The following is a 226,500-nucleotide window of genomic DNA, read 5'->3' as shown; positions in this document are numbered from 1 at the left end:
TGTGCTGGATCGCCGGCGTGCTCGTCGGCCCACTGCTCGCACGCGGCGGCCGAGGGCTTGCCGCGCTGGGTGTCAAGGAAGGCTTCGTAGGCGGTTGTTGGGGGTGATGGGGCGGGGACAGCGGGCTCGTTCACGGGTGAACCCTATCGAGAGGCGGGTGTATCCCGGTGCGGGCTTTGCTGCTGTCCCAGATCCGATTCCCGTGCGGGAGAGGCCAGAGAGAAGCGGCCAGCAGGTGTTCGTCCCGTAAGAAGACGCGGCGTGGTGACTGGGGGAGCGAAGGTGTAGCCGGCGCTCGACGTGGTGACGACCGCGTCCTTGTCCTTGCTGAAGGCAGCCAGGACATTGCTCTGGATCTCCCGCGGCCGGGCCTACCGCAGGCCGTGACGGTCAAGACGGTTGAGGAGGCCGGGGCGGCGCTGGTAGTCCTCGCGCAGGCGTGCCAGGCGCTGGCGGAAGTCCGTGCTTCGCCTGGTGTGGGTGAAGGCGTCGCGCAGTTCCGCGAGGAGGGCGACGGCCTGGTCGTAGGCACTGGTCTTCTTGGTGGCGATGTGTGCCTCAACCTGCTGCCAGGCGGATTCGGCCTCGCCGGCGAGGGCGGTCAGGCGCTGGGCACGGGCCGTGGCTCGTTTGCGTTCGGCGCGCTGTCGGCGTTGGGTGCGCAGGGCATGGGCGGCGTCCAGGAGGTACGCGGCGGACCGGCGTCCGGGGGCGGTGGCGGGGGTGGTGGTGCCGCGCAGGCGGTGCAGGAGGTCGGTGCGCAGCCGGGGTTCGGGTCCTAGGGCGAGCCGGAGCAGTAGGGTGTCCTTCTCCTTTTCCTCCAGGGCGGCGATCAGCGGGGCGAGTTCCTTCTTCGTGGGTTTGGCCGGTTCCTTGGGCGGGGCAGGGCTCGCCTGGGCCGCGACCGTGAGCAGGTCGGCGTCCACGCGCAGGAAGTCGGCGAGCGCGCGCTGTGGGGCGGTCAGGTCGCCGAGTCCGGCCGGGATGGGCGGTTCCAGTGTTGTCCGGTACTCCTCTTCACCATCGTCTTCGAGTTCCCAGGCAGCGAGCGCGGAGGGCCATGCGAGGTAGAGGGGGCGCAGGTCGCCGGTGGCGAGTTCGTCGCGTACGCCGATGAGGGCGGCCAGGGAGTCGTCGGCGTCCTCGACCCAGTCGCCGTCCTCGTCCTCGCTGGTGAGGTCGAGCAGGAGGTGGGTGCGGGTGGTCCAGGCGTCGAGGTGGTGGCCGAGGCAGTAGGGCTGCACCGTGGGCAGGTCCACGATCTGCTCGGGCAGGCGGAGCATGAGGCGGTGGGTGCCCCAGTTGGTGACGTACAGGTGGGCGTCGAAGTAGCGCTCGACCATGTGGCGCGGATCGCCGCGCAGGTCGCCCCAGTGGTAGGTGTTGGTGAAGCTGGTCGCGGTGATCCGGGCCCGGGTGGAGATGGCCCGCAGATGCTCCTGCTCGTCGTGGCTGAGCGGCCGGTCGAGGGATTGGAACTCGTAATACTGGTACTCGCTCACATGGCGGACGCTATCGCCGCGGTGGCCGCGGAGTCGACCGGACGTCATACTCGTACGCCGTCGGGCCAGCAGAGGCGAGCGGTTCTGGGGAGGCGTGGGCTGCGGCGGTCGGTCGGAACTGTCCGGCGGCCGACTGGAGTTGACCGTTCGAGGACGCAAGGCGCCGGCCGAGCACGCCCATGAGACAGATCCGGCGCCTGCGGCGGCGCTGGCTGAGCCACGGGGCACTGACGGGTTCAGCCGCATCGAGGCGGCCAAGGGGCAGAGCGCGACGAATGCCCTAAGCATGACCGGTCCGCGCCGCAAGGCAGTGAGTGCGGCGCTCGCAGAGTGCTGTCCACTTCGTTTCCCCGGCATGGCGATTCAGGGCCAAGGAGCGTTCCGTTGCTTCAAGGCCACGGTAGCCACCTCACCGGCATTGGTGCGCCGCTGCCGACTGTTCGCCGGAGAGCGGCAGTACGGCCGGGCCCCGGGGCTGCTGGCTCGCCGATCAGGGCTACCGCCAGGGCCGCCGGGCGACCACTGACCTGGGTGCCTCACGCTTCCCAGTGCCGGTATGCCTCGATCCATTCGACTCCCTTGGGCGCCGGATCCGGCAGCGGAAGGTCGAGAATGCCGATCGCCTGCCGGTGCCTGCCGTGCGTACAGACCGCCACGATCTGGCTTCCGGGTGTCAAGTCCACCTTCTTCACGGTGACCTCGACCCCGAGAACGACCGTCTTGAAGGGGACGGCCAGATGCTCTTCGAGCATCGTGTAGAGGCCCGTGAGCTGCTCCTCGTCATCGTAAGCGTCTACGGTGGCCTGCTCGATCAGCTCATCGAGTTCCGCGTCACTCAGCTGCCTGTCCACAGGGGACACCGTACCGGCGGAGCGCAGCTCCTTCCCTCGGTTTCGGCCGGCGTGAATACGACGCGCTGGCCCGGGACACGCTCGCGGTGCCCGGTGCCGGGCCCGATACCTCATTGAGTTGTGTTCATCTTGAATGCGCAGGTCGTGGGTCTGGCGTGGGCGGGTGATGGGGTTCTCGTGCTGGTCGTCGGGGCCTGTCTGTCATGGAGATCGTCTGTCAGTGGGCGATCTCGCGCTGGTTGAGGACCATCAGGGCGCGCGCGAGCCGGGTGGCCCACCTTGCGTCGAGGCGGAGCTTGGTCAGTACGCGCCAGTTCTTCGGGTGTGCGAACGCGTGCTCGCGCACGGCTGGTTCCGCGGCGATCAGCCGGTTGACCAGCTTCTTCCCTGGCGTGAGTTTCTTGTCCTTCGGCTTCTTGTAGCCGGTGATGGCCGTCGGGTCGGCTGGGTCGTCGTCCAGGCCGACGAAGCCGAGGTCGGCGATCGCCGCAAGACCGGCCTCGCGCAGCAGCCCGGTGAGACGGTCATAGCGGCATGCGGTGATCTCCGAGCTGTGTGCGGGACGGGCCATGGAGATCCACAGCAGCCGCCCGTGGAGGTCGCTCAGTCCGATGACCAGCAGCCCGTGTCGTTTGTGCTTGGCCGACCAGCGGCGCCTCATGGCGACGCCCGCGCGGCGCTGGGTCGGCGACAGGGATCCGTCGATCAGTACCACGCTGCCACCCGATCGGGCGATCTTCGCCAGGACCCGCTCCAGCCTGGGCGCCCTGACGGCGAGCAGGCCGATCATCTCTTTGAGTCAACGGTCAATGGTGGTGCGGGAGATGCCGTTGCCGCCGGCGAGGTCGGCAAGCCGCCGGTCATGCCGCAGCGCGGCCAGCACGATCACCGCGATCCTCCCGGACGGGAGCTTCCGCCACCGTGACCCGATCTTCTTCAGATGGCCGCGCAGCAGCCCGGTCAGGAAGCGCGAGGTCGCCGTGGCCAGCGGCAGTCGGCACGGGTAGACAACCTCGGTGAGGTCCCCGGCCGGGGGGATTGTTGTAGGCATACTTCGTCAACCCGCGCCGGGGACCGTCGCGTTGCGGTCCCGGGGTGGGTGATTACGGCCGGGGGTAAAGGTGCCGTTCGGCAGCTTGTGCAGCCAGCCACGCTCGGCCAGCTTCGACAGCTTCCCGCGCAGCGGCTCCAGCCGGCCCGGCGCCAGGATGTTGATTCCGACTCGGCGCCTACCTCTTGACCCTCACGGGGCCGCCCGCGGCCTTGACGATCTGCAGCATCCGCCGGTAGTCACCGGGCAGCGCGGACGCGTCCGCAACGTCGCGGCGGTGCGGCACCTTCAGCACCGACCGGCCGGCGACCTGCACCGCCTGCGGCACCGACGCCTCCGGCGTGGCTTGCGCGTCCGCTTCCTGCTCATGCAGGCGGCGAAGGACCCGATCCGCGACCGCGAGTTCCTCGCGCTCGGCGTTCACCTCGGCCAGCTTCCTGGCCAGCGACTGCGCGAGCCGGTCCAACTCGGCGCGGCGAGCGGCGAACTTCTCCAGCGGCGACACGGCTTCCCCTCCCGAACGGCACAACCCCCGGCCCGGGATCGCAGAAACCCCGCTGCACACGGCACAGCCGAAGTCGGAAACCGCCCTCCGCAACACGTCAGACGATCAATGTGCCAGACTCCCAAAGCCCATCAAGGCGAGCACCCCACCGACCACCCACGCCAGCGCCCCTAACCAGCGAAAATCAGGATGTACAGCTCTCAACGGGGACAGGGAGAGGACGGCGTAGGCCGTCTGTCGCCAGGCGGCCATGTCGTAGTGGTGGCGAAGGGCAGAAGGACGGGCACGACGGAGGTGGCTAGGGCGGTCATGGCTCCTTGCTGGGAGTCCGTGGATCGGCTGATCTTGGCGGGAGAAATCCTTCCGCCCGACTGACGCCGAGTCAGCCGGGCTGTCACGGAAACTGGAGGTGGGGTTGGCACCACCTCTCGTCCCTCCGATCGGCTGGGTTGCGCTGAGCGAGATGAGCGGGCAGGACCCGCCGGCCGAGCACTGCGAGGAGCACCGGCCGCGGCCGCTCGCGATCACCTACCGCCTGCTCGGCTCACCCGGCGAGGCCGAGGATGCCGTCCAGGGTCTTCCCGCGCATCCGGTCCGCCGACCGCACGGCCCCGGGAAAGGGCATGCGCATGGTTACTGTGCGGAGTTGGGGCGCGTGTCCGCTCCGGTCGGTGCGGGGCCGGTGATCCAGCCGTGCAGCGTCGTGTCCAGGAGGGCGTCGACGTAGGCGGGGTCGGTGGGCTTGCGGACGAGCAGCAGCGAGTAGTAGAGCGCCCCGTACATCAGGTCGATGAGGAGGTGCGGGTCCCGGCTGGGGTCGAGTTGTCCCTGAGCCTGGGCTGCGCGCAGACGATCGGCGGCGGCTTGCTCCAGGGGACTGATGAAGCGGTCGAAAATGGCCTGGGCAAGCTCGGGGTGGTGCTGGGCTTCGCCGATCAGCGCGGTGTAGTGGGGCCAGAGCTCCGGGCCGCCGATGCTGGCGATGGCGGCATTCATCTGACTGCGGAGGTCGGCCACGACGTCGCCGGTGTCGGGGAAGGGTGCCGCATCGACGGTCTGTTCCAGGAAGGCGTCCAGCAGCAGGGCTCCTTTGGAGGGCCACCAACGGTAGATAGTCGCCTTGCTCGCGCCCGCCCGGGTGGCGATGGCGTCCATGGTGACCTTCGGGTACCCGACCTCCTTGCACAGCTGCAGGGCTGCCGCCGTGATCGCCCGGGCGGATCGTTCGTTGCGTCGGGACGGGGCGGGTGGGCGGAGCGGAGTCACCCGCTGATGCTAGCGCGTCGAAACGAAACGAATCGTTTTTGACAGCGGGCGTGCGAGGCTGCATGATCCACATCACGCCGAAACGAAACGAGTCGTTTTGGATGGTGGGGGCCTCCGCGGGGGAACTGCGGGTGTCGGCGTTCCTCTCCGATGAGCCGGGTGCTCAGCGCGGCGAGGACCGGTTTCCTGGACGCGTTCGGCCTCCCGACCGGTGTCGGAGCGGCCGAAGTCGCGGGCCCGGACGTTCTGGTTTCGGGCAACCAGTTGTTGATCGAGGGGGAGAGCCACTGTGAACTACGTCGTCACGGTTCCTGCTGTGGATCGTCTATGCGGTCCTGCCGTCCGAACGGTGGCAGTGGGCCGCGTTGGCCGGCCTGGTCGTGGCAGTCGGTGTCATCGTGAGACAGCGATCTGCCGGGTACGGCCCGGACGCGCTGATCATCGAATCCGGGTCGGCCGCGTTCTTCGCCGTACTCGCCGCGGTGGCCTTCGCCGACCCCGACTCGGCCCTGCACCCGTACTCGGCGGCGTTGTCCTCAGGAGTCCTTGCCCTGATCGCGGGAGTCTCGCTGGTGGTCGGCAAGCCGTTCGCCCTCGGCATCGCCGAGCAGTCCACCCCGCGGGAGGTCTGGGGCTGGCCGCTGTTCGTGCGGACCAACACCGTCATCACCACCGTCTGGACCCTCGCGTTCGCGGTGACCGCATCCGTTCTGGCGCTCCTCGCACACGCGGACCAAGGCCACTCGACCACCGCTACCGCGGTCCAGATCGCCGGCTTCGTCGGCCCGATGATGTTCACCAAGCGCTGCGTCGCCACCATCCAGACCCGGCCTGCCCAGCCGCACGGCGAGCGCTGACATCCGGCCGCCGACGGCGGGCGCGTTCCGCGCATGCCGCCCTGATCCCGGAAAAACGCCGATGGCCGGTACCCGTCGAACTGCGAGCAGACAACCGCTGAACGGGACACCGGCTCACCGGCGTTCAGAAGGCAACACCCCATCAGCCACACCCGGTCCTCCCGGACCGCCTCACATTCCTAGGGACGCCCCATGGCCGCACGCATCCCCGACCCCGCGACCCTGCACCCGCTACCCGGACACCACCGGGTGGTCCTCCTCCGCGCGCTGGTCAACGACCCGCGGATCGAGGTCGGCGAGTACACGTACTACGACGACCCGGACGGTGCGACCGAGTTCGAGCGCCGCAACGTGCTGTACGGCTACGGCCCGGAGCGGCTGGTGATCGGCAAGTACTGCGCGATCGCCGCGGGCACCCGGTTCCTGATGGCCGGCGCGGCGCACCCGACGATGGGCGTGTCCACCTTCCCGTTCACCATGTTCGGCGGCGCCTGGGCGGAGCGGACCCTCGACCTGGTCACCGACATGCCCAGCCGCGGCGACACCGTGATCGGCAACGACGTCTGGATCGGCTACCAGGCGCTGATCATGCCCGGCGTGCGGATCGGGGACGGAGCCGTCGTCGCGGCCGGCTCAGTGGTCACGGCCGACGTCGAGCCGTACACGGTGGTCGGCGGCAACCCCGCCCGGCCGATCCGCCGCCGCTACGAGGACGCCGAGGTGGAGAGTCTGATGCGGGCCTCGTGGTGGGACTGGCCGGTGGACCAGGTCACGGAGCATGTCCGGACCATCATGGCGGGCACGCCCGCCGATATCGAGCAGATCGCCCGGAGGATCTCGCATGTCTGACGTGCCTGTCACCCTCACTCGGACAGCCGTCGGCGACGACGGCTGCGGCCCGTACGCCATCACCGTCGGTCCCGACGACGCGCTCTGGTGCACCCTGGTCCACGCGGGGCAGGTCGCGCGCCTCACCCTCGGCGGCCGGCTTGACCGCTTCCCGCTCGACTACGCTTCCTGTGGCCCGTCGGTCATCACCCCCGGGCCGGACGGGGCACTGTGGTTCACCCGCTTCCAAGACGGCCGGATCGGGCGGATCACCGTGGACGGCCGGGCCACCTCCTTCCCGGTCCCGCGGACGGGTGGCGGTCCGTTCGGGATCGTGGCCGGCCCCGACGGTGCGCTCTGGTTCACTCAGCTTCACGGCGACCGGATCGGGCGGATCACCGTGGACGGCCAGGTGACGGAGTTCCCGCTGCCGGTGAGCGGCGCGTTCCCGTCCGCCATCACGGTCGGCCCGGACAACGCGCTCTGGTTCACCCTCAACCAGGCGGACGCCGTGGGCCGCATGAGCCTGGACGGAGACGTCGCGATCCACCCGCTGCCGACGCAGCAGGCCGCGCCGGTCGGCATCACCTGCGGCACGGACGGTGCGCTCTGGTTCGTCGAAATCGGCGCCGGGCAGATCGGGCGCATGGGTCCCGACGGGCATACCGACGAGTTCCCGCTGCCGGATCGCGGAAGCCGGCCGCACGCGATTGCCGCGGATCCGGTGCGGGGCGGCTGCTGGTTCACCGAGTGGGGGGCCGGGCGCGTCGGGTTCATCACGCCGACCGGAAAGATCTCGGAGTACGACCTGCAGGATCCCGGCTCCGAGCCCCATGGCCTCGTGGTGGGACCTGACGGCGCTGTTCACGTCGCTCTGGAGACAGGGGCGATCCTCCGCCTGGAGCCGCATCCGGAGTGAGGACGAAGACGGCGGAAAGACCAATGAGAGCGGTGGCGGTTTGCGCGGCAGCCACCTGCGAGTGGTGATCGCGAACGGAGTGACAGCGGTGACCGTGACCGGGCGGCGCACATCATCCGGTTGAGGGTATGTCGGGCGATCGAGGCTCCGCTGGAGGCGGCGGAGCGCGCGGACTGCGCCGCCGTGCGGACGGAGGAGGGCCTCGGTCCACTGTGGCCGCCCCTGACCACCGCCAAGGAGTCGAAGCAGAAGCGGCGCGGCAAGCGCCACGATCCGTGGTGGGGGGTGCGCCGCCTCCATGAGAAGCTCCGCCCGGCATGGAAGCGGCCAAGCGCGACCCCTCCGGGCGGCTGGTGCCCTCGCTCGGCCCCGGTGATTGCCAGGTCGGGGCCGGACAAGGGCCGGGCCTGCTACAGCGCCGGGCTGATGGCCATCCCGCTGCAGGACGGCACGATGCTCTGGGGCACGACCTCGGCTACACCGACTGCCTCTTCGCCACCCCGGACCTGAGCAAGCGCATGGTCTATTCGGTCGGCGTCACCGGCGGCACCCCCGCTCCGGCGTTCCTCCGGTCAGCTCGGGTGCGGTAAGCGCCAGATTTCCATGCGCTCCCCCGGACTCCCCCACCGCCATCCTCGCCCATCGGCAGCCGCACCTGCCCACTCCTGGTTTTTGCCACCGTCGGGATCTCTCTTCGGCTTTAGAGAATTCCTGAGTTGTAGCAAGTCAGACGCGTGAGGCACGCTCCGTGCGGCTCACAGGACAAGAAACGAGGGGACGAATGTTCGGCCACAATCGCGCCACACGGGAACTGCGCCAAATCCAGCAAGCCCGGATGGAATTCCTGGGGACGCACCCGGAACTGCCGCTGCCGCCTGCCCTCACGACGACGTCGGCGCTGACGCCTGATACGGCCGGTTGCCCAGCCTCGGTGGCGGACGACTTCCTGCCTCCGGAACTACGGGTGCCGTCCCGGGACGAAATCGCGAGGATGATGATCCGTTACCACAGGCCGCTCGTCGTCGATGGCGAGGTCCTGGCGTGCCCACAGTGTGGCGCGTACCGGGACTGGGTGCTGGTGAGCATCCGCGGCCAGGTGTGGCTGCGCTGCCGCGCCGGCCACGAAACGCTCGAGCCGCGGCTGAACGCCGCCTGGTGCAACCGCAATTCGGGCCCAATGGACCAGTGGCACCCCACCCTCGAAGACGGCCTGAAGCACCTCGGCCACTGACCCCCACCCCCGTCTTCGCCGGACCCGCGCGGTCCGGCCAGCCAGCCCCATCAAACCGCCTCAAGGGTCACCCATGCGCCTTCGCACCACCGCTCCCGTCCTCGCTCTCACCGCACTGACCGCACTCACGCTGCCTGGCTGCTCCAGCAGCCACTCCTCCCCCGCCCCGGTCGCCGCCTCCACAGCCTCGGCACGACCGACGGCCACAACAAGTCCCAAGCCCGCCGCCCCCGTGACGTCCGCGGCCCTGGGCAGGCGCCTGCTGGACGAGCACGACCTGGGCCAGGGCTACACCCGCAAGCCGGACGCCGACTCCCAGCGCGATGACGTCACCGTCGTCGGGTGCCCCGCACTGGACAAGCTGGGCAGCGCAGCGGCCAGCGGCTCCCTGGACTTCCCCAACCAGGCGAAAGCATCCTTCACCTACACCGACGGCAGCGACTCCGAACTGACCGAGGAGCTGTACAGCGACAGGGAGGCGAAGCTGTCCCAGGTCACCGGGCGACTCTTCAACGCCATGACGTCCTGCCCCTCCTACCAAATCGTGGTGGGCAGCACGCCGATCCAGATGTCCACCCGGAGGCTGGCCGCTCCCCAACTCGGCGATGAGCAGTGGAGCCAGCTGCTGACCTTTACTATCAACGGGCGCAGCACCGTGATGAAGCAGACGGCCATCCGCACGGGAACGATCGTCGTAGACATCTCGGGATCGCCGGGCCTGGTGGATACCCAGGTGGCCAAGGCGCTCAAGAAGGCGCAAACCGGCCGCTGACGGTAAGCATGGCGCGCCCCTGAAGTCCGTCCGTACGGATGTCGGCAGGGGCATCTGCGCGTGGGCAGTGCCACCGCCGCACGCCGTATGCCGAGACCGCAGCAGGGCGGTGAGTGTCATGAAGCTTTCGTGATACTCCCGCCTGCTGGTGGGCGTGGGGTTCGCGGTGGCGGCCTTCGTCAACCCGATCTTCAACCGACTGCCGAACGGCAGCGGTCTCGCCGCGCGCAGCGACGGAGCGGGTCCTCGGCAGGGTGATGCCGTTCTGGTACATCGGCTCGGTCGTGCTCAGCGCGGCCTGGGCGGTTCTGGCGTGGGGCGATGCCCGGGCGGCCCCGGTCGTCACGGCCGCCGCCTTGCTTGTCCGAGCATGCTGATGCCGATCGCCCTCCTGGTCCCGGTCAACTCCCGCGTGGCCCGATGGACCCCACGACAGCCTCCCGGCGGACTGGAAGCAGCAGATCGTCCGCTGGGATCGGTTCCACTATGTGCGCGTCCGAGTCAACCTTGCAGCATTCGTCCTGCTGGTCGTCGGTATCGCGTGCCGCTCCGGTGCCTCCAGCCATGAAGTTCACGTGTACGGCTGGAGTACTGGGCGTGGCGAAGCGCCACTCGACCGCCGTGGCGACGGCGCTTCACCCACCGGCTCCCCGTGGGCCGGGTCACGGCTGGTTGAACGCCTCGGCAACGGCGAGGCTGTCCTCGTACATGTGGTGCCGTGTGATGAGCCCGTTCTCGACGACGAGGCGCAGCGCGAACGTCATGACGAAGCGTTTGCCGGTCGGCTTGACCAGTTGCGAGCTGGTGCCGATCAGTATGGCGTCGTTCCCGTCGATCATCAGGTGGTCGAGCGATACCCGGCCCTCGGCCGGTGGGCACACTTCGCCGAACGTGCGGTGGTGGTCTGCGACGTGGGCGCGGGTGGAGCGGGGGCGGATCCAGGGGATGGCCGGGTGGTGCTCGACCGGCCAGTCCACCCGCCAGTCGACCTCGGGCGCGTACAGCTGCGCGATGCGCTCGGGATCTCCGTCGCCGCTGCGGCGCAGGAACTCGTTCACCACGGCGCGGGTGCCGGGCGGATTCCCCGTGGCCACGCCGGCGGCCGGCGGGTCGCCGAACTGGTGGTCGCTCAGGATGCGTCCTTCGTCGTCCAGCCGGACGACGACGAACCCGGTCCAGGCGATCTCGCCGCCGGCGGCCGGGAGCATGTAGGTGGTGAAGCGGATCGCGTCGTGGTGCCCCACGGCGTCCCCGGCGTACCGGAAGACGAACCCGACCCCTTGGACCAGCTGCTCGTGCGCCTCGGTGACACGCGCCCACAGTGCCGGGTGTCCGCGGTACTCGGCTGCGTCGGTGAACTCCACGCCGTCCGCCGCCCACAGCGTGGTGACCGCGGCGCGGCGCCGCTCGGGGTCGGTCTCGTTCCACACGGCCACGTAGCGGCCGACGAATTCCTCGATGTCGATGTTCATGGCGGGGACGCTAGCCAGACTCCACTGACAGCTTCTGTCAGTGGAGTCTGCGAAAGTGTTCGACATGCGTGCGAGCCGCCTGGTGTCGATCCTGTTGCTGTTGCAGAGCCGGGAACGGATGACGGCCCGCGACCTGGCCGCGCACCTCGGCGTCTCCGAGCGCACGGTGTACCGCGACGTCGAGGCGCTGAGCGCGGCCGGTGTGCCGATCTACGGGGAGGCGGGCCACGAGGGCGGATACCGACTGGTCGACGGTTACCGCACCCGGCTGACCGGGCTGACCGCGGCCGAGGCCGAGTCGCTGTTCCTCGCCGGCCTACCCGGCGTCGCCGCCGACCTCGGGCTCGGCCGGGCCGCGGCTGAGGCGCGGCTGAAGCTGACGGCGGCGCTCCCGGCTGAGCTGAGCGAGCGCGCGGTCCGGTGGCAGGACCGGTTCCACCTCGATGCCCTGGCCTGGTACCAGGAGACCGACCCCATTCCCCACCTGACGGCCGTCGCCGCGGCGGTCTGGCGGCAGCACCGGGTCCGGCTGCGCTATCTGCGCTGGGAGAGCCCGCACGAGGTGACGCGGACCGTCGAGCCGCACGGTCTGGTGCTCAAGGGTGGCCAGTGGTACCTGGTCGCCCGCCGGGCCGACGGTTTTCGCGTCTACCGCGTCTCCCGGATCCTGGACCTCCGGCTCCTCGACGAGAGCTTCGACCGCGCGGCCGGCTTCGACCTGGCCGCCCACTGGAGGGCCCATCTCGACGCGTTCGACGCCCGCCGCCACGAGGGTCACGCCGTGCTGCGGCTGTCACCCACGGCCATGGAGCAGCTGCCGTACCTGGCCGAGCCGGCCGTCGTCCACGCGGCCCACGCGAGCGCGCGAGCCGAGCCGGACGGCTGGATACGCGTCACCATCCCGGTCGAGAGCGAGGTCCAGGCGGTGCGGGACATCCTCCCCCTCGGCCCCGACGCCGAGGTGCTGTCCCCCGCCACCCTGCGGGCCCGCCTCGCGGACGCCGTGACGGCGATGGCCCGCCACTACGCCCCTCGCAGGATGCGTTGAGCGCAGTGACAAATCCGTAAACGATCGCTAGATGGGTGAAGCGCTGGCCTGGGGATGTAGTGATTGTTTCGGGATTCTTGGCTGTGGTGCGGTGTGTGTCTGGGCTGGGGTTTTCGTGGAGCTGTGGGAGCTTGAGGGGTCCTGGCGTGCGAGTTCAGTGATCGGCTCGGAATGTAGTGATCGGTGCGGGATTTCGTATTTCCTGCGTGTCCGTGCGAGTTGGGTTCGCGCTGGTGTGTTCGGCTGTGGAGCAGGCGAGCTGGGGTGTCCCCCTTTCCTGCCGGGCCCGGGCTGCTGGCCCGTCGGCCGATCGGTACCAGCGGATTGGTCAGCTGCCGCCGACGGGGCGTCAGGCCGGCGGACGAATCTGTCCTGGCCCGGCTCGTGCAGCGTGAGGAGCAGCAGCGCCGCGGATTCCTCCAGCGCTTCGGCTTCGGCGAGTTACCCCGTGCGTCTTGATGGAACCTTTCCGGTTCCCACTCCGCCGGGTCGTAGCTGGCGGGAGACCGGTGGTCATGTGGATGGGGCTGGATGACAGGGAGGCCAGGGCTGCGCTGGAGGGCGTGATGCCATGGTTTGTGCCGACGGGGAAGCTGGCCGTGGAAGCGTTGAGGAAACTGGACCGTCCGCTGGTGGCCTGGGCGCCGGAGTCGCGGGCGTGTCTGTTCGACGCGGCCGCTTGCTACGCCGACTGCGCCGATGAGCCGGGTGGGCTGTCCCCGTTGGGAGTGCGCATCCTGATTTTCGCTGGTTAGGGGCGCTGGCGTGGGTGGTCGGTGGGGTGCTCGCCTTGATGGGCTTTGGGAGTCTGGCACATTGATCGTCTGACGTGTTGCGGAGGGCGGTTTCCGACTTCGGCTGTGCCGTGTGCAGCGGGGTTTCTGCGATCCCGGGCCGGGGGTTGTGCCGTTCGGGAGGGGAAGCCGTGTCGCCGCTGGAGAAGTTCGCCGCTCGCCGCGCCGAGTTGGACCGGCTCGCGCAGTCGCTGGCCAGGAAGCTGGCCGAGGTGAACGCCGAGCGCGAGGAACTCGCGGTCGCGGATCGGGTCCTTCGCCGCCTGCATGAGCAGGAAGCGGACGCGCAAGCCACGCCGGAGGCGTCGGTGCCGCAGGCGGTGCAGGTCGCCGGCCGGTCGGTGCTGAAGGTGCCGCACCGCCGCGACGTTGCGGACGCGTCCGCGCTGCCCGGTGACTACCGGCGGATGCTGCAGATCGTCAAGGCCGCGGGCGGCCCCGTGAGGGTCAAGAGGTAGGCGCCGAGTCGGAATCAACATCCTGGCGCCGGGCCGGCTGGAGCCGCTGCGCGGGAAGCTGTCGAAGCTGGCCGAGCGTGGCTGGCTGCACAAGCTGCCGAACGGCACCTTTACCCCCGGCCGTAATCACCCACCCCGGGACCGCAACGCGACGGTCCCCGGCGCGGGTTGACGAAGTATGCCTACAACAATCCCCCCGGCCGGGGACCTCACCGAGGTTGTCTACCCGTGCCGACTGCCGCTGGCCACGGCGACCTCGCGCTTCCTGACCGGGCTGCTGCGCGGCCATCTGAAGAAGATCGGGTCACGGTGGCGGAAGCTCCCGTCCGGGAGGATCGCGGTGATCGTGCTGGCCGCGCTGCGGCATGACCGGCGGCTTGCCGACCTCGCCGGCGGCAACGGCATCTCCCGCACCACCATTGACCGTTGACTCAAAGAGATGATCGGCCTGCTCGCCGTCAGGGCGCCCAGGCTGGAGCGGGTCCTGGCGAAGATCGCCCGATCGGGTGGCAGCGTGGTACTGATCGACGGATCCCTGTCGCCGACCCAGCGCCGCGCGGGCGTCGCCATGAGGCGCCGCTGGTCGGCCAAGCACAAACGACACGGGCTGCTGGTCATCGGACTGAGCGACCTCCACGGGCGGCTGCTGTGGATCTCCATGGCCCGTCCCGCACACAGCTCGGAGATCACCGCATGCCGCTATGACCGTCTCACCGGGCTGCTGCGCGAGGCCGGTCTTGCGGCGATCGCCGACCTCGGCTTCGTCGGCCTGGACGACGACCCAGCCGACCCGACGGCCATCACCGGCTACAAGAAGCCGAAGGACAAGAAACTCACGCCAGGGAAGAAGCTGGTCAACCGGCTGATCGCCGCGGAACCAGCCGTGCGCGAGCACGCGTTCGCACACCCGAAGAACTGGCGCGTACTGACCAAGCTCCGCCTCGACGCAAGGTGGGCCACCCGGCTCGCGCGCGCCCTGATGGTCCTCAACCAGCGCGAGATCGCCCACTGACAGACGATCTCCATGACAGACAGGCCCCGACGACCAGCACGAGAACCCCATCACCCGCCCACGCCAGACCCACGACCTGCGCATTCAAGATGAACACAACTCAGTGGAGGTGGACGCAGGCCCGTCGCGCATTGCTCGTCGCGATGAGATCGCCCTACTACCTGGCCCACACGTCCACCGGCACCAACATCGAGCAGGGGGTCGCTGCCGTCGGCTCTCCAATCCGCGGTGAGACGCCGACGGGCCGAGAGCCGCGAGGGGCGAGCCGCGGACGGGGAAGAAAGATCCAGATTGGCGCTCTGGGCTGTGATCGCGCGTTGACGCCGTTCACTGCGGTCGCCTGATGGTGTGAGGTGTGGGCGGAATCCGCGGATCCATGGTGTGGGGTCTGCTGGGGTTGGTGGGGTGAGTGAACGGAAGCCGTATCCCAGCGACCTATCGGACGAGCAGTGGTCGTTGATCGAGCCGGTGATCACAGCGTGGAAGGGCCGGCATCGCTCGGTCAGCGGTCATCAGGGCGCCTACGACATGCGGGAGATCGTGAACGCGATCCTCTACCAGGGGCGGACCGGCTGCCAGTGGACCTACCTCCCGCACGACCTGCCGCAGAAGAGTGAGACGTACTACTACTTCGCCGCCTGGCGGGACGACGGAACCGACCAGGTCATTCATGAACTCCTGCGCTGCCAGGTCCGTGAACGCGCCCGGCGATGAGAGGACCCGACCCTGGTGGTGCTGGATACCCAGAGTGTCCAGGCGGCCGTCGGGGGCCCTGTCTCCACGACCGGCCACGATCCGGCCAAGCGGGTGCCGGGCCGCGAGCGCGGCTTGGCCGTGGACGTCCTCGACCTGGTCATCGCGGTCGTCGTCTCGCCGCGAACGTCCACGACAACACCGCGGGAATCGGCCTGCTGGACCAGGTCGCGGTGATGGCCTGCTCATCCGATGTGGCGTCGGTGATGAGCAGCCGGGTTCTCGCGTTGCCCAAGCCGGCGATTGCTGCGGCATCCGCACCGATGCGTGCTAAGAACCGTGCGACAAGTTCCCGGGCGTGTATCCAGGAGTCGGTGGCCATGAGGGACACCAGTGTGGTCGCTCCGGTCGCGGCGAGAGTGGCCAACTCACTGTCCACCGTGGTCTCCTGGAATCGGCTCCTCACCGTTGTCAGGCGTGCAAGTCGCCGGTGGATCGAACCGGCGCCGTAAGTCCTCGGCCGTCTCGTACCGGTTCTGTTGCGTGATGATGTCGGAGATTTGTTTGGCCAGCATCGTCCGCCGGTCGTCTCCCTCCGTGAAGCCCATGGCGCCGAAGAACCCCGCGAGATGATCCGCAGCCGTCCGTTCCTGTATGGCGGGAGCCGGGCTCTCTTTCAGGAGTTCCGGAGTGATTGGCTCGTCGGTCCGATGTGACACGAGGTTCTGGAGTCGCTCGGGGATGTCGGTGTCATTGGCCGCGGAGGTGAGTTGCGCGAGCAGAGCGAGGTCCGTCACCGTTTTTTCCACGTGCTCGTCGTTTTTGGCGAGCCACCAGACCACAGCGCTACCGGTGTCCTTCAGTACGTCCTCGCCCAGGTACTGGCGCTTGCTCTGCTCGTATTTGCGTTGGTGTTCCCAGACGGCCTTGTCCTTGCGCACGTCGGCGAGTCTGTCCAAGCGCTCCTGGTCCTGTTCCAGCAAGGTGAGGCTGACGTTTTCAGCCATGGCTTGGAGGTGTCCTGTGGGGTCTGGGTGCATACGGCTGAGGACACCGCTGAGTTCGTGCTGCACGAGTGAGGCTCGGCCTGGCTGCCGTTTCTCGGTGACGGCGCGGGCGCGGTTCAGGACTGCTTGGACGGCGAGTCCCGCCGGATTGAGGACGGGGTCGTTTCTGGCCGATTCGAGGAGGTACCAGCGTACGGTCGCCGAGAACACGAAGTTGTAGTCGTCCCAGTGGCTGGGCAGTGCCACTCGGCTGACGCGGTACTCCGTGCGTTCCACGGGGGGCGCCGTGAGCCGTTCCTTGAAGCTGGGCGGGATGGAGCCGCGGCGACCTGAAGCGATGCGGAAGGCCGCTGCGGGGACGACGAGGAGGAGCACTGCCAGTGTCGGCCATGTCCATGTGGGCCACCGTTGTGTCAGGCCGACGATGGTCAGTAGCAGGCCGCATAAGACGGTGAGGAAGACGATTGTCGTCTTTCGTGCGGTCGTCATGGTTGAGTCCCCTTGGCTGATGCCGGAGGTGCGGCGGCTAGGTTGAGGCCCTGGGCCACGCTGATTTTGTGGAGTAGCAGTTCGGTCGTTCCGACGGAGCGGGCGGGGCCTCCCGGAGCGGTGTGCTCGGCTTCGCGGGCGCTCGCGTACAGCGCGGCGAAGACCTCGCCCCGTCTCTCCCCGCACCGCTCGGCCGCGCTGACCAGGGTGTCGAGCAGAAGCTCACCGCGATGTCCGGTGCCGTCGGCCGCCCGGTGGAGCCAGCGTGCCGCGTGCGGCTGCCACATCGCCCGCGGCAGCTCGGCGAGTACCGCGTGCCAGCAAGTAGTCAGGGAGTGCTGTACTTCGTTCTCCTCCACCAGCGTGCGTGAGGTACCGGAGGAGTCGGTCAGCGGCTCCGGATCGCAGATGCGCAGAAAGATGCTGAGGTCGGGCGGGGCGAGGCCGTATCGCGCGAGGCGGTCGAGCAGCCTTCGGCGCAGCCGACGGCTGCCGGCCACCAGGTCGTTCAACGCTTGCAGGGCAGGTTGCGCAGGGTCGCGTTCGCGCCGGGCCAGGTAGTACAGCCTGAGCAGTGCCTGATCAGGGTGGCTGGCCGCGAGGACATCGGCGCAGATCCGGACGAGTACCTCGGCGAGCTCTCCCCTGAGACGACCGTGAACACACCATTGATAGATCCGTTTCCGGAACTCCCTGCCATGAGCCGGGTCTTCAAGACCACAGGTGAGCGCCTGGACAGCGGCTTCCAGCCGCGCTCTGCTCGGCGCCTCGGTGCTCCATCGCTCGGCGAGAGACGCCAGACCGTCCCCGCGCCCGGTCCGTAGGTACTCACCCGCCAGATGTGCCACCAGACTGTCGCGAACGGCCGGGGCGACGTGCGGGTCGTGCAGGTCCACGACGCTCGCGGCCCACGTGCCGAGGTGGGGCCGCAGATCGGGCATGTGGTCCCAGAAATGTGCGCGGACGGCCGATTCGTAGTCCAGTTCCGCGAAGCGCACGTGTCCGCTCGGCCCGGTATCGGCTGAGATCTCCGTGAGCCGCTCAGCGAGGTCCTTGTGCTGGAGCAGCGGGACCTCGTCCGACGGGGAGCGGAGAGCGTGCAGCAGGAGCTGGGTTGCGCGATGGATGACGTCGGCATGTGCCCCGTAGAGCATGGAGACGGTGATCAGCAAAGCTCGTTGAGGAGCCTCGGGTAATCTGGTGACGCGCGCGGCGACTTCCCTCCGTCGGTCGTTCCGTGCTCTCTTGGCTGTCGCGCACCACTGTGCGAACCCTTCGTCCGGCCGGGCGGTCTCGCGGGCGCGGCGCACCAGGTCGGCGAAGTCCGCGATCTCCCGCATCGGCCTTTCCACGGCCACGAACTCGTCGACGGTGACGTCGGACCGCATGTACTGCTCGTACGGCATGCCGCGCATGCGGAGGTGCCGCCTGAGAACCTGCCGGCCGGAAGGCCGTCGGATGGTGACCCGGTAGGACTGGAGATCGGGCTCGAGGGCGCCGTCGTGCGGCATGACGACGACAAGATGTGCGTGCTGCTCGTGCACGGCCTTGCGGAGCGCAGGGAGGTCCATCCGTGCCGTGGACCACTGACGTTCGTCGGCGGTGGACAGATCCAGCAGCAACTGGTCACCGATGCCGACCAGATCAGGGTCATGTAGGGCGAGTTCGTCCTCCTCTTCGGGGAGAAGTTCGTGGAAGACGCCGCTGTCCCGGCGGCGTTCATGCAGGAGTACGCGGGCCGCGGAAGTACGGCCGCTGCCTGGAACACCGTCCAGGATGACGGTGCCGGTGCCGGCGAGCACGGCACGGGCCTTGCCCATGCCGGACGGGTCGACGAACATGAGTCGCAGCCAATGGAGTTGGTCCTCGGCGACGCGTCGGAAGGCTGGCTTGTTCGAATCCTGCGGGTGCGCGCCGCTGTTGAAGTAGATGTTGCCGGGGCCGGTGTGGATGAAGCCCTGCGGGTTCTCGACTCGTGTACTGCCGTGCTGGTTCACCGGCTGTCGTCCTCGCGTCGATCCAGCTCACCGAACCGATGTTGGACGTTGCCGTGGTTGTCGCCTTCGAAGTACGTCATCCCGCTGCCGGAGAAGTGCCGGTCGCCCGACACATGACGGGAGTTCTGGTAGATGCTGCCGCTTCCCGTGTGGACAGGGCCGTGAGCGCCCTTCACGACGGTGCCGCCGACGTCTCCGGTGAAGTCGCGGCTCTGTACCGTCGCTCCGCTCACGTCTTCCATCGAGTTGGTCACGGTGTCCGACGCTGGCGACGTCTTGTCGGCTCGAGCCAGGTCGTCGAGCCCGGGGACCATCTCTGCCACCAGATCTCCGATGCGCCTGACACCGGTCTCGGTGTCATGGGTGTCGAACGGAATGGACTGCAGGTCGGCGAGCCGCTCCAGTTCGGGTGGCAGGTCGGCCTTGTTCAGCCGGTTGGTCTTCCGTCCCTCCAATATGGGGACGACCGGAAGTTCACAGGCGAACGCCTCCTCGATCTCCCTGCGCACCCAGTCCTCCGGGTCGTGCAGCCGTGCGGAGAAGTTCACCCAGCCCGGCCCTACGACGGCCAGCAGGAGGGAACTGCGCCGTAGCGCGGCCAACAGGGAGTCGGGGTAGGCATCGCCGGGGGCGATGGACCTCGATGCGCGGAAGACGTGCTGCGGGCCGAAGCGGCGTGACAGCTCCTGGTCGATCAGGGCGGCGGTCTTCTCCCCGTCGCCTGTGCGGTAGTTGATGAAAACTTCTTTCATGGTGATGTCCTCCTCAGGGAGTGGACGGGCGCGACAACGTGCCGAGTCGCGGCCAGAGTTGACGTACGGAAGGGTGATCCGAATGGCGGGCCAGGATCCGGGTGAGACGCCGCAGATCGGTCGTGACGGTCGCTGAGCGCACTGCCGCCACGCCGTCGAGCAGTGGTGCCGCCAGCGCGCACGCGTGGTCGATCTCGCCGGCTGACGCATAGGCGAGCGCACGGCGCACGCCGTACCGCACCTGTGTGCGCACCGCGTCCTGACCGACCAGGGCGAGTTGCCGGTCGAGTTCCTCACTCGCTTCCTGAGGCCGGCCGAGATCGACCAGGCACCAGCCGGTGACCATCCCGACCGGGTCGGGCAGGTGCATGGTGCCGATCACAGGCTCGTCGGAGCCGACGTCCTGGCGGGCGAGGAGCGTACGAGCGCGCTCCAGTGCACGCAGGCAGGAGCTGAGATCTCCCGCGAGTGCGTGTCCTTGTGCTTCACGTTGTGCGGCCAGCCCCCGGATGCGTGGGGGCAGGGTGCCACCCTGTGCGCGATGGGCCAGGGCGATGGTCTGCTCGGCGTCATCCCGATACATCGTGACCAAGGCCCTGCGGACCAGTGCGTAGCCGGCCAGTGCCTGGTCGCCGCCGGCTGTCGCCAGATCGACAGCTCGCTGTGTCCACCACAGTGCTGCACGTTCGTCGCCGGTCTCCTGCACCAGCCAGCCGACATACTCGGCGTACCGGGAAGCGAGGGTCAGCAGCTGCCGGCGGGTTCCTGTGTCGGTGTGAGCGGACAGTTCGCGCAGAGTGTGGGTCTGCGCGATGAGGACGGGCAGGAGCAGACCGGGTTCCACGGTCTGGCCGAGTCTCCGGTAGTGGGTGAAGAGTGAGCGGGAGGCTTCCAGCATGCCGGCAGCCGAGGCCGGGTCGGTTCCGTGCGATCGCCATGTCATCAGTGACGCGACGCCGGCGCTGACGACCCCTCGCCGGCCTAGGGACTGGAACCGGTTCGGGCCGTCCGGCGACAACTGCATGATCCAGTCCTCCTCGTCGATGTGGCCGGATAATGGTTCGTCAGGCGCGTCAGGGGCGCCCTTGGTTGCCAGGGCGACCAGCGCTCCGTCGGCACCGAGAGCGGCGTCGCACAGCCGAACGAGGTCACGGCTGGGTGCCTTGATCCCTCGCTCGACTTTGCTCAACTGCGCCTTGCTGTAATGCACGGTGCCGGACAAGGCCGTGAGGCTCAGTCCGGCCTCTACGCGCCGTTTCCTCAGCTCCTCGCCGAACTCGGTGGACGGCTTTGGCACGGAAACCTCCAAAGCCCCTCCGTCCAGGCTGGGTTGGCGCTGCACGACAGAGTGCGGCACGCACTCCTGGACGGACAAGGCGATCGATGCTGTTTCCCGTTTCCTTCTCCGCGGGCGGGGCGCGGCATTCGTGAGACCTGAACCTGTGTCGGTCACAGAGCCGGGCGTGCCATGCCCCACCAGGTTGGCGCCGGGGTGCAAGGCTCCTCGTCGGCAGGCCGGTCCCGCTGTATAGACCGGCTCGCTGAGAGCTGCTTCGGCGGCCGATCAATGGCCAGCGTTCGCTCCACCGTGTTTTCGAGATTCTCGATGCCGCCCGAGCACGGCGCCGCCGTTGTCGCTACCGTCCTGGAGGACGAGCGGCTGCGGGCCGCGTGGCTGCGGGAACTCGATGGCATGCGCCATGGGGTCACGGGCAACCGCGCGGACCTCGATGCCGGCCGCGTACTCGGTGGGCAGGCAGTGACCCTTGGTAGTGGGTGCGGCCGGTCGCACCGACCGGGCGACTTCACATCCTGTCGCCCCGACTCTGCTGCCAGCAGGGCGGAGGCCGGTCGCTCATCCGTGAGAGGGAGGACTTCCGTGCGTCCGGGGCTGCTGCAGTCGGGCCGCGAGCTCGCCCGGCAGGACGTCCCGGTTTGCCGGCGTGAGCTGGACGACCTCGATGTCGGTGCGCCGCTTGAGGGCGTCGGTGAACGGATCGCGGTGCGTGTGGACCGTGGCGACGACGTCGACCTCCGCTGCGAACAGCGCGTCGACCGCGTGCCGGAACGCCGTGCACGCCAGTTCCATCCGCCCCAGCTCGTCGATGAGCACCAGCCGCCCGGTGGCCTCCTCGGTTGCTGTTGGCCGAAGCGACGGCAGCGCCAGTCGTTCCATGACACCCAGGTCGACGCCATATTTCCCTACCCGTGGCGGACCGGGCAGGTCGACATGGGCGAGCACCCCCCCGTCGGCCTGCCAGGGTCTCCAGGGCGAAACCGACGCGGGCGCCGGATTGCCGGATCTCCTCGGTGGTGAAGCCGGTGGCCACCTGGGTGGGCAGCAGCGCGGCCAGCCGACGCAGGGCGGTCGTCTTGCCCGCGCCAGGGCGACCCTCGAGCAGGATCCTTGTCGGCACACTGCCATCTTCACCCCCGCTTCCGGAGGCGGCCCGGGTGGGCTCGGCCGAGCGGAGGTTTTGGGGTGCGGACCCGGTGCCGGTGCCGCCGTTGCGGGTATGGCGGCGCGCATGAGCGGAATTGAACTCAGCAGCACCGCGTTCGACGACAAAACGGTGATCCCCCGTCGGTACAGCGGGGAGGGTGAGAACATCTCACCGCCCTTGACCTGGTCGGGGGTGCCCGACCAGGCCACGGAGCTGGTGCTCCTGTGCGAGGACCCGGACGCGCCGGGGACGACCTTCCTGCACTGGCTGGTGACCGGCATCGATCCGGGGACCACCGGGGCGGCGGAGGGGCAGAAGCCCCACGGTGGCCTGCCGTGGCCGAACGGTTTCGGCCGCGTGGGCTGGGGAGGGCCGATGCCTCCACTGGGGCACGGGCCGCACCGCTATTTCTTCCGCCTGTACGCCCTGTCCGAGCCGCTGCCGCTGCACGACCACCCGGGCGCCGAGGACGTGCACCGTGCCCTGAAGGGCAGGGAGCTGGCCTCCGGCACCCTGGTCGGGACCTACCAGCGCTGAGCGCGTCACCGCTCGTCGTAGCCATGGGCGCCGTACAGCCGGACGAACCGGGCCGCGGTGACCGTCCTGCGGTGCACCGGGTTGTGAGCCCGCCGCTCGTACAGCTCGACGCGCTCCTGCCCACCCTGTCCGATCGGCTGGACGAGCCGGCCACCGGTGCGGAGCTGATCCACGAGCGGCTCGGGCACTCGCGGGAAGGCCGCGCAGACGATGATGGCGTCGTACGGGGCACGGGTCGGCATCCCGAGGGTCCCGTCGCCGAGTACGACCTCGGCATTGCCGATGCCCTGCCCAGCCAGCCGCCGGCGGGCCTCGTCGGCCAGGTCGGGCCAGCGCTCGACGCTGACGACGTACGCGGCCAAGCGGGTCAGCAGCGCGGTCTGCCAGCCGTATCCGGTCCCGACCTCCAGGACCTGTTCGGCTCCGGTGAGGCCGAGAGCGGAGACCATCATGGCGATCAGCGAGGGCTGGGTGGTCACCTGCCCGTGGGGGAGCGGAACGGGCGCGTCCCGGTACGCGGATGCCACCTCGTCCGCGGGGACGAATTCCGCCCGGGGGAGGCTCCGTACGGCCTCCAGGAGACGGGCGTCGGTCACGCCCACGGCGTGGGCCGCGCGGACCAGGTCCTCGGGGGTCCCGTCATGAGCCATCGGACTGCGGAGCCGTGGCGGTGGCGCCGGCGGCCCTGGTCGTGGTGCGTTCCAGAAGCCGCACAGCATGATCGTGCTCGCCCTCCGACGCCGCCTCGTCGCTCGCGTGCTTGGCGCCGCTCTCGCAGTACTCGCTGCGGTGTCGGTGAGCGGGGTCCGGTTCTGTCCAGGCGCAGCCCGGACAGTCGAAGCCCTTGGTGCGGTGGACATTGAGCAGCGTCAGCGCCGTACGGCGCACCGTCGTCTGCTCCAGGGAATACCGCAGCGGGTCGGCCACCACTGGCACGCCTACCGCCCAGGTCTTGGGCGGGGTGATCGAAACGTCCGTCTTCTCGGCGCCGTTCCAGCTCCTGTCCATGTGCCCCAACCGCCGCTCATACGCCGCGCCGCCGCTCCAGCCCAGTGTCGGCATGTTCCGCGCGCGGCGCGATCCGGGGCCGGGCGCAAGGGGTGACCCGTGATCCGGGAGGTGCAGCGCGCGGTGCCGGGAAGGGGTTCCCGGGTCGGTGTACCGCAGCAGGGCGCCCACGCCCTCGTACAGCCTCAGCGTGCTCTCCGGTACGACGACCAGCTCGGCACCGGTGCCCACGAGGGCCCGGACGAGGGCCTCGGCGGCGCGTTCCTCGCGCGGGGCCCGCACGCCGAAGGACATCAGCTCCGCCTCGGTCAGGGCGAGCTGAGTGGGCTGGGAGCCCGCCCAGAGCCGCAGCGAAGACCCAGGCGGTCGGTTCAGCAGCAGTGCCGCGACCTGGCCGCGCTGGAGGGCGGCGACGGTGGCGGCCAGCCCGTCCGTGATAGGTCCGTCCAGGGCACGCCGGCCGATGAAGATGTCCACGAGTTCCCGGTCGTGCGCGGCCATGCGGTCGCGGAAGACGCCGTCGAGCTGCGGCTCCAACAGGGCGCGTCCGGTGTCGGTGGGGGTCCGGCCGCCCACGCGTACGACCTTGTCCTGCAGGGTGTGCGGCAGGCGGCGGATCAGTACGTTGCACGCCCACTCGTCTCCGCCCACGACGACGGCGTCGGCATGGGCGCGCCGCGCCCTTTCGTCCAGCTGGTGACCGAGCCGGAGGGAGGTGTGGTGCCAGGTCGCCACCACAACCCTGCGGTGCAGCCGTTCACCCGGGGTGACGGTGGACGCGGGCCAGGTGCCGGTCTCTGCCTCCAGAGTTACCCAGCCGTGGGTCTCGGCGGTCGGAAGGCCGCCGTAGTGGACGACTACGGCCATGTAGGGGATCTCCGGAACGTGCTGGGTGACCAGGGGCATCGCGTCCGGCAGGGTGCTGTAGCGCGCGGAGTCGTGCTCTGGCGGCCTGGGCAGCTCCCCGTCCAGGACGAGCGTGCCGTGGGCGGCGAAGATGGCCTGACCGTGCACCCCCGGCACGTCTGTGTCGGCGCCGACCACCTCCTCCAGTACATTCAGCAGCGCCCGGTCCGAGCCCTGACGGGACAGACTCTCGCGCAGCCGCCGCCAGCGCAGCGCGATCGCCCGCTCGGGGTGCTCGACGTTTCGGGAGGTGTCCAGGTACACGGAGGCGAATGGGCCCGGCTCCGCGTAGAGGGGTTCAAGGAACGACAACCTCATCGCCACTCCTCGTCGGTGGTCTCCCCTCCTTTGATGATGCGCGCCCCGGGGGCGATGGAGCTCGACGAGCACAAAGCGGTGCGGAACGCGGGGCGATCAGGCGCTGGCCGGCAGCAGCCGGCCCATCGTGAGCATGGTGGCGGCGACCAGGCCGTCCAGTACCGCCAAGCCGCGGGCCGGGCAGCAGGCTGCTGAGCTCGACAGGCCCGGGACCGCAGCCTCCCATCGTTGCCATGGGCCACCCGTTGGAGCTCCGGCAGGCCTGTCGGTAGGGTCGAGGTTGTCTTAACGGAGCTTGCCTTAACGGAGCTTCGCGGACACCAACGTCGACAACCCGCACCGCCGGGTGCGGTTGAGCTTCCTGGGCTGACCAAGATCGTCCTGGGTGGCCGACCCCGAGCACAACACTCCCAGCAGCGAGGCGGCTCGGCTGAACCGCGCAGGCGAGTTGGCCCCCGCCGACCACCTGGCCGTGATGTACGGCAAGCCCGCCCGCGGCCGGCCATGGCACCCGACGAGCCTGAAGAACATCCTTCTCTCAGAGGCGGCGCTGGGCTACCTGATGCACAACGGCAAGCCCGTCATCGACCAGGACGGACATCCCGTACGCCTCTGCGAGGGCCTGCGGGGCTGGACGACACACGAGGCGCTGAAGAGGGTTCTCCCCCCCGGTCGATGCCGTGGAAGGGCCGCCGATCGATCCGCGGCTGCCTGCTGGCGGAGGTGGCGCCGTGCGGGCGGTGCCACCACAGGCTGTTCAGGCAGACCTCCGCCGACGCACCGCCGCGACATGCAGGCAACGCCACCGCCCCAACTCCCGCAAGGGCCTGCGCAAGAGGCCACTTGGACAGGGAAAACGCAACTTCGACAGAGCCCGCAGAGGCAGCTACCTTCACCTGGTCTTCGGTGGTCGCTCACGGTCGCACAGGGGTTCCTTGAGGCTGGGCCACCCGCGACGGGACGAGTCGGTACACGCCCCACGATCCCTCGCCCCCATGCGTAAGCCACCGAACCGGGTCCACACCAGGCACCCCCAACCAGGGAGAGACGCATGCCCCATCTTGCTCTGTACACATTCGGCGTCCTGAAGTCACCTCTCGCCGATCCCGGACCTCTCACGCACGAGTTCTACGACATTGGTGAGGCCGTCTACCGGAAGTTCAGTCAGCACCCCGGATACCTCGCGCATGCTGAAGCGGCAGTCGGTGACCGGGGCATGCTCTTCGGGGCGGACTGGGGTGCATGGGGAGAGTTCGCCGTACCGACCTGGTACGACAAGGGCCGTACGGTGGAAACCACCGCCCTGGCCACGACCCTCTCACTCTGGACCGACCTGCGCCCCGCCTTCGACGCCGTCTACACCGGTCTGCACCGTGAGGCACTGAACAGGCGTTACGACTGGTTCGAGAGGACAGAACACCCGAATTACGTGTTCTGGTGGGTCTCCGACGGCGTGATACCCACCTGGCAGGACGGGGTTTCCAGGCTGGAGCACCTCCACGACCACGGCTCCGCGGCACACGCCTTCACCTTCCACCACTCGTTCGCCCCGGACGGAACTCCGACCAGGACCAAAGGCATCGGACCGAAGAGCGACCAGGTTCGCTGACAAGGAAGCCTGAACGACTGGATTCGCGGTCGAATGCCTCGATTGCATGACGGCGAACAGCCGTTGCTGTACCTCGCCTGGGAGGTCTCATGAGACGGCCTCCCCGAGACGGTGGACGGGCCGTGAGGTGGTTGGGCGGGAGGGACCAGGACTTCTGTGCCGGTTCGGCGATCCAGGCTTCGAGGTCGGCGACGCGCCGCTCCTGGAAGCGCAGGTTCGAGCGAGCGGCCTTGAGTCGCTCGGCGAGGGTCTTGCGGCGATCGACCAAGCCGTTCGACCCACGGAGACGTTCGGTGGACGGGCCTCAGCTGCTGGTCTTGCGCGGAGACGTCGTAAGGGAGGTGTTCCCGGCGGACTGCTCGACCCGCAGTCGAGGGGCGAGCGCGCATCCGAGGGGGCGTAGTCCTTCGGGCTTGCGGGCGCCGTATCGACTGGGTGAGTCGATCGGTTCTCACTGCTTGCGGGTGAACCACGAGGCCACGCCCTCGTGCCGACCGAAACTGGACGATCACGCCCGTTATTGTCCGTTCTTGTGCCATTGAGCTGTGCGTTTGTGAACCTCAAGCCCGGCGTCGGAAAGACGACGACTGCTGTGTGGCTGGCCCACGCGCTTCATGAGTTGGGTATGTCACCGTTGTTGGTCGACGGTGACCCGGCCGGTTCTGCGCTGCGCTGGAGCGAGCTGGCCGGTGGCTTTCCGTTTCCGGTGATCGCCCTGCCGGTGGGGGACGTCCACCGTCGCGTGAACGACTTCCTCGGCAACCGGCAGGCCGTCGTGCTCGATGCGCCCCAGCTGGAGGACCATCCCCGCATCGCCCGCAGCATCATGAGGTACGCCGGCGAGTGGATCGTGCCCGTGACCCCCGCCCCCATCGAACTGGACCGGATGGCACCCATCCGTGGCGAGATGGCGGACGTGCAGTCCCTGCGTGCCGAGCCGGCCCGCTCGGCGGTTCTGCTCAATCGCACCAACCGTCCCGATGCCACGCGCACCGGGCCCGATGCGGACGCTCGCGAGGCACTCACCGAGCGGGGCTTCGAGGTGCTGGACACCCAGATCGCGCGGCTCGACCTCTACGCCCAGTCCTTCGGGAATCCGGTCCAGGCAAAGGGGTCGGCGTACATGGACTTCGCGGAGGAACTGATCAAGCGTCAGGAAGAGGCATGAGCCAGCGCAAGGAGAGCTACCGTGCCGCATTGCGGCGCGAGCCGGATGTCTCAGCATCCCCGTCCACCAAGGTCACCACGCTGCGGAGCAGGTACATCCGGGTGACCGTCGAGCTCGACCCCGACCTGCGGGGCGACCTGACGCGATGGGTGGGACGGCCGGTCTCCTCGGTGGTGGTCGCCGGCGCGACCGTCCTGCGTACCCTGTCCGCCACCGTCGGCTGGGTATCTCGGCGGCCCGGAGACCAGGCCGCATCCGGCCGGCGTGAGGTTTCGGATTCGGGCCGCTGACCAGGCGGTCTCGCACGGCAGGGCGGCCCTGCCTGAGGCAGCCGTCACGCAGCGAGGCGAAGACTCCTCGCCTCGGAGGTTCCCGACGGCTAGGAACCATGGGGTCTGGGGCGCCGTAGCGCGCCGATAACTGATGGTTCGTCAGGTCTGCTCGTTCGTGCTGCGGGACGTTGCGCGCAGGTGCAGTTTGCTGGGTCTCAATGTCGCGCCCAGGGCGGGGCGGATCTGTTGGCCGGGCAGATGTTCCAGACGCCAGCGGCTGGTGATGGTGGCCAGGGCGAGGGTCGCTTCGGTCATGGCGTAGGTATCGCCGATGCATTTGCGGGCGCCGGCGGCGAAAGGGATGACGGCTTGGCGGGGTGGTGGGAGGCGCGGGGAGTTCCAGCGGTCGGGGTCGAAGGTTTCGGGCGCGCGGTCATGGGCTCCGCGTAGCCGGGGAGTCGGGCAGGGTGGAAAGCAGGCTGGGCCAGTCGGCGTAGTCGCCGGTGCGCACTGTGTGGACAGGTGGCGGCGCCGTCGCCCGGCACTTCCCGTAGGCGACCGATGAGCGGACCGCCCTTGTCGAAGAGCCGGTCATCGATCAGAACCTGATGGGTCAGTTCCGGATCACAGATCACGACCAGCGCGAACGGGCCCAGCCGGATGCGGACCAGCTTCCCGTGAGCGGGCAGAGAGTTCAAAAACGCCAACGGGTCCCACAGAAGCGGCACGAGATGGCCGACGCAGGGCCGAGCTCTGGGTGCGGTGGGGATCGACTGTGTCGGGAGCGGTCTGCTCATGTGGTCCTCCAGACAGTCCTGCCGGCCAAGGAGCTCAGCTGTTCACGGGCCGCGGTGGGAAGTGGGGCGGCCTCCAGAGCGGCCAGGGCCTGCCCGTAGCGCTCACGGATGATGGCCTTGACCCGGTCGGGGGCGTGGGCGGCGGTGATGATGTGCCGGGCCACGTCGGCCTGTTCCTCGGTCAAGGCGGGACAGCCGAGGAGCGGACGCAGCTGGTCGCCCTGGGCGCGGGAGGCGTGCTGGAGCGTCAGGGCGATCAGCACGGTGTGCTTGCCCTCCCGTAGATCGTCCAGGCGGGACTTGCCGGTCACTTCGGGGTCGCCGAACACGCCCAGGAGGTCGTCGCGCAGCTGGAACGCCTCGCCCAGCGGCAGGGCGTAGGCGGACAGGCTGTCGAGCAGCAGTCGAGAGGAGCCGGCGAGGACGGCGCCGATGTGTAGCGGTCGCTCACAGGTGTACTTGGCGGTCTTGTACCGGATGATCGCCTGGGCTCGCTCGACATCGTCGGTGAACTGCCCGCCGGCCGCCACGTCCAGGTACTGGCCGTACAGGACCTCGCTGCGCATGGCATCGAGGACGGGCAGCAGGCGCGCGAGTTGGGCGGGGGCGAGGCCGGCTGTGTGGATGAGCTCGTCGCTCCAGGCCAAGGCGAAGTCGCCGACGAGAATCGCGGCACTGGTGCCGAACCGGTCGGCAGCTTGCCGGGAGCGGTGTTGGCCATGGCGGTCGGCGAAGATCCGGTGCACGGAGGGCTTGCCGCGGCGGGTGGTCGAGTTGTCCATGACGTCGTCGTGGACGAGGCAGAAGGCGTGGAACATCTCCAGCGCGGCTGCCACCTGTAACGCGGAGGCGGGTACGGGCGTGGTGCCGCCGGCGGCGTGCCAGCCCAGCACACACAGCACGGGGCGCAGCCGTTTGCCGCCGGCGGAGAGGAAGTCCCGTAGGGCGACGGGGATTTCGGTGGGCAGTTTGTGGGCTGCGGCGTCGTCCTGTTTGCGGTCCAGGAACTGCGTCAGGATGGCCTCGACGCGGTCACGGGCTCCAGGCAGGTCGATGCCGCCGGTGGCAGTGGGTGCGAGTGTCATACGTCATGGCCTCCCGTCGGCAGATCACTGGTGAGGTGAGGCGGAGGACCTCGTCGAGGAGGGCTTCGACCGAGTGGGCCGCAACCGCGGGAGTGGATGCTGTTCATCGCACCGCCTACCGTGGGAGCGACGCCCCCCTCTGCCAGGCGGACAGCGTGTGCACACGGTGCGCACAGCTGTCTCCTCGCGCATGCCGGTCCGGGGCGGTGCACAATGCCATATCCCATACAACTGGTCCCAAGGCAGGGAAACAACCCTGGTCGCAGGGCGCACGTCAGCACGTCAGGGCAGGTGGACGCATGGGCGTGGCCACGGCGTGCGCCAGGCAGGGAACACCACCTCCCGTCACCTGCTCGCGCGGGCGCGACCAGAGGGAGCGGACACCTCCAGCCATCCGCCGGGAATGCACGCATGCCCCAACTTGCAAGAGCTGAAGGCTTGTTGGATCACCGGTCAGGCCCGAGGCTAGACGAGGGAAGGGGGCGCGTATGGCCCCTCGATCGCTGGGCGGCAACACCCCCCCGCCACATGCCAGGGCGCGGACTCGATGCCATCGCCGACCCGGAGCACCGTGCGACGGCCGCCGGCGTCCTGGTCTCCGGCCTCGTCGACGAGATCATCGCGATGACCGACAGCTTCGACGGCGTCTTCGACCGCGACCGGGTCCGCGCCGAGGTCGAGGCGCTGGCAGCCGAGTTCGTGGCGGCGGGCCTCGCCTGCCCGACCGCGCACATCAGCCACCTCACGGTGATGCGCGGCCTCATGCTGCCCATCGCCGACAGTTCCCTCTCCTGCGCCCTCAGCCGCGTGTGGGTGCTCGCCACCTACGCCGACGACGTCGTCGCCTGCCGCGACCGCGCCGAGGCCGAGGCCATCCTGCGGGCCGGGATGCTGGCCGACCGGCCCGTGCGGTCACCGCTCGCCGGCGCCATGCGGCGGGCGCTCGACGAGGTGGGGAGGTTCTGCGACCCGACGTTCCTGGCGGTGTACAAGTCCCTCTACTACCGGTCGGTCGTGGGCGTCCTCATGGAGGCCGAGTTCACCCCAACGGTCTCCGATGAGATCGACACCGAGTACGTCCGCGTCCTGACCGGATTCTGCGACTTCTGGTTCATCACGCTCCAGTTCGCCGCTCCCTGTCTGCACACCGGAACCAACTGGGGCTTCTGGACCGCAGCGTTGAGCTCCATGGTCGCGTTCCTCGACGACTTCAACGACGTGCTGTCCTTCTCCAAGGAGGCGATCAACGGCACGGACTTCCGGGCCAGCCTTGTCTACCGCCGCTCCGTCCAGGAGAACATCTCCTACCTCGACTCCTACCGCCGCACCCTCGATGGCGGCGTCGCCGCCTATCGGCGCATCCTCCGTCTGGCCACCGACGAACAGCGCCCCCACCTGGACCGCTACATGACCGGCTTCATCTACTGGCACCTCCGTTCCGCCCGTTACGGCTGGCAAGCCATCCAACCGTCCCTGACGCCGCTCGACACGGCGCTCTGACCACAGCTGCCACCGCCGGCGACGCCCGTCATGAGCACCCGTGCCGTGGCTGTAGCACCCGTTGCCGTCGGCGGCGCCGGAGTCACGGACGGCCCCTCGGCGGTCTGCCGCTCGGCCAGCGACAGCGCTGCGCTCAGGGAACGCATCCTTGAGCAGGGCTCGTCGTATCCCTCGTACAGGGAGGGTGCACCGGATCTCCGGTCTGCCCGGGCCACGGACCGACCTGGCGGTCGCCCTAACGGAGCTTCGGGGACATCAACATTGACCCCCACCGCCGGGTGCGGTTGAGCTTTCTGGGTTGGCCGTGGTCACCCTGGGGGTGGGCGCGGAATCTTCTGACCGCTGCCGTATCTGTCGGCGGCCACGTCATCGGGCGGGTCGATGGATTCCGCGATCAAACGGGAAGGGGAGTAACCGGCGGTATATACAAGGGTGGTGAGAAGGGGTCGCCGATCAGGGGCAGATCTGTATTGGGGATTGCGGTAGTTGTCCTGAATGTGGCTGGGTGTATTGCTTCCGATTCCTTTCTGGGGTGGTGTGTGCTGTGCTACACTTTCAGTCCAACGCACCCTCAATGAGTCTCCACTTGACCTGGAGAGTGGAACGCCGAACGGAGAGAATTTCTCGTTCAGGAGGCCGCTATGAGTCGAAGAGATTCTCTGGAGTATGACGACTAACAACTTTGGGCAGAAGCTGAGGTCGCTTCGACTCCAGCGAGGTCTCTCTCAAAACGACCTGGCGGAACCGGGTTTGTCTGCCGGTTACATCAGCTTGCTGGAGAATGGTAAGAGGCCTCCGACGTCAGAGGTGATACTGAGGATCGCCGCACGGTTGGACGTCTCCCCGGAAATTCTGTCCAGCGCCCAAGAGGCGTCGGTGCAGCCGCGTGCCACCGGTAGCGTCGAACTTGATTACGCGATTCAAGCAACCCTGTTGCGGGGCGATTTGGCGTTTGCTGACGGAGATGTTTCCGGGGCTTGTGATCTTTTCACGGTGGCGCTCGATGATTCCGTTCACTCAGTAGCAGACCACATGGAAGCAGTCCATAGGTTGGCGCGCGCCTGTGAACATCTCGGCGAGCTCGACAGGGCGGCCGAGCTCTATCGGCAATGGCTCGATCTCCATCAGCAGCAGCGCACTTCGGGATGGGTGCACACATGGGTCGTCTGCGCAACGGCGCTGACGAGGTGCATGCTGGAGCTTGGCCGGTTGGACGAAGCGGTGGCATTCGGTGTCGAGTCCCTGGCGCAGGCGCGGACTCTTGGGGTTGATGGCATACCTCCTGCCGTTGAGCTGGCGAGCAGTGTGCAGTACGCCCATCATTGCCGTGGCGGTGGCGGCCGAACGGATATCGACTCTGGGGCCGTTGAAGAGGCTGCCGCGGGGTTCCTCTCCCGTGACGTTCAGGTGGCGGCATATTCCCAGGCTGCCCAGGCCGCGGAGGAGAACGGCGATCAGGAGAGTGCTTACGCCCTGCTCGTCGAGGCTTTCCACACGAAGGTCATGGACACCCGTGCAGTTGCCGGCGACCGCATCGCGGTAACCGCCTTGGCGAACATCGCGCGCCAGGGCGGGCGGCTTCCGGCGCAGCTGCAGTCGCATGTGCGCCCGGCCGTACAGCGCCTTCAGCAATTCGGCACGGCAGTCGACGCATCGCTCGGCACGGCGGGATTCGCCAACATCCTGCTGAACAGCGGGGAATCGGAGGAGGCTCACCGCACGGCCGCCGAGGCGCTGGCCACCATGCCCGCGGCATACCGGTTGAGCCGCGCGCAGACGGCATTGACCGCCGGTCGGGCGCTTCGTGAGCTGGGTCAGTACCAGCAGGCTCGGGGCTCCTACGAGAGCGCATCCGCGGAGTTGACCGATATGGGACTCGGCTGGCTGGGGGCGAACGCGCTGTTCGAGCTTGCGGAGATGCTCGAACAAGCGGGTGACGCCTCCGGCGCACTGTCGGTCTACCGGACCGCGTCGAAGACGCTGAGAGTCCCCCGCGGTACCTGAAGTCCAGGTCGGTACCTGAACTTCAGGGTGGCATTCGCAGGGGAGGGATCCGCTGCGCGTTGCTTTCCCGTTCCGCCGTACCTCGAACCGGGATAAAGTGGTGGCCACCTTGGCCAGGACACTCCCGGACGGAAACATCCCATGCTCGACTTGGCAATTATGGGCTTCCTTGCAGAAGCCCCGCTTCATGGCTATGAGCTGCGCACGCGCGTTGCTCAGCTCACCGGTCACGTGCGCCCAGTCAGCGATGGATCGCTCTATCCGGCGATCAATCGGCTGGAACGTCATGGGTGTGTGACGCGTCATGTGGAGCAGGGGCCGAAGGGGAGCGTACGGCGGCGGCACACGTTGTCCCTGACGAGCCAAGGAAAGGATCAGTTGCTGGGGCAATTGCGGAACCCGGGCGAGAAGTTCATCACGGATCGAAATCGGTTCAATGTGGTGCTTGCCTTCCTCGGCCTGGTGCCGGACGTAAGGGAGCAGGCCGCGGTTCTGCAACGTCGTCGAGAGTTCCTCGACCAGCCGGCCAGCTACTTCACCCGAGGCGGCAAACTGGTCCGTGCAGCGGATACGCCCGACCGGTACCGGAAAGGCATGCTCCAGATTTCCCGGGAATCCCGACGGGTCGAAATCGCGTGGCTGGACAGCACACTTGCCGAACTCTCCGCCGAAGCGAGCGATGTATGAGCCGCCGTGGCCGAGGACTCTCCGCAGCCTCCTTCCGTGGCGCATTGCGACCATCGAGCGTGATTTCCTCGATGTCGACGTCAGTGTGAGTGGTGCCAGTCCTGGAGTGCCCGTACCTCGGGTTCCGTTGTGCTGGCTGATTCGATGCCTCGGACGACTGCCTCGGCGCCCTGGATGGTGGTGACATAGGGGACGCCCCGTGAGACGGCCGCGGTGCGGAGTTCGCTGCCTTCGGCGCTCTCGGGGTGGTTGCCATGGGACGTGTCGATGACCAGCGTGATGTCATCCTGCTGAATGCGCCGGGCGTGCTGCTCTTCTCCGTCACCGTCCTTCACCACGGTGACATCCATCCCGTTGCGGCGCAGGAATGCTGCGGTGCCCTGTGCCGCCAGGATGTGAAAGCCCAGGCCGGCGAGGCGCTCGGCGAGGTGGATGCCAAGGCTCTCGTCCCGGTCGGCCAGCGCGAGCACTACGGAACCCTTCATCGGCAGCGCCCCGTGAACCGCGATCTGGCTCTTCGCGTAGGCCCGTCCGAGAGTGATGTCGATACCCATGACTTCGCCGGTCGACTTCATTTCCGGGCCGAGCAGGGGATCGACGCCGCGGCCTCCGGGGGTGCGGAACCGGTGGAACGGCAGGACGGCTTCCTTGACGGCGACCGGGGAATGCGCGGTCCGGGTCACGCCGTCTCCGGTGGCCGGGAGGACGCCCTCCTCGCGCAGGTCGGCCAGGGTCGCGCCGAGCATGATGCGCGAGGCGGCCTTGGCCAGGGGCACGGCCGTGGCCTTGGACACGAACGGCACGGTGCGGGAAGCACGCGGGTTGGCCTCCAGGACGTACACGACACCGTCCTTGAGGGCGTATTGGACGTTGAGCAGGCCGTGCACGCCGATGGCGCGTGCGAGGGCTTCGGTGGAGCGGCGGACCGCCTCCACCTCCTGCCTGCCGAGGGTGGGGGGAGGCAGGACGCAGGCGGAGTCGCCGGAGTGCACGCCGGCCCGTTCAATGTGCTCCATGATGCCGCCGAGGTAGACCTCGCGGCCGTCACACAGCGCATCGACGTCGATCTCGATGGCGTTGTCCAGGAAGCGGTCCACCAGCACCGGGTGTTCCGGGGCGATGTCCGTCGCCCGGTTGATGTAGCTCTCCAGGGAGCCTTCGTCGTGGACGACTTCCATCCCGCGCCCGCCCAGCACATAGGAGGGGCGCACGAGCACCGGATAACCGATGTCGTCGGCGATGCGCTTCGCCCCGGCGAAGCTGGTGGCGGTGCCGTACGGGGGAGCGGGCAGCCCGGCGGCGGCCAGGACCTCCCCGAACGCACCGCGGTCCTCCGCGAGGTCGATCGCGGCGGGCGGGGTGCCGAGGACCGGTACCCCGGCGTCGGCGAGCCGCCGCGCCAGGCCGAGCGGCGTCTGGCCACCGAGCTGGACGATGACGCCGGCCACGGTGCCCGAGGTCTGTTCGGCGTGCACCACCTCCAACACGTCCTCCAGCGTGAGCGGTTCGATGTACAGGCGGTCGGAGGTGTCGTAGTCGGTGGAGACGGTTTCGGGGTTGCAGTTGACCATCACCGTCTCGTAACCGACCTCGTGCAGCGCCATGGCGGCATGCACGCACGAATAGTCGAACTCGATGCCCTGGCCGATGCGGTTGGGCCCGGAGCCGAGGATGATCACCTTGGGCCGCTGCCGCTGTGCGGCGACTTCGCTCTCCGCGGCGGGGTCGGACTCGTAGGCCGAGTAGTGGTACGGAGTCCTGGCCGGGAATTCGGCCGCGCAGGTGTCGACGGTCTTGAACGTCGGTCGCACGCCCAGCCGGTGCCGCAACGACCGTACCCGGTCCTCATCGGCCAACTCGGGCCGCAGCAGCGCGATCTGGCGATCGGAGAGGCCGGCGCCCTTGGCGCGACGCAGCAACGCGGCATCCAGAACCGGTGCGTGGACGACCTCGGCGCGCAGTTCGATCAGGGAGACGATCTGGTCAAGGAACCACGGGTCGATGCCCGAAGCCTCGTGCACCTGCCGCACGGTGGCGCCCTGCCGCAGGGCCCGTTCCACGGTGTACAGCCGGCCGTCGTGCCCCGTGCGCAGCGCCTGGAGCGTGCTTGCGAGGGTGGTGCCCTCGGGGTCGGGCCCGGTCCAGACCCCCGCGCCCGGGGTCTCCATCGACCGCAGTGCCTTGCCGAGCGCTTCGAGGAAGCTGCGGCCCATCGCCATGGCCTCGCCCACGCTCTTCATCGTGGTGGTCAGGCCCGCATCCGCGGTGGGGAACTTCTCGAACGCGAACCGCGGCACCTTGACCACCACGTAGTCCAGGGTCGGTTCGAAGGAGGCGGGGGTCTCGCCCGTGATGTCGTTGCGTATCTCGTCCAGGCTGTAGCCGATCGCCAGCTTCGCGGCGATCTTGGCGATGGGGAACCCGGTGGCCTTCGACGCCAGCGCCGAGGACCTCGACACCCGCGGGTTCATCTCGATGACGACCATCCGCCCGGTTTCGGGGTGGATGGCGAACTGGATGTTGCAGCCGCCGGTGTCGACGCCGACTTCGCGCAGCACCGCGATGCCCATGTCGCGCATGCGCTGGTACTCGCGATCGGTCAGCGTCATCGCGGGTGCCACCGTCACCGAGTCGCCGGTGTGCACGCCCATGGGGTCGATGTTCTCGATCGGGCAGACCACCACCACGTTGTCCTGGTGGTCGCGCATCAGCTCCAGCTCGTACTCCTTCCAGCCGAGCACGCTCTCCTCGACCAGCACCTCGTGCACCGGGGACTCGCTGAGCCCCAGCGCCGCCATCCGCTCCAGTTCCCCGGCGGTGTGCGCCATGCCGGAGCCGAGGCCGCCCATGGTGAACGACGGCCGGATCACCACCGGCAGCGCGTGTTCGGCGGCAAAGGTCCGCACCTCGTCCATCGACCGGCACACCGCCGACTCCGGCACCTGACCGCCGACCGCGCGCACGATGTCCTTGAACCGCTGCCGGTCCTCCCCCCGGCGGATCGCCTCGATGTCCGCGCCGATCAGCTCCACCCCGTACTTGGCGAGCACCCCGCGCTCGTGCAGCGCCACCGCGGTGTTCAGCGCCGTCTGGCCGCCCAGGGTGGCGAGGAGCGCGTCGGGGCGTTCCGCCTCGATGACCTTCTCCACGAACTCCGGGGTGATCGGCTCGATATAGGTGGCGTCGGCGAATTCCGGATCGGTCATGATCGTCGCCGGATTCGAGTTCACCAGCGATACCCGGATGCCCTCGGCGCGCAGCACTCGGCACGCCTGTGTGCCGGAATAGTCGAATTCACATGCCTGCCCGATCACGATCGGACCCGATCCGATGACCAGGATGTGCTTGACGTCGGTCCGCTTAGGCATTCACGTCCCCCTCCATGAGCTGTACGAACAGATCGAACAGCGGCGCGGCGTCGTGCGGGCCGGCAGCGGCCTCCGGGTGGTACTGGACGGAGAACGCCGGACGCTCCAGCAGGCGCAGGCCCTCCACCACTCCGTCATTGGCGCAGTGATGCGAGACCTTCGCCCGGCCGAATGCGGTGGCGAATTCTTCGCCGGGCTCACCTTCCACGGCGAATCCGTGGTTCTGCGCGGTGATCGACACCCGACCGGTGGCAGCGTCGATGACGGGAATGTTGATGCCCCGATGCCCATAGCGCAGTTTGTAGGTCCGGCGCCCCAGTGCGCGCCCCAGAATCTGGTTGCCGAAGCAGATCCCGAACAGCGGCAGGCCACGGTCGAGGGCCTGCTCCGCCAACGCCACCTGCGCATCGGCGGTCGCCGGATCTCCCGGCCCGTTGGACAGGAACACCCCGTCCGCGCCGAGTGCGAGCACCTCCTCCAGCGTCGCCGCCGCCGGCAGCACCTGGACCTCGATCCCGCGGGCCGTCATCATACGCGAGGTGCTGGTTTTGATCCCCAGGTCCAGCGCGGCCACCGTGAAGCGCTTCCCGCCCCGCGCGGGTACCACGTAGGGCGCGCCGGTGGTCACCTCTCCTGAGAGATCCGCGCCGGCCATCGCCCGGCCGGCCCGGACCCGCGCGACCATCTCCGGCTGGGGGGCCATGGCGGCCCCGGAGAACACACCGCCGCGCATCGCGCCGAACTGCCGCACATGCCGCGTCAGCGAGCGGGTGTCGATGCCGGCGATGCCGACCACTCCCTCGCGGTCCAGTGCGTCTTCGAGAGGGCGGCGTGAGCGCCAGTTCGACGGCGCGCGCGCCGGTTCCCGCACCGCGTAGCCGGCCACCCAGATCCGCCGTGACTCGTTGTCCTCGTCGTTCCATCCCGTATTGCCGATGTGCGGCGCGGTGGCCACCACTATCTGACGGTGGTACGACGGGTCGGTCAGCGTCTCCTGGTATCCCGTCATTCCCGTGGTGAAGACGACTTCGCCCAGGCACGACCCCTCGCGTCCGAACGCCTCACCACCGAAGACCCGGCCGTCCTCCAGCACCAGTGCCGCTGCGGCTCTAGCCATTTCCATCCTCTTCACAGACGGGGTTCATGGAATCTCCACCAGCCACGCGAGACGAGTTACGAGATCTCGGTGCGAGCGGCCCACATGCGGGCCTGCGGCGACCGCGACGTGACGCCGACAGAACAGCGTCGGAGTGGCCTTCGTCGACCCGCTCCGGAGCACCGTTCCGTCGGCCGTCACGTCCGGTACTACTTCGACACCTCGACCGGCCGGCGGCTCGGGTGGCTGTCGGGCAGCGAGCGGCCCGGCTTGCTCAGGAGCGTGTCACCGAGGTACAGGTAGTCGATCTCCGTGTTGAGAAAGGTCCTGATCGCATCGGCCGGAGTCTCCACGATCGGCTCGCCGGCGTCGTTGTACGAGGTGTTCAGGACGAGGGGGACGCCGGTGATGTCGGCGAAGGCGGAAATCAGCGCGTGGTACGCGCTGTTGGTCTCCTGGTGCACCGTCTGCACACGGGCCGTTCCATCGACATGGCACACCGCGGGGATGACCTTCTCTTTGTCCTGCCGCACATGCGGGACGAGCAGCATGAACGGGCTCTCCCGATCGCTTTCGAACCAGTCGGAGACCCGTTCGGCCAGCACCGACGGCGCGAACGGCCGGAACAACTCCCGGTGTTTCACGACGTCGTTGAGGTAGTCCCGCATCTCCGGGTGCCGCGGGTCCGCCACGATGCTCCGGTGCCCCAGCGCCCGGGGGCCGATCTCCGAGCCCGTCTGGAACCAGCCGACCGTGTGGTGCGAGGCGATCAGGCGGGCCACCTCGGACACCTCGGCCCGCCGCGCCTCGACGGCCCCGCCGGCCTCGCGCACCGCCTCGTCGATGGCGTCCTGGCCGTATGCCCGGCCCATGGACGCGGACTTCACGTGGTGCCGCTTCTCGCCGCCCGCAAGCGCGTAGTAGCCGTAGTAGGCCGATCCGATGGCGACGCCGTCGTCGCCCGAAGGCCCGAAGAAGTACACCTCGTCGAATCCGCTCTCATTGGCGATCCGCTCATTGGCGACCGAATTGAGCGCAACGCCACCGGTGAAGCACAGCCGGCGCCGGCCCGTGATCTTCCGGGCGTGCCGGGCGAGGTAGAGCAGGGCCTCTTCGGTTTCCTCCTGCACCTTGCGGGCCACGTCCTTGGCGAACGGATGGTCCCAGCTGCCCCGCTCACCGCTGTCGAAACCTTCGCCGTCTTCCTTCAGCCAGCGGTGCCAGGCATCCTCCAGGTCCGCGGTGCGCGCGTTCACCTTGCCCGCGTCCAGGTGGAGGAGCTGCGGCCAGTCGGGACGGTGCTGCCCGTAGGGCGCAAGGCCCATGGTCTTCCCGGCCTCCGGGTATCCGCCGCACCCGAAGTCCCCGAAAGCGGGATGGCCGTACCGGGTGACGAAGCTCAGCTTCGAGGAGAAGAAGCTGTAGAAGAGGCCGATCCCGACCTCGCTGTAATCCTTGGGGAACGAGTCGCTGTACACCCGCTCCATGGAGCGCCCCTGCGCGTCGAATATCGTGTGCTTCTCGAATCCCGTGCCGTCCTCGGTGAGGCTGCCGACGCCGTCGACGACGAGGACCGCGGCATCGTCGAACGGCGACGCGAAGTACGCGGAATAGGCGTGCGCGAGGTGGTGGGAGGGCGCCGGCAGGATCCGCAGCTTGCTCTTGTCCCTGATGGGGAACTCGAGCAGCATGCGCTTCAGGGCGTTGTCATAGATCGACTTGTTTCCCACGACCAGGTCCAGGTCGTCGATGCTCAAGCCCACCGCTTCGAGGCAGTAGTTGATGGACTTCATGGGAAGCACCCGGGTGAGGTACTCGGACAGCTCGAGCCGGCCGCCGTAACCGTGCACCAGGAATCCCGGCGAGTGCTTCGACCGGTCGAGACGTTCCTCCTCGACGGCCACCACGATCTCGCCGTCTTTCACGATGCAGGCGGATCGATCGTGCCCGAGGTTGAGCCCCATTACGTACATTGAATTCTCCAACTGGGATCAAGGACGGCGGGTTTGTTCAGCGAACGGCGGTGAGCGCCGGCACATTCGAGCTCCGACGGTGCTCGCCGATCGCGGGACCGCGGTGCTCACCACCGAGCTGGGACGAGAGTTCTCGGTTCGGTACGGGGTAGATCCGCGGTACGGCGAGACCGTCGACGAACGCGTCATGGACGCTTTGGGTCACATCGGCAAGGCTGCTCTCGCCGATGAGCACCCTGAGCGCGTTGGGGGCGACGACGAGGTCGGTGCCGCGCGCGTCGACGGAACGCAGCGCCTGCAGCATCGTGAGTACCGAATCCGCTTCGCGGCCGAGCCCGATGCCGACGACCGACAGCCGCGCGAGGTTGGACGTCCAGTGCAGTTCATCGAGCGTGCCGCGCAGGGCCGCGCCGGTGAGGAGGGAACGCGCCTCTTCCGAGTCCGCCGCCGACAACGTGAAGGCGACATCGCTGACGCCCTCGGTGCCCAAGTTGCCGTACCGGCAGAGCTCCATCCCGATTCCGTGCTCGGCAAGCGCGGCCAGTGCCCGCCGCGCAGAATCCGCACTGATTCGCCGTAACACACAGCGCACCAGGCCGTGTTGACTGGCGACCCCGGCGATCGGACGACCGTTCGGCGCCGCGATCCACGAGTCGTCGGTGCCACGGACATCGCACGGCCGGTGGTTGCCCACCCAGGTACCAGGGTCGGCGACGGACTGGCACGAGCGCACCTTCAGGTCGACACCGTGAGTGCGCGCGTATTCCACAGAGCTCGGTGCGAGGACCTTCGCGCCGCTCGTGGCGAGTTCCGCCATCTCCTCGTACGAAAGAGCGGTGTGCCGGCGGGCTCCTGTGACGTGGCGGGGATCGGCTGTGTACACACCGGATACGTCCGTCACGATCTCGCAGTGATCGGCCGCGAGCGCGGCCGCCAGCGCCACGCCCGTGGTGTCCGATCCGCCCCGGCCGAGAGTCGTCCGCGCTCCGCCGACGCCGGCCTCGCCCTGGAATCCCGCGACCACCGGTACGACGCCGCCCTCCAGGGCGCTGCGCAGCGGCCCCGGTTCGATCTTCTCGATCGAGGCGTCGCCATGCCGTTGATCCGTACGGATGCCCGCCTCGGGGCCGCCGAACGAGCGGCTGGCGACGCCCTGTTGGTTCAGGGCGAGGGAGAGCAGCGCGGCCGACCTCGCCTCACCCGTGCACAGCAGGGCGTCGAGTTCGCGGAGATCCGGACGCTCCGACACGGCGGACGCCAGCGCGAGCAGCTCGTCGGTGGTGCCGCCCATGGCCGAGACGACCACGACGACGTCGTGCCCCGCCTCCCGGGTCGTCCGGACCTGCCGCGCCACTTCCGTGATCTTCTCGGGGGTGGCGACTGATGTGCCACCGTATTTCTGCACAATGCGTGCCACGTTGTGCACTCTCCTTCGCCACCGGAAACGAAGACTCCGAATGAACGGACGACGCGATGCGCTTACTGTTCGTGGAGAAACTCACGGATGGCGTAGCCGACGTGCCGCTGATCCGTGAGGGTGTGCCCGAGAATCCTGTCGCCGGGCCGGAGTTCGGTGATGTTGTGAACGCTTGCGCCCGGCCCGAGTGCACGGACGTGCCAGTCGTCCTGTGCCACCACGTCGACGAGCGTTCCGTTGGAGGTACGGGCCTCGATCTGCAGCATCGGGCGGGTCTCCATCTTGATGCGACCCACGATGACGCGCCGTACATCTCCGTCCGTGCTGACCGCGAGAACCTCGGAGCCGCATCGGAGCTCCGAAAGGTATTGCGTGCGGTTCCCGGGCGTGAGCGTGTAGGAATGAAGTGCCGCCGCGTTGACCCGGAACGGCCGTGTCGGCATGTAGGGGAGCGGATGTGTCTCACTGCTGATGAGCATCAGGCCGGTCGAGTACGAACCGACGAGGATGCCCTCGTTGGGCCTGAGCCGGGTGCAGGTGTCCACGCAGACCCGGTCGCCGAGCCCGAGATGCGTCAGCTTGACGATCTCGAATTCCTCCATGGCGAGCGAGGCGCTCTCCTCATGGCACACACGCACCAGCTCGGAGACGTCACCCACCCGGCGCGGCCGCAGCAGAATTCCATCGGAGCCGCGTTCCAGGACACCGAGCGTGACGACGGCGTCCTCGAGGTCCTCGACGAACGTGACGATCGATCCCTGGGCCCGGTCGGCAGCGGCCAGCAGGATCTCCAGCGGAATCTTGCTGGGGTCCTGCTGGAATTGGACGAACGTGAAGTCCGCCTCGTTGGCGATCTTGCAGGCAAGGTTGAGGGTGTCCTCGCCGACCACCTTGACCAGGACACCGGTCTTCAGGTGGGGACGCAGCCCCTCGAACTTCTCGACGATGCTGTGATCGGCGACCAAGAGGTCGACCACGTCGACGAGCTGGTCGATCAGGGTGGTCGGGGTCTCCGGCACCACGATGGCGACCTTGTGCAGCGTCGGGGGCACGTTCTTGGCGAGTTCCGGATCGTCGACGACGACACCTTCCACTCCCAGGTGCGCGCTCTCTTCGATGACCGCATTGGCCAGTTCGCCGGCGCAGCCACGGAGATCGATGTAGGCAGACTTCATGTTCTCCCTCAACTCGTGTCCGATTGCCTGTGGATCAGGAAAATGTTGTTGCGCGGTCCATCTGACGTTCCGCCGGCAGGAGGTCCGGCGGGGGAGCGGTGGCGTGCACCCGCTGCGCGATGAGGCGTGCCGTGTGTCCCGGGTCGGCGGCGCCGAAGACATTGCGCCCGACGGCGACGCCGGCGACGCCGGAGGCCATCGCGTCCGTGATGCCGTCGAGGAGTTTCTCCGTTTCGGCGACCACGCCGCCGCCGGCGGTCACGATGGGGATCGGGCTGGCATGGACGACATCGACCATCGTGCTGACCGAACCGGTGTAGGGCAGCTTGACGATATCGGCCCCGAGATCGGCCGCGATGTTCGCGGCGTGCGCCAGCAGAGCGGGGTCGGCGGGATTCGTCAGATGGGGGCCACGCGGGTAGACCATGGCCAGCAGCGGTACGCCCCAGTGCGCCGCCTGGTCGGAGACCTTGCCCAGGTCGATGAGTTGTGCGGCTTCGTTGTCGGAACCGATGTTGACGTGCACGCTGACTGCGTCCGCCCCCAGTGCCACGGCTTCTTCCACGGAGCCGACGAGAATCTTCGCGTTGGCGTCCGGGGCATAGCGGGTGCTGCCGTTCAAGTGCACGATCAGGCTCAAGTCCCGGAGCAGTTCCGGTCGGAGGAACCGGACCCGCCCTTTGTGGACGACGAGTCCGTCCACTCCGTTGTTGGCCATCGCCTCGACCAGTGAAGCGAAATTCTCGGTATCCGCTACCGGACCATCAGCCAGTGAATGGTCCAGTGGAATCAGGAAGATCGCCCCAGAGTCCGGATGACGAAGGCGCTGTAAGCGCCGGTGCTTTCCAGCCCGGCAATATGCTTCGGCCATCTCTACAACACCTCACCCTGGTAAGCGCCTTGTTAGGCGCCCTCGTGATGCATTTGCGGCGTCGCACCATCAAGAAGACCAGAGCCGGACCGCGCTGTCAACACGCTTACAAACGAGGCTTGTTGAGGCTTTACAGCCTGACTCTACATGTGTCTTGACAGGTTGTCATGCCTGGCGTAGGTTGCTCCGTGTTCCGCTCACGCACCCCGGCCCGGCAGAGGGTCGGTGCCACGCCGACTGGCACGATCGACATCGGTGGTCGCACTGGACACGGGTCGGCGGATGGGCGGGCCGTACAGCAGCGTCCTTCATATGCAGCCCTCCGTTCACACGTAGCCGGAAGGTATTCGCGCCATGAAATACGGCATCTCTTTCTTACCGGACTGCCGTTGCAGTCAGCGTTCCGCGACCGAGTATCTCGACGATGCGCTCGCGCTGTCCTGCCTCGCCGACGAGCTGGGGTTCGACTACGTGAAGATGGTCGAGCACTATCTGCACGAGTACGGCGGGTACAGCCCGCACCCGCTCACCTTTCTGGCCGCGGTGGCCGCCCGGACGCAGTCGATCCGCCTGATGACCGGAGGCATCCAGGCATCCTTCCATCACCCGGTGCAGATAGCGGCGCAAGCCGCCCAGGTCGACGTCCTCAGCCACGGGCGACTCGATGTCGGGTTCGCACGAGCCTTCCTTCCCTACGAATTCGACACCTTCGGCGTGCCGATGGAAGGAAGCCGGCAGCGGTACAGGGAAACGGTCGAGGCCGTCCTTCGGTTGTGGACCGAGAAGGGCGTCTCGGAATCCAGTGAGTTCTTCCAGTACTCCGGTGTCGACTCCCTTCCGTCAGTGGTGCAGACGCCGCATCCGCCCACCTGGGTCGCCGGCCTGATGTCGCCGGAGACGTTTTCCTGGGCGGGCGAACGCGGGCTGAACCTCCTCATGGCGTCTCCGCCGCGTGCTGAGGAACTGCCCAAGGCGCGGGAGAACGTGCGGCTCTACACGTCGTGCTTCCAGAAGGCTGCAAGGGAGACCGGGGCATCGCCGCGGGTCGCGATGAGCATCCCGCTGATGATCGGTGGGACGGACGCGGAAGCGGTGGACAGGGCGCTGCCTCGACTTCGGGCGCACTGGCAGGTGTTCGGCGAGGCCGCCGAGTCTCTGCTGCACACCCATTCCTCGGATTACGCGAAGTACCCGCAGATCGTGAACAGCATCAAGGAGATGACCGACGACGATCTGATCGAGACGGCGATCGTCGGCTCACCGGAGACGGTCACGGAGCGGATCGTCGAGTTCCGGCGCACGCTGTCCGTGGACACGTTCTTGTGGCACATCGACTACGGCGGCCAGGCGTTCGACGACATGGCCGGCAACCTCCGGCGCTTCCGCGAGCAGGTTCTGCCGCGTCTCCCCGAGTGACGCAGCGGGGCTCTGAGCCCGCAGGCGGGTGAAGTCGGCGCTCGGGGAGGGACTCGACAGACCTCCTCCAGCGGGTGGCGAACGGGAGTCGTCCGCCCCTTCGCCACCCCGGCGCGGCTGCCTGCACTTCCGCACCCCTGTGCTGTCATGTCGTCAGCTCTGGCTCGGCAACCGCTCACAGTACGTCGCTTCGAGGTATAGACTTCGAAACATCGCTTCGAGGTATACGACTCGGAAGCTTCTGATGCCACTCAGTAGTCGACGGCCCGGGGCTCGTCGCGCCCGGGCGATGCTCGACTCGAAACGAGGACGGGAGATTCGTGACAGCAACCACGGGTGTCGAACCGACGGCACGAGCTGGCCATCCGCGGCGGCGCGGAGCTCGTCGCATCGCTTCAGGCGCGGCATTTCTGGTCATGGGAATGGTATCGGTGATGAATCTTGCGATACCGACCATCTCCACCAGTGACCTGCATCCGTCGGCGACTCAATTATTATGGGTCGTCGACGGATACACCATTGTCTTCGCCTGCTTATTGGTCCCAGCGGGCGCGCTCGCGGACCGTTATGGGCGTAAAGGGTTTCTGCTCGTCGGCCTGACCGTATACGTCATCGGCTGCCTGGCTTCCGGGCTGGCCCCGACGATCGCATTGCTCCTTGCCGCGCGTTTCTTCACCGGGCTGGGAGCGGCGTTCGTGTTTTCGACGACGCTGTCGATCATCGTGAACATCCATACGGAGCAGGAACGTCCCAAGGCGGTCACGGGGTGGACGGTCGCCGTCCAGGCCGCCGGCATGGTGGCTGCCACGGCCGGCGGGGCCCTGGTGCAGTTCGGTGGCTGGCGCGTGATGTTCCTGGTGTTCGCCGTTCTGGCGGTATGCGCCACCCTCTGCGTCGCGGCCTATGTGCCCCGGACGCAGAATGTGGACACGAAGGTGGACCTCGCCGGATCGGCGCTCCTGATCGTCGGTCTGACCAGCCTTCTCTACATGATCATCGAGGGTTCCGAACTGGGCTGGACCTCCTCGACCGTCATTGCCTCCGGAATCATGGGGATCGCGATCCTCGCGTACTACGCGGTGCGTAGCTGGGGCAAGAGGCATGCACTCCTCGACACGGCGCTCTTCCGCATCCCGAAGCTCCGGGCCGGGACGGTCGGAGTAATGGTCGGCTTCCTGGCGATGTTTGCGCTCTTCTACGTCAATTCCCAGTACCTGCAGTTCGCCAAGGGGTACACACCGCTGGTGGCCGGCCTCGCCACGATTCCCATGCCCCTGTGGAATGCCGTGGTCTCGGCGAAAAGCCTGCGGATTGCCGACCGCATCGGCGCGCGTGCAACCATCGCGTCGGGCCTGGCAATTCTGGTCCTCGGCTTGGCTCTGCTGTCGACGTTGACCGCGGCGACGCCGTACGCGGTCCTCATCGTCTACCTGCTGCTGATGGCAACGGGCATCGGGCTCTCCGCGCCACTGCTGTCCAATGCCATCATCGGCTCCCTGCCCGCGAACCGTGTCGGGGCCGGATCGGGCCTCAACAGCCTCATGCGCGAGCTCGGTGCGGCGATCGGCATTGCCACCATGGGAACGATCATCCAGGCTCACTTCTTCTCCCACGTCGCGGGCGGCGAAGCGCAGTCGTCCGTCTTCTCCAGATTGCTGACCAGCGGCAACACGGACATGGTGGACAAGTTCGTCAGCTCGGTGGATCTGGGATACCGGACGATCGGCGTCGTTCTGCTGGTGGTGTCGGTGTTCGTCATCGCCTGGTTCCGGAACGAGAATCCAGCCGAATCCGTATAACGGCTGACGGCGAACGCCGCGTCGGTTCGTGATGCCGGGCGGATGCAGGCCGGAACCGATCTGGCCGTCCCTTCCTTTGTTCCGCCCGGCATCCAGCCCGTACGGTCACGGCGGGGTGAGGGGCCGTGCCCGTCGGTCCCGGGGTCCCCTCCTCAGCCGAGTTCGGTGAGTTCGGCGAGTTCGGCGAGTTCGCCGGGTTCGAGTCGCACGGCGGCCGCCGCGAGGTTCTCTTCGAGGTGTGCGACCTTGGCCGTGCCGGGGATGGGCAGCATGACCGGGGAGGCGGCCAGTAGCCACGCAATCGCCACCTGGGCCGGTGTGGCTCGGTGGTGGGTGGCCACGCGGGCGAGAGCGCCGCCGGGGCCGGCGAGCGTGCCCGCGGCGACGGGGGCCCACGGCATGAACCCGATCCCGTTGACCGTGCAGTAGTCGAGTACCGCCGCGGCGGAGCGGTCGGTGAGGTTGTAGCGGTTCTGCACGGTGGCGATCTCGGTGATGGTCCGGGCCTGTTCGATCTGCTCGACACCGACCTGGGAAAGCCCCACCGCGGCGATCTTGCCCTCGGCCTTGAGCTTGGCGAGCTCGCCGACCTGGTCCGCGAGCGGGATCGCGGGGTCGACCCGGTGCAGCTGGAACAGGTCGATCCGCTCCAGACGGAGCCGCCGCAGGCTCATCTCCGCTTGCTGGCGCAGGTATTCCGGGCGCCCGACCGGCGGCCAGGCCCTCGGGCCGATGTGGACCGGTCCGCCGCCGGTGTCGATGACGTCCGGGCCGTTCCGGGTCACCCCCGCTTTCGTCGCGATCAGCACATCCCCTGGGTACGGGTGGATCGCCTCGGCGATGATCTCCTCGCTGATGTGCGGGCCGTAGGAGTCCGCGGTGTCGATCAGCCGCACGCCCAGCTCGACCGCCCGCCGCACCACGCGCACGCATTCGGCTCGATCGGCGGGCGGTCCCCACACGCCGCGCCCGGTCAGCCGCATGGCGCCGAAGCCGAGCCTGGGCACCGGCTTGTCGGCGATCTCGAATGTTCCCACGGATTCGGCGATTGTTCCGTTCACGAATGCGTAATCCCTTTCGCTGTATGGGGTGCCGTTTACGAGTGCGGGGGCGGCCGCACCAGCCGGCACTTCGCGTGTCGCTGAGCGGCCACCGGTAAGCCCCTGCGTGAGAGCCCGGGTTCAGACCAGGCCCAGGTGGCGGAGATCCGTCAGGTACTTCTCGATCAGTGGCCGGGACAGGTGCGGAATGTCCTTCTCCGGCCCGATTCCGGCGGCGCGTACCGCTTCTTGGAACCGTGTGGCGGGGACGACCGACCCGGCCAACGGTGCCGCTGGTTCGCGATAGGCGTGCACGAGGGGGAGGAGAGAGTGGTGTCGTTGCTTCTCCGGCAGCGCCCGTAGGGCGGCTTCGAACCGCTCGTGCCACTCCTGGTAGTCCTCGATGCGGTGGATCGGTGTGCCGGAGTCGGCCAGCCAGTCGACGACGGTGTCCAGCGAGATGCCGTCGTCGTGCGGGTTGACCACGTTGAACGTGCGGTAGCCGGCCGTGCCGGCTCCCAGGGTGGCCACCGAGGCGGCGACGAAGCCACCCGGCAGGCCGTCGTAGTGCGCCCGTGGCCGCTGACCCGAGCCTGCGGTGCGGTAGAACGACTGCGGAGCGATTCCGGTGGCGATCAGGCTCAGCACGAGGCGGGTGAAGGTGTCCGGCACGTTGAGCTGTCCGGTGTAGTGGTCGTGCGCCAGGATCATGCCCGAACGGAACACGGTCACCGGCAGCCCGCACAGGTCGTGGGCTTCCCGCAGCAGCACCTCGCCGGCCCATTTGCTGAGGGCGTAGCCGCCTGCGTGGCGCTCGTCGATCGGGCGCACCGGGCTGGCCGCTCTGATGTCGATGTCCTCGTCCAGCGTGGCTGCTCCGTGCGACGCGACGGCCACCGTGGACAGGTAGCTGATCGGCTTCAGCCGGGTGGTGAGGGCCATGCGGATGAGTTCGGCGGTGCCGACGACGTTGGGGCCGAAGAGCTGCCTGTAGGGCAGGACGTGGTTGACCAGTGCGGCCGGGTGCACGATGAGGTCGACCGTGGCGGCCAGTCGTTGCCAGGTCTGATCGGTCAGGCCCAGGTTGGCCCTGTCGATGTCGCCGGCCAGCACCTTCAGTGTGCCGTTGGTGGTCAACTCGCCGAATCGCCGCCGGAGTTCGGCGTCCCCGGTGTCCAGTGCCTGTTCGAGGCGCCGTCGAGCGGCCGTGTTGTCGGCGCCGCGTACCAGGCAGATCAGTCTGCCGCCGATCGGAGCCAGTCGCTCCAGCCATTCCAGGCACAGGAACCGGCCGAGATAGCCGTTGGCTCCGGTGAGCAGCACCGTCCCGGGCGTATCGGTCGGTTGGGGGAGCGACTTGGCCGCGGTCAGTGTGTCCTGGTCGATGAAGGTGTCCAGGGTGAGGTCCTCGGCCCGCGCCGCGGTGGCGTGTTCGCCGTGCACGCGGGCGAAGGTGGGCCGTTCCGCGGACGGGCCGTGCGGCTGTTCGATGTGCTCGGCGATCCGGCGCAGGCTGTTGGCCGGGCCGATGAGCGTCCCGACCGGGACCTCGGTGTCGAAGGTCTCCCGCAGTAACTGGGACAAGGACAACGCCGACAGCGAGTCCCCACCCAGGTCGGTGAAACGGGTCTCCGGGTTCAGCTCGCCCTCGGGCATGCCGAGCAGCGCCTGCACGGCGCGGGTGACCGTCTCCACTACGGGGCGGCTCTTGTCATGCCGGAGCCCGCGCAACTCGTTGGCCTGCCCTTCGGCCAGTTCGGCGTAGCGCCGCTCGAGTCGCTCGCCATAGTGGTCCTTCAACCGTGGCCGTATGTGCTTGGTCGAGTCGGACAAGAGGCCATTCTCCTGACTGAATGGCTCGGTCTCGATGAGCAGGTCACGTGGAATTTCGTACGGGTTGAGCTTGGCCTCCTTGGCGATGCGCTGGAGCGACGCGCTGATCGATGATTTCAGTGCCGTTTCGTCGGACGCCTGCTGGATTGCCGCTCGAGTCGGCACCACCACGGCGAGAAGATAGGCGCGGGAACTGTTCCCGTACAGGTAGATCTGGTGCACCAGCGGGCTGGTGGCGAAGACCGACTCCAGCCTCGCCAGCGCGACGAACTCACCCTGGGAAAGCTTGAGCACGTTGTTTCGCCGGTCGATGTAGACCAGGTTATCCGGCTCGACCTCGGCCATGATGTCGCCGGTCCGGTAGAAACCTTCCTCGTCGAAGACCTCGGCGGTGAGCTCGGGGCGTTGGTAGTAGCCGGAGGTGATCAGCCGGGTTTTGACCAGCAATTCTCCTCTGGGGTGCGGGGAATCGGTGGTGAAATAGCCGAGCTCCGGCACATCGACGAGCTTGTAGTCCACCACGGGAGGCCGTTGCACGCGGTGGTCCAGCATGAGGAATCCGGTTTCGGTGGTGCCGTATCCATTGTGGAACGGAACCTCCAAGCAGGATTCAAGGAAAGCGACCAGATCTGGTGCGAGCGGCGCCGAACCACACAGGATTCGGACGATGCGGCCGCCGAACACTTCGTCCCGGAAGTGCGCGAGCACCTCGGCACGGTCCGCCTCTTGCAGCCCGGCACGCGGTGCCCGCTGGTCGAGCCGGCTCTGGTAGCTCTGGAAGAGCATCTCGCAGACCCGCGGCACCACGGTGAGGTCGGTCGGCCGTATGAGCGCGAGGTCCTCCAGGAAAGTGGACAGATCGCTGCTGGCCACGAAGTAGGCGGTACCGCCTCGGGCGAGGGTCGTGGCCAGGATCCTCCGCGCGACGAGATGACTCTGCGGGAGGAAGTTGGCCGTGATCGCAGGGAACTGGTAGCCGGGATCCCAGTTCGGACGCCACATCAGGGAGACGGTCGACTCCGCGTACATGACGCCCTTGGGACTTCCGGTACTGCCGGAGGTGTAGATCAGTGCGGACAACGTTTCTCCCGCACGGTCCTCCTGCGGCAGGTCCGGCGCGGGGGGCGATGTGCGCCCATAGTCGATGACGTGGGACAGCAGCTCCAGCGAGATCGGCGAACCGGCCTCAGCCAGTCGCCGGCGTGCGGCCGCCAGGTGTTCACGGTGCTCATCGAGCTCGGGGTGGTAGTCGAACACGATCAACCGGCGGACGGAAGTGTCCCCGGTCAGCGCTTCGGCCACCGTTTCCAGGCGTTCCGCGCTCGTGGCGAAGACACGTGGTGCTGCTTCCGCCACCAGGGGGCGAATATGGGCGACGGTGGAATTGCTGTGCAGTGGTACGGCGACCGCGCCGACTTGGCTGCAGGCCAGATCCACGGTGGTGTAGTCGGTGCCGGCAAAGCCGAGGACGGCTACGAAATCGCCGGCGCGCAGTGGGTGCTCGGGGTGGTGATACCAGTCGGCGGCGACGGCGCACAACCGCAACCACAACTCGTTGTAGGTGATGGTTCGGTAGTGGGGCAGCAGCCGCATCTCGGTGCGTCCGGCCACCGGGACGAACTCCTTGGCACGCTCTCCGAGTGCGGGGCGGTCGGCGTATCCGGCAAGTGTTCTCCTGATGATCTCGGACAACCGCAGTCCGGGTTCGGCGGTTGCCTCGAAGACTTCTGGCAGCGGCTTGAGGTCGACGAGTCCCGGTTCAGCCGACAACAGCTCGGCGATGCGCCGTTTCCGATGGGCTTCGAGTTGCGTGCGTGTGGCGTTGATCTGCGACGTATTCCCCATTGCTGGACCTTTCCGGGCGTGACCGCCGTTCATCCGTGCGTCGTGCCGCACTGAGCTGGTAGCTGCTTCGTCGTCAAGGTGGGGCATCGAAGTGAGCCGTCACACCGAGTCGTCGGGGTGGGGTGTCAAGGTGACTCCGACTGCGGCGAGTTACCCGCGGATGTGGCCGCTGCCGCATTGCCACGGGGGGTGTCCGCCGCTGCGTGCGCGGAGTGAACGGTCGGGGGTGGTGCAGGCGTCTGTGAGGGCCGCAGCACGCTCCAGTACGCCCCGGCCCCCACGGCCAGCACCGCCGTTGCCACCACGAACGGCGCGTGGAAGGTCCCGCTCACGTCCGCCAACCAGCCGGTGAGCGCCACCCCGCCGGCCGTGGCCGCGGTATTGGCGAAGTTCATCAGCCCCGTGGCCGCCCCCACCGCTCCGGTGGGGGCGAACAGGCCGGGCAGGCTCCAGGCGACCGGCGCCGCGATGGCGAGTCCGGCGAGAGAGAGGGACATCCAGCCCACGGCGAGGGCGGGGGAGCGCACCATCCCCGCGGCACCGACCGTCGCCCCGAGCGCCATCCCGAAGACCAGTACCGTCCTGCGGACCCGCGTGGGATTGCGGCCGAGCCGCACCAGCCTGTCGACCAACCAGCCACCGAGGAGAAGTTCCGCGACCGTCGCCACGCCCCAGGGGATCATCGAGTAGATGCCGGAGCTGAGCAGCTGGAGGTGAAACTCACGCTGGAAGAACTCCGGCATCCAGATGAGGACCACATTGACCGTGTAGCCGTAGCAGCCAAAGCCGAGCGCGATCTTCCAGCTCGTGTGGGAGCGCAGCACTGTGCGCAGCTGCCCGGACTGTCCCCGGTCCGTGTCGCGCGCGCCGCCATGGAGGATGAACTCCCTTTCGGAGGCCCGCAGCCTGGGGTGTGCGGACGGGTCCCGATATCCCCACCACCACACGGCGGCGAACAGCAGGCTGGCCGCCGCGGTGAACAGGAAGCCGGCTCGCCAGCCCCAGATGCTCATCACGAAGGCCAGAACGGGGAACGCCACCATATTGGCGAGCTTGTGGGCTCCGTCGAACAGCGCTGTTGCCATGCCGCGTTCACTGAGCGGAAACCACGCCGCGGTTGCCTTGGAAGCACCGACCATCGACGGCCCCTCAGCCACCCCCAGCAGCAGACGGGCCACGATGACGCCGCCAAGCCCGCCGGCCACCGCCGTGAGCAGGCTGGCGACGGCCCATAGGAGTGAAGCGATCCGGGTGAGGCGCGATACCCCGAACATGTCCACCAGTACACCGGCGGGCAGTTGTACCAGGCAGTACGACCACGTGAAGGCGGACAGTACGATGCCGAGCTGACTCAGGCTGAGACCGAATTCGTCGGCAAGGGGAGAGCTCGCCACCGACAAGGCCGTCCGGTCGAGAAAGTTGACGAGGATTCCTCCCGCCAGCAGCCCGCCGATCGCCCAGCGGGCGCGTCCTCGCTTATGCACAATTTCCCTCTCGTAGAGCAGCCGCGCCGGTGTATGGGCGTTACGTGTCTCTGGGGTGATGTCCCACTCGGCGCGCCGGCACCTGTGGTTGATGTGGAAGCCGACCCGTATGGTCCGTGCGTCTTCTGCGCATGCACTTCGCCGTCCAGAAACGACCGCTAAGGAGTTTGCAACCCCTGTCGGGGTGTCATCAGTGCCATCCCGTCAGTCGTCTTCTCACGCTGATCCCAGCGGAGTTCCAGTGACACGAATCCCCGCGCGATCAGGATCCGGTCCCGGATCCAGGAATCCGGACTGGCCAGCCGCAGGCCCGGCAGGCGTTCGAAGAGGCGGGGAATGGCGATCTGCAGCTGAAGCCTTGCGAGCGGAGCGCCCAGGCACGCGTGGATGCCCCGGCCGAAGGCCAAGTTGTGGCGGGACGTCCTGCGCTCGATATCGAACCCCTCGGGATCGGAAATGACGCGCTCGTCGCGGTTTGCCGCTCCCCAGTGGACCATGACCCGGTCTCCGCGGCGCAGCCGTGCCCCGCCGAGTTCCGTGTCCGTCATCACGGTGCGGAACAGTCCTTGGACCGGTGATTCGAAGCGCAGGATCTCATCGACCATCGTCTTGGTGCGCTGCTCGTCCAGCTGCGATTCCCGGACGTCGAGCTGGTGGTCCAGCAGTGTCACGATGCCGTTGCCGATCGCCCGGGTGACCGTCACATGACCGGCGATGATCAGGTTCATCACCAGCTGCATGACCTGCACGGTGTCCATCGCGGCTTCCTGGGCGGACTGCAGAAGCAGGGAGATCAGGTCATCCCCGTCCGTCGCTTCCTTGTCCTGGAACAGATCCATGATGTAGTGCTGCATCGCCACCACACTGTGCGCGTACTTCACGCGATCCGGCAGTGCATGCGCCGATTCGGACAGGCGAAGCCAGTCGTAACTCCATTGGTGCAGCTGGGGGACATCGTCCTGCGGTATTCCGAGGATCCGCGCCATGGTGATCAGTGGCAGTGGCCATGCGTACCGCTCGATGATGTCGGTATGCCCCGCATCGATAAAGCCGTCGACCAACTCGTCGATGGTCTTCCGGATGAAGGGATCCAGCTGCGCTACCTTGCCGGGCGTGAAGACGCGGCCCACCATGGCGCGCAGTTGGCGATGTTGCTCGCCGTCGCTCTCGGTCAGGTTCGGCGTCAGTGACCAACCCTGCCGCAATACCTCTCTGACCTCGTCGGGCTCATCTCCTGCGGAGAGGCGGACCGCGTTCTCCGAGGAGTAGGTCTCCGGATCGAGTGCCACCGTCAAGACGTCTGCATGGCGGGTCACCACCCAGACATTCCTGGTCTCGTCAAAGAATATGGGGCACTTGTCGCGCATCCGCTGGTACATCGGATACGGGTTGTCGAGTTGACTGCCCGACAGGGGGTCGTATCGGAATGGTGCCATCGTGCGGCCTCCGTGCGGAATAGGATGAATGCCGCCACCCTTCGGGTCAGGGTAAGCGCTGAAATGAAGAGCGGTAGTACAGCAGGGGAGCATCCGCTTCGGCCTGGTCGAGGTCGGTGACCTGCCCGACGGCTATGACGTGATCCCCGCCGTCGAACTCCCGCACCAGTGAGCAGTCGATCCACCCGAGGACGCCGTCGAGCAGGGGAGAGGCGTTGGGTGATTCGGTCCAGTTCACCCCGGAGAATTTGTCGCCACCGGAGCGGGCGAACTGCTGGCAGACGCCTTCCTGATGATCGGCCAGGATATTCACGCAGAAGCGGCCTTCCTGTCTGATGAGCGGCCATGTGAGCGAGCCGCGTCCGATGCACAGTGCGATGTAGGGAGGATCCAGCGACAACGAACTGAAGGACTGGCAGGCGAGGCCCACCGGCCTGCCCCGGTGTAGTGCGGTCACGACCGTCACCCCGCTGCAGAACAGCCCGCAAACGGAGCGCAGCTTGGTTTGATCAACGGACGCCGTGGAACTGTTCAGCTGCATTGCCGTCTCCAAACAACTGCTGGCGAAAATCGAGCACTTCTACTCTCCGGGGAGTTCGCCCACCGAGCACGGCTGATGGCCGTGCAGTGCCTTGCCCTCCGCCGGGGTGTGCTGGTGTCCGTATTCCGTGTGGTGTGAAGTGGCCAGGACGTCATGGTCGATGGCGAAGTCCCGTGCCACGCGCAGGAGCACCTGGTTCTCCTCCGGTCGTCCTACCGGGACGCGTACGCCGCGCTGCGAGTACAGTCGGACGTCGATACCGGCCTCCCGGCAGGCCACCGCAAAATCCAGGCTGGCCGGCCCGAGCGGGACCCAGAGGAAGTTCGTGCCGCTCTTCGGTGAGCGGTATCCATGGTTCGAGAGTTCGCGATGCATGGATTCGCGCTGCTCGATGATGTTCCTGATCCGTAGTTCCCGCTGCCATATGTTGTTGAGCGACGCGGTCGCCGCTGCCTGGGCGATCGTGTCGATGGTGAACGGCAGCATGTATTCATGGATCTTGTGCGCCAGCGGTGGCTTGGCTATCACATATCCCGCCGGCAGGCCGGCCAGCCCGTCCGCTGCCGAGAACGACCGCAGCACGATCAGATTCGGATGGTGCCGTTGCAGGCCGGTCACGTCGACGTCCACGTGTGCGTCGACGAAGTCCGCGTACGTCTGGTCGATGAGCACGATGGTCGTCGGGGGCAACTGATACAGCAGGCTTTCGATCTGCCGGCGTTCAAGAACTGCACCGGTGGGTTCGTTCGGATTGCAGAGGTACACCAGTCCGGTTCGGCTGGAGGCCAGGTCGCCGATGTTCTGCAGGTCCTGTGTGGACGCGTCGGAGAGCGGTACGGAGACCTGACTCATGCGTGCGATCCGTGCCGATGTGGAGATGCCTTCCAACGTGGGGGACAGGTAGATGATTTCCGATTCGGATTCCTCGGCGGCTGCGGCCAGAGCGACTCCGGTGGCCAATGCGAGCCGGCCGGGCCCGACGACGATGTCGTCCGGCGCGCTGCCGTGGTGCCGCGCTATCGCCTGAACCAATCGTGTGCAGGTCGGGTCCGGATGGCGGTTGATGTCCGGGAGGACCGAATCGATTTCACGGAGCACGCTGGAAGGGATGGGGTACAGGATCTCGTTCAGGGAGAGGCGCCCGCTCCGGGCGCCGCCCATTGCCGAGTGCAGCGGGGTTGGCCCAGGTAAGGCCGGAGTGCCGTCGTTCGCCAGCGTCGACTGCATGTCTGCTTCCCTATGTCTACTTCCCTGGAGTCTGTCTCAAGGGATTCGCACCCATCCGTGGGCCTGCCGGAGTGCCGGATTCCGGCGTGCAGTGCGTATGTGCTGATGTCATCCGGAAGCTGAATTCGCCCCCGTCCCGCACGAAAGAGTCATCAGCGGAAAGCTCAACATCGGCACGGTGGCGCGGGGATCGTCCAGGGCACGCCTCGCATGCATCGCAGTTCCCGCACGCTTCGAGGCGAACTGGAACGGCGGGGTGATTCACACTTCTGCGATGGCCTGCCGACGCACTCCATGGAAGGCGATGGCGCGGGAATGCGTCAAGGGTCTTTGTCGATCGCCTCCGGGCCGACCCTTTTCCATGGAATCAATTCCGGCCTGGCGCGGTGGCCGGTGAGCGGCTTTCCGGCCGTCCGGTGATCGGGCCGCCACCTGCGCGGACGCACCGGTCGGCGGTAGGCGCCCGGGCGCCGCCAGCGACGGTTTTCGGCAGCGAAACCGACCCGGTGGAAGGCCGAGGCTGGCGCGAAAGGTCCGTAGATACGTACCTCTAGACGTATGGGCAACCAGAACCCTCTTGACCTTGCGCTGGGCGGCGTCTGATGATGTCTGCCATGGATGGGTTAGCAGCTGTTGACGTTGCGTCACGGCATCGGGTGCACCACCGGCGCGGCCGGTACGAAGCGACGCGCCGCTCGCTCCCCTCGGACATGTCCGAACGATGTTCCGCCCCGCGACCCCGCGGGCCGAGAGCGGGGCACACCGCCTGCTGAAACCTTGTCCTCAGGTCTCCTCCTTCGTACACCGCGGCGCGCTCCCCTCGGGCTCGACCGAGCGCGGGACCCGGTGTGTGTCCACCTTGGGAAGGGCATGCGAATCCCGTCGAGACACCAGCTCGTGGCGTTGTTGCTGGTCGCAACCGCCGGACTCACGGCGTGTTCCCGCTCCGGGAGCGCCGCCGAGGACATGGGACCCTCTGGTCCTCCCCGTGCGGGCGGCACGCTGACGGTGGCCGCGGACAAGGAACCGGACTGCTACGACCCGCAGGTCAGCCCCGCCGACGTCACCGCCTCCCTCATGCGCAACGTCTACGACTCGCTGATCGCCCAGCGCCCCGACGGCTCCTTCGCCCCGTGGCTCGCGACCGGATGGAAGGTCTCCGGCGACGGCACCGTCTACACCTTCCGATTACGCAGGGGCGTGACGTTCACCGACGGCACCCCGTTCGACGCCACGGCGGTCAAGGTGAATCTCGACCGGGTCGCCGCTCCCGCCACGAAGTCGGAGTATGCCGCTGCCCTCATCGAGCCCTATCGGTCCACGACCGTCGTGGACCGGCACACGGTACGCATCCGGCTCAGCCGGCCCTTCGCTCCGTTTCTGAGTGCCCTCAGCACGACCTACCTCGGATTTCACTCGCCGCGCTCGCTGCACGCCGCCCCGGGAGCGCTGTGCGCGGGCGGACCCTCCGCGGTGGGAACAGGGCCGTTCCGCTTCGTTTCGCACACCAAGGGACTGCAGGCCGAGTTCGTCCGCAATCCCCGCTACGCCTGGGCGCCCCAAGGAGCCGGCCACCAAGGTCCCGCCTACCTGGACACGTTGGTGTACCGCTTCCTGCCCGTCGGCTTCGTGCGGATCGGAGCGCTGCTGAGCGGACAGGCGGAGGTGGCGGACGGAGTCCCGCCCCAGCACACCCGGACCGTACGCGCGGATCGACGGATGCGCCTGATCGGCCAGGTGCCGCCGGGCGTCGGATACACCTACTTCCTCAACACCCGCCGGGCCCCCTTCGCCGACCGGCGGATCCGGCTGGCGGCGGCCTGCGCGCTCGACCGGCACACCCTGCTGGAGTCCGTGTACTTCGGACAGCGACGGCCCGCGGACAGCGTGCTCAGCCCCGCCACTCCCGGACATCACCCCTCGCCCGGCGCGGAGCGGCCCGATCGCGCCCGCGCGGATCGGCTGCTGGACGCGGCCGGCTGGGACCACCGCGACCAGGAGGGCTACCGGACCTGGCACGGTCACCGGCTGAGCGTCGACCTCCCGTTCGTCGCCGACTTCACACCTCCCGAACAACGCACGCTGGACGAAGGCGTGCGCGCCGATCTCGGGAAGGTGGGAATCGAGGTGCGGCTCATCCGGCTGGCCGCCAACGACTTTCTGCCGCGCCGGAACGCGGGGCGGTACGACATGGTGGCCTTCCGCTGGCCGGCCGCCGACGCCGATGTGCTGCGTACCCTCTTCGGCTCGGGACAGACGTTCACACAGGGCGGCTACAACGCCTCCCGCACGTCGGACCCGGCGCTCGACGGATGGCTGCGGAGCGCATCCACCGTCGGGGACCGGGCGCGCCGGGACGTGCTGTACGCCCGCATCCAGCGCCGCATCGCCGCGCAAGGCTATGCCCTGCCGACCGCCGTGGACCGGCGGGTGGTGGGCGCGCACCGGCGGGTGCGCGGGCTGGCGTTCGACGCCCACGCATGGCCGCTGTACCAAGGCGTGTGGCTTGCGGGGGCGCGGTGAGGTCCGGCGTTCCCCGGTACGTCCTGCGCAGGGGCATCGCCGCACTGGCCGTGGTGTGGGGTTCCGTGACGGTCGCCTTCGTCGCGCTGCACCTCATCGGCGGGTCCCCGGTGGACGCCGTCGTCGGCCCTACGGTGAGCGCCACGCCGGGACTGCGTCAGCAGATCATTCGCGCGTACGGCTTCGACCGGCCGCTGGTGGTGCAGTACGGGGTGTGGCTCGGCAAGCTGCTCACCGGCGATCTGGGCTACTCGTACCAGTTGAACGAGCCCGTGCCGCGGGTGCTCGCCGACCAGTTGGGTCCGACATGCCAACTGGCCCTGGCCGCCGTGGGGGTGGCCGTGGTGGTGGCCCTGGCCACCGCACTGCTCGCGGCCGGACGGGGACGGGTCGTCACTGCGGTGGCGGCGGCGGGCGAGATGGCCGCGGTGTCCGTACCGCAGTTCTGGTTCGGCCTGCTGGCCCTCTCGGCGGTGTCGTTCCGCTGGCGGCTGCTGCCGATAGCGGGTGATCAGGGGGTGGCCTCGCTGGTCCTGCCGGCCGTGACACTCGCCGTACCGGTGGCCGGGACGCTTGCGCAGGTGGTGCGGGCGGGGCTGGAGGAGGCCCTCGCCCAGCCGTTCGCGCTGACCGTGCGGGCACGGGGTGTGCGGGAGTCCGCACTGCGGGTGCGGCACGCGCTGCGTCACGCGGCGCTGCCCGCGCTGAACTTGGCGGGGTGGCTCGCGGGCAGCCTGCTGAGCGGTGCGGTGCTGGTGGAAACGGTGTTCGCCAGGCCAGGGGTGGGGCGCGTCCTGATCACCGCGGTCACCGCCAAGGACACGCCCGTCGTGATGGCCGTCGTGATGCTGTCCGCCACCACCTTCACCGTGATCAACCTGCTGGTGGATCTGGTGGTGCCCCTTCTCGACCCCCGCCTGCGCGACGGACGGGCGACGAAGGAGGCGAGGGCATGACGTGCCGCCGGATGCCCTCCGCCCGCCAGGCGCTGACCGCGGCCCGCAAGGCCGTCAGGAGCGCGCGCCCGAGGCTGCCGCTCGGCGGCGGGCTGTCCACCGTTCCCGTTGCGCTGGTGCTCACGGTGACGCTGTTGGCCGCCGTCCGTCCGGAGCTGCTCACCCAGCACGCGCCGGATGCGACGTCCGCGCAGACCCTCCGGCCTCCGGGCGGCGGCCATCTCTTCGGCACCGACGAGCTCGGCCGTGATGTCTTCTCCCGCCTGGTGTACGGCACTCGGCTGTCGCTGCTGATCGGTGCGGGGGCCACGGCCATCGGCGCCATCGTGGGCACACTGGTCGGCCTCGCGGCGGGCCTCTTCGGGAACGCCGTGGACGGGGTGCTGATGCGCTGCACGGAAGTCCTGATGGCCTTTCCCGAGCTGCTGCTCGCGCTGCTGGTCATCACGGTGACCGGACCGGGGACGGCGAACATGGTCCTCTCCGTCGGCATCGCCGGGGCACCGGGGTACGCGCGCGTTGCACGGGCCCGGGTGCTCGCGGTGCGCGGCGCGGGATTCGTGGAGGCCGGCCTCGTGCTGGGCCTGCGGCGCCGTCACCTGGTGACCCGGCACATCCTGCCGAACACGCTCGGCCCGCTGCTCGTCCTCGCCACGGTCGGCTTCGGCGGCGCCATGGTCTCCGGCGCCGCGCTCAGCTACCTCGGGCTCGGTCCCCAGCCACCGTCGACCGACTGGGGGACGCTGCTGGCCGACGGCCAGGAATACCTCCAACTCGCCTGGTGGCCCACGGCCTTCCCCGGCTGTGCGGTGACCGTCCTGGCGATGTCGGTGACCGCCGTCGGCCGTCGGCTCGGCGGCGGCATCATCGGGGTGGGCCGATGACCAGCAGCGCACAGACACATGCCCCGTTGGTCGCGTGTGACGGACTCACCGTGGACTTCGCCGGCCCCGGCGGGCGTGTACCGGCCGTCGACGATGTGACGCTGGCCATCGCTCCCGGCGAGTGCCTGGCACTCGTCGGACGGTCCGGATCGGGGAAGAGCGTCACGGCCCGGGCGCTGGTCGGCCTCGCCGGCCCGGGTGCGCGGGTCACCGCCCGGCGCTGGACGGTCGGGGGGAACGACGTCTCGCGGTGGGGGCCGCGGGCCTGGCGCCGGATACGAGGGCGCGAGATCGGGCTGGTGCTCCAGGACGCGCTGGTGTCGCTCGACGGGATGCGCACCGTCGGAGCCGAGGTGGCCGAACCGCTGCGTGCCCACCGGATCGTGCCGCGTGCGAAGACCGCGGACCGGGTGGCGCGGCTGCTGTCCGAGGTCGGCATACCGGATCCTGTGCGGCGGGCCGCCCAGTACCCCCACCAGCTCTCCGGCGGTCTGCGCCAGCGCGCGCTGCTGGCCGCCGGGCTCGCCGCCGGTCCTGCCCTGCTCATCGCCGACGAGCCCACGACGGCGCTGGATGTCACCGTGCAGGCGCAGGTTCTCGGCCTGCTGGGACGGTTGCGCGACGCGGGCATGGGACTGCTGCTGATCAGTCATGATCTGGCGGCCGTGGCCACGGTGGCGGACCGGGTGGCGGTGCTGCACGACGGCAGCGTCGTGGAAGAGGGACCGGCCGCACGGGTGCTGTCCGATCCGCTCCACGACCGCACCAGGGAGCTGCTGGCCGCCGTCCCGTCGGTCGCTTCGCGCCGCTCCGCCGCGACGGCCCGGCCGGACACCGGATGCCCCACCGCCGTGCCGGGTACCGTCACGGCGCCGCGCACAGAGCAGACCGCCGCGCGTGAGACCCCGTTCGACGGAGCCGGTCCCACCGACGCGGTCCTGCTCGACGTCAGGTCCGTGACCAAGCGTTACCCGGGCCCGCACGGGGAGCGCCGAGCGGCGGTACGAGACGTGTCCTTCCGACTGTACGCCGGACGAACTCTCGGCATCGTCGGCGCGTCCGGGTCCGGCAAGAGCACCACGGCCCGCCTCGTCCTGGGCCTGGAGACACCGGACTTCGGTTCGGTGCACTTCGACGGCGAGCTCTGGAGCGGCCTGGCGGAGCGGCGGCGCCGTCCCCTGCGCCGGCAGATCCAGTTCGTCCAGCAGGACCCGCTGAGTTCCCTCGACCCGCGGTGGACCGTCGGACGGCTGCTGGAGGAGGCGCTGGGCGTGCGGGGCGTGCCCAGCGGTGCCGCCCGCCGTGACGAGGCGGTGCAACTACTGGAACAGGTCGGGCTGGAGGCGGCCCATCTGGCACGGCGGCCGGCGCAGCTTTCGGGCGGGCAGCGGCAGCGGGTCGCCTTCGCGCGTGCCCTGGCCCCCCGGCCCCGCCTGCTGGTCTGCGACGAACCCGTCTCCGCGCTGGACAGCACCGTCCAGGCCCAGATCCTCGGCCTGCTCGCGGGACTGCGCCGACGGTACGGACTCACCATGCTGTTCATCTCCCACGACCTACGGGTCGTCCGCCGGCTCTGCGACCACGTCATGGTCATGCGGGACGGCCAGGTCGTGGAGAGCGGCGGGACCGCAGGGGTCTTCGACCGGCCGCAACACCCCTACACCCAGGCCCTGCTCGACGCGCTCCCCGACTGGGAGCCGGGCACTCGGCCGCCCTGTGCGAGGCGGACCGGGCGCTCGCCGGGCACGACGAGCTCGCCGAACTGGTGAAGAACCCGACCGGGTGCCGCACGCCGTCGTAGGGCATTCGGTCCAGCTGACAACGACGGCGGGAGAGGTGGACCGAGATGGCAGCGGAGCAGACGACGACAAGGCTTCCGAAGCAGCGTTCCGGCGCGGCTGCGCCCGTCGACGGCGGGTATGCGGCCGACATCTTCACGATGAGTGACGCCGAGCGGGTGGCGCTGTGGAAGCAACGCCTCTTCGAGGCCGAGGCGGGCATGACGAAGTACCTGGTGGAGCAGCAGGCCGGCACGGCGCTGGGGGAGTGGTTCGAGATTCAGTCGGCCATCTTCGACGGCCTCCCGGCCCAGGACCCGCCCGTCCCCGCCGACTGGCAACGTGTCTTCTTCCGGGCACAGGCCCTCATCGAGCGCTTCCTGATCAGCCGCTTCGGATACGGCGAGCTGACGGCCTGGGCACGCGCCAACGCGGTGGTGCACGGCGCGGTGGAGCGCGCCGACGGCCGTGGCGCCGCCGATGCCATAGGCCGGGTGGCCCGACAGGCCGAACTGTACGGGTCCGAGATGCAACTGCTGGAGGCATCGCGGGAGCGGGCGGAACTGCTCATCACCCACTGCGGCATCTGGGACTACCGGGAGCGCGCCCGGGCCCGCGGCGTACCGCTCACCCTGAAGTCCCCGTGCGAGTTCTGCACCGCGGCCATCTCGGCCAATATCGCCGCGCGCGGCTATCGGCCCGGCTTCGAACTGATCGAGGACGGCGACGACCACGGTTGCCGCTGGCAGGCCAGCGCTCCCCAGAAGGCGGAGCGTTGAGCGCCCTGCCGCAGCAGAAGCTGCTGCCACACTGTCCGAACGGACCGCACGGGCGGCTGGCGTATGTCGACGAGGGGCCGCGCCGGGCGACGGCCACTCCGCTCGTCCTCATCCACGGATGGGGCGCGGACCTCCATGACTGGGACGCGACGGTGGAGCGCTTCCGGACCCGGAGCCGGGTGATCGCCCTGGATCTTCGCGGGCACGGGAGTTCCGGTCCCTCGCCCAGTGACTACCGGCCGGCGACGCTCGCCTCGGATGTCGTCCGGCTGCTGGACGAACGCGGGGTGGCCGCCCCGGCCGTCGTGGTCGGCCACTCACTCGGCGCCGTGGTCGCCTCCGTCGTCGCCGCGGAGGCCGGCGACCGGGTGGCGGGCCTGCTGGTTCTCGATCCCGCCTACGGACGTCCGGCGGGCCACCGCGACCGTGTGCGGCCATGGCTCGACCAGCTGAGGACCGATCCCACCGAGCTCGCCCCCGACCTCGTCGCCGGTTCGGTCGACCGCACACATCACCCGGAGCTGCGCGCGTACCTCCGCGACCGGGTGCGGCGGACCGACCCGGAGGTGATGCGGCGCACGCTGGCCGATCTGCACCTGCCCGCCGATTCCTTCTCCAGCGAGCCCGCCTCGTCCCGGTACCTGGTGCGCCGCACTGCGCCGGTGCTCGCCCTCAACCGCGACCGGACCCGCGCACGCTGGGAAGCCGGTCTGCTGGCCGGCCCGCCGTCGCGCAGTCTGGTCTGGGCGGACTGCGGTCACTTCCTCCACCTGGAGGCCCCGGAGCGCTTTCATGCCCTGCTCAAACAGTGGCTGGCCCTGCTGGCAGGCGCCGGCGAAGAGACCTTCACCTTCGGATCCGACGTGGTGCGGGCCGGAGGCGGGACATGACGGTCACGGGCGGGCGCAGCGCGTCCGACAACGATGCCGGAACGCCGTTCGTGCCGGGCGTGGCGGAGGCGGCGCGGCTGGTACGCGAGCGCCACCTCTCGCCCCTGGAACTGCTGGAGCGGTGCCTGCGCGGCATCGAACGCGAGGATCCCTGGTTGCGGGCCTTCGACCGCGTCGATGCGGAAGACGCCAGGCGGACGGCCCGGGAGGCCGAGCGCCAGGTGAGGAGCGGCGAACGGCTGGGGCCGCTGCACGGGGTACCGCTGGCCTGCAAAGTGCTGCTGGAGACGGGCGCCACGGGGCGGGCTCCGGCTCAGGCCGTCGCGGCCCTGCGGTCGGCGGGGGCGGTCATCGTCGGCACCACACGGGCTCCGGCACTGTTCACCTTCGACTGTGACACCCGCAACCCGCTCGATCCGGCGCGTACGCCGGGGTGGTCCAGCACCGGGTCCGCGGCGGCGGTCGCGGCCGGTCTGGTGCCCGCGGCGCTGGGGAGCGACACCGTCGGCTCGGTGCGCATTCCCGCGGCTCTGTGCGGCGTGGCCGGGCTGCGTCCCAGTGCCGGCCTGGTCGGGCGGCGCGGGCTGACCGTGATGTCCGAGACCTTTGACGAAGTCGGCCCTATCGCAAGGAATGTGACGGACATTCAGTTGCTTTTCTCCACCCTCTCCGCTGAGCGGCCGAGCGCGCCGCCGGACGACACCGGGCAGCCGGACGTACGGGGGCTGCGGATCGCCGTCCCGGGCGGCTGCTTCTCCGACGGCTGTGTGCCCCGCGCCGTAGAGGCCGTGGAGAAAGCGGCCGGGACACTGTGCTCCCTCGGCGCACAGCTGCGCCATGTCACCGTCGACGCCGAGTACTTCGACAGGGAGCTGACCGCGTCCCTCACGCTCTGGGAGACGGCGTGCCGCTTTCCCGGCGCCCTCCCCGCCGAGCCGGGGATCGCCGCGGCGGTACGGGACGGCCGGCGGATCGGTGCCGAGCGGGCCGCGCAGCTGTCCGGGCGTGTCCGCCGGCTGCGGGAGCGCTGGCGTGCGCTGTTCCGCGAGGCCGAGGTGGACGTCCTGCTCGTGCCCACCGTGCCGGCGCCGGCCGCGGAGCGGGAAGCCACCCACCGCACACGCCCGGACGGGGTACCCGAACCGCTCGCCGCGGCCTACCCGCGGCTGTGCCGACCCGCGTCCGTGACCGGTGCCCCCGCCCTCACGGTGCCCGCCGCCGAACCGGCCGGCCGGGGGCTCCCGCTGGGGGTGCAGTTCCTGGGCGCACCCGGCGGCGACCGGCACGTACTCCGGGCCGGGGCCGCCTATCAGGCGGCAGGTACACCGCCGAACGGAGAGCACCGATGACCGCGACGGACCCCACCCGGTACCCGACGCCGGAGAATCCCGCCGACCGGCCGGCCCGGTACACCGAGGAACTGCATGCGGACCTGGTCGTCGTGGGCGGCGGACTGGCCGGCTTGTGCATGGCGCTGGCCGCCGCACGCGAAGGCGCCGACACGGTCCTGGTACACGACCGGCCGGTCCTGGGCGGCAATTCCTCCAGCGAGGTACGTGTGGTGCCCGCGGGTACGGCGCACTTTTCGGCGTGGGCACGCGAGACCGGCATCGTCGAAGAACTGCTGCTGGAGGACCGGGCCACCAACCATGCGCAATTCTGGGAGGGCGGACTGACCAACTGCGGCTGGGATCTGACGCTGTGGAACGCGGTACGGCAGCAGCCACGGCTGCGCACGGTGCTCAACGCCAGCGTCCGCACCGTCCACGTCGAGGACACCGATGCGGACAGGGGAGGGAGCGCCGGCCGGGGGATCACCATCAGCCGGGTCGACGCCGTACAGCTGACCACCGAGAAGGAACTGAGGCTGCGCGCCCGGCAGTTCGCGGACTGCACGGGCAACGGAACCGTGGGCTACCTCGCGGGCGCCGACTGGGACTACGGGCGGGAGGCCCGGCACGAGTACGGGGAACCGCTGGCCCCGGCCGTCAGGGACTTCTCCACCTCCGGCAGCACCATCACCCTGCGGGCCCGCGACACCGGCCGTCCGGTCCGCTACACGCCTCCCACATGGGCCGAACCGTATGACGCACAGCATCCGATCGGCCCGTTCCGTGAACTGCGCAACATCCACCGCAAGGAGTTCGGCGGCTTCTGGTGGCTGGAGATCGGCTACCCGTTCCACCAGGTGACCGGTGCCGAGGAAGTCCGCGACGAGCTGCTGCGCCACGCACTGGGCGTATGGAACTACCTCAAGAACCACCATCCCCGGCGAAGAGCGATGGCCAACTACGCGCTGGAGTGGATCGGGTCGTTGCCCGGGCGCAGGGAGAGCCGACGGTTGCTGGGCGATGTGGTGCTCAGCGAGTGGGACTGCCACAAGGACGGGCTCTGGCCCGACCGCATCGCCTCCGTCGGCTGGTATCTGGACCTGCATGCCAAGGGAGGGCTGCTGAACAAGTCCGAGCCCGGAGAACCGTCCAAGGCCGACACCGACTACCGGCACTGGACGCGGGTACCGCCCTTCAGCGTGCCGCTGCGCGCCTGCTACAGCCGCAACGTGACGAACCTCTGGCTGGGCGGCCGGTGCCTGAGCGCCACGCATGTGGCACTGGGCGCGCTGCGGGTCCAGCAGATCCTCGGCATGCTCGGTCAGGCGACCGGCGTCGCCGCCGCATACGCGCTGGTCGGCGGCCTGACTCCGCAGCAGACCGCCGACCCCGACGACAAGCACATCGACCGCGTACAGCAGCGCCTGCTCCGAGCGGACGTCCGCATCCACGGGATGCGGGAGCGGTCCGTCACCGGGCTGGAGGTCGAGGCGACCGCCGACAGCCAGGCGCCGCTCGACTTCGGTGCGCCGGACCCCGCCCACGCCCGCCGCCTGCATGTTCCCCGGGCTCTGGTCTTCCCGGTGAGCACCGGGCGGCTGCGCACGGCGGCGGTCCGGCTGCGCAACGACGGCCGGACGACGGCGACGATCGGGTGGCACCTCGCGGAGGTCCCCACGCTGTGGACCCGTACGGACGGGGAACCGGTCGCCCACGGGACGGTGGCCGTGCCACCCGGCACGGCCGAGGTCACCCTGCCGCTGGAGGCCGTGGTACGCCCCGGTCGTCTCCACCGCCTCTCCCTGAGCCCGCTTGCCGGAGAGGCAGCACCGGACGCGGCGGCAGTCCACTGGATCACCGCCACCGACCAGCCGCCCGGCACCACGGCGCAGTACCTGCACAGCGCGGACGGCGGCCCCACCGCGGAGGCGCACTCCTACGGTGTCCCGGCCGCCGGTGAGATCGCCCTGCCCGCCTATCGGCACTGGTGCCAGGACAAGTGGACCGCCTTCACGCTGCGCACCGATCCCGTGCAGTACCCCTACGGCCCGGAGAACGTGGTCACCGGACGGCACTGGCCCGAGACGGGGCCGCAGCTGTGGATGTCCGATCCGCAGGCGTCGCTGCCGCAGAGCCTGGAGCTCAGCTACCCCCGGCCGCTCACCTTCGACGAGGTGCGGCTCCGGTTCGACACCGACCTCAACGCCCGGATCAGCAGCGCTCCCGGCCTGTGGCGGCCCCCGCAGTGCGTCTCCGCCTACCGTGTGCTGAGCCGCCCCGGACCGCACCAACCATGGCGGGAACTGCACCGCGCCGAGGACAACTACCACCGCCTCAACGTCATCCGCCTGCCCGGTGCGGTCCGCGCCCGGCAGGTCCGTGTCGAGGTCCTGGCCGTCGGGCCGCCCGAACCGAGGCGTTTCACCGAGGAGGAGACGGCCTGCTGGCGTGAGGACGGACGGCGGGCCGCCCGGTCCACCCGCCCGCCCGGCTGCCGTGTCTACAGCGTGGGCCTCTACCACGAGGAAGCTCTGCTCTGAGTGCCCGCCCACCCCGCGAACCGCGGTGGCGCGCCCTCCCGCGCCACCGCGCCTGCCCCCACTCCGAAAGCCCGTGAAAGGAACCACCCACCCCCATGTGCGGTATCACCGGCTGGACCGACACCGGGCGTGACCTGGCCTCCCCCGAACACATCGCGACAGCGCGCAACATGACCGACACCATGTCCTGCCGGGGCCCGGACGCCTCCGGCCTGTGGCGGTCCACCCGGGCGACGCTCGGCCACCGCAGGCTGTCGGTCGTCGACCTGACCGGCGGAACACAGCCGATGACGGCCGCCCCGGAGCGGGAGGACCTCGTCATCACCTACAGCGGAGAGGTCTACAACTTCCGCGAACTGCGCTCCGAACTCATCGCGCGCGGCCACCGCTTCCGTACCCGCTCGGACACCGAAGTGGTGCTGCGCGGCTGCCTGGAATGGGGACCCGAAGGACTCGCCCCACGCCTGAACGGCATGTACGCCTTCGCCGTCTGGGACGCACGCGCCGACGCACTGTGGCTGGTCCGGGACCGGCTCGGCATCAAACCCCTCTACTTCCACGCCTATACGGGCGGGGTGCTGTTCGGGTCGGAACCCAAGGCACTGCTCGCCAACCCGCTCTTCGAGGCGGCACTCGACGACACCGGGATCGCCGAACTCTTCGCCGTGCCCAGCGCGCCCACCCCCGGGCACGGTGTGTACCGCGGTCTGCGGCAGGTTCGCGCGGGCCACCTCGTCCGGGTCCAGGGCGACACGCTGCGCGAGATCCGCTACTGGACGCCCTCGGCCCGTCCGCACACGGACGGGCCCGCCGAGACCACTGCCCGGGTGCGGGAACTGCTCGAAGACACCGTGGAACGGCAGCTCGTATCCGACGTCCCCCTGTGTGCGCTGCTCTCCGGAGGGGTGGATTCCAGCGCGATCTCCTCGCTCGCCGCGCGGTCGCTGGCCCGGACGGGGGAGAAGCTGTCCACCTACTCGGTGGACTTCCCCGGAGCCGAGAGCGCCTTCCGCCGCACCGCCTGGCACGACAGCCGCGACGAGCCGTACGCACAGGCCGCCGCCGCGCATATCGGCACCCGGCACACCACGATCCTCGTGGACTCCGACGAGCAGCGCACTCACGAGGAGACCGCACTGCGCGCCAGGGACCTGCCTGGCTGGGGTGAGATGGACGTCTCCCTGCACCTGCTCTTCGCCCGGGTCAGCCGGCGCTCCACGGTCGCCCTGTCCGGGGAGGCCGCCGACGAGGTCTTCGGCGGCTACCCCTATTTCCGGGACGAGGCCGCGCTGGCCGCCGACACCTTCCCCTGGCTCAAGGGCCGTACCGCCCCCGCCACCCTGTTGCGCGAGGAGGTCCGCGCTCGCGTACGGCCCGAGGAGTACGTGCACGACCGCTACGCCGATGCCGTGGCCGAGACCCCGCGGCTGGAAGGGGAGCGGGGGCGCGACGCACGCATCCGCGAAGTCTCCCACCTCGCCCTCACCCGCTGGCTGCCCGCCCTGCTGGACCGCAAGGACCGGATGAGCATGGCCACGGGCCTCGAGGTACGGGTGCCGTTCTGCGATCACCGGCTGGTGGAGTACGTCGTCAATGTGCCCTGGTCCCTGCGAGAAGCCGGCGGCCAGGAGAAGCACCTGCTGCGCAGGGCCGTCGCCGACCTGCTGCCCGCCTCGGTGCTGAACCGGCGCAAGAGCGCCTTTCCCGCCAACCCCAGCCCGGGGTTCGCACAGGTGCTGCGCACACGCGTACACGACCTGCTCGCCGACCGTCGGGCACCCGTCTTCGACCTCGTCGACCGGGCGGCCGTCCGCCGCCGCGTCGAGCGGGGCGAAGCCCTGCCCAGCCCCCGCGCCGCCGGCAGCGCCATAGCGGGCCTGAGCTATCTGCTGAGCGTGGACACCTGGCTCCGCACCTACCGCGTCGCCATCCGCTGAACCCGAGCGGGTCGCCCCGACGTCCTCGACCACTCGACAACAGCAGGCCCACACGAAAGAAGCAGGAAGGAAACGAACCAGCATGTGCGGCATCACCGGATGGGTGGACCACCATCGATTCCCGCCCGCCGGGGCGGTCCAGGACACCGGCCGTGGCCTCGAGGCGGAGCGCCTGCTGAGCGCCATGACCGCGACGATGGCCTGCCGGGGCCCCGACGACTCGGGCACCCTGCTTCACGGCCCGGTCGCCCTGGGGCATCGGCGGCTCGCCGTCCTCGACCCGGAGGGCAGCGTCCAGCCGATGACCAGGGGCAGCGACGGCCGGGAGTTCTCCCTCGTCTACAGCGGAGAGCTGTACAACTACCGTGAACTGCGCAGCGAACTGGCCACCCAGGGACACCGTTTCCGCACCACCGGAGACACCGAGGTCGTCCTCGCCGCCTGGCAGGAATGGGGCCCGGCGGCCGCCGAACGCTTCAACGGCATGTACGCCTTCGCCGTCTGGGACGCACACGCACGGGAACTGTGGCTAGTCCGCGACCGGTTGGGCATCAAGCCGCTCTGCTATCTGCCGCTGCCCGGCGGCGTCGCGTTCGGTTCCGAGCCCAAGGCGCTGCTCGCCCATCCGGCGGCCGTGCCCCGCGTGGACGGCGAAGGACTGGCACAGCTCCTGCTGCCCCTGCTGAAAGTACCCGGCCGCACTCCGTACGCCGCATTGCGCGAACTCCCGCCCGGCCACCTGCTGCACGTCCGGGCCGACGGCAGCCACGGACAGCGGCGCTACTGGGCGCCCCGGCCCGAGGAACACGGCGACGACCCCACCAAGAGCGCCGCCCAGGTACGGGAACTGCTTGAGGACATCGTCGCCCGACAGCTCGTCGCCGATGTCCCCGTGTGCACGCTGCTGTCCGGCGGGCTGGACTCCTCGGCCCTCACCGCCCTCGCCGCCGGCCGCGCCGAGGATCGGATCCGGTCCTTCTCCGTTTCCTTCACGGGCAGTTCGACCCCCACCGAGGACGGGCCGTATGCGCGGCAGGCCGCCGCACATCTGCACACCGACCACCGGGAGATCGTCCTGCCGGGCGAGCGGCTCGCCGACCCCGCGGTACGGCGCGACAGCGTGCTCGCGCGCGACCTCCCCAACGGCATCGGCGATCTCGATCTGAGCCTGCACCAGCTCTTCGCCGCGGTCGGGGAGCATGCCACCGTCGCCCTGTCGGGAGAGTCGGCCGACGAAGTCTTCGGCGGCTACCGCTGGTTCCACCACCCGGATGCCGTCGGGGCCGACACCTTCCCCTGGCTGGCCGACACCCCTGCCCACGGTCGGCTGCACCAGCGCATCCTCGCCCTGTTCCGCAAGGACCTGCGAGAACGGCTCGCGGTCGACGACTACGTCGCCGACCAGTACCGCACCGCTCTCGCCGAAGTCCCGCACGCCCCGGCCGGCGACCCCGTGGAACGCCGGATGCGCGAGATATCCCATGTCGCCCTCACCCGGTTCCTGCCGACCCTGCTCGACCGCAAGGACCGGCTCAGCATGGCCGTCGGCCTGGAAGTGCGCGTGCCGTTCTGCGACCACCGGCTGGTGGAATACGTCCAGGGCCTTTCCTGGCGCACCCGGACCCACGACGGCCGGGAGAAGAGCACACTGCGCGCAGCCGTCCGCGACCTGCTGCCGGACTCCGTACTGCACCGGCCCAAGGTGCCCTACCCGTCGACTCCCGACCCCCGCTACGCCCAGGCGCTCCGCGAGCAGCTGGCCACCCGCCTGGCCGACCCGCACTGCCGGCTCCCCGAGCTCTTCGACGAGCGCGCCCTGCACGCGGCCGTCACCGCATCCGAACGGGGCAGCCTCATCAGCAACCTCGGCGCGGAACTCGCCCTGAACTTCGACGTCTGGCTGCGCACCTACAACCCGGAGCTGCCCTGATGGAAACCCCCCTGCCCGCCACCGATGCCGGCGCCGCCCGGGCCCCGGGCACCGGTTCCGCCCCGCCCCGCCTCCCGCGGCTGCTGCTGGGCTATCTACCGCTCTATCTCTTCCTCTTCCTGGTGGGCGCCGAGATGTATCTCGTGGCACCACTTCTGCCCACGGTCGCCGCCGACATCGGTGTGCCGGTCGCCGGTGCCGCGCATCTGGTCACCGCCTACGTCCTGGTCCAGGCGGTGGCCGGACCGCCGCTCGGCCTGGCCAACTCCCGCTGGGGGCCGCGGCGCATGGTCGGCATCGGCGCCTCGCTCTTCATCGCGGGCAACGCGACCGCCGCGCTGAGCGGGGACTACGGCGTGCTGATCGCTTCCCGTGCCGCCGCCGGATTCGGGGTGGCCATGGCCGGCCCGGCCATCTGGGCCTGGATCGCCGCCAGCGCCCCCGAGGCCGTACGGGGTACGGCCATGGGCGCCGGGATGGGCGCCTTCGCGCTCGGCCAGGTGCTCGGCGTGCCCGTCGGCGGTTTCGCCGCCGATCTCGCCGGCTGGCACAGCCCGTTCGTGCTACTGGGCGCGGCGGCCCTGGCGGCACTCCCGCTGATGCTCTACGGGCTGCGGCACAGCGGTGAACACCACCGGCACCAACGGGCACAGGACACCGGGGCGCGCGTCCTGTGGCGGGTGTGGACCCGCGCCCGGCTGCGCCGCGCCCTGATCGTCACCTTCCTCTTCCACGCGGCGAGCCTGGGGGCGTACACCTACCTGCCGGACATCCTGGGTTCCCGGTACGAGCTGTCCACGTCCGCACTGGGTGCCGTCGGGCTGCTCAGTGGTCTGGGCATGTTCATCGGGGCGTCGCTCGGCGGCCGGTTCGGCGACGCCGTACGGGCCCGCGGCCGAGGCGAGGCGGTGCTGCTTCCGCTGTGGGCCACCACGCTGCTGGTGACACTGACGGTCGCGGTCGGTCCCCGGTCGCTGTGGCTCAACCTGGCCGCCGTCCTGGTGTGGTTCATCGCCGCCGGAGCTTTCGACACCAACCAGCAGACCCTGGTCGCCTCGCATTCCGACGGTTTCACCGCCGTCGCCCTGTCCTGGAACCTCGCCGTCCTGTATGCGGCTGCCTCCTGGGGCGTGTGGCTGATGGGCGTCCACGGCGTGAGCGTCACGGTGGTCATCGGGGTGGGAACCGTAATGGCGGCGTTGGCCGTCGTCATCGCCGTACTGGGAGCCTGGCGTGCGAGGTGAGATACTGCGCCGCACGACTGCGCCCCTCTTTCAGGCCGAGCCCGGATACCGCATGATCACTCATTCCTCCCCGATCCCGCTCTATCACCAGATTGCGAGCGTGCTGCGCCAGCGGATTCTCGACGGCACCTACCCCGCCCACCATCAACTTGCGCCCGAGCAGGACCTGGCGCGCGAGTTCGGCGTGAGCCGGGCGACGGTGCGGCAGGCCCTTCTCGACCTGGTCGAAAGCGGCCTGCTGGCACGGCAGCACGGCCGTGGCACCTTCGTTCTCGACGTCGCGCGGAAGCCGATGCGGTATGTCTTCAAGGGCGATATGAACGACCTGTTGACGGCAGCATCGTCCAACGCCCACGCCGTGAGGGAGATCTCCATCCTGCACCGGCGGCGGCTCCCGGAAGAGGTGGCGGCGGAACTCGGCCTGCCGGAAGGGCGCGGCACGATCGTCGAGCGCTTGATGTTCGCCGGGGAAGCCCCCTTCGCCTTCCACCGCAACTTCCTCTGCGACGCGCACGGCAAACTGCTGACCAAGCGGGGCCTGAAGTCGGCCGGCGTCCTGCACATCCTCCAGCAGGCGGGGGTCCATCTGACGAGCGCGCGACAGTCCATCCTGGCCCGGCCCGCCGATCTGGACATCGGCGAGAAACTGGGCATCGGCCGAGGCGGTGTGGTCCTGCAGACGCAGCGCACGGCACGTTTGGCAACCGGCGCGCCGGCGGAGGTCTCGCACTCGTGGTACCCCGCCGACATGTACGGCTACACCGTCGAGTTCAGCGTCTGACCACGGTGGCCCTGGGCGGCGGCAGGCCGGGCCGGGTCAGGGGGCCGCGGACGGGAAGCCCAGTCGGTTCGAGCGATCCGCGGGGCGCGGTGGCGAAGGCGTCTCGGCAGGGGCGTCCGCGGTGATCGTGGCCTCGCCCACAGGGCCGGGCCGTACGGTGGACCAATGCCTGATCCGACACCCCCCACCACGCCGGCGGCCGTCGCCGCCCCCGCCGAGTCCACGGCTCGGCCCGGCCTGCCCGACGCGGCGGCCGTCCCCGCACCCTCCTGTGGTGGCCGCCGTCCCGTCGCGGCGGTCTTCCGCGCGCTGGCGGCCCTGACCGGAGTCACCGGGATCGTGCTGGACACGATCGACTCCCATGATCTGGGCCGGCTCTTCAGCTACTTCACGATCCAGTCCAACATCCTGTTGGTCCTCGTCTTCGCCTGGTCCGCGCACCGCGCCTGGACCGGTCGTCCCGCCCTCTCGCCGCGGATCACCGGCGCGGCGCTGCTCTACATCTGCATCACCGGGCTCGTCTTCCACTTCGTCCTGTCGAACGACTCCAGCGGCTTCTCCATGACCAGCCACCGGACCCCCGTCGAATCGGTCGCCAGCCAGCTCCTCCACACCGCGACCCCCCTCGCCGCGGTCCTGGACCGGATCCTCTTCACCGCCCCCGGCGCCTTCCTGTTCCGCTACGCCTGGCAGTGGCTCGTCTACCCGATCCTCTACCTTCCCTTCGCCCTCATCCGTGGCGCCCTCCTCGCCCCCGGCACCGACGGCCGCTACCCCTATCCCTTCCTCGACGTCGACCTCCACGGCTACGCCGGCATCGCCACCAACGCGGCCGTCTTCGCCCTGGCCTTCTACGCCCTCGCCCTCGCCCTCGTCCTCCTCGACCGCATACGCCCCCGCCGGCGCGGCCCCGGGGGCCGGATGCCGTCCACCGGGTCCGGCCCGCTGGATGCCTGACGTCAACGGACGCACGGCACGGCGGTGTTCATGGTCGGCGCCGACCCGGGAAGGCAGCCGGTGCAACGTCGGCGACGGCGGCTTCCGTTTCGGCGGCGACCTGGACACGGGCGGGGTCTCGTCCCACCTGCCGTCCGGCGCCCGGCGCACACCGGGCGCCGCTCGGCCCGTTCTCCGGGCGAACGGCGGGGTGTTGTGGGCACGGCCTAGGGGAGGATCTCCTGGGCGCGAGCGGCCGCCAGCCAGGTGGGGAATTCCCCGAGCAGCCGGTCGAAGAGGTCCGCGTCGGGCAGGGCGCTGGGGGTGGTGCCGGCGGGGAAGAAGCCGGCGTTGTCGACGATCCTGCGGCGGGGGACCGGGAGTTCGTCCAGCCGGCGGAGGAAGTCGAACTCCCGGTGCTCGGGGTCGCCGAAGCCGATGAACTGCCAGAACAGCGGCAGCCCGGCGGCCTTGCACAGCCACTTCTCGGCAGCGGTCCGGCTGGTGGGCCCACCGTCGGTCTGGAACACCACCAGCGCCGGTGCCCGCGCCCCGGACGCGAGGTAGTGGTCGAGTACGGCGTCCATCCCGGCCTCGTAGTGGGTGCGCCCCATGTGCCCCAGTTGTTCGTGGTAGGCGGCCACCCGCCCCTGGTAGGAGTCCAAGCTGATCTCGTGCACGCCGTCGACGTCGGTGGAGAAGAACACCAGCGGGACGACCGCGTCGTCGTCGAGATGCGCGGAGACCGCCAGGACCTGTTCGGCCAGGTGCTGCATCGTGCCGTCCTTGTAGTACGGGCGCATCGAGCCCGACCGGTCCAGCACCAGGTACACCGCGGCCCGCTGCCCCTGCAGCCCGTGCTTGCGCAGGCTGACCCCCGCCTGCTTGTAGAGGTTCACCAGCGGCGGCGCGGCCTGCTCCACCTTTTCCAGACTCAGCGGACTCATGTCGATCGAGCTCCTTTCCCCCCGGGGAGCCTACGCATCCCGCTGCCGGAGCCACCGCGGTACGTCGCGCGCAGGGCACAACCGTCGCCACGCCCGCGTGCGGAGCAGGGGACGCGGGTCGGGAGGTCCGCCGAGGCCGTCCGACAGGAAGGCGCCCACGGCGGGGCGGTCGAGCTCGTCGGCCAGGCCGGCGAATCTCAAGGGGTGCGGGCGGTGCGGTGGTGGACGGCGTCAGCGCAGCTTGGCGCCGTATACGTGGTCCACCGTCATCGTCATGAGCACCCTGCGGTCGGAGACCATCACCGAGCGGTACTCCTCCCAGTCGGGGTGCTCCCCGGCGGCGAGCCGGTAGTAGCGCACCAGCGCCTCGACCTCAGGGCCGTGCGGCTCCGTACCCGGGCCGGTGAGCGTCACCGTGCCCTCGGCGGTGGCCCAGGACCCGCCGTCGGCGCTGGTGACCTCCAGCGCGGCTCGCGGGTCCCGGCGCAGATTCGCGGTCTTGGCCCGTCCCTCGGTCATCGAGACATAGAGGAGGTCGGCCTCCCGGTCGTAGAAGGGCATGACAGGGGAGAGCTGGGGGCGGCCGTCCGACTTGATCGTCGCGAGCACCCCGAGGCGGCTCTCCGCGAGAAGCGCGCGCGGTGGGAAAGGCGTAGCGGTCATGTCCGGTACAGCCGCGGCGGCCGGCCGGCTATTCCCGGCGGGGGCGCGACGCCGGATACCGGGTGCCCAGCGGTTCCGGCCGTCAACGGCCCGCGTTCGGGCGGGCGTTGGCCGGCAGGGCGCAGGCCGCGGTGCCGCCGGGCATGCGGTGACGGTTGTCGGCGATCAGGCGGTAGGCGGCGTGCGCGAACCAGCGCAGCGCGGGGAGCGTGAGGACGGCGCCGGCGACGGCCCACGGGCCACCCGCGTTCAGCAACACCTTGGCGACGGCCCGGGCGCCGCCGTGGACCGTGCCCGTCGGGGTGATCCACAGCACCTCGTGCTCGGCGCGCTGCTGGGTGACCCCGAGTTCCTCCAGGTCCGCGAACTGCCAGGCGGTGATCCGGCAGCGGGGGCGGATGTGTCGCTCGGCGAAGCGCACGGAGGTGGTGCAGAAGCCGCAGTCACCGTCGTAGACCAGTGCGGGTCGGGTCCTCGAAGCCGTCATGTGCCCATCATGTCGGGTCGCCGCGATACGGGACACACCCGGTGATGCCGTATGCCGAGCGCGAACGGCCGACCGGCGGGGGAGAGGGGGCGGCCGACCGACGGGGAGGGAAGGGCCGGCCCCTCGCTCCCCGTGGTGGGGTGCTTACGCCTCGTCCTCGGTGCGCTGCTTCTCCTTCAGGCGGGCCGTCTCCTTGCGGACCTCGGCCTGGGTGGCGCGCTCCTTCCGTAGCCACTCGGGGTTCTCCGTCTTCAGCGCGTCGACCTGCTCCGTGGTCAGGGCGTCGGTGACGCCGGCACGGGCCAGACCGGAGATGGAGACGCCCAGCTTCGCGGCGACCACCGGGCGGGGGTGGGGGCCGTTGCGCCGCAGCTCGCGCAGCCACTCGGGCGGATCCGCCTGGAGCGCGTTGAGCTCGGCGCGCGAGACCACGCCCTCCTGGAACTCGGAGGGGGTGGCCTGGAGGTACACACCCAGCTTCTTCGCCGCGGTGGCGGGCTTCATCGTCTGGGCGGTCTGGTGCGACGTCATGGCTCCAGGGTATCGAGCGTGCGCACCACCTCTGACCACGGCCTCTGACCACGGCGGGTAACCTGGCGGGGTGACAGGCTCGGAGACTTCCCCCTCGTTCCGGCTCGCGTATGTACCGGGAGTGACACCCGCCAAGTGGGTGCGGATCTGGAACGAGCGCCTGCCGGACGTACCGCTCACGCTGCACCAGGTGTCCGCCGGCGAGGCGGCCGAGGTGCTGCGGAGCGGTGCCGCCGACGCGGGTTTCCTGCGGCTGCCGGTCGATCGCACGGAACTCAGCGCGATCCCGCTCTACACCGAGACGTCGGTGGTCGTGGTGCCGAAGGACCACCTGATCGCCGCGTTCGACGAGGTGTCCGTCGACGATCTCGCCGACGAGATCTTGCAGCACCCGCTCGACGACACCCTGGACTGGGAGCGGCCCCCGGGGCGGCCCGCGATCGAGCGCCCGGCCACGACGCCGGACGCCCTCGAACTGGTGGCGGCCGGGGTCGGGCTGCTCATCGTCCCGCAGTCGCTGGCCCGCCTGTACCACCGGCGGGACCTCGTCTACCGGACGATCACCGGCGCGCCCCAGTCCCAGGTCGCGCTGTCGTGGCGCGAGGACCGGACCACCGATCAGGTGGAGGACTTCATCGGGATCGTCCGCGGACGGACGGTGAACAGCTCCCGGGGCCGCCGCACGGCCGAGGAGGCGCAGCAGAAGCCGTCCGGCAAGAAGGACCAGAAGGAGCACAAGGGCCAGAAGGCTCAGCAGGGGCAGTCGGGCGGCAAGGGCGGCGGGGCGGCGCGGGGCAAGGCGCCGGCCGGGCGCGGGCCGCGGCGCGGAGCCGGTGCGGCGGCCAAGGACGCGGGCGGGCGCGGTCGGCCGCGCCGGCGGTCCTAGGGTCTGTCCGATGGGTCATGGCCGGGGCCGCGTCGCTCGTGCGCCCCGGCCTCAGCGGCCCTGGGCGGACCTGACGTTGTCACCGAAGGTCCAGCCCTTCGCGCCGTCCCAGTTGAGGGACCAGGTCATCAGGCCCTTCAGGCCGTTGCGGTAGGTGTTCCACGCCTGGGTGACCAGGTCCGGGGGCATATAACCGCCGCCCGCGCCGGGCTGGGCGGGCAGGCCGGGCACCTGCTTGTCGTAAGGGACCTTGACGGTGGTGCCCTGGATGGTCAGGCCCTTGTCCAGGCAGTCGGTCTGCCGGGTGAAGCCCTCGACGGTGCCGGCCTCGTAGGAGTCGCCGGAGCACCCGTACATGCTGCCGTTGTAGTACTGCATGTTCAGCCACCAGAGGCGGCCGTTGTCGGCGTACTTCTTGATGATCGGCAGGTATGCGCCCCAGATCGAGCCGTAGGTCACGCTGCCACCGGTGACATAGGCGGTCTCGGGGGCCATGGTGAGGCCGAAGCCCGCGGGCATCTGGGCGAGGATGCCGTCGATGATGCGGATGAGGTTGGCCTGGGAGGGGGACAGCTGGTTGATGTCGCCGCTGCCGCTGAGGCCGGTCTCGATGTCGATGTCGATGCCGTCGAAGTTGTACTTCTTCAGGAGCGGCACGATCGTCGCGACGAAACGGTCCGCGACCGCGGTGGAGTTGAGGTCGATGCCGGCCGTGGCACCGCCGATGGACATCAGGATCGTCGCGCCGTCGCTCTTGGCCTGGCACATCTCGGCCGGGGTCGGCACCTTCACCGTCGCGTCCATGCCGTCCTCCCAGAGGGCGGTGCCGTCCGAGCGGATCACGGGGAACGCGGCGTTGATGACGTTGTAGCCGTGGGCGCGGATCTGGGGGTCGGTGATCGGGGTCCAACCGAACGGCGGGTGGACGCCGTTGGCCGCGCCGTCCCAGTTCTCCCAGTACCCCTGGAGGACCTTGCCGGTGGGCTTCGCCTTCGTGGCGCAGGTGTCGCTGCGCGGCGCGGCGGTGGCGGGTGCCGCGGCGCCCAACATCGGCAGGAGGCAGACGGCCGCGAGGCCGGCTTTCAGCAGACGCGCTATCCGACCGGTCACGCTGTGCTCCCTTCGCGCCACGACAGGCGTCGGCGGCGGGGAATCGGGGGGTGGTGCGCACACCGTAGATTGGTCCATACCTTTCGTCAATGGGTAGGGAGTGGGCGGGAGTTGAGGTGCGGACGACCCCTTGGCGAGGGGTCAGGAGTCCGTGCGGCGGGTGCGGCGGGCCCGGGAGGCGGCCTTGATCACGAGCGGGAGGTAGGTACCGGGGAGCTCGTCCGGCGGAAGGTGGTCCGGTTCGACCAGGCTCTGGGCGAGCGAGCCCTCGTGGAGGGCGGTGACCAGTCGGGCGAGGGAGTCGAGAGCGACGGTGGGGCGCCGCCCAAGGCGGTCGAAGAGGACCGCCAGCAGTTCGGCGATCTCCGCGCGGAGGCGGCGGTCGTGCTCGGCGAGCGTGCGGGCGGTGTCCGGGTGCCGGATGGCGTGCAGGGTGAACTCCGTCGACAGCAGGTACCAGCGGCGCTCGGTCTCGTCCAGCGCGCTGGTGCGGCTGATCAGCGTGCGCAGCGGGTCCTCGGTGTCCTGCATCTCCTCGACCGCCGCGGCGAGCCGCTCGACCACACGCCGGGCGTGCAGGTCGAAGAGGGCGAAGAACAACTCTTCCTTGGTGCGGTAGTTGGAGTAGAACGCGCCACGGGTGAGGCCGGCGCGCTCGCAGATCTCCTCGATGGACGCGCCGTGGAAGCCGCGGTCGGCGAACGTCTCCCGCGCCGCCTCCAGTAGGCGCGCGGTGGTCTGCGGGCGGCGCTTGGTCGGTCCCTTGGGCAACGCTGACCTCCACGGGTATTCAGGCGCCGACGTGACCCCGCTCACGGTACAACCGCGTATGGGATACGAATCTGTATCCCATACGGCCTGCATCCGGGCGTTCCGGGTGCCCGTGAGGTCCGTGCACCACGCCTGTACGGGCCGTGTGCCAGCCCGTAGGACCCGTGCGTCGGCACCGCTCGCGCCGTTGGGCCGGGAACCTAACGGAGCGTCAGCCACTCCTCGCGGGTCAGCGCGTACTCCACATCGCCCTCCTCGTCGCCCTCGACCCGGTAGGGCCACTCCTCGAAGTAGGTGCGGACGTAGGAGAGTCCGCACTTCTCCATCACTCGACGGGAACCCGCGTTCACGGACATGGTGTTCGCGGTGATCCGGTCGAGGCCCAGCTCCCCGAAACCCTTCTCGATGAGGGCGCGGGCTCCTTCGGTGGCGATCCCCTCGCCCCAGGCCGTCCTGCGCAGGCGGTACCCCAGATCGGCCGAGCCCGCCGGGCTGTCCGTCAGCGGGCGGAGGCAGTGCCAGCCGAGGAACTCCCCGGTCGTGCGCAGATGCGTGGCCCAGAAGCCGCCCGGCAGCATCCGCGCGAAGGACTCGGCGCGGATCTCGTCCCGGGTCATCGGGCGGCCGCCGGTGATGTACCGCATCACCTCCGGGTCGCTGTCGAGTTCCACCACCAGGTCGAGGTCGGCCTCGGTGTCGGCGAACGGCCGGAGGGCCAGGCGGTCGGTCGTCAGGAAGGTGTCCATGGCGGGATGTTCGGCGGGGTCGACGGGTTGCGCCAATCAATTACGGGGGGGAGGGGCGGACGGGCCCACCGGGGCGACTTGACCTTCACGCCGACGTGAAGGTCGAGGGTGGTGGCTGTGCGCACCGCGGCGAGCGCGACCGCACGCCGCTCGGACGTCCCACGCACCGCCACTGCGCTCACACCACCGAACACCTCGGCATCCTGAACAGGACCAGCAACATGGACACGACCAGCAGCACCCATACGACCAGTAGCAGGGCAGCGACCAACAGCACCGTAGTGACCGGCAGCGGGGTGGACGGGCGTCCCGTCGTCGATGCCCCCGCCGTCCGCGCTCCCGACCCTCGTGCCAGTGGGGACAACGCGGGCGGGAACGCCTTCAACCGCCGTGTCATCGCGGAGTTCCGGGCCAACGGGGGCGTCGTCGGCGGCCCGTTCGCGGGTCGGCGCTTGCTGCTCCTGACCACCACGGGGGCCAGGTCGGGCCTGCCGCGCACCACGCCCGCCTGCTATCTGGCCGAAGCCGACGGCCGGCTCGCCGTCTTCCCCTCCAACGGGGGCGCGGCCACCCCGCCCGCCTGGTACCGCAACCTCACGGCGCACCCCGAGGTCACCGTGGAGGTCGGCACCCGTGTCTACCGGGCCCTCGCCACGGAGGCCGAGGGGACGACGCGGGACCGTCTGTGGGACCGGCAGGTCGCGGCCGATCCGCAGTTCGCCGCCTTCCAGGAGCGCGCCGGACGGCCCATCCCGGTGGTCGTCCTCACCCCGCTCGGCGACCTGGCTTGACCTTCACGTCCACGGCAAGGTTTACGCTTCCTCCTGACCGCGGCCACCAGGAGGGAGCACCATGCGCATCGGGGAACTCGCCCGCCTCACCGGCGTCACCACCCGGGCGCTGCGCTACTACGAGGAGCAGGGCCTGCTCCGCCCGGAACGGTCCACCAACGGCTATCGCAGCTACGGGGAGAGCGCCGTGCGGGTCGTGGCCAACATCCGGCTTCTGCTGGCCGCCGGCCTGACGACCGACGATCTGCGGCTGCTCGACGGCTGTCTGCGCGACGAGTTGACCGGCGCGCACGCCTGCGTCGACCCCACCCCCAAGATCGAGGTCTTCGAGCAGCGGCTCGCCCTGCTCCAGGACCGCATCAACGACCTGGTCGGGGTCCGCGACCAACTCCTGGACCGGCTGTCCGACCTCCGCGCCCAGCCGAACGGGCCTGCCCGGACACCGGACCGGCCAGCCCAGCCGCGGAGCCTGTCCGCGCGGCCGGACCTGCCCGCGCGGCCGGCCTGTCAGGGTGCCCCGGACGCCGAGCCTGCCGCCGCGGCCTGAACCGAGGCGTGAGCCGGATCTCATACCTGGGGTCCAGCGCCATACCCAGGGGTGACCGCCCGGCCCCGGAAAGCGCGAGCCACGGGTCGACGCCGAACACCGGCCTCGCCGGGCACCGTTGGGGTATGAGCGCATCCAACCGAACGACCAGGCTTTACCACAGCAGCACCAGCAGCAGCGTCGTCGAGGGCCGGACCCTTCCACTCGACTGTCCGCCGCCGTCGCGGTCACGGTGCACCGCCCGAGGGGCGCGACGAGTCGGCGGCCTAGGGTGGCCGGATCGGGGCCGTCCCCGGCGTCCACAGGTGTTGTCGCCGCCATGGGCTGCCCTCCCGATGAGGCTTATGCTGTGCTGCCTGGAGAGGCCGTCGGGTCCGTACGGGGAAGGATGTCCGTGGGGCCCGCAGGGGCGAGAACCGGTCACTCATACTCGGGCCAACGGGGGCGCGATGCGAGAGCTTTCACGGGATCCGGCACGGGATCCTTCACGGGACGGTTCACGGGACGGGTTGCTCCTCGCGGTACGGCAGGCCGTGGCCGTCGTCCGCGACACCGGCGACCTCACCCCGCTGCGGGCGCTGGAGCGCCAGGGGGTGGTCACCCGGTTGGTGATCAGCATGGACGACGCCCGGTGCCCGGACCTCGCGGCACTGCACGCCGTCGGCATGGCCCGCTGGCTGCAGTACGTCGCCGGCCCCGAGGGCGCTCACCAGGCCGAATGGGAGGCGTCCTTGGAACCGCTGTCCTGCGTCCACGCCAGGGAGCGGGACGCGGTGCCGCCGGAGGCCGCCGCGGTGCTGGACGCGGTGCGGTCCGGGCGCCGTCTGAGTGGCCCCCGGGTCCCCCGGGAGGTGCGCCGACGGGTGCTCGCCGGGCTGCGACAGCGCGAGGAGCTCTCCGAGGACTTCCTCACCGCGATCCGCGGGCTGGATCCACGCGGCGGCCGACCGGAACGGGACGCGGCGGCCCTCCGGCCCTTCCTGGAGCTGGCGCCCCGCCACCATGCCGTCCGTGTAAGGGCGTTGCGCCTGCTGTCGGTCACCCTCCAGATGAGCTACCGCGCCACCGGTGACGCCCGCACCCTGGCCGAAGCGGTCCGCCTCGGCCGGGAGTTGCTGTTGCTCATCCCGGCCGGCGGGGCGTGTTGGGCCGATGCGGTCGCCCAGCATGCCCGCGTGGTCGGCGACCACTACCGGCACACCGGCGACCGTCGCGACATCGACGAGGCGGTCGACTGCGGCCGGGAAGCACTGAGGCACACTCCGCCGGACAGCGAGCGGCTGGCGCCCCGGCTCGACGACTTCGGCATGCACCTGGCGTTGCGCTACGACGTCAGCGGCGCCCCGTCGGACCTCAACGCGGCGATCGACGCCAGCCGCGGCGCGGTACGAGCCGTGCCCGGTGGGACACCGGACGCCGTGTCCCACCGGGCACGGTTGGCCGGCCTGTTGGTGAAGCGCCACCGGGTCAGCGGGGACGGTGCCGCGCTGGACGAGGCGGTGCAACTGGTCCGCGGCGAACCGCAACCGCTGCCGGCACCGGGACGGGACGGGGTGTGCGTCGCGCACGCGGAGGTGCTGCACGCCCAGTACCGGCGCACGGGGCTGGTGGACGTGCTGGACGACGCCATCGAGCTGTACCGGCAGGCGGCGGACGAGCGACGGGCCCGCCGAGGCAACCCCGCCGACCTCGCGCTCGCCCTCCGCCACTTGGGCAACGCGCTCTACGACCTGTGCGCCGACTCCCCCGAAGGGGACCTCCCCGGTCACGGCGCGCCGCGGCCCCCGGAACCGCCCGCGCTGCGCGAGGCGATCGCGGCCCACCGCGAAGCCGTCGAGGTCAGCGCGGCCGACGACCCGCAACGGCCCGGCCACCTCGACAACCTCGCCCGCAGCCTGCGCGAACGGGCCCGCCGGGAAGGGCGCCCGGACGCCCTCGACGAGGCGATCTGCCTGCTGCGCGAGGCCATCGAGACCGCCCACCCCGACCGTGTCTTCCGCTCGGGCATGCTCTCCCATCTCTCCGGGGCCCTGTTGGAACGCCAACGGCACACCGAGGGCGACGAGCCGGAACCCAAGCTCCTCCGGGAGGCGTACGTCTTCGCCGAGGCAACCGCCCGGAACGCCGCCGGCCCGCCCGGCGAGCTGATCCGCCTGCACCGTGCGCTGGCGGAGCTGGCGACCGCCACCGGCCGCCGCCAGGAGGCCGCCGCGGCCTATGCACGCGCCGTCGCCCTGCTGCCGCAAACGGTGCCCCACCCACTGCACGGCAGCGAACCGGAGTCCCAACAGGCCCGGCACGGCCAGGGCCTGGCGGCCGACGCCGCGGCCGCGGTCCTCCGGGCGGGCGGCCCCGACGCCCCCGCGCGAGCCCTGGAACTCCTCGAACAGGGCCGCGGCATCCTGCTGACCCGGGCACTCGGACTCCACGGCGAGGAGGAAGCCCTCCGGGACGCCGCACCGCAGCTGGCCGACCGGCTGGCGAAGCTGCGCACCGCCCTCACCACCGCCCCGGCAGCGGCCCACGCCGAGCCGGGCGACCTCCGCCGTCAACTGGCCGAGCAGTGGGACGCGTTGGTCGCCGAGGCCCGCCGTCTTCCGGGCCTGGCGGACTTCCTCAAGCCGCCGCGGCTGGCCGCGCTGCGCCCGGCGGCCGCCGGTGGCCCGGTGGTGACGGTCAACACCAGCCCGTTGCGCTGCGACGCGCTGATCCTCACCAGCGGAGGAGTGACCGTCGTACCGCTGCCCGCGCTCTCGCACACCGAGGCGGAGGCCCGCGCCGCAGGCTTCGCAGAGGCGCTGCGCGCGGCCGAGGCCCCCGGCACCCCGCCCGTCGACCGCCGCACGGCCCAGGCGCAGCTTCGCGAAACCCTGGAGTGGCTCTGGGGCACCATCGCGGCGCCCGTCCTCACCCACCTCTCCCTCCTCACCGCCCGCGACGGCACCGCCACCACGGCCCCCGCCGACCCGCCCCGCATCTGGCTGTCCGCCACCGGCCCCCTGGCCCTGCTCCCACTGCACGCCGCCGGCCACCACGACGATCCGGGCGGCGCACGCTCCCTGTTGGACCGGGCGGTGCCCTCCTACACCCCGACCGTCGCCGCCCTCGCCGCGGCCGTCCGGACGGCCGCCCGCCGGAGCCGGCGCCCCCGGCGCTGCGTGCCCCTGGTCGTGGCACTGCCCCGCACCCCCGGTTTCGCGCCCCTGGACGGCGCCCTCACCGAGGCCCGCGCCGCCGCCGACCGCTACGGGCCCGACACCGTCCTGTTCACCGGTGCGGATGCTCGCCGTGCCCGAGTGCTGACGGCCCTGCCCACCAGCACCCACGTCCACTTCGCCTGCCACGCGGTCGCCGATCCGACCAGCCCCTACGGCAGCCATCTGATCCTCCAGGACCAGCCGCTGACCGTCGCCGAGATCTCCCGACTCCGTCTCGCCCACGGGGAGTTCTGCTATCTCTCGGCGTGTGCCACCGCTCGGTCCGGCCGTCCCCCCGACGAGGCCGTTCAGCTCGGCGGCGCCTTCCACCTCGCCGGCTTCAGCCAGGTCGTCGCGACCCTCTGGCCCGTCGAGGAGCCCACCGCCGCCGAGGCCGCCCGCCTCTTCCACTCCAGTTCCCGCACCACCCCCGCCCACGCCCTCCACGAGACCGTACGTACCCTCCGCGCCAACGCACCCCTACTGCCGAGCCGTTGGGCGGGCCAAGTCCACATCGGGCCGTAAGTCGTGTCCGCAAGGTCCGGCCTGCCGTTCTTCGCCCGGCGGGCCGGTGGGCGCACTGCTGGGCGGAGCCTCGTCGGGAAGAGGTTCCGCCCGGCTCGGGCGGTTCGGTCAGTTCAGCCGGAGCGGCAGCGCGGCCAGCCGCCAGTTGCCCGGCAGCGGGATCCGCTGGAGGGCGTCCGGCTCCACCGCCAGCGTCAGGTCCGGGTAGTGCGCGAGCAGCTTACCGAAGGCGACTTCGCCCTCCTGGCGAGCCAGGCTGGCCCCCAGGCAGTAGTGCATGCCGTGGCCGAAGCCGACGTGGTTCTCGGCCCGGCCCGCCGGTTGGCGGGTGACGTCGAGCCGGGCCGGGTCGGCGTAGTGGCGGGGGTCGTGGTTCGCCGCGACCAGCAGGGGCAGCACGGCCTCGCCCTTCGCGATCCGTACCCCGGCCAGCTCGACGTCCTCGACGGCGTACCGCAGTCGCGTCATCTGCACCGGACCGCACCACCGCATCAGCTCGTGCACGGCGCGGGGGAGCAGCTCCGGATCGGACTTCAGCAGGTGCAGTTGATCGGGGTGGGTGAGCAGCGCGGCCGTGCCGTTGGTGATGAGGTGGGCGGTGGTCTCGTGACCGGCGATGACGAGGGTCAGGACCATCGTGACCATCTCGATGTCGCTGAGCCTGCTGCCGTCGTCGTCATGCACCCGGATCAGTTCGCTCAGCAGATCGTCGGTGAGCGCCGCGCGCCGTTCCCGGATCAGCTCGTGAATGTAGTCGATCATCGCCGGGAACGCCTCGCGCAGCGATTCCGGCTGCACGGAGATGAGTTGGGAACTCCATGTGCGCCACTGCGATCGGTCCGCCTCCGGAATTCCCACCAGTTCGCAGATGACCGTGATGGGCAGCGGATAGGCGAAGTGCTGGATGAGGTCGACGACGCCGTTCTCCGCGTGGTCGGGGAGCCGACGCAGCAAGGTATCGGCTATTTCCTCCACCCGGGGCCGCAGATCGGTGATCTTGCGGGCGGTGAACGCCCGGGAGACGAGCCGCCGGAGCCGGGTGTGGTCGGGGGCGTCCATGGTGAGGATGGAACCGGCCAAATACTCCCGGTAGTGCTCGGGCAGGCCCATCATCTCCAGCGTACGGCTGGTGGGCGATTCCCCGTTCCCGTTTCCGGCGAACTTCGGGTCGTTGGCGAAACGCTGGTCGCGCAGCGCTTCGCGGGCCTCCTCGAAGCGGGTGATGAACCACACCGGTGTGTCTTCCACGAACCGGCCGCGGACGACCGGCCCCTGTTCGCGCAGTTCGCCGTATCCGGTGAACGGGTCGGCGAGCAGGGCCGGTTCCATCACGTTCGGCTCGCCGGGGTGTTTGCCGATGTTCTGGTTGAAGGGGGATTCCGCCAATTCCGTCATTTCCGTCTCCTATGAAATGAGCCTTGGGGTGCAGGGGGCGCGACGGGAACCGGCCGGGCACCGGCCTTGTGCCGCACGGGTGTTCAGTCGCGCAATTGCCGACGCATCTCCTGGACGCTGCGCTCCACCACCTGCTCGTACAGCGGGATGATCTCGCGCGCGGCGGCGGCCATCGCCTCGTCCGCGGTCGCGCACCGGGGGGCGTCCGCATCGGCCGCGGCCGCGGCCCCGGCATCCGGTGTGCGGAATGCCTCCGGTGGAATTTCCAACGTGCTGCGGATGGTCGTGGCGAGGAGCTCGCCGCGCACCTCCGGAGCGTCCGGCGCGCGGTCGTACAGCATCGCCTCGGCCATGAAGAACCCGCCGGTCGTGGCGAGCAGCATGTATTGCTGGTGCCGCAGGTCGAGGTCGGTGCGCAGCAGTCCGTGCGCCCGCAGCACTTCGAGGTAGCGCACCAGGACCTCGTCGTTGAACGCGATGATCTCGGCGAATTCCTTCTTGGCGGCGTCGTTGAGCCGACCGAGGATGTCGACGTCGTCGGTGTACAGGGCGCGCAGCACCGGCTCCTCCAGGAAATCCTGGTAGTAGCCGCGCATCATCCGGCTCGGCAGGACTGCCCGGGCATCGGCCCGCATCCGTCCCAACTGCTGCTGCAGGCTGCGCATTTTGGCTTGCAGGACGACGGCCAGCAGAAGGGAGTCCTTGGTCTTCCAGTGCAGGTAGACGGTCCCCTTGCCGACCTTGGCGCGGCGGGCGATCTCGTCGATCGTCACGCGCCGGTAGCCCCACGCGAGCAGGAGCTCTTCGGCGGCCTGCAGGATCCGTTCGCCGCGTTCGGCCCGTTCCACGTGCCTTCCCCTTCCCCGTTCGTGACCAGATTTCGAATCTGGTCATACAGTCAAAGCTAGGTCGGGCACGGCATGCCGATAAGGCGGTTTCCGGTCACTCGCCTTTGGTGGAGCGGTAGTTGACCGTCCGCATGTGAGGGTCCCGAACGGCCCGGAACCGTGGCATCGTTCGCCGCAGACCGCGCCGACCGCTCCGAGGCGGCGACGGCACCGAACCGAGGAGAACGCCATGCTCAAGACCTTCGCCGAGCTGTCCACACCCCTGGTGGCCGACGCCTGCGTCCGGCTCGGCGTACCGCTGCGCGCCGCCCCGCCCGGCATCGGCACGGTGGTTCCCGGCCAGCGGGTCGCCGGACGCGCACTTCCCGCCCGTCATTACGGGAGCGTCGACGTCTTCCTGGAGGCGTTCACCGACGTCCGGCCCGGCGACGTGCTGGTCATCGACAACGCCGGCCGCCAGGACGAGGCGTGCGTCGGCGACCTGCTGACCCTTGAGGCGCAGGCCGCGGGAGTGGCCGGCGTGGTCATCTGGGGACTGCACCGGGACACCCCGGAGCTGGCCGAGATCGGCCTCCCGGTGTTCAGCTACGGCCGCTGTGCGCCGGGCCCGGTCCGGCTCGCCGAGCGGGAGCCCGACGCCCTGACAAGCGCTCGCTTCGGGCCCCATCTGGTCACCGCCGACGACCTCGTCCTCGGTGACGACGACGGGGTGCTGTTCGTCCCCGCGGCCCGGGCCGCGGACGTACTGGACACCGCACGCGCCATCCGGGAGACGGAGCGCGAGCAGGCCCGCAGGATCCGCGCCGGCGAGACCCTGCGCCGGCAGACCGACTTCGACGACTACCTCGCGCGCCGTGCCGCCGATCCGGAGTACACGTTCCGCCGGCACCTCCGCCGTGTCGGTGGAGCCGTGGAGGAATAGCGCCAGGTCAGGGGAGTGGGAGGAGGCGTCGGTCGACCTGCGGCATGAGGCCGGCACCCTCGTACGAGCAGGGGTTGACGTCGAGTTACCACCCGCGGGCCGATGTCGCCGGGCGGCGGATCGCGGACAGTGAGAGGTGTCCGGCACGGCGGGCGGCCGCGCCGGACACAACCGGTCAACTGTCCGTACAGGGAGGCATCATGAGCAGGACCGCAGCGACCGCGACCTCATGGTCCGCCAAGGAGCGTCATGAGGCCCTTCGCCCAAGAGAGGTGACATGCCGCCGATGGCCTAATCGTCGGGTTGGCTGTCCACGGGCGTCAGGCTGTGGGCCTTGAGCACGGTCTGACAGGAGTCCGTGGCGGGAGCCCGTGTGAACAGGTCGCGTAAGTGGGTCGTTGAGCGGTGGCGCTGAAGACGAGGGTGACGGCGTTGGCGGGTCCGGTCCCTGCGGCGCGGCGGGAGCGGTCACCATGAGGTCGTCGGGCCACGGCCATGCGGCCCAGCGGCTCTCCGGGCTGGTGGACAACAACGGCTTCGAGGCGCCGCGGGTCCCCGCCTGGATGCGCTGGCTGCCCGCGCTCTATGTCCTGGCCGTGCTGCTGGTGGAGTTCGTGACGCCCACTCAGTGGGCGGTGAGCTCCCTGCTGATCGCCGTGCCGGTGCTCGCCGCCTTCACCCACGGCCCGGTCGGCGTCGCCGGTGTCACGGTCTTCGCCGTCGGCCTGGAGGGCGTGCTCGCGGGAACCCCGTGCTGCACGGGCCACAATCCACATCAGTTATGGGGGAACCACTATGTCGCGACGTATATCTCCACCATCGTCGTAGGGATCATGGGCGTGGCGCTGGCCTGGTACCGGCAGCGTCAGCAGCGGCACCTGGTGCGCGTCAACTCGGTGGCCGAGGCCCTGATGCGGACCCTGCTGCGGCCGGTGCCGCACCGGGTGGGCAAGGTGCTGGCGGCGGGGCTCTACCGCTCGGGCGAGGTCGGCACCATGGTCGGCGGGGATCTCTACGACATCCGTGCCACGCAGGCCGGCGAGCGGGCCATCATCGGTGACGTCCGGGGGAAGGGGCTGCAGGCGGTCCGTACCGTCGCGGACATCCTCGGCAGCTTCCGCGAGGCGGTCTACGACCCCGGCGACCTGCTGGCGGTCGCCTCCCGGATGGAGCGGCGGCTGGCCCGCGAGGCGGCGGAGATCCCCGACGACGAGTTGTTCGTGACCGCGGCCCTGATCGAGTACGACGCCCGGGCCCACCGCGTGACGATCATCAATCACGGCCACATCGAACCGGTGCTGATCTCCGGAGGGGAGGTGATCCCGCTCACCGGTCCGCCCGCTCTTCCGCTGGGGCTGGGCGGGCTGGCCGCCGACCCGCCCGTCTCCTACACACACCGTTTCGCCCACGGTGACGTGCTGCTGCTCTGCACGGACGGTCTGATCGAGGCCCGCGATCAGACCGGCGCGTTCTATCCGCTGTTGGAACGGCTCGGGCAGCGGTTCGGGGGCCGGTCCGCTCCCGGCCCGGCCGATGTCATCGATTTCCTCAACGTCGACCTGCCCCGCCACACCCGCATCCTCCACGACGACGTGGCGATCCTCGCGATCGCACCGTGCGGGCAGGAACCCGCCTAGGACGTGTCCGGACACCGGTGGGTGGGCCGGGGAACGGCCGGTGGGGAAACGACCGGGTGGGCCGTGTGCACTCGGGTCGCCACCGGCCGCCGGGCGGGGGACCCTGGAAGACGTAACGGGGGCCGTTAAGGAAGCTGTGAGGTGTCCGATGAGCACTCTCGAAGAACACATCGACATCGGCGCTCCCCTCGAAACCGCCTGGGATTGCCTTCATCGTGCGGAGATCTATCCCCGGTTCCTGAAGGGCGTCCGGGATGCCCGGTCAGAGGGTGAGCGGCGGGCGCACCTGGACGTCGACGCGGGTGGCCGGGCGCAGGAGTTCGAGGTCGAGATCGTCGACCGGGAGATGGAGAACGTGATGACGTGGCAGACCACGAGCGGCCCCGATCTGGCGGGGACGTTCTCGCTGCTGCCCATCGACCGGGAGCACACCCGGCTCCAGGCCCGGTTCGAGTACGACCCGGGCACGATCAAGGAGACCTTCGGCGGGCCGCAGGGGTTCGCACAGGCGGTCGCGATCGAGCGGGGCGTGCGCAGCGACCTCCAGCAGTTCAAGGAACTGGTGGAAGCGCAGGGCAAGGCCAAGTGAGCGGCCGGTGACAGGGCCGAGCAGGCACGGGTCGAAGGGATGAGGGGAGGCGGCCGCTAGCGGGAGGTCACAGACGGAAGAGGAGAGAAGCGCAGGACGGGCGGGGAGGCGCCGCAGGCGCGGTGGGAACGCGAGGCGAAGGGGGAGCAGCGGGTGGTCAGTTGGCCGCACACATGCGGTGGGTCCACGGCCCGTAGGTGACGGGTGGGGCGGTGACGGGTGCGGGGGTCAGGCGAGGAAGCGTTCCGGCATGGGGCGTTCCACCCCGTCCAACTCCAGTGTGCAGCGGGGTGCGGTGGGGACGAGCCGCGGCTCCCGGACGCGTATGCGGAAGATCCGGACGGGGTCGTCGGGGAGTTCCCCGGTGAGGAGGTTCAGGCCGGTGCCGTGCTGCTGCTGGTATGCGACGACCTTGCCGTTGACCAGGAGTTCTATCTCGCCGTCCCGCCCGGGGCCGACGTTCACGGTGATCGAGTGGCCACCCTGGTCGAGGTGGAAGTGATGGCTGCGTCCCATGGCCCTCGCCTCCGTCCACAGGGCGGTACGCGTTCGGTGAAGGCGTTCGCACCTACCGGCGTTCGCACTTCCCGACTTCCAGGTTAGTTCGACGGCAGGGCCGGGACCGGCGGGGACGTCGTCCGGCAGGGAATCCGATGGGGAGGAGTGCCGAGTGACAATGGGGGTGAGTCCGGTGTCGGGCGGTCCGCGGAGCGCGGGGCGTGCGGCCCCGCCAGGAAGGAGCACCGCCCGGGCCGGCGGGAGACGCTGATGAACGGCTCGGTCAGGATCGGACACGTCGTCGGGGTGCCGCTGCGCATGCACTGGAGCGTGCCGCTGCTGGTGGTGCTGTTCGCGTACGGCCTGGGGCGGCAGACGCTGCCGGCGATCACTCCGGGGCGGTCCGCCGTCGTCTACGCCCTGGCCGGGGTGGTCGGAGCGGCGTTGCTCACCGGGAGCCTGCTGCTCCACGAGACGGCGCACGCCGCGATCGCGCGGCGGAAACAGATATCCGTCGAGGACGTCACCTTGTGGGCGCTGGGCGGGATCACGCGGATGGGCCGGCCGCAGACCGCGGCCGCGGCCTTCGCGGTGGCCGTCAGCGGTCCCCTCACCAGTCTGCTCATCGGCGGTGTCGCGCTGGGGGCCGGCTTCGGGCTGAGCCAGCTGTCGCTGTGGGAGGTGCCCGCGGTCGTCCTGGTGTGGCTGGGCTGGGCCAATGTGATCCTGGGCGTGTTCAATCTGCTGCCGGCGGTACCCCTGGACGGAGGCCGGGTGGTGCAGGCGCTCCTGTGGTGGCGCACCGGGGACCGGGACCGCGCGGATCTGGTGGCGTCCCGGGGCGGGCAGGTGATGGGCGCGCTGCTGGTGGCGGTCGGCTGGGTCTCCGTTCTGCGCGGGATGCCGAGCGGGCTGTGGCTGGCGTTCATCGGGCTGTTCGTGATGGTCGTCGCCGGGTCGGAGCGGCGACGGGCGACCCTGCAGTCCGCGCTGCACGGGATACGGGTGGTCGATGCCATGTCCAGCCCCGTGGAGACCGGGGCGGACTGGTTGACCGTCCAGCGCTTCATCGAGGAGGTGGCGGTGCACACCGGGCACTCCGCCGTCCCGCTGCTGGATTTCGAGGGCCGGCCGAGCGGGATGGCGCAGCTGCGCAGGCTCGCCGCGATACCGGTCGCCCAGCGCGCGGAACTCCGGGTGCGGGACGTGGCGACGCCGCTGTCCCACTGCGCGGTGGCCGCGCCGGACGAGCTGCTGACCGAGGCACTGGAGAAGCTGTCGCTGCGGGCCGGGCTGCCGATCCTGGTCGTGGACGCGGGGCATCTGGTGGGGATCGTCACCGCCAAGGACGTCTCACGGCTGATGCAGCGGCACACGCTCAGCGGCCGGGCGGGGGCCGGATGAGCCCGCGGGCCAGGGGCCGGGCCGTGTCCGCGCGGTGCGGCTCCGCACAGTGCGGTCTGCCGTCCGGCGCCCGGCAGGCCGAGAGCACGCGCCGGAGAACGCCCGGCCCGCCCGCCGGGCACAGGACAGGACCGTGCGGACCCGACCCAGGAGCGAGGCGGGAGGTGTCGCGGCGGATCCGGCGGGGGAACGACCGCGAGGAGCGACGGCCATGGAGACGGCGGTGCGGTACATCACGGTGGCGGCGCTCAGCCACACCGGCCTGATCCGGGACCACAACGAGGACAGTCTGGTCGCCGGGCCGTGGACGCTGTGCGGCACGGTGACCGAGAACCCTCAGCTGCTGGTGTTCCCGATGGGCAGCCCCCTGGTGGTGGCGGTCGCCGACGGCATCGGCGGGCAGCCGGGCGGCGAGGTGGCCAGCGCGCTGACCGTGGCGCACCTGGCGGCCCTCGGCCCCTCGCTGGACAGCGAGGAGGCGGTGCGGGAGGCCCTGACGCGCTGCAACCGCGCGGTGTACGCCGCGGCCGAGCGTGATCGGGCGCTGACCGCGATGGGCACCACGGTGGCCGGCACCGTCGTCCTGCCCGATGCGCTGCTGGTCTTCAACGTCGGCGACAGCCGGGTCCTGGAGGCCGACGGAGACGGGCTGCGGCAGGTCAGCGTGGACGACAGTCCGCCGTTGCGGCCGGGGCAGCGCACCACGTCGCTGGTGACCCAGGCGATCGGCGGCGCGGCGCGGTTCAACGCGATCACCCCGCACGTGCGGACCGTGCCGCTCGCCGAGGACCGTCGGTATGTGGTGTGCACGGACGGACTGACCGACCCGGTCCTGGAGGAGGAGATCGCCGCGGTGCTGCGGGCGCACGACGGCGGTCGGGCCGTCTTCGAGCTGTGGAAGGCGGCCATCGAGGCGGGCGCACCGGACAACATCACGCTGGCGTTGATCGGCGTCGAGGGCGAGCCGGCTCCTGACTGAGGTAGCGGGGTGAGCTGCTCCCCGACCGAGCGGGGGGAGCCACCGCCCCGACAGGTGCCGTGCCGTGCCGGGGCGGGGCGGCCTTGCCCCCGGCGGGGGCGAGGCGGTCGTCAAGGGCCGGGTGCGCGGACCACCGCCGGATGTCCGGCGATGCTCTCCGCCGGGCCGGTCGAGAGCACCCGCCCGGACTCCAGGGTGTGCACGGTGTCGGTGTACGCCGCGACGAGCGGGGCGTCGTGGCTGACGACGACGAGCGTCAGGCCGCGGTCCGCCCTGATCGTGGTCAGCAGGTCCATCACCGCCACGGCGGTGTCCGGGGCGAGCGCCGAGGTGATCTCGTCGCAGAGCAGCACATCCGGTCCCCCCGCACCCCCCCGTGGAACTGCCGGGCGCGGCGGTGAAGTCGACGTCGGCGAGGGCGGGGTGCGCGGTGCCCCACCGCCGGTGGGGGACGCGGAGGCGGCGCCCGCCGAGGCCGGTGGCGGCGGGCAGCCGCACCGGGGCGGTGGCAGCGCGTGGCCGGTCGCGGGCCGGATGCGCCGCGGCGCGCTCCCGTGTCCTCTCCACGGCGGGGGCCGCTGCCGGGGGCGGGCCCGTCAGATCGCCACGTCGTCGGCGTACCGCTCGACGAGTGCGGGGTCGTGGCAGGCGAGGACGATCGCCAGGTGCCGGTTGCCCGCCAGGTCGCGCAGCAACGCGCCGATCTCGTCGCGGAGGGCGGGGTCGAGGCCCGCGGTCGGTTCGTCCAGGAGCAGCACCTCGGGCTCGCGGGCGAGCGCCCGGGCGAGGGCGACCCGGCGCCGCTGGCCGCCCGACAGGGCACCGGGGCGGCGGTCGGGCAGCCCGACGTTCCCGCAGTTTGGGCAGGATCTCCCGCAGCGTCAGGTGGAACAGCCGCTCGCCGTCCGCCGCGGCCGCCTCGAAGAAGCCGGAGGCGGAAGCGGCCAGCGGCGCGGCGGCGCCGGCGACGAACCGCACCGCGTACGGCGTGCCCAGGGTGATCGCCGCGACCGTCACCGCGGGCCGTCCCCCCGGCCAGCCAGCGACAGCAGCATGATGCCCAGCACCGGCGGCAGCAGGATCGCGACGTCGGCGACCGCCTCGATCACCCGCCCCAGCGCGGGACCGAGCGCGGCCAGGCACCCCAGCAGGGTGGTCAACGCGGTGACGACCACCGCCACGGCCAGTGAGTGCGCGGCCGATCAGCGCTGCCGCCGTGCAGCAGCCGGCTCAGGACGTCCCGGCCCAACTGGTCGCCACCGTGCGCACCCTCGTCGGCCTCGGCGTGCCGATCGCCGCCATCTGCGGCTCCGAGGCCGGCTTCTTCTCCGCCACCGGGCTGACGGCCGGCAGCTTCGGCAGCGCCGCGCTCGCCGCCCACACCGCCGTCGACCAACTCGTCTACATCGTCTTCCAGGTCGCCGTCGGCCTCTCTCCCACGCCGCGACCGGGAGGCCCTCGCGATCGCCGGCCAACTCCTGTGCGTCGTCGCCGTGCTGCAGTTCTTCGACTGCGCCCAGAACATCGGCGTCGGCCTGCTGCGCGGCCTGGACGACACCAGGAGCGGCTTCCGGATCACCCTCGTCGGCTACTGGCTGGTCGGCCTGCCCGCCGCCTGGGCGCTCGGCTACGCGGCCGGGCCGCACACCCTGGGCATCTGGCTCGGGCTGCTCGCCGGACTCGCCCCCACGGCGCTGCTGCTGCGCCGGTACGGCACCGCCCTGCGGGCGCGGGGCACTTGCGGCCCCCGCGGAGGCCGCCCGAGCCGAGGAGGGCGCCCGTGTCGCACGGCCGCCCGCTACTGCCGGTCGCGGGGGAGCGACGGCAACCCCAGCCGGTTCCCGGTGTCGTCGTCGAATTCCGCGCAGAACCCGCCGATCGCGTCCTCAAGATGGGAGAAAGACCGCGCCGCGAACAAAACAGACTGATAGCCGGAAATACGGTACTGGGTGCTCGCCGCGGCGCAGAGATCCAGTTCGCGCACTTCCCGGACCTCGTGCGCGGCGATCTCCCCGTACGAGGACAGCAGCGCCGCGCCGAAGGCTTTCGGCCCGCCGGATTCGGTGATCAGCCCGTATTCGAGGGTGTACCAATACACGCGGCTCAGAATGTCCAGCGCCTCCGCGGTCCGGACCCGGTTCGCGGCCCGGCCGATGACCCGGTACAGCTCGGCGATCCCCGGCGACGACAGGTGGATCCCGTGCCCGAACACGTCGTGCAGGACGTCCGGTTCGGGGGTGTACAGCGGCACGGCCGGATGGCGTACGAACTGCACCGCATGGAAGTAGCCGTGCTCCATCGCCCCCAGGAACCGCTCGTTGGGTACCACGCCGCCGGCCAGGGTGAGCGAGAAACCGGTGCGGGTCCGCAGGCCGGGCGTGATCTCCGCGTGCTGCGGGATCCGCTCGGCAGGTATGTCCGCGGCCTCGCCGGCCGCCAGCACCTCCCGGCAGGCGTGCGTCCGGTGCGCCGGGGCCAGCGCGTCGTGCACCGTCCGCCAGGTCCGGTGCTCGTCCTCGGTGTACGCGACGCCCGCGTACGGTGCTCCCACCCGGTGGTTCTCGGCGCGGGCCGCCAGGGCGTCGCGCCGTCGCCGGTAGTCCTGGTCGTGGCGCCCGGGGTGCTCGTTCGCGCGACCCAGCCGCCCCTCGACGGAGACGGGGGTCTGCTTCCGTACGGTGCTCATGGCCCTGAACCTGCCCCGCTGCGGGGCGAAGATCACCTGGCGTGGCGGTCGACGTACCCAGTGCGGCGGACCGCTCCGGAGGCCCCGCCGGCCGCTACCGCGCCGCCTTCGGTCTCTCAACACAGGAGCCACCCCGATGTCGTTATTGGTTCGTTTCTTGACGATCCGGGCTCCAGTGACGTTCACTCAGCCATTCATGGGCCGAGTCAGGGCGGCCCCTGTGGAGGTACTTTTCATGAGGCCGATGAAGGCTATGGACGCGGTGAATGTGATGAATGCAACAATACGTCGCCGTGTCGTCGTCAGTGCGTTGACCCTTTCCCTCGCCGCCCCCCTGGCGGCCTGCGGAAGTGATCATCAGGAAGCACCCGAAGGGAAGGACCACATCGGCCTCCTCCTTCCGGAGAACAAATCCACGCGCTACGAGAATTTTGATCGCCGCATCATTTCCCGGCGAATCGCGTCGCTCTGCCTCGAATGCAAAGTGGACTACGGAAACGCCGAGTCCAGCGCGGAGACCCAGCGCACCCAGTTCGAGTCCCTGGTGAAGAAGGGCGTCAAGGTCATCGTCCTCGACCCGGTCGACGCCCGGGCCGCCAAGGACTGGGTGGACTCCGCCGCACGTCAGGGCGTCCAGGTCGTCGCCTACGACCGGCTCGCCGAGGGCGACGTCAAGGCGTATGTCTCCTACGACAACGACAAGATCGGCCGCCTCCAGGGCGAGGGAATTCTCACCGCGCTCGGCTCCCGGGCGGCCACCTCCGACGTCGTCATGTTCAACGGCTCCCCGGACGACCCGAATGCCCCGTCCTTCAAGAAGGGCGCGCACGCGGTCCTCGACGGCAAGGTCCGCAAGGTCGTCTACGAGAAAGACGTTCCCGAATGGTCCGAGGCGACCGCCAAGAAGGACATGACGGACGTCATCAACTCGCGCGGCCCGCATGGCTTCGACGCGGTCTACTCGGCAAATGACGGCATGGCCGGCGGTATCGCCGCGGCGCTGAAGGCCGGCGGCGTGAAAAACGTCCCGGTCGGTGGCCAGGACGCCGAACTCCCCGCATTGCAAAGGCTGTTGGACGGAACCCAGGCGTTCACTGTTTACAAGGAGGTGCGCCCGGAGGCGGAGACAGCCGCGGAGATCGCCTTCCGCCTGCTGCGCGGGCAGAGCATCGCCTCCCTCACCTCGACCACCGCCGCCAGCACGAGCAAGTCCGGCATCCCCGCCAAGCTCTTCAACGCCACGCTGGTCACCAAGGCGAACCTCAAGGACACCGTCGTCCAGGACGGCGCGGTCCGCCCCGACCTGCTCTGCGTCCCGGCCGTCGCGGCGGAGTGCTCCTCCCTCGGCATCCAGTGAGACACCCCGGGGCCGGCGCGCGCGGACGCGGCCGGCCCCGGGCACACCATGCTTCCCCCGCGTCGTCCGGCCGCCCGCGCCACGCAGGTGCGGCCCGCGCGCCGAACTCCCGCCGGCCGCCCGTCCGCCGCCCCTCAGTCCGGCTGCGCCGCCGCCCCGCCCACGGCCTCGACCAGCGGCAGCATCCGATGCGGCACACGCTCGCGCAGCACCACCTCCGTGCGGGTGCGGACCACCCCCGGCAGGCTGATCAGCCGCTGGATCACGTCCTCCAGATGTGCCGCGTCCCGGGCCACCACGCGCGTCAGCAGATCCCCGCCGCCGGTGGTCGAGAACGCCTCGATGATCTGCGGCACCTCGCCCAGCGCGGCGGCGACCTCCTCCAGGTGCCCCTGTGTCACCTCGATGTGCACGAAGGCCAGCATCGGATGGTCCAGCGCGGCGGGCGAGAGTCGCGGCCCGTAGGCGGTGATCACCCCGTCCCGCTCCAGGCGGTCCAGTCGCGCCTGCACCGTCCCGCGGGCGACCCCCAGCACCCGGGCGTACTCCCGCACGCTCGTCCGCGGCTGCTCCAGCAGCAACCTGAGGATCTTCGCGTCCAGCGCGTCCACGGCCATCGGCCCACGGCCTCCTCACGGTCGGCGGATCGGTCGGCAGGGTGCCGAGAGGGGGCGGAGCGTTTCCGGGGATAGATCCATTATCCAGGCGCGGAGCCCCTCCCGTCACCGTATCCGAGGATGATCTTTTGCGCCGATTCGCCCCCTAGCGTGGAGGCCCCCGACCCGACGCAGGGTCACCCTCGACGTCTGGAACACGATGACGCACGACGCACCCCGCCACCGCACCGACGACCTCGCCGCGGTGGCGGCCGAACTGGTCGCCATGGCCGCCGAGGACAACCGGGCCGCACCCCGCGCCAACAGCGGCGACTTCGCCGACCAGTTGGCCTGGCGCCGGCTGACCGCGCGGCACGCCGACCGGCTCACCGAGATCATCGACGCCCATGGCTGGCCCACCGCGGACCGCTTCGGGGCGGACGCCGCCCGCGGCGCCTGGCTGATCGCCCAGCACGCCGACCGCCAACTGGACGTGCAGCGGCGCGCCCTGCACCTGATGGAACGCGCCGTCGCCGACGGCCTGGCCAGCCCCCGCGACCTGGCGTTCCTCACGGACCGCACGCTGGTCAACGACGGGCGGGAGCAGATCTACGGCACCCAGATCGCCGGGGTCCGGGACGGCGCGCCCGTGCCGTGGCCGTGCCGGGATCCGGAGCGGATGGACCAGCGGCGGGTCGAGGTGGGCATCCCGCCGTTCGACGAGTACGTCGCCCAGTTCGCCTGAGCGCCCCCGGCCGGACGTCCGGCGGCTCTCCCCCCCAGGCCCCAGGCCCCAGGCCCCCCAGGCCCCTCAGGTCACGGTGAGCGTGGCCCTGCCCTCGGCGGTCGAACTGCCGCCCACATAGAGGTCGATGGCGCCGGGCTCCAGCCGGAACTCGCCGCGCGGGTCGTTGGTCCAGAAGCCGAGGTCCTCGGCCGCCAGCCGGAACCGCACGGTCCGGCTCGCCCCCGGCGCCAGTGTCACCCGCTGGAACCCCCGCAGCCGGCGGACCGGTTGGGCGATGCTGGCGGCCCGGTCGTGGACGTAGAGCTGCACGACCTCGTCGCCGGTCCGGGAACCGGTGTTGGTGACGGTCGCCGTGACCTCGACGGAGTCGCCCGCGCGCAGGCCGCTCGCCGCGATCCGGCCGGTGCTCAGACGGGGCGCGTCGGTACGGAACGTCGTGTAGCTCAGCCCGTGGCCGAACGGGAACTGCGGTCCGTCCGGGAGGTCGAGGTACTTCGAGGTGTACTTGTCGTCTGGGTCGTAGGGCCGGCCGGTGTTCTCGTGGTTGTAGTGGATCGGGAGCTGACCGACCGAGCGCGGGAACGAGACCGGCAGCTTGCCGCCGGGAGCGACCGTGCCGAACAGCACGTCGGCGACGGCGTGGCCGGCCTCGATGCCCGGGTGCCAGGCCACCAGCACCGCCGGGGCCCGCTCCAGCCAGCTCCCGACGGTCAGCGGACGCCCGTTGACCAGCACCACCGCGAACGGTCTGCCGGTGTCGGCGATCGCCGCGACCAGCCGCTCCTGCGCGCCCGGCAGCCCGAGGTCGCTGCGCGCGGCGGCCTCCCCGCTGAGCGCCGGGGGTTCGCCGACGACCACGACGGTCACGTCACAGGCCCGGGCGGCGGCGACGGCGGCCGGGATGCCGCTGGTGTCGTCCCCCTGCGGGTCCACGCCGCGCGCATGGCGCACCGTGCTGCCGGGCGCCGCCTTCCGCACGGCGTCCAGCACCGTGCCGGCCGGGAACTTCCGGGCCGCGGGCGGCATCACCCACGTCCCCAACAGGTCGGTGGAGTCGCCGAACGGTCCCACCACCGCGATCGAACCGACCGAGCCGCGGAGCGGCAGCACCCCCTTGTCGTTCTTCAGCAGCACCATCGACCGGCTCGCGGCGGCCCGGGCCGCCGCCCGGGCCTGCGCGGACGGCTCGCCGATCGCCGCGCCCTCGTCGACGTAGGGGTGCGCGAACAGCCCGAGCGCGAACTTCAGCCGCAGCACCCGGGCGACCGCCTCGTCCAGCCGCCGCCGACTGATCCGGCCCTCCCGGAGCAGTCGCCTGCCGTGGGTGACCAGGTTGGTGCTGGTCATCTCCATGTCGACCCCGGCGGTCAGCGCGAGCCGCGCGGCGTCCGCGCCGTCCTCCGCGACACCGTGCGGGATCAGTTCCTGTACGCCGTTCCAGTCGCTCACCACCATCCCGTCGAAGCCCCACGCCCGCCGGAGGATGTCGGTGAGGGTGTGCGGATCGGCGTGCGCCGGGACGCCGCCGATGAGGTTGAACGAGGCCATCACGGTGGCCACCCCGGCGTCCGTCGCGGCCCTGAACGGCGGGAGGTAGAGGTTCCGCAGCCGGGACTCGGAGACGTCCACGGTGTTGTAGTCCCGCCCGCCCTCGGCGCCCCCGTACGCCACGAAGTGCTTGGCGCAGGCGGCGATCCGGTCCGCGGCCGAGAGCCGGTCCCCCTGGTAGCCGCGCACCTTGGCGGCGGCGAACGCGGCGGTCAGGTACGGGTCCTCGCCGTTGCCCTCGGCGATCCGGCCCCAGCGCGGCTCGTGCGTCACGTCCATCATCGGCGCGAAGGTCCAGTGCACCCCGTTGGACCGGGCCTCCCGCGCCGACACCTCCGCGTCCCGCACCGCGACCTGCGGATCGAAGCTCGCCGCCTGCGCCAGCGGGATCGGGAACGTCGTCCAGAAGCCGTGGATGACGTCGAGCCCGAACAGCAGCGGGATGCCCAGCCGCGACTCCTCGACGGCGAGCTTCTGGAGCGCGTTGCAGGTCCGGGCCCCGTAGATGCTGAGCACCGAGCCCAACCGCCCGGCGCGCGCGGCGTCCTCGACCGCCTTGGTCCCCGGCCCGCCCGGCCCGGTGTCGTACGCCCACGGGAGCTGCTGCAACTGCCCCAGCTTCTCTTCGAGAGTCATACGCGCCAGCAGTTCGCCGACCTTCCCCTCGTCCGGCCCGGGCCGGTGGCCGGAAGCCGTGGCGGCCTGGGTCGCCCCCGCCGCGGCTTCCCGGGGGAGCGCCTGCGCCTGGGACGATCCGGTGCTCGCCAGACCGGCGGCCGCCGCGGTACCGCCCGCGGCGGCCAGCAGTGAACGACGTCGCAGCCCACCCATGCCTTCACCTTTTTCATCGAGAGAGGGGTAAAGGTTTTCCCAAGGCGCCAGGAGCTGAAGCGACGGTAAGTGGACGCCCTGTAACCGTCAAGGACTCGCGCAGGACCCGGACACACCGATCCGCCGCGCGGGGCCGGGCGCACGGCGTCGCCGCACGCCCTGCCGCCCGGCTGGACCGTTGGCCCGCTAATGGCGCACCAAAACGCCGCGATGCTGTGCCAATGGCCCAGCATTTTCGGCATCTGTTGAGCCACCTGGTGGCTTGATGGTGTGATGGTCCTGTCGATGGCGCTGCGGATCCCCGCGGCGCCTTTCTCATGTCGCGGTGCACCTGTGTGCGGAAGGGGCGGGGCAACTTGCTGAAGAAGGCGTTCGTGGCGCCGGATCCGGGGCGTGTGCGACTGCGGTTCGCGGCCCGGGCCGTGGTCGGCGTCGGCCTCGCCGTGGCGTTGTGCGGGCTGGCCGGGCACACGCTGGTCGCCGCTATCACCGGCGGCCTGGCCGCGCTGCTCGCCTTGTTCACGGTGACCGACCCGACGGTGCGCGGCCAGGCCGTGACGACGGCGCTGCTACCCGTCGTCGGCCTCCCGGTGCTCGCGCTCGCGGCGCTGCTGCACGACCTGCCGCTCGCGCGCGACCTGGCGTTCCTGGCCGTCGTGGGGGCGGGGGTGTACGCGCGGCGGTGGGGGCCGCGCGGGCACTCGCTGGGCGTGTTCGCCTTCATGATCTTCTTCGCGGCGCAGTTCCTGCACACCGTCCCCGGCCGGCTCCCCGAGTCGTACGCGGCCGTGCTGCTCGGACTCGCCGCGTCGTCGGCGGTGCGTTTCGGGGTGTGGTGCTACGAACGGCGGCTGCCGGCGCCCACCACGGTGGCCGCGCCGGCCGGCGGGACCGGGCTCGCGCGGATCACCACGCGGCAGGCCGTGCAGGCGACCGTGGGGGCCGCCTTCGCCCTCGGCGTCGGACAGATGCTGTCCGAACAGCGCTGGTACTGGGCCGTCGGCGCCACCTGGTGGGTGTTCGTGAACACCACCTCGCGGGGCGAGACGCTCGTCCGCGGGTTCCGGCGGTTCCTGGGCACGGTGCTCGGGGTCGGGCTCGGCTTCGCCCTCGCCGTTCCGCTGCACGACGAGCCGGTCGCGGCCGCCGTGATCGTCGCCCTCGGTGTCTTCGGGATCTTCTACACGGCGGCCGTCTCCTACACCTGGATGATGCTCGCGGTGACCGTGATGGCGAGCACGCTCTACGGGCTGCTCGGCGTGCTCGATCCGGCGCTGCTCGCCCTGCGGGTGGGCGAGACGGCCGTCGGGGCCCTGGGCGCGCTGCTCGCGGTGCTTCTGGTGCTGCCGGTGACCACGCACTCCGTCACCGACGAGCAGGTCGAGCGGGCCGTGCGGTGCGTGCACGCGTGCACCGCACAGGCCGCCGCCCGGCTCGCCGGGGACGCCGCGGCCGATCCGGCGCCGCGGGTGGCCGAGTTGGAGGCGATCCTTGGCCGCGTGCGGCTGTCGCTCGTCCCGCTGGTACATCCGCTCAGCCCCCTGCGGGCGCGCAAGCAACGGGCCCGGCAGATCGTCGCGCTGCTCGACGACTGCGCGCGCGAGGTACGCGGACTGGCGTCCATCGCCGCCGACCCGGAAGCCTCGCACGACGACCGGCTCGTCGCGGCGTGCTGGCGGGTCGAGGCCGCCGTCGAGGCCCTGACCGACACGCCGCTCGACGCGCCCGGCCGCCGGGCGGAGGCCGGGACGCTGCCGCAGACCGGCGAGGGCGGACCCGTGCTGGCCCATCTGCACGCCCTGGAGCAGGCCCTGCTCGCCCTCGCCGTCCCCCTCGGCCGGTCCGAACGGCTCCCGATGGGCGCCTGAGCGGGGGGAACCCGTGGCGGCCGGTCGTGTCCGGGCCGGCCGCGCCGCGGTCGGCCGGGCCGGCTCCGCCGTCCTCGCGGATCACCGCGCCATCGGCCGACTCCTCATCGTCGACCCGTCGTTGGAGCACACCCGGACCCCACCCGGGCCCCGCCCCGGCTGCTCGCCGAAGCACCGGGATCCGGCCAGGCCCTGCCGGCCCCGCTCGCCGGCCCCGCCGTGCGCGGCCCCGGAGGCCGACCGCGGCACGTCGCGCCGCACCGGTCACTCCCGGCCATCACCGCCGCCGCCCCTGCCCGCCCTGTTAGCGTCGCCCGGACAACGGGAACCGTCCGGACGGCGCGGGCCGCCGCGTATCGACCGGACCCCACGGCCGGGCGGCCCCGACGGGCGGACGAAGGGCGGCGACCAGTGGCGACGACGGGACCAGCGACCGAGCGGACCGGCGGCGGACCGGCGCACGAGAATGGGCCGCGCGCCTACCTCGGCTCCTTCACCACCGCCGGCGGCCTCGGCATCACCACCGCGGCCGTCGACCCGGTAACCGGGGCGCTGACCCCCCTGCACTCCACCGACGTCGTCCCCAACCCCTCCTACCTGGTGCCGGACCCCGGTGCCCGCCGCCTCTACGCCGTCAGCGAGACCCCCGACGGCGCGGCGGCCGCCTTCCGCCTCACCCCCGAGGGACCCGTCCTGCTCGCCCCCGCAGTCCCCGTGGGCGGCGCCGACCCCACCCACCTCACGCTGACCGCCGGCCACCTGGTCACCGCCAACTACAGCTCCGGCGACGTCAGTACCCTCCCGGTACGCGACGACGGCACCCTCGGCGGTCCGGCGCGGGTCCTCGCCCACCACGGCAGCGGTCCCCGGACCGACCGCCAGGAGGGCCCGCACGCCCACGCCGTGCGGCCCGACCCCGCCGGCCGATGGCTGCTCAGCGTCGATCTGGGCACCGACGCCGTCCGGATCTGCGCCCTCGACGCGGCCGACGGCACCCTCACCGTCCGGGACCGGACCCGCCTGCGCCCCGGCAGCGGGCCCCGCCACCTCGCCTTCCACCCCGCCGGCGACCTCGTCTGCGTCGTCAACGAACTCGACCCGACCGTGACGCTCTGCCGGTGGGACGCCGAGCACGGGACGCTGACGCCGCTGGGGGAGACCCCGCTGCTCCCCGAAGGGGCCGCGGACACCGGCCCGACGTTCCCCTCCGCGCTGGTCCTCTCCCCGGACGGCCGGTTCGCCTGGGCCGCCAACCGCGGCCACGACAGCATCGCGGTGCTCGCCCTGGACGCCCGGGCCGGGAGCGCGACGCTGGTCACCACCGTGCCGTGCGGTGGCCACTGGCCCCGTGACCTCGCGCTGCACCCCGACGGGCGGCACCTCTACGCCGCCAACGAGCGCTCCGGCGACGTCACCTGGTTCACCGTCGACCCGGAGACCGGCGTCCCCGCCCGCGGCGGCTCGGTCCCGGCGCCGGCCGCCTCGTGCGTGGTCTTCGCCTGACGGGCTCGCCGCGGCGCGTTCACCCCTGGGGGAAGCGCCCGCCGAAGTACACCTGGGTCTCGACGAGGCGCCCGTCCCGGACCGTCATCACCTCGACGTTGCGGTGGCGTTCGCCGGTCGTGAGCTCGTATGCGTAGCGGACGAAGACCTGGTCGCCGCCGAACGGCACGGCGTCCAGGATCTCCTGGGACCGGACCCGGTCCGCGGTGGGGAAGCAGACCGCCAGGAACGCGGCCCGGTCGATGTGGTCGTCCTGCGGGCTGGTGAAGACGAACTCCTCGGCCAGCAGCCGCTCCATGGCCGGCCGGTCCTGGGCCAGGTACGCGGCGAAGCAGGCCCGGGCGACGTCCTCGGGCGCGGTGGTGTCCGGCACGGTGTCCTCCTGCGGGGCGGGTCGGGTCGGTTCGCGCCGGGTCGGAACGCGGCGGGACCACGACGGTAGCGAGGCGGGGCCCGAAACGGTGGCCGCGCGGGGGCGCTGGCGACGCACCGTGGGGCGCACGACGGCCACAGGGCGCCCGTACAGCGCCTGTGGTGACCCGCTCGCGCTCCCGGGGCGCCACGGCCCTCGCGGGCCGCCTGGCGGGCATCCGCGCCGCTCAGAGGGGGTGCGGGCGGAGTGCGGAGGGAAAGCGCGGAGGGCCGCCCCGCGCTCGTGCGGGACGGCCCTCGGTGATCGGGTGCGGCTCCGGTGGTGGTTCCGGTGCCGTGCGGCTGCGACGCGGGCCTACCGGACGGCTGCCCCCAGGCCCTGGCCCGGCAGGGTGATCCCCATCGCCGCCGCGTAGTTGGACAGCACCAGCCGGCCCACCGCGCCGTACGCGCCCAGCGCCTCGGCCGAGGCGCAGCCCGCCTCCGCCGCGGCCGCCCCCAGAAGGCCGTCGGCGAGTTCGGGACCGATCAGGTAAGGAGCCAGCGCCAGTTGCTGCGAGCCCGACGAGCGCAGCTGCTCGGCGGTGCGGGCGATCGCGCCCTCCTCGTCCAGGCCCGCCGCCAGGACCGGCACGGCCAGCCGGGCGGAGAGCAGCATGCCGGTGATCCCGGCGGCCTGCACCGCCTCCTCGCCGCCGACGGTGGCGAGGATGATGCCGTCCGCCGCGGTGGCGACGGTGAACAGCCGGGCCCGGTCGGCGCGGGCCAGACCGGCCTCGGACAGCCGGACGTGCAGCGCCTCGGCCAGCAGCGGGTGCGGGCCCAGGACGTCGGTCAGCTCGGCCCCGGAGGCGCTGTTCAGGATGGCCTGGCGTATCCGGCGCAGCAGGGCGCTGTCCGGGCCGGCCAGCAGCGGGACGACGACCGCGGCGGGGCCGGCGGGAGCGGGCTGGCCGGTCTCGGCCGCCCGGGCGTTCTGCTCGGCGGCGGCCTGTGCCAGCACCGCCTCCAGGGACGGGAACTCCTCGCCCTCGCCGTCGACGTAGCCGAGCCGCGCGTCGAGGCCGGGCAGTTCGGAACGGGCGATGCTGGAGACCTCTTCCGCCAGGCTGCGCGAGGCGGCGGAGGGGGTGCCGGGCACGGCCAGGACCAGGGCGGGTGCGCCCTCGGGTGCGGCCAGCGGCTCCGGCTTGCGGTGGCGGCCGGACGGCCGCGTGCGCGGCATGCGGACGGGCAGGCCGGGTGCGGCGGCGTCGATGCGGGGCGAGCCAGGTGCGGGCCCAGTGGGGGAACTCATGGCGCCGCATGCTAACGCCTCGCCGCGCCCGCCCGCCGGGGGAGGGTTCCGCCGCGAGGTATCCGTCCCGTTTTATCCCGCGCGTCGTGCCGGCGAGGGCGTCACATGCCCTGTGATCTGCAACAACTTGCCGTCGACGGGGAGTGCCAGACGGTCCGTGGCCAGCGCCGCGGCGATCGCCAGCGAACCGTCGAGCGGGCTCCCTGCGGCCTCGACGGGACGGGCGCCGGGCAGCCGCTCGGCGAGCGCCGCGCGCAGCGGCGACAGCAGCGGGTCGCCCAGGGCGAGCAGGCCGCCGGTGAGCGCGACCGCGACGTCGGGGCCCGGCGGGCAGACCGCGGCGGCGGAGTCGGCGACATGGCGCGCGGCATCGTCCAGGATCCCGGCGGCGACCGCGTCCCCGGCGGCGGCACAGTGCGCCACCTCGGGGGCGAAGGAGGCCAGCACGGCGGGCCGGTCCGGCCGCGGGTACAGCGCCGCGGGCAGTCCGGTGACGGGGCCGAACGTCTTCTCCGCCCGGGTCAGCAGCTCCTGCGATCCACCGGGTCGTCCGTCGTGGGTGCGCAGCGCGGCCTCCAGCCCGGCCCGCCCGATCCAGGCGCCGCTGCCGCAGTCGCCCAGCAGGTGCCCCCAGCCGTCCGCCCGGCGCCAACCGCCCGTCGGCGTCAGGTCCGTGCCCAGGGCGACCAGGCCGGTGCCCGCGGCCACCACGGCACCGGGCCGCTGGCCGAGCGCCCCGGCGTAGGCGGTCACCGCGTCCGCGGCGAGTGCAAGCCGCCGGACCCCGAAGGCGGTGGCCAGTGCCCCGGGCAGTCGGGCGCGCAGCGCGTCGCCGAGGGTGCCCATGCCGGCGGCGCCGACGCACACCGCGACGAACCGGTCAGCGCCCACCTTGTCTGCCAACTCCACGCCAGCGGGCAGGAGTTGACGAAGCATCTGATCCGCGTCGATACCGTCCGGGCCGATGCGGACCGGCTCGCGCGAGACGAACGTGGCCGCCGGTCGGAGTCGTTCGCGGTCCCCGTCGATCCGGGCCACCGCGATCCGCAGCCCCGACCCGCCCGAGTCCACCCCCAGGACGTGGTCCCCGGCCTGTGTGCCGGTGGGCTCAGCCAAGGCCGCGGGAGTCCTGCTTGAGGGCGGTGTCGACGGTCAGCGCGGTGGCCACGACCAGGCTCAGCAGCGGGTCGGGCAGCTGCCGGTGGATCTGCAGGACGTAGTTGTCCGCGGTGGTGAACATCGTCTTGGCCAGGCCCTCCCAGGTCTTGGTGATCCGGGCGATCTCGGCGTCGGTGTGGTCGACGATCGCGAAGTTCCAGGCGCGCCAGTTCTCCGCCTTGATGGCGCCGATCTGCTGGCCGTTGACCATCATCGCGAAGTTGATCTTCCCGATGGCGTTCTGCTGGACGATCTCGCCGACCGGCTGACCGTCCGGGCGCGTCACCAGCACCTTGGACTTGATGAGCTTGGCGGGCCGGGTCAGCACCAGCTGCGGCTGCCCGTGGGCGTCCCGGATCTCCAGCTTGTGGGTCATGTACTGATCAAGGCTGGAGACCACCCGGAACACCTTGCGCGCGGTGCTCTGACCGATCTCGACGACCGAACCGAGGGTGTTGCCGTTCTGGTCGTAGACCGCGTACTCGTTGCTCACCTCGATGAGCTTGGCCTTCTGGTTGACCACCAGCACCGGTTCGGTGAAGAGCGTGCCGCCGCCCGGCCCGGTCGGGGCCACACCGGCCTGCTGCTGCACCTGCTGCTGTATGCCGGCCTGCTGCATCGCCTGGTGGTGCGCGTCGGCCGGGTAGGAGCCCGGCTGCCCGGGGTGCCCCGGCGCCTGCTGCGGGTAGCCGGCCTGCTGGCCGTACGGGGCGGCGCCCGGCTGCTGGCCGTACGGGGCCTGGACCGGGGCCTGCTGCTGCGGCGGGTACTGCTGCGCCATCTGCGGCTGGGGCGCCTGCTGGGGCACCTGCTGTGCCGCCTGCGGTCGGCCCGGCCGCGCCGTCTGTTCCGGGGCCGGTGCCTGCTGGCCCGGGTGGGTGTGCCCGGTCCACTGGGCGCCGTCCCACCAGCGGAGCTGATGGGGGGTGCCCTGCGGGTCGGCGTACCAGCCCGCAGGGATGTTCGCATTGGTCATACGGGGAACACTATCGCCCGGCTTCCGGCCGGGGCCCGGGTCAGGGCAGCCGCCAGTCCACCGGCTGGGCGCCCTGCCGGACGAGGAGGTCGTTGACCCGGCTGAACGGCCGCGAGCCGAAGAAACCCCGGTCGGCGGACATCGGGGAGGGGTGCGCGGACTCGACCGACGGCACCTCGCCCAGCAGCGGTCGCAGATTGCGCGCGTCGCGCCCCCACAGCACCGCCACCAGCGGCCCGCCGCGCGTCACCAGGGCCCGGATGGCCTGCTCGGTGACCTGCTCCCAGCCCTTGCCGCGGTGTGCGGCCGGCTTGCGCGGCGCCGTCGTCAGCGCTCTGTTCAGCAGCAGTACGCCCTGCTGGGTCCACGGGGTCAGGTCGCCGTTGGACGGCCGGGGGAGCCCGAGGTCGGAGTGCATCTCGCGGAAGATGTTCTCCAGACTTCCGGGCAGCGGCCGGACGTCCGGCGCCACGGAGAAGCTCAGCCCGACCGCGTGACCGGGCGTGGGGTAGGGGTCCTGTCCGACGATGAGCACCCGCACCCCGTCGAAGGGTTGTTGGAAGGCGCGCAGCACATTGTTGCCGGCCGGGAGGTAGGTCCGGCCCGCGGCGATCTCCGCCCGCAGGAAGTCGCCCATCGCGGCGATCTGCCCGGCGACCGGCTCAAGTGCCTTGGCCCAGCCTGGTTCGACGATGTCTTGGAGAGGTCGTGCAGCCACGGGATCACCCTACTGGCCGATGCCCGTCCTCCTTCAACTCCGAGCCACCGCGGCTCAGGCCGTCGCCGCCGCCCGTACGCAGAGCACGTCGGGCAGGTGGGAGGCGAGCTGCCGCCAGCTGTCGCCGTCGTCGGCACTGGCGTAGAGCTCGCCGTTGCGGTTGCCGAAATACACCCCGGCGGGGTCGGCGTCGTCCACCGACAGGGCGTCCCGCAGGACCGTGCCGTAGTGCTCCTCCGCGGGGAGGCCGGCGCTCAGCGGCTCCCAGCTGGCGCCCGCGTCGGCGGTGCGGAAGACCCGGCAGCGGTGCTCGGCCGGCACCCTGTCGATGTCGGCGGTGATCGGGAAGAGGTAGGCGACATCGCCTCTTCGGGGGTGCGCGGCCACCGCGAAGCCGAAGTCCGAGGGCAGGCCGCCGCCGATGTCCGTCCAGCTCGCCCCGGCGTCGTCGGACCGATAGACGCCCCAGTGGTTCTGGAGGTAGAGCCGGTCGTGGTCGACCGGGTCCGGCGCGATCTTGTGGACGCACTGGCCGAATTCGGGGTGCTGGTCGGGCAGGAAGACCGCCTTGACGCCCTTGTTGGACGGCGCCCAGCTGGCGCCGCCGTCGCGGGTGCGGAACACCCCGGCGGCGGAGACCGCGACGGTCACCGCGTCGGCGTCCCGCGGGTCGGTGACCACCGTGTGGACGGCGAGCCCGCCGCCACCCGGCACCCACTTCTCCCGGCTGGGGTGCTCCCACAGTGCCCGGACCAGCTCGAAGGTCTCGCCGCGGTCCTCGGACCGGAACAGGCCGCCGGGCTCGGTGCCGGCGTAGACCACCTCGGGCGCGGCCGGGCCCGCGGGGTGCAGCTGCCACACCCGTTCCAGTGAAGTCCCGGTGTGCGCCGGGTACTTGACGGCCGGGCGGGCCGGCTCGCGCCAGGTCTCGCCCAGGTCGTCGGAGTGGAAGACCGACGGGCCCCAGTGCGCGCTGTCGGCGCCCGCCAGGAGCCGGGGCCGCCCGCCACGGGTGTCGATCGCGAGGGAGTACACCGCCTGCGCGGCGAAGTGCGGACCGCTCAGCCGCCAGGTGCCGCGCTGCCGGCGGCCGATGAACAACCCTTTGCGGGTGCCCACCGCGAGGAGTACGTCTGTCATGCCGGAACACCTCCGGGACGCCGTTGTCTCAGATAGTCGCCAGTGTGCACCCGGCCACTGACAACGGCGTGCCGGTCGGTGTCCGCGCAGGTCGGACGGCCCGGTGGCACTGCCGCGGGAGGCCCCCGCGATCTTCGCGTCCGGGGTGGTGGCCCACTCCAGGGCCGCGTGCCGACCTTGCGTCGGCTCTCCTTCTCCCGCCTCCTGACGTCTCGTCACGTCACCTGAGGGCGGTCGCGGTCGCGATGGCGCCGCGTTCGCTGACCGACAGGGCCGGTGAGCTTGTACGAAGGGTGTCGTAATTCGAAGGTCTTCGTAGTACGGTGTTTGTCGTATCAAGCGCGGCCGAGGTGGCTGCCCGTGTGAACGGAGTCTTTTGTGAGCACCCTCTATGAGCCCTTTCGGCTTCGGTCGTTGACCGTCCCCAACCGGGTCTGGATGTCCCCGATGTGCCAGTACAGCGCTGACGCATCGGGGCCGGACATCGGCGTGCCGGGCGATTGGCACTTCGCGCACTACGGCGCGCGAGCCGCCGGCGGTACCGGACTGATCATGGTCGAGGCCACCGCTGTCTCCCCGGAAGGGCGGATCAGCCCCGGAGACCTGGGCATCTGGAACGACAGGCAGTCGGCGGCGTTCCGGCGGATCACCTCCTTCCTCAAGGAGCAGGGCACGGTGCCGGGCGTGCAGATCGCTCACGCCGGTCGCAAGGCGTCGACGGACGCGCCGTGGCGCGGTGGCGCCCCGGTCGACCATGGCGCACACGGCTGGCGGCCGGTCGCGCCGAGCCCGCTGCCCTTCGACGAGGGCCACCCGGTCCCGGACGAGCTGACGGTCGAGGGGATCGCGCAGGTGGTTCAGGACTTCGCCGCCGCAGCCCGACGGGCTCGGGACGCCGGCTTCGAGGTGGTGGAGATCCACGGCGCCCATGGCTACCTCATCGGCGAGTTCCTTTCCCCGCACACCAACCACCGCACCGATGCGTACGGCGGATCCTTTGCGAACCGGACGCGTTTCGCGCTGGAGGTCGTGGATGCGGTGCGAGCCGTCTGGCCCGAGGAACTTCCCGTCTTCTTCCGCATTTCCGCGACCGACTGGCTGACGGAGAACCCCGACGACGAGCGCGAGGGGTGGACGGCCGACGACACCGTGCGGTTCGCCGCCGATCTGAAGGCGCATGGCGTCGACCTGCTGGACGTGTCCACCGGCGGTAACGCACCCAAGGCCCGTATCGCCACGGGGCCCGGCTATCAGGTGCCGTTCGCGGAGCGGGTCAGGGCCGAAGTCGGACTTCCCGTCGGTGCTGTCGGGGAGATAACCGAAGCCCGGCAGGCCGAGAAGATCATCGAGAACCGCCAGGCGGACGCCGTGCTGATCGGCCGCGAACTGCTTCGCAATCCGTACTTCGCACGGCATGCCGCGCGTGAACTCGGCGGCGAGGTGGCGGCGCCGGTGCAGTACCACCGGGCCACCTGACATCGGATTCCCCGCGCGCGCTCGGGAGTTCCAGCAGCACGGCCACCGGCGACGGGCGGACCGCCGCAGGGGGCGGCTGATGCCGCCGCGGCGCAACTCGCCCGAACCGGCGGTCGGTTGGCGGTCATCGGCCATATACCCGACTGCCGGTCGGAGTTGGCCTGGACCAGATGCCTTACGGCGACGCCCTGGACCGCGCGGCCGGTGCCCGGCCCGCCGGCCGACAGGACCGCGTGGGCGGACGCCCGCGCGCTGGTCACCTGGCCTTCGCCGGAAATCCCGCGATCAAACCCGCTCTCTCGCTCGTCTCGGCTCCACATGATCAAATGGAAACGGAATTTCCACTACCGATCATTGCCGTTCTGCCCGGGTCGAGAAAATGGTCCGTCTACCCACCCTTTTCTTCAAGGGAGGATTTTCGGTCTTGTGGTCGAACGGGTTCCGCTCGTCTTCGGTGCTCCGGCGGCCATAAGTGAGGGGATCTGGAAGGAAGTACGGCGGTCGCCGACGACCCGCGGCCCGGCAACTACAGGTGCTGGCTGGCGACGGTGTCCTTCGGTCATCCACGGATGACCAAGGGCTACGCCGCGTACTACTGGGGGCGGGGCCGGCGCTTCGGTCTCGCCGACATCGGCCACGGCCGCGCGTACAGGCGCCGCTGCACGCCCTGTGCAACGCGGTCTTCGACACCACCTCCCGGCCGGAGGAGGTCGCCGCCACCGAGGAGGGCCTGTACCGCTTCATGGCCGAACCGGCCGAGAGCAAGGTCGCCGAGCCCGGCGACGACCTCACCTCCCTGCTGGTCGAGCACCGGGCCAACGGCACCATCACCCCTCGACGAACTCGTCGACCCCCTCATCCTGGTGCTGGCCGCCGGACACCAGACGACCATCAACTTCTTCACCAACTCCCGGCTCGCCCTGCTCACCCACCCCGACCAGCTGGAGCTGGTGCGGGCCGGTGAGGTCTCCTGGGAGGCGGTGACCGAGTCGGTGCTGGCGTGGGACTCCCCGGTCGGCCAAAGTCCGTTCCGCTACCCGACGCAGGACATCGAGATCGGGGGCACACTGATCCGCGCGGGCGAGCCGGTGATGATGTCCTACGCGGCGCTCGGACGGGATCCGGCGCACCACGGCCCGCTGGCCGCGTCGTTCGACGCCGCCCGCGACATCCGCCATCTGTCCTTCGGCCATGGACCGCACTTCTGCGTGGGCGCCCCGCTGGCCCGTTTGGAAGCGCACATCGCGCTGCCGGCCTTCTTCGACCGCTTCGATGCCGAACTGGCCGCCCCGGCAAAGGAGGTGGAGCCGTTCCCCTCGCCGGCGCTCACGGCATCCGCGCACTTCCGGCCGCGATCGGGCCGCGTGCGGGGGCGGCCGCCGGGGCCTGAGAGGCCCGCCCGTGATCGTCCCGCAGCAGTGGTTGCGGCATTGGCCGCATATCGTCCGCGGCCAATGCCGGCGGTCGCGCCGTCCGCACCATCCCGGGCGAGAATCCATTGCGCTTCCGATCAATCAACGTGACTCGTCGGAACGGCCGGATGTGATGGCCCGCGGAAGCAAACGCGAATGCGCTGTCAGTGAACAACTAGGCGCTGAACTAGCATAGTTGGACGATAGCGTTACGGTGTGCCAGGCAGGCGTGGGCGGACATTGGGCGGACATGGTGTGGCCTGTTGGGTGGTCCGCCGAGTGGTCCGCTGCTGAATTCACAAGAGGATCCCGTGGCTATCCGTCAGGCATTGGAAGTTGACTCGACGAGCCCTCGACTGGCATCGCAATCCCCCGCCGGCGGTCTCGGTGACCAGGTCTTCAGCAGGCTTCTGAACGACCGGATCATTTTCCTCGGGCAGGAAGTCGACGACGAGATCGCAAACAAGATCACCGCGCAGTCGTTGATGCTTGCGGCGGAATCCGAGCAGGGCATCTACCTTTACATCAATTCCCCCGGTGGTTCGATCACGGCGGGTATGGCCGTCTACGACACGATGAACTACATCAAGAACGATGTGGTCACCATCGCCATGGGCTTCTGCGCTTCCATGGGGCAGTTCCTGCGCACCGCGGGCGCCAAGGGGAAGCGTTTCGCGCTGCCGCACACGAAGATCCTCATGCACCAGCCCTCCGCGGGGCTCGCCGGCACCGCCTCCGACATGCGGATCTACGCGGACCAACTGCTCAAGACCAAGCGGGAGATGGCCGAGCTCATCGCGGCGAACTCCGGCAACAGTGTCGAGACGATCACCAAGGACTCGGACCGCGACCGGTGGTTCACCGCGGAAGGGGCCAGGCGGTACGGACTCATCGACAAGGTCATGACCTCCACCGGGGACGCTCCCGGCGGCGGCACCGCCTGAGCACGTTGCCGGACAACTGGTGCGCCGATCGGCATGCACCGGGTGTCCGGCAACGGTCCAGCGAGTACCCCGTCATCGGTGGGGCGTCGGCAGCTCCCGAGAAGAGGAAACGAGACCGTCATGACACCAGGCTCTTTGCGCGGCGGTGCGCAGGGAATCCTGACGAGCCGCTACATTCTCCCGAACTTCTCGGAGAGGACGACGAACGGGACCCGGGAGTACAACCCGTACGGCAAGCTCTTCGAAGAGCGGATCGTTTTCCTGGGTACCGAGATCGACGAGACGGCGGCCAATGACACCATGGCGCAGATCCTCTGTCTGGAGTTCCTGGGTCCGGATCGCGACATCTCCATCTACATCAATTCGCCCGGTGGATCGTTCAACGCCCTCACCGCCATCTACGACACCATGCAATTCGTGAGGCCGGAAATCCAGACGGTGTGTCTCGGTCAGGCGAACTCCGTCGCGGCGGTCATTCTCGCGGCCGGTACCGCGGGCAAGCGAATGGTGCTTCCGCACTCCCGAGTTCTCCTGTGCCAGCCCGACAGCCCGACAGCCCGGTACGCCAGGGCCAGGTCTCCGATCTGGAAAACCATGCGGACGAACTGGACCGAGCAAGGAACTGGATCGAAGAAGTCCTGGGCAAGCACTGCAACTTGGACGCCAAGAAGGTCCGTGAGGACATCGAGCGGGATCACATCCTGACCGCCGAAGAGGCGAAAGAGTACGGCTTGGTCGACGAGGTGCTCGCCCCCCGTGGCAACTCGGCAAAGGGCGCTGCCGGGTTGCCGGGCGGCGCGGGAGGATCCTCGCGCTGATCACGGTCGCCGGCGCCGTACGCCCGGCTCCCGCTCGACCTCCGCTCCGCAGCGGGGAGGCGTCCTCGACGAAGGGCACGCCTTCGATATGCTGCGGAGCTTCCGCGGTTCGGTGCCGGCGCATCGTCCGGACGCATGGGCGAGTAGGGCGGGCTCGCCGCTTCTACGATGAGCATCGTATTATGGCAAGTGTCAAACTACGATGGGTCTCGTACAATGGGGTCTTCAAGGGCCGCCGCGACCACCGGGGAATGCCGGTGCGGGCGCGTCGCAGCTCAACAGATCCGCAGGTCAGGAGCCGTCATGCCGACCGAATCGCCAGCCGCCGGGGCCGCCCGGTCGCTCCCGCACCCGGACCGTGCGGACATCCGGCTCGCCCAGGTGCTGCACGCCCTCGCCGACCCCATGCGGCTGCGGATCGTCTGTGCCCTGGCCGCCGCCGAGGGCGAGCTGAACTGCGCGGACATCGAACTGCCGGTCAGCAAGTCGACCTGTACGCACCACTTCCGGGTGCTGCGCGAGCACGGCGTGATCCAGCAGTTCTACCGCGGCACCGCCAAGATGAACGGCCTGCGCCGGACCGACCTCGACGAGCTGTTCCCCGGCCTGATCGACGACGTCCTGGAGGCGGCCCGCCTCCAGGAACGCCGCCTGGGCGCCCTCTGAACGGGCCGCCGACCGCCCCGGCTCAGCGCCCCACCAGCACCGACCGCGCCGCCCGCAACAGCCCGTCCCAGTCGGCCAACTTGACCGTGCCGCGCCCCAGGCTGCGTCCCCGTTCGGCCTCCGCCGCCTCGATGGCCAGCCAGCCGTGCCAGGGCACCGGCCGCGCCCCGATCCGCTCCAGCGCCGCCACCGGTTCCGCCGCCACCGGCCGCCTGGCCAGCCCGGCCGCGTCGGCCAGCAGGGACCTCGCGGTCTCCTTGGCGCACGGTCGGTTGGTGCCGATCACTCCCGTGGGGCCGCGCTTGATCCACCCCGCCACATAGACACCCGGATACGGCTCCCCGTCCTTCAGGACCCGCCCGTCCGCGTGCGGCACCGTCCCGCTCGCCTCGTCGAACGGCAGCCCCGGCTGCGGCAGGCCGCGGTAGCCGACCGAGCGCAGCACCAACTGTCCGGCGATCTCCTCGTATTCACCCGTCCCCGTGACCCCGCCGCGCCCGTCGGGCACGGTCCGCTCGAACCGCACCGCCCGCACCCCGGTGGCCGGGTCTCCGAGGAGCTCCACCGGGCGCAGGAAGAACCGCAGATGGATCCGGCGCTCGCGCCCCACTCCCGCCGCCATGGCCACCGGCCGCTCGGCCCAGTCGCGCAGCACCTCGACGTTCCGCCGCATCGGGGCCGGCAGTGCGCTCGGATCGCGGTACGCCGGGTCCAGCGCCAGTTCCTCGGGCCGGACGAGCACCCGGGTGCCGGGCAGCGCGCCCAACTCCCGCAGCTCCTTGGTGGTGAACTTGGCCTGCGAGGGGCCGCGCCGCCCCACCATCCACACGTCCTCGACCCGGCTGTCGGCCATCGCTCCCAGCGCGCCCTGCGGCATGTCGGTCGAGGCCAGTTCCGCGGCACCCCGGGACAGCATCCGGGCCACGTCCACCGCGACGTTGCCCACCCCGATCACCACCGCCGAGTCGGCCGTGAGCGTGAAGCCGTCGGCCGCCGCGTCCGGATGCGCGCTGTACCAGGCGACGAAGTCGGTGGCCGGATGGCTGCCGGGCAGGTCCTCCCCGGGGATGTTCAGATGCCGGTCGGTGGCGGCGCCCACGCAGAACACCACCGCGTGGAAGATCTCCCTGAGCTGCGCGAGGCTCACGCCGGCTTCCCCCACCTCCACGTTCCCCAGGAAGTGCACCCGGGGGTGCTCCAGCACCGCCCGCAGGTTGTTCTGCAGCGACTTGATCTTCTCGTGGTCGGGTGCCACGCCGTAGCGCACCAGGCCGTACGGGCAGGGGAGTCGGTCCAGGACGTGGACCTCGACGTCCGGGACGTCCTCCTGCTCGACGAGCGTCTGAGCGGTGTAGACACCGCTCGGTCCGGAACCGATCACTGCGACACGAAGCACGGGTGGCCCCTTCCGCGGAGTACCCCCAGGATCGCACCGGCCGGCCCGCGGCGGGAGAGCTGCGCTATCGGGGTTGCTCCCGGTCCGATGAGCGTGCCGCGCCCGTTGGCCGGGTGAGCTGGAGGCTAGGTTTTGTTTGTGTCGGAAAGTGAGTTTTATACCGATAACCCCCGATATAAAGCGCAAGGCGGGGCATTGGAGTGGCCGGACTGGGAGCTTCAGGCGCATGGCTCGGCCGCGTCCGAACTGGGCCCTTGGTTCAGTGCCCGGCTGACCTTCCCCCACGGCGCCCGGATCGACGTCCTGGTGACGGCCACCGGTGACCGCCTCACCGTCGAGGACGTCCGCGCCGATCCGCCGCTGACACTGGACGATCTCGCCATGCTCGCCCGCTGGATCGAGGGCCCCCTCGACGACGCCTGCCGGGCGGCCACCGGACGCCCCCCGAAGACGGCGCCCGGCCCCGGCGCGCCCCGGGACCCGGAGCCCGGACCGGCAGCCGCCGCACCGGACGAGGGTGAGGGCCTGGCCCGGCCCCGATCGGCCCGCGCGGAGGTCGCCGCGCCGGCGGACGACGTCGTCCACGGCGAGGGAGCGCTTCGCGGGGTGGGTGCCGGGCCGGTGGCCGGCACCGGCGCGGCGGGCGCGGCGCCGGCCGACGGCGCGCCGGGTCCGGAGCCGATCGCCGCGGACGACGATCCGGAACCGGCCGCCGCCTCTCCCGCGCCGAGCCCCGACCCGGACGGGGAGGCCGACGCCGCCCCGCCGCCCGTCGAGTCCCGCGCCGCGGTCCTCGTCCGCTCACGGGCCGGAGAGCGTCGCAAGATCGCGGCGGCCGCCTACCGCGCCGCCCAACAGGAAGGCCGGGACCCGATCCTGGCCGTCATGAACGCCACCGGCCGCAACCGCCGACGGGCCCTACGGCTGATCGCCGGCGCCCGCGACGCCGGCCTGCTGACGCCACGCCACAACAAGCGCTAGGCCGTGCCGCGCCCCCCGCCGGGGCGGCCGCGTGTCGTCGTCCCCTCGGGTGGGCGTTCGCCCGGCGGAACACCCAACTCCCAGTCCAGTCCGTACCGTTGGAACAGTTCGGCGCGCAGTCGGACCCGGGGCATCTGTGCCCCCGGCAGCAGCATCGGCACCACGGATCCCATCAGCAACGCCCGCAGCATCGGATAGTCGGTATCGGGATCGGCCGACCCGTATGCCACCACCGTCTCGCGCAGCAACTGGGCCAGCCGCTGTTGCTCCGGGCACTGGATGAAACCAGGGGCCGTCAGGATGCCGGCCATGTGCGTGCGCATCAGGAGCGGCTCGTCGTGCGCCAGCCCCAGGATCGCGTCGACGGCCCGGGCCAGCAGCTCCCGCCCGGCGTCCGGTCCGGTCGGCCGCGGTTCGCGCTCCAGCGCGGCCTGGAGCGTGCGGTGCATCAGCCGGTGCACGGCCGACTGGAGCAGCTGGTGCTTGCCGGGGAAGTAGTAGGAGATCAGTCCGCGGGCCGCGCCCGCCCGCTGGGCGATGTCGCCGAGCGTCGTCGCCTCGTAACCGCGCTCGCCCACCAGTTCGATCGTCGCCTGCAGCAGTCGCTCGCGGGAGCGCCGCCGCAATTCTTCGTTGACCGATGCGCTGCGGGGGGACATGCTGTAACTCCTGCGTTGACTGGCTCGGAGCCAATATACTCAGCGCAGGTTCCGGAAGTCCGTCCGTGGTGGCGGTAAATCCGGCCAGGCTGCTTGATTCGGGCGACGCGGGGGATCGCCCGAATCAGGTGGAGACACGTTCGCGATCTGCCCCCTGACCTGACGGAACGCAGGTCAGGGGGCAGATCGCGTTCTGGGGCGGCGCGGGGGCGCCGAGGTGGTGCGGGGGCCCTCGCGGGCGGCGCCGATTGACGTATTGTCAGGAACCCGGAACGCGCCGGCCGAATGATCATTGTGTTGCGGCGGAATGACGGCCGCATTTCGCATTGATCAATTGACCGGACGGCCGTCGAGGAAACGATTGTTCGGTTTTGTTGGCCGAGTATCGCCGGATTCCGAGATTCTCCTGCGGCGGTGTGGTGCCCGGTGCCCCGCGGGCGAGGAGCCGTCCGATGGGTCAGGGTCGACCCGGTCGCGACTCATCGGACGGGCCCTGGGTGTCCCACCACTCCCGGTGCGTGCGGTACCACTCCACGGTTTCCGCGAGGCCCTCGTCGAAGGTGCGGCGGGGGCGGTAGCCGAGCTCGGCGGCCGCCTTGCCGTGGTCGAGGGAGTAGCGCAGGTCATGGCCCTTGCGGTCGGCGACCTGGTCGACGCTGTCCCAGGTGGCGTCGCACTCCTTGAGGAGCCGGTCGGTCAGTTCCCGGTTGGTCAGCTCGGTGCCGCCGCCGATGTTGTAGACCTCGCCCGGCCGACCGTGGCGCAGCGCGAGGCGGAGGGCGTGGCAGTGGTCGTCGACGTGCAGCCAGTCCCGGGAGTTCCGGCCGTCGCCGTAGAGCGGCACCCGGCCGCCCCGGAGGAGTCGGGTGGTGAAGAGCGGGATCACCTTCTCGGGGTGCTGGTACGGGCCGTAGTTGTTGGTGCAGCGGGTGATCCGGACGTCCAGGCCGTGGGTGCGGTGGTAGGCGAGGGCGAGCAGGTCGGACGCGGCCTTGGAGGCGCTGTAGGGGGAGGTGGGGGCCAGCGGGGAGTCCTCGGTCCACGAGCCCTCGGCGATCGAGCCGTAGACCTCGTCCGTGGAGACATGAAGGAACGTTCCTGTGCCGTGGCGGACAGCCGCCTCCAGCAGCACCTGGGTACCCACCACGTTCGTCGAGGTGAACGCGGCGCCGGAGGCTATCGAGCGGTCGACGTGCGACTCCGCGGCGCAGTGCACCACCGCGTCGTGGCCGGGCAGCAGCCGGTCGACGAGGTCGTGGTCGCGGATGTCGCCGTGGACGAAGTGCAGCCGCGGGTCGTCGCTCACAGGGGCGAGGTTGGCGCGGTTGCCGGCGTAGGTGAGGGCGTCCAGCACGGTGACGCGGTCGGTCTCCCGGAGCCCCGTGGGACCCAGCAACGTGCGGACGAGGTGGGAGCCGATGAAGCCGGCGCCACCGGTGACGAGGATGTGCATGAGGCGGGTTCTCCCCGGGGTCGGGTGGTCAGGAGGTGAGCTGCACCTTGCTGTGGTCGGCGAGCACCAGGCGGTGTGCGCGGGGTGCCCGGCGCGCGCCGCTGACCTCCACGCCCCGTCCGATCAGCGAGCCTTCGAGGCGGCCGGCGTGGTCGATGCGCGAGCCGTCGAGGACGATGGAGAACTCCACCTCGCTGCCGGTGATCACGCAGTCCCGGCCGACGGCCGTGGACGCGCCTATGTGGGAGTCGGTGATGACGCTGTCCCCGCCGATCACCGCCGGTCCGACGATCCGCGACCGGATGATCCTGGCGCCGGGTTCCACCCGGACCCGGCCGACCAGTTCGCTCGCGGCGTCGACGCTGCCGAGTCGGGCGGGCGCGACGTTCTCCAGCACACAGCGGTTGGCCTCCAGCATGTCGGCGGCGTTCCCGGTGTCCTTCCAGTATCCCGTGATCACGGTGGGGCGCACGGTGTAGTCGTGGGCGACCAGCCACTGGAGGGCGTCGGTGATCTCCAACTCGCCGCGGGCCGACGGGCTGATGGCCCGGATCGCCCGGTGCACGACCGGGGTGAAGAGGTACACGCCGACCAGCGCCAGATCGCTGCGCGGCGCGTGCGGCTTCTCCTCCAGCCGCACCACACGGCCCTCCGGGTCCAGTTCGGCGACACCGAACGCGCACGGATCGGCGACCTTGGCGAGCAGCACGCGGGCGTCCGGGCGGGGCGCGTGGAAGTCCGCGACGAGTTCGTCGATGCCGTCGACGATGATGTTGTCCCCGAGGTACATCACGAAGTCGTCCTCGCCCAGCCAGTCGCGGGCGATCAGCACCGCGTGCGCCAGCCCGAGCGGTTCCCCCTGCGGGAGGTAGGTCACCCGGGCACCGAAGCGGGAGCCGTCGCCGACGGCCGCCTCGATCTCGGCCGCGGTACCGCCGGTGACGATGCCGATCTCGGTGATGCCCGCGGCGACCAGCGACTCGATGCCGTAGAAGAGCACGGGCTTGTTGGCGATGGGGACGAGTTGCTTGGCGGAGGTGTGGGTCAGCGGCCGTAGCCGGCTGCCGGTGCCGCCGGCCAGGACGAGTGCCTTCACGGTGAGTTCACTTCCATGGTGCGTAGCGCATACAGGCGAGCAGGGTGCGGGCCTGGACGTTGACGTGGTTGCCGTGCCGGGTCAGGTCGGCCAGCTGGCCCGGCGTGGTCCACAGGAAGCCCGGCGGGGCCTCGTCGGGGGCCTCCTCGGCGGTCGCCTCGACGAGCAGGTAGCGGCTCTCGGCCCGCAGGAACCGGCCGCCCTCCTCGGAGTGCACCGCCGCGTAGCGGATCCGCGCCGGTGGGGCGCCGCGCACGAGATCCAGGAACGGCGGCCGCCCGTCCGCCAGTCCGGCGTAGTTGCCGGGCGTGCACTGCACCGTGGGGCCGATCTCGACCGACTGGAGCAGACCGCCCTCGACCTTGGCCCGCGCCAGCAGGTGTCGCACCCCGCCGATCCGCCGGGTCACGAAGGCCGTCACGCCCTCGCCCACCGGCGCGAACAGCGGCTGGGTCCAGCTGCCCACCTCGCGGTTCCCGGCCCGCACGGCCACCGCCACCACCCGGAAGAACCGCCCCTCGTCATGGCTGACCGCGGTGTCGGTGCGGGTCCAGCCGCGGACCTCGGCGAGCGGGATCCGATCGACCCGCAGCAGGTGGGCGGCGCGCTGTGCGGTCAGCCACGAACGCACCGCGGTATCCGAGTGCAGCGCTTCCGCGCCGTCGTCGGTGGGGGGCACGCAGGACAGCACCGAGCGCGCGTCCATGTTGACGAGGTTGTCGTGCCCCAGCAACTCGCCGATCTGGCCGAGGGTGAGCCAGCGGAAGTCCTCGTGCTCGGGGACGTCGTCGCGGGTCTCCACGATCATGTTGCGGTTGGCCTTGTGGAGGAACCACGCGCCGTGCTCGGACTGCAGCACGTCGACGAGGACCGAGCCGGGCGCGGGCCGCGCGAAGTACTCCACGTACCGGACCGGCGCGCCCCGGTGTGCGCCGGTGAAGTTGCTGCGGGTCGCCTGCACGGTGGGGGAGAGCTGGACCAGGCCGGGGTTGCCGGGCTCCATCTTGGCCTGCATGAGCACGTGCGGCACCCCGCCGAACTCCTTCACCAGGAGACCGAGGATGCCGACCTCCGGCTGTCGGATGACCGGCTGGTCCCACGCCGGGAACGGCTCCGGACCGCCGCTGACCCGCACGCCCTGCACGGTGAAGAACCGCCCGGTGCGGTGGCCGAGATCACCGCTGTCGGGGTCGAAGGACCAGCCGTCCAGGGCGGCGAACGGGATCGGTGCGACGTGGTGGCGCTCGGTGGCCCGCCGCTGTGCGATCCACTCCGCGACCTCGCCGGTCGGGGTCCGGGCGCCGGCGAGGTCCTCGGCGGACCGGGCCAGGCGCCGTGCGGCATCGGCGTCCGCGCGCCGGGTGAGGCTCATGCGCCTGCTCCCGCCGCGATCCGCGCCAACTCCGGGACCAGGGCGGCCGGTGGCGGCATGGCCTCCATGGTGTGCCGCAGCCGCTCGGCCGCGTGCCCGTATGACGGCTCCCCGAGCAGCGTCCCCAGCGCCTTCCGCAGGAACCGCGGGTCGTTCTGCTGCTCGACGGTGTCGACGGCCACCCCGGCGCCGACGGCCGCCAGCCGCTCGGCGAACGCGAAGGTGTCGGCGAACTGCGGGAGCACCAGCTGCGGTACGCCGAGACCGGCCACGGTCATACCGGTGCCGGCCCCGCCGTGGTGCACCACCGCCGCACAGTCGCCGGCGATCAGGTGCAACGGCAGCGGGTCGATCAGCCGCACCGTGTCCGGCACCGGGCCGAGCTCGGCGCGGTACGCCTCCGGCACGGTCGCCAGGACCTCGACGCCCGACGACCCGTCGCCGGCCGCCGCGAGGATGCCGCGCAGCAGCGGGACGCCGTTGAGAGCCAGGGTGTGCGAACCGAGCGAGACCAGTACGCGGCGCGGTGGCGCCCCGGCCCGCCGCTCGGCCCGCAGCCAGTCCGGCAGCACGCCGTTGCCGTTGTAGGGCACGTACCGCATGGCCAGGCCCGGGGCGACGCCCGGGAGCTGCAGGTCCGCGGGGCAGGGGTCGATCACCGCGGTGGGTTCCGGCAGTTCCGCCAGTCCCAGTTCCTCGTGCAGCGACCGCAGGGCGGCCCGCGCGGCCGGGCCGACGCCGCCCAGCAGCGGATCGACGCCGTACCGGTGCCGCACCACCGGGATGCCCAACTGGGCGCCGACCACCGGGGCGTTGAACTCCATCACGTCGCAGACGATCAGGTCGGGGCGGTGCGCCCGGGCCAGGTCCAGATAGCGCGGCAGCACGTCCGCGCTGTGCCGCTGCCACACGGGCGGGAAGGCGGCGAGCATCTCCGGGGTCCAGCGGCCGACGCATTCGAAGGGCCGCAATCCGGGCCGGAACAGCAGCTCGCGCATCGCGTCGTCGATGCCCGCGCGCCGCCCGGTCGGCACGGCGTTCAGGCCGGCTCCGGCCACCGCGTCCAGGACGTCGGGCTGGCCCGCCACCAGTACGTCGTGGCCGGCGGCCCGCAGCGCCCAGGCGAGCGGCACCATCGGCAGGAAGTGGGTGGCCGACGGACTGGTGATCAGCAGGACGCGCATACGGGCCTCCGGAGTGGCGGCGGGTCCCCGCCCGGCGGGCGTCATGCCCGGCCACCCGTGGCGAGCGCGGAGTACTGCGCCAGGCAGTCGGCATAACTGGGCAGCAGCCCGGCTGCGGCGGCCTCCCGTGCGGTGGGGGCGGCCCGGTCCTTGTCGGACATCACCGGCTCCCCGGCCAGATCCCACGGGATGCCGATCTCGGGATCCAGGGCCTGCACATCGATCATGGTGCCGGGCACGTACTCGGCCGAGCAGAGGTAGTTCATGCACACGTCGTCGCTGAGCGCGAGGAAGGCGTGGCCGATGCCGTCGGCCATCAGGACCCCGATGCCGGAGCCCTCGTCCTGCCGGGTGATCTCGTAGCGTCCGAAGGTCGGCGAGCCCACCCGCAGGTCGACGGCCACGTCCAGGGCGCTGCCCCGGACACAGGTGACGAGCTTCTCCTGGCCGGGCGGCACGGACGTGGTGTGGATGCCGCGCAGCGTGCCGCGCCGGGAGACCGAGTAGTTGACCTGGCGGATCGGGAACGGGCGGCCGAGCGCCTCGCCGAGCGCCTCGGCGCGGAACGCCTCGTAGAAGTGGCCTCTGCGGTCCGGTATGTGGTGCGGCTCGATGCGGTAGGTACCGGGTATCGACAGCTCGGTGACCGTGGCGCGCGGAGTGCGGCTCATGACACGTCCCCCGGGGCCTTCGTGCGGGCCGCGCGGGCCGCGAGGGCGTCGATCGTCTCGGCCACCCGCCGCGACTCCGCCGCCGAAGCGGTCCGTTCGGCGGGCGCCTCGCCGCGGACCTCGCGGACGAACGCCGCCACGATCCTCGCGAACTGGTCGTCCGGCGGCAGGGTGATCTGCTCCCGGTGGTCCTGCCGGGTCACGTCGATGACGGGCTGGTGGCCGGGCGGCGGGGTGAAGGCCCGGTCCAGGCGCAGCCGGCCGGTTGACCCGGTGAGGGCGTACTCGGTCCGGTACGCGTGCTCCATGCCGAAGGTCAGTTGGGCCGGCACGCCCTCGGGGGTGACCAGCAGCGCGCTGCCCGACCGGACCACCCCGTCCGCCTCCCGGAGCGTCGCGCCCACCACCTCCAGGCGCGGCCCGAGGAACCGCAGGGCCGCGCGCACGGGGTAGACCGCCACGTCCAGCAGCGCCCCGGCGCCGAGGTCGGCGTGGTTGCGGATGTTGCTCTCCGGGAGCGGGGGGATGGTGAACGCGGCGCTGAACCCGCGCAGTTGGCCGATGGCCCCGTCCGCGAGCAGTCGGTCCACCGCGGCGTGCTGGGAGTGGTGCAGGAACATGGCGTTCTCCTTGAGCACCACCCCCCGCTCCTCGGCCAGCGCGAACAGCCGCGCGGTGTCGGCGGCCCGGGTCGACAGCGGCTTCTCGGTGAAGACGTGCTTGCCCGCGGTGAGCGCCCGCTCGATCCACTCCGCCTGGAGCATGGCGGGCAGCGGGATGTAGACGGCGTCCACGTCGGGACGTCGCAGCAGCGCGTCGTAGTCGGTCACCGCGGCATCGCCGATCCGTTCGGCGAACCGCCGGCCCTTCTCCGGCGAGCGGCTGGCGAAAGCGGTCAACCGGACGCCGGGATCGGCCGCGAGGGCCGGGGCCGTTCGGCGCCAGGAATCCGGGCGGCGGGCATGAGGACGGCCTGGTCACGTCGGTGAACACCCCCTGCGACGCGGCGTGCCGCCGCCTGGGCAGACGGCCACCGCAACGGGAAAAGAAAACGGAAGACGGAAAACATTGAGAATCGATCTGTGCAGACCCGAAACCGAAGGGTCACTGCAGTGATTACAAAGGATCCGCTGCTAGGTGATTCCCTAGAGCCGTCGGATTGTGCCTATCTGGCCGCGTTCTTAACGAAATGTCAGTGTATTTGCGGGTGCGGGCGTTCCCTCCCTCCCTGAGGGAGGGCTTCCACTGTCCGTCGCCCGTCGTCCGTCGCCCGTCGCCCGTCGTCCGTTTCCGGGTCATGCGGGGCGGTGTCGGCTCACGCGCGACGGTCCCGTGCCCCGTACGGGCTGTGCATGGTGAGATACCGGATCTCCAGATCTCGTTCCAGGTAGTCCATGCGGCGCTCCCAGAAGTCCTGGAGGTGCGGCAGGGCCAGGTGGGCGTCCAGGTCCTCCTTGCTCCGCCACGCTTCGTAGAAGACGAAGACGTCCGGCTCGTCGCGGTCCTCGTGGAAGTGGTACTCCAGGCAGCTCGGCTCCTGTCGCGTCGGCTCGACGAACGACAGCAGGAGCTCCCGCAGTTCCGTCGCGCGCTCGGGCTTGGGGCGGGCGGTGCCGACGAGGGTGAACGGCTGGTCCATGACCGATCTCCGATCCGTGGGTACGGTTTCATAGGTACGGTTTTTGTCGTACCTCTCGGACGGTAACGGCGACCCAAGGTACGATGCAAGTCATACCTTGGAGGTGATGGTGATGCCCGATCGCGAAGGGCACCCCGAGCTGACGGAGATCGAGCTGGGAAAGGTGTTGTCCGCGCTGGCCGATCCGCTGCGGCGGCGGGTCGTGCGGGAGCTGGCGGGCGGGCCCGACGGCGAGGCGCGGACGTGCAGTTCCTTTGCTCTTCCCGTCGGCAAGGCGACCGTCACGCATCACTTCCGCACGCTGCGCGAGGCGGGGCTGATCCGTCAGGTCGATCGGGGCAACAGCCGGATGGCCACCCTCCGTCGGGCCGACATCGAGGACCGCTTCCCCGGGCTGTTGTCGCTGCTGGTGGCGGAGGGGTCCGAGGGGGTCGGCGGGGCTGATGGGGCTGGTGGCGCGGGGGACGCCGGGGGTGCCAGGGGCGTCGGTCCGGTGGTGTGAGGTTTTGCCTTACGGTCGACCGGCGGAGCGCCGTCGTGTCGTAGCGTCACTGCATCCCTTGATCACGATTGCGGGCGTCTCCGGCGGCTGATGCGGCCCTCGGTGCGGCGGCCCGCCAGGAGGTGTGCCATGAACGTCGTCGACCTGCAGGACAAGGCCGCGGAACTGCCCGACGCCTGGAGCTCGTTGCTGCTCGGCCGGGTCGGGGGCGCGGGGGTGAAGGTGCTGCGGATGGACGGGCGCCCCATGGTGCCGGAATCCCATGACACGGCGGAAGCGCTGCTGGTGATGGACGGGGTGCTGCGGTTGACGGTCCACGGCGGCGAGGTCGAGGTGCGCGCGGGGGAGATGTACCTCGTCGAGGCGGGGGTGGAGCATGCCGTGCGCCCCGGCAGTCGGGGCACGCTCGTCATCGTCGACCACGGGTCGACCGTCGGCTAGTTCGTGTTCGCAAATCCCCGCCTGACGTTCGGTGCCCGGCGCGGTGCGACCCGGGGCGTATGCGCAACCAACTGCCCCGCTGCCCGGCCTGCGGTCCGCGGCCCGGCCGGGCGGGAGCGCCTGCCGGGGCACCGATCGCCAGGCGGGACTTCGCGGACACGACCTGGGGCGTGTCACCGTCCTTGCCGTCGAACTCCTCTCTGTCGTGCGGTGGTTGAGGACGCCGTTCGCGCCGCTCCGCTGTCGTCGGTGAGGGCGGTGCAGCCCGTGGCGTCAGTGGTGCCCATGACGTCAGCGGTGCCTGTGGCGTCAATGGTGCTCGTGGCGCCAGTGGCGTCGGGGCTGTCCGTGGGGGTGGTGGCGTCGGTGACATGGGTGAGGACGGTGCGGAGGCGTTCGACGAGTGGGTTGGTGTCGTCGGCGCGCCAGACCAGGTGGAGCGTGGTCGAGGTGCCGGCCAGCGGCCGGGGGGTCACGCCGATGCGGCGCAGCGCACGGTGCGAGTCGGCGAGCACCGCTGCGCCGAACTTGGCCGCGACCAGGGCCAGGAGGGTCTGCACGCTGCGGCCCTCGGCGCTGATCTGCGGCACGATCCCGGCGCCGTGGCACAGCGCGATGATCTCGTCGTAGGACCGGGGTGAGACATCCCGGGGCCAGATGACCAGCGGGATCTGGCCCAGTGCCGCGAGTGGGGCGGGCTCGGAGGGGCAGGCCAGCGGGTGGCCGGCGGGCAGGAACAGCGTCAGCGGCTCGCGCCACCAGACCTGGGTGGACAGCCGGGCGTCGCGCATCGGGAGACGCTGGACGGCGAGGTCGAAACGGCCCTCCAGGACGCCGGTGGACATCTCGGCGTCGTTGAAACTCTCCTCCAACTGGAGGTGGACGCGGGGGAGTTCGCGCCGCACACGGCCCAGCGCGGCGCCCAGCGGCCCGTTGATGCCCGACCCGGCGAAGGTCACAACCAGTCGCCCGGTGATGCCCTGGGCGGCCAGTCGTACGTCCTTCAAGGCGGCCTCCGCCTCGGCGAGCACGGTGGTCGCGCGGTCGACGAGTACCTGTCCGGCCGGTGTCGGGGTCAGTCCGCGCCCCTCCCTGACGAACAGCACGGTGCCCAACTGTCGTTCCATTTCGCGGAGTTGGCGACTGATCGTGGGCTGCGTCAGATGCAGTCGGCGGGCCGCGCCGCTGATGCTGCCCTCTTCCGCGATGGCGACCACATAGCCGAGTAGTCTTAGCTCCATCCATACCTCCCAGGCATGGCAAGTATAGAGACTGCTGCCTGGCAGGCAGATGTGGAGGGCTTCTCGGGCCAGAGTGGAGGCGACGCACCGGCCGGACCGGAGCGCGCATCCGACCCCGAGGAGAGCCATGAACCGCGAAGACCGCTACGCGTACGGCATGAAGGTGCTGGAGCAGGTGGACGGCGAGGCGGGAGCGCGGATCGTCGACTCCCTCGCCGACACCTCGCCGGAATTGGGCCACCAGGTGGTGGCGTGGGCCTTCGGTGACATGTACGCACGCCCCGAACTGGCACCGCGCGAGCGGCAGTTGGTGACCCTGGGGGTGCTCACCGCGCTCGGCGGCTGCGAGATCGAGCTGGAGGTGCACCTCAACGCCGCGCTCAACGTCGGCCTGACCACCACCGAGATCACCGAGGCGCTGTTGCACTCGGCCGTGTACTGCGGCATGCCGCGGTCGATCAACGCCACGCTCGTCGCCAAGAAGGTCTTCGCCGAGCGGGGCCTGCTCCCCGTCACCAACCTCGGCTGAACGGTCCGACGCGGCGCGTGGGCGGCTGCCGCCAGGCTGCCCGCCAGGGCGGAACCGGCGGACGGCTCCGAGCGGGCGAGGAGGCCGATGGCGTCCCGGTGGTGCGGTGTGCGCACGGCGGGTCGGTGCGCGTCGTCGTGTCAGGCCAGTGCCCGCTGTTCCGGGGCGACTTCGGACTCGTCGAGGTGCCAGTGCAGGTCGCGGACGTCCGGCTCCAGGGAGAGCCGGGCGATGACCTGCTCCAGGGCCTGGGCGAGGTCGCCGGAGACGGTGACCGAGGCGCGGATGCCGGTGGTGTCCTCGGCGTCGCGGCGGGCCCGGAGGCTGAGGGGGGTCAGATCGGAGGCGGTGAGCGCCTGGAGGAGCAGGGCGCGGATGTGCGTCTCCGCCCGGCGCTCGCAGACCACGTGGACGGTGGCGTGCACGGCCGCGTCGGGGTCGGAACCGGACGCCGGGGCCCGGTCCAACAGACGCCCGGCCGGGCGCAGCACGAGGTGCACCGCGAGCACGGCGAGGGTGCCGAGGACGGCGAATTCGAGGCGCCCGGAGGCGGCCAGGACGCCGACCGCGGCCGAGCACCACAGGGTGGCCGCGGTGTTCAGCCCGCGTACCCCGGCGCCGTCGCGCAGGATCACCCCGCCGCCGAGGAAGCCGATGCCGGAGACGACGTAGGAGGCGACCCGGGTGGGGCTGCCGGAGTCGCCGACGGCGGTGCTGTAGAGGACGAAGAGGGTGGCGCCGGCGGCGACCAGGGCGTTGGTGCGCAGCCCCGCCATCCGGGCGCGCCACTGGCGCTCGACCCCGATGAGTGCTCCGCAGGCCACACCGGTGGCGAGCCGGACCAGGAAGTCGACGATGGTCAGGGTGTGCACGGAGCACCTCCTCGGGGACGGGGAACGACGGGAAGGGGCCGGCGGTGGACCGGCGGTGGGCCCGCCACGGGCCGCTGTCGGGCCGGTGGCGGGTCGGGGACCTCAGTGGCCGAGGGCGACCTGGACGATCTTGACGACGACCAGGACCATCGCGAGCAGCAGGTACGTCCGCAGGGCGGCCAGGCCGACCTTGTGGCCGGTGGAGAGGACCGGCCGGGTCAGCGTCTCCAGGGGCGGCATCCGCCAGTCGTCCCGGCCGGTGCGGTCCACCGGCCGGCCGCCGCGCGCCCAGCCCTTGCGGCGCCGCCGCACCTCCGCGTACCCCAGCGCCAGGACGCCGGCCCCGCCGCAGCCGGCCATGATGCCGAGGATGGTGCCCGGGCCGAGGTCCGGGAAGAGGACGGCGGCGGTGAGGATCACCGACAGGGTGACCAGGACACCGACGACGGCGGCCGTGAAGGCGTTGGTCCGGCGGCCGTTGACCCAGGGGCCGAGCACCGCCCGGTCGTTGCACAGGAGCAGCAGGAAGACCGAGGCGGAGGGCAGCAGCACCCCGGCCAGGGTCTGCACACCCTCGGTGAGCAGCCCCAGCGGCGAGCCGGGAATCAGCACGATCGCGGCGGCCGCGGCGACCAGGCCCGCGTAGACGCCGTAGAACCCCTTGGCGCCGCCGACGCCGCGGTGCAGGGAGTGCCGGATGCCGAAGACGTCGCCGATGGCGTAGGCGGTGGACAGGGACACCGCGAACGCGCCGATGATCGAGGCGTCCAGCAGGGCCACGGCGAACAGCACCCCGGCGAGCTTGCCGGCGTGGGCGGCCAGGCCGTGCGCGATGCCGGCGGTGTCGGTGAAGGCGCCGGCGCCCGAGGTGCCCGCGAAGGCGGCGGCTGCGCAGCCCATCAGGGCGGCGGCCCCGAGCACCACGATGGCGATGCCGATCCACAGGTCGGCCTTCTCGTATCCCATGTAGCGCGGGGTGATGCGCTTGTCGATGACGTAGGACTGCTGGAAGAACAGCTGCCAGGGGGCGACGGTGGTGCCGACGATGCCGATGATGAGCAGCATCACGGCCGACAACTGGCCCGGCCCGCCGGGGAGGTGCGGGACGACGAAGTCATGGGCCATCTGGCCGGTGGACGGGTGGACCATGAAGTAGAGCGGGACGAGCAGCAGCGAGGCCGCGCACAGCGCGATGGCGATCCGCTCGAACCGGCGGAACGACCCGGTGAAGGCGGAGGCGATGATCACGGCGGCGGCCAGCAGCACCGCGCCGACCTTGGGCAGTCCCAGGTAGCCGGCGGCGAGGGTGATGCCGATGAACTCCGTCACCAGCGTCAGCGCGTTGAGCAGGAACAGGTCGATGACCGAGAACGCGCCCCAGAACTTCCCGAACCGCTCCAGGATGAGCCGGGCGTGCCCCACGCCGGTGACGGCGCCCAGGCGCAGCACCATCTCCTGGTTGACGTAGAGCACCGGGACGAGCAGGAGCAGGGTCCACAGCAGGTGGGTGCCGTAGTTCTGGCCCGCCTGGCCATAGGTGGTGAAGGCGCCGGCGTCGTTGTCGCCGACCATCACGATCAGGCCGGGGCCGACGATGGCCAGCAGGGTCTTGAGCTTGGCGGACAGGCCCCGGCGCGGGGCGGTGTCGTCGTGCCGGATGGTGCCGAGCGCGCCGCGGATGTCACCGGTGTGCGCGTCGTCGAGCACCGCGGTGGGGTGCGGAGCCGGAGCCGGGGCCGTGGCCGCGGCCGTGGAACGGATCGTGGTGTCGGTCATGGCAACCTCCCAAGTCCCCCGAGCGGGGGGAGGTGTTGGGGGCGCGGGGCAGTCATCTCCCCTGCGCGGGCGCGCAGCACGGCGACCCGTGCCGGCGGTGGGCCGTACGGGGGCGTGGGGCGGCGGGGAGGCCGCGCAGGGGAGGTGACTACCGCGTGCCGGAAGTGAGCGAGGGCAGACGGAAGGGGGGCCGATGATGGCCCGGACTACTGCATTCCATGTCTCTCGCCTCCTTCCGGTCGGGGCGCGTCGGGCGCGCCGTCGTCGATCCGGCAAGGAGCGGACCAGTCGCCGTCGACCGGTTCACCCCTACTCGTCAGAGCTTTGGCACGTCACGGCGTAGCCCCGAGTGCGGGCAGCCACTTGGGGTCACCCCTTGGGCCGGGGAGACCTGTCCTGATCCGGAGCGTCTCTCGACGGGTGGGATCAGTGGCCTGTGTCCGTGACGACGCCTCACCGAACGAGGTGCTCGCTTCGTCAAACCTCTAGGAGTCTAGACCCTGCCCACGAGGTACTTGCGCAAGGGTGCAAGTTCTTGACCGACTCTTAACCCCGCGGCGGATCCGTCCCGGAGTCCGGGACGGGCTGCTGGACACCGCTGCGACCTCGGGTGAGCATGAGGCGCATGTCCGAGAACCCCGAGCCCGGCAAGGCGGGCGAAGCCGGTACCGAAGCCGAACGGCTGGACCGCATCGAGGCGCTGCTGGCGCCTGCCGTCGCGGGGGTGGAGGAGGCCGGACGGCGGCTGCGGCCGGCCTGGCGGCGGGTCACCCGCGGTGAGCCCCGCTGGCCCTCGACGCTCGCGGTGCTGGTGGCGGTGGCGCTCCAGTGGCGGCTGCCGGAGCGGCTGGCGATCCATCCGGAGTGGCTGCTGCCGGGGCTGGAGACCGCGCTGGTGCTGGTGCTGGTGGCGGCCGACCCGTACCGCATCGAGCGGGTCTCCCGGCTCTACCGGTGGGCGGGGCTGGCGCTGATCGCGATGATCAGCGCGGCCAACGGGTGGTCCGCGGTCCATCTGGTGATCGGCCTGGTGCGCGGCACGGAGGGTCAGGACGCCGGGGAACTGCTGGCGACCGGCGGTGCCATCTGGGCCACCAACGTCATCGTCTTCGCGCTCTGGTACTGGGAGTGGGACCGCGGCGGCCCGGTCGCCCGGGTCCATGCCGTGCGCCGCTACCCCGACTTCCTCTTCCCGCAGATGGCGACGCCGGAGATGGCCCCGGAGCACTGGGAGCCGCAGTTCGCCGACTACCTGTACCTGTCCTTCACCAACGCCACCGCCTTCAGTCCGACCGACGTGATGCCGCTGACCCGGTGGGCGAAGCTGCTGATGCTGCTCCAGTCGGCGGTCTCGCTGCTGACGGTGGTGCTGGTGGTGGCCCGTGCGGTCAACATCCTCAAGTAGTCGGCTGCCGGGCCCGGTTGGGATGTCCTACGGTGGGCACCCTGAGGTGTAGAGCGGGCCTTTCGAGGGTATGGCGGCATCGTGACGGGACGGTGAGACGGGTCTGAGAACTTCATGAATACTTGCTCAATTGTGCAATCATTTGGCCAAGGCTTGACCGGTTGACCCGTAACCAATCGCTCACAAGGCTCTGACCTGCACTTTTGTCGCTTCGGGGCGGCGGTGCCGAAAACAATCTCCGGTCGGAGTCAATTCTTTCTCACGCCGCGGTCAGGTGTCGGGGCCGCTTTCCCGCTGCTGCCTGGCCGAGCGCGCTTCGGCTGCTTTCACAACACGTTCGAATGGTGGATCTGTGGGTCCTCTGCGAGAACCCGTGCCTGGTCAGCGGCATCTCTAGTGGCGAATGTCCGAGGGTTTCCACCCACCGGCACCGACACAACAGAGGCATAACGATGTCGTCGCCCCTTCTCGAATCGTCCTTCGAGCCGTCAGAGCCACTGCCCGCACGGGCCGTTTACCGCACCGCCGGCACCCCGGCCCCGCGGACCCTGCTCGACGTGCTCGACGCCACCGCAGCCGCACACCCCCAGGCGATCGCCCTGGACACGGGCGCCGAGGTGATCACCTACCGCGACCTGTGCAGCGAGACCGAACGTCGTGCACGGCAGCTCAGGGACCTCGGAATCGGTCCCGGCGACCGGGTCGGAGTCCGCGTGCCCTCCGGAACCGCCGAGCTGTACCTCTCGATCCTCGCCGTCCTGCGCAGCGGAGCGGCGTACGTACCGGTCGATGCCGACGACCCCGACGAGCGGGCCGCCACCGTCTTCCGGGAGGCCGCCGTCTGCGCCGTCCTCGGTCCGGCCGCCCAGCCGCCCGCCCTGGCCCGGCCCGCCGGGGCGCCACGTCCCCCGGGCCTCCAGGACGACGCCTGGATCATCTTCACATCGGGTTCGACCGGCGCGCCCAAGGGCGTCGCGGTCAGCCACCGCTCCGCCGCCGCCTTCGTCGACGCCGAGGCCGTCCTGTTCTGCCAGGACCGCCCGCTGGGCCCCGGCGACCGGGTACTGGCCGGACTGTCCGTCGCCTTCGACGCCTCCTGCGAGGAGATGTGGCTCGCCTGGCGGCACGGCGCCTGCCTGGTGCCCGCCCCCCGCTCGCTGGTCCGCGCCGGCCACGAACTCGGCCCGTGGCTGGTCGAGCGGGGCATCACCGTGGTCTCCACCGTGCCCACCCTCGCCGCGCTCTGGCCCGACGAGGCGATGCGCCGGGTCCGGCTGCTGATCGTCGGCGGCGAGTCCTGCCCCGCCGGGCTCGTCGACCGCTTCGCCGGACCCGGCCGGGAGATGTGGAACACCTACGGCCCGACCGAGGCCACCGTCGTCGCCTGTGCCGCCCGCCTCCGGCCGGGCCAGCCGGTCCGCATCGGCCTGCCCCTGGAGGGCTGGCAGCTGGCCGTCGTGGACCGGGCCGGCCGGCCGGTGCCCTACGGCGCCGAGGGCGAGTTGCTCATCAGCGGCGTCGGCACCGCCCGCTACCTCGACCCGGTCAAGGACGCCGAGCGCTTCCGGCCCGACGACGTCCTGGACACCGCCCGCGCCTACCGCACCGGCGACCTGGTCCGCGCCGAACCCGAGGGCCTGCTCTTCGTCGGCCGCGCCGACGACCAGATCAAACTCGGCGGTCGACGCATCGAGTTGGGCGAGATCGACGCCGCGCTGGCCGCCCTGCCCGGCGTCCTCGGCGCCGCCGCGGCCGTCCAGACCACCCCGGCCGGCACCCAGGTCCTGGTCGGCTACGTCGTCCCCGAGCAGCGCACCACCGACGGCTCCAGCTTCCAGCAGGACAAGGCCCGCGCGCTGCTCCAGGAACGGCTGCCGGCGCAGCTCGTACCCGTCCTCGCGGAGGTCGAGAGCCTGCCCACCCGGACGTCCGGCAAGGTCGACCGCAAGGCGCTGCCCTGGCCGCTGCCGACCGCCCCGGTCGACGGTGCGGCCGGCGCCCCGGCCCCGGCGCTGCACGGCACCGCCGCCCGCCTGGCCGGCATCTGGGAGGAACTCCTCGGCGTCCGGCCCGGCCCGGACAGCGACTTCGTCTCCCTCGGCGGCACCAGCCTGGTCGCCGCCCGGATGGCCTCCCAGCTCCGCGCCCACCACCCCGGCGTCTCGGTCGCCGACCTCTACCGCCACCCGGTGCTGCGCGACATGGCCGTGCACCTCGACTCGCTGGGCGGCCCGGTGGACGAGGTCCGCCCGGTCCGCCCCGTCCCGCGCCGCGCCGGCGTCGTCCAACTCCTCGTCCAGACCGGCCTGTACGGCATCGCCGGCCTGCGCGGACTGGTCGGGCTCGCGCTCGCCGACAACATCCTCGGCTGGCTCGCCCCGCAGGTCTGGGCCCCGCACACCGCCTGGTGGCTGATCATCGTCGGCTGGGTGGTGCTCTACAGCGCCCCGATGCGCTGCGCCCTCGGCGCCCTCGCCGCCCGGATGCTCGCCGGCTCGATCCGGCCCGGCGCCTATCCGCGCGGCGGCGCCACCCATCTGCGCCTGTGGACCGCCGAACGCGTGGTCGCCGCCTTCGGCGTCCCCTCGCTGCTCGGTACGCCCTGGGCGCGGCTGTACGCCCGGACCCTGGGCTGCACCACCGGGCGGAACGTGGCGCTGCACACCATGCCGCCGGTCACCGGCCTCGCCGAACTCGGCGACGGCTGCAGCATCGAACCCGAGGCCGACCTCTCCGGCTGGTGGCTCGACGGCGACACCCTGCACATCGGCGCCGTCCGGATCGGCGCCGGCGCCCGGGTCGCCCACCGCAGCATGCTGATGCCCGGCGCCGTCGTCGGACAGGGCGCCGAACTCACCGCCGGCGCCTGCCTGGACGGCGAGATCCCCGACGGCGCCTGCTGGTCCGGCTCCCCGGCCCGCCCGGCCGGCGCCGCCGAGCGGATGGCCGGCGCCGCGTGGCCCGCCCCGCGCTGGCGGCGTTCGCTCGGCTGGAGCGCCGCCTACGGTCTCTCCCTGCTGGGCCTGCCGCTGCTGGCGCTGCTGTCCACCGCCCCGGCACTGGTCGGCGCGTACTTCCTGCTCCGCGACAGCGGCACCCTCGCCACCGCGGCGGTCCGCCTGCTGCTGGCCGTCCCGGTCTTCACGCTCGTCACCACCGGCTCCTCGATCCTGGTGACCGCCGCCGTGGTGCGGCTCCTCGGCCGCGGCATCACGCCGGGCGTGCACCCGGCGAGCGGCGGCGTCGCCTGGCGCGCCTGGCTGGTGACCCGCCTCCTGGACGGCGCCCGCGGCAGCCTCTTCCCGCTCTACGCCAGCCTCGGCACCCCGCACTGGCTGCGGCTGCTCGGCGCCAAGGTCGGCAAGCACGCGGAGATCTCCACCGTGCTGCCGCTGCCCTCGCTGCTGCACGTCGAGGACGGCGCCTTCCTGGCCGACGACACCCTGGTCGCCCCCTTCGAACTCCGCGGCGGATGGCTGCGGTTGGGGACCGTCCGGATCGGCCGCCGGGCCTTCGTCGGCAACTCCGGCATCGTCGACCCCGGCCACGACGTCCCCGACCACAGCCTGGTCGGCGTGCTCTCCAACGCACCCGCCGACGGCGAGCCCGGGATGTCGTGGCTGGGTCGGCCCGCGATGCCGCTGCCCCGGGTGGCGGCCCAGGCCGATCCGGCGCGTACCTTCGCGCCGCCGCGCAAGCTGGTCCTGGCCCGCGCCGCCGTCGAACTGTGCCGGGTGCTGCCCCTGATGTGCGGAGTGGCCCTCGCCGAGGGCGTGTTCCTCACCGAGCAGGACGTCTTCGCCAGCGGCGGCCTCGGCCTCGCGGCGCTGGTCGGCGCCCCGCTGCTGCTGCTCTCGGGCCTGGTGGCGCTGCTCGTCACGACCCTGGCGAAGTGGACGCTGGTCGGCCGGTTCACCGCCGGCGAGCACCCGCTGTGGTCGCCCTTCGTCTGGCGCAACGAGCTCTACGACACCTTCGTCGAGTCGCTCGCCGTGCCGTCGATGGCCGGCGCCTTCACCGGCACCCCGGTCCTCAACTGGTGGCTGCGCACCCTCGGCGCCAAGATCGGCCGCGGCGTCTGGCTGGAGAGCTACTGGCTGCCGGAGACCGACCTGATCACCCTCGCCGACGGCGTCAGCGTCAACCGCGGCTGCGTGCTGCAGACCCACCTGTTCCACGACCGGATCATGCGCCTGGACACCGTCCGGCTCGCCGAGGGCTCTTCGCTCGGCCCGCACGGCATCGTGCTCCCCGGCACCGACGTCGGCGCGCGCGCCTCGATCGCACCGTCCTCCCTGGTCATGCGCGGCGAGAGCGTGCCCGCGCACACCCGCTGGGCCGGCAACCCGATCGCCGGCGAACGCCCGACCCGTCCCGCCGCGGCGCTCGCGGAGGGTGGTGCTGCCGCGTGACCCGATGCAGTCGGCGCGCCCTCATCAGGGGTGCAGCCCTGCTCCCGCTCGTCGCGACGGTCGCCGACGGCCTGGGCGGAGCGCGCCCCGACCGCTACTTCCCGCGGCACGGCACCTACGCGCACGACACGGTCTCCTACGACCTGCACCTGTCCTACCGCCCGGCCGACGGCAGCCTCGACGGCCGGGCCCGCATCGAGGCGGTGGCCAACGAGCCCCTGAACCGGGTGGAGTTGGACCTCTCCCGGCTCAGCGCGCACACCGCCCGGATCGACGGGACCCGGGTCCGGGCCCGCCAGAACAACGGCAAGCTGTACCTGGACACCCCGCACCCGCTCGCCACCGGCACGCGCTTCACCGTGGACGTCGGCTACCGCGGTCGGCCCCGGCCGGTCCGCTCGCCGTTCGGCCCGATCGGCTGGGACCGCACCGGCGACCCGCACGACGGCACGATGGTCGCCTCCCAGCCGCTCGGCGCCCCGTCGTGGTTCCCGTGCAACGACCGGCCCGACGACAAGGCGGCCTTCACCTTCCGGATCACCGTCCCGCACGGTCAGCACGCCCTCGCCAACGGCACCCTGCTCGAACGCCGCCGCAGCGGGCACCGCGAGTGCTGGACCTACCACCACCCCGGCCCCATGGCCCCGTACCTCGCCGCGCTCTACACCGGCCGCTTCCGGCACGACAGCGGCACCGCCCACCTCGGCCCGGAACACCCGTCGATCGCGCTGCACAACTCCTACCCGTCGTGGATGGCCGAGGACGCCGCGCACGACCTGGCCCGCCAGCCGGAGATGCTCCGGGCGTTCAGCGGCCACTTCGGCCGCTATCCGTTCGAGGCGTACGGCGCGGTGGTCGTCGACGCCGAACTCGCCGCCCCGGTCGAGAACCAGACCCGGTCGGTGTTCGGCAGCAACCACATCGACGGGGAGCGCGGCGCGGAGACCCTGGTCGCGCACGAGATCGCCCACCAGTGGTACGGCAACAGCGTCAGCCTGCGCGACTGGCGCGACATCTGGCTCAACGAGGGCTTCGCCACCTACGCGGAGTGGCTGTGGTCCGAGCACATCGGCGAGGACAGCGCCGACGAGATCGCCCGCCGCGAATGGCGGTCGCTGCGCGACCGTCCCCAGGACCTGCGGGTCGCCGACCCCGGTCAGCGGCGGATCTTCGACGACCGGGTCTACGTCCGCGGCGCCTGCGCCCTGCACGCGCTGCGCCGCTCCGTCGGCGACAGCCGGTTCTTCGCCGTGCTGCGCGGCTGGCACGGCGAGCACCGCGGCGGCAGTGCCAACACCGCGGCGTTCCTGGCCCATGCCGAACGCTGTGCCGGCCCGGTCCGCCCGCTGCTGCACAACTGGCTGTACGAGAAGCCGCTGCCAGCTCTGGCGGTCTGAGAACCCGGTACCCCGGTGGCGGACAGCCGACCCGCCCGCCACCGAGGACGGCCCGGTCAGCCCCGGCGCCGCACCTTCAGCGCCGCGTCCGTCCGCTGGGCCGGCTGTCCGTCGGGGCCGTGCTGCACCCGCGCGAACTCCTCGCTGAGCTGCACCTCCCACTCCCGTTCGGGGAGCGCGAGGGCCGCCAGCACCTCCTCGGTCGTCGGGAAGCGCTCCATCGGGTGCGCGTGCTCGTGCTCCCACGGCGGCGCCCCGGCGTGCCCGACGACCAGCAGCACCCCGCCGGGCGCCACCGCCGACGCCGCGGTCCGCAGGATCCGCTCCCGGAAGATCTCGCCCGGATTGTGCAGGAACTGCGCCGAGACCAGGTCGAAACCGCCCTCGGGGAACGACATCGTCAGGTCGCGCCGCTGCCAGTCGATGCGGTCGGCGACCCCGGCCGCCGCGGCCTGTTCCGCGGCCCGGCCCAGTGCCACCCCGGACACGTCGACCGCGGTGACCCGCCAGCCCTGCGTGGCCAGCCAGATCGCGTCCGCACCCTCGCCGCACCCCAGGTCCAGCGCGGTGCCCGGGGCCCGGTCACGGACCTCGCGGACCAGTACGACGTTGGGGTTCCCGCTCCATATCCGGTCGCTCTCGGCGTACCGGGCGTCCCAGAACTTCTCGTCGGGGATCGTGTCCGTGCCGCTGCCGCTGCCGCTGCCGCTGCCGCTGCCATGGCCGTGGTTCATGGATGTGCTCTCCTCTTCGTCCGGATCACGGCACAGCGTCCGCCGTACGCCGGCCGTCCGGCAAAGTCCGTTGCCGATCCCGCAACGGACCGGAGGGAGCCTCCGTCAAATCTCGCCCTCGACCACCCCGCCCACGTCGTGGGCGATGTGCACCGCCGCCTCCTCGGCGGACGCCGCACCCCCGTCGATCCCGACATCCCGGGCGATGATGTCGTTGCTGCCGCCACCACGCCAGAAGCCCTCGTCGTAGCTGACGATCCGGCCGGCGCGCTCCTCGCCGACCTGGTCGTCATAGGGCTCGCCGGCGCCGTCCGGCAGATCCCCGATGCCGTCGCCGTCCGGCGCGCAGACGTCCGGCAGCTCGATGGCGAGCCGATGGGCCAGGGACTCGCGGTCGTGCTGCTCCTGCGCGGTGGTCCCCTCGTGGTTCACCACGAACGGGCGCTCCGGCGGCGAATAGCCGGTGTCCAGCGCCTCGTCGAGCCCCGGCTCGTCCAGGGCGTCCTCCATGTCGAGGTCGTTGGGATAGTCCTGCGGATCGGATCTGGGCGGCTGGTAGACCTCGTCGCCCATGGCGTCTTCGGACATTGCCGCCCTCCTCCTCGCCTCCGTGTCGGGTGGTGTCGCGCCCTCAGTGGCATTGTCCGCCAGCGAGCGCTCCTCGGCCTCAGGAGCGCCGGTCCTCGGTGCCCAGCCCGAGCGACTCGGCGATGCCCTGCACATTGCCGTACCGGTGGTGCGCGGGCAGCTGCTCGGCCATCGTGACCAGGCGGTCCGGGGCGTGGTTGCTGCGCAGGGTACGGATGATGTCGTTGCGCTCGGCCGGATAGAGGCTGCGGCCGAGGTACTGCGCCAGTTCGGAGCGCACACCGACGTCGCGTTCGGACATGCCGTGCGGGGTGCCGCCGCGGTAGACGCTCTCCGGCGACGGCGCCGCCACCGGCTGGTCCTCGCCGGCCGGCTCCAGTTCGCGGTTCTCGTCCGCGCGCAGCGAACGGTCCATGGTCAGCTGGCTCCGAAGCTGCTTCTTCATCATGTCGTCCCGGGCGGGACCGGTCTTGTCCATGCCGTGTTCCATGACCATCTGCCTCCGTTGCCTCCTGTTCCAGTCTCCCTTTTCCCCTCGCGCTGACAACACGACGGACGTCGGGGCAGGGTGCCGGGCGCCGGCCGGCCGGTCAGCGGGGGAGGAAACGCGACCGCCCGCCGCCCCGGGGGTCCGGGTGCGGCGGGCGGTCGGTGCGCGGCCCGCGCCGTCAGTCCTGGGCCTCGGCCGCCACCGGCTTCGGGATCAGGAATGACGTCGCGATGGCGAGCGCCAGGATGACCACACCGGCGATCATGCCGGCCGTGTAGCCGCCGGCCGAGGTCGGATCGGCCGGCGCCAGCGCGGTCTTCACCGCGTAGAGCGCCGCGAAGCTCAGACCCGCGCCGAGGTTGAAGGCGCCCGCGTTGAGCCCGGGCAGGAAGCCGGGGTTCTCACCGGGGGAGAGGACGATGCCCAGCCCGTTGAGCACGATGTTGGCCACGCCCGCGTAGGTGACGCCGACCAGCAGCGAGGTCACCAGCAGCAGCCCGTGCGTGTGGCTGTGCATCGTCAGCAGCATCAGCACCACCGACCCCACGGAGCCGAAGAGGCCCAGCCGCAGGATCCGGCCGTAGCCGAAGGTCGCGGCGAGTCGGCCGGCCACCGGGCCCATCGCCAGCCCGGCGAGCGCGTACGGCGTCAGCGTCCACCACGCGGACTGCTCGGCGGACATCCCCAGACCGGCCTGGGCGTCCTGGGCGAAGGCCGGGATCAGCCCGTTCATCACCGCGAACACGCCGGTCATGGTCAGCACCGTGGTCAGCAGCAGCGACCAGGTGGCCCGCTGCTTGAGGTGCCGGGTGGCGACCAGCGGGTGCCCGCTGCGGTTCTCGGTCCGCCAGAACAGCGCGAACGCGGCGGCGGCCAGGACGACCAGCACGGCGATCATCGCCCAGTCGGCGTCGGCCAGCTTCCCGGCCTCGTTCAGCGCGATCAGCAGCGCGCCGACCGAGACCACCAGCAGCGCCACACCCGGCCAGTCCATCCTGGACGCGGTGGCGGCCTTGGACTCCGGGGTCAGGGTCGCCACCAGGGCGGTGGCCACGGCCGCGACGACGCCCATCGCCCAGAAGACCGACTGGAAGCCGTGGTGGTCGGCGAGGTAGCCGCCGGCCAGCGAGTCGACGCCGGCGATACCGCCGTTGACGGCGGTGATCACGCCCAGCAGGGTGCCGTACTTCTTCGGCTCCTTGACCTCGACGCGCAGCATGATCAGGCACAGCGGGACGACCGGCCCGCTCACGCCCTGGATGATCCGCCCGGCGAACAGCATCGGGATGCTGGTCGCCAGCGCGGCGACCACACAGCCGACGGCCATCAGGCCGAGCATGCCGGCCAGCACCCGGCGCCGGCCGAAGACGTCGCCCAGCCGGGGCAGGAACAGCGAGAACAGCGCCGCGGACGTGAAGAACGCGGTCTGGGTCATGCCCACCTCGGCGGAGCTGGCCCCGAGCGAGTCCTCGATGCTCTTCAGCGCCGGGCTGAGCATGCTGGCGTTCAGCTGGAAGGCGAAACAGGCCGCGAGCAGCGCGGTGACCAGCACGCCGATCCGGACGCCTGATCCGCCGCCGGAAACCTCGGTGGTACGTGGTGCGGTGGAGATGTTCATGCCCGGCCTTCGCCGATCCGCTCCAGGGCGTCCACCACGAGGTTCCAGAACCGCTCGTGGTCGAGCTCGACCGCGACCTGGGTGTGGCAGTCGGCCGGTGCCGGCGCCCGGAAGTCGGTGACGGTCATGCCCAGGGTCAGCGCGCCGCGCAGCTCGATGTCGACCGGCGCCTTGCGGACGGTCATCACGTCCGGGTCGATGACGTACGCCACCGCGCACGGGTCGTGCACCGGCGGGTGGTCGAAGCCCTGGTTCTCGCGGTACGCCTCGCGGAAGAAGTCCAGCAGCTCCAGGACGAAGCGGGCCGGCGCGGTGCCGACCGCGGCGATCTTCGCCTCGACCTCGGGGGTGGCCAGCGCCTGGTGGGTGAGGTCCAGGCCGACCATGGTGACCGGCCACTTCTCGTTGAAGACGATGTGCGCGGCCTCGGGGTCGATGATGATGTTGAACTCGGCGACCGCGCTCCAGTTGCCCTCGTGGTAGCCGCCGCCCATCAGGACGACCTCGCGCACCCGCTCGGCGATCCGGGGCTCCTTGCGCACCGCCATGGCGATGTTGGTCAGCCCGGCCGTGGGGACGATGGTGATCTCGCCCGGCTCGTGCGCCATCACGGTGTCGATGATCAGGTCGACGGCGTGCCGGCGGTCCAGCTCGAAGGCCGGCTCGGGCAGTTCGGGCCCGTCGAGGCCGGTCTCGCCGTGGATGTCGGGGGCGGTCTCGATGGACCGGACCAGCGGACGCGGGTTGCCGGCGGCGAACGGCACACCGGTGATGCCGGCGATGGCCGCCACCGACAGCGCGTTGCGGGTCACCTTCTCCAGCGTCTGGTTCCCGACCACGGTCGTCACGGCGACCAGTTCGACGTCGGGATTGCCGTGGGCCAGGAGCATGGCGATCGCGTCGTCATGCCCCGGGTCGCAGTCGAGGATGATCTTTCTGGCCAACGGGAGAGCCCCTTTGCTCTGCGGAACGGTGAAGCGGGGTGAACTCGATCTCTGGGGCGCGCCAGCCAGCGGCGCGGCGTCAGCCGCTCCGGTGGAGCAGGGGCTTGCATCGGGCGCTACCTCGGGAAAACGTTCTCCGGAAATTTCGCTCATGCCACGCGGAGATGTCAATGAAACGTCAAGGAAGTGTGAGGCAGGCGACCTGCTTACCTGCTGGTACGGAGCGCACGGAGCTGGTACGTCTGTGCACGGGCGGTGATAACGTTTGCCGCCATCGTCCGGGGCGGCGCGGTGCGCAGGGCCGCCGTCCCGTAGTGGAAGGGCACGCCGTCGTGGCCGAAGTGACCTTGCGGGACGTCGCGCGGGCGGCGGGTTGCTCCGTCGCCACCGTCTCCCGTGTGCTGGCCGGCACCCGCCCGGTGGGCGCCGAGACCGCGCGCGCCGTACGGGAGGCCGCCGACCGCCTGGGCTATCGCCCCAACGAGGTCGCCCGCGCGCTGCGCAGCCGCTCCACCGGCACCGTCGGCCTGGTCCTCCCGCAGATCACCAACCCGTTCTTCCCCTCCCTCGTCCGGGAGTTGGAGCACGTCCTGCACGCCGAGGGCCGGGCCGTCCTGCTCGCCGACTGCGACGACGACCCGGAGACCGAGGCCGCCCGGATCGGCGCCCTGCTGGGCCGCCGGGTGGACGCCCTGCTGCTCATCCCGGTCGACGAGCGGCGCAGCCGGGAGGCGGTGGCCGCCGCCGCGGCGCAGGTGCCGCTGGTGCTGCTGGACCGGGGCTGCGGCCCCGGCGTCGCCGACTCGGTCGCGGTCGACAACGCGGCCGGGATGGCCCTCGTCCTGGAACACCTCGCCGCCACCGGCCGCCGTCGCCCCTGTTTCATCGGCGCCGCCGGGACCGCCTCCGCGGCGGCCGAACGGCGCGCCGCCTACGCGGCGGGGGTGGCCGCCCTCGACCCGACCGCACCGGAACGCGCGGTGCTCGGCGACTTCTCCGTGGAGTGGGGCCGGGCCGCCGTGGACCGCATCTGGCCCGCCCGCCCGGACGCGGTGGTCTGCGCCAACGACCTGATCGCGGCCGGCGCGCTGCAACGCCTGCGCCAGCTGGGCGCCGACGTGCCCGGCGAGGTCGCGGTCACGGGCTTCGACGACGTCCCGCTGGCCGGCCTGGCCGATCCGGCGCTCACCACGGTCCGTCAGCCGGTGGCCGAACTGGCCGTCGAGGCCGCCCGGTTGCTCACCCGCCGCCCGGCAGCGGCCCCGGCCCCGATCCCCGGCCCCCGCCGTCCGGTCCGCACCGTCCGCCTCGCGCCGGAGTTGGTGGTTCGGGCGTCCAGCGCGCCGGGCGGGGTGCGCGCCGAGCCCTGCGCGACCTCTTGACCGTACGCGGTCAGGACGTTAAGTCTAGACCAATCACCTGGCACACCCTCGCGTCAACCACCCCCCTACGCGAAAGGGTTGACATGAACAAGAAGAGAAGGCTGGCCCTCGCCATAGGCGCCGCCATCGCCCCCCTCCTCGTCGTCGGTCTGCCGGTCGGCTCGGCCAGTGCCCACGGTTACGTCTCCTCGCCGCCCAGCCGGCAGGCCCAGTGCGCCGCCGGCACCATCGACTGCGGCCCCATCAAGTGGGAGCCGCAGAGCGTCGAAGGGCCCAAGGGGCTGACGAGTTGCAGCGGCGGCAACAGCCAGTTCGCCGACCTGGACGACGACTCCAAGCCGTGGAAGGTCACCCCGATCAACAGCAGCCAGACCTTCACCTGGCGGTTCACGGCCCGGCACGCCACCAGCAACTGGCAGTACTTCGCAGGCGGCCAGAAGGTCGCCGAGGTCGACGGCCACGGTGCCCAGCCCCCGGCCGAGGTCTCCCACACCGTCGACTTCGGCGACATCAAGGGCAAGCAGAAGATCCTCGCGGTCTGGAACATCGCCGACACCGCGAACGCCTTCTACGCCTGCATCGACGTCAACATCGGCTAGGTCCCGTCGTCACCTTCCCGTCGTCGCCCGCAGTGCGGCCCCGCGGTGTCCCGTCGTACGGACCCGGCCCGACCCACGCGCCCACTCCACCCCACCCCTCTCCTTTCCCCCGACCCGTCTTCTCCCTGCTCCGCTCACCGTCCCCCACCGTCGCCCCGCGTTCCGTCCCGGACGCGGGGCGACGCCGCTGTCAGGGGCACCCGTTACGATCGGCGCATTCAAGGACCGATGCGGCCGGCCACAGCCGGGAGGAAGAGATGGGTCTGTTCCGCCGAGGACCGAAGCGGGATCCCCGCGGGCTCGCACGCGACGAGGAGTTCAGCTTCTTCTCGGAGCGGGAAGGCCGGGTCTTCAGATCCGAGGTCCGGCAGGCGTTCGCCGAGCACGGTCTGGAGGTCACCGCCTACCCCGGAGTGGTCACCGACTCCGCGGGCCGCCAGTTCGGCCTCGGCAATCTGGCCGCCGTCTGTCACCGCGACCGCCGCGGCGAGCGCTGCTGGCCACGGCTGATCCGCGACCACGTCGGCAAGGTGCTGCGCACCATGGACGGCCCGCAGCCGCTGGAGATCCTCTCCCACGACGAGATCCGGGCCTGCCTCTACCCCCGGATCGTCGCCCAGGAGACGCTGCCCGCCTCCGACGCCTTCCGCTACGGCCACGAACCGGCCCCCGGTTTGCGCGAGGTGCTCGCCCTCGACCTGCCCGAGGCCGTCCAGATGCTCAGCGAGGACTCCCTCAGCGACCTCGGCGACGTGGCCGAGCTGCGCATCCGCGCCATGAACAACCTGCGCGCCCTGCCGGTCGAGGGGCACGAGACGGTCCGGCGCGGCGACGGCTCGGCGTTCGAAGTGCTGCTCGGCGACTCCTTCTTCACCGCGAGCCGGGTACTCGTCCTCGACGACCTGGTCGAACGCCTCATGGGCACCACCCTCACCCGGGACGGCGCCCTGGTCGCCCTGCCCTTCCGTCATCAGCTGGCGTTCCACCGCATCCACGACGCCCAGGTCATCCCGGCGCTCCAGGCCATGGCGCAGTTCGCGGCGGCCGGCCACGAGGACGCGGCGGGCGCGATCAGCCCCCGGGTGTACTGGTGGCGCCGCGGGATGATGACACCGCTGAGCGAACCGGACGGCGACGGCCTGCGGGTGGTGGTCGACATGGAGTTCCAGGACATGTTGGAGCGCCTGGTGCAGGACGAGCCGTAGCCGCCCGGGCCCCCGTCGGGGCCGGGCTCCCGGCCCGGAAAAAATTCCTTCGCGAAATCTTCGCCCGAGGGGAACCCCGACCGCCCGCACTCCGTTATTCCCAGTGAGACCCCGCGTTCTCCCCCGTGCGCGGGGTCTCACCATTGCCGCGTGCGCCTGCCGCCGCCCGTGCGGGCCTCACTCGCCGAGCCGGGCCCGCTCCTCGTCGGTGAAGAGCCGCGAGCGGATCAGGAACCGCACCCCCTCCGGCGCCTCCAGCGAGAAGCCGCTGCCCCGTCCCGGTACGACATCCACCGTCAGATGCGTGTGCCGCCAGCGGGCGAACTGGTCGGCCGACATCCAGAACCCCACCGTTTCGGGCACGCCGTCCACCGCCAGCCGCTCCAGCAGCACATCGGACGCGCCGGTACGGAACTCCCCGGCCGGGTAGCACATCGGTGCGCTGCCGTCGCAGCAGCCGCCGGACTGATGGAACATCAGCGGCCCGTGCTGCTCCCGCAGCGACCGCAGCAGCGCGGCGGCGGAGTCGGTCAGCGCGATCCGCGCGGCGTCCCGCGGGAGGCCGGTGTCCTGCTCGTCCGTGTCGTTCACGTGCTGCCCCTTCGTCGGCCGGTCACGACGGGCGCGGTCCCCTGCCGGGCGGGGGAGTGCCCCGCCCGGCAGCATGGCAGAAGGCCGCCGCGCCGCGGAACACGGCGCGGCGGCCCGGGCGGTGACGACGGCTCACGCCCCACCGCGGTGCCTCATCGGCCGCGTCACATCCGGTGCTCCAGCAGTGCGGTGGCGATGGCGACTTGGTCCGGTTCGAGGGCGGACTCGCCGTCCTCGACGTCCCACAGGGCGTTCTGCAGGACCCGGCCGAGCGTCCAGCCCGCGGCCCGTTCGCGGTCCAGGCCCACCACCTCGGTCAGCAGGTCGAAGCGGCGCAGCACCGCCCGCCGGACGTCGCCGGTCGCCACCACGTCCTCCCACCGGTTGACCAGGGCGGGCAGCAACTCGAAGCCGGGGTCGCCGGCCAGCGGTTCGGGGTCGATGGCGAGCCACGGCTCCCGTTCGGCGGCCAGCACGTTGTCGTAGTGCAGGTCCCAGTGCAGCAGCCGGTCCCCGCTCTCGCCGAGCAGCCCGGCCACGGCGGACGCGCAGGTGCGCACCAGCCGCCGCTCCGCCGGGTCGTGCAGTGCGCGGACGGCCTGCGGGGTCTGGTCGAGCATGGCGGCGGCGAGGTCGGCGAGCTGCCGCAGCCCCGCCGGGGCGGGCACCGCCACCAGCCGCGCCATCAGCTCGGCCAGGATCCGCAGCGCCTCGTTGTCGTCGGGCACCGCCGACAACGGCCGGCCGGCGTCCAGCCGTTCCAGCAACTGGGTGGCGCTCGCCTCGTCGTGGTCGAGCAGGCGGACGATGCCGTTGCCGCGCCAGGCCCGCAGGCCCGGCGTGGCGCCGGCGGTCTCCTCGCGCGGCCGTTGGAGCTTGAGCGCGGCCGGCGTCGCGTCCGCCCGCCGCACCGGCAGGACGAGCGAGGCCATGCCGTACCGGGCGGGGCCGTCCGGCCGCAGTGCCCAGCGGTCGAGGAACGCCGCGCCCAGCGCGGGCAGCTCGGCCAGCCAGGCACGCTCCGCGGCGCCGTGCGCACCGTAGGACGCGACGAACGCGTCGGGGACGTCGATCAGGGCCGACGTGGTCATCGGGAAGTCTCCTTCGTGGATCCGGATCAGGGATGCGGGAACGAAGGAGGTGGCGGGGGTGCCCGGGCCGCGGGCAGGCGTCAAAGCATGCCCCCACCCTAACCCGCCCGGGCGACGAGGCGTCCGGGCGCCGGTCGGGGGTTACGGCGTGCCGTTCCTGGCGGAGCCCGGCCCGGAGCCCTGGGCCGGGATGCGGGCCCCCGCCCAGCCCTGCACGGCCGGCTCCTCCAGGGAACGGACCCACCAGTCGGCCAGCGCGTCGGCCGGCCCGGCGGGCCGCGGGCCGACGCCGATCACCCGCAACCCCGCGGCCGCGGCGGCCTGGATGCCGCAGTGCGAGTCCTCGACGGCCAGCGCGCGGGCCGGTTCGACCCCGCAGAGCCGGGCCGCGGTGAGATAGACGTCCGGATACGGCTTGGGTCTGGTGGTGGCGTCGGGGACCACGACATGGTCGAAGTACCGCCGCAGCCCGGCCACGTCGAGGCAGGACTCGACGACCTCCAGCGGGCAGTTGCTGGCCACCGCCAGCGGTGCGAACTGCGCGGCCGAGCGCACCAGTTCGGGGGCGCCGGGCATGGTCGTCGGATGTGCGGCGACGCGCTGCCGGAAGCGGTCGAGCAGTGCCGCGGTCAGCTCCTCGGTCAGCTCCGGCCGGCCGACGGACTCGGCCATCAGCCGTCCGCACGCGGTGTAGTGCAGGCCCCGGGCCTGTTCCGAGAAGCCGGGCGCGGGGGCGTGGCCGTACTCGCGCAGCACCGTGTCACGGGCGTCCACCCAGTGGCGTTCGGTGTCCATCAACGTGCCGTCGCAGTCGAAGACCACGGCGGCTGGGGTCCAGGAAAGGATGCGGTGTGCGGTCATCCGAGGTTCCGTTCCGATGGGCCCGGCGGGCGGCGACGTGACCGGTCGCCTCGGAAGGCAGGACGGTGTCGGTGCGCGGCCGCGGCAGCGGGCTGAGGGGTTCCGGCGGAGGGCGGCTCCCGGACCGGGAGACCTGGGCGCGCTCGGCGTCGGAAAATAACGATCGTTACGTTACGGACGGCCGTACAGCAGGGTCAATAGGTCGATAAATGTCCATATTTTATGCCCTATGGGTAACTGAGGGTGCCATAGGCCGTTGGTGTGCCGTCCTGGACGACGCGGAACACCCAGGTCGAGTGGTGACCGATGCACAGCACCCGTGCGGGCGGGGCGAGTTCGGTGAACCTGACCGCCTTCAGGCGCCCGGCGCACGGTCGGGCCAGCGTGCCCCGGCTGCGGTGGGCCACGGCCTGCCGCGCGGCCTCCAACAGCACGATCCCCGGCGTGTGGTCGGTGGGGTGGTCGAAGAGGAACGGGTGCAGCGGGTCGGCCGGCGCCACCAGTAACCCGTCCCCGTCCTCGGCGAGTACCGCGTCCTGGGGGTGGTTCACCGTCAGCGCGGCGGCTTCCGGCCGGTGCGCCGTCGTCCGGGGCAGGGGCGACGCCGGGCCGGGTGCGCTCCGCGCCCGCAGCGCGGTGTAGCCCGCCCCGTCCACGAACCGCACCCCGCCGCCGCCCCGGCCGAACACCGCTCCGCGGGAGGCGAAGGCGACGTCCAGCCGCAGGCCGGTGACGGAGCCGTCCCGGGCCCGTCGGACGTCGCTCACCCTGGCACGGCAGGTGACCTCGGTCGCGCCGGGCCCGGCCGGCGGCTCGCTCTCCGGGCGCAGGCGGAAATACAGGTCGGTGATGATCGCGTGGCACGCCGCCGGCACCCCGTGGAACCGCAGCGGGACGTACAGCCCGAGTTGACGCAGGGTCTCCACCAGGACCAGCGGGCTGTGCCGCTGCGACCCGTCGCGGGGGAACGTCGTATGGGCGCGCGGCCAGGACGCCGCCGCCTCGAAGGCGTCCGCGGCGTCCGCCCGCCGGACGTCCGTGAGGAGGACCTCCGCCACGGAGGTCCGGTGCACCAACTCCCGCTCGACGGTGCGGGACCGGCTGAGCGGTCCGCGCTCGCCGACCGTGCCGACAGATGACGTATTCATATGACTAGGGAATATCGAAATTCGAACATGCGCACCGTGAGGAAGTCGCGACCGGCATCGCGAATCGGCGGCGGCCGACCGCGGTAGATTTCCTGCAGCTGGCACGAGGACGACATCTGAGGTGCACGTGCAGACCCGGGCGAAGACGACGCGTAGGTTCCTGCTGGAAGCGGCCGCCACCCTGTTCGACGAACGGGGCTATGCCGGGACGAGCATCAGCGATATCAGCGCGCATTCCGGCCGCACCAGCGGCGCGATCTATTTCCACTACGCCAGCAAGGAGAAGCTCGCCCTCGCCATCGTCGAGGAGCACTTCGCCACCTGGCCGCAGTTGATCAGCCGCTATCGACAGCCCGGAGTGCCCGCTCTGGAAAAACTCGTCGGGCTGAGTTTCGAGGTGGCCCGGGCGTTCCGGGACGACATCGTGGTCCGCGCCGGGGCCCGCCTCTGGGCGGAGCGCAAGGCCATCGAGACCCAGCTCCCGGCGCCGTTCCTCGGCTGGATCGAAGCCGTCACCCAGCTGCTCGAAGAGGCCGAGCGCGACGGCGAACTCGCCGTCGGAGTACCGCCCGCCGCCACCGCGCACGGCGTCGTCTGCGCCTTCTTCGGCCTGCACACCGTCTCCGACGCGCTGGAGGGGCGGCGCAACATCGAGGAGCACCTGGGCGATCTGTGGCTGCTGCTGCTCCGCGGACTCCAGGCCGAACCGGACCCCGCGGCGCTGCTTGACCGGGTGCGCCGGCGGGCCCGCGGCCGGCGAGCGGCGGCCGAGCCCGCCTGACGGGGTGGCGGATCCGGCCGGTCGCTACGACCGGCGGGCGCCGCCGCGCAGGAAACGCCGCAGTTCGGTGAGCGGCCAGGTGTTGATGATGTCGTCCTTCGTGAGCCAGCCGCGCTGTGCCGTGCCGACTCCGTAGCGCATATAGGGCAGATGCGTGGTGGAGTGGGCGTCGGAGTTCACCGCGAATTTCACGCCGTGCCGCTTGGCCCGCAGGATGTCCTCGTCGCTCAGGTCCAGCCGCTCGGGATGGGCGTTGATTTCCAGCGCGGTGCCGGTCCGCGCACAGGCTTCGAATACCGCGTCGAAGTCCGCGTCGATTCCCGGGCGTTTGCCGATCAGACGCGTGGTGGGGTGCCCGATGATCGAGACATGGGGATTCTCGCAGGCGCGCACCAGGCGGCGGGTGAGCGCCTGCCGGCTCTGGTTGAAGTGGGAATGCACCGAGGCCACACAGAGGTCGAATTCCGCCAGGAACGCATCGGGCCAGTCGACGTCCCCGTCCGGGCCGATGTTGAGTTCGGTGCCGTGCAGCAGCCGCATGCCGCGGTGCCTGCGGTCCAGGGCGCGCACCGCTTCGCGCTGCGCGAGCATCTTCTCGTCGGTCATCCGCTGCATGTAGAGGTTCGGGGCGTGGTCGGTGACCGCGTAGTACTTGTAGCCCCGGGCGGCGGCCGCGGCGACCATCTCCGCCAGTGGGGAGAGGCCGTCGGTGAGGTCGGTGTGGGTGTGCAGATCGCCCCGGATGTCGCCCTCGGCCACCAGGTCGGGCAGCTCGCCCCGTAGGCCGGCGGCGATCTCGCCCCGGTCCTCGCGCAGCGGCGGCGCGATCCACGGCAGCCCCAGCCTGGCGTAGATCTCCTCCTCCGTCTCCGAGGCGACCAACTCCCCGCTCCCGCTGTCGAAGAGGCCGTACTCGGACAGCTTGAGCCCGTGCCGCACCGCGATCGCGCGGGTGCGGATGTTGTGCGCCTTGGCCCCCGTGAAGTACTGGAGCCCCGCGCCCCAGGAGGCGGGCGGCAGCACCCGCAGATCCACCTGGAGGCCCTTGGTGGTGCGGATCGAGGTCTTCTTCGCGCCGTGTGCGATGACCTCGGCGGTGGACGGGAGCTCCGCCAGCGCGGTCATGAACGGCGCGGACCGCTCGGCCGCCACCAGGATGTCGATGTCCCCGATCGTCTCCCGCATCCGGCGCAGCGACCCCGCGTAGGCGCACCGCTCGCACCCGGTGATCCGGGACAGCTCCGCGGTGATCTGCTCGGCGACGTCCATCGCAGCACTGATCAGGATCCGCCCGCCGCCCGCCTTCTGGAGCAGCGAGATGCCGTGCAGGATGTTCTCCTCGGTCTTCTCGCCGAACCCCTTCAGATCCCGCAACCGCTGCGCGTGCACGGCGTCCAGCAGCTGGTCCACCGAGGTGATGCCGAGGTCCTCGTAGAGCACCATGGCCTTCTTCGGGCCCAGCGTGGGGATGGCGATCAGCTCCCGCACCCCCGCCGGGATCGCCGCCCTGGTCTCCTCGATCACCGAGACCCGGCCGGACCGCAGGTACTCCACCACCTTCTCCGCGATCGACGCCCCGACGTGCGGAATCTCCCGCAGCCCCGGCGCGTCGAGCTTCGAGACGTCGGCGGGATGGCCCCCGATGGCCCGGGCGGCCTTCTCGTACGCCCGGGCCTTGAAGGCGTCACCACCACTGATCGCGATGAGGTCGGCGTACTCCTGGAGCAGCGCCTCGACCTCCTCGTTGGCGCGGACCATACCTCCAGGGTGCCCCGGTCCCACCGGCGCGGCATACGAAGGACGCGGGCCCCGCGCGGGGCATCAGGAGCCCGGAGGGCGCGCGAGGCGCTCCAGGACCGCCGCGGTGTCGGTGCGCCGCGCCGTCTCCACCAGGGCGCGGGCCATGAAACCGATCAGGGTCACTCCGCTCTCCTCGGCGAAATCCACGGCGAGGGAGGACGGGGCGGAGACGGCCGCCAGCACCTCCGGAGAGGTCCGCAGCGGGTCCTCGGCGACGCTCCAGGCCGCCGCGGTGCGCACCGCGTCCAGGCTCGCCCTGCCGCACAGCCCGCAGGAGGAGGTGGTGTAGACGTGGCGCTCCGACGAGGCGTCGGGGGCGGCCACGCCGGGGGCGAGGACGACGTCCACCACGTTGTAGGTGTTGCCGCCGTCGGCCGTGGCCCCGGCGCAGTACCGGATCCCGGCGATGTCGTCGGCGCCGCGCAGCACCCCCTCGCTCACCAGGAACCCGGCCGCGAGGTCGAAGTCGTGACCGGGGGTGCGCATGGTCACCGCCAGCGGACGCCCGCCGACCCGGATCTCCAGCGGCTCCTCGCCGGCCAGGGTGTCGGGGCGGCACGAGGCCACCCCCGCGCGCAGGCGCAGCACCCGCCGCCGTGCGGTCCCCCGGCCCATCACCGGCTCCCCGGACGGTCGGCGGGGGACCGGCGGACGCCGGCGGGGTCCAGCCGGACCAGGGCCCCCTTCGAGGTGCGCGTGTTGCTGATGTCGGCCACGCTGTCGAGGGGGACCAGGACGTTGGCCTCCGGGTAGTAGGCGGCGGCCGAGCCGCGCGCCGTGGGGTAGGAGACGGCCACGAACCCCTCCGCGCGGCGCTCCACACCGTCGTGCCAGACGCTCACCAGGTCCACCAAGGCGCGGTCGGCGAGGCCGAGGGCGTCCAGGTCGGCGGGGTTGACGAGGACGACCCGGCGGGCGTGGTGGATGCCGCGGTAGCGGTCGTTCGGCGCGTACGGGACGGTGTTCCACTGGTCGTGCGAGCGCAGGGTCTGCAGCAGCAGATGGCCCTTGGGGACGTGCGGCATCGTGAAGGCGTTGCGGGTGAAGACGGCCTTGCCGCTCGGGGTGCGGAAGACCCGCCGGTTGACGGGGTTGGGCAGCCGGAAGCCGCCGGGCGCCGCCATCCGGGCGTTGAAGTCCTCGAAGCCGGGCACGACGCGGGCGATCCGGTCGCGGATGGTGCCGTAGTCCGCCTCGGACTCCTCCCAGGGGACGGCCGGATCGGCGCCCAGGGTCCGGCGGGCCAGCCGGGCGATGATCGCGACCTCGCTGAGCAGGTGCGGGGAGGCGGGCGGCAGCTTGCCGCGGGAGGCGTGGACCTCGCTCATGGAGTCCTCGACGGTGTAGAACTGCACGCCGGTGGCCTGCACGTCCCGGTCGCCGCGGCCCAGGGTCGGCAGGATCAGGGCGGTGTCGCCGCACACGGTGTGCGACCGGTTCAGCTTGGTGGAGATGTGGGCGGTGAGCCGGCACCGCCGCATGGCCGCCTCGGTGACGTCGCTGTCGGGGCTGGCCCGTACGAAGTTGCCGGCGACGCCCAGGAAGACGGTGGCCGTGCCGTCGCGCATGGCCCGGATGCCGTCGACCGAGTCCAGCCCGTGCCGGGTGGGCGGGGTGAAACCGAACTCGCGGCCCAGCGCGTCGAGGAACTCCCGCGGCATCCGCTCCCACACGCCCATGGTGCGGTCGCCCTGCACATTGCTGTGGCCCCGCACGGGCACACCCCCGCCCCGGGGCGGCCGAGGTTCCCGCGCAGCATCAGGAAGTTGACGACCTCGCGGATGGTGGGCACGCCGTGCTTGTGCTGGGTTCAGCCCCATCGCCCGGCAGACGATCACGCTCCTGCTCGCCAGCACCATCTGGTGCACCTCCTCGATCTCCTCGCGGGCCAGCCCGGTGGCGGCCCGGACGTCGTCCCAGGAGGTCGTGCGGACGTGCCCGGCGAAGTCGGCGAAGCCGGTGCTGTGGGCCCGCACGAAGTCGTGGTCGAGCACGGTGCCCGGCGCGGCGTCCTCGGCCTCCAGCAGCAGCCGGTTCAGGGCCTGGAACAGGGCGAGGTCGCCGCCGGCGCGGATCTGCAGGAACCGGTCGGCGATCGGGGTGCCGCGGCCGATCACGCCGCGCGCCTTCTGCGGGTGCTTGAAGCGGATCAGGCCGGCCTCGGGCAGTGTGTTGACCGCGACGACCTTCCCGCCGTTGCGCTTGGTCTCCTCAAGGGCGGTGAGCATCCGGGGGTGGTTGGTGCCCGGGTTCTGCCCCACCACGAAGACCAGGTCGGCGTGGTGGATGTCGTCCAGGAGACGCTGCCCTTGCCGATGCCCAGCGTCTCCTGGAGGGCGGACCCGCTGGACTCGTGGCACATGTTGGAACAGTCGGGCAGGTTGTTGGTGCCGTAGGCGCGGGCGAACAGCTGGAGGAGGAAGGCGGCCTCGTTGTTGAGCCGCCCGGAGGTGTAGAACAGCGCCTCGTCGGGGGAGCCCAGCGCCCGCGGCTCGCGGGCGACCAGGTCCAGGGCCGCGTCCCAGCCGATCGGCTCGTAGTGGTCGGCGCCCGGGCGCTTGACCATCGGCTCGGTCAGTCGGCCCTGCCGATTGAGCCAGTAGTCGGACCGGCTGCCCAGGTCGGCCACGGAGTGGGCGCGGAAGAACGCGCGCCCACGTCTTCGGCGCCGTCACCGACAGGTCGTCCTTCGGATCCTCGATCGGGCCTTCGACGGTGCTCATGGCCTGCTCGGCCCCCTTCCGCCCCCTGCTGACGCGTCCGGCGCACAGGCCGGCGCCGGTCGGCGGAAAAGGGCGTCCGGTGCCTGAATTCGCCCTTTCCGGACGCTTTCTGATCCGCCGCCGCATCAGTCTCCGTTCGCCCGCGGAAGGAAGTCAAAGAGGTGTTTCTTCTGGGGTGATAAGGAGCGCCTCTCACGCGCTCCGGGCCGTGCGCAGGCCGTGCGCAGGCCGTGCGCAGGACGTGCGCAGCGCGCCCGCACTGCGCACGACTCCGGCCGCACATACGCTGACTCCGACCCCACCGTCCAGTTTGTCCGTCATTTCCCATCCCTCCCGGGAGTCCCGTGGTCACCCCGCCTGTTCCACGTCCGCGCCCGGCGGACGGACCTCTGCTTCGAGCTGTCCCGGCTGATCGTCGAGCGGCTGGGCGCCGCCGCGACCGTCGTCGACGAGGTCCACGGCTTCCGGTACTTCGAGGCGCGCGACCTGCTGGGATTCGTCGACGGCAGCGAGAGCCCGCGGGGCGCGGCGGCGGCCGAGGCGGTGTTCGTGGGCGACGAGGACGCGCAGTTCCGCGGCGGCAGCCATGTGATCGTGCAGAAGTACCTGCACGACCTGGCGGCCTGGCAGTCGCTCACCGTCGAGCAACAGGAACGGGCCGTCGGACGCACCAAGTCGACCAATGTGGAGCTGCCCGACGACATCAAGCCGGCCGACTCGCACGTCGCACTCAACACGATCGTCGACGACGACGGAGCCGAGCGGAAGATCGTGCGCGAGAACATGCCGTTCGGGACCATCGGCCGCGGCGAGTTCGGCACCTACTTCATCGGCTACGCCCGTACCCCCGAGGTGACCGAGCGGATGCTCGCCAACATGTTCCTCGGCGACCCGCCGGGCAACACCGACCGCATCCTGGACTTCTCCACGGCGGTGACCGGCGGTCTCTTCTTCGTGCCGAGCACCGACCTGCTCGACTCCCCGCCCGCCCCGCCCACCGGCGCCGCATGCTCCGCCGCCGTCCCCCGCGGCGGCTCCCTCGGCATCGGCGGCATGAGAGGAGCCCCGGCGCCATGACGCCTTCCGACCCCCTCGCCACCCCGAACAACCTGCACCGCGAACTCGCCCCCGTCACCCCGGCGGCCTGGACGAGGCCGTCGTCGTGCTGGAGCACTGAAGCGCTGGAGCGGTGAAGCGCCGCCCGGCCCCGCGTCAATCGCCGCTGCTCGCGCCCAAGAGCCTGCGCAGCCAGTTCAGATGTGCGGCCAGGGCCGCCCGGGACAGCCGTGCCCGCGGGACCAGGTCGGCGAATCCGTGGAAGCCGCCGGGCCAGACGTGCAGTTCGGCCACGCCGCCCGCCTGCCAGATGCGGTTGGCGTAGGCGACGACCTCGTCGCGGAAGGTCTCCGCGGTGCCGACGTCCAGGAAGGCCGGCGGCAGGCCCGTGAGATCCTCGGCGCGGGCGGGCGCGGCGTACGGGGACACGTCCGGGCCGCCGCGCGAGGCGCCGAGCAGCGCCGTCCAGGCGGTTTCGTTGGCCGAACGGTCCCAGACGCCGAGGCCCGCCATCTGGTGGGCGGACGGCGTGTCGTTGCGGTCGTCCAGCATGGGGCACATCAGTAACTGACCGATCGGCCGCGGGCCCTCGCGGTCGCGGGTGAGCAGCGCCAGCGCCGCGGCGAGACCGCCGCCCGCGCTGGTGCCCGCGACCACGATCCGGTCCGCGTCGGCGTCGAGCTCCCCGGCGTGCGCCGCCGTCCAGACCAGCCCGGCGTAGACGTCCTCGATCGGCGCGGGGTGCGGATGCTCCGGTGCCAGCCGGTACTCCACCGAGACGACGACCGCGTCCAGTTCGGCGGCCAGGGCCAGTGGCACGGTCATGCCGTCCCTGTTGTTTCCGACGACCATGCCGCCGCCGTGCACGTAGTACAGGAGCGGGCGGGGGCGGGCGGGTGCCGGTCCGGTGGGGCGGCAGATCAGGAGGGAGATGTCCGGGCCGTCCGCGGGCCCGGGCGCCCGTCGGTCCTCGACGTGGAAGGCCCCGTCCATGGTCAGGTCGACCTCGGCCATCGGGTCCGCCCCCGGGCCGTCGCGGAGGGCTTCGATGTCCTCGACGGACAAGCCGGTCGTGAGCACGTCCTTCATCGACTCCAGGCTCGCGGCGAGTTCGGGGTCGAACGGCGGCGGAGCTGTCGGCATGGCTTCTCCTCACGCGTGGTCGTCACGCCCGTGGGCGTCATGTCGGACCCATCATCACTTCGACCTCGTGCGTGAACCAGAGGGCCCCTCGGCACCGGCCGCCCCTGCCCGAAACGCGGCCTCCTACCGCGTGCCGGCCGGTGCGGCCGTGACCGTGCGACCGCCGACGAGGGTGTGGGTGGGGTCGAGGTCGCGCAGGGTGTCGGCGGGGCAGTGGGCGGGGTCCCGGTCCCAGATCGTGAGGTCGGCCAGGCGGCCCGGGGTGAGGGTGCCGCGCAGGTGCTCCTCGCCGAGCAGGCGGGCGGCCCGGGTGGTGTGCAGGGCGACGGCCTCGTCGTAGCTGATGGCGTGCTCGGGGCCCTGGACGCCGATGACGGTCTGCCGGGTGGTCATGCCCCAGACGGAGCGCATCGCGCCGAACCGGCCGACGGGGAAGTCGGATCCGGCGGCGACCAGGGCGCCCTGGTCGAGCCAGCCGCGGGCGGGGAAGAGGCGCGCGACGCGCTCCGGGCCCCAGAACCCCAACTCCACCTCGGCGGTGTCGTGCAGCAACGGCTGCTGGAGGGTGACGGGAATGCCCAGGGTGACGGCGCGGGCACGCTGCTCCGGGCCGGCCAGGCCGCCGTGCTCCATCACCAACGTGCCGGCGGGCAGGCCGGGGTGGCGTTCGAGGACGCGCTCGTAGACGTCCAGCAGGACGCGGACCGCGCGATCGCCGTAGGCGTGCGTGCCGACCCGCCAACCACGGCGGACCACCGCCTCCACGGCCTCGACCAGTGCGTCGGGTTCCCACGTCAGCGTTCCGGAGAAGGTGTGGTCGCAGGCGTAGGGCTCCTCGGTGGCCCCGGCCTCCAGCCCGCCGTCGAGGCCGAACTTCACGCCCCACACCGACAGCCACGGGTCACAGCCGTGGCGCCAGTCCGCCATGGCGTCGAGCAGCTCCTCCACCTGGGCCGCGGAGGTCAGGCCGAGCGCCGAGATCAGGGCCCGCACCCGGGTGCTCAGCGCCCCCGCCTCCCGGGCGGCCAGCAGCGTCGCGTAGTCGTCGGGGGTGACCGCGCAGTCCCGCACGGTGCCGATGCCGGTGGCGGCGTACTGACCGCTGGCCAGGCGCAGGCCGGCGATCCGCCGGGCCCGGTCGGGGGCCGGGAGGAGGCGTTCCACCAGGGGCAGGGCGTTGTCGATCAGTCGGCCGTCGAGCCGACCGTCGGCGCCCCGGCCGATCACACCGCCCGGCGGTACGGGCGTGTCCTCGGTGATGCCCGCCAGGCGCAGCGCGTAGCTGTTGACGACGTCGTTGTGGCCGCCGCGCTTGACCAGGACCGGATGGCGGTCGGTGGCCCGGTCGAGCTCCGCCGCGGTGGGCAGGCGCCGCTCGGCCAGATTGAGCTCCTGCCAGTTGGTGGTGGTGCGGATCCACTCGCCCTCGGGCGTGGTCTCGGCCCGCTGCCGGATCAGGTCCAGGAACTCGGCGAGGGTGCGGGCCTGGTGGACGGGAACGTCGTACGCCCCGTGGGCCGCGAAGATCAGGTGCGTGTGGGTGTCGTCGAACGCGGGCAGCACGGTGGCGCCCGGCAGGTCGTGGACCGTGGTGCGCGCACTCACCCATGCGTCGAGGCCGTGGGGGTCGGGCGAGAGGGCCGCGATGCGGTCGCCCCGCACGGCCAGCGCCCGCTGCGGGGCCTGGCCGGGGACCAGCGTGTGCACCGCCGCGGCCCGGATCAGCAGATCGGCTCCCTGCTCGGTCATCGTCGTCTCCACCGCCGTCTCGCATAGTCGTCGTGACGAGACCGTTGTAGAAGCAGATCGCCGATTCACCCACATCTGGCACCCAGCTGCACAGAAAACACGCCACATCCACGGCCTAGAATGCAGATCATGCGCCAGACGCTCGACGAGACGGACCGCCGGATCGCCGCCGCCCTGCTCGCCGCGCCGCGCGCCTCCTGGCGCGCACTGGCCCGCTGCCTGGGGCTGTCCGAGCGCACCGTGGTACGCCGCGTCACACCGCTGTACGCCGACGGCACCCTGCGCGCGACGGTCGTCCGCAACCCGGCACGCTTCCCGCACCTGATCCCCCTCGCCCTGCGCGTCCGCTGCCGCCCCCACAAGATCCGTCACGTCGCCCACGCACTGGCCCGCCGCACCGACACCGTCTGGGTCGACATCCTCGGCGGCGGCGACGAGATCTCCACGATCTTCTTCCTCGACGGCCCCGACGCCCGCAATACCCTGCTGCTGCGCGACCTGCCCGCCACCGACGCCGTCGACTCCTGGACCTCCCACACCCTGCTGCGGGTCTTCCCCACCGCGTTCCGCTGGACCGCCGGCCTCCTCGCACCGGAGGAACAGGCCCGGCTCACCCCCGAACCACCGCCCCCGACGGCGCCTCCCGCGCCCCTCGACCTCGACACCGCGCTGATCGCGGCGCTCACCGAGGACGGCCGGGCCACCTACACCGAACTCGCCCGCCGCGCCGGCACCACCGCGCTCACCGCCCGCCGACGCCTCGACGCCCTCGTCCGCGGCCAGGTCGTGCGCCCGGCCACCGAGATCGACCTCGCCCTGCTCGGCGCGCACGCCGAAGCCCTGCTGTGGATCGCCGTACGGCCCGGCGCACTTCAGGAGACCGCACGGATCCTCGCCGTCCATCCGCAGGTGCGGTTCTGCGCCGCCACCACCGGCCCCGCCAACCTCGTCGTCGCCCTCGCTGCGGCCGACCTCGACGCCCTCTACACCTTCCTCACCGACGCCGTCGGCCCCCTGTCCGGCGTCACCGCCCTCGACACCACCCCGCTCCTGGCGACCGTCAAACGCACCGGCCTGATCCGCCACCCCTCCCGAACTCCCGGCCCCAGCGCCCAGAAAGAAGGCGCCTGACGGGAAATTCCCCGGTCAGACGCCCTTTCTCGCGGGCCTACGGGGCTACGGGGCTACGGGTCTAGAAGAACCCGAGCCTCTTCGGCGAGTACGAGACCAGGAGGTTCTTCGTCTGCTGGTGGTACAGCGCTCATAGTGGTGCTGACCTGCTGCAATGGTGGCTGTGAGTGCTGTAGGGAGAGCATTGGTCCGTGTATGGTCCGGATCTTGGCCTCAAGCACCGAAAGCTGGGGAAGGGCTGTCGGTACCGTTCGGGAGGGCGACCGTGGCCAGGCTCCGGACGACGTGGCCGTCGACGACGGAACCACATGGCACAGGTTGTCAGAAGCGTCCAGTGCCGTCCACGTGGTCTAGGCCGGGGCCGTTTGTGCAGGTGGGGGCCTTGTGGTCCAGCGGCATCGACGGCGTTGGTGAGACGCGTGTGATAGCAAGTGCTAGGTGAGGAACCCCCGTCGGCTGGCCTCCGGCGGGGGTTTCCGCGTTCGGGGGTGGGCCTGGTGCGTGGTGTTCGACGCGGTCTTGCTGTGCTCCGGATGCACCGAACCGCTGGGCCGCAAGGCACCTCGTAGTTGAAGGTTCCCATACCCCGGCTGCGGTCTCCGCTGCGTTCGACGACCCGAACCTGATCGCGCAGACCGGGCTGGTCCCGGTGACGCGGTTGGCCGAGCGGTGCGGTCTCTCACGGCTGGTGGCCAAGAAGGTGAAGCTGACGGGCGCGGCAAATGGTGCGGGTGCGGCGGCGGACGCCAAGGTCACCAGCATCGTGGTCGGCATGGCCGCAGGCGCGGACGGTATCGACGACCTGGACATCCTGCGCCACGGTGCGATGCCGGCGGTCCAGTGATGCCGTGCCTCCCAGTCGGGCGGTGACCTGCTCGCTCTTCTTCCGGCGGCTTCTTAGGGAACGGTGAAGAGCAGAACAGCGTTCTGGCCGCCGAACCCGCAAGACGAGGCGACCGCTGACGTCATCTGGGTAGGCCGAGGTACTCCGGCAACGATATCCAGTTCGTATCCGCTGTCTTGACGGCTGAAGTTGGCGGTCGGCGGGATTGTCTGGTGATGCCCTGATCACCCTCTCCGCGACGAAGCGCCCTCAAGGCCCCGACTTCGACTCGTACGTTGACTCGTCAAGACTCGATGCCGGCCAGGTCGCGGAGCAGGGGGAGTAGCGCGGGAGCCCTCTCCTCGTCGATTTGATCGACGGTCCACTGGTTCACACGCGTGACCGCGGGCTCCAGGTCATGCAGGAGTGCACGGCCCTCCTGGGTGATACGGACGATATGGCGCCGTCGGTTGGCCGGGTCGATTTCGCGGACCAGCCAGCCGCGCGAGGAGAGCCGGTCCAGCAGGGCGGTCATGGTGGAGCGGTCAATGGCCGTTGCCTGACAGAGCGCGGACTGGTCGATCCCGGGACGCTCCGCGAGCACGCTGAGTGTCGCGTACTGCGGGGCGGTGAGCTCGGGCACCTCCGCCTGCCACGCCGCGGTGGCCCTCTGCAGCGCACGGCGCAGCAGGTGCATGGGGATGTCGTCGAGCGGCTGGACGCGCATGGCGTAGGGACTCCGTTCCAGGGGCGAGATGAAGATCCTGACACACGGCATCGGGTTGCCCAAGGCAACCATCCGGCGTAGGCTGATATTCAGCACACCAACAGTCCGTACACTGACATTTAGGATTCCCTATGCAGCACCCTTCGGATCTGCGCGAACACATTGCGGCACTGGAGGCCCTTGGCGACCTCGACCGAGTCGATACGGAGGTCGACTGGAACCTGGAAGCCGCCGCGCACACGCGCTACAGCGTTGAGCGCCGTCTTCCCGCACCGCTGTTTGAGAAGGTCAGCGGTGTGGAGGAAGGCTTTCGCCTGATCGGCTCGCCGGCCGCGCTGAGCTCCGCCCCGGACAAGCCGTTCGCCCGCGTCGCGCTGAGCATCGGCCTTCCGCCGGAGGCCACCGGCCGCGATGTGGTGGAGCGCCTGGTCGACACCTGGAGCCGCCCCGGCATCCCCCCGAAGTCAGTCAGCCGTGAAGAGGCCGAAGTCAAGCAGAACGTGCTGCTCGGCGACGACGCGGACCTGACCCGTTTCCCGGTGCCGTTCGTGCACCACGGCGACGGCAACCGCTACGCCAACACCTACGGCGTGATCATCGCCCAGACCCCGGACGGTTCGTGGACCAACTGGTCCATCGCCCGGATCATGATGGTCGACGGCAAGCACATGACCGGCCTGGTCATGCACCCCCAGCACATCGCCCAGGTCTGGCAGCAGTGGGTCGACCTCGGCAAGCCCATGCCGTACGCCCTGGTGCAGGGCGGCGACCCGGCCATTCCGTTCATCGGCGGTGTCCCGCTGCCCGACAACGTCAACGAGGCCGACTACATCGGCGCACTGATCGATGAACCGCTCAAGGTGGTCAAGGCCGAACTTTCGGATCTGCTGGTCCCCGCCAGTGCCGAGATCGTCATCGAGGGGCACCTCTCCATCGAACGCTCCGGCGTGGAGGGGCCGTTCGGCGAGTACGCAGGCTACATTCCGACCGAAACGAGCCTCCAGCCGGTCTACAGCGTGGAGGCGATCACCTACCGCGACGACCCGATCTGGCCCATCGTCGCGGAAGGCACCCCCGTCGACGAGTGCCACACCTCGCAGACCATCGGCATGGCCGTCGGCTCGGTGGCCGCGCTGCGCGCAGCGGGCCTTCCGGTCACCACCGTCTGGGGCTCGATGTACAGCGCCGGCCACTGGTATGCGGTGACCGTGCCCTCCGACTGGCGCGACCGACTGCCCGGCACCACGCCGGAGGAGTTCGCCCGCCAGGTCGGCGAGACCCTCTACTCGACCAAGTTCGGTCACTGCCTGCCGCAGGTGTTCCTTCTCGACGACGACATCGACCCCGCCGACGAGCATGTCCTGCTGTGGGCACTCGCCACCCGGGTCCACCCCGTGGACCGCAAGGTCTACTTCGAAGGCGGCCCCATCCTGCCGCTGCTCGCCTGCTACACCGAGGAAGAGCGGCACGCCGCGCATGCCACCAAGGTGGTACACGAGGCACTGCTCCCCGCACCCGGAGAGCGCCAGGTGACCTCCAATTTCGAGCACGCCTACCCCGCCGAGGTGCGGTCCAAGGTACTGGCCCGGCACCAGCGTTGACTCCGATGGGACGCAGGGCGGCCGCGCCCAGCCCAGGCTGCGCCACGGCCGCCCTGCGTCCCACGCCACGGCGTCCGGCAACGCCCCCGCCGGAAAGCCGCATGCGCTGGGTCGCCGCGGCGGAGGAATGAGCACGCCGGGGGCAATGCGTCTCTTCGAATCGGCGCGATACGGGGCATTCAGGCAAGTTCAAGTGAGAGGTGATGACATGCGGTTGGTCGTAGGGATGACGGGCGCCACGGGGGCGATTCTGGGCATCCGATTGCTGGAGGAGCTGCGCCGGCAGCCGGACGTGGAGACACACCTGGTCATGAGTCGCTGGGCACGGGCGACCATTGAGTTGGAGACCTCGTGGACGGCGCGGGAGGTCGCGAAACTGGCAGATGCGGTCCACGGCGCCGAGGACCAAGCGGCCGCCATCTCCAGCGGCTCGTTCCGCACCGACGGCATGGTGATTCTGCCGTGCAGCGCCAAGACGCTCGCTGCGATCCGGGCCGGTTACGGAAGTGACCTCGTGTCACGGGCGGCAGATGTCGTTCTCAAGGAACGGCGTCCCCTGGTGCTCGGCGTGCGGGAAACCCCACTGTCGGCCATTCACCTGGAAAACATGTTGGCCCTCTCCCGGATGGGAGTGACGATCCTGCCGCCCATGCCGGCCTTCTACAACAAGCCCGAATCGATAGACGACATCGTGAACCACCTAGTTGCCCGTGTCATGGACCAGTTCGGCCTCGACAGTCAACGCGCGGTGCGCTGGGAGGGACCTTCCACTGCGCGTGGCGATAAACGTCCCACCCTGCACAGCCAGGACGCAGCCGTTGCCTGAACCGCGGCCGTGATGCCGTAGCCCCCGACAGTCAGTCGTGTATTCCACTCTCGGCACGCCAAAGCCGCCGTCTCCTCACCGCATCCCGGTGAAATGCTATACGGCTAGCTTTCTTTATAGCTTTCTATTAGCGCAGGCTGGGGTGGGGCCCCAGAAGATACGCGAAATTATCGTGCCCGCGTCGATGGGATCTAGACGAAGGGGCACGGTATGGCGATCAGGACGACACCCTGCGCCCACGCATCATCCTGATCTGGGTGACGGACTCCTGCCGCTGCCAGGGCGTGGGCGCCACGTTCGTGCGGGCACTCGCCGACGACTTTGGGTGCCAGGTCCCTGATGTGTCCTGGTCGAGCCCGGTCAGTGACGCGGGCCCATGCCTCGCACGCTGGGTCTCACCTGAGGGGATCTGGGTCGGCTGACCTGCCGGCAGGCTGCGCCCGTCGTTGAACGGAGGGGTACTTTGCGGAGAACCCTCTCAACGGACTCAGGTGGAACGCTCCGGCCGTCAACGAGGAGGTGGACCCGGCAGCCGTTCCCAACCCGGCCCAAGTTGCCCGCCTGCTCGCGGCGGTCGCCCCGCTGCCCGGGCGCGGTCCTCACCTTGAGGCGTTCTTCGGCTGTATGTACTACGCGGCAATGCGGCCGGCGGAGGTCATCCACCTCCGGTTCGAGCAGTGCCACCTGCCTGAGACAGGTTGGGGAATGCTCAACCTGTCAGGGGGCGTCGTCACCGCAGGAAAGGAGTGGACGGACGACGGCGGGGTCTACGAGGTTCACTCGCTCAAGCGCCGCGCCGAGACCGCTACCCGGCCTGTTCCCATCCCACCCCATTTCGTACGCATGCTCCGTGCGCGCATCGAACGATTCGGTGTGGCGCCAGACGGACGGCTGTTCCGCAACCAGGCGGGCAATTATGTGGACTTCGCGGCGTACGGCATAACGTGGAAGCGGGCGAGGGAGTTTGTCCTGACCCGCACGGAGCGCGCCTCCGGCCTCGCCAAGAGGCCCTACGACCTCCTGCACGCAGGGATCTCCCTCTGGCTGTACTCCGGCGTGGACCCGGCCGAATGCGCTCGCCGCGCGGGCCAGAGCATCGAGGTCCTCTTCCGGCACTACGCCAAGTTCCTGGACGGCGTGCGGGAGCAGGCCAACCGCCTCATCGAGCAGTCCATGCAGGAGTGGGACCGCATCAGCCGGAGTGCGGCGCCTGAGGGCTGATCCGGGGTTTTGGTCCGTGACTGGTCCGGAAGCGCTGGTCAGGAGCGGGATAGCGGTGGGAGGAACTGGGAGTTAACGCGTGAACCGGGCCCGACTATTAGCGGACCTAGGGAGAGGCGCCTGACGGGCAAAAGCCCAGGTCAGGCGCCTTTTCTTGTGCGCTTAGAAGAAGCCGAGCCTCTTCGGCGAGTACGACACCAGGAGGTTCTTCGTCTGCTGGTAGTGGTCCAGCATCATCTTGTGGGTTTCGCGGCCGATGCCGGACTGCTTGTAGCCGCCGAAGGCGGCGTGGGCGGGGTAGGCGTGGTAGCAGTTGGTCCATACCCGGCCGGCCTGGATGGCGCGGCCGGCGCGGTAGGCCGTGGAGCCGTCGCGGGTCCAGACGCCGGCGCCGAGGCCGTAGAGGGTGTCGTTGGCGATCGTGATCGCCTCGTCGAAGTCGGCGAACGGGGCCACCGCCACGACCGGGCCGAAGATCTCCTCCTGGAAGATCCGCATGTCGTTGTTGCCCTCGAAGATGGTCGGGCGGACGTAGTAGCCGCCCTCCAGCTCGCCGCCCAGCTCGGCCCGGGTGCCGCCGGTGAGGACCTTGGCGCCTTCCTTCTGGCCGATGTCGAAGTAGGAGAGGATCTTCTCCAGTTGGTCGTTGGACGCCTGCGCGCCGATCATGGTTTCGGTGTCGAGGGGGTGGCCCTGGACGATCTTCTCCGTGCGGGAGACGCCGGCCGCCAGGAAGTCGGCGTAGTGCCCGCGCTGGATCAGCGCCCGGGACGGGCAGGTGCACACCTCGCCCTGGTTGAGGGCGAACATGGTGAAGCCTTCGAGGGCCTTGTCCTGGAAGTCGTCGGCGGCCCGGGAGACGTCGTCGAAGAAGATGTTGGGGCTCTTGCCGCCCAACTCCAGGGTCACCGGCCGCAGGTGCTCGGAGGCGTACTGCATGATCAGTCGGCCGGTGGTGGTCTCGCCGGTGAAGGCGATCTTGGCCACCCGGGGGCTGGACGCCAGCGGCTTGCCCGCCTCGACGCCGAAGCCGTTGACGATGTTGACGACGCCCGGCGGCAGCAGGTCGGCGATCAGGCTCATCAGGAAGTGCACCGAGGCCGGGGTCTGTTCGGCGGGCTTGAGGACCACCGTGTTCCCGGCGGCCAGCGCCGGGGCCAGCTTCCATGTCGCCATCAGGATCGGGAAGTTCCAGGGGATGATCTGGCCGACCACGCCCAGCGGCTCGTGGAAGTGGTACGCGACGGTGTCCTCGTCGATCTCCGAGAGGGTGCCCTCCTGGGCCCGGACCGCGCCCGCGAAGTAGCGGAAGTGGTCGATGGCGAGCGGGATGTCCGCGGCCAGCGCCTCGCGTACGGGCTTGCCGTTCTCCCAGCTCTCGGCGACCGCCAGCGCCTCCAGGTGCTGCTCCATCCGGTCGGCGATCTTGTTGAGCACGCCGGCGCGTTCCGCCGCGGGGGTGCGGGCCCAGCCGGGGGCGGCGGCGTGGGCCGCGTCCAGGGCGCGCTCGACGTCCTCGGCCGTGCCGCGGGCGACCTCGGTGAACGGCTGGCCGTTGACCGGCGTCGGGTTCTCGAAGTACCGGCCCTGGGCGGGCGCCACGAACTCACCGCCGATCCAGTGGTCGTAGCGGGACTGATAGCTCATCACGGCATCGGTGGACCCGGGGTGCGCATAACGTGCCACGGACGGCCTCCCCATCACTTGCGCGGCGTGCCCCGCCGCTCCTGTGCGGCGGGTGGTGGTGGGGAGGGTAGGGCGGCGAACGTTGCACGAACGTTGCGCGGGGCGGGGGCGGGGGCGGGGGAGCGGGGCCGGGGGTGCTCCGTCACGGGGCGGCGGCTCCGGTGCGGTCGGCGGGCTCGGTGCGCGAGCCGGTGCGGCCGGCGGTCAGGCCGTACTCGGTGCGCAGCCGACCGGCCGCGGCGGCGGACGCGGCGCGCGCCGGGGAGCGCTCCGGCAGGGCGTCCACCAGGGCCTCCCGGATCTCCAGGTCGTGTTCGCCCCAGGGCGTGTGCGCCCACCCGCGGAGCTGGTCCGGGTCGCCGGCGGCGAGCAGCGCCCGGCGCATCCGGTCCTCCAGCGCGGTGCGCAGCCGGCGGATGCCGGGCGCCTCGGACGACGGCAGCAGCGGGCCGCGGTAGGTGTCGAGCGCCGAGGTGAGGTGATGGGACAGCACCTCCCGTTCCACGGCGCACAGATCGGTCTCCACCGGAGCGCCCAGACGGTACGGGCGGGAGCACAGCAGCGGGCCGACGAGCTGCCGCAGCCGGGCCAGCTCGGCCCGTAAGGTCACCGGCCGCACCTCCCGCTCGCCGTAGAGCAGCACCGCGAGCTGATCACCCGTCAGGCCGGCCGGGTGGTGGGCCAGCAGCACCATGATCTCGCTGTGCCGGCGGCCCAGCCGCAGGCGCTCGCCGTCGCGCACCAACAGCGCCTCGTCGCGCCCGAGCGCCGTCAGATGGGTGCCCGAATCCCTTGCCCTGACGGCGAGATGGGCCTCCGCGGCGCGGGCGGTGGCCTGGACCAGGGCGAGGCTGTGCGGGCTGGCCAGGTGGTCGCCGCCGGTGATGTCCACGGCGCCCAGCAGCCGCCCGGTCCGCGGGTCGTGCAGTGGTGCGGCGGCGCACGTCCAGGGCTGCGCTCGCCGGTTGTAGTGCTCGGTGGCGAAGATCTGGACGGCGTGGTCGGCGGCGAGCGCGGTGCCCGGCGCGTTGGTGCCGGCGTGCCGTTCGTCCCAGCGGGCGCCGACCACGAAGTTCATCCGTGCGGCACGGCGCAGCACCCCCGGGTGCCCCTCCACCCACAGCAGCCGCCCCTGCGGATCGCAGACCGCCAGCAGATGCACGCCGTCCTGGGCGATGGTGCCCAGCAGTTCCCGGAAGACCGGCATCGCGCGGGCCAGCGGGTGCGCCTCGCGGTAGCCGTGCAGCGCGGCCTCGTCGAGTTCGACGGGGGCCACGCCGTCCGGGGCCGCGCACGCCCGGGCCGAGCGGCGCCAGGAGTCGGCGACCACCTGCCGGACCGGCGGCGCCACCGTCCCGTCGCTCAGGAACGCCGCGTGCGCCCGGCGCACCGTCCGGATGCGTTCGGCCGGATCGGCGCCCGCCTCGATCGCCAGCCAAGGATTGCCCACGCGTCACCTCTCCGTTGCGGCTCCTGCCCGTACGCCGATGGTGCTCGTAGCGGGCGGGGCCGTAAACCCCGCGCCGGGCGCGTCGGCTCAGCCGCCGGCCGGGTCGCCCGCCTGGAGCCGCAGGCCGTTCGCGACGATCAGGTCCGAGGTCACCAGGGCCTGCTCGGCGGTCACCCGCGTCATGTAGACGAACGGCGGGACGATCGGGGGAACGGGCAGGGTGTCGGGGGTGAAGGTGAGACAGAGCACCCCCTCGATGCAGCCGCTGAACTTGGTGAGGTAGAGGGTCACCTCGCCCTTGAGGTCCAACGCGTCGGAGGACAGTCGGAGTTGCGGGCCCTGTGCGTCATGGGTGAGGAGGCGGTAGTCGGTCAGGGAGGCCGCTTTCATGTGCAGGACCATCACCTTCTTCGGCCCGTCGGCCGTCGGGACGGTGGTCACGCCGGCCAGGGTGAAGCCCTGCGGGGCGAACTTCGTGGTGGTCACGGTCGGCGGGACCGGCGGCGCCGGCGGGCCGGTCGCCACGGCCCGCTGCGCCGGTCCGCCGAGGGCGGTGAGCAGCGCGAGCGGCAGCCCGACGGCGAGGGCCTTGCTGCCGGTGCCGCGGCGGGCGGGCGCAGGGTCCGGCGTGCCCTTCGCCTCGTCTCCGTCCGCCGCTCCCTCCGCATCGTCCGCCCCCGCCCGGCCGTCGTCCGCCGTGGCGTCCCGGACCGGCGTCCAGCCGAATCCCATCGCGCTGCCGGCGATCCCCAGGCCCATCCCGACCAGGAACCCGCCGAGGTTGGTCGCGGCGAACGAGAGCACCGACAGGATCAGCGCATTGATGCTCACGTAGTGGTGCGCCGCCGGCGTGCACCACAGGAACACCCCGGCCGCCATCAGCGCCAGCCCGATGCCCAGCGCGGCCAGTCCGCCCAGCCCCAGGCTGATCAGCACGGGCAGCGGGGAGAGCGGCACCAGCAGCAGTTCGACGCCGCCCAGCAGGAGCAGCAGCCCGCCCCAGAACGGCCGGGTCCGGCGCCACCGGCGCAGCGCGGCCCGCCGCCGCGGCCAGGGCAGGGCCAGGTCCAGGCGGGCGCCCCACCGGGTGCGGCGCGCGCTCAGAAACACGTCCGGCCGTCCAGGCTGACGCTCACCCGCAGTCCCTTGAGGCGGAAGTTGCCGCCGGTGGCGGACCAGGCGTGCGACTTGACGCCGGCCACCTCGATGTTGCCGGCCTGGAGTCCGAACTTCCCGCGCGGGCCCTTGACCCCCGGCACCGCGTCGAGGGTGCCGGCGTCCCGGCCGATCTGGGCGGTGCCGAACCGGGCGTCGCCGACCAGGTCCTCGCCGTCGATGACGAGGTTGTCGGCGCGCACCGGACCGGCGTCGCCGCCCGCGGTCAGCTTGAACACCACGGTCCCCACCGGGGTCTCGACCCGCGCGGCCTGGCAGATGTCGGTCAGGTCGGCCTTGCCGATGCCCAGCAGGGCGACCGGGTGGCCGCGGTCGTCGGCGTCGCGGTCGGTGTGCACGTACGAGGCGAGGCCGGTGCTGGTCAGCTTGCCCGACGCGACCTGGAAGTTGCTGCCGGACACCGCGAAGGAGGCGGCCAACGCGCCCTGGGCCATCGCGGCGGCCAACGCGCCCACGGCGAGGACGGCGGGCACCGCCACCGCCGCGGTCTTCTTCCAGGCGGTCCGTCCTTCGGGCGCCGTACCGTTCGGTGTGCTCACTGCGTCCTCCCCGGGGCAGCGGTCGAATGCGCGAGGGAAGTGCTTCATGGAGCTGTCTGCGGGGGTCCACCGCAGAGCGGAAGGCGCAGATGACGTTCTGTCATACTGCGCAAAAATCCTGGCAGTTGGAGACTAGGGCGGATTTTGAATAAGAGTCAACAGCGCGGACGGGCGGCCTCGCGCGGCGCCCACGGAACCGACCGCTACCAGGCACGTCGGGCCGAACTGATAGCCACCGGAAAGAAGTTGTTCGCCGACACCTCCTACGACGCGCTGTCCATGGACGACATCGCGCGCCAGGCAGGGGTCGCCAAGGGCCTGATCTACTACTACTTCACCAACAAACGCGGCTACTACCTCGCGATCATCGAGGACGCGGTGGCCGAACTCGTCGAGCGGGCCGGCAGCACCCACGACCTGCCACCGGTCGAGCGCGTCCGGCGCACCGTCGACGGCTATCTGCGCTACGCCCAGCACCACCAGGCCGCCTACCGCACGATCGTCACCGGCGGGGTCGGCTTCGACGCCGAGGTGTTGGCGATCCGTGCCCGGGTCCGCGCCCGGCTGCTCGGCACCATCGCGCGCGGCGCCTGGGGACGGGAGGAGATCCCGGCGCTCGCCCGCACGGCGTTGACCGGCTGGCTCTCCAGCGTCGAGGGCGTCACCCTCGACTGGATCGAGGAGCAGGAGCTGCCGCGCGAGACCGTCGCGTCGCTGCTGGTCCGCGGGCTGGGCGACACCCTCCGCCTGATAGAGGAGTTCGAGCCGGGCTGTCCGGCGCCGCCCCGGCCGTCGGTCTGACGGGACGCCGCCCCGGTCGCCGTCGGGCCGGGCGCGACGGAGCGGGCGGAAGGCCGTCGCCTCCCGCCCGCTCGCGTCCCCCGTTCCTCGGGGCGGTTCGTCGGTGCGGTCGCCCCCGTGGCCGGTGCTCCGGGGCTACTTGATGGAGTTGATCAGCTCACCGTCGGGGGTGTCGCCGCTCAGCTCCCAGAAGAACGTCCCGCCCAGACCCTGGGCGTCCTTGTAGGCCATCTTGTTCCCGATGGTCTGCGGGGTGTCGTAACTCCACCACTGGTCACCGCACTTGGCGTAGGCGGTGCCGCCCACCGTGCCGGTGGCCGGGCAGCGGCCCTTGAGCACCTTGTAGTCGTCGATGCCCGCCTCGTAGGTGCCCGGTGCCGCGCCGGTCGCGGTGCCGCCCGGTGCGTCCTGGGTGACGCCCGACCAGCCGCGGCCGTAGAAGCCGATGCCCAGCAGCAGCTTGTCCGACGGGACGCCCAGCTTCTTGAGCTTGGCGATGGTGTCGGTGCTGTTGAACCCGGCCTTCGGTATGCCGTCGTACGACGTCAGCGGGGAGTGCGGGGCGGTCGGTCCCTTGGCGTCCCACGCGCCGAAGTAGTCGTAGGTCATCGGGTCGTACCAGTCGACGTACTGGGCCGCGCCCGCGTAGTCGGTGGCGTCCATCTTGCCGCCGTCCGAGGCGTCCGCGGTGATCGCCGCGGTCACCAGGCTGCTCTGGCCGAACTTCTCCCGGAGCGCCTTCAGGACGCCGGTGAAGGCGTCCTTGCCGCTGGTGTCGCAGGTCAGACCGCAGGCGTTGGGGTACTCCCAGTCGACGTCGATGCCGTCGAAGACGTCCGCCCAGCGCTTGTCCTTGACCAGGTCGTAGCAGGACTGGGCGAACGCCGCCGGGTTCTTGGCGGCCTCGCCGAACCCGCCCGACCAGGTCCAACCACCGAACGACCACAGCACCTTGAGGTCGGGGTGCAGCTTCTTGAGCTTGCGCAGCTGGTTGAAGTTGCCGCGCAGACCGTTCGGGTCGTCCCAGGTGTCGGCCTTGCCGTCGACGCTCTGGTCGGCGGTGAACGCCTTGTCGTAGTCGGCGTAGGAGTCGCCGATGGCGCACTTGCCGCCCTGGACGTTGCCGAACGCGTAGTTGATGTGCGTCAGCTTGGCCGCGGAGCCGGAGGTCTCGATGTTCTTGACCTGGTAATTGCGGCCGTAGATGCCCCAGTTGGTGAAGTACCCGACGACCTTGTTGCCGGCCGCGGTGGTCCGGGCCGTGGTGGCAAGGTGGGGGGCGGGTGACGGGGAAGAGGAGGGGTACCGCGCAGCGGTTCCTGCCGGGGTGGGGGCGGGCGACGGGCGGGCGGAGGCGGAACCGGCGAACAGCGTGCCGGCCAGGGCCGCGGTACACAGGGCGGTCGCGGCGGCGATCAGCTTCCGCGGCGCTCGCTTCCGGTGCGGTCTGAGCATGTCGTCTCCTCGGAGGGGGGCGAGGGTGGAGCATGGCGGCGTTCCGGGGCGCATGCCTGCCGAATTGGCATGAACGCGCGGAACGTTGTGGAGAAGGTAGAAGGACTAGACCACTGAGTCAATGGTTCGGACCAATATGCCGCCGGCACCGCCCGATGCGCGAAGCGGTCCGGATCTGCCCGGCGATCGATGATCAACCCGTGACGCCGGGCCGCCGATCGGGCATACTCCTAGCGCCACAGCCGCAGGTCATCGCCTTCCGCGACCCGGAAAGCGATCATCGGCCAGGCACGACGGAAACCGGCGCCGCCGCCACCCTTGCGCGTCGCCGTAGCGCCCGAAAGGGAGGAGAGCGCCGCCATGACCGAGTATGTCCCGCCGCCGGTGGACCGCAGGCTGCCCACCGAGGAGGCCCGCGACCTGATGGCCCTGGTCCGTGAGCTTGCCGAGCGAGAGGTCCGGCCAACGGCCGCCGAGGAGGAGGAAGCCGGCCGCTTCCCGCGGGCCCTGTTCACCCTGCTCTCCGAATCCGGCCTGCTCTCGCTCCCGTACGCCGACGAATTCGGCGGCGGCGGCCAGCCCTACGAGGTCTACCTCCAGGTCCTGGAGGAGCTCGCGGCCGCCCGGCTCACCGTCGGCCTCGGCGTCAGCGTCCACACCCTGGCCTGTCACGCGCTCGCCGGATACGGCACCAAGGAGCAGCGCGCCGAGCACCTCCCGGCCATGCTCGGCGGCGGCCTGCTCGGCGCCTACTGCCTCTCCGAGCCCGCCGCCGGCTCCGACGCCGCCTCCCTGACCACCCGGGCCACCCGCAGCGGCGACACCTGGACCCTGGAAGGGACCAAGGCGTGGATCACCCACGGCGGGGTGGCCGACTTCTACACCGTGCTGGCCCGCACTGGCGGCAACGGCGCCCACGGCATCACCGCCTTCCTGGTGCCCGGCGACGCCGAGGGGCTCCGGCCCGCCAAGCCCGAACGCAAGATGGGCATGAAGGGCTCGCCGACCGCACAGCTGCACTTCGACGGGGTCCGGGTGCCCGACTCCCGCCGGATCGGTGACGAGGGCCAGGGCTTCTCCATCGCGCTGTCGGCCCTGGACTCCGGTCGCCTCGGCATCGCCGCCTGCGCCATCGGCGTCGCCCAGGCGGCACTGGACGAGGCCCTCGCCTACACCGCCGGGCGCCGCCAATTCGGCCGCCCGATCGTCGACTTCCAGGGGCTGCGGTTCATGCTCGCGGACATGGCGACGCAGGTGGAGGCGGGTCGGTCGCTGTACCTCGCCGCCGCCCGGCTGCGCGACGCCGGCGCGCCGTTCTCCAAGGAGGCGGCGATGGCCAAGCTGTTCTGCACGGACGCCGCGATGCGGGTGACCACCGACGCCGTCCAACTCCTCGGCGGCTACGGCTACACCGTCGACTTCCCGGTCGAGCGCTTCATGCGGGAGGCCAAGGTCCTCCAGATCGTCGAGGGCACCAACCAGATCCAGCGGATGGTGATCGCCCGGCACCTGGCGGGGCCGGAGTCGCACTGAGTCACCGGGGCGGGGTCGGTCGGACGCCCCGCCCCGCCCGTCCGTGCGCCACCTCGACTCGCCCTGCGCAAAGGGCGGTTCGGGCGCGCAAGCACGCCTCTTGGTCGTTCCCGGGCCGGATGCGGAGCGCTGTCGGCACACAGGTCGCCACCGGGCGCGGTGGCGAGCCGCCCCACCACCTTCCTCGGGGGTGTGGCCGCCCAGCGCTATCTGACGTACCGTCAATTCTCCGCTTCCCGGTGATCCACCGTCCGGCCGTGCCCAGGAGGGACCGTGTCCGACCGTCCGATCGCGCTCGACGAATACCCCATCCACCAGGCGCCGCTCTCCATGCGGCAGGTCGCCACCAGCGACCGCAACGCCTACGACCGCTGCATCTTCCACGTCCTGGACCACACCGGCCGCGCCCTGCTCATCGCCGGCCTCGGGGTCTACCCCAACACCGGCGTCATCGACGCCTACGCCACCCTGCGCCTCGGCGACCGGCTGCACGCGGTCCGGGCCTCCGACGCGCTCACCGACGACCGTCTGGCGCTCACCGTCGGCCCGTTCACGATCACCGTCGAGGAGCCCCTGCGCCGCCTCCGGCTCACCTGCGACCCTGACCCGTCCGACCCCGACGGCCTCTCCTACGACCTCACCTGGACCGCGTCCTTCCCCGCCACCTGGGAACCGCACCACACCCAGCACCGCGGCGGCCGGCTGATCCTGGAGGGCCGCCGCTTCGTCCAGGCCGGCACCTGCACCGGCACCCTCCGGGCGGCCGGTGAGCGGCTCACCGTCACCGCGGGGGAGTGGACCGGCACCCGGGACCGCAGCTGGGGCGTGCGCCCGATACCCGGCGAGGACGGCGGGCGGGCCGCCGCCGAGGCGCCCACCGAGGGGTTCCACTGGATCTGGTGCCCGGTCCGCTTCGACGACCGGTTCGTCATGGTCATCGTCCAGGAGGACGCCGACGGCCACCGCACCCTCAACGAGGCGCGGCTGGTCCGCGACGGCGCTCCCGACCGCCAACTGGGCTGGCCGTACGCCGACATCGGCTACCGCCCCGGCACCCGCCACCCCGAGCGCGCCGTCCTCCACCTCACCGACCCCGCCCGCAAGCCCCTCGAACTCACCGCAGAGATCCTCACCTCTTCGCCGCTCGCCCTCGGCGCCGGCTACCCGCCCGCCGACGACTGGCAGCACGGCACCTGGCAGGGCCGCGGCTGGACCGACCGCCGCGTCTACGACCTGTCCGACCCGGCCGCCCACCCCCTCGCCGCCTACGGGGTCACCGATCACGCCGCCCGCTTCACCCTGGACGGCCGCACCGGCTACGGCGTCTTCGAGCACGGCAGCTTCGGCCGCCACGACCCCAGCGGCTTCACCGGCTACGACTCCGTCGCCCCCGGCCGCACCCGCCGCCCCGGGGAGGCCGCCCGATGACCGCCACCCCGCGCCCCCGCACCACCACCCGCGACCCCGAGGACCTCACCCGGCGGCTCACCGCCTGGCTCGCCACCCGCTCCCGGGCTCTCGACCCCTCCCACGGGCTCCCGACGCCGGCCGAACAAGGGGGACCTCCGCCCGCGGGGGGCGCCCCCCTCCCGGCGCCCCGCGTCACCGCGGTCACCGTGCCCGCCTCCAACGGCATGTCCAGCGAGACCCTGCTCTTCGACATCGACCACCCGGACCCGGACTCCGCCGAGCCCTCGGCCGCGCACCCGCGGGGCGAGGCCCCCACCTCCTGCGTCCTGCGGCTGGCCGGCGACCCCGCCGCGTACACGATCTTCCCGCGCTACGACATGCCCCGGCAGTACCGCACCATGCGCCTGGTCGCCGACCGCACCGACCTGCCGGTGCCCCGCCCCTTCTGGCTGGAGGAGGACCCCGCGCACCTCGGCGCGCCGTTCTTCGTCATGGCCCGCGTCACGGGCCGGGTGCCGCCCGACGTCATGCCCTATACGTACGAGGGGAATTGGCTGTACGACGCGACCGACGCCGAACGCGACCGGCTGGAGGCCGCGAGCGTCGCCGTCCTCGCCCGCCTGCACGACCAAGTCCCGGTGGAATCGGCGGAGTTCCTCGCGCTGCCCGGCACCGGGAGCCCGCTCCGGCGCCACGTCGACGCCCAACGCGCCTACTACGCCTGGGTCGTCGACGGACTCCCGCACTCCCCGCTCATCGAGCGCGGCTTCGCCTGGCTCGCCGACCACTGGCCCGCGGACCCCGGCGAGACCGTACTGACCTGGGGCGATGCCCGGATCGGCAACATCGTCTACGACGGCTTCGCGCCGGCCGGGATCCTGGACTGGGAGATGGCGGCCCTCGGCCCCCGCGAGCTGGACCTCGGATGGATGGTCTACCTCCACCGCTTCTTCCAGGACCTCACGGTGGGCGGCGGGCAGCGCGGCCTGCCCGACTTCCTGCGCCGCGACCGCGTCGAGGCCCGTTACGCCCGGCTGACCGGGCACGAGCCCCGCGCGATGGAGTTCCACACCCTCTACGCGGCCCTGCGGCACGCCATCGTGATGCTCAGGGTGGCCTACCGTCAGATCCACTTCGGCGAGGTGTCGGTCCCGGCCGACCCCGACGGGCTGATCATGCACCGGGACACGCTGGAGGCGATGCTCGCCGGCCGCTACTGGTGAGCCGCGGCCGGCCCGCGGAACCTCAGCTCCGGCGGCGCGAGCGCGGCACCCGGGCCGGCCGCTCACCCGGGCCGCCGGGGTGCGAGAACGGCTGGCGCCGCCAGTCCAGGCCCTCGGGAAGGGTCAACAGGATCGCCGCGTCCTGCTCGTGAGCGTCCATCATGTCGTCGGTGTCCGCGGCGTCGGCCGCCGGCCGGCCGGAGCCCTGGCACACCGTCAGCGCGAACGGGTTCCACGGCGAGGGGCAGAGCGCGTGCTCCGGGAGGGTGTCCTCGTCCGCCAGCAGCGCGATCGGCTGCCCGCAGTCCGGGCAGCTCACGCGGTAGATCTCGTAGGTGTCGAAGGGATCGTCCGCGGTGTCCTCGATCAGGAAGTCGAAACTGTCGCCCTCCTGGGCGCCGATGTCGGCCGCGGCGAAGTCCTGCTTCAGGCGTCGCATGATGTCCATCCCCCTCGGGTGGGCCACTCGGACCGCTGACTTCGTTCGTGTGACCGGCGGTCTCGGCCAACACCAGCAATGCCCCTCATGCCGCGCGCATAATCGCCGGCGCCCCGCGGAGCCGGCGTCACAGGTGTGGCATTCCTCACATGGGCCGGTATCGGGGCGTCCGCGATCGGGCGCGCGCTGCGCGCACGCGCCCGCGCACAGTAGGTTGAGCGGGTGGAGGAGTTGGACCGACAAATCGTGGATCTGCTCGTCAAGGACGGGCGGATGAGCTACACCGACCTGGGCAAGGCCACCGGCCTGTCCACCTCGGCGGTGCACCAGCGGGTGCGCCGCCTGGAGCAGCGCGGGGTCATCCGCGGCTACGCCGCCATCGTCGACCCCGAGGCCGTGGGCCTGCCGCTGACCGCCTTCATCTCGGTCAAACCCTTCGACCCCAGCGCCCCTGACGACATCGCCGACCGGCTCGCCGAGGTCCCCGAGCTGGAGGCGTGCCACAGCGTCGCCGGCGACGAGAACTACATCCTCAAGGTCCGGGTCGCCACCCCGCTGGAGCTGGAGCACCTGCTCACCCGCATCCGCAGCCTGGCCGGGGTCTCCACCCGCACGACGGTGGTGCTCTCCACCCCCTACGAGGCCCGCCCGCCGCGGATCTGAGCCGCCCGGGAGTCGACCCCCGGGCGCCGGGCGCCCCGGCGCAGGGGCGAAACTGTCCGGTATGAGCGAGCGCAACCCCGAGCAGGTCCCCTCCCGCACCGTTCTCCTGCGGGGCGGTGAGGTGCACAGCCCCGCCGACCCCTTCGCCACCGCGATGGTCGTCGAGGGCGACCGCATCGCCTGGGTCGGCGAGGAGGGCGCGGCCGACTCCTTCGCCGACGGCGTGGACGAGATCGTCCATCTCGACGGCGCGCTGGTCACCCCGGCGTTCACGGACGCACATGTGCACACCACCGCCACCGGGTTGACCCTCACCGGTCTGGACCTCTCCGGCGCGGCCACCCTGGCCGAGGCGCTCGACCGGATCCGCGGGTACGCCGCCGGCCGACCGGCCGGCACCGTGCTGCTCGGCCACGGCTGGGACGCCAGCGCCTGGCCCGAGGGCCGCCCGCCGTCCCGCGCCGAACTGGACGCCGCCGCCGGTGGCCGTCCCCTCTACCTCACCCGCGTCGACGTGCACTCCGCGGTCGTCACCACCGCCCTGCTCGACCTGGTCCCGGGCATCCGAGAGCGGTCCGGTTTCCACCCCGAGGCGCCGCTGACCGGCGACGCCCACCACGCCGTGCGGGCCGCCGCGTACGCCACCGTCACCCCCGCCCAGCGCGCCGAGGCCCAGGCCGCCGCGCTGGAGCGGGCCGCCTCGCTGGGCATCGGCACCGTCCACGAGTGCGCCGGCCCGGAGATCTCCAGCGAGGACGACTTCACCGCGCTGCTCGCCCGGGCCGCCGAGGGCACCGGCCCCCGCGTCATCGGCTACTGGGCCGAACTGATCGCATCCGCAAAGGATGCCGACCGGATCCGTGAACTCGGCGCGCACGGCGCGGCCGGCGACCTCTTCGCCGACGGCTCGCTCGGCTCGCACACCGCGCACCTGCACGCCCCCTACGCCGATGCCCCTCCCGGCTGCGCCGGCGGGACCCACACCGGCACCGCGCACCTCGACCGCGAGACCGTCGCCGCCCATGTCGCAGCCTGCACCGAGGCCGGCATCCAGGCCGGCTTCCACGCCATCGGCGACGCCGCCCTGACCACCGTCACCGACGGCGTCCGGGCCGCCGCCGACCGGGTCGGCCTGGCCCGGGTCCGCGCCGCCCGGCACCGCGTCGAGCACGCCGAGATGCTCACCGACGCCACCATCGCCGCCTTCGCCGACCTGGCTCTGACCGCCTCGGTGCAGCCCGGCTTCGACGCCGCCTGGGGCGGCCCCGACGGGATGTACGCCGCCCGCCTCGGCGCCGACCGGGCCGCCGGCCTCAACCCCTACGCCGCGCTGCTCAAGGCCGGCGTCCCGCTCGCCCTCGGCTCCGACAGCCCGGTCACCCCGCTCGACCCCTGGGGCACCGTGCGCGCCGCCGTCTTCCACCGCACCCGTGCCCACGGCATCTCCGCCCGCGCCGCGTTCACCGCCCACACCCGCGGCGGCTGGCGGGCCATCGGCCGTGACGACGCCGGCGTCCTGATGCCCGGCGCCCCCGCCGACTACGCGGTCTGGCGGACCGGCGACCTGATCGTCCAGGCCCCCGACGAGCGCGTCGAGCGCTGGTCGACCGACCCCCGCTCCGGCACCCCTGGCCTGCCCGATCTCACCCCCGGCAACGACCTCCCGCACTGCCTGCGCACGGTCGTCGGCGGACGGCCGATCTTCGACCGGCCGATCGAGTGACATCGCGGGCGCCGGTGGCGGCGGATACCGCGCCCGAACCTGCCTGCCCCACCTGGGAAGGCTCGGCACTGACCTGGGACGACGCGAAAACCACGCAGGCGGAGCGACTGTTGACAGCAGGCGCCGGTCGGCGGGTAGGTTCGGCCGGGTCCACCACAGGACGTCCGACCGGGAGACCTCCGCGCAGTCGTCGAACGCAGCTGGGCCATGGGGTGGCGAGCCATCCGGCACGCCACCACTGGGAGCCAGGTCCAGGGCCAGGGCGATGGCTGGGTCGGTCGGCAGGTGCGACCCGGATGGGGCCCGGCGCTCAGTAGACAACGGCTCTCGGTCGACCCGCAGCCAGCGGGTCCCAGGTCGGCCCGAAGGGCGCCGGGCCCCGATCCGCACCCCGACACCCCGCACCATGCGGCACCGGGCGCCGCGCTCGTCACGGTAAGCCCACGGTCTGCGCACGGTCCGCGCACCCCGACCCCACGCCCCGGGCCCTCCGATGTACGGTCAGCTGACAACCGGACGACCTGCAGGAAGGCCCGCAACCGTGCCATCGGGTTCCGACACCACCGCAGAAGCCGTGCGCGGCCCCGCGCCCGCCGGCATGGTGCCGTCCACCGCGACCGGCGGCGACCGCCGCCCCGGCCGCGCCCGCCGACTGGCCGCCCTGGCCCGCCGCGAGGCGTCGCGCACCGCCCTCGCGGCCGTCGCCGGCGTCGCGCTCGGCCTCGCCTTCCCGCCCTACGACCTGTGGCCGCTGTCCCTGGTCGCGGTGGCCGCGCTGTCGTTGCTGACCCGCGGCCGGCGGGCCCGCCAGGGCGCCTGGACCGGCTTCGCCTTCGGGCTGCCGTTCTTCCTCATCCTGCTGAAGTGGCTGCACGTCGTCGGCTGGGACGCGGTGGTGGGCCTGTCCGTCGCCGAGACGCTCTTCGTCGTGGTGTTGGGCGCGGGGCTGGCGCTCACCTCCCGGCTGCCCGTCTGGCCGCTGTGGACCGCGTGCCTGTGGGTCGCCCAGGAATGGGCCCGGGACCGGCTGCCGTTCGGCGGCTTCCCCTGGGGCCGGCTGGCCTTCGCCAACACCGGCTCGCCGTTCACCCCGCTCGCCGCGCTCGGCGGCGCCCCGCTGGTCACCTTCGCCGTCGCGCTGGCCGGTGCGCTGCTGGCCGCCTCCGCGACCGCCCTGTGGGGGCTGCGCCGCGGTGCCGGTCCGCGCGCGGTGGTCCGGACGACGGAGGCATTCGGGCTGGCCGCCGCGGTCACCGTGGCCGGCCTGGCGGTACCGGTCCCCACCAAGGCCGACGACACCGTCCGGATCGCCGTGGTGCAGGGCAACGTCCAGCAGCCCGGCATGGACTTCCTCGGTCGCCCGATGAAGATCCTGGACAACCACGCCACCGCCACCGAGAAGCTCGCCGACGACGTCCGGCACCACCGCGTGCCCAAGCCGGACCTGGTGATCTGGCCGGAGAACTCCTCCGACCTGGACCCCTTCCAGTTCCCGCAGGCGTACGACCGGATAGACCAGGCCGTGAAGGCGATCGGCGTGCCGGTCCTCGTCGGCGCCCTGGTGGACCATCCGACCAAGCCCGGCTACGTCTTCAACGAGGGCATCGTCTGGGACCCCAGGACCGGTCCGGGCGCCTCGTACACCAAGCAGCACCCGGTGCCGTTCGGCGAGTACGTCCCGTTCCGGGAGCAGCTCAGCAAGATCATCACGCGGTTCCAGCGGGTGCCCCGCGACTTCTACCCGGGTGACCACACCGGTCTGCTGAAGGTCGGCCCGGCCAGGCTCGGCGACGTCATCTGCTTCGAGGTCGCCTACGACGAGATCGTCCACGACACCGTCGGCGCCGGCGCCCGCGCCCTGGTCATCCAGACCAACAACGCCACCTACGGCCGCACCGGCCAGCCCGAGCAGCAGCTGGCGATGTCCAAGCTGCGGGCCGTCGAGCACGGCCGGGCCGTGGTCACCGCGGCCACCAGCGGGATCAGCGCGGTGGTCGCCCCGGACGGGACCGTTACGCACCAGATTCCCGAATTCACCCAGGGCGTGGTCTCGGCCCGCATCCCTCTGCGCGACGAAACGACGCTCGCCGACCGCGTTGGAGCGGCTCCCGAGTGGCTGCTCGCTATCGTGGGCCTCCTGTCCTGCGGGGCCGCCGTCATCGTCGGCCGCCGCGGGCGTACGAAGGACGAGAAGGGGCAGTAGTGACAGACGGTCAGCGGCAGTACGGTCCGCTCGGCAGCACGTTGGTGATCATTCCGACGTACAACGAGGCGGAGAACATCAAGCCGATCGTCTCGCGGGTGCGGTCCGCCGTCCCCGAGGCGCACGTCCTGATCGCGGACGACAACAGCCCCGACGGCACCGGCAAGCTCGCCGACGAACTGGCCGCCGGGGACGACAAGGTCCACGTGCTGCACCGCAAGGGCAAGGAGGGGCTGGGCGCCGCCTACCTCGCCGGCTTCCGCTGGGGCATCGAACAGGGCCACGGCGTGCTGGTCGAGATGGACGCCGACGGCTCCCACCAGCCCGAGGAGCTGCCCCGGCTGCTCACCGCCCTCAAGGGCGCCGACCTGGTGCTCGGTTCGCGCTGGGTGCCCGGCGGCCGGGTGGTCAACTGGCCCAAGCACCGCGAGATCCTCTCCCGCGGCGGCAGCACCTACTCCCGGCTGATGCTCGACGTCCCGATCCGCGACGTCACCGGCGGCTTCCGCGCCTTCCGGGTGGAGACGCTGCAGGGCCTGGGCCTGGACGAGGTGGCCTCCCAGGGCTACTGCTTCCAGGTCGACCTGGCCCGGCGGGCCGTCCGGTCCGGCTACCACGTCGTCGAGGTCCCGATCACCTTCGTCGAGCGGGAGCTGGGCGACAGCAAGATGAGCCGCGACATCGTCGTGGAGGCGCTCTGGCGGATCACCGCCTGGGGCGTCGGCTCCAAGGTGAACAAGATCCGCGGTCACTGACCGCCGGGCGGGCCGGGCCAGGCACACTGGTGGCATGACGTTCGGAGCCACACCACCGCCGAGTCCCCGCCCGCCGCGCTCGCGCGCCCGCCGATTCGCCCCGTTGGGCATCGCCGCCTGGATGGTGCTGGAGATCTGGCTGTTGACGGTGGTCGGCGGCGCCACCAACGGTCTGACGGTCTTCCTGCTGCTGCTCGCCGGGGTGCTCGTCGGCGGCGCGGTGGTCAAGCGGGCCGGCCGCCGTGCCTGGCGCAACCTCACCGGCGCCCTGCAGACCGGCGGCGCCCCCGAGGCGCCCCGGGAGACCGGTTCCGGCGGCACCGGCAACACCCTCCCGATGCTCGGCGGGCTGCTGCTGATCGTCCCCGGCCTGCTCTCGGACGTGCTCGGCCTGCTCTGCCTCTTCCCGCCGACCGGGCGGCTGATCCTGCGCGGCGCCGACAAGCTGCTGACCCGGTCGGGCAGCTTCACCCCCGGTTCCTTCGGGGACGTCTACCAGCAGGCGCGGATGCACCGCCCCGACGGCAAGGTCGTCCAGGGCGAGGTGATCCACCCCGACGAACCGCCGGCCGCGCGGCGCCAGGACCCGCCGCTCACCCGCTGAGACCGGGCCGCACCGGGCGACCGGGGGCGGATCGGGCGCACGAGGCCCGCCCACCCGGCCGCCCCGGTCCGGCAGCAACGCACGGCAAGGGCCGGTGCCACCGAAGGTTCGGTGGCACCGGCCCTTGCCGTGCCGCTCTGCTCTGCTCGTTCCGCCCGTCAGGCGGACTTGCGGTTGCTGTCGCGCGGATGCACGGCGATGTTCATGGTGCCGGAGCGCAGGACGGCCAGCCGCTCGGCCAGCACCTCCTCCAACTCCTCGCGGGTCCGCCGCTCCATGAGCATGTCCCAGTGCGTACGCGCGGGCTTGCCCTTCTTCTCCTCAGGACCATCCCCATCCACCAGAAGAGAGGGTGCGCCGCAAACCTTGCACTCCCACTCCGGCGGAATCTCGGCCTCAACCGAGAACGGCATCTCGAAACGATGTCCGTTCTGGCATGCGTACTCCACCGCCTGGCGCGGGGCCAGGTCGATGCCGCGGTCGGTCTCGTAGCTGGTCACCACGAGGCGCGTGCCGCGGAGAGCTCGCTCACTCATGAATCGTGCCTCCCGGGCTTGTCGCCCACAGGACAGGTGTCGCTGTCGTCGTCATCCGGTCAACGTCCGGTCGGCGGTGAAGATTCCCGTCATCGGGACATACGTCGCCTGCGTCGCCCGTCGTGCCGCCCCTTGTTGTACCCACCAACGCCCGGTTTGTCACATCTGGCAGCAGATGTCACCCAGCGCCTCAAGGAGTTGAGCGCGCAGTAACGGTCCGCCTGGTGGGTCAAAGGCGTACACTACCGCCCCGCGCCCTCAAGGGCTAAATCCGGTCACGTACCGGATTGCCGGCCGCCGCGCTCGCGCGCCCCATCGGCACCCCTGCCAGCAGGGCGAATCCGACCGCGAAGAACGCCACCGGGGTCACGATCGCGTCCCGGGGGCTCCCGGCCGGCCGGCAAGCCGCCCCGAACGCCGGCGGCCCCGACCGGCTCACTCCCGGTCACCCCTCTCGTACGCGGAAAAATACTCCGCTTTCCCGCCGCGCGGGATCGGATCGGAGAACAGGGAGCGGGAGGGTGGCCGACTGCCGCCCGGCGTCGGCCCGATCCCGGCGGCCGGCGCGAAGAGCCCTATCGCCGCCCGCGCCGGCAGGGACGCCCGCACCGGCCGCCGCCTGCACGACCGCACGTCGCGGGGTCACCCTTCGGGCGATGGTGGGAAGGGGAGGGCGTGACCCAGGGGCTGTCCGCTGGGTCGGGCCCTAGACCCAGCGCCCCCGCGCGGTCAGCACCGTGCGCAGGGTCTCGATGTGGTCGGTCATGATGCCGTCCACGCCGAGGTCCAGCAGCGCTTCCATCCGATCGGCATCGTTGACCGTCCAGACATGGACCTGCATGCCCAGTGCGTGCGCGGCGCGCAGGAAGAGGGGGTCGACGACGCGGATCCCGGACTGCCGCTCGGGGACCTGGACGCAGACCGCGCTGCGCCGCACCGCCGCGCCCAGCAGCCGGTCCAGCGGCAGCGCCCCGCGCCCGTAGGAGCGCAGACGCAGTCCGGCCACCCCGCGGGTGCCCAGCGAGCTGGCCATCCGGCCGCCGGCAAGGCGCTGTGCCCGGGCCACCCGGGCCTCGGAGAACGAGCCGACGCAGACCCGGTCCCAGGCGTCGGTGCGGCGCAGCAGCGCCAGCAGCGGCTCCAGCGCGCCCTCCGCCTTCAGGTCGACGTTCCACCGGGCCTCGGGGAACTCCTCCAGCAACTCCTCGAAGAGCGGCAGTGGCTCCCGGCCGGCGACCCGGGACCGGCGGACCGCCCGCCAGGGCAGGGCCGCGATGGCGCCCCGGGAGTCGGTGACCCGGTCCAGGGTCGCGTCGTGGAAGGCGACCAGTGCGCCGTCGGAGGTGGCGTGGACGTCGGTCTCCAGATAGCGGTATCCGAGGCCGACCGCGCGGCGGAAGGCGAAGGCGGTGTTCTCCAGGCCGTCCGCGGCCCCGCCGCGGTGGGCGAAGGGCAGCGGCCCGGGGTGGTCGAGGTAGGGATGGCGAAGGCGTATCGCGGGGGTCACTCCGGCAGTATCGCGCGCTCCGGTGACGGTCGCGGCGAGCGGGCCACCACGGTGGACGGACGCTCGGGCAGGCCCTCGATCGCGAACCGGCGCAGGAAGAACTGGGCCAGCGGCCCGATGGCCAGCGCGTAGACCACAGTGCCCACGCCGAGCGAGCCGCCGAGCGCGAAACCCACGGCGAGGACGGTCACCTCGATGCAGGTCCGCACCAGCCGGACCGGGCGGCCGGTGCGCCGGTGCAGCCCGGTCATCAGCCCGTCGCGCGGCCCCGGGCCGAAGCGCGCGCTGATGTAGAGGCCGGTCGCGGCACCGTTGAGGACGATCGCGGCGACCAGCAGCGGGACGCGGACGGCCAGGGGGCCCAGCGGCGGGACGAGCGCCAGCGTCGCGTCCATCACCAGCCCGAGGATCACCACGTTCGAGACCGTGCCGAGGCCCGGGCGCTGGCGCAGCGGGATCCACAGCAGCAGGATCAGTGCGCCGGAGACGATCGTGACGGTGCCGATCGTCAGTCCGGTGTGCCGCGCCATGCCCTGGTTGAGCACGCTCCACGGCTCCAGGCCCAGGCCGGCGCGGACCATCAGGCCCATGCTCACGCCGTACGCCACCAGCCCCGTATAGAGCTGTACGAGCCGGCGCGGCAGATGCGACCGCCTGGTGTCGGACCCCTGGGTGATGGACACGACTCTTCCCCCTCCTGGCAGGATTGGACTGGTGCGTGCCACCATGTGGCATGTCCGGGCTCGCGATGTAGAGCCAATTCGGGGAAGGTGGACTGATCTTCATGGCGCAGTGGACCTCCGCGGTGGGTGCACCCCAACTCGCCCGGCTGCTCCGGTCGCAGGACCCGCGGGCCGCCGAACTCACCGCGAACGGGCGGAAGTTGCCCGCCTACCGCAGTCTGGCCGACGGCGTCCGCCGGCTCGTCCTCGAAGGCCGGGTGTCGGTCGCCGCCCGGCTCCCGGCCGAGCGCGAGCTGGCCGCCGCGTTCGGCGTCAGCCGCACCACCGTCGCCGCCGCCTACGAGGCGTTGCGCGCCGAGGGGTTCCTGGAGTCCCGGCGCGGCTCGGGCAGCTGGACCGCCGTCCCGGCGGGCAACCCGCTGCCCACCCGCGGCCTGGAACCGCTCCCGCCGGAGGCCGCGGGGTCGATGATCGACCTCGGCTGCGCCGCCCTGCCGGCCCCCGAGCCCTGGCTCACCCGCGCCGTCCAGGGCGCCATGGCCGACCTGCCGCTCTACGCCCACACCCACGGCGACTACCCGGCCGGCCTGCCCGTCCTGCGGCAGGCCCTCGCCGACCGCTTCACCGCCCGCGGCATCCCCACCATGCCGGAACAGATCATGGTCACCACCGGCGCGATGGGCGCCGTCGCCGCGATCTGCCGGCTGTGTACGAGCCCCGGTGAACGGGTGGCCGTCGACTCGCCCTCGTACGCCAACATCCTCCAGCTGATGCGCGACGCGGGCGCCCGCCTCGTCCCGGTCGCCCTCGGCGAGCGGCTGGCGGGCTGGGACATCCCGGCCTGGCGCCAGGTGATGCGCGATGCCGCGCCCCGGATGGCCTATGTCGTCGCCGACTTCCACAACCCCACCGGCAGCCTCGCCACCGAGGACCAGCGCCGCCGCCTCGTGGACGCGGCGCGCTCGGCCGGCACCCTGCTGGTGGTCGACGAGACCATGGCCGAGATCGTGCTCGACCCGGACACCGAACCGCCGCGCCCGGTCTGCGCGTTCGACCCGGCCGGCAGCGCCGTGATCACCGTGGGCTCGGCCAGCAAGGCGTTCTGGGCCGGGATGCGGATCGGCTGGGTGCGGGCCGCGCCCGACATCATCCGCAGCCTGGTCGCCGCCCGTGCCTACTCCGACCTCGGCTCGCCCGTCCTCGAACAGCTCGCCATCGCCTCCCTCCTGGAGCACGGCGGCTGGGAGGAGGCCGTCCGGATACGCCGCGAACAGGCCCGCGAGAACCGTGACGCGATCGTCGAGGCGGTACACCGGCACCTGCCCGACTGGGAGTTCAGCGTCCCGCGCGGTGGTCTGACCCTCTGGGCCCGGACCGGTGGACTGTCCGGCTCCCGGATCGCCGAGGCGGGGGAGCGGCTCGGGGTGCGCGTCCCCTCTGGGCCGCGGTTCGGCGTGGACGGCGCCTTCGAGGGCTTCGTCCGGCTGCCGTTCACGGTCAGCGGCGCGGTCGCCGACGAGGCCGCGGTTCGGCTGGCCAGGGCCGCCCGGCTGGTGGCCACCGGGGCGCCGGTGGAGGCGGAGCCGCCGCAGGCGTTCGTGGCCTGAGACGACGTCAGATGTGGGCGGTGGGGGCGTCGGAGTCCCCACCGCCCACCGGCGTCGCGTCGCCGCGCTTGGCGAACGACACCGGCGGGTGCATGGGCGCGAGCGTCCCCACCGCTTCCTCCGGGGCGCTGCGTTCCGGCAGCAGTGCCAGGACCGCCTGGCGGTGGGCCTCGCCGGTGGCGTCGTCGTACGGGTCGGGGGTGGCCGGCACCTGGAGGCGGAGCACCGGGCCGCTGCCGAGCCGGGCGTAGCCGCGGCCCGGCGGCACCTGGGGGAGCGGGGTGGTGTGCGGCTGGGTGCCCAGTACCGCCCGCACCTCCTCGGCGGTGGCCGGTCCGAGCACGATCCGGGCCTTGGTGTGGGCCCGCACCGGGTCGCTCAGCAGCTCCGCGGTCTCGAACTGGTCGGCCGCCGCCACCGTCACCTGGGCCGCCCGGCCGTGCCGCAGCGGCACCTGGAGCAGCCGCTGGGGGTCGTCCCGGCCCTCCACCGAGGCCAGGTGGGACAGCGCCGTCAGCCGGTCCGCGATGATCCACAGCGGGCGCCGGGTGTCCGCCGGCGCGGGCTGCCCGGACTGCTGGGCCCGGTTGGCGGCGACCAGCCGCCGCTCGGTCTCGTGCGCCGCCCACTCCAGCGCCGCCAGCGCCCCCGCCAGCCCGCTCTCCACCGCCAGCACCCCGTGCCGCCCGGCCAGGCAGCCGAACTCGCCGGAGCCGCCGCCGTCGATCACCACCACATCGCCGTGCCGCAGCGCCTGGAGCGCGATCGAGCGCAGCAGCGTCGTCCCACCGGCGCCCGGCTGTCCCAGCGCCAGCAGGTGCGGCTCGGTGGACCGCCGGCCGGTGCGCCACACCACCGGGGGCACGTCCTGCGGCGCGCCCCCGCACACCACCGGCAGCGTCCGCTGCACGGATTCGGGGTCGGTGAAGCCGAGCACGGTCTCGCCCGGCGAGGTCACGAAGGGCTGCGCCGCGATGTCCGACGGCAGCGGCCCGAGCGCCGTCATCACCAACTGGTTGGCCGCCTCGTCCCAGTCGAAGCGGTACTCCCGGCCGCGGCCCGACTTGGCGTGCAGCAACTGCTCGACGCGGACCCGGCACTCGTCCTCGCCGTCGGGGAAGTACGCGGGGTACTTCAGCTGGAGCCGCGCCGGCCGCCCGTCCTCGTCGAAGGCGTACGCGGTGAACGCCCGTTGCCAGTCGCCGTCATGGGTGTAGAGGGGGTTGGGGTCGCCCTCGTCCGAGAAGCACGGCACCAGCGCCTCGTAGAGCGCCTGCAACCGCCCGGTCTCCGCCTCGCTCGGGCCGGGCTCCGCCACCTGCGGCCGGTCCCGACCCAGCCACGCCGCCACCGCCATCAGCGCCACCAGCGCGAGCAGCGGACCGTACGGCGCCAGGCCCACGATCAGCACCCCCGCGCCGACCAGGAAGCACAGCGGCCCGCGCTGCTCCTTGGGCGTCGCGGCCCAGCGCCCCCGTCCGGCCGCCACCAGCCGGCGCAGCCCCCGGCTGGTGGTGATCAGCGGATGGAGCACGTCGGTCGCGCCGTCGGCCGCGGTCCGCGCCAGTTCGCGACCGCGGGCGATCGGGGCACTGCTGGTCAGGGCGTTGCTGGTGAGGATGCGGGGCAGTGGGCGCCGGGCCACAGGGTGTCTCCTGGTGCTCGTAGGGGCGGCGGGCCGGCTCGGCGTGGGCGGCGAGCCGGGGCGGGTTTCGCGCGCCGCCGCCCGGACGGGACGGACCGGCCCGGACGGCCGGTGGGACGGGCGGCGTCGCGCGGTGGGGAGGGCGGGCAGGGCCTGCCCCGGTCGGGGTGCCTAGAGCTTGATCCCGCCGAGGAGGCTGGCCAGGCTCGCTCCGCCGGCCTTGATGCTGGGCGCGATGGCCGAGCCCGCGAGGTAGAACCCGAAGAGCGCGCAGATCAGGGCGTGGGACAACTTCAGGCCGTCCTTGCGGAAGAAGAGGAAGACGATGACACCGAGCAGGACGACGCCGGAAATGGACAGAATCATGAGGGTTCTCTCCTGGGTGTGGGGACGGTCACCGTGAGTTCTTCCAGCCTCGCCGCCGGTATCAAGCCAAGAAAAGCTGCAAATGGAGTATTTATCGGGGAAATCCCTCAAATGGGCCACGGTGGGGGGATCCTGATCGGCCGCCACCTCGCCCGGCGCGGACCCGCCCCGCCGGACCCGGCACAATCGTGGCGTGTCAAAGCCCAAGAAGCCGTCGAGATCCCCGAAGCGCCGGACCCGGCAGCAGCCGCCCGCACCGCCCACGATCACCGAGGACGCGCCCTGCCCGTGCGGTCGTGAGGCGTCGTACGGCGAGTGCTGCGCCCCCTTTCACCAGGGCCGCGCCACCGCCCCGACGGCCGAGCGGCTGATGCGTTCCCGCTACAGCGCCTTCGCCGTCGGCGACACCGCCTATCTGCTGCGCAGCTGGCACTCTACGACCCGCCCCGCGGCCCTCGAACTCGACCCCGCGCAGCGCTGGACCGGCCTGGAGATCCTCGCCGCGACCGGCGGCACCGCCTTCCACACCGAGGGCACGGTCGCCTTCCGCGCGCACTACACCGCGCACGGCCAGACCGACAGTCAGGAAGAGCACAGCCGCTTCGTCCGCGAGGACGGGCAGTGGGTCTACGTGGACGCGCTGCCCGACATGCCGTAGGGCCCGCTGCTACGGATGGTCGTCGGGGTCCGGGCCGGTGCCGAGCCGGCCGCGCAGCTGGTCCAGTTCGCGGCGGTCGCGCTTGGTGGGCCGGCCCGCGCCGCGGTCCCGCACGGCGATGACCGCGATCCCCTCCCGCGGCGGCGCCGGCGGGCTGTTGTCGACGTAGCACTCGACCGCGACCGGGGCCCCCACCCGCTTGCGCACCAGCCGGGTCACCACCACGATGCGCTCCCGGCCGGCCTGCCGCAGTCGCACCTCGTCGCCGGGCCGCACGCCGTGGGCGGGCTTGACCCGCTCGCCGTTGACGCGCACGTGCCCGGCCCGGCAGGCCGCCGCGGCCGCCGAGCGCGTCTTGGTGAGCCGTACCGACCAGATCCAACTGTCGACCCGGGCGGTGGTCGTCCCCTCGTCAGAAGCCATGCCGTGACTCTAGAGGAACGGCGGATCCGGCCGTTCGGGCCCGCGGTGGACAGACCCTAGGACGCCGTGGGCTTCGTCGTCCGCTTCGCCCGCGGCTGCTTCTCGGCCGCGGTCTTCCTGGTGGAGCCGCGGTCGGCCGGGGTCTTCGCCGCGGTGGACGAACCGGTGCGCGCCGTGCCGGTGTTGGCCTTGGCGCCGCCGGTCTTCCCCGCGGCGGTCTTGGCGGCCTTCGTCGTCCTGGTGCCCGTGGTCCGGCCGCCGACGTCCTTGGCGGGCGCGGTCTTCTTCGCGGGCGGCGGCTGCTTCGCCGCCGTCTTCTCGCGGGCCGTGCCGCGGCCCCGGATCGGGGTGACCGAGGCCGCCTCCGCGCCGTCCCCGGCCGTGCCCGAGGCGCCGCCACGGGCGGCCCGCACGCTCCGCTCCAACGCCGCCGTCAGATCGATGACCTGGGCGCCGGGGACGGCCGGGGCGCCGGGCGCGACCGGGGCGCCGCCCTCCCGTTTCGCGGCGACGAGTTCCTCCACCGCCTCGCGGTAGTCGTCGTGGAGTTCGGCCGGGTCCAGGGCGCCCAGCGAATCCATCAGGGTCTCGGCCAGTTTCATCTCGTTCTCGCGGATCCTGACGGCCTCCGGTGCGATCCCCTCGGCGGAACGGACCTGGTCCGGCCACAGCAGCGCGTGCATCACCAGCGCCCCGTCGTGCGCCCGCAGCATGGCCAGGGTCTCCCGCCCACGCATCGCCACCTTGCCGATCGCGACCTTGGCGTGGTGCTCCAGTGCCTCCCGCAGCAGGGCGTACGGCTTGGCGGCGGAGGGCCCGTTGGGGCCGAGGTAGTACGCCTTGTCGAACTGGAGCGGGTCGATCTCGGAGGGGTCGGCGAAGGAGAGGATCGACAGCGTCTTGGCGGTCGGCATCGGCAGCCGGGACAGCTCCTCGTCGGTGATCGGCACGACGACCTCGTCGCCGGGCGGCTGATACCCCTTGCCCACCTCCTCGTTCGGCACCTCCGCGCCGTCCAGTTCGCAGACCTTGCGGTACTGGATCGGTGCGCCGTCCTTCTCGTGGATGCGGACGAAGGAGACCGACGAGGTGCGGTCGGTGGCGCTGTAGGTCTTCACGGGGATGGTGACCAGGCCAAACGATATGGACCCATTCCAGATAGATCGCATGGTTCGTCCCTTGTGTGGGATTCTCAATGGTATGTCGCCGATCACCGTCGTGGAGGGGCGGCGCCTCTCGCTGACGAACCTGGACAAGGTCCTCTATCCCGGGACCGGCACCACCAAGGGTGAGGTGCTGCACTACTGCACCACCACCGCGGACGCGCTGCTCCCGCACCTCCACGACCGCCCGGTGTCCTTCCTCCGCTACCCCGACGGGCCGGACGGCCAGCGCTTCTTCACCAAGAACGTGCCGCCCGGCGCCCCCTCCTGGGTGAAGAGCTGCGAGGTCCCCCATTCGAGGTCGGGGCCGGCCCGCCAGGTGCTCCTCCAGGACCTCGCCTCGCTGGTCTGGGCCGCCAACCTCGTCGTCGAACTGCACACCCCGCAGTGGACCTGCGGCGCGCCGGGCATGGCCGACCGGCTGGTCTTCGACCTGGACCCAGGTGCCCCCGCCACCGTCGTGGAGTGCTGTGCCGCAGCCCGCTGGCTGCGCGACCGGCTCGCCGCCGACGGCCTCGACGCCTATGCCAAGACCAGTGGCTCCAAGGGCCTGCACCTCGTCGTGCCCGTCGAGCCCACCCCCGCCGACCGCACCACGGCCTACGCCCGGACGCTGGCCGTCGAGGCCGGTGCCGCCCTAGGGGACCTGGTCACGCACAAGATGGCCCGGGCGCTGCGGCCAGGCAAGGTCTTCATCGACTTCTCGCAGAACGCCGCCGCCAAGACCACCGCGACCGTCTACACCCTGCGCGCCCGGGCCACCCCGACCGTCTCCACCCCGGTCACCTGGGACGAGGTCGCGGGCTGCACCGAACCGGGGCAACTCACCTTCCTCTTCAACGAGATCGCCGGGCGCCGGGAGCGCTACGGCGATCTGCACGCGCCGTTGCTGAGCCCGGCCCGGGCCCGTCCGGTGCCGCGCGGCGACCGGCGGCCCGTATAGCCCGCGGAGCCCGTCGCCCAGTTTTGGAACGATTGGTCCAAAGGTGCGGTAGGGTCGGCGCGGGCGGGGTCGGGAGGCGTTCGACTCGGTCGATCCCCCTGCGAATGCAGGACTTTCGCCCGCCCTCATATTGGAACGATCGGTTGCGAAAGGTGGTGTCGGCGGAGTGCAGCGCGCCGTGTATGTGCTGGCCATGGGGGTTTTCGCCATGGTGACCAGCGAGTTCGTGGTGGCGGGACTGATGCCGCAGATGGCCCGGGGGCTGGACGTGGGGATCCCGGAGATCGGCTACCTCATCACCGCGTACGCGGTGGCGATGGCGGTCGGCGGGCCGATCCTCACCCTCGCCGTCCGAAGGCTCCGTCACAAGACGGCGCTGACGACGCTGTTCGGGGTCTTCCTGGCCGGCAATGTGCTGGCCGCCCTGGCGTCGGACTACGGCGTGATGATGGCCGCCCGGATCGTGACGGGGGTCGCCGCGCAGGCGTTCTTCGGCGTGGCCGTCTCGCTCTGCGTCCAACTGGTCCGCCCGGAGATCCGGGGCCGGGCCGTCGCGGTGGTCATGAACGGCCTGATGCTCGGCACTCTGCTCGGGCTACCGCTCGCCACGCTGGTCGGTGAGCACCTCGGCTGGCGGGCCGCGTTCTGGGTGATCACCGGGATGACGGTGCTCGTGGCGCCGGCCACCGTCGTCGGGGTGCCCGGGACGGCTCGGGTCGAGGGCGGCGAGGGCATACGGCAGGAGGCGGTCGCCTTCCGCAGGCCGCGGCTGTGGCTGGCGTTCTCCACCAGCACCCTGATCATCGGGGCGACCTTCGCCGCCTTCAGCTACCTCAACCCCGTCCTCACCGAGGTCACCGGCTTCGCCACCGGCACCGTCCCGCTGCTGCTCATCGCGTACGGCGCGGCCACCGTCGTCGGCAACACCGTCGTGGGGCGCCTCGCAGACCGGCACCCGGTCGGGGTCCAGGTCGTCGGACAGACGCTGAACGCCCTCTTCCTCGCCGGCTTCGCGCTCCTGGCCCACCTGGCCGTCCCGGCGGTGGCGATGATGCTGGGCATCGGGCTGGTCGGGGTGACCATGAACCCGGCGATGGCCACCCGGGTCCAACGCGCCGGCAACGCCGGTCCGTTGGTGAATTCGGTGCACTCCTCCTTCATCACCCTCGGGGTGATCGTGGGCTCGTCGTTCGGCGGCCTGGTCATCGACTCCCACGGGCTGCGGGCACCGTTGTGGCTCGGCGCGGGGCTCGCCGTCCTGGGGCTGCTCACCCTGCTGCCGGACCTGTTCCGCGGCGCCCGGTCGGGAGGGGGCCCACGGTCCGTGACCGACGCGGTGCCGCGGGCCGCCGCGCCGACGCCGGAGGCGTGCGCCGTGCGGTCCTGACGGCGCGGCGGCGGGGGAGCGGCGGACGGGTCCCGGTCGGCCGGGCGGGCCCGTCTACCGCCCTCGGCGACCGGAAACCGTATGGAGTAGGCCAACCGGCGAGCGGCCCGGGGCGTTCTTAGCGTGGCCACATGTCGACAGCGACGTGGTCCCCCGTCAGAGCCCTGTCCGCAGCGGCCGTCTGCACCGCGAGCCTGCTGGCCCTGTGCGGTCCGGCGGTCGCCGACGGCCCCAACGGCATCGACGACCTGCGCGGCGCACCACCGACCCCGACCGAGAACCTGCTGGACGAGCCCGGCGTGCAGTTCCTGCCCCGGCCCGGAGTCCCCGAGCCGCCCCGGGTCTCGGCGCTGTCGTGGGCCGTCACGGATCTGGCGAGCCACCGGATCCTCGCGGCCAAGGACGTCCACCGGCCGCTGCCGCCGGCCAGCACCCTCAAGACGCTCTTCGCGCTGACCGTACTGCCGAAGTTCTCCCAGGCGACGGTGCGCACCGTCTCCAGCGCGGACCTGGCCGGAATCGAGGCCGGCAGCTCGCTCGCCGGCCTCAAGGAGGACATGCCCTACCGCGTCGCCGACCTGTGGCACGGCGTGTTCCTCACCTCCGGCAGCGACGCCGTGCACGCCCTGGCCGCGATGAACGGCGGCTGGGGCAGGACCATCGACGAGATGCAGGCGACCGCGCGGCGACTGGGCGCCCGCGACACCACCGTCGAATCCGCCGACGGCTTCGACACGCCCGGCCAGACCTCCTCCGCCTACGACCTCTCCCTCTTCGGCCAGGCCGGGCTGACCAACCGGGACTTCGCCCACTTCGCCGCCACCAAGACCGCCCTGCTCCCGGAGGACGGCGGCCCGGACGCGTACGGCATCCAGAACACCAACCGACTGCTGGTCGGCTCGCACGGGGTGGCCCCCTACGACGGCCTGATCGGGGTGAAGAACGGCTACACGACCCATGCCGGGAACACCCTGGTCGCCGCCGCCCGGCGCGGCGACCGGACGCTGCTGGTCACCGTGATGAACCCGCGCTCCGGCGCGGAGAACGCCGTCTACGAGGAGGCCCGCGCGCTGCTGGACTGGGGATTCGACGCCGCGCCCCGGGCCGCGGCGGTCGGCCTGCTGCCCGCCCCGTCGCCCGACCCGCGCGACCCCGGCAGCGAGCGGGCCGCCCAGCGGGCACCGCGCACCACGCTGCACCGGGCAGGGGCCGCCGGGGCGGACGGCGACGTCGCCGACCCGGTCGTCTGGGCCTTCTGCGGCACCGCGGTGGTCGCACTGGCCGGGCTCGGCACCGCGCTGTGGTGGCGCCGACGGCAGCCGGCCGGTCAGGACGACGACGGCGCGACGTCCTGACCGGTCCAGGCGTCGCACATTCATTCGATCGGTCGGGGATACGGAGGACGCGGCGTGGCCTTGCCCGGTGAAGGATGACGCGTTTGCCATGGTTTGTGGTGACTGGCGGGCCTGGTCGGTGTAGCGTCCTGATCAGCTGTCATGGTTCCGAAGTGCCGGGCGCCCGTGCTGCATTCACGGGCGTTCTTGCTGTCCGGTACGTCTCCGGGCCAGGGCGATCACCTCCGGATTCCGCGGGGTGCGGGAGCCGATTCGGGCCCATAGAGCGAAGGAGACGCAACATGGCTTCGGGCACGGTGAAATGGTTCAACTCGGAGAAGGGCTTCGGCTTCATCGCGCAGGACGACGGCGGCGCCGACGTCTTCGCGCACTACTCGAACATCGACGCCACCGGATACCGGGAGCTGCTGGAGGGCCAGAAGGTCACCTTCGAGGTCACCCAGGGGCAGAAGGGTCCGCAGGCGGAGAAGATCCGGGTGATGGCCACCCCGTGAGCGCGGCCCCGCCGCACCGGACGGCGCCCGCCCCCGAGCAGGGGGCGGGCGCCGCCGTACGACACGACCCGCCTACGGGAGCCGGTCGTTGAGGATCTTCTGGAACAGCCGGTGGTCCTGCCAGGCACCGTTGATGAACAGGTACTTCTCGGCGGTGCCGTACGGCGTGAAGCCGCAGCCCTCCAGGACCCGCTGCGAGGCGGCGTTGTCCAGCAGCGTGCCGGCCTCCAGGCGGTGCAGGCCCAGCTCCCGGTCGGCCAGCGCGCAGACCGCCCGCACGGCGGCGGACGCCAGCCCGCGGCGCAGGTGCCCGGCGTCGATCCAGTAGCCGACGCTGGCGCTGCGCAGCGGGCCGTAGGTGATCTGGGACAGGGTGATCGAGCCCACCACGTCCGGCTCCCCGGACCCCTCGTCCGCCTCGCGGACCAGCACCCAGGGCATCACCCGCCCGGCGTCGCGCTCCGCCAGCTGCCCCCGCAGGCGCTCCACCTGGCCGGCCGGGGTGTAGAAGCCCTCCTCGCGCCGGGGTTCGGTCCGGCGGAGGTGGTCCAGACTGCGCTGGTAGGAGCGGGAGAGCCAGGTCGCGTCCGCCAGCTCGGCGGGGCGCATCAGGACGTCGGGGGCGAGCCGGACGGACGTGGTGATCATCCGGTCAGGCTAATCCCGGGGTCCGTTCTTGTCCCGGGGCCTGCGCGGATTCACCGCGATCGATCACTGCGGCGGCCGGTCCGTGTCCCGGTCCGTCCCGCCGAGCTGCTCCTTGAGCTTGTCCTGGGCGGTGTCGACCTGGCTCTGGTACTTGCCTTGGGTCCGCTCGTCGACGTAGTCGCCGGCCTTGTCGATGCCCTTACCCGCCTGCTCCTCGTGACCCTTGAGCAGTTCCTTGAGCTTGTCCAGCACGGACATGGATCGTCCTCCTCGGCGTGGACCCCCCTCGACACTCCCAGCATCGCCCCCGAACGGACGAACTGCATCAGGAGTCGCTGGGAATCGGCGCCTTCAGCTGGTCGCTGATGAATTTGATGGAGCTGGTCTCCATGCCCTTCTGGTAGTCCCAGGCATTGTGCCGGCCGCCGGGAATGACCTGGAACGTGGTGTGGATCGGGCCCTTGCCGTACTTTTCCCGGAAACGACGGATGGGGTTCAGCACCCCGGCGCCTTCCTTGCTGCCGGCCTGGAACGCGATGTACACGTCCGGTCCGCCCTTTTTCAGCAGGCCCGCCGCGAGCTTTTCCGGATTGTTGGCGTCCTTCTCCTTCTGGTGCCCGGCCCACATCGGGGAGTCCGGCACGATGTCCGGGCCGCTGGCTATCGCCGCCTTGAACTTCTCCGGGTACTTCAGCACGGACTTCAGGCTCGCGAAACCGCCCGAGGACGACCCCATGAAGGCCCAGCCGTCCCGGGAGCGGAAGGTGCGGAAGTTGGCCTTGACCAGGTCGACGACGTCGTCGGTCAGCCAGGTCCCCATCTTCTGCTGACCGGGAATGTCACTGCCGTCGTGGTAGCGGGTGTCCGGATTGAGCATCGGCATCACCACGATGAACGGCAGGCTCTTGCCCGCCGCGGTCCATTTCGTGAGATTTTCCTGAAGCTTGATGTCGCCGCCGACCCAGTAATTGGTGACCCCGTCCTTGTCCTGCGGACTGCCCAGGCCGCCCGGCAGGGCCATCAGCACCGGAAAACCGCTCTTGGCGTATTTGGGATCCTGGTATTCCTTGGGCGCCCATACCCAGACGCTGCCGGTGACACCGGATTTCGCGCCCTTCAGCGTCGTGCGGGCTATGTGCGTTCCGTCGTCCAGGGTGCGGGTTATTCGGAACTCGCTCTTCGGGCCGCTGGGCATCCGGGTGTCCTGGTCCACCGGCTTGACCGGGGTGGACGCGCTGCCCGGGCCGCCGGCGTTGAAGTCGACCTGGTTGCCGTTCTCCGAGCAGCCGGCGACGGCGAGCAGGGCGCAGGACGCGACGAGGACGGCGGCGAGGCCGCGGGCGTAAGGGTGTTTCAACGGTGACTCCGCTACTGACGATCACACGCGAGTGACCATGACGATCAAGTGCAAGTGACCATAAAGAGGGAATTCGGGCGCTCGCGGTTCCCTCGTGCGCCCATCGGCCCGCTCGACGGGCAGTCCGCCCCGGCCCGGCCGAGAATGCAGCGGTGACCGATGAACACCGTGGTGCCGATGACACCGCCGCCCGCGCCGTGCCCGGTGACGAGGAGCGACGGCTGGCCAGAAGGGCGCTGGCCGGCCGCGCTCGGGACGCGGCGGATCTGGCGTTGCTGATGGACATGCTCGGGCTGGATCCCCACCGGGACCCGGCCCGGGAGGCCGCGCCCGGGCCCGGTCCGCTGCGCGGGGGCCGCGGGCGCGGCCCCCGCCGGGACCGGCGGCGGGCGACCCGCCGGGACACCTGCCGGGACGCCCGCACCCGCTCCGCCGACCCCGGCTGAACCGCACCGCCGGAGTCAGTCGGACGGCCGCGCCCCCACCGCCCGGCACAGCCGCAGCGTCACGAGCTGGAACGGCCGCAGCGCCATCCGCACCGTGTCGCCCTCCCGCTCCAGGGCCGGGCCGTCCTCGGTCAGGCGCTCCAACAAGTCGGTGGTGACCGCCCCCGCCAGCGCGAAACCACAGGTCAGGGTCGCTCGGGCGCGTCCGCCGCGGGCCTCGTGGAGCCGGACGACCACATCGCCGCTGTGGTCGTCGGCCAGCTTGACCGCGGTGACCACCACCGCGTCGTCGTCCACCGAGACCAGCGGCGGCACCGCACCGGAGCCGGTGACCACCCGCTCCGGCAGATTGATCCGGTGCCCCTCGCGCACCGCGTCACCGATCGTCGCCCCGGGGACCAGCGCGTAGCGGAAGCGGTGGGTGCCCTGGTCCGTCTCCGGATCCGGGAAGCGCGGGGCGCGCAGCAGCGAGAGCCGCACGGTCGTGGTCGTGCCCCGCTCGCCCTCGGAGCCGCCCTCCCGCACCGTCCGGGTCACGTCGTGCCCGTACGTCGCGTCGTTGACCAGCGCCACGCCCCAGCCCGGCTCCGCGGCGTGCACGAACCGGTGCGCACACGCCTCGAACTTGGCCGCCTCCCAGCTGGTGTTGGTGTGGGTCGGCCGGTACAGGTGCCCGAACTGGGTCTCCGCCGCGTACCGCTCCGCGTGCAGGTCCAGCGGGAACGCGGCCTTGAGGAACTTCTCGGTCTCGTGCCAGTCCACCTCGGTGTCGATGTCCAGCCGCCGCTGCCCGCGGGCCAGCGTCAGCGTCTGGACCACCCGCGAGCCGCCGAAGCTCCGCACCACGCGCACCGTCGCGGCCTCCGGCGACGCCCCGGCGAGCACCACCTCGTCCGCGTCGGTCAGGTCGGTGACCACCTCGCGGTAGAACGCGTCCACGTCCCAGGCGTCCCACATGTTGGGGAAGTCCGGATGGAGCTGGAGGAGGTTCGCCGCCGCGCCCGGGGCGACGGCGTCCCGCCCGGCGCCCTTGTCGTACGCGGAGACGACCAGGCCGCGGCCGTCGATCTCGATCCGGAGCAGGTCGTGCTGGAGGACGAACCCGCCGTCCGGGCGCGGGCCGGCGACCACCGGACCGCCCTCCGCCGCCGGCGGGGCCACCGCGCCGGCCGCCACCCCGCCCCGGGCGTGCGGCGCCGCGTTCGCCACCAGGTGCCGGTCGCCGTCGCCGGCCAGGGCCGCCAGCGCGCCGCCGATCAGCCCCTCCAACTCGGCGGCGACCGCGGCATAGGTCCGCTCCGCCTCGCGGTGCACCCAGGCGATCGAGGAACCGGGCAGGATGTCGTGGAACTGGTGCAGCAGGACGGTCTTCCAGATCCGCTCCAACTCCTCGTACGGATAACGGAATCCGGCGGTGACGGCGGCGGTCGCCGACCACAGTTCGGCCTCCCGCAGCAGGTGCTCGCTGCGGCGGTTGCCGCGCTTGGTGCGGGCCTGGCTGGTGAGCGTCCCCCGGTGCAGCTCCAGATAGAGCTCGCCCACCCATACCGGGGCGTCGGGGTGCTCCGCCGCGGCCCGGGCGAAGAAGTCGGCGGGCTTCTCCCACCGCACCACCGGCGAGCCGTCCAGGTTCCGCAGCCGGCGGGCCTTGGCGACCATCTCGCGGGTGGTGCCCCCGCCGCCGTCGCCCCAGCCGGTCGGCGCCAGCGAGTGCCGGGCGGTGCCCTTCTCCTTGAAGTTGCGAGCCGCGTGGGCCAGTTCGGCGCCCGACAGCTGGCAGTTGTAGGTGTCCACCGGCGGGAAGTGGGTGAAGATCCGGGTGCCGTCGATGCCCTCCCAACGGAAGGTGTGGTGCGGGAAGGAGTTCACCCGGCTCCAGGAGATCTTCTGCGTCAGCAGCCACTTCGCCCCGGCCGCCTTGATGATCTGCGGCAACCCCGCCGCGAAGCCGAAGGTGTCGGGCAGCCATGCCTCGTCGTTCTCGACGCCGAACTCCTCCAGGAAGAACCGCTTCCCGTAGACGAACTGACGGGCCATCGCCTCCGAACCGGGCATGTTGGTGTCCGACTCCACCCACATCCCGCCCGCCGGGACGAACCGCCCCTCCGCGACCGCCTGTTTGACCTTCGCGTAGACCTCGGGCCGGTGCTCCTTGATCCAGGCGTACTGCTGCGCCTGCGACATGGTGTAGACGAACTCCGGCTCGTCCGCGAGCAGCGCCGTCATGTTCGCCGTCGTCCGGGCCACCTTGCGGACCGTCTCGCGCAGCGGCCACAGCCACGCCGAGTCGATGTGGGCGTGGCCCACCGCGCTGATCCGGTGCGCGGACGCCGCCGCCGGCGCCGCCAGCACCTCCCGCAGCCGGCGGCGCGCCGCCGCGGCCGTGCCGCCCACGTCCTGCAGATCGACCGCGTCCAGCGCCCGGCCCACCGCCCGCAGCAGCTCCCAGCGCCGCGGGCTGTCCACCGGCAGCTCCGCCATCAGCTCGCCCAGCACCTCCAGGTCCAGGGTCAGCTCCCACACCTCGGTGTCGAACACCGCCAGGTCCATCCGCGCCAGCCGGTACTGCGGTTCGTCGCCCGCGGTCGCCGGATCGCCCAGGGCCGTGGGCCGGAACGGGTGGACGTCGAGGATGACGGGGTTGGAGGCGGCCTCCAGGTGCCACTCGACCCGTTCGCCGCCGCGGGCCGGCGCGCCCACCCGCACCCACTGGTTCCGGGGATTGAGGCCCTTCACCGGCGTGCCGTCCGGCAGGTACACCAGCGCCTCGCACTGGAACCCCGGCATCCGCTCGTCGAACCCCAGGTCCAGCACCGCCTCCACGGTGCGGCCCGCCCACGCCTCCGGGACGGTGCCCCGCACCCGGAACCACGTCGTCGCCCAGGGCGCGCCCCAGGCGTCCCCCACCGCCACCGGGGAGTGCGCCGCGGTCAACCCCTCGGCCACCGACACGGCTCCCCCAGCTCTCGCGTCCGCTGGAGCGGGGTAGGCCCCGATCCCGGGGGCCACCCAGGCGGCCACCTCCAGCGGCACCGATTCCGGGTACACGGCGGGCCGGATCCGTTCGTCGAGCACCCGCTTGAGACGGGCTTCGACCAGTGCGCGATCGTCATGCATGGCTCACGGCTCCAGAGGTCGGGGAGACGGGGTGCGGGGCGGGCCGGCGGGGAGTCACTGCCCCACCTCGTCGGGGGTGCACACCTCGGTGATCCCACGCGACGTCAAATGTGCGGTGTCAGTGGCGAGTTGCGCGAGCACGAGGGCGGGCCTGGCGCCTTGCCCGGCCAGCCGTGCCCATGCCTCGAAGACCGGGCCGCCGGGCGCGCACACCGACCGGTGCGGCGCCTCCTCGGCGTCACCGACGTCCACGACCAGTGCGGTGGTGCGCGCCGGCGGCCGGTGCGGCCGGTCCCGCCAGTGCGCCGCCTGCTCAGCGAAGGCCCGGCCCACCGGCTTGACCGCCCGGTCCTCGGTGAGCAGCCCCAGCCCGTACTCCAGCTCAGGGAAGTCCGCGAGCGACCGCGAGACGTCGTACGCACACCACCAGGTGATGCCCCAAACATCTTGACAGTCAAGTGAGTTGGCGACGGTCGCGGTGGTGAAGCGGGCCGCGCGGTCCTCGGGGACGTGCGGGGCCGGGGCGCCGACCTCCTGGAGCCAGACCGGGCGCCGCGGGTCGCGCGCCCACGCCTTGGACAGCTCGATGAGGTACGCGGCGTGCTGCTCGGTGGCGACACCGGCCGGGCCGTGGCGCTGCGCGGTCCCGTTGAACACCCAGGAGTGCACCGCCGTCATCGCGCCCAGCCGGGCGGCGTGCGCGGGGGTGAAGGGATGGCCGTCGAGGTACCAGGCGGCGTCGTACGCGGCGTGCAGATGCGCCCGGCCCGGCGCGCCCCGCTCGCACGCGGCCAGCATCCGCTCCAGCCAGGCCGCCGCCTGCGCCCCGGTGATCCGGTCCGGGTCGGGGTGCGGGCGGTCCGCGAACTGGTTGATCTCGTTGCCGAGGGTCATCCCGAGGAAGCCGGGCCGGTCGGCGAGCGCGGCGGCCAGCGTCCGCAGGTACTCCTCCTGGCCGGCGAGCACCTCCGGGTCGGTGAAGAGGTTGCGGCGGTGCCAGGTTTGCGTCCAGGCGGGCAGGAAGTCGAAGCTGGACAGGTGGCCCTGGAGGCCGTCCACCGCGACGTCCAGGCCGCGCTCGGCCGCCGCGTCGGCCAACCGCACCAGCTGCTCGACGGCGCGCGGCCGGATCAGCGTGCGGTTGGGCTGGAACAGCGGCCACAGCGGGAAGACCCGCACATGGTCCAGGCCGAGGGCGGCGAGCGCGTCCAGATCGGCGCGCACCGCGTCCGGATCGAAGTCCAGCCAGTGGTGGAACCATCCCCGGCTGGGGGTGTAGTTGACGCCGAAGCGGATCCGGCGGGGCTCGTCGGATACGGGCATGGTGGTCCTGTCCCTCCGGGTGGGTGTGGCATCAGCCCTTGACGGCGCCCTCCCCGACGCCGCGGAAGAAGTAGCGCTGGAGACCGGCGAACAACACGATCAGCGGAAGGACGGCGATCACCGAACCGGCCGCCACCAGCCGCTGGTTGTCCGCGAAGGTGCCGTGCAGATAGTTCAGGCCGACGGTCAGGGTGAACTTCGACTGGTCGCTCAGCACGATCAGCGGCCACAGGAAGTCGTCCCAGGCACCCATGAACGCGAAGACCGCGACCACTGCGAGGGTGCCCTTGACCGACGGCAGCGCGATCCGTACGAACCGCTGCCAGGCGGAGGCGCCGTCCACGAACGCCGCCTCCTCGACCTCGTACGGCAGCGCCGCGAAGGCGTTCCGCATCAGCAGGACATTCATCGCGCCGATGCAGCCGGGCAGCACCACCCCGAGCAGGGTGTCGTGCAACTGTAGCTGACGCATCGTCATGAACTGGGCGATCATGATGCTTTCGACCGGCACCAGCATCGCCATGACGAAGACCGCCACGGCGACCCGGCGACCGCGGAACCGCAGCCGGGCCAGCGCGTAGCCCGCCAGCGCCGCGCCCGCGCAGTTGGTCAGCACATTGGCCGCGGCGACCTTGAGGGAGTTCAGCGCGAAGTCCCAGACCGGGATCACCCGCGCCACCTCGGCGTAGTTGGCCAGCGTCGGATGGCGCGGCAACAGGCTCGGCGGAAAGCGGTAGATGTCCTCGCCGGGGCCCTTGAGCGACGTCGACAGCTGCCACAGGAACGGCCCGACGGTCAGCGCCAGCACCGCGAGCAGCAGCAGATAGCGGGCCGCCGACGACCATCCGGCCGCCCTCCGCCGGCGCCCCACCGCCCCCGTCATCGGTCCTCCCCGCGATTGGCGCGCAACACCAGCAGCATCAGCCCGAGCGTGAGCACGAAGACCACCACCGACAGCGCCGAGGCGTACCCGACCCGCCCGCTGAGCCCGGTGCCGGCCTGCTGGACGAGCATCACCAGCGTGGTGTCCTCCCCACCGGGGCCGCCGGTCGCCCCGGCCATCAGATACACCTCGGAGAACACCTTGAAGGCGTTGACCGCGGAGAGCGCCGCCACCAGCACCATCGTGGCGCGCACCGCCGGCACCGTGACGGTCAGGAAGCGCCGCACCGGACCCGCCCCGTCGACCGCGCACGCCTCGTGCAGCTCCCGCGGCACCTGGGCCAGCGCCGCCAGATAAATGATCATGTAGTAGCCGAGGCCCTTCCAGACCGTCACCGCCATCGCGCTGAGAAGCAGCAGCCACGGGTCGCTGAGGAAACGGGCCCGGCCGAACCCCAGCGCCTCCAACAGCGCGTTGATCAACCCCCGGTCGTCCAACAGCCAGACCCAGATCAGCCCGACCACCACGACCGAGGCGACCACCGGGAGGTAGAACGCGGCCCGGAAGAAGGCGATGCCGGGCACGCTCCGCCGGACGAGCAGCGCCAGCAGCAACGGCAGCACCACCAGTGGCGGCACGACGCCCAGGACGTAGAGCACGCTGTTGCGCAGTCCCGTCCAGAACATCGGGTCGTGGAGCATCTCCTGGTAGTTGGCGCCGCCGGTGAACCGCCCGGCCCGCAGCGTCCGGGCATCGGTGAAGGAATGCGCCACCGTGCTCAGGAACGGATAGAGGCTGAATCCGCCGACGACCAGCAGCCCGGGCGCGAGGAACAACCAGGGGCTGGTGGGCAGATGCGTACGGATTCCCCGGCGGCGACCGGATCCCCGTGGCGCAACGGCCGCCGCGGCATTCCGCATGCCCATCCCGGCCTCAACCGGTCTTCAGCAGACGATTGCACTCCGCCACCGCGGAATCCAGTGCCTCCTTCGGCGACTGCTTCCCCTGGAGGGCCCGGGCGACCGCATTGCGCAACACCGTCTTCATCTGGTCGCTGAGCACTACCGGGGTGTAATTCACCGCGGTCCTCAGGGATTTCGCCGCCGCTACCCGCACCCGCGTGGCGTCCGTGCCGTCCTCCTTGGTGAAGTACGGATCGTCCAGCGATCCCTTCGTGCTCGGAAAGACCGCGACCTGTTCCGCGAACGCCATCTGATGCCGCCGGTCCGTCACGAAGTGCGCGAACGCCACCGCCGCGGGTTTCACCTTGCTGTCCGCGCTCACCATCAGGCCCTGCACATACATATTGGCCTTGCCGGTGTTGTTGACCGCGTCGGTGATGCCGATGTTCTTGTAGAGGTCCGGCGCGTCCCTTTTGAAGTTCTCCAGATCGAGCGCGCTGCCCGGATTCATCGCCACCGACTGCTGCTGGAACTTGCGCCCCGCCGACTCGGCCACCGCGGTGAGCGCCTGCGCATCCAGCGCCCCGGCCGCGTACAGCTGTTGATAGTGCGTGAGCAGCTCCACGCCCTTGGGCTCGTTGAAGGTGAACTCCGTGCCCCGGGCGTCCATCAGCCGCACGCCGTAGCGACCGAAGTCCTCGATCGACGGCGCGCCGGCCAGCATCGCGATCCTGCGGTCGCTCTTCCGCGCCATGGTCAGCGCGTCCGCGAACAGCCGGTCGTAGGTGGTCGGCGGCTTCGCCGGATCCAGACCGGCCTTCCGGAACAGGTCCTTGTTGTAGAACATCGGGCCGGTGTTGAGATACCAGGGGAAGGCGTAGACGCCCGACAGCCCCGGCATCTCATGGCTCCGCCAGGCCCCGTCCAGATACTCGCCCCGGTATTTCCCCGCCGCCGTGCCGATGTCGAGCGCCAGTCCGGCCTTCGCCAGCGGATAGGCGAGGTCCGGCGACACATTGACCACATCGGGCAGGGTACCGGCGGCGGCGTCCGCGCTCAGCTTCTGCGGATAACCCTCGGCCGGCTGGTCGATCCACTTCACCTTGGTGCCCGGGTACTTCTTCTCGAACTCCGCGACGACCCCGTCGAAATACTTCTGGAAACGCGCCTTCAGATTCCAGGTCTGAAAGGTGACCTGCCCTTCCACCTTCCCCGCCGCGCTGTCGGAATCCCCGCCGCCGTCCGGGGCGCCACACGCGGACAGGAGAAGTGCGCAGGCGGCGAGTGCCGCGGTGGCGGCGGGTGTTCGACGGGAATGACGACGCATGGCCGGCTCCTTTGCTGAAGTGCTCGGAAGTGCTCGGACCAGAAATCTGTCGAAGGTCTCGCAGCGCGGGGAACCGGTGCCGTACCGCGGGCCTCAAGGCTCCCGGATCGCGACGCGGCAGACGCTACTAATGCGATTTAGTAGGTGTCAACACCCCGGTATCACACCGCTTTTGAGGTGCTGTCCCTCGCTGCCCGAGCATTGATTGACAGGCCCCGCCGCCCTGATCAGACTGTCGGCACTCATGCGGTTCGGCCCGGAGGAGCCCGCGATGACAGCGCCCGGTGAGGCGGCCCGCCGCAAGCCGGCCCGCCGCCCGACGATCAAGGACATCGCCCGGCGGGCCGGCGTCTCCGAGAGCGCGGTGTCCTTCGCCCTCAACGACCGACCGGGCGTCTCCGCCGACACCCGCGCCCGGATCCGCAAGGTCGCCGACGAACTGGGCTGGCAGGCCAACAGCGCCGCCCGCGCCCTCTCCAGCGAACGCGCCGACTGCCTGGGCCTGGTGCTGGCCCGCCCCGCCCGCACCCTGGGCGTGGAGTCCTTCTTCCTCCAACTCGTCTCCGGCATCCAGGAGGTGCTCTCCGCCCGGCGCACCGCCCTGCTCTTCCAGGTCGTCGAGGACCTCGACACCGAGTGCGCGCTCTACCGCCGCTGGTGGGCCGAACGCCGGGTGGACGGCGTCCTCGTCGTCGATCCCCGCACCGACGACCCCCGCCCCGCGCTCCTCGCCGCCCTCGGCCTCCCCGCCGTCGCCATCGGCGGCCCCGCCGCCCCGGCGCCCAGCGGACCGCCCACCGCGCCGCTGCTCTCCACCGTCTGGGCCGACGACGCCAAGGCCATGGCCCGGATCCTGGACCACCTGCACGACCTCGGCCACCGCCGGATCGTGCACATCGCCGGACTGCCCGGCCTCGCCCACACCGCCCGCCGGATCCACTCCCTGCGTACCGAGGCAGCCCGGCGCGGCCTGGACGCCCGGCAGGTCCGCTCGGTCACCACCGACTACTCCGACGCGGAGGGCGCCGAGGCCACCCGCCGCCTCCTCGACGCGGCGGCCCCGCCCACCGCGATCATCTACGACAACGACGTGATGGCCGTCGCCGGCGCCTCGGTCGCCGCCGGCCGCGGCATCCCCGTCCCCGGCCGGCTGTCCGTCGTCGCCTGGGACGACTCCCCGCTGTGCCGCGTCGCCCACCCCCCACTCACCGCACTGGTCCGGGACACCGCGGGCTTCGGCCGGCTCGCCGCCGGCGAACTGCTCGCCCTCCTCGACGGCGGTCCGCCCCGCACCGTCCAGGGCGAACTCCCGCACCTGGAACCCCGGGAGAGCACCGGCCCGCCACCACAGGACAACTGACGGACCATCACCACCGCCGCGGGGGCCGCACCCCCTACCCGTCATACCTGAGGACTACGCGCGAGATGCGCTCCCTGGCGGGACGCCGATCACTCGCCGCGCTCCCTAGCTTCGGTGCCGGAACCACCCACCGCCCCGGCACGGAAGGACCACCCACCATGGCGCCCCGCCCGCGCAGAAGACGTCTGACCCGCACCCTGCTCGCCGTGCTGGTCACCGCCTCGGTGGCCGTACCGGTGTCGGGCGCGGCCCGCCCCGCCGCGGTCCCGGCACCGGCCCCCACCGCCCTCGGCCCGCTGCGGGACACCACCCCCACCGCCCTCGCCCGCCGCTACGCCACCACCCGCGCCGACATCCGCGCGGCCGAGCGCACCGCCGACGCCCACGGCGACCACCGGCGGGCCGCCGCGCTGCACGCCATGGCCGACCCCGGCCGGCACTTCCTCACCTTCGACGGCCGCGACGGCGGCCGCAGCACCGAGGTCTACGGCGACCTCGCGCGCGCCGACCACATCGCCGTCCTGGTCCCCGGCTCGGACACCGGCCTCGACACCTACCACCGCCTCCGCGCCGGCGCCCGGGCCCTCCAACAGCGGCTCCGACGGGAACCCGGCGGCCACTTCGCCGTCATCGCCTGGCTCGGCTACCCCACCCCGGCCACCTTCGGCCCCGCCGCCCTCACCACCGCCCGCGCCGACGACGCCGCCCCCCGACTCATCGACTTCATCAAGCAGTTGAAGAACGCCGATCCCACCGATCGGATCGCTCTGCTCTGCCACTCCTACGGATCCGTGGTCTGCGGCCGGGCCGCCCCCGACCTCCCCGCCACCGACCTCGTCCTCTACGGCAGCCCCGGCGTCGGCGCCGACACCGCAGCGGACCTGCACACCCGGGCCACCGTCTGGGCCGGCCGCGCCGCCGACGACTGGATCGACCACGTCCCGCACGCCCAACTACCCCTGCCCACCACCACCCTCGGGTTCGGCACCGACCCGGTCTCCCCAGGGTTCGGCGCCCGGATCTTCCCGGCCGGCGACGGCGGCCACAGCGACTACCTCAAGCCCGGCACGCTCTCCCTGGAGAACCTCGCCCGGATCACCGCCGGACGCCCCCCGGTCACAGCCCCGCACGGGACCACCCCGGACGCGACCGCCGCCCCGCAGCGGGAGGCCCGCCGTGGCTAGCACCCCACGCGCCGCCGCGGCGGCCCTCGTCCGCCGCGTCCAGGCCGCCACCCCGCCCGGCCGCGACCGCGCCACCGACGCCCTGCGCGCCTTCGCCATCCTCGGCGTGGTCCTCGGCCACTGGCTGGTCACCGCCCTGATCACCGACAGCGGCACCCTGCACGGCGCCAGCCCGCTCCAACGGATGCCCCGACTCGCCCCGATCTCCTGGCTGTTCCAAACACTGGCGGTGTTCTTCCTGGTCGGCGGCGAGGTCGCCGCGCGCAGCCATGCCGCCGCCCGCGCCCGCGGCACCGCCCACCACCGCTGGCTGCACGCCCGACTCGGGCGACTGTTCCGCCCGGTCGCCGCGGTGCTCGCGGTCTGGACCGTGGCCGCCGCCGCGATGCTCGCCTCCGGCGTCGACCTGGACACCGTCCACACCCTGGTCAAACTCGTGCTGTCACCCCTGTGGTTCCTGCTGGTCTTCGCCGCCCTCACCGCGGCCACCCCGCTGATCGCCCGCCTGCACCCGGCCTGGCCGTGCGCCGTCGTCGTCCTCGTCGACGCCCTCCGCTTCGGCCTCGACGCCCCCGGCTGGCTCGGTTGGCTCAACCTCCCCGCCGGCTGGCTCGTCCCGTACTGCCTCGGCGCGGCCCGCGCCCGCGGCGCCGCCCACCGCCGGACGACCGGGTGGGCACTGCTGCTCGGCGGCGCCACCGCCACCGCCGCCCTGGTCCTGTGCGCCGGCTACCCCGCGTCCATGGTCGGCGTCCCCGGCGCCGCGGTCTCCAACCTCAACCCGCCCACCCTGGCCGCCGTCACCTTCGGCCTCGCCCAGTGCGGCGCGGCCCTGCTGCTGCGCGCCCCGCTCAACCGGGCGCTGCGCCACCCCGGCGCCTGGACGGCGATCGCCCTGCTGAACCTCTCCGCGATGACCGTCTACCTCTGGCACCAGACCGCGATGATGGCCGTCACCGCCACCGGCTGGTTCCTGGCCGGCCCCCTGCCCGGCCTGCACACCCTCCCCGACGGCCCCGCCTGGCTCCTCGCCCGACTCGCCTGGCTGCCGGTCTTCGCGGGCGCACTGCTGGTGTGCTGGGCCGCGTTCGCCGCGTACGAGCACCGCAGGCCGCGCGCCCGCGACCGGCACGGGGCGGAGCCCGAGGGCACCGGCCCGGTCCCCGACGAAGGGAACCCCGCCCGCCCGGCGGTGCTGCCCCATGCCTAAGGTGCATCCCGTGACGAGGGGGAAAGCGGCAGGTCGGCTGAGGGCGGCCCTGCGAGCGGTGCCGCACCGGCTGCGCGAGGATCTGTGGACCCGCGCGGCCGAGATACCGCCGTCGGCCGGTGGCCGACCACCCGGCTGGCTGGAATGGCGCCCGGCGATCATCGCCCCCCTGGTGGTGCTCGGAGTCGTCCTCCTCGCCAGTGGCGCCAACGCCTATGCATTCCAGTACGGGACGGGCATGGCGCTCGCCCTCCTCATCGCCGGGGTCCAGGCCGCCGCACCGATCCTCGCCCTCTACCGCCCGGTCCTGGCCTGGTGGGCGGTGACCGGGGTGCTGCCGCTGACCGGATACCTCGCGGCGGCCCGGTTCGACCCGTTCGTCGAGCCGCCCTGGCAGCACACCGGGCTCCCGACCCAGGCCGCCGTGCTCTTCTTCGCGGCACTGCGGGTCCGGCCCCGGGTCACCGTCGAGATGCTGGTGCTCGGCATCCTGGCCGGTGCGTTCGCCAACGGGCTGGTCTCCGGCGGCTTCCGCGACGACCACCTGCCGGTCCTCGTGCTCGCGCTCTGCGCCCTGGTCGGCGCCCTCCTGAGGGGCCGCCAGAAGGCCCGCACCGAACTGGTCGTCCAGGAAAAGCTCACCGCTGAGGAACGCGCCCGCCGCACGCTCCTGGAGGAGCGCAACCGGATCGCCCGCGAACTCCACGACGTGGTCGCCCACCACATGTCGGTGATCTCCATCCAGGCCCAGGTCGCTCCCCACCTGGCCGAGAACCCCTCCGACGAGCTCAAGGAGAACCTCCGCGGCATCCGCCAGAACGCGGTCGAGGCGCTCACCGAACTCCGCCGGGTCCTCGGCGTCCTGCGCTCCGAGGACGTCCGACCGGAGCACGCCCCGCACGCCCCGCAGCCCACCCTCGACCGGCTCGACGAACTCGTCGACAACGTGCGCGGCGCCGGCGTCCCGGTCACCGTCGACACCACCGGCACGCCCCGCCCGCTCTCGCCCGGCACCGGGCTGTCGGCGTTCCGCATCGTCCAGGAGGCGCTCAGCAACGCCATGCGGCACGCGCCCGGCGCCGCCGTGCACGTCGCGCTCGGCTACCGCCCCGACCGCGTCACCCTGCGCGTCACCAACACCGCCCCCGACCGCCCCGCCCCGCCCTCCCCGGGCACCGGCCACGGCCTGCTGGGCATGCACGAACGCACCGCGATGCTCGGCGGCGAACTGGCCGTCGGCCCCACCCCCGACGGCGGCTACGAGGTCACCGCGATCCTCCCGGCCCCCGCCACCCCCGCCGCTCCCTCCGACGACGCCGAGGACACCCGATGACGACCGCCGCCACGCCCCCCGTCCGCGTACTGATCGCGGACGACCAGATGATGGTCCGCCAGGGCTTCACGGTGCTGCTCGACGCCGAACCGGGCATCGCGGTCGTCGGCCAGGCCGTGGACGGCCACGATGCCATCGCCAAGACCGCCGAACTCGCTCCGGACGTCGTCCTGATGGACATCCGGATGCCCGGACTCGGCGGCATAGAGGCCACCCGCCGGATCACCGAACCGGCCGGCGCCACCGTCAAGGTCCTCGTCCTGACCACCTTCGACCTCGACGAGTACGTCTACGAGGCGCTGCGCGCCGGCGCCTCCGGCTTCCTCCTCAAGGACGCCTCGGCCGACGAACTCGCCCAGGCCGTACGCGTGGTGGCCGCCGGCGACGCGCTGCTGGCACCCAGCATCACCAAGCGCCTGATCGCTGAGTTCTCCCGGATGTCCGGCGCCCCGCGCGCCCCGCTCAAGGACCGGGTGGCCGGTCTGACCGAGCGGGAGACCGAGGTGCTCTCACTGGTCGCCCAGGGCCTGTCGAACGCGGAGATCGCCCAGCGCCTGGTGGTCGCCGAGCAGACCGTGAAGACCCATGTGGGCCGCATCCTGGTCAAGCTGGAACTGCGCGACCGGACCCAGGCCACCGTCTTCGCCTACGAGACGGGGCTGGTGCGGCCCACCGGGTACTGAACCCCCGTGCCGGGGCGGCCGGTTCAGTGCCGGACCACGACCCCGGGCGCCATCCGCCCGCAGTTGGAGCCGGCGACCCGGACGCTCACCTTCTCGATGGCCCCGCCCCAGTCCACGCACCGGCCTTTCGCCGCGAGATAGACCGGTCCGGCGTACGCGGTGTATTTCCCGCTGTCGAATACCGGATCGGAACTGTGGTCTGACGGCCCGAGCTCGGCATGGACGAATACCGGCTTCCCCGGACTGTTCCGGACCGTCACCACACAGTTCTTTCCGGTCTTTGCGCTGTACGTGAGATAGACCGTGCCTTTTCCGCTGACCGGTGCGGAATTCACGACGGCGTAACCGGCGCCGCACGCCCCGTTGTACGCCGCGCCGCGGACCGGAGCGGCCGCGGCGCTGGTGGCCAGGCCCATGGTGGCGACGCTCGCCGCGGCCAGCGCCGCGGAACCGATGAGGAGAGAGGAACGCTTCATGGAAAACCCCCGTCAGGTGGTGTCCTTCGCGTGGTCGTGCACCGAATTGGTGCCGCACCGTGTTGGACACCGGCCGGACGGGGATGGTTGCAGGCGAAATTCCGCCAGTACGCGTGTTCCTGTTTCCGCTGCGTCGCCTTTTGCCCGCTCGTCGGCCTTCGCTCAGTCGTCGTCCTCGCCGTTGGCCAGCACTTTCAGCCTGCTGTACGGGCCGTTGAACCGGTTGTGGTCGCCGACGGTGTGCCCCGAGGAGGTGTGCTGCCAGATGCTGTGGAACCGCCAGGCGCCCGGCAGGGTCCCGACGGACGAGCCGTAGCGCGGGATCCACAGCGGGTTGCTCCGGCCGAACCGGTCGGAGTTGCCGGTGCACCGCTTCCACCAGTTCGTCGAGGTGTAGATCACCGCGTCCCGACCGGTCTCCTCCCGGTAGGCGCGCACGAAGTCGGCGATCCAATTGACCATGCTCGAATGGCTCCTGCCGTAGCAGGTCGCGCCGTAGGGGTTGTACTCCATGTCGAGCGCGCCCGGCAGCGTCCGGCCGTCCCGCGACCAGCCGCCGCCGTGGTGCGAGAAGTACCGGGCCTGCTCGGCGCCGCTGGAGTGGTCCGGCAGCGCGAAGTGGTACGCACCGTGGATCATGCCGGCGTTGTACGAGCCCCGGTACTGCTGCTCGAAGTACGGGTTCTTGTAGCTGTTCCCCTCGGTGGCCTTGACGTAGGCGAACCGCACCCCCATATGCCGCAGCTTGCGCCAGCCCACGGTGCCGTTGTGGCTGGAGACATCGACGCCGGCCACGGTCTTCCGGTTCCAGGCGCCGCGCTGCTCCGACGGGCCGGACCCGTCGGTCCCCTCGTGCACCGCGATGGTCGAGCCCATCCAGTCCTGCTCGGGGTGGGCGGGGGTCTTTCCGGCGTCCGGTGTCGCGGTGGCGGTGCCGGGCAGGCCGAGCGGCAGTGCGAGCACGGTGACGAGTGTGACGAGGGAGCCGGCCGCAAGGTGGACCGTACGCCGGGCCGGTGCGGATCTGCGCAAGGGCATCGCGTGCCTCCGAAGAACTTCGGTCGAGTCTGTTTCGGCAGCTTTTGAGCAGGACCCTGCCGATGAAAAGACTTATACGCTGAAATGACCGATTCCATGGCTCGATGGGCCCGCGGTCCGCCGTCCGGCCGGGCCATCTCACTCGTCTGGGCGGCCCCCGCGGGCCTTCCGTCCGACGGCCGTGGCACATGACGAGCGGGCCCCGGCAGTGCCGGGACCCGCTCTCCGCTCAGCGGCGAACGCGCCATGTCGCCGCTTCGCCAGCTCTCTATGCCGACCCTGCCGGGTCGCCTGTCTCCTGCGTTGCTTCCGCCATCGACGGTGGCTCGCTCAGTACGCCGAGTTGACGTTGTCGATCGAGCCGTAGCGGTGCGCCGCGTAGTTGGCGGCGGCGGTGATGTTGGCCACCGGGTCGGTGAGGTTATGGGCGGTGCCGGACACGTGGTAGGTGTCGAAGGTGGGCTGGATCACCTGCAGCAGGCCCTTGGAGGGTATGCCGTTCTGGGCGTTGACGTCCCAGTCGTTGACGGCCTCGGGGTTGCCGCTGGACTCGCGCATGATGTTGCGGTGCAGGCCCTCGTAGCTGCCGGGGATGCCCTTGGACTGCATGATGTCCAGGGACTGGCGGATCCAGCCGTCGAGGTTGTCGGCGTACTTCTTCGGCGCGGCCGGGCGGTCGGCGGACCGGCTGGCGGCCTGCTCGGCGACGCGGTCCTGCTTCGCGACGGCGGTGACCTTGATGTGGTCCGCGACGGACGCGCTCACCGGACGCTCGGCCTTGCTGTCGGCCTTGGCGGGCATCCCGTCGGCGCTCACCGGCTTGACCGTGGCGGGGGCGTGCGCGGCCGTGGTCGCGGCGTGGCTCGGGGCCGCGGTGACGGCCAGGCCCGTGGTGGCGCTGGCGGCGGCCAGAGCGGCCACGGCGACCTTGTGGGTGCGGGTGATACGGGCGATCCGGGCAGCGCGGGGCAGGGTGAAACTGGGCATACGGGGGTGACCTCTTCCAGGTACGGGGGACGGGGAGGCGGCCATCGTTGGCGCGTTCGGACCGGAGGCTCTTGGCCGCGTTCGCCGTTGGGGCGGGAGGTGCGGCGCGCTCTCGGTGCGACGGGATCCATGGTTAACGGCCGACCTCGTGGGTGGCAATGCCCCCCTGTACTACCTCTCTTCGTGAGATGTCAGTTGATGTCCGAATTGAGTGGGTATTTACGCCGCGTTTGCGGGCCGGCTCCACCTCGGCATCGACTAGGCGGGCTCGTACGTGACGTACGTCGCGTGCCCGGGGTCACCCGCAGAGGCCCTCGAAAGCCCCCGCGGAGTCCCGTGAAAGTTGCCTGGGTCACATCCGAAATCCCCATCGCCGCCGCCCACTTCGGGCTCCCCGGGGCGCGCCCGAGGCGGTTCGCGCCCCCTCGTCCGTCGATACGGCGGCGCTGCTCGTCCGTTCGTAGCAGCGTCCGGGCTGTCGGAAGGCGGCGGAACCGCAGGTCCCGGAGAGTGAGAGCACGCACAACCACCACTCACCGTAGGGAAGTGCTCATGCTCCGTCGCCTCACCGTCGTGCTCGCCGGCCTGGTCGCCGCAGGATCCCTCGCCACCGGCGTCGCCGCCGCGGCCCCCGCCGACCACCACGGCCGCCAGCGTCAGCACGACCGTCATCACCAGCACCGCCTCACCCCCAGGGAGCGCGAGGGCCTCCGTATCGCCGGCCACGTCCTGGACGTCCTCTTCGGCGGCCCGTCGCGCCAGGACCACATGTACTGACGCCCATGGCGATGGCCCTGACCGCACAGTGCGGTCAGGGCCATCGCCATGGGCGTCGCAGGCGCCTCGGGGGCGCGAAAAGCCGCCTCAGTAAGCCGAGTTGACGTTGTCGATCGAGCCGTAGCGGTGCGCCGCGTAGTTGGCCGCGGCGGTGATGTTGGCCACCGGGTCGTACAGGTTATGGGCGGTGCCGGACACGTGGTAGGTGTCGAAGGTGGGCTGGATCACCTGCAGCAGGCCCTTGGAGGGTATGCCGTTGCGGGCGTTGATGTCCCAGTCGTTGATGGCGTACGGGTTGCCGCTGGACTCGCGCATGATGTTGCGGTGCAGGCCCTCGTAGCTGCCGGGGATGCCCTTGGACTGCATGATGTCCAGGGACTGGCGGATCCAGCCGTCGAGGTTGTCGGCGTACTTCTTCGGCGCGGCGGCCTTGGGGGCGGCCTTCGGCGCCTCCTTGGCGATCTCCGTGCGCTCGGCGGAGCGGTTGGCGGCCTGCTGGGCGGCGTGGCCCTGCTCGGCGACCGCGGTCACCTTCAGGCCGTCCGAGACCGAAGCGGCGACCGTGCGGTCCTGCTCCTTGGCGTCCGCGCCGGCCTGCTCCTTCGCGACGACCGGCAGGCCGTTGGCGCCGACCGGCTTGACCACGGCGGATGCGTGGGCGGCCGGGGACGCGGCGTTGCTCGGCGCCGCGGTCATGGCCAGGGCGGCCGCGCAGCTCGCGGAGGCCACCAGCGCCGCGGAGACCTTGTGCGTGCGGGTCAGGCGGACGGAACGGGGCAGGGAGAAGTTGGGCATGGGCATGCGAGGGTGACCTCTTCCAGGGCGTGGTGGCGGGGGAGGTGGCCATCGGTGGCGTTTGTCGGAACCGAGGGTCAGTGCCGCGCTCGCCGCTCTGGCGGGGTCCGCAGGCCCGTTCTCGGTGGTACGGGAAACATGGTTAGCGCCGGCCCGGGATGATGGCAATGATGCCGTGTACTACCCATCTTCGTGCGTTCGGGCGAGATGTCCGTAATGGGGCCTGTGATTTCCGGCCCGCACCGTCCCCGGACCCGACTAGGCCGAGTCGTACGTGACGTACGTCGCGTGCTGGGCGTCACCGCCGGAGGCCCTCAAGAGCCCCTCCGGACACGGCAGTTTGTGCCCCCGGTCACAGCCCGGCGGGGCCGGTTCGCCACCCCGGCGAACCCGGCCCCGCCACTGTGCGGTCACCCGGCTACGGCACGTGGCCGCCGGGTCCCTCCGCTCACGCCCACGCCGGATCGGCGACCGCTCCCGCCCCCGTCGCGGCCTGCCGCGCCACCGTCCCCAGCGGCCGGTCCGTGAAGAAGCGGACCGCCAGCTCCGCGACCTCCGCCGGGCGCTCCAGCACCACCCAGTGGTCCGCGTCGGGAATGCTCAGGAAGCGGCTGCCCGCGATCGTCGCCGCGAAATCCCGCTGCCGGGCCGGTGGCGTCACCGTGTCGTGCTCACCGCTGAAGACCAGCGCGGGGATGCCGGACAGGCCCCCCGAGAAGTCCGGTCGGTCGGTCAGCGCCCGGCGCAGCGAGTCCACCGCGTGCGGCGAGTGCAGCGCCGCCTGCAACATCGCCCGCCGTACATAGCGGTACGCCAGCTCCCGCCGGGTCACCGACCGACTCTCGTCCTGACACAGCAGCCCCTCGGCCACCATCGTCGCGAAGGTGTCGGTGTCCCCGTCCGTGAGGAACCGCGAGGCCCGCCGCCAGTGCGCCACCTGTCCCTCGGTGATGTGCGACGGCACCCCGCCCAGCACGAGCCGGGCGATCCGCCCGGGGAACCGCCGGGCGCACCCGAAGGCCAGGCCCGCCCCGTAGGAGAAGCCGAAGAGATTGATCCGCGGGGCGCCGAGATCGTCGATGATCCGCAGGATCGCCGCACACAGCAATTCGATGCTCGGCCCCGGCGGCAGCGCCTCCGCGCCGCCCATACCCGGCAGATCCGCGGTCACCACGTCCGCCACCGGCGTCAGCCGGTCCTCCATCTGCGGCCAGCCGAACATCCCCTGCAACGCACCGCCCAACACCATGACGGGCTCGACGCACCGATCCGGCCGCCGCAACACCCGGTACGCGTACGAAACCCCGCGCACCGACAAGGAACGGATCACTTCCTCGGACATGGCTTTCCTTCTGGGAGAGGCTCGATGGGGCCCGGAGCACCGGTCATGCCCCGGGGCGCGACCGGTGGATCACGACCGGGCGCCCCGATCCACCGGAGGGGCCCTAACCGCGGGTCAGGACGAGCGCCGCATTGTGGCCCCCGAACCCCAGCGACGTCTTGACCGCACAGTCGAACGCCGCCGGCCGGGCCTCGGCGTGCACCACGTCGATCGGGATCCGGGGATCGGGCACCGTCAGGTTGGCGGTCGGCGGCACCAACTGCTGCTCCAGCGCCAACACGGTCAACGCGGTCTCGATCCCGCCCGCCGCGCCCAACGTGTGCCCGGTCATCGCCTTCGTCGACGTCACCAACGGATGCTCGCCGAGCACTCTTTGCAACATCACCGCCTCGATGCGGTCGTTGAGCACCGTCGAGGTGCCGTGCGCGTTCACATGCCCCACGTCGTCGGGCCGGACGTCGGCGTCCGCCAGCGCGCTGCGCAGCGCCCGCTCGACGCCCCGCCCCTCGGGATCCGGCGCCACCGCCCCGTACGCGTCACTGGACGCTCCGTAGCCGGCGATCTGCGCACGGATCGGCGCCCGCCGGGCCCGGGCGTGCTCGGGCCGCTCCAGCACCAGCAGCCCCGCACCCTCGCCGACGACGAAACCGTCCCGGTCCACGTCGAACGGGCGACAGGCCGCGGCCGGGTCGTCGCGCCGCGTGGAGACCGCCTTCATCTGGCAGGCGCTGGCGATCAGCAGCCGGGAGAGCACCGACTCCGCACCGCCCGCGATGGCGATGTCACAGGCTCCGGCGCGCAGCAACTGGTGCGCCGTGCCCACCGCGACGGTCCCGGAGGAGCAGGCCGTCGCCACTCCCAGGCTGGGGCCGTGCGCCCCGAGGTCCATGCAGACGCTGCTGGCCGCGCTGTTGATCACGGTCAGCGGCGCGAGCTTGGGGGAGACCCGCCGGGCGCCGTACCCGGCCATCACCGCGCTCTGCTGGTCGTAGAACGGCAACCCGCCGTGGGCGGATCCGATCACCACCGCGACCCGGCCGCTGTCCCAGCTCTCCGGGTCCAGCCCGGCATCGCCGACCGCCTCCCGGGCGGCGATCACCGCGAGCTGCGAGAAGCGGTCCATCAGCCGCTGGGCGGCCACACCGAGCAGCGCGGTGGTGTCCAGATCCGCCGCGGTGTACATGAAGTCGCAGGGCAGGTCGACGAGTTCGGCCTGCTGGGACACATTGCCGGGCACCACCTCATGGGTGATGGTGTGCCAGGTGGCCTTCGTCCCCACGCCCGCGGCGGTCACCAGGCCCAGTCCGGTCACGGCCGCGGCGAACGGCTGCTGCCGGGCCGTCACGCGGCGACTTTGCCGTCGATGGCCGCCACCAGCTGTCCCACCGTGTCGCGCGAGGTCAGCGACACCTCTTCCAGATCGATGTCCAACCGCTCCTCGATGAGCACCCGGAGCTCTTCCAGGGCGAGGGAATCCAGCCGCAGGTGGCGCAGCGGAGTCTGCGCGGTCACCTCTCCGCGGGCGACCCCGAACCGTTCCTCCAGCAAGGTGTTGACAACTTCTGCCGCATTCACGTGGCGCTCCTCCGCTGTTCGTAGGCGATGCCGCCAACCGCGTTCTGGGCGGGATTTCGCCGGTGACTCCGGCTGGTTTGGCCACCCTTTATACGCCTTTGTCCCGGTCGCTCCCCAACCGTGGTAGCTCAAAGGGGTGATGGGGCACACCGGAGTGGGGGAGAGGCCCCCTTACGGGTGCCATGCGCCGCGGGGGGCAGCTCGTTGTCTAACGCTCGAACGGGCAGCGGGGTACGGGTCGGACGCCGGCGGCTGCGGGGCACCCCCGCGCCGCGTCCGCCGGACCGCGGTCTGCGCTCAGGCTTCGTCGAGCGCGCCGGTGACCCGCCCCAACAGGCTGCGCAGCGTGCGGAGTTCGTCGACGGTGAGCCCGGTGGCGGCCATCATCCGCCGGGGGACCGGCAGTGCCCGCTCCCGCAGCTCCTCGCCGGCCCCGGTGAGTCGGATGATCACCGAGCGCTCGTCCTCGGGGCTGCGCTCCCGGTGCACCAGCCCCGCCGTCTCCAGCCGCTTCAGCAGCGGCGAGAGCGTGCCGGAATCCAGCCGCAGCCGCTCGCCGATGCTCTTCACCGGCTCCGGCCCGTGCTCCCACAGCACCAGCATGACCAGGTATTGGGGGTAGGTCAGCCCCAGCTCCTTCAGTGCGTCCCGGTAGACGTTGCCGAACGCCCGCGAGGCGGCGTGCAGCGAGAAGCAGACCTGATGGTCGAGGCGGAGCAGTTCGGCGTCGGAAACCGGGAGCGTGGTCATGGCTCCAGGTTAACGCGGGGCGGCCAATTAAGTTGTACACAACTAACTTGTGCACAACTCAATTGCGTGCGAGTGTGGTGTCCGGCCGGATCGCACGGCCGGCCCACCACGGGCCGCGAGGTCGTGCGCCGTCCGCCCTCATTCACCACCCGCTCGAAGGGACCCCTCATGGACGCGCTGTACACCGCCGCCGCCACCGCCAATGGTCGCGAGGGCCGGGCCGTCAGCTCCGACGGCCGGCTCGACCTCGCCCTGGCCATGCCCCCGGCGCTCGGCGGCAACGGCGCCGGCACCAACCCGGAGCAGCTCTTCGCCGCCGGGTACGCCGCCTGCTTCGCCAGCGCGATGGCCAACGTCGGCCGCCAGATGAAGCTCGACACCAAGGACGTCTCGGTCACCGCCGAGGTCTCGATCGGCAAGGACGACACCGGCTTCGGCCTCGCCGTCGTCATGCGGGTCGAGCTCCCGGACGCCCTGGCGGGCGAGGCGGGGCGGCAGCTCGTCGAGGCCACGCACCAGTTCTGCCCCTACTCGAAGGCCACGCGCGGCAACATCGACGTCGAGCTGGTCATCGAGTAGCGGGCCGAGGGCGGGGCGGCGCGACGGAGCGGTGCGTCCGGCGCCGACACCGCGTCGCCGCCGGGGATGTCACGGGATCATCATCGCGAATCGGGTTATCCGGGCATTTGCCTCACCTGAGTGCAACCATGGTGCATGCCCTTTCGACGGCTGACGCATCTGTACCAGCGACCGGATCCGAGCCACGCCCTGATGCTGATCCCGGTCGGGCTGATCGTCGCGGTCTGCATGATCGACGTCCTCTCCCCGCCGGACATCCACCTGGGGCCGCTCCTCGTCGCCGCCCCCGCCCTCACCGCCGCCCTGGCCGGACCCGGCCCGACCGCCCTGATCGGCACGCTGGCGGTCGCCGCCCAGGTGAGCATCGGTCTCGCCCGCGGCGTGTTGTTCACGGAGAACCTCTACGCGCAGATCGGTGCCCTGATCGTGGTCTCCGCGCTGGTCTTCGTCTTCACCGTCGTACGGGAACGCAACGAACGCCGCCTCTCCCGCAGCCGCTCCGTAGCCGCCGTCGCCCAAAAAGTCCTCCTACGCCCCCTCCCCCCACACAGCGGCGACCTCGAAATCGCCTCCCTCTACCTCCCCGCCGAAGAAGAAGCAGAAATGGGCGGCGACCTCTTCGCCGCCGCCCGCACCACCGCCAGCACCCGCCTGATCATCGGCGACGTCCGCGGCAAAGGACTCCCCGCCTACAGCCACGCCGCCCTCATCCTCGGCGCCTTCCGCGCCGCCGCCCACCGCCAAGCCACCCTCCCCCGCCTCGCCCGCCACCTCGACGGCGCCATCCGCTGGGACACCAGCCAATGGCACACCACCACACACCACACCAACCCCACCACCAACACCAGCACCGACACTGACGCCCGCGCCGGTGCCGAGGCCGGGGTCGGCGCCGGTGCCGGGGTCGAGGTCGGCGCCGAGGAGACCTTCGCCACCGTCTGCCTCCTCGACATCCCCGACCACCGCCACGAACTGAGCACCATCAGCTGCGGCCACCCACCCCCACTCCTCCTCCGCAACGGCCACGCCCACCCCCTCACCCCCCACCACACCGCCCTCCCCATCGGCCTCGGCGCCCTCACCGGACCCCCCAACTACCCCACCGACACCTTCCCCTTCCACCCCGGCGACCTCCTCCTGCTCTACACCGACGGCGTCACCGAAGCCCGCAACTCCCACGGCACCTTCTACCCCCTCACCGAACGCGCCCCCGCCTGGACCCACCACACCCCCACCACCTCCTCCAACAACTACGCCAAGACCTCCTCACCCACACCAACGGCCGCCTCACCGACGACGCCGCAGCCGTCGCCATCCGCCGCCTCCCACCCCACCCCCACACCCCGACCATCCGCATGCGGAGGACGGGACCTCGTAGCCGGCCCGGGGCCCCGGGGTGACATGGACCGCAGGCAGTCCCGCCGCCCAGCCGGGCATCACATCCGACGCGCCGGGCATGACATCCGTCACGCCCCGCCGCCCGGCCTCCCGCTTCGCCCCCGATATTCCGCGCTTCCGCGGCCCTCCCTCGGCCCGTATCCGGAGGGTCCATCCGGCTGACGCTTCCTCAGTCTCGTCCCACTTGCTAAACACGTCCGATCGGGGGGACTCGTCCGAATCGTCCGCGAGTGGTACAGGAAGCGCAGCATGACCGACCACACCGGCTCCTCCGACTCCAGAGCCGACATATCCCGCGTCACCGGCATCTCCGGTGACGGTTCCCTGGGGACCTTCGAGTTCGACTTCGCCGGCCACGAAGCCCGACGACGGGCCGAGGTCGTCGCCGCGCTCGGCGACGACTGGGACCCCGTCGCGGTGCTGGCGGGCGAGGCGGAGGCGCAGCGGCTCCTCTACTCCGGCCTCGACGCCGACCAGCAGGCCCTCTATACCCGGCTGGTCGCCGCCGGAGTGCTGCCGGCCACCGAGCAGGGCTGAGCATGCTGCCGATCGACCCCACCGCCGACATCGGCCGCCGCGCCTGGGTGCCCTGCCCCCGCTGCCAGGACCACCAGGACTGCGGTACCTGCAGCGACGGCCGCACCTGCGCCGACCACTGGCGCTACCTGCTGTCCAACAAGGGCAGCCGGCTGCACCTCCAGTGCCCCACCTGCGCCCACCTCTGGTCCTGGGACTCCGGCTTCGGCGCCGGCGGCCGCCCCTGACGCGGCCGCTCCCGCTGCACCGGCACCCGCTTGCACCTCGCTCCGCCGGGCCTCCTCGTAGGCGACTTCGAGCGCCCGCTCCGCCGGAACGGGGCGGTCGGAGCGGACTCCCACGCCCTCCCGGTTGGTGCCCGTCACCGCGTTCACGGTCCGCGCGGTCGGCACCGCGACGGTGAGGTGCGCGGTCACCGGATGCCGGGCGGTGGGATGCGCAGCGCCCCGCGTCGTCTCGCCGACCACCACCGCCCGCCCGTGCGCCTGCAGCGTGTACGCCACGTCCTCCCCGCCGGAGAACGTGGTGGCACTGGTCAGCACGTACACCGGCCGGTCGAGGTAGCGGGGCGCGGGCAGGTGCGCCATCGTCCAGTACCAGCGGGTGGAATCGGTGGCCCGCTCGTAGATGTCGTTGAGGTGCGCCTGGTCGTCGGGGAAGAAGTAGCCGCACCACATGGCCGCCCCCTCGGGCGAGCCGCCGAGGCAGCCCCACAGGTCGAGCAGGAGAGCCCGGGTGTGCGCGACCGGCTTCATCGCCGCGCCGATCGCCCGAGCGTCCTCACCAGCGTCGGCGATCCGCCGGAGCTCGATCCGGCCCACGTTCCCGTCGAGCCGCTCCACGGCGCGGATGCCCTGGCTCTCCGCCCCCGACACGGCGAGGAAGGCCGCCCGGCCCGCGTCGTCGTCCTCCGGTGCCACGGACCGCGGCTCGTCCTGCCACAGCAGTCGGAGGTGCTTGTCAGGGCAGACCTCCTGAAGATGCGCGCTCACCGCCGCGCGGAGCTCCGCGCCGTCCAGCGCGTCCGCCGCCCTTTCCCGCCGCCCTTTCCCGCCGCTCTCCTGCGCCGCCGCCCGGACGGCGATAGCGTGCGGATCACGGAGCCACCCCGGGAACCGCCCCGCACAGGCCACCGGGACCGCCCCTCCGCCCATCGCACCCCCAGCAGCCGACCGAGGAGCACACAGCATGGAGCCGACCACGGCACAGCGGGCACGATCGCTCTGGCTGATGACCGAACCCCTGCACGCGGTCTGCTACTTCGACGACGACTGCCGGGCCCTGGGCAAGTCCCTCGGTCTCAAGGGTTTCTGGATGGGCTACTTCGCCGCCCGCACCGCGCCCCTGGGCGCCGTCGAACCCGCGGCCGCCACCGCAGTCCTCGGCGTCTTCGCCCCGGGTATGGTGGCCCGCGCGCTGCCCGCCGCGTGGAACATCGTCAGCCCCGCCCACGTCCTCGACGAACGCGGCACCCGCGCCGCCCACGCCCTGCGCACGATCGCCCCGGACCTGGACCAAACCGCCCCCGCGCTGCTGCCCCGCCTCCAGGAACTCGTCGATGCCGCCCCCGACACCGCACGCCCCCTCTTCGCCGCCAACCGCGCACTGTGCGACCACGCCGACCCCGTGGAGCGCCTGTGGCAACTCACCGCCGCACTAAGGGAGTTCCGCGGCGAGGCCCATCTGGCGGTGCTCGCCGAACGGGAACTGGACGGCTGCGAGGCGCTGGTCCTCACCGCCGCCTCCGGCCGGGTGCCCGAGGGCACCATGCGCGAGGACCGCGGCTGGACCAAGGAGGAGTGGGCCGCCGCCGCGGACCGACTGCGCTCCCGCGACCTCCTCGACGCCCACGGCGAGCCGACCGCGTCGGGGCTGCGCGAACGCACCCACATCGAGGAGGAGACCGACCGCCTGGCCGCCCGGCTGCTCCGCCCCCTCTCCCCGTCGGAAGTCGACGAACTGCTGGAGCTGCTGCACCCCGTCGTCCGCCGCATCCTCGCCGCGGACGTGCTGCCCTTCCCCAACCCCATCGGCCTGCCCCACCCCGACACGCCGTAACGCCGTTCGACACCGCGCCCCCGAAGCATCCCGTACCACCTTCCGCTCGTCGGAACGACCGGTACGAGCCGCCGACCCCCGGCACGTCCGGCTGATTCAGAAGGTAACGCGCCGCACTGACAATCGAGTTCTCCCCGACGAGGGCGGCCCCTGGACTACGACGTGATTGTCAGCCGCGCTACGAGGTGATTGTCATCTGGTGGTCCGATGGGTGCTTTGGGGTGCTTTGCAGCGACAGATCGGATCACCTCCGACGGAAGCGGCGTTGTCTGAGTATGGATCCGAGAGATTTGTGGGACCGTAACGCCGTACTGGCAGAAGCGTTTTGTCGTGGTGACGAACGTGTCCGGGAAGCACAGGCCAGACTTGACGAGGCACAGGCCGATCGCTCCCGCGTGCTGGCGGCGTTCGCGGTGACGGTGGGCAGTACGGGCGCGGTGGCCGGACTGTTCGGGCTCAACGAACGGGAAGTGCGGATCGCCCGGCGCACAGTGGGCAAGGACGACGCGCGCGCCGTCGCCGAGGAACTCCTGTCCACCACCGCCCGCGTGCCGCCCAGGGAAAAAGAACCGGAAGAACCAGCTCCGGTGGCCGACCACAATTCCGATCCGCTCACCGCGACCGGCAGTCGCCCGACCGCCACGGTGCCCCCTGCCGTCCCGCCGGACCAGAACTGGTCGCCCGCCATGGACGCGGTCCTGATCGGCAGTTGGCAGACCGGCGTGGACCTGAGGGAACTGGCCGTCGAATTCGGTCTCGACCTCTCGCGCCTGATCGCCCGCGCCCAGCAACTGTCCGCCCAAGGGCGCTTCTACCCGGGCCCCACCGAGACCTACGCGGGCCGGCACCGCCGGGGCCCCGGCGACGTCCAAGAGGCCGAATACACCATCCCCGCCCAGCAGTCGGCGACCTGGAACGGTGCGCCGGCCGCCCATCACATGACCTCCGCCTGGCACACGGGCGCGATGCCCGCCACCGACTCCGTTGCCGACGTCACCGCCCTCACCTCCGACTGGGACAGCGCCCTCGCCCCCTGGGGCAGCATCGCCCCGGCCCACGAGGAGCCCGCCGCGGCGGCCCACCAACCCTGGGCCCAATATCACCTCAGCTCCTGACCATCGACTCTGTACGAATTCGGTTGCCACATAGCTTCTTGGCAACGAATTCCGTGAAGTACCTGGCATGAATATTGTGAAGTCGTTAATCTGACGGGCAGACCCGCTGGGCTGCCCACTCGCGTACACAGCCCGCCTCCCGGCCCGCGGCACGGCAGCTCCCGTACCCCGGCAGCCCACAGCAGACAGGCAGACCGCCATGACCACGTCCATACCCGCCACGGGCCGCACACTGAATGAAACCGACCGCACCCGACACCGCCGGCTCCGCGAACAAGGCAGCCTCGACCGCGCCGAACTCGACGCCATCCTGGCGGCCGGCTTCGTCTGCCACCTCGGAGTGACCGTCGACGGCACCGTCCGCGTGATACCCACCGTTTACGGAACGGACGGCACCACCCTCTACTTCCACGGCTCGGTCGCCAGCCGTAGCCTCGTCTCCTCCCCGGGCGCGGACGTCTGCGTGACCGTCACCCACGTCGACGGCCTGGTGCTGGCCCGCTCGGTCTTCGAGCACGGCGTCAACTACCGCAGCGCGATGATCTACGGAGCACCCCGC

At 71.3% G+C, this 226,500-nt stretch carries 202 protein-coding genes, 11 pseudogenes and 1 riboswitch (2 of these 214 cut by a window edge); of the genes and pseudogenes, 102 read left to right on the top strand and 111 right to left on the bottom strand.

Going from position 1 to position 226,500, the window contains the following annotated elements; all coding sequences use genetic code 11:
- The 7 genes from SNOUR_RS06890 to SNOUR_RS06865 form a co-directional block, all read right to left on the bottom strand.
- Window positions 1-134, bottom strand: the 5' portion of a protein-coding gene (locus SNOUR_RS06890) for an SEC-C domain-containing protein (protein ID WP_159425813.1). It extends 919 nt beyond the left edge of the window; only the first 134 of its 1,053 coding nucleotides appear in the window; the start codon lies at window positions 132-134; its stop codon lies off the left edge, out of view.
- 237 nt (window positions 135-371) lie between these two features.
- Window positions 372-1,502: a hypothetical protein gene (locus SNOUR_RS06885; protein ID WP_067344711.1), complete on the bottom strand. Its 1,131-nt coding sequence runs from the start codon at window positions 1,500-1,502 to the stop codon at window positions 372-374.
- A 536-nt stretch (window positions 1,503-2,038) separates the two neighbouring features.
- Window positions 2,039-2,353, bottom strand: a complete 315-nt coding sequence (locus SNOUR_RS06880) for a calcium-binding protein (protein ID WP_067344709.1) — start codon at window positions 2,351-2,353, stop codon at window positions 2,039-2,041.
- Window positions 2,354-2,570: 217 nt separating this feature from the next.
- Window positions 2,571-3,143 carry a transposase family protein gene (locus tag SNOUR_RS06875; protein ID WP_312632077.1) on the bottom strand — a complete coding sequence of 191 codons (573 nt, stop codon included), beginning with the start codon at window positions 3,141-3,143 and terminating at the stop codon, window positions 2,571-2,573.
- A gap of 9 nt (window positions 3,144-3,152) precedes the next feature.
- A complete protein-coding gene (locus SNOUR_RS48130; RefSeq protein ID WP_312632078.1) occupies window positions 3,153-3,404 on the bottom strand; it encodes a hypothetical protein in 252 nt (83 codons plus the stop codon).
- 178 nt (window positions 3,405-3,582) lie between these two features.
- Window positions 3,583-3,909 (bottom strand): hypothetical protein, encoded by a 327-nt coding sequence (locus tag SNOUR_RS06870; protein WP_312632079.1) that lies wholly within the window; start codon window positions 3,907-3,909, stop codon window positions 3,583-3,585.
- 633 nt (window positions 3,910-4,542) lie between these two features.
- On the bottom strand, window positions 4,543-5,175 hold the full coding sequence (locus tag SNOUR_RS06865; protein ID WP_067344707.1) for a TetR/AcrR family transcriptional regulator: 633 nt from the start codon (window positions 5,173-5,175) through the stop codon (window positions 4,543-4,545).
- A gap of 398 nt (window positions 5,176-5,573) precedes the next feature.
- On the opposite strand from SNOUR_RS06865, the gene SNOUR_RS06860 reads away from it, so the two are divergent.
- From SNOUR_RS06860 to SNOUR_RS48125, 7 genes and pseudogenes are all read left to right on the top strand, one after another.
- On the top strand, window positions 5,574-6,032 hold the full coding sequence (locus SNOUR_RS06860) for a DUF3159 domain-containing protein (RefSeq protein WP_312632081.1): 459 nt from the start codon (window positions 5,574-5,576) through the stop codon (window positions 6,030-6,032).
- Between the two features lie 192 nt (window positions 6,033-6,224).
- A complete protein-coding gene (locus SNOUR_RS06855; RefSeq protein WP_079142301.1) occupies window positions 6,225-6,881 on the top strand; it encodes a CatB-related O-acetyltransferase in 657 nt (218 codons plus the stop codon).
- On the top strand, window positions 6,874-7,779 hold the full coding sequence (locus SNOUR_RS06850; protein ID WP_067344704.1) for a Vgb family protein: 906 nt from the start codon (window positions 6,874-6,876) through the stop codon (window positions 7,777-7,779). Before SNOUR_RS06855 ends, SNOUR_RS06850 begins: the two co-directional genes overlap by 8 nt.
- Before the next feature lie 317 nt (window positions 7,780-8,096).
- Entirely contained in the window at window positions 8,097-8,369 is a 273-nt protein-coding gene (locus SNOUR_RS06845; RefSeq protein ID WP_067344702.1) for a hypothetical protein, read from the top strand.
- A 191-nt stretch (window positions 8,370-8,560) separates the two neighbouring features.
- A complete protein-coding gene (locus SNOUR_RS47095; RefSeq protein ID WP_067344701.1) occupies window positions 8,561-9,010 on the top strand; it encodes a hypothetical protein in 450 nt (149 codons plus the stop codon).
- A gap of 73 nt (window positions 9,011-9,083) precedes the next feature.
- Window positions 9,084-9,782: a hypothetical protein gene (locus SNOUR_RS06835; RefSeq protein ID WP_067344699.1), complete on the top strand. Its 699-nt coding sequence runs from the start codon at window positions 9,084-9,086 to the stop codon at window positions 9,780-9,782.
- Between the two features lie 142 nt (window positions 9,783-9,924).
- Window positions 9,925-10,324, top strand: a pseudogene (locus tag SNOUR_RS48125) (anthrone oxygenase family protein); the annotation flags it as partial.
- Window positions 10,325-10,444: 120 nt separating this feature from the next.
- Here SNOUR_RS48125 and SNOUR_RS06830 read toward each other — a convergent pair.
- Window positions 10,445-11,254, bottom strand: a complete 810-nt coding sequence (locus SNOUR_RS06830) for a nuclear transport factor 2 family protein (protein WP_312632080.1) — start codon at window positions 11,252-11,254, stop codon at window positions 10,445-10,447.
- Between the two features lie 64 nt (window positions 11,255-11,318).
- Here SNOUR_RS06830 and SNOUR_RS06825 point away from each other — a divergent pair, with 64 nt between their 5' ends.
- The 6 genes and pseudogenes from SNOUR_RS06825 to SNOUR_RS06805 form a co-directional block, all read left to right on the top strand.
- Complete coding sequence (locus SNOUR_RS06825; RefSeq protein WP_067357807.1) at window positions 11,319-12,302, top strand: helix-turn-helix transcriptional regulator; 984 nt, start codon at window positions 11,319-11,321, stop codon at window positions 12,300-12,302.
- A gap of 515 nt (window positions 12,303-12,817) precedes the next feature.
- Entirely contained in the window at window positions 12,818-13,057 is a 240-nt protein-coding gene (locus tag SNOUR_RS06820) for a hypothetical protein (RefSeq protein WP_159425812.1), read from the top strand.
- A gap of 170 nt (window positions 13,058-13,227) precedes the next feature.
- The gene (locus SNOUR_RS06815; protein ID WP_312632079.1) at window positions 13,228-13,554 is read left to right on the top strand and encodes a hypothetical protein; all 327 of its coding nucleotides are present in this window, start codon (window positions 13,228-13,230) and stop codon (window positions 13,552-13,554) included.
- A gap of 178 nt (window positions 13,555-13,732) precedes the next feature.
- Window positions 13,733-13,984 (top strand): hypothetical protein, encoded by a 252-nt coding sequence (locus tag SNOUR_RS48120; protein ID WP_312632078.1) that lies wholly within the window; start codon window positions 13,733-13,735, stop codon window positions 13,982-13,984.
- Window positions 13,985-13,993: 9 nt separating this feature from the next.
- Window positions 13,994-14,566, top strand: a complete 573-nt coding sequence (locus tag SNOUR_RS06810; RefSeq protein ID WP_312632077.1) for a transposase family protein — start codon at window positions 13,994-13,996, stop codon at window positions 14,564-14,566.
- A gap of 405 nt (window positions 14,567-14,971) precedes the next feature.
- Window positions 14,972-15,492 (top strand): annotated as a pseudogene (locus SNOUR_RS06805) (transposase); the annotation flags it as partial.
- A gap of 195 nt (window positions 15,493-15,687) precedes the next feature.
- Here SNOUR_RS06805 and SNOUR_RS48115 read toward each other — a convergent pair.
- The 6 genes and pseudogenes from SNOUR_RS48115 to SNOUR_RS48110 all read right to left on the bottom strand — a co-directional run.
- Window positions 15,688-16,755 (bottom strand): hypothetical protein, encoded by a 1,068-nt coding sequence (locus tag SNOUR_RS48115; RefSeq protein WP_312632076.1) that lies wholly within the window; start codon window positions 16,753-16,755, stop codon window positions 15,688-15,690.
- Window positions 16,752-18,752 carry a hypothetical protein gene (locus tag SNOUR_RS06795; protein WP_067344695.1) on the bottom strand — a complete coding sequence of 667 codons (2,001 nt, stop codon included), beginning with the start codon at window positions 18,750-18,752 and terminating at the stop codon, window positions 16,752-16,754. The genes SNOUR_RS48115 and SNOUR_RS06795 overlap by 4 nt, the downstream gene beginning before the upstream one ends.
- Entirely contained in the window at window positions 18,749-19,504 is a 756-nt protein-coding gene (locus tag SNOUR_RS06790) for a TIR domain-containing protein (protein ID WP_067344693.1), read from the bottom strand. Before SNOUR_RS06790 ends, SNOUR_RS06795 begins: the two co-directional genes overlap by 4 nt.
- A 13-nt stretch (window positions 19,505-19,517) precedes the next feature.
- Window positions 19,518-20,801 (bottom strand): helix-turn-helix domain-containing protein, encoded by a 1,284-nt coding sequence (locus SNOUR_RS06785; protein ID WP_067357798.1) that lies wholly within the window; start codon window positions 20,799-20,801, stop codon window positions 19,518-19,520.
- Between the two features lie 558 nt (window positions 20,802-21,359).
- Entirely contained in the window at window positions 21,360-21,746 is a 387-nt protein-coding gene (locus SNOUR_RS06780) for a nucleoside-triphosphatase (protein WP_312632075.1), read from the bottom strand.
- A gap of 67 nt (window positions 21,747-21,813) precedes the next feature.
- Window positions 21,814-21,921, bottom strand: a pseudogene (locus SNOUR_RS48110) (nucleoside-triphosphatase); the annotation flags it as partial.
- A 111-nt stretch (window positions 21,922-22,032) separates the two neighbouring features.
- Between SNOUR_RS48110 and SNOUR_RS06775 the strand changes: the two are divergent.
- Window positions 22,033-22,485, top strand: coding sequence for a YbhB/YbcL family Raf kinase inhibitor-like protein (locus tag SNOUR_RS06775; protein WP_067357796.1), 453 nt, complete (start codon window positions 22,033-22,035; stop codon window positions 22,483-22,485).
- Between the two features lie 5 nt (window positions 22,486-22,490).
- On the opposite strand, the gene SNOUR_RS06770 is transcribed toward SNOUR_RS06775, so the two are convergent.
- The 3 genes and pseudogenes from SNOUR_RS06770 to SNOUR_RS48100 all read right to left on the bottom strand — a co-directional run.
- Window positions 22,491-23,135: a protein-L-isoaspartate(D-aspartate) O-methyltransferase gene (locus SNOUR_RS06770; protein WP_067344692.1), complete on the bottom strand. Its 645-nt coding sequence runs from the start codon at window positions 23,133-23,135 to the stop codon at window positions 22,491-22,493.
- A gap of 85 nt (window positions 23,136-23,220) precedes the next feature.
- Window positions 23,221-23,493 (bottom strand): annotated as a pseudogene (locus SNOUR_RS48105) (hypothetical protein); the annotation flags it as partial.
- A gap of 477 nt (window positions 23,494-23,970) precedes the next feature.
- Window positions 23,971-24,360, bottom strand: a pseudogene (locus tag SNOUR_RS48100) (baeRF2 domain-containing protein); the annotation flags it as partial.
- 1,408 nt (window positions 24,361-25,768) lie between these two features.
- Here SNOUR_RS48100 and SNOUR_RS06755 point away from each other — a divergent pair.
- The 3 genes from SNOUR_RS06755 to SNOUR_RS06745 all read left to right on the top strand — a co-directional run bounded on the left by SNOUR_RS06755 (window position 25,769) and on the right by SNOUR_RS06745 (window position 27,784).
- Window positions 25,769-26,326 carry a DUF3291 domain-containing protein gene (locus tag SNOUR_RS06755; protein WP_067344688.1) on the top strand — a complete coding sequence of 186 codons (558 nt, stop codon included), beginning with the start codon at window positions 25,769-25,771 and terminating at the stop codon, window positions 26,324-26,326.
- Window positions 26,327-26,879: 553 nt separating this feature from the next.
- Window positions 26,880-27,494 carry a nucleotide-binding protein gene (locus tag SNOUR_RS06750; protein ID WP_079142298.1) on the top strand — a complete coding sequence of 205 codons (615 nt, stop codon included), beginning with the start codon at window positions 26,880-26,882 and terminating at the stop codon, window positions 27,492-27,494.
- Window positions 27,491-27,784: a hypothetical protein gene (locus SNOUR_RS06745; protein ID WP_067344685.1), complete on the top strand. Its 294-nt coding sequence runs from the start codon at window positions 27,491-27,493 to the stop codon at window positions 27,782-27,784. Before SNOUR_RS06750 ends, SNOUR_RS06745 begins: the two co-directional genes overlap by 4 nt.
- A gap of 141 nt (window positions 27,785-27,925) precedes the next feature.
- Here SNOUR_RS06745 and SNOUR_RS48095 read toward each other — a convergent pair whose 3' ends face one another.
- The 3 genes and pseudogenes from SNOUR_RS48095 to SNOUR_RS06740 form a co-directional block, all read right to left on the bottom strand.
- Complete coding sequence (locus SNOUR_RS48095; protein ID WP_312635865.1) at window positions 27,926-28,288, bottom strand: cytochrome P450; 363 nt, start codon at window positions 28,286-28,288, stop codon at window positions 27,926-27,928.
- Window positions 28,288-28,563, bottom strand: a pseudogene (locus SNOUR_RS48090) (cytochrome P450); the annotation flags it as partial. The gene SNOUR_RS48095 and the pseudogene SNOUR_RS48090, both read right to left, overlap by 1 nt.
- Window positions 28,560-29,648, bottom strand: coding sequence for a polyprenyl synthetase family protein (locus SNOUR_RS06740; RefSeq protein ID WP_067344683.1), 1,089 nt, complete (start codon window positions 29,646-29,648; stop codon window positions 28,560-28,562). The pseudogene SNOUR_RS48090 and the gene SNOUR_RS06740, both read right to left, overlap by 4 nt.
- 528 nt (window positions 29,649-30,176) lie before the next feature.
- Between SNOUR_RS06740 and SNOUR_RS06735 the strand changes: the two genes are divergently transcribed.
- The 3 genes from SNOUR_RS06735 to SNOUR_RS06725 all read left to right on the top strand — a co-directional run bounded on the left by SNOUR_RS06735 (window position 30,177) and on the right by SNOUR_RS06725 (window position 33,839).
- Entirely contained in the window at window positions 30,177-31,148 is a 972-nt protein-coding gene (locus tag SNOUR_RS06735) for an isoprenoid biosynthesis enzyme family protein (protein ID WP_067344681.1), read from the top strand.
- A 666-nt stretch (window positions 31,149-31,814) separates the two neighbouring features.
- On the top strand, window positions 31,815-33,152 hold the full coding sequence (locus tag SNOUR_RS06730; RefSeq protein WP_079142296.1) for a helix-turn-helix domain-containing protein: 1,338 nt from the start codon (window positions 31,815-31,817) through the stop codon (window positions 33,150-33,152).
- 141 nt (window positions 33,153-33,293) lie between these two features.
- On the top strand, window positions 33,294-33,839 hold the full coding sequence (locus tag SNOUR_RS06725; RefSeq protein WP_067344677.1) for a PadR family transcriptional regulator: 546 nt from the start codon (window positions 33,294-33,296) through the stop codon (window positions 33,837-33,839).
- Between the two features lie 80 nt (window positions 33,840-33,919).
- On the opposite strand, the gene carB is transcribed toward SNOUR_RS06725, so the two are convergent.
- The 6 genes from carB to SNOUR_RS06695 form a co-directional block, all read right to left on the bottom strand.
- Window positions 33,920-37,207, bottom strand: coding sequence for a carbamoyl-phosphate synthase large subunit (gene carB / locus SNOUR_RS06720; protein WP_067344676.1), 3,288 nt, complete (start codon window positions 37,205-37,207; stop codon window positions 33,920-33,922).
- Complete coding sequence (gene carA / locus SNOUR_RS06715; RefSeq protein WP_067344674.1) at window positions 37,200-38,324, bottom strand: glutamine-hydrolyzing carbamoyl-phosphate synthase small subunit; 1,125 nt, start codon at window positions 38,322-38,324, stop codon at window positions 37,200-37,202. Before carA ends, carB begins: the two co-directional genes overlap by 8 nt.
- Window positions 38,325-38,512: 188 nt before the next feature.
- Entirely contained in the window at window positions 38,513-40,267 is a 1,755-nt protein-coding gene (locus SNOUR_RS06710; RefSeq protein ID WP_312632074.1) for a carbamoyltransferase family protein, read from the bottom strand.
- Between the two features lie 46 nt (window positions 40,268-40,313).
- Entirely contained in the window at window positions 40,314-41,681 is a 1,368-nt protein-coding gene (locus SNOUR_RS06705; RefSeq protein WP_067344671.1) for an aspartate kinase, read from the bottom strand.
- Between the two features lie 74 nt (window positions 41,682-41,755).
- Window positions 41,756-42,868 carry a 3-dehydroquinate synthase II family protein gene (locus tag SNOUR_RS06700; protein ID WP_067344669.1) on the bottom strand — a complete coding sequence of 371 codons (1,113 nt, stop codon included), beginning with the start codon at window positions 42,866-42,868 and terminating at the stop codon, window positions 41,756-41,758.
- A gap of 34 nt (window positions 42,869-42,902) precedes the next feature.
- A complete protein-coding gene (locus SNOUR_RS06695; RefSeq protein WP_067344667.1) occupies window positions 42,903-43,739 on the bottom strand; it encodes a 2-amino-3,7-dideoxy-D-threo-hept-6-ulosonate synthase in 837 nt (278 codons plus the stop codon).
- A gap of 354 nt (window positions 43,740-44,093) precedes the next feature.
- Here SNOUR_RS06695 and SNOUR_RS06690 point away from each other — a divergent pair, with 354 nt between their 5' ends.
- On the top strand, window positions 44,094-45,155 hold the full coding sequence (locus SNOUR_RS06690; RefSeq protein WP_067344665.1) for an LLM class flavin-dependent oxidoreductase: 1,062 nt from the start codon (window positions 44,094-44,096) through the stop codon (window positions 45,153-45,155).
- Between the two features lie 320 nt (window positions 45,156-45,475).
- The gene (locus SNOUR_RS06685; RefSeq protein WP_067344664.1) at window positions 45,476-46,954 is read left to right on the top strand and encodes an MFS transporter; all 1,479 of its coding nucleotides are present in this window, start codon (window positions 45,476-45,478) and stop codon (window positions 46,952-46,954) included.
- Window positions 46,955-47,106: 152 nt separating this feature from the next.
- On the opposite strand, the gene SNOUR_RS06680 is transcribed toward SNOUR_RS06685, so the two are convergent.
- The 6 genes from SNOUR_RS06680 to SNOUR_RS06655 form a co-directional block, all read right to left on the bottom strand.
- Complete coding sequence (locus SNOUR_RS06680) at window positions 47,107-48,015, bottom strand: aldo/keto reductase (RefSeq protein ID WP_067344662.1); 909 nt, start codon at window positions 48,013-48,015, stop codon at window positions 47,107-47,109.
- 120 nt (window positions 48,016-48,135) lie between these two features.
- Window positions 48,136-51,672: a carboxylic acid reductase gene (car, locus tag SNOUR_RS06675; protein WP_067344660.1), complete on the bottom strand. Its 3,537-nt coding sequence runs from the start codon at window positions 51,670-51,672 to the stop codon at window positions 48,136-48,138.
- Window positions 51,673-51,797: 125 nt separating this feature from the next.
- Window positions 51,798-53,156 carry an MFS transporter gene (locus tag SNOUR_RS06670; protein ID WP_099055662.1) on the bottom strand — a complete coding sequence of 453 codons (1,359 nt, stop codon included), beginning with the start codon at window positions 53,154-53,156 and terminating at the stop codon, window positions 51,798-51,800.
- A 158-nt stretch (window positions 53,157-53,314) separates the two neighbouring features.
- Window positions 53,315-54,592 carry a cytochrome P450 gene (locus SNOUR_RS06665; protein WP_067344658.1) on the bottom strand — a complete coding sequence of 426 codons (1,278 nt, stop codon included), beginning with the start codon at window positions 54,590-54,592 and terminating at the stop codon, window positions 53,315-53,317.
- A 46-nt stretch (window positions 54,593-54,638) separates the two neighbouring features.
- On the bottom strand, window positions 54,639-55,133 hold the full coding sequence (locus SNOUR_RS06660; protein ID WP_067344656.1) for a flavin reductase family protein: 495 nt from the start codon (window positions 55,131-55,133) through the stop codon (window positions 54,639-54,641).
- A gap of 39 nt (window positions 55,134-55,172) precedes the next feature.
- Entirely contained in the window at window positions 55,173-56,360 is a 1,188-nt protein-coding gene (locus tag SNOUR_RS06655; protein WP_079142285.1) for a pyridoxal phosphate-dependent aminotransferase, read from the bottom strand.
- Between the two features lie 966 nt (window positions 56,361-57,326).
- Between SNOUR_RS06655 and SNOUR_RS06650 the strand changes: the two genes are divergently transcribed.
- The 13 genes from SNOUR_RS06650 (at window position 57,327) to SNOUR_RS06590 (ending at window position 74,890) form a co-directional block, all read left to right on the top strand.
- Window positions 57,327-58,883 carry an ABC transporter substrate-binding protein gene (locus SNOUR_RS06650; RefSeq protein ID WP_159425810.1) on the top strand — a complete coding sequence of 519 codons (1,557 nt, stop codon included), beginning with the start codon at window positions 57,327-57,329 and terminating at the stop codon, window positions 58,881-58,883.
- Window positions 58,880-59,839: an ABC transporter permease gene (locus SNOUR_RS06645; RefSeq protein WP_312632073.1), complete on the top strand. Its 960-nt coding sequence runs from the start codon at window positions 58,880-58,882 to the stop codon at window positions 59,837-59,839. Before SNOUR_RS06650 ends, SNOUR_RS06645 begins: the two co-directional genes overlap by 4 nt.
- A complete protein-coding gene (locus SNOUR_RS06640) occupies window positions 59,836-60,723 on the top strand; it encodes an ABC transporter permease (protein WP_067344649.1) in 888 nt (295 codons plus the stop codon). The genes SNOUR_RS06645 and SNOUR_RS06640 overlap by 4 nt, the downstream gene beginning before the upstream one ends.
- Window positions 60,720-62,492: a dipeptide ABC transporter ATP-binding protein gene (locus SNOUR_RS06635; RefSeq protein WP_079142283.1), complete on the top strand. Its 1,773-nt coding sequence runs from the start codon at window positions 60,720-60,722 to the stop codon at window positions 62,490-62,492. The genes SNOUR_RS06640 and SNOUR_RS06635 overlap by 4 nt, the downstream gene beginning before the upstream one ends.
- Before the next feature lie 77 nt (window positions 62,493-62,569).
- Window positions 62,570-63,280, top strand: coding sequence for a hypothetical protein (locus tag SNOUR_RS46035; RefSeq protein WP_159425809.1), 711 nt, complete (start codon window positions 62,570-62,572; stop codon window positions 63,278-63,280).
- Entirely contained in the window at window positions 63,277-64,170 is an 894-nt protein-coding gene (locus SNOUR_RS46030) for an alpha/beta fold hydrolase (RefSeq protein WP_067344645.1), read from the top strand. The genes SNOUR_RS46035 and SNOUR_RS46030 overlap by 4 nt, the downstream gene beginning before the upstream one ends.
- Window positions 64,167-65,519 carry an amidase gene (locus tag SNOUR_RS06620; RefSeq protein WP_067344643.1) on the top strand — a complete coding sequence of 451 codons (1,353 nt, stop codon included), beginning with the start codon at window positions 64,167-64,169 and terminating at the stop codon, window positions 65,517-65,519. The genes SNOUR_RS46030 and SNOUR_RS06620 overlap by 4 nt, the downstream gene beginning before the upstream one ends.
- Window positions 65,516-68,041 carry an FAD-dependent oxidoreductase gene (locus tag SNOUR_RS06615; RefSeq protein WP_067344642.1) on the top strand — a complete coding sequence of 842 codons (2,526 nt, stop codon included), beginning with the start codon at window positions 65,516-65,518 and terminating at the stop codon, window positions 68,039-68,041. The genes SNOUR_RS06620 and SNOUR_RS06615 overlap by 4 nt, the downstream gene beginning before the upstream one ends.
- A gap of 95 nt (window positions 68,042-68,136) precedes the next feature.
- A complete protein-coding gene (gene asnB / locus SNOUR_RS06610; RefSeq protein WP_067344640.1) occupies window positions 68,137-69,978 on the top strand; it encodes an asparagine synthase (glutamine-hydrolyzing) in 1,842 nt (613 codons plus the stop codon).
- Window positions 69,979-70,060: 82 nt separating this feature from the next.
- Window positions 70,061-71,908 carry an asparagine synthase (glutamine-hydrolyzing) gene (asnB, locus tag SNOUR_RS06605; protein ID WP_067344638.1) on the top strand — a complete coding sequence of 616 codons (1,848 nt, stop codon included), beginning with the start codon at window positions 70,061-70,063 and terminating at the stop codon, window positions 71,906-71,908.
- A complete protein-coding gene (locus SNOUR_RS06600) occupies window positions 71,908-73,152 on the top strand; it encodes an MFS transporter (RefSeq protein WP_067344637.1) in 1,245 nt (414 codons plus the stop codon). Before asnB (SNOUR_RS06605) ends, SNOUR_RS06600 begins: the two co-directional genes overlap by 1 nt.
- Window positions 73,153-73,204: 52 nt before the next feature.
- Window positions 73,205-73,933 (top strand): GntR family transcriptional regulator, encoded by a 729-nt coding sequence (locus tag SNOUR_RS06595; RefSeq protein WP_067344635.1) that lies wholly within the window; start codon window positions 73,205-73,207, stop codon window positions 73,931-73,933.
- A gap of 165 nt (window positions 73,934-74,098) precedes the next feature.
- Window positions 74,099-74,890, top strand: coding sequence for a Pr6Pr family membrane protein (locus tag SNOUR_RS06590; RefSeq protein WP_067344633.1), 792 nt, complete (start codon window positions 74,099-74,101; stop codon window positions 74,888-74,890).
- A 206-nt stretch (window positions 74,891-75,096) separates the two neighbouring features.
- Here SNOUR_RS06590 and SNOUR_RS06585 read toward each other — a convergent pair whose 3' ends face one another.
- The 4 genes from SNOUR_RS06585 to SNOUR_RS06570 form a co-directional block, all read right to left on the bottom strand.
- Entirely contained in the window at window positions 75,097-75,816 is a 720-nt protein-coding gene (locus tag SNOUR_RS06585) for a VWA domain-containing protein (protein ID WP_067344632.1), read from the bottom strand.
- Between the two features lie 231 nt (window positions 75,817-76,047).
- On the bottom strand, window positions 76,048-76,479 hold the full coding sequence (locus SNOUR_RS06580; protein WP_067344630.1) for a PPOX class F420-dependent oxidoreductase: 432 nt from the start codon (window positions 76,477-76,479) through the stop codon (window positions 76,048-76,050).
- 82 nt (window positions 76,480-76,561) lie between these two features.
- The gene (locus tag SNOUR_RS06575) at window positions 76,562-76,966 is read right to left on the bottom strand and encodes a thiol-disulfide oxidoreductase DCC family protein (RefSeq protein WP_067344628.1); all 405 of its coding nucleotides are present in this window, start codon (window positions 76,964-76,966) and stop codon (window positions 76,562-76,564) included.
- A 144-nt stretch (window positions 76,967-77,110) separates the two neighbouring features.
- Complete coding sequence (locus SNOUR_RS06570; protein ID WP_067344627.1) at window positions 77,111-77,497, bottom strand: DUF5997 family protein; 387 nt, start codon at window positions 77,495-77,497, stop codon at window positions 77,111-77,113.
- A 70-nt stretch (window positions 77,498-77,567) separates the two neighbouring features.
- On the opposite strand from SNOUR_RS06570, the gene SNOUR_RS06565 reads away from it, so the two are divergent.
- Window positions 77,568-78,383 (top strand): LysR family substrate-binding domain-containing protein, encoded by an 816-nt coding sequence (locus tag SNOUR_RS06565; protein ID WP_079142281.1) that lies wholly within the window; start codon window positions 77,568-77,570, stop codon window positions 78,381-78,383.
- 51 nt (window positions 78,384-78,434) lie between these two features.
- Here SNOUR_RS06565 and SNOUR_RS06560 read toward each other — a convergent pair whose 3' ends face one another.
- The 3 genes from SNOUR_RS06560 to SNOUR_RS06550 form a co-directional block, all read right to left on the bottom strand.
- Window positions 78,435-79,493 carry a chitinase gene (locus SNOUR_RS06560; RefSeq protein WP_079142279.1) on the bottom strand — a complete coding sequence of 353 codons (1,059 nt, stop codon included), beginning with the start codon at window positions 79,491-79,493 and terminating at the stop codon, window positions 78,435-78,437.
- A gap of 141 nt (window positions 79,494-79,634) precedes the next feature.
- On the bottom strand, window positions 79,635-80,264 hold the full coding sequence (locus SNOUR_RS06555; RefSeq protein ID WP_067344624.1) for a TetR/AcrR family transcriptional regulator: 630 nt from the start codon (window positions 80,262-80,264) through the stop codon (window positions 79,635-79,637).
- Between the two features lie 200 nt (window positions 80,265-80,464).
- Window positions 80,465-81,010: a GNAT family N-acetyltransferase gene (locus tag SNOUR_RS06550; RefSeq protein ID WP_067344622.1), complete on the bottom strand. Its 546-nt coding sequence runs from the start codon at window positions 81,008-81,010 to the stop codon at window positions 80,465-80,467.
- 221 nt (window positions 81,011-81,231) lie between these two features.
- On the opposite strand from SNOUR_RS06550, the gene SNOUR_RS06545 reads away from it, so the two are divergent.
- From SNOUR_RS06545 to SNOUR_RS06535, 3 genes are all read left to right on the top strand, one after another.
- Window positions 81,232-81,801 carry a nitroreductase/quinone reductase family protein gene (locus tag SNOUR_RS06545; protein WP_079143359.1) on the top strand — a complete coding sequence of 190 codons (570 nt, stop codon included), beginning with the start codon at window positions 81,232-81,234 and terminating at the stop codon, window positions 81,799-81,801.
- 61 nt (window positions 81,802-81,862) lie between these two features.
- A complete protein-coding gene (locus SNOUR_RS06540; RefSeq protein WP_067344620.1) occupies window positions 81,863-82,348 on the top strand; it encodes a MerR family transcriptional regulator in 486 nt (161 codons plus the stop codon).
- A gap of 509 nt (window positions 82,349-82,857) precedes the next feature.
- Window positions 82,858-86,070: a CHAT domain-containing protein gene (locus SNOUR_RS06535; protein ID WP_067344619.1), complete on the top strand. Its 3,213-nt coding sequence runs from the start codon at window positions 82,858-82,860 to the stop codon at window positions 86,068-86,070.
- A 108-nt stretch (window positions 86,071-86,178) separates the two neighbouring features.
- Here SNOUR_RS06535 and SNOUR_RS06530 read toward each other — a convergent pair whose 3' ends face one another.
- On the bottom strand, window positions 86,179-87,465 hold the full coding sequence (locus tag SNOUR_RS06530) for a cytochrome P450 family protein (RefSeq protein ID WP_067344617.1): 1,287 nt from the start codon (window positions 87,463-87,465) through the stop codon (window positions 86,179-86,181).
- 83 nt (window positions 87,466-87,548) lie between these two features.
- On the bottom strand, window positions 87,549-88,313 hold the full coding sequence (locus tag SNOUR_RS06525) for a TetR/AcrR family transcriptional regulator (RefSeq protein WP_067344615.1): 765 nt from the start codon (window positions 88,311-88,313) through the stop codon (window positions 87,549-87,551).
- Window positions 88,314-88,542: 229 nt separating this feature from the next.
- Here SNOUR_RS06525 and SNOUR_RS06520 point away from each other — a divergent pair, with 229 nt between their 5' ends.
- From SNOUR_RS06520 to SNOUR_RS06510, 3 genes are all read left to right on the top strand, one after another.
- Window positions 88,543-89,235 (top strand): RraA family protein, encoded by a 693-nt coding sequence (locus SNOUR_RS06520; RefSeq protein ID WP_067344614.1) that lies wholly within the window; start codon window positions 88,543-88,545, stop codon window positions 89,233-89,235.
- 473 nt (window positions 89,236-89,708) lie between these two features.
- The gene (locus tag SNOUR_RS06515) at window positions 89,709-90,872 is read left to right on the top strand and encodes a PP2C family protein-serine/threonine phosphatase (protein ID WP_079142277.1); all 1,164 of its coding nucleotides are present in this window, start codon (window positions 89,709-89,711) and stop codon (window positions 90,870-90,872) included.
- Window positions 90,873-91,020: 148 nt separating this feature from the next.
- Window positions 91,021-91,461 carry an SRPBCC family protein gene (locus SNOUR_RS06510; RefSeq protein ID WP_039630468.1) on the top strand — a complete coding sequence of 147 codons (441 nt, stop codon included), beginning with the start codon at window positions 91,021-91,023 and terminating at the stop codon, window positions 91,459-91,461.
- Between the two features lie 228 nt (window positions 91,462-91,689).
- Here the strand turns inward: SNOUR_RS06510 and SNOUR_RS06505 are convergent, their stop codons facing one another.
- Window positions 91,690-91,977, bottom strand: a complete 288-nt coding sequence (locus SNOUR_RS06505; RefSeq protein WP_067344612.1) for a hypothetical protein — start codon at window positions 91,975-91,977, stop codon at window positions 91,690-91,692.
- Window positions 91,978-92,229: 252 nt separating this feature from the next.
- Between SNOUR_RS06505 and SNOUR_RS06500 the strand changes: the two genes are divergently transcribed.
- A complete protein-coding gene (locus SNOUR_RS06500) occupies window positions 92,230-93,363 on the top strand; it encodes a site-2 protease family protein (protein WP_067344610.1) in 1,134 nt (377 codons plus the stop codon).
- A gap of 211 nt (window positions 93,364-93,574) precedes the next feature.
- The gene (locus SNOUR_RS06495) at window positions 93,575-94,342 is read left to right on the top strand and encodes a PP2C family protein-serine/threonine phosphatase (protein WP_079142275.1); all 768 of its coding nucleotides are present in this window, start codon (window positions 93,575-93,577) and stop codon (window positions 94,340-94,342) included.
- A 110-nt stretch (window positions 94,343-94,452) separates the two neighbouring features.
- On the opposite strand, the gene SNOUR_RS44520 is transcribed toward SNOUR_RS06495, so the two are convergent.
- The 3 genes from SNOUR_RS44520 to SNOUR_RS46025 all read right to left on the bottom strand — a co-directional run bounded on the left by SNOUR_RS44520 (window position 94,453) and on the right by SNOUR_RS46025 (window position 95,523).
- The gene (locus SNOUR_RS44520; protein ID WP_067344609.1) at window positions 94,453-94,695 is read right to left on the bottom strand and encodes a P-loop NTPase family protein; all 243 of its coding nucleotides are present in this window, start codon (window positions 94,693-94,695) and stop codon (window positions 94,453-94,455) included.
- Window positions 94,696-94,938: 243 nt separating this feature from the next.
- The gene (locus SNOUR_RS44515; RefSeq protein ID WP_376738582.1) at window positions 94,939-95,160 is read right to left on the bottom strand and encodes an ATP-binding cassette domain-containing protein; all 222 of its coding nucleotides are present in this window, start codon (window positions 95,158-95,160) and stop codon (window positions 94,939-94,941) included.
- Between the two features lie 195 nt (window positions 95,161-95,355).
- Window positions 95,356-95,523 (bottom strand): hypothetical protein, encoded by a 168-nt coding sequence (locus SNOUR_RS46025; protein WP_159425807.1) that lies wholly within the window; start codon window positions 95,521-95,523, stop codon window positions 95,356-95,358.
- A 74-nt stretch (window positions 95,524-95,597) separates the two neighbouring features.
- Here SNOUR_RS46025 and SNOUR_RS49205 point away from each other — a divergent pair.
- A pseudogene (locus tag SNOUR_RS49205) lies at window positions 95,598-96,066 on the top strand (MATE family efflux transporter); the annotation flags it as partial.
- A 74-nt stretch (window positions 96,067-96,140) separates the two neighbouring features.
- Here SNOUR_RS49205 and SNOUR_RS06485 read toward each other — a convergent pair.
- On the bottom strand, window positions 96,141-97,028 hold the full coding sequence (locus tag SNOUR_RS06485) for a phenylalanine 4-monooxygenase (protein ID WP_067344607.1): 888 nt from the start codon (window positions 97,026-97,028) through the stop codon (window positions 96,141-96,143).
- Between the two features lie 271 nt (window positions 97,029-97,299).
- Between SNOUR_RS06485 and SNOUR_RS06480 the strand changes: the two genes are divergently transcribed.
- The gene (locus SNOUR_RS06480; protein ID WP_067357780.1) at window positions 97,300-98,385 is read left to right on the top strand and encodes a sugar ABC transporter substrate-binding protein; all 1,086 of its coding nucleotides are present in this window, start codon (window positions 97,300-97,302) and stop codon (window positions 98,383-98,385) included.
- 134 nt (window positions 98,386-98,519) lie between these two features.
- Here SNOUR_RS06480 and SNOUR_RS06475 read toward each other — a convergent pair whose 3' ends face one another.
- Window positions 98,520-99,002, bottom strand: a complete 483-nt coding sequence (locus SNOUR_RS06475; protein WP_039630452.1) for an Lrp/AsnC family transcriptional regulator — start codon at window positions 99,000-99,002, stop codon at window positions 98,520-98,522.
- A 199-nt stretch (window positions 99,003-99,201) separates the two neighbouring features.
- On the opposite strand from SNOUR_RS06475, the gene SNOUR_RS06470 reads away from it, so the two are divergent.
- Complete coding sequence (locus SNOUR_RS06470) at window positions 99,202-99,726, top strand: DUF6624 domain-containing protein (RefSeq protein WP_067344606.1); 525 nt, start codon at window positions 99,202-99,204, stop codon at window positions 99,724-99,726.
- A 66-nt stretch (window positions 99,727-99,792) separates the two neighbouring features.
- Here SNOUR_RS06470 and SNOUR_RS06465 read toward each other — a convergent pair whose 3' ends face one another.
- Window positions 99,793-102,108 (bottom strand): glycoside hydrolase family 3 N-terminal domain-containing protein, encoded by a 2,316-nt coding sequence (locus tag SNOUR_RS06465; protein ID WP_079142273.1) that lies wholly within the window; start codon window positions 102,106-102,108, stop codon window positions 99,793-99,795.
- Window positions 102,109-102,464: 356 nt separating this feature from the next.
- On the opposite strand from SNOUR_RS06465, the gene SNOUR_RS06460 reads away from it, so the two are divergent.
- Together SNOUR_RS06460 and SNOUR_RS06455 are read left to right on the top strand one after the other, a co-directional pair.
- Window positions 102,465-103,976, top strand: a complete 1,512-nt coding sequence (locus SNOUR_RS06460; protein ID WP_067344604.1) for an FUSC family protein — start codon at window positions 102,465-102,467, stop codon at window positions 103,974-103,976.
- A gap of 411 nt (window positions 103,977-104,387) precedes the next feature.
- Window positions 104,388-105,479, top strand: coding sequence for a lactonase family protein (locus SNOUR_RS06455; protein ID WP_067344602.1), 1,092 nt, complete (start codon window positions 104,388-104,390; stop codon window positions 105,477-105,479).
- A gap of 19 nt (window positions 105,480-105,498) precedes the next feature.
- On the opposite strand, the gene SNOUR_RS06450 is transcribed toward SNOUR_RS06455, so the two are convergent.
- From SNOUR_RS06450 to SNOUR_RS06425, 6 genes are all read right to left on the bottom strand, one after another.
- Window positions 105,499-105,852: a nuclear transport factor 2 family protein gene (locus tag SNOUR_RS06450; RefSeq protein ID WP_067344600.1), complete on the bottom strand. Its 354-nt coding sequence runs from the start codon at window positions 105,850-105,852 to the stop codon at window positions 105,499-105,501.
- A 354-nt stretch (window positions 105,853-106,206) separates the two neighbouring features.
- Window positions 106,207-107,148: a sirohydrochlorin chelatase gene (locus SNOUR_RS06445; RefSeq protein WP_079142271.1), complete on the bottom strand. Its 942-nt coding sequence runs from the start codon at window positions 107,146-107,148 to the stop codon at window positions 106,207-106,209.
- Window positions 107,149-107,220: 72 nt separating this feature from the next.
- The gene (locus SNOUR_RS06440) at window positions 107,221-108,264 is read right to left on the bottom strand and encodes an N-acetylglucosamine kinase (RefSeq protein WP_067344596.1); all 1,044 of its coding nucleotides are present in this window, start codon (window positions 108,262-108,264) and stop codon (window positions 107,221-107,223) included.
- The gene (locus SNOUR_RS06435) at window positions 108,257-109,282 is read right to left on the bottom strand and encodes an LURP-one-related family protein (protein ID WP_067344594.1); all 1,026 of its coding nucleotides are present in this window, start codon (window positions 109,280-109,282) and stop codon (window positions 108,257-108,259) included. The genes SNOUR_RS06440 and SNOUR_RS06435 overlap by 8 nt, the downstream gene beginning before the upstream one ends.
- A 40-nt stretch (window positions 109,283-109,322) precedes the next feature.
- Window positions 109,323-110,000, bottom strand: coding sequence for a uracil-DNA glycosylase (locus SNOUR_RS06430; RefSeq protein ID WP_039630429.1), 678 nt, complete (start codon window positions 109,998-110,000; stop codon window positions 109,323-109,325).
- Between the two features lie 54 nt (window positions 110,001-110,054).
- Entirely contained in the window at window positions 110,055-111,140 is a 1,086-nt protein-coding gene (locus tag SNOUR_RS06425; RefSeq protein ID WP_067344593.1) for a WD40/YVTN/BNR-like repeat-containing protein, read from the bottom strand.
- Between the two features lie 378 nt (window positions 111,141-111,518).
- On the opposite strand from SNOUR_RS06425, the gene SNOUR_RS06420 reads away from it, so the two are divergent.
- The 6 genes from SNOUR_RS06420 (at window position 111,519) to SNOUR_RS06400 (ending at window position 116,456) form a co-directional block, all read left to right on the top strand.
- A complete protein-coding gene (locus tag SNOUR_RS06420) occupies window positions 111,519-112,616 on the top strand; it encodes an NADH:flavin oxidoreductase/NADH oxidase (RefSeq protein ID WP_067344591.1) in 1,098 nt (365 codons plus the stop codon).
- A gap of 863 nt (window positions 112,617-113,479) precedes the next feature.
- The gene (locus tag SNOUR_RS06415) at window positions 113,480-114,139 is read left to right on the top strand and encodes a cytochrome P450 (RefSeq protein WP_067344589.1); all 660 of its coding nucleotides are present in this window, start codon (window positions 113,480-113,482) and stop codon (window positions 114,137-114,139) included.
- Window positions 114,140-114,345: 206 nt separating this feature from the next.
- Window positions 114,346-114,972 (top strand): ClpP family protease, encoded by a 627-nt coding sequence (locus tag SNOUR_RS06410; protein ID WP_312635859.1) that lies wholly within the window; start codon window positions 114,346-114,348, stop codon window positions 114,970-114,972.
- Window positions 114,973-115,005: 33 nt separating this feature from the next.
- A complete protein-coding gene (locus SNOUR_RS06405) occupies window positions 115,006-115,677 on the top strand; it encodes an ATP-dependent Clp protease proteolytic subunit (protein ID WP_512700989.1) in 672 nt (223 codons plus the stop codon).
- Window positions 115,578-115,790, top strand: coding sequence for a ClpP family protease (locus SNOUR_RS49675; RefSeq protein ID WP_512700988.1), 213 nt, complete (start codon window positions 115,578-115,580; stop codon window positions 115,788-115,790). The genes SNOUR_RS06405 and SNOUR_RS49675 overlap by 100 nt, the downstream gene beginning before the upstream one ends.
- 303 nt (window positions 115,791-116,093) lie before the next feature.
- Complete coding sequence (locus tag SNOUR_RS06400; RefSeq protein ID WP_067344587.1) at window positions 116,094-116,456, top strand: ArsR/SmtB family transcription factor; 363 nt, start codon at window positions 116,094-116,096, stop codon at window positions 116,454-116,456.
- Between the two features lie 22 nt (window positions 116,457-116,478).
- Here SNOUR_RS06400 and SNOUR_RS06395 read toward each other — a convergent pair whose 3' ends face one another.
- Window positions 116,479-117,852 carry an FAD-dependent oxidoreductase gene (locus SNOUR_RS06395; protein ID WP_167739038.1) on the bottom strand — a complete coding sequence of 458 codons (1,374 nt, stop codon included), beginning with the start codon at window positions 117,850-117,852 and terminating at the stop codon, window positions 116,479-116,481.
- 195 nt (window positions 117,853-118,047) lie between these two features.
- Between SNOUR_RS06395 and SNOUR_RS06390 the strand changes: the two genes are divergently transcribed.
- The gene (locus tag SNOUR_RS06390) at window positions 118,048-118,833 is read left to right on the top strand and encodes a DUF6214 family protein (RefSeq protein ID WP_079142267.1); all 786 of its coding nucleotides are present in this window, start codon (window positions 118,048-118,050) and stop codon (window positions 118,831-118,833) included.
- On the opposite strand, the gene SNOUR_RS06385 is transcribed toward SNOUR_RS06390, so the two are convergent.
- The 8 genes and pseudogenes from SNOUR_RS06385 to SNOUR_RS06350 all read right to left on the bottom strand — a co-directional run bounded on the left by SNOUR_RS06385 (window position 118,830) and on the right by SNOUR_RS06350 (window position 126,907).
- Window positions 118,830-119,492 carry a TetR/AcrR family transcriptional regulator gene (locus SNOUR_RS06385; RefSeq protein ID WP_067344582.1) on the bottom strand — a complete coding sequence of 221 codons (663 nt, stop codon included), beginning with the start codon at window positions 119,490-119,492 and terminating at the stop codon, window positions 118,830-118,832. The two genes, SNOUR_RS06390 and SNOUR_RS06385, sit on opposite strands and share 4 nt — an antisense overlap.
- A gap of 457 nt (window positions 119,493-119,949) precedes the next feature.
- Window positions 119,950-120,945 carry a dTDP-glucose 4,6-dehydratase gene (gene rfbB, locus SNOUR_RS06380; RefSeq protein ID WP_067344580.1) on the bottom strand — a complete coding sequence of 332 codons (996 nt, stop codon included), beginning with the start codon at window positions 120,943-120,945 and terminating at the stop codon, window positions 119,950-119,952.
- A gap of 28 nt (window positions 120,946-120,973) precedes the next feature.
- Complete coding sequence (locus SNOUR_RS06375; RefSeq protein ID WP_067344578.1) at window positions 120,974-122,041, bottom strand: glucose-1-phosphate thymidylyltransferase; 1,068 nt, start codon at window positions 122,039-122,041, stop codon at window positions 120,974-120,976.
- Window positions 122,042-122,048: 7 nt separating this feature from the next.
- Window positions 122,049-123,413, bottom strand: coding sequence for an NDP-hexose 2,3-dehydratase family protein (locus SNOUR_RS06370; RefSeq protein ID WP_067344576.1), 1,365 nt, complete (start codon window positions 123,411-123,413; stop codon window positions 122,049-122,051).
- On the bottom strand, window positions 123,410-124,597 hold the full coding sequence (locus SNOUR_RS06365) for a nucleotide disphospho-sugar-binding domain-containing protein (protein ID WP_067344574.1): 1,188 nt from the start codon (window positions 124,595-124,597) through the stop codon (window positions 123,410-123,412). Before SNOUR_RS06365 ends, SNOUR_RS06370 begins: the two co-directional genes overlap by 4 nt.
- A gap of 41 nt (window positions 124,598-124,638) precedes the next feature.
- Complete coding sequence (locus SNOUR_RS06360; protein ID WP_067344572.1) at window positions 124,639-125,268, bottom strand: dTDP-4-dehydrorhamnose 3,5-epimerase family protein; 630 nt, start codon at window positions 125,266-125,268, stop codon at window positions 124,639-124,641.
- Window positions 125,265-126,188, bottom strand: a pseudogene (locus tag SNOUR_RS06355) (Gfo/Idh/MocA family protein); the annotation flags it as partial. The pseudogene SNOUR_RS06355 and the gene SNOUR_RS06360, both read right to left, overlap by 4 nt.
- 395 nt (window positions 126,189-126,583) lie before the next feature.
- Window positions 126,584-126,907 carry a putative quinol monooxygenase gene (locus SNOUR_RS06350; RefSeq protein WP_067344570.1) on the bottom strand — a complete coding sequence of 108 codons (324 nt, stop codon included), beginning with the start codon at window positions 126,905-126,907 and terminating at the stop codon, window positions 126,584-126,586.
- A gap of 112 nt (window positions 126,908-127,019) precedes the next feature.
- On the opposite strand from SNOUR_RS06350, the gene SNOUR_RS06345 reads away from it, so the two are divergent.
- On the top strand, window positions 127,020-127,409 hold the full coding sequence (locus tag SNOUR_RS06345) for an ArsR/SmtB family transcription factor (protein ID WP_067357773.1): 390 nt from the start codon (window positions 127,020-127,022) through the stop codon (window positions 127,407-127,409).
- Window positions 127,410-127,538: 129 nt separating this feature from the next.
- Window positions 127,539-127,850: a cupin domain-containing protein gene (locus SNOUR_RS06340; protein WP_067344569.1), complete on the top strand. Its 312-nt coding sequence runs from the start codon at window positions 127,539-127,541 to the stop codon at window positions 127,848-127,850.
- A gap of 173 nt (window positions 127,851-128,023) precedes the next feature.
- On the opposite strand, the gene SNOUR_RS06335 is transcribed toward SNOUR_RS06340, so the two are convergent.
- Window positions 128,024-129,091 (bottom strand): LysR family transcriptional regulator, encoded by a 1,068-nt coding sequence (locus SNOUR_RS06335; protein WP_159425806.1) that lies wholly within the window; start codon window positions 129,089-129,091, stop codon window positions 128,024-128,026.
- A gap of 127 nt (window positions 129,092-129,218) precedes the next feature.
- On the opposite strand from SNOUR_RS06335, the gene SNOUR_RS06330 reads away from it, so the two are divergent.
- Window positions 129,219-129,620 (top strand): carboxymuconolactone decarboxylase family protein, encoded by a 402-nt coding sequence (locus SNOUR_RS06330; protein ID WP_052286558.1) that lies wholly within the window; start codon window positions 129,219-129,221, stop codon window positions 129,618-129,620.
- A 140-nt stretch (window positions 129,621-129,760) separates the two neighbouring features.
- On the opposite strand, the gene SNOUR_RS06325 is transcribed toward SNOUR_RS06330, so the two are convergent.
- Both SNOUR_RS06325 and SNOUR_RS06320 read right to left on the bottom strand, forming a co-directional pair.
- A complete protein-coding gene (locus SNOUR_RS06325) occupies window positions 129,761-130,492 on the bottom strand; it encodes an MgtC/SapB family protein (RefSeq protein WP_039630329.1) in 732 nt (243 codons plus the stop codon).
- A 102-nt stretch (window positions 130,493-130,594) separates the two neighbouring features.
- Entirely contained in the window at window positions 130,595-132,268 is a 1,674-nt protein-coding gene (locus SNOUR_RS06320; protein WP_079142261.1) for an NRAMP family divalent metal transporter, read from the bottom strand.
- A gap of 300 nt (window positions 132,269-132,568) precedes the next feature.
- A riboswitch (M-box (ykoK) riboswitch) is annotated at window positions 132,569-132,740 on the bottom strand.
- A gap of 153 nt (window positions 132,741-132,893) precedes the next feature.
- Between SNOUR_RS06320 and SNOUR_RS06315 the strand changes: the two genes are divergently transcribed.
- The 3 genes from SNOUR_RS06315 (at window position 132,894) to SNOUR_RS06305 (ending at window position 139,482) form a co-directional block, all read left to right on the top strand.
- Window positions 132,894-133,673 carry a DUF1345 domain-containing protein gene (locus tag SNOUR_RS06315; RefSeq protein WP_067344565.1) on the top strand — a complete coding sequence of 260 codons (780 nt, stop codon included), beginning with the start codon at window positions 132,894-132,896 and terminating at the stop codon, window positions 133,671-133,673.
- A 452-nt stretch (window positions 133,674-134,125) separates the two neighbouring features.
- Entirely contained in the window at window positions 134,126-138,085 is a 3,960-nt protein-coding gene (gene pls, locus SNOUR_RS06310; RefSeq protein WP_067344563.1) for an epsilon-poly-L-lysine synthase Pls, read from the top strand.
- Complete coding sequence (locus SNOUR_RS06305) at window positions 138,082-139,482, top strand: M1 family metallopeptidase (RefSeq protein ID WP_067344560.1); 1,401 nt, start codon at window positions 138,082-138,084, stop codon at window positions 139,480-139,482. The genes pls and SNOUR_RS06305 overlap by 4 nt, the downstream gene beginning before the upstream one ends.
- Window positions 139,483-139,538: 56 nt before the next feature.
- On the opposite strand, the gene SNOUR_RS06300 is transcribed toward SNOUR_RS06305, so the two are convergent.
- From SNOUR_RS06300 to uriH, 5 genes are all read right to left on the bottom strand, one after another.
- On the bottom strand, window positions 139,539-140,216 hold the full coding sequence (locus SNOUR_RS06300; protein WP_067344558.1) for a class I SAM-dependent methyltransferase: 678 nt from the start codon (window positions 140,214-140,216) through the stop codon (window positions 139,539-139,541).
- Window positions 140,217-140,321: 105 nt separating this feature from the next.
- On the bottom strand, window positions 140,322-140,804 hold the full coding sequence (locus SNOUR_RS06295; protein WP_067344556.1) for a DUF5709 domain-containing protein: 483 nt from the start codon (window positions 140,802-140,804) through the stop codon (window positions 140,322-140,324).
- Between the two features lie 79 nt (window positions 140,805-140,883).
- Entirely contained in the window at window positions 140,884-141,300 is a 417-nt protein-coding gene (locus SNOUR_RS06290; protein WP_067344554.1) for a DUF2795 domain-containing protein, read from the bottom strand.
- Window positions 141,301-141,472: 172 nt separating this feature from the next.
- Window positions 141,473-142,912: a uridine transporter UriT gene (gene uriT / locus SNOUR_RS06285; protein WP_067344552.1), complete on the bottom strand. Its 1,440-nt coding sequence runs from the start codon at window positions 142,910-142,912 to the stop codon at window positions 141,473-141,475.
- The gene (uriH, locus tag SNOUR_RS06280; protein ID WP_067344550.1) at window positions 142,909-143,856 is read right to left on the bottom strand and encodes a uridine-preferring nucleoside hydrolase UriH; all 948 of its coding nucleotides are present in this window, start codon (window positions 143,854-143,856) and stop codon (window positions 142,909-142,911) included. Before uriH ends, uriT begins: the two co-directional genes overlap by 4 nt.
- Before the next feature lie 332 nt (window positions 143,857-144,188).
- On the opposite strand from uriH, the gene SNOUR_RS06275 reads away from it, so the two are divergent.
- From SNOUR_RS06275 to SNOUR_RS06265, 3 genes are all read left to right on the top strand, one after another.
- Window positions 144,189-145,238 carry a LacI family DNA-binding transcriptional regulator gene (locus SNOUR_RS06275; RefSeq protein WP_067344548.1) on the top strand — a complete coding sequence of 350 codons (1,050 nt, stop codon included), beginning with the start codon at window positions 144,189-144,191 and terminating at the stop codon, window positions 145,236-145,238.
- 83 nt (window positions 145,239-145,321) lie between these two features.
- Window positions 145,322-145,837 (top strand): lytic polysaccharide monooxygenase auxiliary activity family 9 protein, encoded by a 516-nt coding sequence (locus SNOUR_RS06270; RefSeq protein WP_067344546.1) that lies wholly within the window; start codon window positions 145,322-145,324, stop codon window positions 145,835-145,837.
- A gap of 257 nt (window positions 145,838-146,094) precedes the next feature.
- Window positions 146,095-147,042, top strand: a complete 948-nt coding sequence (locus tag SNOUR_RS06265) for a hypothetical protein (RefSeq protein ID WP_067344544.1) — start codon at window positions 146,095-146,097, stop codon at window positions 147,040-147,042.
- Window positions 147,043-147,219: 177 nt separating this feature from the next.
- On the opposite strand, the gene SNOUR_RS06260 is transcribed toward SNOUR_RS06265, so the two are convergent.
- The 4 genes from SNOUR_RS06260 to SNOUR_RS06245 form a co-directional block, all read right to left on the bottom strand.
- Window positions 147,220-147,633 (bottom strand): DUF779 domain-containing protein, encoded by a 414-nt coding sequence (locus tag SNOUR_RS06260; RefSeq protein ID WP_067344542.1) that lies wholly within the window; start codon window positions 147,631-147,633, stop codon window positions 147,220-147,222.
- A gap of 164 nt (window positions 147,634-147,797) precedes the next feature.
- Window positions 147,798-148,724, bottom strand: a complete 927-nt coding sequence (locus SNOUR_RS06255) for an aminoglycoside phosphotransferase family protein (protein ID WP_067344540.1) — start codon at window positions 148,722-148,724, stop codon at window positions 147,798-147,800.
- Between the two features lie 141 nt (window positions 148,725-148,865).
- A complete protein-coding gene (locus SNOUR_RS06250) occupies window positions 148,866-149,585 on the bottom strand; it encodes an HAD family hydrolase (protein WP_067344538.1) in 720 nt (239 codons plus the stop codon).
- A 227-nt stretch (window positions 149,586-149,812) separates the two neighbouring features.
- Window positions 149,813-150,733 carry a ScbA/BarX family gamma-butyrolactone biosynthesis protein gene (locus SNOUR_RS06245; protein WP_067344536.1) on the bottom strand — a complete coding sequence of 307 codons (921 nt, stop codon included), beginning with the start codon at window positions 150,731-150,733 and terminating at the stop codon, window positions 149,813-149,815.
- Window positions 150,734-150,854: 121 nt separating this feature from the next.
- Here SNOUR_RS06245 and SNOUR_RS06240 point away from each other — a divergent pair, with 121 nt between their 5' ends.
- Complete coding sequence (locus SNOUR_RS06240) at window positions 150,855-151,514, top strand: ScbR family autoregulator-binding transcription factor (protein ID WP_067344534.1); 660 nt, start codon at window positions 150,855-150,857, stop codon at window positions 151,512-151,514.
- A 24-nt stretch (window positions 151,515-151,538) separates the two neighbouring features.
- Here SNOUR_RS06240 and polX read toward each other — a convergent pair whose 3' ends face one another.
- From polX to SNOUR_RS06225, 3 genes and pseudogenes are all read right to left on the bottom strand, one after another.
- Window positions 151,539-153,272 carry a DNA polymerase/3'-5' exonuclease PolX gene (gene polX, locus SNOUR_RS06235; protein WP_067344533.1) on the bottom strand — a complete coding sequence of 578 codons (1,734 nt, stop codon included), beginning with the start codon at window positions 153,270-153,272 and terminating at the stop codon, window positions 151,539-151,541.
- A 210-nt stretch (window positions 153,273-153,482) separates the two neighbouring features.
- Window positions 153,483-153,929: pseudogene (locus SNOUR_RS06230) on the bottom strand (formate dehydrogenase accessory sulfurtransferase FdhD); the annotation flags it as partial.
- Window positions 153,929-155,979: pseudogene (locus tag SNOUR_RS06225) on the bottom strand (FdhF/YdeP family oxidoreductase); the annotation flags it as partial. The pseudogenes SNOUR_RS06230 and SNOUR_RS06225, both read right to left, overlap by 1 nt.
- A gap of 277 nt (window positions 155,980-156,256) precedes the next feature.
- On the opposite strand from SNOUR_RS06225, the gene SNOUR_RS06220 reads away from it, so the two are divergent.
- Together SNOUR_RS06220 and SNOUR_RS48080 are read left to right on the top strand one after the other, a co-directional pair.
- Complete coding sequence (locus SNOUR_RS06220) at window positions 156,257-157,114, top strand: Dyp-type peroxidase (RefSeq protein ID WP_312632070.1); 858 nt, start codon at window positions 156,257-156,259, stop codon at window positions 157,112-157,114.
- Window positions 157,111-157,230, top strand: a complete 120-nt coding sequence (locus SNOUR_RS48080) for a bacteriocin family protein (protein ID WP_162494994.1) — start codon at window positions 157,111-157,113, stop codon at window positions 157,228-157,230. Before SNOUR_RS06220 ends, SNOUR_RS48080 begins: the two co-directional genes overlap by 4 nt.
- 19 nt (window positions 157,231-157,249) lie before the next feature.
- Here SNOUR_RS48080 and SNOUR_RS06215 read toward each other — a convergent pair whose 3' ends face one another.
- Both SNOUR_RS06215 and SNOUR_RS06210 read right to left on the bottom strand, forming a co-directional pair.
- The gene (locus SNOUR_RS06215) at window positions 157,250-158,236 is read right to left on the bottom strand and encodes an alpha/beta hydrolase (RefSeq protein ID WP_067344530.1); all 987 of its coding nucleotides are present in this window, start codon (window positions 158,234-158,236) and stop codon (window positions 157,250-157,252) included.
- Window positions 158,237-158,359: 123 nt separating this feature from the next.
- Window positions 158,360-159,985: an amidohydrolase gene (locus tag SNOUR_RS06210; protein WP_067344528.1), complete on the bottom strand. Its 1,626-nt coding sequence runs from the start codon at window positions 159,983-159,985 to the stop codon at window positions 158,360-158,362.
- Between the two features lie 129 nt (window positions 159,986-160,114).
- Here SNOUR_RS06210 and SNOUR_RS06205 point away from each other — a divergent pair, with 129 nt between their 5' ends.
- Together SNOUR_RS06205 and SNOUR_RS06200 are read left to right on the top strand one after the other, a co-directional pair.
- Window positions 160,115-161,116: an Lrp/AsnC family transcriptional regulator gene (locus SNOUR_RS06205; protein ID WP_067357767.1), complete on the top strand. Its 1,002-nt coding sequence runs from the start codon at window positions 160,115-160,117 to the stop codon at window positions 161,114-161,116.
- A 688-nt stretch (window positions 161,117-161,804) separates the two neighbouring features.
- Complete coding sequence (locus tag SNOUR_RS06200) at window positions 161,805-161,960, top strand: hypothetical protein (RefSeq protein ID WP_159425805.1); 156 nt, start codon at window positions 161,805-161,807, stop codon at window positions 161,958-161,960.
- 283 nt (window positions 161,961-162,243) lie between these two features.
- Here SNOUR_RS06200 and SNOUR_RS06195 read toward each other — a convergent pair whose 3' ends face one another.
- Window positions 162,244-162,762, bottom strand: coding sequence for a MarR family winged helix-turn-helix transcriptional regulator (locus tag SNOUR_RS06195; protein ID WP_079142255.1), 519 nt, complete (start codon window positions 162,760-162,762; stop codon window positions 162,244-162,246).
- A 35-nt stretch (window positions 162,763-162,797) separates the two neighbouring features.
- Here SNOUR_RS06195 and SNOUR_RS06190 point away from each other — a divergent pair, with 35 nt between their 5' ends.
- The 3 genes from SNOUR_RS06190 (at window position 162,798) to SNOUR_RS06180 (ending at window position 166,314) form a co-directional block, all read left to right on the top strand.
- On the top strand, window positions 162,798-164,267 hold the full coding sequence (locus SNOUR_RS06190; RefSeq protein WP_067344524.1) for a UbiD family decarboxylase: 1,470 nt from the start codon (window positions 162,798-162,800) through the stop codon (window positions 164,265-164,267).
- Window positions 164,268-164,475: 208 nt separating this feature from the next.
- On the top strand, window positions 164,476-165,093 hold the full coding sequence (locus SNOUR_RS06185) for a non-oxidative hydroxyarylic acid decarboxylases subunit B (RefSeq protein WP_067344523.1): 618 nt from the start codon (window positions 164,476-164,478) through the stop codon (window positions 165,091-165,093).
- Window positions 165,094-165,612: 519 nt separating this feature from the next.
- Window positions 165,613-166,314: a site-specific integrase gene (locus SNOUR_RS06180; protein WP_067344521.1), complete on the top strand. Its 702-nt coding sequence runs from the start codon at window positions 165,613-165,615 to the stop codon at window positions 166,312-166,314.
- 162 nt (window positions 166,315-166,476) lie between these two features.
- Here SNOUR_RS06180 and exaC read toward each other — a convergent pair whose 3' ends face one another.
- From exaC to SNOUR_RS06160, 4 genes are all read right to left on the bottom strand, one after another.
- Entirely contained in the window at window positions 166,477-168,000 is a 1,524-nt protein-coding gene (gene exaC, locus SNOUR_RS06175) for an acetaldehyde dehydrogenase ExaC (protein ID WP_067357762.1), read from the bottom strand.
- A 142-nt stretch (window positions 168,001-168,142) separates the two neighbouring features.
- Window positions 168,143-169,450: a helix-turn-helix domain-containing protein gene (locus SNOUR_RS06170; protein ID WP_067344519.1), complete on the bottom strand. Its 1,308-nt coding sequence runs from the start codon at window positions 169,448-169,450 to the stop codon at window positions 168,143-168,145.
- Window positions 169,451-169,537: 87 nt separating this feature from the next.
- Entirely contained in the window at window positions 169,538-170,560 is a 1,023-nt protein-coding gene (locus SNOUR_RS06165) for a DUF6114 domain-containing protein (protein WP_174717847.1), read from the bottom strand.
- Window positions 170,551-171,165, bottom strand: coding sequence for a DUF6230 family protein (locus SNOUR_RS06160; RefSeq protein ID WP_067344518.1), 615 nt, complete (start codon window positions 171,163-171,165; stop codon window positions 170,551-170,553). The genes SNOUR_RS06165 and SNOUR_RS06160 overlap by 10 nt, the downstream gene beginning before the upstream one ends.
- 144 nt (window positions 171,166-171,309) lie before the next feature.
- Between SNOUR_RS06160 and SNOUR_RS06155 the strand changes: the two genes are divergently transcribed.
- Window positions 171,310-171,966 carry a TetR/AcrR family transcriptional regulator gene (locus SNOUR_RS06155; protein WP_067344516.1) on the top strand — a complete coding sequence of 219 codons (657 nt, stop codon included), beginning with the start codon at window positions 171,310-171,312 and terminating at the stop codon, window positions 171,964-171,966.
- Between the two features lie 135 nt (window positions 171,967-172,101).
- Here SNOUR_RS06155 and SNOUR_RS06150 read toward each other — a convergent pair whose 3' ends face one another.
- A complete protein-coding gene (locus tag SNOUR_RS06150) occupies window positions 172,102-173,421 on the bottom strand; it encodes a glycoside hydrolase family 18 protein (protein ID WP_067344515.1) in 1,320 nt (439 codons plus the stop codon).
- Between the two features lie 360 nt (window positions 173,422-173,781).
- Between SNOUR_RS06150 and SNOUR_RS06145 the strand changes: the two genes are divergently transcribed.
- From SNOUR_RS06145 to SNOUR_RS06135, 3 genes are all read left to right on the top strand, one after another.
- Window positions 173,782-174,954, top strand: coding sequence for an acyl-CoA dehydrogenase family protein (locus SNOUR_RS06145; RefSeq protein WP_067344513.1), 1,173 nt, complete (start codon window positions 173,782-173,784; stop codon window positions 174,952-174,954).
- Window positions 174,955-175,227: 273 nt separating this feature from the next.
- A complete protein-coding gene (locus SNOUR_RS06140; RefSeq protein ID WP_067344509.1) occupies window positions 175,228-176,382 on the top strand; it encodes an Rv3169 family protein in 1,155 nt (384 codons plus the stop codon).
- Window positions 176,379-177,587 carry a phosphotransferase family protein gene (locus tag SNOUR_RS06135; RefSeq protein ID WP_067344508.1) on the top strand — a complete coding sequence of 403 codons (1,209 nt, stop codon included), beginning with the start codon at window positions 176,379-176,381 and terminating at the stop codon, window positions 177,585-177,587. The genes SNOUR_RS06140 and SNOUR_RS06135 overlap by 4 nt, the downstream gene beginning before the upstream one ends.
- 22 nt (window positions 177,588-177,609) lie before the next feature.
- On the opposite strand, the gene SNOUR_RS06130 is transcribed toward SNOUR_RS06135, so the two are convergent.
- A complete protein-coding gene (locus SNOUR_RS06130) occupies window positions 177,610-178,035 on the bottom strand; it encodes a hypothetical protein (RefSeq protein ID WP_174717846.1) in 426 nt (141 codons plus the stop codon).
- Window positions 178,036-178,248: 213 nt separating this feature from the next.
- Here SNOUR_RS06130 and SNOUR_RS06125 point away from each other — a divergent pair, with 213 nt between their 5' ends.
- The 5 genes from SNOUR_RS06125 (at window position 178,249) to fxsA (ending at window position 183,974) form a co-directional block, all read left to right on the top strand.
- Window positions 178,249-178,689: an Lrp/AsnC family transcriptional regulator gene (locus tag SNOUR_RS06125; RefSeq protein ID WP_026248099.1), complete on the top strand. Its 441-nt coding sequence runs from the start codon at window positions 178,249-178,251 to the stop codon at window positions 178,687-178,689.
- A gap of 61 nt (window positions 178,690-178,750) precedes the next feature.
- Window positions 178,751-180,412, top strand: coding sequence for an amidohydrolase (locus tag SNOUR_RS06120; RefSeq protein WP_067344502.1), 1,662 nt, complete (start codon window positions 178,751-178,753; stop codon window positions 180,410-180,412).
- A gap of 541 nt (window positions 180,413-180,953) precedes the next feature.
- Window positions 180,954-182,615, top strand: coding sequence for an apolipoprotein N-acyltransferase (gene lnt / locus SNOUR_RS06115; protein WP_067344500.1), 1,662 nt, complete (start codon window positions 180,954-180,956; stop codon window positions 182,613-182,615).
- Window positions 182,615-183,370 carry a polyprenol monophosphomannose synthase gene (locus SNOUR_RS06110; RefSeq protein ID WP_067344498.1) on the top strand — a complete coding sequence of 252 codons (756 nt, stop codon included), beginning with the start codon at window positions 182,615-182,617 and terminating at the stop codon, window positions 183,368-183,370. Before lnt ends, SNOUR_RS06110 begins: the two co-directional genes overlap by 1 nt.
- Window positions 183,371-183,404: 34 nt before the next feature.
- Window positions 183,405-183,974, top strand: a complete 570-nt coding sequence (fxsA, locus tag SNOUR_RS06105; protein WP_067344496.1) for an FxsA family membrane protein — start codon at window positions 183,405-183,407, stop codon at window positions 183,972-183,974.
- A 158-nt stretch (window positions 183,975-184,132) separates the two neighbouring features.
- On the opposite strand, the gene SNOUR_RS06100 is transcribed toward fxsA, so the two are convergent.
- From SNOUR_RS06100 to yczE, 3 genes are all read right to left on the bottom strand, one after another.
- A complete protein-coding gene (locus tag SNOUR_RS06100) occupies window positions 184,133-184,510 on the bottom strand; it encodes an RNA polymerase-binding protein RbpA (protein WP_026170122.1) in 378 nt (125 codons plus the stop codon).
- 706 nt (window positions 184,511-185,216) lie between these two features.
- A complete protein-coding gene (locus SNOUR_RS06095; RefSeq protein WP_067344494.1) occupies window positions 185,217-186,017 on the bottom strand; it encodes a glycerophosphodiester phosphodiesterase family protein in 801 nt (266 codons plus the stop codon).
- A complete protein-coding gene (gene yczE, locus SNOUR_RS06090; protein ID WP_067344492.1) occupies window positions 186,014-186,700 on the bottom strand; it encodes a membrane protein YczE in 687 nt (228 codons plus the stop codon). Before yczE ends, SNOUR_RS06095 begins: the two co-directional genes overlap by 4 nt.
- 101 nt (window positions 186,701-186,801) lie before the next feature.
- On the opposite strand from yczE, the gene SNOUR_RS06085 reads away from it, so the two are divergent.
- Complete coding sequence (locus SNOUR_RS06085) at window positions 186,802-188,307, top strand: SCO1417 family PLP biosynthesis transcription factor (protein WP_067344490.1); 1,506 nt, start codon at window positions 186,802-186,804, stop codon at window positions 188,305-188,307.
- A gap of 7 nt (window positions 188,308-188,314) precedes the next feature.
- On the opposite strand, the gene SNOUR_RS06080 is transcribed toward SNOUR_RS06085, so the two are convergent.
- A complete protein-coding gene (locus SNOUR_RS06080) occupies window positions 188,315-189,952 on the bottom strand; it encodes a hypothetical protein (protein ID WP_067344489.1) in 1,638 nt (545 codons plus the stop codon).
- A 171-nt stretch (window positions 189,953-190,123) separates the two neighbouring features.
- Complete coding sequence (locus SNOUR_RS06075; protein WP_016576341.1) at window positions 190,124-190,318, bottom strand: hypothetical protein; 195 nt, start codon at window positions 190,316-190,318, stop codon at window positions 190,124-190,126.
- A gap of 193 nt (window positions 190,319-190,511) precedes the next feature.
- Here SNOUR_RS06075 and SNOUR_RS06070 point away from each other — a divergent pair, with 193 nt between their 5' ends.
- Window positions 190,512-190,976 carry a YchJ family protein gene (locus tag SNOUR_RS06070; protein WP_159425804.1) on the top strand — a complete coding sequence of 155 codons (465 nt, stop codon included), beginning with the start codon at window positions 190,512-190,514 and terminating at the stop codon, window positions 190,974-190,976.
- Between the two features lie 9 nt (window positions 190,977-190,985).
- On the opposite strand, the gene SNOUR_RS06065 is transcribed toward SNOUR_RS06070, so the two are convergent.
- Together SNOUR_RS06065 and ku are read right to left on the bottom strand one after the other, a co-directional pair.
- Entirely contained in the window at window positions 190,986-191,399 is a 414-nt protein-coding gene (locus tag SNOUR_RS06065) for an Hsp15 family ribosome-associated heat shock protein (protein WP_067344486.1), read from the bottom strand.
- 56 nt (window positions 191,400-191,455) lie between these two features.
- Window positions 191,456-192,568: a non-homologous end joining protein Ku gene (ku, locus tag SNOUR_RS06060; protein WP_067344484.1), complete on the bottom strand. Its 1,113-nt coding sequence runs from the start codon at window positions 192,566-192,568 to the stop codon at window positions 191,456-191,458.
- A gap of 31 nt (window positions 192,569-192,599) precedes the next feature.
- Here ku and ligD point away from each other — a divergent pair, with 31 nt between their 5' ends.
- The 4 genes from ligD to SNOUR_RS06040 all read left to right on the top strand — a co-directional run bounded on the left by ligD (window position 192,600) and on the right by SNOUR_RS06040 (window position 196,741).
- Window positions 192,600-193,505, top strand: a complete 906-nt coding sequence (gene ligD / locus SNOUR_RS06055; protein ID WP_067344483.1) for a non-homologous end-joining DNA ligase — start codon at window positions 192,600-192,602, stop codon at window positions 193,503-193,505.
- A gap of 166 nt (window positions 193,506-193,671) precedes the next feature.
- A complete protein-coding gene (locus SNOUR_RS06050) occupies window positions 193,672-194,892 on the top strand; it encodes an MFS transporter (RefSeq protein ID WP_067344481.1) in 1,221 nt (406 codons plus the stop codon).
- Window positions 194,893-195,023: 131 nt separating this feature from the next.
- A complete protein-coding gene (locus tag SNOUR_RS06045; RefSeq protein ID WP_067344479.1) occupies window positions 195,024-196,247 on the top strand; it encodes a D-alanyl-D-alanine carboxypeptidase family protein in 1,224 nt (407 codons plus the stop codon).
- A 281-nt stretch (window positions 196,248-196,528) separates the two neighbouring features.
- Window positions 196,529-196,741 (top strand): cold-shock protein, encoded by a 213-nt coding sequence (locus SNOUR_RS06040; RefSeq protein WP_039630209.1) that lies wholly within the window; start codon window positions 196,529-196,531, stop codon window positions 196,739-196,741.
- Between the two features lie 72 nt (window positions 196,742-196,813).
- Here the strand turns inward: SNOUR_RS06040 and SNOUR_RS06035 are convergent, their stop codons facing one another.
- From SNOUR_RS06035 to SNOUR_RS06025, 3 genes are all read right to left on the bottom strand, one after another.
- Window positions 196,814-197,389 (bottom strand): GNAT family N-acetyltransferase, encoded by a 576-nt coding sequence (locus SNOUR_RS06035; RefSeq protein WP_067344475.1) that lies wholly within the window; start codon window positions 197,387-197,389, stop codon window positions 196,814-196,816.
- Between the two features lie 63 nt (window positions 197,390-197,452).
- Window positions 197,453-197,647, bottom strand: coding sequence for an antitoxin (locus SNOUR_RS06030; RefSeq protein ID WP_067344474.1), 195 nt, complete (start codon window positions 197,645-197,647; stop codon window positions 197,453-197,455).
- A 67-nt stretch (window positions 197,648-197,714) separates the two neighbouring features.
- Complete coding sequence (locus SNOUR_RS06025; RefSeq protein WP_067344472.1) at window positions 197,715-198,746, bottom strand: alpha/beta hydrolase; 1,032 nt, start codon at window positions 198,744-198,746, stop codon at window positions 197,715-197,717.
- 152 nt (window positions 198,747-198,898) lie between these two features.
- Between SNOUR_RS06025 and SNOUR_RS06020 the strand changes: the two genes are divergently transcribed.
- A complete protein-coding gene (locus tag SNOUR_RS06020; protein ID WP_067344470.1) occupies window positions 198,899-199,192 on the top strand; it encodes a hypothetical protein in 294 nt (97 codons plus the stop codon).
- Window positions 199,193-199,207: 15 nt separating this feature from the next.
- On the opposite strand, the gene SNOUR_RS06015 is transcribed toward SNOUR_RS06020, so the two are convergent.
- Genes SNOUR_RS06015 through SNOUR_RS05995 form a run of 5 tightly spaced genes read right to left on the bottom strand, consistent with a single transcriptional unit; the run spans window position 199,208 to window position 206,744 of the window.
- Entirely contained in the window at window positions 199,208-202,309 is a 3,102-nt protein-coding gene (locus SNOUR_RS06015; RefSeq protein WP_067344468.1) for an alpha-mannosidase, read from the bottom strand.
- Window positions 202,310-202,363: 54 nt separating this feature from the next.
- Complete coding sequence (locus tag SNOUR_RS06010; RefSeq protein WP_067344466.1) at window positions 202,364-203,632, bottom strand: glycoside hydrolase 5 family protein; 1,269 nt, start codon at window positions 203,630-203,632, stop codon at window positions 202,364-202,366.
- A gap of 31 nt (window positions 203,633-203,663) precedes the next feature.
- A complete protein-coding gene (locus SNOUR_RS06005; RefSeq protein ID WP_067344465.1) occupies window positions 203,664-204,515 on the bottom strand; it encodes a carbohydrate ABC transporter permease in 852 nt (283 codons plus the stop codon).
- The gene (locus SNOUR_RS06000; RefSeq protein WP_067357754.1) at window positions 204,512-205,435 is read right to left on the bottom strand and encodes a carbohydrate ABC transporter permease; all 924 of its coding nucleotides are present in this window, start codon (window positions 205,433-205,435) and stop codon (window positions 204,512-204,514) included. The genes SNOUR_RS06005 and SNOUR_RS06000 overlap by 4 nt, the downstream gene beginning before the upstream one ends.
- 13 nt (window positions 205,436-205,448) lie before the next feature.
- Window positions 205,449-206,744 carry an ABC transporter substrate-binding protein gene (locus tag SNOUR_RS05995; RefSeq protein ID WP_067344463.1) on the bottom strand — a complete coding sequence of 432 codons (1,296 nt, stop codon included), beginning with the start codon at window positions 206,742-206,744 and terminating at the stop codon, window positions 205,449-205,451.
- A 271-nt stretch (window positions 206,745-207,015) separates the two neighbouring features.
- On the opposite strand from SNOUR_RS05995, the gene SNOUR_RS05990 reads away from it, so the two are divergent.
- The 5 genes from SNOUR_RS05990 to SNOUR_RS05970 all read left to right on the top strand — a co-directional run bounded on the left by SNOUR_RS05990 (window position 207,016) and on the right by SNOUR_RS05970 (window position 212,514).
- A complete protein-coding gene (locus SNOUR_RS05990; RefSeq protein WP_099055658.1) occupies window positions 207,016-208,104 on the top strand; it encodes a LacI family DNA-binding transcriptional regulator in 1,089 nt (362 codons plus the stop codon).
- A 158-nt stretch (window positions 208,105-208,262) separates the two neighbouring features.
- The gene (locus SNOUR_RS05985; RefSeq protein ID WP_067344462.1) at window positions 208,263-209,288 is read left to right on the top strand and encodes an alpha/beta hydrolase; all 1,026 of its coding nucleotides are present in this window, start codon (window positions 208,263-208,265) and stop codon (window positions 209,286-209,288) included.
- The gene (locus tag SNOUR_RS05980) at window positions 209,281-210,498 is read left to right on the top strand and encodes an acyltransferase family protein (RefSeq protein ID WP_067344460.1); all 1,218 of its coding nucleotides are present in this window, start codon (window positions 209,281-209,283) and stop codon (window positions 210,496-210,498) included. The genes SNOUR_RS05985 and SNOUR_RS05980 overlap by 8 nt, the downstream gene beginning before the upstream one ends.
- Window positions 210,491-211,831, top strand: coding sequence for a sensor histidine kinase (locus SNOUR_RS05975; RefSeq protein WP_067344459.1), 1,341 nt, complete (start codon window positions 210,491-210,493; stop codon window positions 211,829-211,831). Before SNOUR_RS05980 ends, SNOUR_RS05975 begins: the two co-directional genes overlap by 8 nt.
- Window positions 211,828-212,514 (top strand): response regulator, encoded by a 687-nt coding sequence (locus tag SNOUR_RS05970; protein WP_067344457.1) that lies wholly within the window; start codon window positions 211,828-211,830, stop codon window positions 212,512-212,514. Before SNOUR_RS05975 ends, SNOUR_RS05970 begins: the two co-directional genes overlap by 4 nt.
- A 23-nt stretch (window positions 212,515-212,537) precedes the next feature.
- Here the strand turns inward: SNOUR_RS05970 and SNOUR_RS05965 are convergent, their stop codons facing one another.
- The 3 genes from SNOUR_RS05965 to SNOUR_RS05955 form a co-directional block, all read right to left on the bottom strand.
- Window positions 212,538-212,990 (bottom strand): spore-associated protein A, encoded by a 453-nt coding sequence (locus SNOUR_RS05965; protein WP_067344455.1) that lies wholly within the window; start codon window positions 212,988-212,990, stop codon window positions 212,538-212,540.
- Window positions 212,991-213,152: 162 nt separating this feature from the next.
- Window positions 213,153-214,028 carry a lysozyme gene (locus SNOUR_RS05960; protein WP_067344453.1) on the bottom strand — a complete coding sequence of 292 codons (876 nt, stop codon included), beginning with the start codon at window positions 214,026-214,028 and terminating at the stop codon, window positions 213,153-213,155.
- A gap of 330 nt (window positions 214,029-214,358) precedes the next feature.
- Window positions 214,359-215,015, bottom strand: coding sequence for a transglycosylase SLT domain-containing protein (locus tag SNOUR_RS05955; protein WP_067344451.1), 657 nt, complete (start codon window positions 215,013-215,015; stop codon window positions 214,359-214,361).
- Between the two features lie 552 nt (window positions 215,016-215,567).
- Between SNOUR_RS05955 and SNOUR_RS05950 the strand changes: the two genes are divergently transcribed.
- Window positions 215,568-215,792, top strand: a complete 225-nt coding sequence (locus tag SNOUR_RS05950; protein WP_039630184.1) for a hypothetical protein — start codon at window positions 215,568-215,570, stop codon at window positions 215,790-215,792.
- 87 nt (window positions 215,793-215,879) lie between these two features.
- Here SNOUR_RS05950 and SNOUR_RS05945 read toward each other — a convergent pair whose 3' ends face one another.
- The 5 genes from SNOUR_RS05945 to SNOUR_RS05925 all read right to left on the bottom strand — a co-directional run bounded on the left by SNOUR_RS05945 (window position 215,880) and on the right by SNOUR_RS05925 (window position 220,254).
- Complete coding sequence (locus tag SNOUR_RS05945) at window positions 215,880-216,587, bottom strand: transglycosylase SLT domain-containing protein (RefSeq protein ID WP_067357748.1); 708 nt, start codon at window positions 216,585-216,587, stop codon at window positions 215,880-215,882.
- A 448-nt stretch (window positions 216,588-217,035) separates the two neighbouring features.
- Complete coding sequence (locus tag SNOUR_RS05940) at window positions 217,036-217,929, bottom strand: alpha/beta fold hydrolase (RefSeq protein WP_067344449.1); 894 nt, start codon at window positions 217,927-217,929, stop codon at window positions 217,036-217,038.
- Window positions 217,930-218,032: 103 nt separating this feature from the next.
- Window positions 218,033-219,274 carry a beta-ketoacyl-[acyl-carrier-protein] synthase family protein gene (locus tag SNOUR_RS05935; protein WP_067344448.1) on the bottom strand — a complete coding sequence of 414 codons (1,242 nt, stop codon included), beginning with the start codon at window positions 219,272-219,274 and terminating at the stop codon, window positions 218,033-218,035.
- Window positions 219,271-219,504, bottom strand: coding sequence for an acyl carrier protein (locus SNOUR_RS05930; protein WP_039630177.1), 234 nt, complete (start codon window positions 219,502-219,504; stop codon window positions 219,271-219,273). Before SNOUR_RS05930 ends, SNOUR_RS05935 begins: the two co-directional genes overlap by 4 nt.
- A gap of 297 nt (window positions 219,505-219,801) precedes the next feature.
- Window positions 219,802-220,254 carry a MarR family winged helix-turn-helix transcriptional regulator gene (locus SNOUR_RS05925; RefSeq protein WP_039630175.1) on the bottom strand — a complete coding sequence of 151 codons (453 nt, stop codon included), beginning with the start codon at window positions 220,252-220,254 and terminating at the stop codon, window positions 219,802-219,804.
- 168 nt (window positions 220,255-220,422) lie between these two features.
- Between SNOUR_RS05925 and SNOUR_RS05920 the strand changes: the two genes are divergently transcribed.
- From SNOUR_RS05920 to SNOUR_RS48075, 4 genes are all read left to right on the top strand, one after another.
- Complete coding sequence (locus tag SNOUR_RS05920) at window positions 220,423-220,833, top strand: organic hydroperoxide resistance protein (RefSeq protein ID WP_067344447.1); 411 nt, start codon at window positions 220,423-220,425, stop codon at window positions 220,831-220,833.
- A gap of 135 nt (window positions 220,834-220,968) precedes the next feature.
- Entirely contained in the window at window positions 220,969-222,393 is a 1,425-nt protein-coding gene (locus SNOUR_RS05915) for a PP2C family protein-serine/threonine phosphatase (RefSeq protein ID WP_312632069.1), read from the top strand.
- Between the two features lie 87 nt (window positions 222,394-222,480).
- Window positions 222,481-222,768 carry a DUF6400 family protein gene (locus SNOUR_RS05910; protein ID WP_312632068.1) on the top strand — a complete coding sequence of 96 codons (288 nt, stop codon included), beginning with the start codon at window positions 222,481-222,483 and terminating at the stop codon, window positions 222,766-222,768.
- A gap of 2 nt (window positions 222,769-222,770) precedes the next feature.
- Window positions 222,771-222,995 (top strand): hypothetical protein, encoded by a 225-nt coding sequence (locus SNOUR_RS48075; protein ID WP_079143355.1) that lies wholly within the window; start codon window positions 222,771-222,773, stop codon window positions 222,993-222,995.
- 108 nt (window positions 222,996-223,103) lie between these two features.
- On the opposite strand, the pseudogene SNOUR_RS05905 reads toward SNOUR_RS48075, so the two are convergent.
- A pseudogene (locus SNOUR_RS05905) lies at window positions 223,104-223,922 on the bottom strand (S41 family peptidase); the annotation flags it as partial.
- A 34-nt stretch (window positions 223,923-223,956) separates the two neighbouring features.
- On the opposite strand from SNOUR_RS05905, the gene SNOUR_RS05900 reads away from it, so the two are divergent.
- The 3 genes from SNOUR_RS05900 to SNOUR_RS05890 form a co-directional block, all read left to right on the top strand.
- Window positions 223,957-224,826: an SCO6745 family protein gene (locus tag SNOUR_RS05900; RefSeq protein WP_067344446.1), complete on the top strand. Its 870-nt coding sequence runs from the start codon at window positions 223,957-223,959 to the stop codon at window positions 224,824-224,826.
- Between the two features lie 395 nt (window positions 224,827-225,221).
- Window positions 225,222-225,941: a hypothetical protein gene (locus SNOUR_RS05895; protein WP_312632067.1), complete on the top strand. Its 720-nt coding sequence runs from the start codon at window positions 225,222-225,224 to the stop codon at window positions 225,939-225,941.
- Window positions 225,942-226,140: 199 nt separating this feature from the next.
- A protein-coding gene (locus SNOUR_RS05890; RefSeq protein WP_067344444.1) for a pyridoxamine 5'-phosphate oxidase family protein crosses the window boundary here: on the top strand, window positions 226,141-226,500 show its 5' portion. It continues 327 nt past the right edge of the window; 360 of the gene's 687 nt are visible here — the first part of the coding sequence; the start codon lies at window positions 226,141-226,143; its stop codon lies beyond the right edge, outside the window.

The sequence above is a fragment of the Streptomyces noursei ATCC 11455 genome, assembly GCF_001704275.1.
Lineage (GTDB): Bacteria > Actinomycetota > Actinomycetes > Streptomycetales > Streptomycetaceae > Streptomyces > Streptomyces noursei.
Note: the sequence above shows the minus strand (reverse complement) of the source record. Positions and strands in the feature narration are given on the sequence as shown.

What these genes read in the sequence shown, in the direction of transcription:
- SNOUR_RS06875 (WP_312632077.1), bottom strand. Translation starts at nt 3,143, where the DNA reads ATGATCGGCCTGCTCGCCGTCAGGGCGCCCAGGCTGGAGCGGGTCCTG.
- SNOUR_RS48130 (WP_312632078.1), bottom strand. Translation starts at nt 3,404, where the DNA reads ATGCCTACAACAATCCCCCCGGCCGGGGACCTCACCGAGGTTGTCTAC.
- SNOUR_RS06855 (WP_079142301.1), top strand. Translation starts at nt 6,225, where the DNA reads ATGGCCGCACGCATCCCCGACCCCGCGACCCTGCACCCGCTACCCGGA.
- SNOUR_RS06850 (WP_067344704.1), top strand. Translation starts at nt 6,874, where the DNA reads ATGTCTGACGTGCCTGTCACCCTCACTCGGACAGCCGTCGGCGACGAC.
- SNOUR_RS06845 (WP_067344702.1), top strand. Translation starts at nt 8,097, where the DNA reads ATGGAAGCGGCCAAGCGCGACCCCTCCGGGCGGCTGGTGCCCTCGCTC.
- SNOUR_RS47095 (WP_067344701.1), top strand. Translation starts at nt 8,561, where the DNA reads ATGTTCGGCCACAATCGCGCCACACGGGAACTGCGCCAAATCCAGCAA.
- SNOUR_RS06835 (WP_067344699.1), top strand. Translation starts at nt 9,084, where the DNA reads ATGCGCCTTCGCACCACCGCTCCCGTCCTCGCTCTCACCGCACTGACC.
- SNOUR_RS06830 (WP_312632080.1), bottom strand. Translation starts at nt 11,254, where the DNA reads ATGAACATCGACATCGAGGAATTCGTCGGCCGCTACGTGGCCGTGTGG.
- SNOUR_RS06825 (WP_067357807.1), top strand. Translation starts at nt 11,319, where the DNA reads ATGCGTGCGAGCCGCCTGGTGTCGATCCTGTTGCTGTTGCAGAGCCGG.
- SNOUR_RS06820 (WP_159425812.1), top strand. Translation starts at nt 12,818, where the DNA reads ATGTGGATGGGGCTGGATGACAGGGAGGCCAGGGCTGCGCTGGAGGGC.
- SNOUR_RS48120 (WP_312632078.1), top strand. Translation starts at nt 13,733, where the DNA reads ATGCCTACAACAATCCCCCCGGCCGGGGACCTCACCGAGGTTGTCTAC.
- SNOUR_RS06810 (WP_312632077.1), top strand. Translation starts at nt 13,994, where the DNA reads ATGATCGGCCTGCTCGCCGTCAGGGCGCCCAGGCTGGAGCGGGTCCTG.
- SNOUR_RS48115 (WP_312632076.1), bottom strand. Translation starts at nt 16,755, where the DNA reads ATGACGACCGCACGAAAGACGACAATCGTCTTCCTCACCGTCTTATGC.
- SNOUR_RS06790 (WP_067344693.1), bottom strand. Translation starts at nt 19,504, where the DNA reads ATGAAAGAAGTTTTCATCAACTACCGCACAGGCGACGGGGAGAAGACC.
- SNOUR_RS06775 (WP_067357796.1), top strand. Translation starts at nt 22,033, where the DNA reads ATGAGCGGAATTGAACTCAGCAGCACCGCGTTCGACGACAAAACGGTG.
- SNOUR_RS06770 (WP_067344692.1), bottom strand. Translation starts at nt 23,135, where the DNA reads ATGGCTCATGACGGGACCCCCGAGGACCTGGTCCGCGCGGCCCACGCC.
- SNOUR_RS06755 (WP_067344688.1), top strand. Translation starts at nt 25,769, where the DNA reads ATGCCCCATCTTGCTCTGTACACATTCGGCGTCCTGAAGTCACCTCTC.
- SNOUR_RS06745 (WP_067344685.1), top strand. Translation starts at nt 27,491, where the DNA reads ATGAGCCAGCGCAAGGAGAGCTACCGTGCCGCATTGCGGCGCGAGCCG.
- SNOUR_RS06740 (WP_067344683.1), bottom strand. Translation starts at nt 29,648, where the DNA reads ATGACACTCGCACCCACTGCCACCGGCGGCATCGACCTGCCTGGAGCC.
- SNOUR_RS06735 (WP_067344681.1), top strand. Translation starts at nt 30,177, where the DNA reads ATGCCAGGGCGCGGACTCGATGCCATCGCCGACCCGGAGCACCGTGCG.
- SNOUR_RS06730 (WP_079142296.1), top strand. Translation starts at nt 31,815, where the DNA reads ATGACGACTAACAACTTTGGGCAGAAGCTGAGGTCGCTTCGACTCCAG.
- SNOUR_RS06725 (WP_067344677.1), top strand. Translation starts at nt 33,294, where the DNA reads ATGCTCGACTTGGCAATTATGGGCTTCCTTGCAGAAGCCCCGCTTCAT.
- carB (WP_067344676.1), bottom strand. Translation starts at nt 37,207, where the DNA reads ATGCCTAAGCGGACCGACGTCAAGCACATCCTGGTCATCGGATCGGGT.
- carA (WP_067344674.1), bottom strand. Translation starts at nt 38,324, where the DNA reads ATGGCTAGAGCCGCAGCGGCACTGGTGCTGGAGGACGGCCGGGTCTTC.
- SNOUR_RS06710 (WP_312632074.1), bottom strand. Translation starts at nt 40,267, where the DNA reads ATGGGGCTCAACCTCGGGCACGATCGATCCGCCTGCATCGTGAAAGAC.
- SNOUR_RS06700 (WP_067344669.1), bottom strand. Translation starts at nt 42,868, where the DNA reads ATGAAGTCTGCCTACATCGATCTCCGTGGCTGCGCCGGCGAACTGGCC.
- SNOUR_RS06695 (WP_067344667.1), bottom strand. Translation starts at nt 43,739, where the DNA reads ATGGCCGAAGCATATTGCCGGGCTGGAAAGCACCGGCGCTTACAGCGC.
- SNOUR_RS06690 (WP_067344665.1), top strand. Translation starts at nt 44,094, where the DNA reads ATGAAATACGGCATCTCTTTCTTACCGGACTGCCGTTGCAGTCAGCGT.
- car (WP_067344660.1), bottom strand. Translation starts at nt 51,672, where the DNA reads ATGGGGAATACGTCGCAGATCAACGCCACACGCACGCAACTCGAAGCC.
- SNOUR_RS06665 (WP_067344658.1), bottom strand. Translation starts at nt 54,592, where the DNA reads ATGGCACCATTCCGATACGACCCCCTGTCGGGCAGTCAACTCGACAAC.
- SNOUR_RS06660 (WP_067344656.1), bottom strand. Translation starts at nt 55,133, where the DNA reads ATGCAGCTGAACAGTTCCACGGCGTCCGTTGATCAAACCAAGCTGCGC.
- SNOUR_RS06655 (WP_079142285.1), bottom strand. Translation starts at nt 56,360, where the DNA reads ATGCAGTCGACGCTGGCGAACGACGGCACTCCGGCCTTACCTGGGCCA.
- SNOUR_RS06650 (WP_159425810.1), top strand. Translation starts at nt 57,327, where the DNA reads ATGGGACCCTCTGGTCCTCCCCGTGCGGGCGGCACGCTGACGGTGGCC.
- SNOUR_RS06640 (WP_067344649.1), top strand. Translation starts at nt 59,836, where the DNA reads ATGACGTGCCGCCGGATGCCCTCCGCCCGCCAGGCGCTGACCGCGGCC.
- SNOUR_RS06635 (WP_079142283.1), top strand. Translation starts at nt 60,720, where the DNA reads ATGACCAGCAGCGCACAGACACATGCCCCGTTGGTCGCGTGTGACGGA.
- SNOUR_RS46035 (WP_159425809.1), top strand. Translation starts at nt 62,570, where the DNA reads ATGGCAGCGGAGCAGACGACGACAAGGCTTCCGAAGCAGCGTTCCGGC.
- SNOUR_RS06620 (WP_067344643.1), top strand. Translation starts at nt 64,167, where the DNA reads ATGACGGTCACGGGCGGGCGCAGCGCGTCCGACAACGATGCCGGAACG.
- SNOUR_RS06615 (WP_067344642.1), top strand. Translation starts at nt 65,516, where the DNA reads ATGACCGCGACGGACCCCACCCGGTACCCGACGCCGGAGAATCCCGCC.
- asnB (WP_067344640.1), top strand. Translation starts at nt 68,137, where the DNA reads ATGTGCGGTATCACCGGCTGGACCGACACCGGGCGTGACCTGGCCTCC.
- asnB (WP_067344638.1), top strand. Translation starts at nt 70,061, where the DNA reads ATGTGCGGCATCACCGGATGGGTGGACCACCATCGATTCCCGCCCGCC.
- SNOUR_RS06600 (WP_067344637.1), top strand. Translation starts at nt 71,908, where the DNA reads ATGGAAACCCCCCTGCCCGCCACCGATGCCGGCGCCGCCCGGGCCCCG.
- SNOUR_RS06595 (WP_067344635.1), top strand. Translation starts at nt 73,205, where the DNA reads ATGATCACTCATTCCTCCCCGATCCCGCTCTATCACCAGATTGCGAGC.
- SNOUR_RS06590 (WP_067344633.1), top strand. Translation starts at nt 74,099, where the DNA reads ATGCCTGATCCGACACCCCCCACCACGCCGGCGGCCGTCGCCGCCCCC.
- SNOUR_RS06585 (WP_067344632.1), bottom strand. Translation starts at nt 75,816, where the DNA reads ATGAGTCCGCTGAGTCTGGAAAAGGTGGAGCAGGCCGCGCCGCCGCTG.
- SNOUR_RS06580 (WP_067344630.1), bottom strand. Translation starts at nt 76,479, where the DNA reads ATGACCGCTACGCCTTTCCCACCGCGCGCGCTTCTCGCGGAGAGCCGC.
- SNOUR_RS06575 (WP_067344628.1), bottom strand. Translation starts at nt 76,966, where the DNA reads ATGACGGCTTCGAGGACCCGACCCGCACTGGTCTACGACGGTGACTGC.
- SNOUR_RS06570 (WP_067344627.1), bottom strand. Translation starts at nt 77,497, where the DNA reads ATGACGTCGCACCAGACCGCCCAGACGATGAAGCCCGCCACCGCGGCG.
- SNOUR_RS06550 (WP_067344622.1), bottom strand. Translation starts at nt 81,010, where the DNA reads ATGGACACCTTCCTGACGACCGACCGCCTGGCCCTCCGGCCGTTCGCC.
- SNOUR_RS06545 (WP_079143359.1), top strand. Translation starts at nt 81,232, where the DNA reads ATGGACACGACCAGCAGCACCCATACGACCAGTAGCAGGGCAGCGACC.
- SNOUR_RS06540 (WP_067344620.1), top strand. Translation starts at nt 81,863, where the DNA reads ATGCGCATCGGGGAACTCGCCCGCCTCACCGGCGTCACCACCCGGGCG.
- SNOUR_RS06530 (WP_067344617.1), bottom strand. Translation starts at nt 87,465, where the DNA reads ATGACGGAATTGGCGGAATCCCCCTTCAACCAGAACATCGGCAAACAC.
- SNOUR_RS06520 (WP_067344614.1), top strand. Translation starts at nt 88,543, where the DNA reads ATGCTCAAGACCTTCGCCGAGCTGTCCACACCCCTGGTGGCCGACGCC.
- SNOUR_RS06515 (WP_079142277.1), top strand. Translation starts at nt 89,709, where the DNA reads ATGAGGTCGTCGGGCCACGGCCATGCGGCCCAGCGGCTCTCCGGGCTG.
- SNOUR_RS06510 (WP_039630468.1), top strand. Translation starts at nt 91,021, where the DNA reads ATGAGCACTCTCGAAGAACACATCGACATCGGCGCTCCCCTCGAAACC.
- SNOUR_RS06505 (WP_067344612.1), bottom strand. Translation starts at nt 91,977, where the DNA reads ATGGGACGCAGCCATCACTTCCACCTCGACCAGGGTGGCCACTCGATC.
- SNOUR_RS06500 (WP_067344610.1), top strand. Translation starts at nt 92,230, where the DNA reads ATGAACGGCTCGGTCAGGATCGGACACGTCGTCGGGGTGCCGCTGCGC.
- SNOUR_RS06495 (WP_079142275.1), top strand. Translation starts at nt 93,575, where the DNA reads ATGGAGACGGCGGTGCGGTACATCACGGTGGCGGCGCTCAGCCACACC.
- SNOUR_RS06485 (WP_067344607.1), bottom strand. Translation starts at nt 97,028, where the DNA reads ATGAGCACCGTACGGAAGCAGACCCCCGTCTCCGTCGAGGGGCGGCTG.
- SNOUR_RS06480 (WP_067357780.1), top strand. Translation starts at nt 97,300, where the DNA reads ATGAATGCAACAATACGTCGCCGTGTCGTCGTCAGTGCGTTGACCCTT.
- SNOUR_RS06475 (WP_039630452.1), bottom strand. Translation starts at nt 99,002, where the DNA reads ATGGCCGTGGACGCGCTGGACGCGAAGATCCTCAGGTTGCTGCTGGAG.
- SNOUR_RS06470 (WP_067344606.1), top strand. Translation starts at nt 99,202, where the DNA reads ATGACGCACGACGCACCCCGCCACCGCACCGACGACCTCGCCGCGGTG.
- SNOUR_RS06465 (WP_079142273.1), bottom strand. Translation starts at nt 102,108, where the DNA reads ATGGGTGGGCTGCGACGTCGTTCACTGCTGGCCGCCGCGGGCGGTACC.
- SNOUR_RS06445 (WP_079142271.1), bottom strand. Translation starts at nt 107,148, where the DNA reads ATGAGTTCCCCCACTGGGCCCGCACCTGGCTCGCCCCGCATCGACGCC.
- SNOUR_RS06435 (WP_067344594.1), bottom strand. Translation starts at nt 109,282, where the DNA reads ATGACCAATGCGAACATCCCTGCGGGCTGGTACGCCGACCCGCAGGGC.
- SNOUR_RS06425 (WP_067344593.1), bottom strand. Translation starts at nt 111,140, where the DNA reads ATGACAGACGTACTCCTCGCGGTGGGCACCCGCAAAGGGTTGTTCATC.
- SNOUR_RS06405 (WP_512700989.1), top strand. Translation starts at nt 115,006, where the DNA reads ATGCACCGGGTGTCCGGCAACGGTCCAGCGAGTACCCCGTCATCGGTG.
- SNOUR_RS06400 (WP_067344587.1), top strand. Translation starts at nt 116,094, where the DNA reads ATGCCGACCGAATCGCCAGCCGCCGGGGCCGCCCGGTCGCTCCCGCAC.
- SNOUR_RS06385 (WP_067344582.1), bottom strand. Translation starts at nt 119,492, where the DNA reads ATGTCCCCCCGCAGCGCATCGGTCAACGAAGAATTGCGGCGGCGCTCC.
- rfbB (WP_067344580.1), bottom strand. Translation starts at nt 120,945, where the DNA reads ATGCACATCCTCGTCACCGGTGGCGCCGGCTTCATCGGCTCCCACCTC.
- SNOUR_RS06370 (WP_067344576.1), bottom strand. Translation starts at nt 123,413, where the DNA reads ATGAGCCTCACCCGGCGCGCGGACGCCGATGCCGCACGGCGCCTGGCC.
- SNOUR_RS06365 (WP_067344574.1), bottom strand. Translation starts at nt 124,597, where the DNA reads ATGCGCGTCCTGCTGATCACCAGTCCGTCGGCCACCCACTTCCTGCCG.
- SNOUR_RS06360 (WP_067344572.1), bottom strand. Translation starts at nt 125,268, where the DNA reads ATGAGCCGCACTCCGCGCGCCACGGTCACCGAGCTGTCGATACCCGGT.
- SNOUR_RS06350 (WP_067344570.1), bottom strand. Translation starts at nt 126,907, where the DNA reads ATGGACCAGCCGTTCACCCTCGTCGGCACCGCCCGCCCCAAGCCCGAG.
- SNOUR_RS06345 (WP_067357773.1), top strand. Translation starts at nt 127,020, where the DNA reads ATGCCCGATCGCGAAGGGCACCCCGAGCTGACGGAGATCGAGCTGGGA.
- SNOUR_RS06340 (WP_067344569.1), top strand. Translation starts at nt 127,539, where the DNA reads ATGAACGTCGTCGACCTGCAGGACAAGGCCGCGGAACTGCCCGACGCC.
- SNOUR_RS06335 (WP_159425806.1), bottom strand. Translation starts at nt 129,091, where the DNA reads ATGGAGCTAAGACTACTCGGCTATGTGGTCGCCATCGCGGAAGAGGGC.
- SNOUR_RS06330 (WP_052286558.1), top strand. Translation starts at nt 129,219, where the DNA reads ATGAACCGCGAAGACCGCTACGCGTACGGCATGAAGGTGCTGGAGCAG.
- SNOUR_RS06320 (WP_079142261.1), bottom strand. Translation starts at nt 132,268, where the DNA reads ATGACCGACACCACGATCCGTTCCACGGCCGCGGCCACGGCCCCGGCT.
- SNOUR_RS06315 (WP_067344565.1), top strand. Translation starts at nt 132,894, where the DNA reads ATGTCCGAGAACCCCGAGCCCGGCAAGGCGGGCGAAGCCGGTACCGAA.
- pls (WP_067344563.1), top strand. Translation starts at nt 134,126, where the DNA reads ATGTCGTCGCCCCTTCTCGAATCGTCCTTCGAGCCGTCAGAGCCACTG.
- SNOUR_RS06300 (WP_067344558.1), bottom strand. Translation starts at nt 140,216, where the DNA reads ATGAACCACGGCCATGGCAGCGGCAGCGGCAGCGGCAGCGGCAGCGGC.
- SNOUR_RS06295 (WP_067344556.1), bottom strand. Translation starts at nt 140,804, where the DNA reads ATGTCCGAAGACGCCATGGGCGACGAGGTCTACCAGCCGCCCAGATCC.
- SNOUR_RS06290 (WP_067344554.1), bottom strand. Translation starts at nt 141,300, where the DNA reads ATGGTCATGGAACACGGCATGGACAAGACCGGTCCCGCCCGGGACGAC.
- uriT (WP_067344552.1), bottom strand. Translation starts at nt 142,912, where the DNA reads ATGAACATCTCCACCGCACCACGTACCACCGAGGTTTCCGGCGGCGGA.
- SNOUR_RS06270 (WP_067344546.1), top strand. Translation starts at nt 145,322, where the DNA reads ATGAACAAGAAGAGAAGGCTGGCCCTCGCCATAGGCGCCGCCATCGCC.
- SNOUR_RS06265 (WP_067344544.1), top strand. Translation starts at nt 146,095, where the DNA reads ATGGGTCTGTTCCGCCGAGGACCGAAGCGGGATCCCCGCGGGCTCGCA.
- SNOUR_RS06255 (WP_067344540.1), bottom strand. Translation starts at nt 148,724, where the DNA reads ATGACCACGTCGGCCCTGATCGACGTCCCCGACGCGTTCGTCGCGTCC.
- SNOUR_RS06250 (WP_067344538.1), bottom strand. Translation starts at nt 149,585, where the DNA reads ATGACCGCACACCGCATCCTTTCCTGGACCCCAGCCGCCGTGGTCTTC.
- SNOUR_RS06245 (WP_067344536.1), bottom strand. Translation starts at nt 150,733, where the DNA reads ATGAATACGTCATCTGTCGGCACGGTCGGCGAGCGCGGACCGCTCAGC.
- polX (WP_067344533.1), bottom strand. Translation starts at nt 153,272, where the DNA reads ATGGTCCGCGCCAACGAGGAGGTCGAGGCGCTGCTCCAGGAGTACGCC.
- SNOUR_RS48080 (WP_162494994.1), top strand. Translation starts at nt 157,111, where the DNA reads ATGACGCCTTCCGACCCCCTCGCCACCCCGAACAACCTGCACCGCGAA.
- SNOUR_RS06215 (WP_067344530.1), bottom strand. Translation starts at nt 158,236, where the DNA reads ATGCCGACAGCTCCGCCGCCGTTCGACCCCGAACTCGCCGCGAGCCTG.
- SNOUR_RS06210 (WP_067344528.1), bottom strand. Translation starts at nt 159,985, where the DNA reads ATGACCGAGCAGGGAGCCGATCTGCTGATCCGGGCCGCGGCGGTGCAC.
- SNOUR_RS06205 (WP_067357767.1), top strand. Translation starts at nt 160,115, where the DNA reads ATGCGCCAGACGCTCGACGAGACGGACCGCCGGATCGCCGCCGCCCTG.
- SNOUR_RS06190 (WP_067344524.1), top strand. Translation starts at nt 162,798, where the DNA reads ATGCAGCACCCTTCGGATCTGCGCGAACACATTGCGGCACTGGAGGCC.
- SNOUR_RS06185 (WP_067344523.1), top strand. Translation starts at nt 164,476, where the DNA reads ATGCGGTTGGTCGTAGGGATGACGGGCGCCACGGGGGCGATTCTGGGC.
- SNOUR_RS06150 (WP_067344515.1), bottom strand. Translation starts at nt 173,421, where the DNA reads ATGCTCAGACCGCACCGGAAGCGAGCGCCGCGGAAGCTGATCGCCGCC.
- SNOUR_RS06145 (WP_067344513.1), top strand. Translation starts at nt 173,782, where the DNA reads ATGACCGAGTATGTCCCGCCGCCGGTGGACCGCAGGCTGCCCACCGAG.
- SNOUR_RS06135 (WP_067344508.1), top strand. Translation starts at nt 176,379, where the DNA reads ATGACCGCCACCCCGCGCCCCCGCACCACCACCCGCGACCCCGAGGAC.
- SNOUR_RS06130 (WP_174717846.1), bottom strand. Translation starts at nt 178,035, where the DNA reads ATGGACATCATGCGACGCCTGAAGCAGGACTTCGCCGCGGCCGACATC.
- SNOUR_RS06120 (WP_067344502.1), top strand. Translation starts at nt 178,751, where the DNA reads ATGAGCGAGCGCAACCCCGAGCAGGTCCCCTCCCGCACCGTTCTCCTG.
- fxsA (WP_067344496.1), top strand. Translation starts at nt 183,405, where the DNA reads ATGACGTTCGGAGCCACACCACCGCCGAGTCCCCGCCCGCCGCGCTCG.
- SNOUR_RS06100 (WP_026170122.1), bottom strand. Translation starts at nt 184,510, where the DNA reads ATGAGTGAGCGAGCTCTCCGCGGCACGCGCCTCGTGGTGACCAGCTAC.
- SNOUR_RS06085 (WP_067344490.1), top strand. Translation starts at nt 186,802, where the DNA reads ATGGCGCAGTGGACCTCCGCGGTGGGTGCACCCCAACTCGCCCGGCTG.
- SNOUR_RS06075 (WP_016576341.1), bottom strand. Translation starts at nt 190,318, where the DNA reads ATGATTCTGTCCATTTCCGGCGTCGTCCTGCTCGGTGTCATCGTCTTC.
- SNOUR_RS06065 (WP_067344486.1), bottom strand. Translation starts at nt 191,399, where the DNA reads ATGGCTTCTGACGAGGGGACGACCACCGCCCGGGTCGACAGTTGGATC.
- ku (WP_067344484.1), bottom strand. Translation starts at nt 192,568, where the DNA reads ATGCGATCTATCTGGAATGGGTCCATATCGTTTGGCCTGGTCACCATC.
- ligD (WP_067344483.1), top strand. Translation starts at nt 192,600, where the DNA reads ATGTCGCCGATCACCGTCGTGGAGGGGCGGCGCCTCTCGCTGACGAAC.
- SNOUR_RS06045 (WP_067344479.1), top strand. Translation starts at nt 195,024, where the DNA reads ATGTCGACAGCGACGTGGTCCCCCGTCAGAGCCCTGTCCGCAGCGGCC.
- SNOUR_RS06040 (WP_039630209.1), top strand. Translation starts at nt 196,529, where the DNA reads ATGGCTTCGGGCACGGTGAAATGGTTCAACTCGGAGAAGGGCTTCGGC.
- SNOUR_RS06035 (WP_067344475.1), bottom strand. Translation starts at nt 197,389, where the DNA reads ATGATCACCACGTCCGTCCGGCTCGCCCCCGACGTCCTGATGCGCCCC.
- SNOUR_RS06030 (WP_067344474.1), bottom strand. Translation starts at nt 197,647, where the DNA reads ATGTCCGTGCTGGACAAGCTCAAGGAACTGCTCAAGGGTCACGAGGAG.
- SNOUR_RS06015 (WP_067344468.1), bottom strand. Translation starts at nt 202,309, where the DNA reads ATGCATGACGATCGCGCACTGGTCGAAGCCCGTCTCAAGCGGGTGCTC.
- SNOUR_RS06010 (WP_067344466.1), bottom strand. Translation starts at nt 203,632, where the DNA reads ATGCCCGTATCCGACGAGCCCCGCCGGATCCGCTTCGGCGTCAACTAC.
- SNOUR_RS06005 (WP_067344465.1), bottom strand. Translation starts at nt 204,515, where the DNA reads ATGACGGGGGCGGTGGGGCGCCGGCGGAGGGCGGCCGGATGGTCGTCG.
- SNOUR_RS06000 (WP_067357754.1), bottom strand. Translation starts at nt 205,435, where the DNA reads ATGCGGAATGCCGCGGCGGCCGTTGCGCCACGGGGATCCGGTCGCCGC.
- SNOUR_RS05995 (WP_067344463.1), bottom strand. Translation starts at nt 206,744, where the DNA reads ATGCGTCGTCATTCCCGTCGAACACCCGCCGCCACCGCGGCACTCGCC.
- SNOUR_RS05990 (WP_099055658.1), top strand. Translation starts at nt 207,016, where the DNA reads ATGACAGCGCCCGGTGAGGCGGCCCGCCGCAAGCCGGCCCGCCGCCCG.
- SNOUR_RS05985 (WP_067344462.1), top strand. Translation starts at nt 208,263, where the DNA reads ATGGCGCCCCGCCCGCGCAGAAGACGTCTGACCCGCACCCTGCTCGCC.
- SNOUR_RS05975 (WP_067344459.1), top strand. Translation starts at nt 210,491, where the DNA reads ATGCCTAAGGTGCATCCCGTGACGAGGGGGAAAGCGGCAGGTCGGCTG.
- SNOUR_RS05970 (WP_067344457.1), top strand. Translation starts at nt 211,828, where the DNA reads ATGACGACCGCCGCCACGCCCCCCGTCCGCGTACTGATCGCGGACGAC.
- SNOUR_RS05965 (WP_067344455.1), bottom strand. Translation starts at nt 212,990, where the DNA reads ATGAAGCGTTCCTCTCTCCTCATCGGTTCCGCGGCGCTGGCCGCGGCG.
- SNOUR_RS05960 (WP_067344453.1), bottom strand. Translation starts at nt 214,028, where the DNA reads ATGCCCTTGCGCAGATCCGCACCGGCCCGGCGTACGGTCCACCTTGCG.
- SNOUR_RS05955 (WP_067344451.1), bottom strand. Translation starts at nt 215,015, where the DNA reads ATGCCCAGTTTCACCCTGCCCCGCGCTGCCCGGATCGCCCGTATCACC.
- SNOUR_RS05950 (WP_039630184.1), top strand. Translation starts at nt 215,568, where the DNA reads ATGCTCCGTCGCCTCACCGTCGTGCTCGCCGGCCTGGTCGCCGCAGGA.
- SNOUR_RS05945 (WP_067357748.1), bottom strand. Translation starts at nt 216,587, where the DNA reads ATGCCCAACTTCTCCCTGCCCCGTTCCGTCCGCCTGACCCGCACGCAC.
- SNOUR_RS05940 (WP_067344449.1), bottom strand. Translation starts at nt 217,929, where the DNA reads ATGTCCGAGGAAGTGATCCGTTCCTTGTCGGTGCGCGGGGTTTCGTAC.
- SNOUR_RS05925 (WP_039630175.1), bottom strand. Translation starts at nt 220,254, where the DNA reads ATGACCACGCTCCCGGTTTCCGACGCCGAACTGCTCCGCCTCGACCAT.
- SNOUR_RS05920 (WP_067344447.1), top strand. Translation starts at nt 220,423, where the DNA reads ATGGACGCGCTGTACACCGCCGCCGCCACCGCCAATGGTCGCGAGGGC.
- SNOUR_RS05915 (WP_312632069.1), top strand. Translation starts at nt 220,969, where the DNA reads ATGCCCTTTCGACGGCTGACGCATCTGTACCAGCGACCGGATCCGAGC.
- SNOUR_RS05910 (WP_312632068.1), top strand. Translation starts at nt 222,481, where the DNA reads ATGACCGACCACACCGGCTCCTCCGACTCCAGAGCCGACATATCCCGC.
- SNOUR_RS48075 (WP_079143355.1), top strand. Translation starts at nt 222,771, where the DNA reads ATGCTGCCGATCGACCCCACCGCCGACATCGGCCGCCGCGCCTGGGTG.
- SNOUR_RS05900 (WP_067344446.1), top strand. Translation starts at nt 223,957, where the DNA reads ATGGAGCCGACCACGGCACAGCGGGCACGATCGCTCTGGCTGATGACC.